The sequence below is a fragment of the Streptomyces sp. NPDC015345 genome, assembly GCF_043078805.1.
Classification (GTDB): Bacteria; Actinomycetota; Actinomycetes; order Streptomycetales; family Streptomycetaceae; genus Streptomyces.
This window is the reverse complement of record NZ_JBIBTX010000010.1, coordinates 115,344-321,476: the sequence shown is the minus strand read 5'-3', so window position 1 is coordinate 321,476 and position 206,133 is coordinate 115,344. Positions and strand designations below refer to the sequence as shown.

The window sequence follows — 206,133 nt, the reverse complement described above, 5'->3', positions numbered from 1 at the left end:
CCCCGGCGCCCCCGGGGGGGCGGCGCGGGGGGGGGGGGGGGGGGGGGGGGGGGGGGGCGGGGCGGGGGGGGGGGGGGGGGGGGGGCGCCCCCGCGGGGCCCCCCCCCCCCCACGCCGGTGGGGCCATTCGGAGGTAGCGCCCGCGACGTGCGACGATGTGCGGCATGCCGCAGCAGCCCCCCGTTCGGAGCACCCCTTCCCGGCCCAGACGTCCGGACGCGTCCATGTCGCTGCTCACCACGGTCATGGACCACAGCCTGGACGAGGGATACGCGGAGGCGGCCGCCAGAAGGAAGGCCGAAGGGGTCAGTGGTCTCCCTCGGCCGCTGCGGGCCAAACTCGGTCTCGCCGCGGGTCTCGTACTTGCCGCCCTGGTCGTCACCGTTGGGGCCGCGCAGGCCCGGGTGGCGGCGCCGGTGCTCGCCAAGGAGCGCGAGGAGCTGATCGACCGCGTCGAGGCCGCCACGGCCGGGGCCGACGAGCTCGAGGACGATGTGGACGAGCTCCGCGACGACGTGGGCGAGCGGCAGCGGGCCGCACTGAAGAAGCACGGCGGCAGCCAGGGCGAGTTGCTCGGTCTGCTCTCCGGCGCGACGAAGGTCCGCGGGCCCGGAGTGAAGCTCGTGGTGGACGACAAGAAGCAGGCCGACCAGGGCGGCGGTGGGCCACGCGAGAGCGCCGGGTTCTCCGACACCGGGCGGGTGCGCGACCGGGACATGCAGCGCGTCGTCAACGGCCTGTGGCAGTCCGGCGCCGAGGCGATCTCCATCAACGACCAGCGGCTCACCGCGCTGTCGGCGATCAGGGCCGCGGGTGAGGCGATACTGGTGGACAACAGGCCGCTGGTGCCGCCGTATACGGTGCTCGCGGTGGGGGCGGGGAAACGCCTGAGCACACGGTTCCAGAACAGCCCCGACGGTCAGTACCTGCATGCTCTGCAGGAGAACTTCGGCATCCGGACCAGCATTTCCGTGTCGGACGAGCTCCGGCTGCCCGCAGCGCCGAGTGTGACCGTACGTACAGCAGAGCCGAAAGCAGGAAAGGGCACATCGTGATCGCCGTACTGGGCCTCGTCGTGGGAGTCGTGGCCGGATTGTTGGTTCGGCCCGAGGTTCCGGCGGTGGTCGAGCCGTACCTTCCCATCGCCGTGGTCGCGGCTCTCGACGCCGTGTTCGGCGGCTTGCGCGCGATGCTCGACGGCATCTTCGACGACAAGGTCTTCGTGGTGTCGTTCCTGTCGAACGTGGTGGTGGCCGCGCTGATCGTGTTCCTCGGCGACAAGTTGGGCGTCGGTGCGCAGCTGTCCACCGGCGTCGTCGTGGTCCTCGGCATCCGGATCTTCTCCAACGCCGCCGCCATCCGCCGGCACGTCTTCAGGGCGTGACGCCGATGAGCGCCGAGGAGAAGCCCGAGCACCGTCATCGCAAGGAACTCCCCGCGGAGGTCCCGAGCGAGCCCAAGGCGTCCGAGACGCCTGAGACGCCCGCACCGCCCGTGTCCGGGGCGCAGGGGCTCACCGGCCGTCAGCGGCTGGCGAAGGGCCTGTGGCCGCCGCGAGTGACCCGGCCTCAACTGATCGTCGCCCTGCTGCTGTTCGTGCTGGGCCTCGGTCTGGCCATCCAGGTGCGGTCCAACAACGACAGCAGCGCGCTGCGTGGCGCGCGACAAGAAGATCTTGTACGCATCCTCGATGAACTGGATGACCGTACTCAGCGTCTGGAAGAGGAGAAGCGGAGTCTCGAGGAGCAGCGGACCGGGCTGGAGAACAGTTCGGACCAAGCCGAAGAGGCCCGCAAGCAGACGGTCGAGCGGGAGGAGCAACTCGGCATCCTGGCAGGCACGGTGGCGGCCCAGGGGCCGGGCATCACGCTCGCCATCGAGGACAAGAAGGGGGCGATCGAGGCGGACATGCTGCTCGACGCCATTCAGGAACTGCGCGCCGCCGGCGCCGAGGCGATTCAGATCAACGACGTACGCGTGGTGGCCAGCACCCACCTGTCGGATGCCGACGGCGGTGGTGTCCGGGTGGACGGCCGCAAGGTCGACGAACCGTACCTCTTCAAGGTGATCGGCAAGCCGCAGGATCTGGAACCTGCGCTGAACATCCCGGGAGGCGTGGTGCAGACTCTGGAGAAGGAGCAGGCCACGGTGACCGTGACACGCTCGGAGAAGATCGTCGTGAGCGCCTTGCGACCTGCGAAGCGGCCTGACTACGCTCGGTCGTCCTCGCAGTGAGGGGCGGGCGCATGAGGGCTGTGAGGCGAGGGCATGAGGTTGCGGGGGGTCGGCGCACCGGAAGCGTGGTGCGTGGTGGAAACTGTTTGGTGGATACGGACGTTGTGATGATGTCTGGTTCACCGATGAATGCCGGTGAGAGCAATCAGGGTTCGTCCTGCCCCACGGGCGGGTCTGTTTCGGTCAAGGGGAATCGCCCGTGAAGTTGTTTGCGAAGTTGTTCGGCAAGAGCGCACGTGAGGACAGCGGCAATCCCGCCACTGCCCGGCACCGTGCCCCGCGCCATGGAGACGGTGAGGGACAGGGCGGCGAGCGCCCCATGTTCCGGGACCAGGTGGCTGGTCCAGGTGGTGACAATTCGGGCGGACAGGGCGCGTCATCTGTTGACCCTGCCGGTCCCGGCCGCATAGGTTTCGGAGAACCGTCAACCTCAGGCGCGGGTGGAGGGTTTACCCCCGACCCGTATGCATCCCATGCCCCCGCGGGGCAGCCGCGGCAGGAGGACCCGTCCATGGCCCTGGTGTGTACGAGGTGCGGGAACCGAAACGCCGAGGCGAGCCGGTTCTGCTCCAACTGCGGTGCGCCGCTGCGCGCAGGCGCGGCACCGGAGCGCGCGTCCGAGACGACCTCGACGATCTCCATCTCGGGCCTTGAGGCCTACGACGCGGAGGCGACGGGGCAGACCCTGTCTCCCGCGCTCTCCCCGGAGGCGCAGGCCGCCGTCGACGCGCTGCCGCTGGGCTCGGCGCTGCTCGTGGTGCGCCGCGGGCCGAACTCGGGCAGTCGTTTCCTGCTCGACGGGGAGCTGACCACGGCGGGGCGTCACCCGCAGAGCGACATCTTCCTCGACGACGTGACGGTGTCGCGTCGCCACGTGGAGTTCCGTCGCGTCCAGGACGGTTCCTTCACCGTCGCCGACGTGGGCAGCCTCAACGGCACGTACGTCAACCGGGAGCGCATCGACTCCGTCGCGCTGTCGAACGGCGACGAGGTGCAGATCGGTAAGTACCGGCTGGTCTTCTACGCGAGCCAGCGGAGCGTCGGCATCTGACCCACCACCCCCGGACCCGTCCGGGGGGCACCCCCCTCAGGAAGGTCCATGCTTCAAACACCGAGCGGCGGTGCCGTCACCGGCACCGCCGCCGCGGACCGTCGGCTGATGAGCATCGGCACCGTGCTGAACACGCTGCGTGACGAGTTTCCCGAGGTCACGATCTCCAAGATCCGTTTCCTGGAGTCCGAGGGGCTCATCGAGCCGCAGCGCACGCCGTCGGGCTACCGGAAGTTCAGTCCGGAGGATGTCGAGCGGCTCGGCCATGTCCTGAGGATGCAGCGGGACCACTATCTGCCGCTCAAGGTCATCCGTGAGCACCTCGAAGCGCTGGAGCGGGGCGAGCGGGCCCCGCTGCCCTCTCTGGGGCGCCAGCGCGACCCCGGCGGTACCGAGGGCCACGACGAGGCCGAGCGGCCGACTGCGGCCCGTGTGGGCCGTGACGAGCTGCTGGCGGTCGCGGAGATCGAGGAGCGGCAGCTCGACGAGTGGGAGACGTACGGGCTCGTGGTGCGACTGCCGGACGGGGGGTACGACGCGGAGGCCATCACGATCGCCTCGCTCGTCGTCGAACTCGGCCGGTTCGGTATCGAGCCACGCCATCTGCGGGCCATGAAGTCCGCCGCCGACCGGGAGGCCGGTCTCGTCGACCAGGTCGTCGCGCCGCTGCGGCGGCACCGCAATCCGCAGACCAGGGCCCACGCCGAGGCCCGTACCAAGGAGCTCGCGGGGCTCACGGGGAAGCTGCATTCGGCCCTCGTGCAGACCGCGCTCGGGGTCAGACTGCCCTGATCCGGCAGGCACCCGGGCCGAGGCCCGGCTGGTACTCGGCGGGTGCCCGACTACCCAAACCTGCCAGCCACGTCCTAGGGTTGCTGTGTGAACGAGCTCGACGTCGTAGGTGTCCGGGTCGAAATGCCCTCCAACCAGCCGATCGTGCTCCTGCGTGAAGTGGGAGGCGACCGGTACCTCCCCATCTGGATCGGACCAGGTGAGGCGACTGCCATCGCCTTCGCGCAGCAGGGCATGGCACCCGCACGGCCGCTGACCCATGACCTGTTCAAGGACGTGTTGGACGCGGTGGGCCAGGAGCTCTCCGAAGTGCGCATCACCGACCTGCGGGAAGGGGTCTTCTACGCCGAGCTGGTCTTCGCCAGCGGGGTGGAGGTGAGCGCGCGGCCTTCCGACGCCATAGCGCTGGCACTGCGCACCGGGACGCCGATCTACGGGAGCGACGGCGTCCTGGACGACGCGGGGATCGCGATCCCGGACGAGCAGGAGGACGAGGTGGAGAAGTTCCGCGAGTTCCTCGACCAGATCTCGCCCGAGGACTTCGGCACCAACAGCCAGTGAGCCGCCGCTCCCCGGGGTCCGTTTCGGGCCATTCGGCTAGCCTTTCCCCGCGGCGGGGCACGGGAAACCACTCTCAGGGTGATTATCACTCGGCGTGGCGAGTGTGGCGATCGTTGACGAGCCCCTGGTGACTGCCTACCGTCGAGAAGGCAGGTCAAGGACGGAGGTCGGCGTGAGAAGCAGCGGCGACGGTACGGCGGTGGGCGGTCCGTACCCGTTTCACAGCGCGGCCGATCACTCTCCGAAGCCGATGGTGGTCCAGGGGAGCGGGGACGCGACGTTCGAGAATTCCGAGCGGATCGGGTATCGCGGTCCGACCGCGTGCGCGGCCGCGGGCATCACATACCGCCAGCTCGACTACTGGGCCCGCACGGGCCTGGTCGAGCCCAGCGTGCGTGCCGCCGGCGGTTCCGGTACCCAGCGGCTCTACAGCTTCCGGGACGTCGTCGTCCTGAAGGTCGTCAAGCGGTTCCTCGACACCGGGGTATCGCTGCAGAACATCCGTACGACGGTCCAGCATCTGCGGGAGCGCGGGTTCCGTGACCTTGAGCGGATGACGCTGATGAGCGACGGCGCGACGGTCTACGAGTGCACGTCCCCCAGCGAGGTCCACGACCTGCTCCAGGGCGGGCAGGGGGTGTTCGGGATCGCCGTTGGTGTGGTGTGGCGTGACGTCGAGGCCGCGCTCTCCCAGCTGCACGGGGAGCGGATCGACACCGGGGAGACGCTCGTCGGTCACAACCCCGCCGATGAGCTCGCCAGACGGCGCAACAAGGCGGTCTGAGCCGCCGACGGGCACTGTCGATGGGGCATTGTCAGTGGCGTAAGGCAGCATCAGAGATGTGAGAAGCGCGCCGACGATCCTGCATCTGGACATGGATGCCTTCTACGCGTCCGCCGAGCAGGCCGCGAAGCCGAGTCTGCGCGGAAAGGCCGTGGTGGTGGGCGGTCTCGGGCCGCGGGGTGTCGTGGCCACGGCCTCTTATGAGGCGCGGCGGTTCGGTGTGCACTCGGCGATGCCGATGGGGCAGGCGCGGCGGCTGGCTCCGAACGCCGCCTATCTCGTGCCGCGCTTCGGGTTGTACCGCGAGATCAGTGAGCAGGTCATGGGGCTGCTGCGCGAGCTGTCACCGCTGGTGGAGCCGCTCAGCCTGGACGAGGCCTTCGTCGACCTGGAGGCCGGCGGGGTCGCCGATGACGAGGCGTCGGCCAGGGCCGTGGGGGAGCGGCTGCGGGCGGACATCAAGGCGGTGACCGGGCTGACCGGGTCCGTGGGGCTCGCCGCCTCCAAGATGCTGGCGAAGATCGCCTCCGAGGAGGCCAAGCCGGATGGGCTCAGGCTGATAGCACCGGGGACGGAGCGGGCGCTGCTGGGACCGATGTCGGTGCGGACGCTGCCGGGGGTCGGTCCCGCCACCGGGGACCATTTGCGGCGGGCCGGGATCACCACGGTCGAGGAGATCGCCGAGGCCGGGGAGGACGAGCTCGTACGGCTGCTCGGGAAGGCGCACGGCGGATCGCTGTACGCGATGGCGCTGGCGCACGACGAGCGGCCCGTGGTGGCCGAGCGGGACACCAAGTCGGTCAGTGTCGAGGACACCTATGACGTGGACATCCACGACCGGGTACGGGTCAGGGGAGAGGTCGCCCGGCTCGCCGACCGGTGCGTGCAGCGGCTGCGTGCGGCGGGGCACTCGGGGCGGACCATCGTGCTGAAGGTGCGGCGGTTCGACTTCTCCACGCTGACGCGGTCCGAGACGCTGCGGGGGCCCACCGACGACCCCGGAGTGGTCCGGGAGGCCGCGGCGCGGCTGCTGGAGTCCGTGGACACCACGGGTGGGGTGCGGCTGCTGGGGGTGGGGGTCACGGGGCTCGCCGACTACACGCAGGAGGACCTCTTCGCGCAGGCCCAGGCGCAGGCTGCCGCTGAGGCCGGGGTTTCCGATGAGGGTGCGGAGCCGGAGTCCGGCGGCGAGGTGGACGGGGCGGGCGGGGCGGGTGGGGCGTCGCCCGGGGAGCCGCAGGACGTGGGTGCCGAGGAGTCCGCGGCCCCTGCGGAGCGGCGCTGGGCAGCTGGGCACGATGTGCGGCATGCCGAGTACGGGCACGGGTGGGTGCAGGGGAGCGGGCTGGGGCGGGTGACGGTGCGCTTCGAGACGCCGGGGTCCGAGCCGGGGCGGGTGCGGACGTTCCGCACGGATGATCCGCTGCTGGTGCCGGCGGAGCCGTTGCCGTTGGTGGAGCCGTCCTGTGCGGTGGAGTCGTCGGTCGTGGGGGAGGCCTTGCCTGCGGGGGCTGGGGAGGTGACGGGGCTGGGGGAGCGGGGTTGAGGCTGCGGTCGGGGGGCTCGGCAGAGGGGAGAGGGAGGTCCGCGGCGAGGGAGACGTACGGGGGCGGTGGTGATGTGGCCGGTGTCGTGGTCTCGGGCCGGCCGGTCGGCCTCGCTGGGAGCTTGTTGGCTGTGTGACCGGGATTGCGGGTCCGCGTGGCCGATGGTGCAGGGGGAACCGAGGGAAGGGGAACGGCCGCGTGGTCAGGGAGGGTCGCCTGCGATGTGGCCGAAGTCGCGGTCCTGGGGTGGGGGCTCTGGGGGTGTGGTGTCCAGGCCGTAGTGGTGGTAGAGCTGGAGTTCCTGGGCGGGAGAGAGGTGGCGGCCGACGCCGAAGTCGGGGGCGTCCTTGATCAGGTCGCGGTCGAAGGGGATGCGGAGGGTGCCGTCGCCGGTGAGTTCGCTCGGCTCCAGGGGGACGAAGGCGTCGCGGCTGAACAGGCCGGTGCGTATGGCCGCCCACTCCGGTGCGCCGGTGGCGTCGTCGAGATAGATCTCGTCGATCGTGCCGATCTTCGCCCCGTTCCGGTCGAACGCCTTGCGGCCGATCAGGTTGCGCGGATCGATGTCGGTCTGCACGGGCCCTCCAGCTGATCGCGGGGTCGGATGTGGGCATAACTCATCTTTGTCCGCTCGTACTCACTACGTAAGAGCACTTCGGGGCAGGCGGCCACTCGAGGGAATGGCCGGGGGACGCGCTGGTAGGCTGGCGCTGGCTGCTGATCCCGTGCGGGAGAGCTCTCCGGGTCACGATTCCGGAGGCGCCGAAGGAGCAAATCCTCCCCGGAATCTCTCAGGCACACGTACCGCACGGACGAGGTCACTCTGGAAAGCAGGGCGGGCGTACGGGCGGGCACGTTCGAACCCCTTCCTCACCGACGGTGAAAGCCGGGCCGGCGCCTTCGCGGTGTCCCCCGGTGAAGCTCTCAGGTTGAGATGACAGAGGGGGAGGCCGTCCGGGTACCCGCGCCGTGGTACCCCTCGTAGGTCGCGCAGACCAGGAGGCCTCCGCAATGACTGCCACCAATCGCATCCCGCTCTCCGAGCTCGAACAGGGCATCCCCTTCGAGCAGCGGCACATCGGGCCCGATGCGGAAGCGCGGGCCAAGATGCTCGCCCAGGTCGGGTACGGCTCGCTCGACGAGCTCACGGCCGCCGCGGTGCCGGATGTGATCAAGAACGCCGAGGCGCTGAAGCTGCCCGGCGCGCGCTCCGAGGCCGAGGTGCTGGCCGAACTGCGCTCGCTCGCCGACCGGAACCAGGTCCTCGATTCCATGATCGGTCTCGGGTACTACGGCACCTTCACACCGCCCGTGATCTTGCGGAACGTCATGGAGAACCCCGCCTGGTACACCGCCTACACGCCGTACCAGCCCGAGATCTCCCAGGGGCGCCTCGAAGCGCTGCTCAACTTCCAGACCATGGTCGCCGAGCTGACCGGCCTGCCCACCTCCGGAGCCTCGCTGCTCGACGAGGGCACGGCCGCTGCCGAGGCCATGGCCCTGTCGCGGCGCATGGGCAAGGTCAAGGACGGGGTCTTCCTCGTCGACGCGGACGCCCTGCCGCAGACCATCGCCGTCATCCGGACCCGTGCCGAGCCGACGGGTGTCGAGGTCGTTGTCACGGACTTGAGCACCGGAATTCCCGCCGAGGTCGCCGAGCGCGGTGTCGTGGGCGTGCTGGTGCAGTACCCCGGCGCCTCCGGTGCCGTACGCGACATCAAGCCGCTCATCGACCAGGCGCACGAGCTCGGTGCGGTCGTCACGGTCGCCGCCGACCTGCTCGCCCTGACGCTGCTCACCTCGCCGGGCGAGCTCGGCGCGGACATCGCCGTCGGCACGACGCAGCGCTTCGGTGTGCCGATGGGCTTCGGCGGCCCGCACGCCGGTTACATGGCGGTGCGCGAGAAGTTCGCGCGCAGCCTGCCCGGGCGGCTCGTCGGCGTCTCCGTCGACGCCGACGGCAACAAGGCGTACCGGCTCGCGTTGCAGACCCGTGAGCAGCACATCCGCCGTGAGAAGGCCACCAGCAACATCTGTACCGCGCAGGTGCTGCTCGCCGTCATGGCCGGGATGTACGCCGTCTACCACGGCCCCGACGGGCTGAAGTCCATCGCGCGGCGCACCCACCGGTACGCGACGCTCCTCGCCGAGGGCCTGAAGGCGGGCGGTGTCGAGGTCGTGCACGGCGCGTACTTCGACACGCTGACCGTGCGCGTGCCCGGCAAGGCGGAGGGGATCGTTTCTGCAGCCCGCGAGAACGGCGTCAACATCCGCCGGGTCGACGCCGACCACGTCTCGCTCGCCTGCGACGAGACCACCACGCGCCGGCAGCTCGCCGCCGTGTGGGGGGCCTTCGGGGTCGAGGCCGATGTCGACGCGCTCGACGCCGAGGTCAGGGACACGCTGCCCGCGGGCCTGCTGCGTACGGATCAGTACCTCACGCACCCCGTCTTCCACCAGTACCGCTCCGAGACCTCGATGCTGCGCTACCTGCGCAGGCTGGCCGACCGCGACTACGCGCTCGACCGCGGCATGATCCCGCTGGGCTCCTGCACGATGAAGCTCAACGCGACCACCGAGATGGAGCCGGTCACCTGGCCCGAGTTCGGGCAGCTGCACCCCTTCGCGCCCGCCCAGCAGGCGCAGGGCTACCTCACGCTCATCCGTGAGCTGGAGGAGCGGCTCGCCGAGGTCACCGGGTACGACAAGGTCTCCCTCCAGCCGAACGCCGGGTCGCAGGGTGAGCTGGCCGGGCTGCTGGCCGTGCGCGGGTACCACCGCGCCAACGGTGACGACCAGCGCACCGTCTGCCTCATCCCGTCCTCCGCGCACGGGACGAACGCGGCGAGCGCCGTCATGGCCGGCATGAAGGTCGTCGTCGTGAAGACCGCCGACGACGGCGAGATCGACGCCGAGGACCTGCGCGCCAAGATCGAGAAGCACCGCGACGAGCTGGCGGTGCTCATGATCACGTACCCCTCGACGCACGGCGTGTTCGAGGAGCATGTCGCCGACATCTGCGCGGAGGTGCACGAGGCCGGCGGCCAGGTCTATGTGGACGGCGCCAACCTCAACGCGCTGGTGGGGCTCGCCAAGCCCGGGCACTTCGGCGGCGACGTCTCGCACCTGAACCTGCACAAGACCTTCTGCATCCCGCACGGCGGCGGCGGTCCCGGTGTCGGCCCGGTCGGTGTGCGCGAGCACCTCGCGCCGTACCTGCCCAACCACCCGTTGCAGCCCGCCGCGGGCCCGAAGACCGGTGTCGGCCCGATCTCCGCGGCGCCGTGGGGTTCCGCCGGGATCCTGCCGATCTCCTGGTCGTACGTACGCCTCATGGGCGGCGAGGGGCTCAAGCGCGCCACCCAGGTCGCGGTGCTGTCCGCCAACTACATCGCCAAGCGCCTTGAGCCGCACTACCCGGTGCTCTACACCGGTCCCGGCGGGCTCGTCGCGCACGAGGCCATCATCGACCTGCGGCCGCTCAGCAAGGCGACCGGCGTCAGCGTCGACGACATCGCCAAGCGGCTCATCGACTACGGCTTCCACGCGCCGACCATGTCGTTCCCGGTCGCGGGCACGCTGATGATCGAGCCGACCGAGAGCGAGGACCTCGCCGAGATCGACCGGTTCTGCGACGCGATGATCGCCATCCGCCGGGAGATCGAGAAGGTCGGCTCCGGTGAGTGGGCGGCCGACGACAACCCGCTGCGGAACGCGCCGCACACCGCGGCCGCGCTCGGCGGGGAGTGGGAGCACGGCTACAGCCGCGAGGAGGCCGTCTTCCCGGCCGGCGTCGTCGCGTCGGACAAGTACTGGCCGCCGGTGCGCCGCATCGACCAGGCGTACGGCGACCGGAACCTCGTCTGCTCGTGCCCGCCGCTGGACGCGTACGAGGACTGATGACGGGGCCCGTGCGGCACGGGCATGCGTCGGGGCCGGTTCGGAGAGTTCTCTCCGGGCCGGCCCCTCGTGTGTTCCGTGTTCTGTTCCGTGCTGCGGGGTTACGTCCGTGCGGCTGTGCCGGTGGTGATCAGGCGGCCGTCATGATCTGGTCGGTGCCCAGCGGTCGGTGCGGGGCGATGATCTGGCCGTCCGGCAGCAGCTCACCGGTGTCCTCGAAGAGGAGGACGCCGTTGCACAGCAGGCTCCAGCCCTGCTCCGGGTGGCTCGCCATGAGGAGCGCGGCCTCCCGGTCGGCGGAGTCGGCTGTCGGGCACGGTGGTTGGTGCTGGCACATGGAAGGGTTCTTTCGCTGCGGTGAGATGGTGGTGACGTCTGTGCTGCGGTTCGCTGCGGTACTCATAACCGCCCCCCGTTGTAGTCGGTCCGATCCCAGTGTTGCCCCACGGGCGTCAATCCGCAGGGATTTTGCAGCAGCGGTTCTTACTGCTTAATGACGTATCACCCGCCCGGGCGGTTCAGCCCAACTCCACTGTCCCTTCGGGTGGTTCGGGGTGGCCTGACCGGACTAGTCCACCTGGGTGGGAGCGCAGCGCCGTGCCCCGCGGCCAAGGGCGGCGGGGCACGTGTGACAGCAGGGTTGTCGCGGGGTCAGGCGGGCGAGCCGAGCAGGGGCGCGGGCGCGGCCGGTGTCAGGCGGTGGGCGAGGACCGGGAGCAACTCGGCGACGCGGTGCGGCCGGTGGGCCGCGATGCCGGGCGGCGCCGGAGCCAGGGGGACCAGCAGATCGGTGGCCGCGAGCGGGGCATCGGTGCCGTCGTCGGTGCAGTCGCCGTGCAGCCAGAGCGTCAGCATGTAGAGCTCCGGTACGGAGAGCAGCCGGGGCTGGCAGGGCATCGGCATGGCCTCGGCGTGCCGCAGGGCCCGCTCGGTGGAGGCGATGTAGGGGCCCTCGAAGAAGTGGGAGAAGGCCCAGCCGTCCGGTGTGAGCATCGTGTCGGCCGCGGCGAGGGTGCGCTCACCGCTGCGGATCATGAAGCGCCAGCCGGCGAGGCGGGTGGGCGAGGTGCCGTCGGGCGCGGTGCGGCCCAGCACATGGACGGGCAGCGGGAGTTCGGGGCTCACGGCACCCTGGGCGGCACGGAGGGCCGGGGTCCGGGCCTCGCGTACGGCTGTGGGGGAACCGAGTGCCGCGAGGACGCTGCGCAGGGCGGGCGCGGGGGCCGGGAGGACATGCAGCGGCATGGTGGGTCGCCTCTCTCATTCGACAGGCACAGTGGAGCGGGGGCAGGTGCGTGACGTCGCTGTCAGCTCTGGGTCAGAGGGGCGGGGGCCGGGGGACCGCGAGCGCCAACTCTCTGCCTAGATTGCGAAGTTTATATGAGACATGTTCGAGCGGTGTTTCGGCTAGACGTGCTCGATATTGCGGGCAAGGCGTTATCGGGTCATACTTCTGAGAGCTTTAACCCGATTTCGGATGGGCTTCGCTTCCGTGACCTCGTATTCAGCGAGGTGAGCGGTCGGCCGATTCCCGTCGGTTCTTTTGACCAGGTTCTCCGGAACGGAATCCTCGCCGTGCCGCATGCCCGGTGAATGTGCCGCGCGCCGGCTGCCACGAGCCTACTGCCCGGCGCGTCGCCGTGGGGCGTTATCGATCACATTGACGGGGCATCATCCCCCGTACACAGTGGCCGGACCCTTGGCCGCCTGTCCGAGGAGGGACGCTTCGATGGGTGAGAAGGTCGTGGCGGGCGCGTTCGACCTGTCCGATCGACACCAGTACCGAAGGAAGCTCCGCGCGTGCCTGACGGGGCTGGAGCGGCTGTTGGAGGAGGAGCGGTTCGATCGGCCCAGGAATCTGATGGGCATGGAGATCGAGCTGAATCTCGCAGGGCCCGACGGACTGCCGAGAATGTTGAATGCGCAGGTTCTCGAGCGCATCGCGAGCCGGGATTTCCAGACGGAACTCGGAATGTTCAACCTGGAAGTGAACATTGCCCCGCACCGGCTCGGCGGACGCGTTCTCGACCGGCTCGCCGAAGAAGTGCGCACCGGTCTCAACTACGCGCACAGAAAAGCCAACGAGGTGGACGCGGGGATCGTCATGATCGGCATTCTGCCGACCCTGAACAGGGAGGACATGGTCTCCGCCAACCTCTCCGACGTCGACCGCTACGCCCTCCTCAACGAGCAGATCGTGGCGGCGCGCGGCGAGCGCTTCGCCCTCGACATCGAGGGCGTGGAGCGGCTGACCTGCACGTCTGCCTCGATCGTGCCCGAAGCGGCGTGCACCTCCGTGCAGTTGCACCTCCAGGTCACCCCGGGCCGGTTCGCCGATGTGTGGAACGCGGCGCAGGCCGTCGCCGCGGCGCAGGTCGCCGTGGGGGCCAACGCGCCGTTCCTCTTCGGGCGCGAGCTGTGGCGCGAGTCGCGGCCCCCGCTCTTCCTCCAGTCCACCGACACGCGACCGCCCGAGCTCCAGGCCCAGGGGGTGCGGCCGCGGACCTGGTTCGGGGAGCGGTGGATCACGGGGCCGCTGGAGCTCTTCGAGGAGAACCTGCGCTACTTTCCGGCGCTGCTGCCCCTCATGGAGGCCGAGGACCCGCTGGGCGTCATCGACGCGGGCGGTGTGCCGCAGCTCGGCGAACTCGTCCTGCACAACGGCACCGTCTACCGCTGGAACCGCCCGGTGTACGGCATCGCCGACGGCGTCCCGCATCTGCGGGTCGAGAACCGCGTGCTGCCCGCGGGCCCCACCGTGACCGACGTCATCGCCAATGTCGCCTTCTACTACGGGCTCGTGCGAGCCCTCGCGGAGGAGGCGAGGCCCGTATGGACCCGGCTGCCCTTCGAGGCCGCCGCCGACAACTTCGAGGCCGCGTGCCGGCACGGCATCGACGCCCGGCTGCGGTGGCCGCGGCGCGGCAGGCTCGGTGGCAGGGGCGGTGCCGGCGGCACGGTCGAGGTGGCGGCCGTCGATCTCGTACGCGATGAACTGCTGCCGCTCGCGGCCGCCGGGCTCGACGCGTGGGGCGTGGAGCCCGCGGACCGGGACTTCTACCTCGGGGTGATCGAGGAGCGGTGCAGTCGGCGGGTCAACGGCGCGTCGTGGCAGGTGGCGACGTACCACCGCGCCCTGGAGAGCGGTCTGTCCCGGGAGGCGGCGCTGGCCGCGACCACCAAGCGGTACTGCCGGCTGATGCACGAGGGCGAGCCGGTGCATACCTGGCCGGTGGGGCATCTGGAACCGGCGGTGCCGACCCGCTGAGGGCCGGGCGGGCCGCGGCCCTGGCTGCTCGCGGTCGCCGAGCCGTGCGGTCGGTGCAGGTCGCGGTACTCGCGGGTGCCGTTGAGCCGGGTGGTACGCATGTCGCCGCGGGCCGCCACCGCCGCGCTGCGAGGACGAGGGCCGGGCGTGCTGGGTCCGTGCTCATCGGGCAAGCTGTGACGTCTCAAGGGTCCCCTCGGCCTGTCGCGCACGGTCTTCGCAACTTCTTTCGAGACCCTGGCGGGGCGAGGGTGGGGATGAGGCGGGATCACTCAAGTGGAGGCGTCAGTGCAAGCGGAGCCGGGGCCGATGGCCGGTTCTTTTCCGACGGGCGGGCCATCGCGGCGGATTCTGCGGGACGAGACGTTGCTCGTCCTCGCCCTCTCGCTCGGGGCGAGCGGGGTGTCCGCGCTGATCAGCTTCGTCGGATCGGTCACGAGGCCGGGCGGCCTCAAGGACCAGGCGGCGACGTTGAACGCGTCTCAGGCGCCGGGGCGGCCATGGCTTGATCTGGCATGGCAACTGTTCGGCATCGCGAGCGCGTTGGTGCCGGTCGCGCTCGTCGCGCATCTGCTGCTGAGGGAGGGGGCGGGTCTGCGGACGCTCGGCTTCGACCGGACGCGGCCGTGGCCCGACCTGGGCCGGGGCACGGCGATCGCCGCGGTGATCGGCAGCCTCGGCATCGCCTTCTACCTCGCGGCCCGCGGGTTCGGCTTCAACCTCACGGTGGTGCCGGAGGCGCTGCCCGACGTGTGGTGGAAGTATCCGGTCCTCGTGCTGTCCGCCGTACAGAACGCGGTCCTGGAGGAAGTGATCGTGGTCGGCTATCTGCTGCGCAGATGCGGGCAGTTGGGCTGGACGCCGATGGCCGCGCTGGTCGGCAGTTCTGTGCTGCGCGGCTCCTACCACCTGTATCAGGGCATCGGCGGGTTCCTCGGCAACGTGGCGATGGGAGTGGTGTTCGTCCTGCTCTACCGCAGGTGGGGACGGGTGGGGCCGCTGGTCGTGGCCCACTCCCTGCTGGATGTTGGGGCGTTCGTGGGGTACGCGCTGCTCGCGGGGAAGGTGGGGTGGCTGCCCACGCCGTCTTGAGGCGGGGTGGTTCCGGGGCGGCTGTGTGGGGACGTACGCGGGCGATTTCTCGTACGTCCCCATCGTGCTGTACGAGGGTGGGGGCGCCGTCAGGCCAGGAGCTCGCCCTCGATGACCGTGACCGCGCGGCCCGTCAGGAGGGTGCGGTCGCCGCGCAGTTCCGTGCGGACCAGGCCGGTGCGGGCGGAGGCCTGGAGGCCGGTCAGTTCCATGCGGCCCAGGCGCTCGGACCAGAAGGGGGCGAGGGCCGTGTGCGCGCTGCCTGTCACGGGGTCCTCGTCGATGCCGACGCGGGGGAAGAAGCAGCGGGAGACGAAGTCGTAGCCGCGTGCGGGGTCTTCCGCCCCGGCCGTGGCGATGATGCCGCGCTCGGAGTGGCGGACGAGGGCCTTGTGGTCCGGGGTGAGTGCCCGCACCGTCTTCTCGTCGGCGAGCTCGATCAGCAGGTCGCCGATGTGGCGGCCCGTGTCGTACGCGGCGACCGGCTCGGCGCCCAGGGCTTCGGCGATGCCCGGGGGGACCTCGGTGGCGGTGAGCGGGGCGGTCGGGAAGTCGAGGGTGAGGGTGCCGTCCTCGTGCGCGGTCGCGGTGAGGACGCCGCCGCGCGTGGCGAAGCGGACGGGGCCGGTGGCGGCGCCGGTGGTGTGCAGGACGTGGGCGGTGGCCAAAGTGGCGTGGCCGCACAGATCGACCTCGGTGGCCGGCGTGAACCAGCGCAGCGCCCAGTCCGCTTCGCCGCCCTCGGGGAGGCGGTGGGCGAACGCGGTCTCGGCGTGGTTGACCTCCCTGGCCACGTGCTGGAGCCAGGTGTCGTCGGGGAAGGCGTCGAGGAGCAGGACGCCCGCCGGGTTGCCGGCGAAGGGGCGGTCGGTGAAGGCGTCGACGATGCGGATGCGGTGTGAAGTCGGCATGACGCTGACGGTAGCGGGGCATTGGGCCGGATCGGTAAGGCCAATTGGGGGTGAGTGGACTGATGTGGTGGCCTTGGGTGTGCCCCGCGCTCACGCGCCCGTCGGCCATGCCCCTGGCTGCCCTCGCCGAGGCCGGCCGCAGACGCGGGCGTGGGCCGAACCGCGGAACGGCAAGCGTCCGGAACGCACCTTCTGGTGACGCCCCTGGCGGCCTTCGGCCTGGACCGGTTGCTGCATGGGCGGCGTCCTGGGCGCCCGGCGTGGGCGGCCAGGACGGTGGAGGGGGTTGTCAGTCGGTCGCTTCCGATATATCGTCGAAGCATCGCGATCGATACGTGATTGATCGCCGATCTGACACGAGGAGTGATCTGTATGCGTTCCCACGGTTTTGGCCCGGGTTTCGGGCATGGGCACGAGCAAGGGCGGCGCGGGGCGTTCGGGCCGTTCGGTCCCGGCTTCGGGGGGCCCGGCGGGCCCGGCGGCCCCTGGGGTGGTCGCGGCGGGCGAGGCGGCCCGCGGGGCCGGGCGCGCCGCGGTGACGTGCGCGCCTCGATCCTGGCGCTGCTGAAGGACCGCCCCATGCATGGCTACGAGATGATCCAGGAGATCGCCGGGCGTAGCGGCGGGGCGTGGAAGCCCAGCCCCGGTTCGGTCTACCCGACCCTCCAGCTCCTGGAGGACGAGGGGCTGATCAGCAGTGCGAGCGAGGGCGGCAAGAAGCTCTTCTCGCTCACCGACGCCGGTCGCGAGGCCGCCGAGGAGGGGCCCGAGGCTCCCTGGGAAGAGGCCGGGCGCGGGGTCGACTGGGACACGCTGAACGAGATCCGGCAGGCCGGCTTCGGTCTGATGGAGGCGTTCGGCCAGGTCTGGAAGACCGGCAGCAAGGAGCAGCGCGAGAAGGCGGTCTCCGTCATCAACGACGCCCGCAAGAAGCTGTACCTGATCCTCGCCGATGAGGACTGAGGTGACAGGGGCCGCCGGCCCCTCTCACGGATGAGGCGCTCCGCACCGTGTGTGTGGGGCGCCTCATCCGTGTGTGCGGGGGCTTCAGGACACCAGGGCGGCCAGTTTCCGCAGCGACTCGTTCAGCGCCGCCGTCGCCGAGTCCTTCAGCTTGCCCGCCATCAGGGAGACGGCGGCGCCGGTGAACTCCCCGTCGATGCGGGCCAGCGTTCCGCTGCCGTCCGAGGTGAGCGTGTAGCGGGTGCTGACGTTGACGCCCATCGGGCCCTTCCCGGCGATGGCCAGGGTGCGGGCGGGCGTCAGTTCCGTGACGATCCAGGTGACTTCGGCGGGGAAGCCCATCAGTTTCATGTTCTCCGCGAAGGTGCCGCCCACCTCCAGCGCGGTGGGCGGGCCCTGGGGAAAGCTGGTGTGGGTGGCGTTCCACTCACCGTAGGAGGAGAAGTCGGTGAGCCGCGCCCAGACCTTCTCGGCGGGCGCCTCCATCCGTGCCTCCGCGCTGACTTCGGCCATGCGGCCACCCCTTCTCGTCGGGCTCGTCGGGCTCGTCGGGTGCGCTGCGACAGCCGCAGCCACGGTGTCGCGGAACGTAGCCGCAGGGTCCGGAACATTCAATACTGACGAACCGTCAGCTCTCCGGGCGTCGTGGTGTGAGGTACTGTTCCCCTGTCCTGCGACGGCCGCAGGCGGCGCGCTTTGGAGGTGAGACCCATTACCGCAGTAGCAGGTCGGGTGCTTCCTCCTCGCGACCACGCGGTTCACCCGGCATAGGTGACCCGAGGGAGCCCCCATCGGGATCCCGGAAGGTTTTCTTCGCATGTCGGTGTCGTCTTTCCCCGCTTCTCAGCCGTCCCTCTCGCAGTCACCCTCGCTCGCGCTGTCACCCTCGTCCCCCGCGTCCTCGCCCTCGCACGCGCTCTCTTCCGCGCGACGCGCCGCCGTCGTCACGGCGCTGCGCACCGCCGGGTGCGTCTTCGCCGAGGACGAGGCGGAGCTGATCCTCTCCACCGCCCGTACGCCCGCTGAGGTCTCCGCCATGGTGGAGCGCCGCGCGGGCGGGCTGCCGCTCGAACACGTCGTCGGCTGGGCCGAGTTCCGCGGTCTGCGGATCGCCGTCGACCCGGGGGTCTTCGTGCCGCGCCGCCGCACCGAGTTCCTCGTCGCCCGGGCCGCCGCGCTCGCCGGGCGCGAAGCCGTCGTCGTCGACCTGTGCTGCGGATCGGGCGCCCTCGGGGCCGCGCTCGCCGCCGGCCTCGACCGGGTCGAGCTGCACGCCGCCGACATCGACCCGGCGGCGGTCCGCTGCGCCCGGCGCAACGTCCGGGCCGCCGGGGGAGAGGTGTACGAGGGCGACCTCTACGACCCGCTGCCCGGCGCCCTCCGCGGGCGGGTCGACGTCCTGCTCGCCAACGTCCCCTACGTACCCACCCGCGAAGTCGGCCTGCTGCCCGCCGAGGCCCGCGTCCACGAGGCGCGGGTGGCCCTCGACGGCGGCAGCGACGGGCTCGACGTGCTGCGCCGGGTGACCGCGGGGGCGCCGCGCTGGCTGGCGCCCGGCGGCCATCTGCTGTTCGAGACGAGTGAGGGGCAGGTGCCCGCCGCCGTCGAGGCCGTCGAACAGGCGGGCCTGACGGCACGGGTGGTCGAGGACGAGGAGCTGTACGCCACAGTAGTCATCGGCACGCGGTCCGCGAGGGCGCCGGGTGATACGCCGGACTAGCCGACCCGGCGGATCATCGCCGCGTCGAAGAGGTCCGACGCCCTCGGGAACGGACTCTCGTCGTGGCAGTGCCAGGCTTCCCAGAACAGGTCGGCGGGCAGCGCGTCGTCAGGTGCGTACACCCGGTACACGTACTGCCTGCCGTCGACCGCCGGCAGGGCGACCATCCAGCACCTGCTGTCCATGCTTATGAGACGTGTGACACCGCGCCGGGGTTGCCCTGCGGATGCCGGGCGGGCGGCGCGCGCCCCTCGGGGGCGGGATGGTCGGATCTCATCCGTAAGGAGGACAACCAGAGCCCGGGTGCCCAACTTCCGTCGGACGCGAAGATGCTCCCCACCGCCGATGCATATGCCAGCGGTGGTTGATGTGGTGGGAGATGTGCAAAGCCGTACCCCGCCGGGAGCCGACCCCGGCCCGACCCGAGCAGAACTCGACTCGCGACTCAGCGCCGAGCTGGCCTCGGTGGTGGCCGGCGCGCGCCGCCGCGCCGTGCGTGACGGGGACCGGCAGATAGACACCGCGCACCTGCTGCACTCCCTGCTGGAGACCGACCCCGAAGTGCGCGCCGTCTTCGAGAACGGCGCGCAGGTCGTGCGCCTCCTCGGCTATCTCGTGCAGCGCAGCATCGGGTACGGCCTTCAGTGGCAGGGCACCGTCGAGGACTCGGGCGCCGTGCCCGTGGTGGGGTCCGTGCAGGAGGCGGGCTGGTCGCCCGCCGCGCTCTCCGCGATGGACGTGGCGCTGGAGCGCGCCGAGTCGCGCGAGGATCCGCGCGCCCTCGGCATGGACCTGCTCGCCGGGCTCACCGCCGACCCGGAGTGCCGGGCGGTCGAGGTCCTGGGGCGCGCCGGAGTCGACGTCGAGATGCTGCTTCAGCGCGTCGAGGCCGGATGCCGTCAGTACGCCTCAGGGGGTCACGGGTTCGCGGGCGGTCACAGCTCAGGGCGCTGATCCGCACCCGCCGGACCTACGACGCGTCCCTCTCGGTGGGCCCCGGCGTCCGCTGAGTGAGACAGGGGTCAGGCGGGATGACGCTCATGACACCTCCTGCCATGATGTGCCGGTGCAAGCGTCCCAGGGGAGTCAGACGAGTCAGGTGAGTCACGGCAGTCGGGCGAGCCGAGGGGTTCAGGAGAGTCACGGAGGCCGGAGCGACCCGGGCCACGGCCACGGCCGTGGCCTGGGGCTCGGGCTCGCCCTCGTGTCGGCGGTCGCCTTCGGCGGCTCAGGTGTCGCGGCGAAACCGCTGATCGAAGCCGGCCTGGACCCCCTGCACGTGGTGTGGCTGAGGGTGGCGGGCGCCGCCTTGGTGATGCTGCCCGTGGCCTGGCGCCACCGTGACCTGCCGCGGCGCAGGCCCGCGCTGCTCGCCGGATTCGGTCTGCTCGCCGTGGCGGGCGTCCAGGCCTGCTACTTCGCCGCGCTCTCCCGGATCCCCGTCGGAGTCGCGCTTCTGATCGAATACCTCGCTCCCGCGCTGGTCCTCGGCTGGGTCCGCTTCGTGCAGCGGCGGCCGGTGACGCGCGCGGCCGCCCTCGGCGTGGTGCTCGCCGTCAGCGGCCTCGCGTGCGTGGTCGAGGTGTGGTCGGGGCTGAGCTTCGACGCCGTCGGGCTCCTGCTCGCCCTCGGCGCCGCCTGCTGCCAGGTCGGCTACTTCGTCCTGTCCGACCAGGGCAGCGACGCCGGCGCCGACGCCCCCGACCCCCTCGGCGTCATCGCGTACGGCCTGCTCGTCGGGACCGCCGTGCTGACCGTCGTCGCCCGCCCGTGGGGCATGGACTGGTCGGTGCTCGCGGGCGGCGCGGACCTGGACGGCTCGACCGTGCCGGCCTGGGCCCTGCTCGCCTGGATCGTGCTCGTGGCGACCGTCGTCGCCTACGTCACCGGGGTGCTGTCCGTACGCAGGCTCTCGCCGCAGGTCGCCGGCGTCGTGGCCTGCCTGGAGGCCGTCATCGCGACCGCGCTGGCCTGGGTGATCCTGGGCGAGCACCTCTCGGCGCCGCAGATCGTCGGCGGCGCGGTCGTCCTCGCGGGCGCGTTCATCGCCCAGTCCTCGGCGCCCGTCGAGCCCTCCGTGAAGGGCGGCGTCCCGGATGCCGAAACGCAGTTGTCGCGCAGCGGCAGCGCGACCTAGTGTGCTGATCATGTACGCACGAGCACTCGTTCTTCCGCCCCCCGCCGCCTAGCGCGGGGCATTCACGGATCACGCCCGGGCCAGTGGCCGGGCGGAACGGTGCTGCCCGCAGACGGAGCCAGACATTCCTTCTCTGCTGCGGAGAACTCACGTGTCCAACACGTCCAACATCTTTCACACGTCCACCGTGTCGAACGCCGTCCTCGGCCTGTCCGTCGGGCGGGGCCTCTTCTATCTGATCGTCGCCGGAACCGCCTGGGGGACCGCCGGTGCGGCCGCCGCGCTCGTCTTCCAGGACAGCGACATGGGGCCGGTCAGCCTCTCCTTCTGGCGGTGCGCGGGCGGCTTCGTGCTGCTGCTCGCCGCGCGCCTGGTGCGGCCGCGCCGCGCGAACACGTACGACCCGGCCACCGAGCCGCTGAGCCGCAGGATCCGCCGGATCGTCGTGACCGGCGTCGCCCTCACGGTCTTCCAGACGGCCTACTTCGCGGCCGTCCAGACCACCGGCCTGGCCGTGGGCACGGTCGTCACCATGGGGTCGGGGCCCGTCCTCATCGCCCTCGGCGCACGGCTCGCCCTCGGGGAGCGGCTCGGGCGCGGCGGGGCCGTCGCCGTCGTGGGCGCCCTGGCCGGGCTCGTGGTGCTCGTCCTCGGCGGCGGGGGCGCGACCGTCCGGCCGGTGGGCGTGGCCTGGGGGCTCCTCTCCGCTGCCGCGTACGCGGCGATGACGCTGGTCACGCGGCGGTGGGGCCGGGACGGCGGCGCCGACTCGTCCGACACCACGGTCTGGTCGTTCGCCGTCGTCGCGCTCTGCCTGCTGCCGCTCGCCGGGGCCGAGGGACTGGTGCCGCACACCGCCGAACCCGCGCGCGTGGGCGTCTATCTGCTCTACATCGCGGCTGTGCCGACAGCGGTGGCGTACACGCTGTACTTCGCCGGGGCGGCCGTCGTGCGGTCCGCGACCGTCTCCGTGATCACGCTCCTGGAGCCGGTCAGCGCCGCCGTCATCGCGGTCGCCCTGCTCGGCGAGGCGCTGACGGTGGCGACGGTCGCGGGCACGGTGCTGATGCTGGCCGCGGTGACGGGGCTCGCGGTCGCCGAGACGCGGAGCGTGGTGGCGGCGCGCAGGGAAGCGGCGCCGGTGTAGCCGTCGCGGGTCCGCCTGCCGCTCACGGGGGTTCGGGGCGGCAGGCGGACCCGCCCAGGCCCTAGGCCTCGCGGCGGCGCAGGTGGTGCGCCAGGGCGGCCGCGTCGCCGGGCCCGCCCCGCTCGGCGAGCCCCGCGGCGATGCGCTCCCGCACCTCCACCGGCTTGTGGGTCGCGTACTTGAACTTCGCCCGTACGTCGGTCACTTCGAGGCACAGCGCGCGGATGCCCGAGAGCATGCGGCCGTACGGCGCCTCCCCGGCCGCCGCCCGCGCGGAGCCGCCCTCCGGCTGGAAGTGCCCGACCTGGCGGTTCAGGATGTCGGCCTTCTCCGCCGGATCGTCGACCACGCGTGCGGTGCAACGCAGCTGGACGGCGGCGTAGAAGCTGGTGGGCACGCCGTGCTCTGCGGGGTCCTGCGGGGCGGCCTGCCAGGGGCCGGGCACGAACACATAGTCGTCGACCACGCTCAGGAGCACTTCGGGGTCGCTCTCCACGGCCTGCCACAGCGGATTGGGGCGGGCCAGATGGGTCAGCACCCTGCCGTGCTCGCCGTGGTCGGCCTCGTACGCGAAGTGCATCGGCTGGACGTGCGGCGGTTCACCCGGCAGGCCGTTCACGGCGAGCTGGCCGAAGTCGTGGGCGGCGAGCCACTGTTGCCACTCGGCGTCGGTGCGGGGGGCGTCCCAGGGGTGGATCAGCACTACAGCTCCACCAGGTAGTCGGGGACTTCGATGCCGGGCGCGAGGTCGGCGGAGGGGATCAGGGTGTCGTGGCCCTTGCGCAGGGGGACGACGCCCGACCAGTAGGGGAGGTCCATGTCCTCGGGCTCGTCGTTCGGGCCGCCGGTGCGGGCCTTCGCGGACACCTCGTTCAGATCGAGGCGGAGCACGGCGGTCGCCGCGAGCTCCTTGGCGTTGGCGGGGCGCGAATCGGAGGAGCGGCCCGGCACGACGTGGTCGACGAGCGCGTCCAGGGCGGCCCGCTTCTCCTCCGGGTCCGTGACCTGGTGGGCGATGCCGTGGACCACCACGGAGCGGTAGTTGATCGAGTGGTGGAAGGCGGAGCGGGCCAGGACGAGGCCGTCGACGTGGGTGACGGTCAGGCAGACCTCGAGGCCCGGGTCCTCCTGCCCCTCCGCGGAAGCGCCGGCCATGCGCAGGGGGCGGGACCCCGTCGAGCCGTGCACGTACAGGCGTTCGCCCACGCGGCCGTAGAGGGTCGGCAGCACGACGGGGGAGCCGTCGCGTACGAAACCGAGATGGCAGACGTAGGCCTCGTCGAGTATCGCGTGCACCGTCTCGCGGTCGTACGAAGCCCGCTCCCGGGAGCGGGTGGGGACGGTGCGGTCGGTGGGTGCGTAGGCGGCGCCCCCCGGCGAAGCGGTGTCCGTGGTGGTCGGCGTCGTCTGCATGGCCTCTCCCTGCTGGTCCGTGTGGCGCGCCCCCGCCCGCGCAGGTCGGCGGTGTGGCGTTGCCGTTTCTTTTGTACTAGTGCATACTGCGTTTTGTGCTAGGAGAGTATCGGATCACAGGCCGGCGTGCAGCTGATATCGCTGCCAGCGTGGAGCGTGCTGTCGGTGACGGCGGTCTGGAGCCGGGGCAACTGCTGCCGCCGATGCGGGAGTTGGCGGCGCGGCTCGGGGTGAATCCCAATACCGTGGCAGCCGCCTATCGCACGCTGCGCGAGCGCGGGGTCATCGAGACGGCCGGGCGGCGCGGCAGCCGCGTCCGGCCGAAGCCCGCCACGACCGCCCGCGAATTGATCCGGGTGGACGCGCCCCCGGGCGTGCGGAACGTCTCCAAGGGCAACCCCGATACGCAGCTGCTGCCCCCGCTCGCCGAGGCGTTCGCGGCGGCCGCGGCAGAGGGCGACGCGAAACCGGTCCTCTACGGAGAAGGCGCCGTCGACCCCGGACTCGAACGGTACGTGCGCCTGGTCTTCGAGGCCGAGGGCGTCCCGGCCGGGCCCGTCGCCGTCACCTCCGGAGCGCTCGACGCCATCGAGCGGGTGCTCGCCGCCCATCTCAAGCCCGGCGACGCGGTGGCTGTCGAGGACCCGGGGTGGGGCAGCCTGTTCGACCTCGTGTCGGCCGGCGGGCTGCGGGCGGTGCCGGTTCCGGTGGACGACGAGGGGCCGCTGCCCGCCGCCGTGGAGCGGGCCCTCGCCGAAGGCGCCCGCGCGGTCGTCGTGACCGACCGTGCGCAGAATCCCACCGGCGCCGCCGTCAGCGCTCCACGCGCGCGTGCCCTGCGGAAGGTGCTCGCCGCGCACAAGGAGACGCTGCTCATCGAGGACGACCACGGCCACGGCATCGTCGATCTGCCGCTGCACCCGCTCGCCGGGGCGACGCACAGATGGGCCCTGGTGCGCTCGACCGCCAAGGCGTACGGTCCCGACCTGCGGCTCGCCGTGCTGACCGGGGATCCCGTCACCGTTGACCGGGTGCAGGGGCGGCAGCGGCTCGGCCCCGGCTGGGTGAGCCTGCTGCTCCAGCGTGCCGTGGTGCGGCTCTGGGAGGGCGGCGCGGTCGACCCCGCGGTGGTGGCGGCGTCGTACGCGCGCCGGCGGGACGCGTTGATCGCGGCGCTCGCCGAGCGGGGTGTACCGGCGCGGGGGCGTAGTGGCATGAACGTATGGGTGCCGGTGCCGGACGAGACCGGGGCGGTGGCCCGGCTGTTGCACGCCGGGTGGGCCGTCGCTCCGGGAGCGCGGTTCCGGCTGAGCGCGCCGCCTGGGGTCCGCGTCACCGTTGCGGCGCTTACCGGGGAGGACATCGTGCCGCTGGCGGATGCGGTGGCCTCGGCGGTTGGGTCCGTGCCGGCGCGGCGTTATGGGTGACGGGGGTCGGGGGTCGGGGGTGACGGGGGTGACGGGGTGTCGTAGGGCGTTGGGGCGCGGTTGTGTCTGCCGGGGTTTGTGCTTTGGCGAGTGCGGGTTGTGTGTGGTTGCTCGCGCAGTTCCCCGCGCCCCTGGTGGGGCGCGGGTCTCGGTGGTGTTCAGTACCGGGACCTGAGCCTCTGGTGGGGCGCGGGGCTCGGCGGCGTTCAGTGGTGGGACCTGAGCCTCTGGTGGGGTGCGGGGCTCGGTGGTGTTCAGTGCCGGGACCTGAGCCTCTGGTGGGGTGCGGGGCTCGGTGGTCGTTCAGTGGTGGGATGCGTGTCCGGCTGGGGTGGCGTCGCGATGCGTGGTCGGGACTGGGTGAGTGCCGCGCCTGCCAGGACGATCACCGCGCCGACCGGCGTCGACCAGCTCAGGGACTCGCCGAGCACGGCCACGCCCGCGGCGGTCGCGATGACCGGGACGAAGTACGTGACCATCTGGGCGGTGGTCGGACCGACCTCGGAGACCAGGGCGTACTGCAACAGGAAGGCGAGCCCCGTGCCGAGGGCGCCCAGCGCCACGATCGCCAGCAGCGGCATGACCGGGAAGCTCGTCGGCATCGAGGTGAACAACGGCGTGACCACGGCCAGTTCGACCGTCGCCAGCAACAACTGCGCGCCCGTCAGGGAGAGGTTCGAGTGGCCCGCGCCGGCCAGGGTGCGGCGGACGTAGATCCAGCCGATCGGGTAGCTGAGCGAGGCGAGCAGCGCCAGTACCGTGCCGGTGACGTCGAGACCGCTGAAGCCCTGCCAGGCGCCCAGCACCGTGAGCACCCCGAAGAAGCCGATGCCCAGGCCCGCGACGCGGCGCCGGGTCGGGCGGTCCTCGGAGAGCGCGACGAGCGACAGGGCCATGCCCCACAGCGGCGACGTCGCGTTGCAGATCCCGGCGAGCGTCGAGGGGATCGTCAGCTCCGCGTATGCGAAGAGGGAGAACGGCAGGGCGTTGAGGAACAGCGCCGCCACCGCCAGGTGCAGCCAGGTCCGCGCCCCGCGCGGCAGCCGCTCCCGCTTCACGGCGAGTACGGCCGCGACCACGGCCGTGCCGAACACCAGCCGCCCCAGAGTCACTTGGAAGGGTGCGTACGCCTCCGTGCCCACCTTGATCAGCAGGAAGCTGAAACCCCAGATCAGCGAGAGGATGCCGAAGCGAATGCGCCAGTCGAGGGCGGGGCGGCCGGGCGGTCGCGCCGAGGGTGCGGCGGTGGCGGCGGCCGTGCGGGAGTGTGGGGGCGGGGTACTCATGGCTTCCACGATGGGCCCCGATGATCTCGTAGCACAAGCGATATTTTTTGCGCGGTATCGCGTAGCATCGCTTATATGTCGAGGGTGGGCTTCCCTTCCGTCCTGCCCCGACCCCAGCCCTCATCCCCGGAGTCCTGCCCATGCTGAACCTGGAGCGCCTGCGCACGCTCGACGCCCTCGCCCGGCACGGCTCGGTCAGCGGAGCCGCCGCGGGCCTGCACGTCACGACCTCCGCCGTGTCGCAGCAGATGACGAAGCTGGAGCGGGAGGTCGGCCAGCAGCTCCTGGCCAAGAACGGCCGGGGCGTACGCCTGACCGACGCGGGGCGGCTGCTCGCCGAGCACGCCGCGCGGATCCTGTCGCAGGTGGCGCTCGCCCAGGCCGACCTGGAGGAGCAGCGCGGCAAGGCGGTCGGCGAGCTGCGGATCTCGGCGTTCCCCACGGCCATGCGCGGCCTGCTGCCCGCCACACTCGCCGCACTCCGCGCCGAGCATCCGGGGCTGCGGGTCGGCTGTCACGAGTTGGAGCCGTCGCCCGGGGTGTCGGCCGTGGTGCGCGGCGACATCGACATGGCGGTCGTTCTCGACTGGTACAACAAACCGCTGCCGATCCCGGACGGCCTGATCAAGGCGCCGCTCCTGGACGACCCCGCCGACATCGCGATGCCCGCCGCGCATCCCCTCGCGGACCGCTCCGAAGTGGATCTGGAGGAGTTCGCGGACGACGAGTGGATCACCTGGGCGGAGGGCGAGTTCTGCCATGAGTGGCTGATGTTCACGCTGCGCGGCAAGGGCATCGAACCGCGCATCGCGCACCGCGCCGAGGAGCACCACACCCAGCTCGCCCTGGTCGCGGCCAGCCTCGGCGTCTGCGTGGCCCCGCAGTTGGGGCGCGACCCGATGCCGACCGGGGTGCGCACGGTCCCGGTGCGGCACCGGGTGCGGCGCCATGTGTACGTGGTGTGGCGGGCGGACGCGGACCGCCGCCCGTCGGTCAGGGCCGCGGCGGAGGCGCTGCGGGCGGCCGGAGCGGGCCTCCGCTAGGCCTCCCGGCGCGAGCACCCGCCTGAAGCAAGCCCCGCCTGAAGCAGCCGGCCTGAAGCAAGCCTCACCTGAAGCAGCCCGCCTGAAGCAAGCCCCGCCTGAAGCAGCCCGCCTGAAGCAAGCCCCACCTAAAGCCCCGCCAGCTTGCGGAAGTCCCAGGAGGCGATCGCGTCCGGCGTGAGCCGGATCCACGCGTGGCGGCCGTCGTGCGGCATCTCGTCCAGGCCGAACAGCTTGCGGGCGAACAGCCGCTCCGGGACGTCGAGTTCGGGGCACGGCTCACCCGTGCGCGGGGACTCCCCGACGAATTCCGCGGTGCCGGACAGCTCGACGCCGCGCAGCTCGCCGTACTCCTCGCCCGTGTCGATCACCACGGCGATCCGCTGATCCCGGCGCAGATCGGCCCAGCGCTTGCTGCGGGTGATCGAATACAGCCACAGCGACCTGCCGTCCCAGGCGAACCAGAGCGTGCTGGCGTGCGGGGCGCCGTCGGCGGAGACCGTCGCCACCCGGCAGGTGCGCTCCGTGGAGAGGAATGCGTCGAGTTCGTCCGGCGTCATCATGATCCTGCGGCCCCGGCGCTGCGTGACGGCCATGTGTCCTCCCGAGTGACGTGGCATGACGCGTACCCATGATCCGTACCTGACTGTGCGTCAGGAGAGCATGCGGGCTCTTCCTTCGTGACGCAATGGCCGTTACCCTCGCGCGGATTCCGGGCACCGGCCGCCGCCGGGGGCCGACCGCTCCGGACGTCCGCGACAGGGGGAGCCATGCCGTCGTACGAACAGCTCAGGGAGGTCCTCGACCCGGCGACCACCGTCCTGCTGACCGTCGAGTGCCAGCAGGGTGTCGTGGGCACCGAGAGCGCGCTGCCCGAACTCGCCGAGGAGGCACGGTCGTCCGGCGCCCTCGCCAATGTGGCGCGGCTGGTGATCGCGGCCCACCACAGCGGCGTCCAGGTCGTGCACGCGGTCGCCGAGCGGCGTCCCGACGGGCGCGGGGCCAACCACAACGCACGGCTCTTCCGCGCCGCCGAGCGGCTGCCCGTGCAGCAGCTCTCCGGGACGAGGGCCGTGCGGATCGCGCCGCCCATCGAGGTGGCCGACGAGGACCTCGTCGTACGCCGCCTGCACGGCCTCTCGCCGCTCGCGGGAACCGGCGTCGACCCGCTGCTGCGCAACCTCGGCTGCCGCACCCTCCTGGTCACCGGCGTCTCCGCCAACGTCGCGATCCCCAACGCCGTGTTCGACGCGGTGAACCTCGGCTACACCGCCGTCGTGCCCGCCGACGCCATCGCGGGGGTCCCCGCCGACTACACGCCCGCGATGGTCCGCAACACCCTCGCGCTGGTCGCCACCGTCGCGAGCACGCAGGACGTACTGGGCGTGTGGAAGCGGCCGCGCGGGGCGTAGGCGCCGGTCGGCCGCCCCACGGCCTTCCCGCTACCGCGGGCGTTCGGCCGTCACCAGCCAGGCGGTGCTCCGCAGCCGCAGCGCGCCGTCACGCTCGTACGGGCGCAGCAGGTCCGTGAGGGTGCGGCGGGCGCGCTCCTGGTCCGCTGGACCGACCTGGGCGAGCAGGTGGTGGCCGGGGCCGGAGCCCAGCAGGAAGGCGGCCGCCTCGTCGGCGTCCCGGCCCCAGACGCCGTACGCCTCGACGTGCCTGACGCCGAGCCGGACGAACCCCGCGGCGGCCAGGATGCCGCGCGTGCGCTCCGGGTCGGCCAGCGAGAACATGCCGGGGCCGCCCGGTTCGCCGAAGCCACCGATCGGCAGGATGTCGCGCAGGCCCGCCACGGCCTGGAGCCACTCGCTGCCCTCGGCCTCGGCGGCGCAGACGAAGGCGGCGCGGCCGCCGGGGCGCAGGGCTCCCGCGATGTTGGTGAACGCGGCGACCGGGTCGCCGAAGAACATCACGCCGAAACGGCTGATCGCGACGTCGTACGTGCCAGGCTCGAAGCGGTGGACTTGGGCGTCGCCCTGCGCGAACGCCACATTGCCGAGCCCTTCTCGACGGGCGAGGGCCCGGGCGCGCTCCAGCATCGGCTCCGACAGGTCGAGCCCCAGGGCGTGGCCTTCGCCCACCCGCCGCGCGGCCTGCCGGGTCGTGGCCCCGGCGCCGCAGCCCACGTCCAGGACGCGGTCGCCGCCGACCAGTGCCGCGGCCGCCAGGAGGGGCTCCGTGAAGCCCGCGTTCACGGCGTCCCAGCGGTCTTGGTTACGGGCCCAATGGTGGCCTTCGTAGCCGTTCCACGCCTGCGCCTGCTCGGGGTTGGCGGTCTGCTCCATCTGCTCCATGGACTGCCTCCTGGGAGACGTGGCCTTGGCCACGGTGTGGCGCCGGGCTAGTATGGGCGCTCGCCCAAACAGTATGGGCGAGCGCCCATACTGGCAATCCCCTACGCAGGAGAAGTGCATGTCACCGCGCGGAGTCGCGATCCCCGGCCTGCGCGAGCGGCTGTTCGACGCCGCCGAGCGCGTACTGGCCCGCGAGGGCCCGGCGGCCCTGACGAGCAGGGCCGTCACGGGTGAGGCGGGGTGCGCCAAGGGGGTGCTGCACACGCATTTCGAGGGCCTTGACGCGTTCGTCGCGGAGCTGGTCCTCGACCGCTTCGCCCGCACCGCGCGCCGGGCCGCCGAACTGCCGGCCCTGGCGGGCCGGTCGACCGTGCCGGAGAACCTCACCACGGTCGCGCTGGCCCTGCTGGGCTCCTTGGACCCCACCGTCGTGGGCCTGGCCATGACGCGCGCGGACGCGGCCCTGCGGATCCGCACGGCGCTGGCCGAGGGCGCGCCCGGCTTCGCGGCCATCGAGGAGTCGGTCACCGCCTACCTGGACGCCGAGGTGCGGCGCGGACGGCTCGCGGCGGCCACGGACACCGCGGCCGCCGCGCTCGCGCTCGTCGGCACCGTCCACCATCTCCTCATGACCGGCCCGGGTGGGGACTTCGGTCCCCGGGAGCGGGTGGAGCGCCTGGTGGCGCTGCTCGTCGGGCCCGCCCCGGCAGGGGAGTGCGGCGCGGGCCCGACGGTCTAGGCGAGCCGGATCGAGTCACCGTCCACGGAGATCTCGGCCGCCGGCAGCGGACGCGTCGCCGGCTTCTGCTCGACGCCGCCGTCGGTGATGGAGAACTTGCTGCCGTGACAAGGGCAGTTGATGGTGCCCCCTTCGACGCTCGTCACCGGGCACCGCTTGTGGGTGCAGAGGTTCGAGAAGGCCTTGAACTCGCCCTTGGTGGGCTGGGTGACCACCACTCCTTCCTCCTTGAAGATCTTGCCGCCGCCCACGGGGATGTCCGCCGTCCTGGCGAGCACGGTCCCGGTGACCCCGTCGCCGCCACCGGAGGACTCCGCGCCCGCCGGTGCGGTGGAGCCGTCGCCGCTGTCACTGTCGCCGCCGCACGCGGTCAGGGCGGCGGCGAGCCCCGCGCCGCCGATCGTGGCCACGACGGTGCGGCGGCGGGGCCGGGAGAAGGGTTCGTCGGAAGTCGTCATGCCCGGTGGTACGGCCCCGCGCGCCGCCGCGTTCAAACGCCCGGGGACTTCCTCGCAAGCCCGGTCCGAGAGCGCACCCGGGGAAGGTGATCGAACAGCTCCGCCCCGCAAGTAACCTGGGGCGATGCTCACCGAAGTCACCGCGGTCCGCTACGTCACGCCCCTGCGGGAGGGCGGATCGCTGCCCGGCGTCGTAGAGGCCGCCGACGCCCACGGCGCGTACGCGACGTACGTCATGAAGTTCACCGGGGCGGGCCAGGGCCGCAAGACGCTCGTCGCCGAGGTGATCTGCGGGGAGCTGGCGCGCCGCCTGGGGCTGCGCGTGCCGCGGCTCGTCCAGATCATGCTCGACCCCGTCATCGGCCTCGGCGAACCCGACCAGGAGGTGCAGGAACTCCTGAAGTCGAGCGGCGGTGCCAACCTCGGCATGGACTTCCTCTCGGGCGCGCTCGGCTTCGACCCCCTCGCCCACGACGTGGACCCGGCCGAGGCGGGCCGCGTCGTCTGGTTCGACGCCCTGATCAACAACGTGGACCGCTCCTGGCGCAATCCCAACCTGCTCCTGTGGCACGGCGACCTGTGGCTGATCGACCACGGCGCCAGCATGATCTGGCACCACAACTGGCGCACCGCCCAGACCGCGGCCACCAAGCCGTACGACGCCTCCGACCACGTCCTCGCCCCCTACGGACCCGACATCGCGTCGGCCGCCGCCGAACTCGCCCCGCTCGTCACCGAGGACCTGCTCACCGAGGTCACCGCCGAGGTGCCCGACGCGTGGCTGCTCGACGAGCCGGGCTTCGAGAACCCGGACGACGTACGCCGTGCCTACGTGTCGGCGCTGCTGCCGCGCGCCGGGACCATCCACGAACGGATCGCCCTCGGCGAGCCGCGGCCGAAGAAGGGTGCCACCAAGTGACGCAGCGGGACGTCTTCGAGTACGCGCTGGTGCGCGTGGTGCCGCGCGTGGAGCGCGGCGAGCAGTTCAACGCGGGCGTGGTGGTCTACTGCCGCGCCAAGGCGTACGTGGCCGCCCGCACCCATCTCGACGAGGGCAAGCTGCGGGCGCTCGACCCCGCCGCCGATGTCGAGGGTGTCCGGGCCGCGCTCCGCGCCGTCGAACGGATCTGTGAGGGCGGCGAGGCCGCGGGCCAGGCGGAGCGCGACGACGCGGGGCGCCGCTTCCGCTGGCTCATCGCGCCGCGCTCCACGGTGGTGCAGCCGGGCCCCGTGCACACCGGTCTGACGGCGGATCCCGTGGCCGAGGTGGACCGCCTGCTCGGCCTGTTGGTCAGGTAACGCTTGGTGAGGTATCGCGTCACAGCTCGCCTGTCTGCCGTTGACACCCGGTGCCAGGGCTTCTAGCGTCTCGTCCAGCTGAAGGTACTAAGCGGTCGCTCACCGTGGGGGCGTACCGTGGAGCAGCATCAGAGCCGCATTCCGTAGAGCCGCATCCCAAGGGCGAGGAGAACCAGCATGTCCACCACTGAGCAGCGTGTCGCGGTCGTGACCGGAGGAGCGCGAGGCATCGGTGCGGCCACCGCCGTACGGCTTGCCGCCGAGGGCCGCGCCGTGGCCGTCATCGACCTCGACGAGGCCGCCTGCAAGGACACCGTCGAGCGGATCACCGCGGCCGGCGGCAAGGCGCTCGCGGTCGGCTGCGACGTCTCCGACGAGGCCCAGGTCGAGGCCGCGGTCGCCCGTATCGCCCAGGAGCTCGGCGCGCCGACGATCCTCGTCAACAACGCCGGTGTGCTGCGCGACAACCTCCTCTTCAAGATGAGCGCGAGCGACTGGGACACGGTCATGAACGTGCACCTGCGCGGCGCCTTCCTGATGTCGAAGGCCTGCCAGAAGCACATGGTGGACGCGAATTTCGGCCGGATCGTGAACCTCTCCTCGTCCTCCGCGCTCGGCAACCGCGGCCAGGTCAACTACGCCGCCGCCAAGGCCGGACTCCAGGGCTTCACCAAGACCCTGGCCAAGGAGCTCGGCAAGTTCGGCGTCACCGCCAACTCCGTCGCCCCCGGCTTCATCGTCACCGAGATGACCAAGGCCACGGCGGACCGCGTCGGCATGGACTTCGAGGAGTTCCAGGCCGCCGCCGCCACGCAGATCCCGGTGCAGCGCGTCGGCCGCCCCGAGGACATCGCCAACGCCATCGCCTTCTTCACGGGCGACGACGCGGGCTTCGTCTCCGGGCAGGTCATGTACGTCGCCGGCGGCCCGCTCAACTGATCCGGAAGGCGGAGATCATGGCAGCACAGAACAGCGCGGCACGGGACGGCGCGGTACGGGACAGCGGGAAGGCCGCGCTCGTCACCGGCGCGAGCCGCGGCATCGGCTACGGCATCGCCGAGGCACTGGTCGCCCGCGGCGACCGCGTCTGCATCACCGGACGCAACGAGGACGCCCTCAAGGAAGCCGTCGAGAAGCTCGGCTCCGACCGGGTCATCGGCGTCGCGGGCAAGGCCCACGACGAGGCGCACCAGGCCGTCGCCGTCGAGCGCATGATGGAGGCGTTCGGCCGGGTCGACTTCCTGATCAACAACGCCGGTACGAACCCGGTGTTCGGCCCGATCGCCGAACTCGACCTCAGCGTGGCGCGCAAGGTGTACGAGACCAACGTCATCTCGGCGCTCGGCTTCGCGCAGCAGACCTGGAAGGCGTGGCAGAGCGAGAACGGCGGCGCGATCGTGAACATCGCCTCCGTCGCCGGCGTCTCCGCCTCGCCCTTCATCGGGGCGTACGGAATGAGCAAGGCCGCCATGGTCAACCTCAGCCTCCAGCTGGCGCACGAGTTCGCGCCGAAGGTGCGCGTGAACTCCATCGCCCCCGCGGTCGTCAAGACCAAGTTCGCCCAGGCGCTCTACGAGGGCCGTGAGGCGGAGGCCGCCGCCTCCTACCCGCTCGGCAGGCTCGGCGTTCCCGAGGACATCGGCGGTGCGGCCGCCTTCCTCACCTCCGCCCAGTCCGACTGGATCACCGGCCAGACACTCGTGGTCGATGGCGGCATCTTCCTCAATGCGGGCGTCGGCTGACGAAGCCCGCACAACCACCGGGTACGCCGCCAAAAGCGACGTACACGCGCATCAAGTGCCCTGTCGGCGCCATGGGTTGGCCCGGCGGGGCACTGCGATATTGTCTCCCGACCCCATGGCATGGCCGATCGAGGAGCGTGCGCGTGTTCAGTGAAGTTCCCCTTGCGAAGCGTATGAGGGGTCTGCGTCCGGTGTCGGCGTTCGCGTCCATGTCCCTGCTGGTCGGCTGCGGGATGCTGCCCTCCGACGGGCCGGACGAGGAAGAGCTGATCACCGTCGGCACGATGAGCGCGCCCAGCACCCTGGATCCGGCCAAGGCCTGGGACAGCTCGTGGGAGCTCTACCGGAACGTCTTCCAGACCCTGCTCAGCTTCCCTTCGGGGGCCACCGAGCCGGAGCCGGACGCCGCCGAGTCGTGTGAGTTCTCGGACGCCTCGAACAAGGTGTTCACCTGTGAGCTGCGTGAAGGGCTGACGTTCTCCGACGGCGACACACTGGACGCGGCGGCCGTCAAGTACTCCTTCGACCGGATGCGGACCCTTGAGGCCAAGGGTGTGGTGAAGGGCGGCCCCATGGGGCTGCTCGGCTCGCTCGACACGGTCACCACCAAGGGGGACCGGACCGTCGTCTTCCGCCTCAAGAAGGCGGACGCGACGTTCCCGTTCGTGCTGTCGGCGCCCGCCATGTCGATCGTCGACCCCGGGGACTACCCGGCCGACAAGCTCCGCACGGGCGATCGGATCACCGGCTCGGGGCCGTACACCCTGGAGGCGTACACCCCCAACGAGAAGGCCGAGCTGGTCAAGAACAGCAACTACAAGGGTGCGGCCGACGTCAAGAACGACGCCGTCACCATCCGCTACTTCAAGAAGTCGTCGGCGATGGTCGACGCCCTCAAGAAGAAGCAGATCGACGTCACCTTCCGCGGCCTGGCCGCCGAGGACATCGTCGCCATGCAGAACAGGGGCCGGCGCGAGCAGGACATCGAACTCGTCGAGGGCGCGGGCACCGAGATCCGCTACCTGGTGTTCAACACCAAGGACCCCTGGGCGCGCAAGCTCCCGGTCCGGCGGGCCTTCGCGCAACTCGTCGACCGGGCCGCCATCGCCCACAAGATCTACAAGGACACCGTCGAGCCGCTCTACTCGATGGTGCCCAGGGGCCTCACGGGCCACGCCACCGGGTTCTTCGACGACTACGGGAACCCCAGCACGGCCAAGGCCAGGAAGATCCTCACCGACGCCGGCATCACCGCGCCCGTCCCGCTCACGCTCTGGTACACCAGCGACCGCTACGGATCGGCCACCGCGCCGGAGTTCGCCGAGATCAAACGGCAGCTCGAGGCCTCCGGGCTCTTCCGGATCACGCTCAAGAGCCGCCCGTGGACCGAGTTCCAGGACGGCTACAGCAAGGGCGGGTACCCGGTCTTCGGACGCGGATGGTTCCCGGACTTCCCCGACGCGGACAACTACATCGCGCCGTTCGTCGGCCCGAAGAACGTGCACAACACGCCGTACGTGTCCAAGGAGATCACCGACGAGGTGCTGCCGCGCGAGCGCAGGGAGACCGACCGGGGCGCGGTGATCGACGACTTCGAGCGGGCCCAGGAGATCCTCGTCGAGGACGTCAGGCTGCTCCCGCTCTGGCAGGGCAAGCAGTACATCATGTCCAGCGAGGAGATAGCGGGCGGCGAGCGAGCCCTCGACCCCTCGGCGATCATGATGATGTGGGAACTCCAGCGCAAGACGAGCTGGTAGCAGGGCCGGCCGGTCGGGAAGAGGCGGCCGGGCCAGGGGAAACAGGGCGCCGGTCCGATTGTCAGTGGGCGCCGGTAGGTTCTTCCGTGAGAAGTGACCGCACACCGGAGGTTGTTGACGTGACCGACATCGCCATGCTGCCCGCGTCCTGGCGCGGAGTCCTCGGCGAGGAGCTCCAGAAGTCCTACTTCAAGGAGCTCACCGAGTTCGTCGAGCGGGAGCGGGCGGCAGGCCCCGTCTACCCTCCGCGCGAGGAGGTCTTCGCCGCCCTCGACGCGACGCCCTACGAGCGCGTGAAGGTCCTGGTCCTCGGCCAGGACCCCTACCACGGCGCGGGCCAGGGCCACGGCCTGTGCTTCTCCGTGCGCCCCGGCGTGAAGACCCCGCCCTCCCTGAGGAACATCTACAAGGAGATGCAGGCGGAGCTCGGCCACCCCGTGCCGGACAACGGCTACTTGATGCCGTGGGCCGAGCAGGGCGTCCTGCTCCTGAACGCGGTCCTCACGGTCCGCGCCGGTGAGGCCAATTCCCACAAGGGCAAGGGCTGGGAGAAGTTCACCGACGCGGTGATCCGCGCGGTGGCCGAGCGCCCCGACCCCGCCGTCTTCGTCCTGTGGGGGAACTACGCCCAGAAGAAGCTCCCGCTCATCGACGAGGAGCGCCACGCCGTCGTGAAGGGCGCGCACCCCTCGCCGCTGTCCGCGAAGAAGTTCTTCGGTTCGCGCCCCTTCACGCAGATCAACGAAGCGGTGGCCGCGCAGGGGCACGACCCGATCGACTGGCGGATCCCCGACCTCGGCTGACCTAGGGCCTGTCTGACAATTCCCGCCTGCCTCGCGACGCCATGCACGCACTCTCGCCGCACCGGGCGCAGAGCCAAGTACATCCAGTACGAGGCCCTACGCCCGGCACGCCGAGAGCACGCACCTGACGCCGCGAGGCCGCCCTCCGGGCGACGACGGGAATTGTCAGACAGGCCCTAGCCCGCGCCGACCGTGTAGTCGAACGCGTACGGGGTGGACTTCTCCCCGTACCGCGCGGTGAACGTGCCGGTCCCGGTGAGTCCGGCCAGTTCACCGGTGGCGGAGCCGGGCAGCACGGTGAAGGCGCACTCGATGGCGTCGTCCAGGAACGAACCGCGCTGCTCGATGATGAACGAGCCCTTGCGCCCGTCGAGCATGCCGTCGATGAACTCATAGCCGACGTACGCGCCCGTCGTCTCGCTCGTGTACGCGATGGTGTACTGGCAGGAGGTGCCCGCCGCCTCGATGGCCCCGGAGTAGTCGTTGACGACGGCGGCGTGGGTGATGCGGACGCCGCCCTCCGCGCCGGCGACCGGCCGCTCGTCCCAGTCGGCGAAGGTGAAGGTGCCGACGGTGCTCCCGGTGCCGACGGTGTCGATGGTGCTGCCGGTGCTGCCGGTGTTCGCGGTCATGTGGATCCTCCTGGAAACGATCAGTTGTGTCGCCGTGAGGAGGACTCTGCCGTGCGTACCTGACACCTTCTGTCAGGTATCGGGGCAGACTGGGGGCCATGCGCGCCGACCGCCTTCTCGCCCTCCTCCTGCTGCTCCAGAACCGCGGGCGCATGACCGCGCCCGAACTCGCCGAGGAGCTTGAGGTCTCGGTCAGGACCGTCTACCGGGACGCCGAGGCGCTCACCGCCTCGGGGGTGCCGGTCTACGCCGAGCGGGGCCCGGCGGGCGGCTTCCGGCTGCTCGACGGTTACCGCACCCGGCTGACGGGCCTCACCGACGACGAGGCCGACTCCCTCGCCCTCGCCGGCATGCCGGGGGCCGCGGCCGACCTCGGCCTCGGCGCGGAACTGGCCACCGCGCAGCTGAAGTTGGCCGCCGCGCTGCCCACGGGCCTCGGGGAGCGGTCGCGGCGCATCAAGGAGCGATTCCATCTCGACGCGGCGGCGTGGTTCCGCACGGCCGAGCCGGCGCCGCGGCTCGCCGTGATCGCCGAAGCCGTGTGGCGCGAGCGAGTGTTGACGGCGCGCTACCGGCGCTGGGGCGGCGAGGTCGACCGGGAACTGCACCCCTTGGGGCTGGTGCTCAAGGCGGGCAACTGGTACCTCGTGGCGTCCGCCGACGACAACGTACGTACGTATCGGGTCTCGCGGTTCCTGACGGTGACGGTGGCGGAGGAGCCCTGCGTGCGCCCCGCCGGGTTCGACCTGGCGGCGTACTGGGAGGAGGCCTCGCGTGGCCTGGAGGCGCGGGTGCTACGGAGTACCGCGCGGCTGAGGGTCTCCCGATCCGGGCTGAGGCTGCTGCCCGCGATGTTCGGCGCGGCGGGGGCGCGGGCCGTGGAGGGCGCGGGTGAGGCCGACGCGGAGGGCTGGGCGGAGGTCGACCTCGAAGTGGAGGAGCTGCCGGTGGCCGTGAGCGACATCCTCCGGCTCGGCCTGGAGGCGGAGGTGCTCGGGCCGCCCGCGCTCCGCGCCGCAGTGGCCAAAAGCGTCACCGGGCTGGCCCAGCGGTACGCGTGAGCGCCGCCTTCGCCGAACGTGCCTGACCGCGATTGTCAGTGGTGGCCGCTAGCGTCGTGAGGGATGGGGGCGATGGCCGCACGACCACGGAGGACCCGGTGACGGAGCAGCAGGAGCAGACGGCGGAAGACGCGATGATGACGCGGATCGGGCAGGCGGTCATGTTGCATCACGGCGGCGACCGCGAGGAGGCGCAGGGCCGCTTCCTCGGTCTGTGGGGGGAGATCGGCGAGGACGGCGACCCGCTGCACCGGTGCACCCTCGCGCACTACATGGCGGACACGCAGGAGGACCCCTCGGCGGAACTGGCCTGGGACCTGCGGGCGTTGTCGGCGGCGGACGAGCTCACGGACGCCCGCGTGGCCGAACACCACCAGTCGCTCGCGGTGCGCGGCTTCTACCCTTCCCTGCACCTCAACCTCGCGGCGGACTACTTGAAGCTCGGCCGCCCCGAAGCCGCCCGCAGTCACCTGCGCCGGGCCCGCGGCGCGGTCGGCGCGCTGGAGGACGACGGATACGGAAACGGCATCAAGGCGGCCATCGCGAGGCTGGAGCGGGAGGTGGGGGAGGGCAGCGAGGAGGAGTGACGGGGGTCGGGCCGGGGGGGGTGGGGGACGGCTTCGGGGGTTCACGGGATCGCGGGCGCGCAGCGGCGGACACGGGGGTGTCGCCGCCGCGTGTCCGGCCCGGGACTCCCGGAGCCGCCGCGCAGAGGCCGGGAGCTTTGGCCCGACCTCGACGCCCGTCCACGTCAACGCCCGTACGCAGCAACGCTCGTACGCGTCAACGCCCGTACACATCCCGGCAGATGTCCGACTCGGGGCTGCCCGGCCGCCAGCCTCCGTAGGCCTCGCCGAGCGCGCAGATGTCCGTGGCGGGCGGCGGCAGGGACGGGGCGGGTCGGGTGGCGCCCGCGTCGGGCCGGGCGGCGGGGGGCCTGCGCACCGGCGGCGGCTGTGGTTGCGGCTGCTCGGGGCGGGGTGCCGGTGCGGAGGTGCGGGCGACGGCGGCGGGGCTCCGGGAAGCGGGGCGGCGGGGCGGGCCCGCGCTCACCAGCGCCTCGCGGGCGGGAGCCTGCTCGATCTGCGGCCTGCTTCTCCCGTCCGTGCGGGGCGCGGCGGGCGCCGCGGTGGTCGCGGCGGGGGCGGACCGGGGCGGCCGCTCGACGCTCACGCAGCCGGAGGCGGTGGCCGAGACGGCCACGGAGACGAGAAGCGCGGCGGCGGTGGTGGTCGTCGATCTGTGCATCCGCACAACTCTCCGTGCCCGGGCGCCCCTTGGGGTCGAAACGCGGAAGAGGATGCCCCGCACGGGTGACGGGGCGTGCCGTGCGGACGCGTGGGTCTGGCCCCAGCCCGAGGCCGCGTGCCGCACCACTAGGCGCCCGGCGGGCGACTTCGCGGCGGGCCTCGCCGCTGACAGCGTGGTGATGTTCCCCCCTGGGCCAGGGGCGTCGTGGGGCGGGTCGCGTGTCTCCCGGCCGGCCTGCCCCCTCATGAGCCCTACGGCGCCCGGTGGCGGCCTCGCGGTGAGCCTCGCCGCTTACAGTGCGGCGAGGTTCCCCTCGCGCCACGGGCGTCGTGGGGTGAGTCGTGCGCTTCCCGGCTGACCCGCCTCCCTCACGAGCCCTGCCCATCGCCGTACGCGACGCCCTCATCTCCACGGCCGCCCGCAGCTCGGCCCGGACCTCATGCTGCGCGGCTTCGCCGCCATCGCCGGTCGGTGACCGCCGCAGGCCCCGTATGCTGCGGGAACGACCACAGGGGCCTTCGCGCGGACGGCACGGGGCACGGGGCGCGAGCTCGGCACGGCGGCAGGCCGACGGCAGACCCGCGGCAGGCCGGCGGCAAAGGTGAGGGAGACGTGAGGGAGACCATGGTGAAGATCGGCTGCATCGGATTGGGTGACATCGCGCAGAAGGCGTATCTGCCCGTCCTCACCGCCCAGCCCGGGGTCGAGCTGCACCTCCAGACCCGCACGCCCGCGACGCTCGCCCGCGTCGCCGGCGTCCACCACGTCCCGGACGCCCACTGCCACACCGACCTGGACGCGCTGCTCGCCCAGGGTCTCGACGCCGCCTTCGTGCACGCGCCGACCGCAGTGCACCCCGAGATCGTCACGCGGCTCATCGAGGCGGGCGTACCGACGTACGTCGACAAGCCCCTCGCCTACGAACTCGCCGACTCCGAGCGCCTCGTCCGCCTCGCCGAGGACCGTGGCGTCAGCCTCGCCGTCGGCTTCAACCGCCGCTACGCGCCCGGTTACGCCCAGTGCGCCGACCACCCGCGCGACCTGATCCTGATGCAGAAGAACCGCGTCGGGCTGCCCGAGGACCCGCGCACGCTCGTGCTCGACGACTTCATCCATGTCGTGGACACGCTGCGCTTCCTGGTGCCCGGGCCGGTCGACGACGTGGGCGTGCGCGCCCGGGTCGTCGACGGGCTCATTGAGCACGTCGTGCTGCAACTGGCGGGTGACGGCTTCACGGCGATCGGTGTGATGAACCGGCTCAGCGGCTCGACGGAGGAGATCCTCGAGGTCTCCGGGCAGGACAGCAAGCGGCAGGTGGTCAACCTCGCCGACGTCATCGACCACAAGGGGCAGCCCACCGTGCGGCGGCGCGGCGACTGGGTGCCGGTGGCCAGGCAGCGCGGCATCGAGCAGGTCGTCCTCGCCTTCCTCGACGCCGTGCGCGCGGAGAAGGTCCTCAGCGCCCGGGATGCGCTGGCGACCCATGAACTGTGCGAGCGCGTGGTCCTCGCCGCTCAGGGACAGGGCGCCTGAGGGCGCGCGCGCCCTCGGCCGCGCAGAGCGCCGCGAGCACCAGGAGCGCGCCGTGCACCGGCCAGTCGCCCCACCGGACGTACGCGGTGACGCCCTCGGCCAGCGGTATGTCGTAGACCGCGGCGGCGCTCGCGGAGGTGCCGAGCGGTTCCCCGACGCGTGAACCGTCCGCGGCGTGCACCGCGGAGACGCCGGTGAGGGTGGCGTGCACCATCGGGCGGCCCGTCTCGGCGGCGCGCACCGCCGCGAGCGAGGCGTGCTGCTCGGGCGCCCAGCTGGCCTGGAACGACGACGTGGCGGACTGGGCGATCAGCAGTCGGGCCCCGTCTCGGGTGAGCTGCCTGCTCATGTCGGGGAACGCCGACTCGAAGCAGACCAGCGGCCCCACCCGCAGGCCGTGGCCCGCGTCCATCACCACTTGGCGGCCGCCGCGCCTGCGGTCCTCGCCCGCGGCCTTGCCGACGGAGGTCGCCCAGCCGAGGAGGGAGCGCGCCGGTATGTACTCCCCGAAGGGCACGAGCCGCATCTTGTCGTAGCGGTCGCCGGTCGGCCCGTCCGGGCCGACGAGCACGGAGCTCTTGAAGATGCCGGGCCGGTCGGAGCGGCGCGCGTCGACGTTCACCAGGATGTCGGCGCCGACGTCGCGGGAGAGCGCGGCGATGCGGCGGGCCACGTCGGGCCGGTCCGCCAGGTCGAAGCCGACGCTGCTCTCGCCCCAGACGACCAGGTCCAGGTCCCGCCCGGCGAGGGAGCGGGTCAGCTCCTCCTCGCGGGCGAACCGCTTCTCGGGGCCCGCGATGCCGTTGATGACCCCGGGCTGCACGACGGCGACCCGGATCTGCCCCGCCGCATCCGGCCGTGGGGCCCAGGCCGAGACCGCGGCGGTCACGACGGCGATGGTGGCGAGCCCGGCGAGGGCGGGCGTGACGAGCCCGGCGGGGGTGGGGGCCGCGGGGGAGGCGGGTTTCGCGGACACCGGGCGGGAGGCCGGCTTCGGGATCGTCGCCGGGGAGGCGGGCTTCGGGTCCCCCGCCAGTCCCCTGCCCCGGGCCCAGGCGACGATCAGCAGCGCGAACCCCACGTTGACGGCCACCACCAGCGCGCTGACCAGCCAGACGCCGCCCACGGAGGCGAGCCGCAGAGCCGGGGTCAGCTGCCACTGGCTGGAGCCGAGCAGACCCCAGGGGCCGCCCAACCCCTGCCACGACCTGACCAGTTCGACCATCAGCCAGCCCGAGGGGAGGGCCACCAGCGCGACCGCCGCGTGGCCCGGCGTCGGTATGCCGCCGAGGAGCCGCCGCACCAGCCAGCCCCAGGGCGCCCACAACAGGCCGAGCAGCGCGGCTATGACGATCGTGAACACATGCAGGCTCGGCAGCAGCCAGTGGTGTACGGCGACCATGAAGCCGAGGCCGCCGAGCCAGCCGTCGACCATGGCCCGCCGCCCGGTCGGGGCCGTGCGGGCCAGGAGCATCCAGGGGACCAGCGCCACGTACGCGAACCACCACAGCGACGGCGCGGGGAACGCGAGGGCGGGCAGCGCCCCGGCCAGGACGGCGATGCCGCCCCGCCGGCGCCGTGACGCGAGCAGCCGCTCGGCGCGGGCCCGAAGCCGCCACCGCCGGTCGTCGCCGAACTGATCCATGCAGCGCCTCCCTAGATCCCCGACGCCCGGACGTGTACCCAGTGTGCGCGCCGCCGACGATCTAGAACAGTGGGCATTTGTTCGGATGGCGCGAGCAGAGACCGGGGTGGCCGGAGGGCGTGCAGAGGGGCGCTCGGCGTCAGTCCTTGGCGGGCGTCGCGCGCGGTCGGTCGCCGACGCGGCGCCACTTCTCCCGCACCGCCACCTCGCGAAGCCGCCAGCCGCCGTGCGTACGCAGCAGCGCGAAGGCGTACCGCCCGCCGCAGACGAAGTCGGGCGCGGAGGAAGGCTTGGTGCCTCCCGGAGGGGCCGCGAACCGCATGGGGTTCACATAGTCGGCCCGTACGCGCGCGGAGTCACCGATGTCCTGGTCCAGCGTGCCGAACTCCAGTCGGCGGTTGACGATCAGGTGCTGGCGCATCGGGAACATCCGCATCGTCTCGGTCAGCCAGGCGGCCACCTCGGCGGCGTCTCCCTCGATGCCGCCGGCGGAGCGGTAGTCGGCGCGCCCTCCAGGGGCGAACAACTGCTGGTAGGCGTCCCAGTCACCGTCGTCGACGGTCACCGCGTACTCGGTGATGAGGGCATCGATGGCCAACCGGTCGATCACGGCGGCGAGTTCCACGCGCTGCGTCATCGGCTCAGTGTTGGGCACGGGAGGTGCCGCGCCAAGGGGTGTGCAGGGAGGAAGAGGCGGCGGGGCGGCGGGGCAACGGAAACGTGGTCGTGGCAGAACTGTCCCTTCGACAATGTCCGTACGGCGCTTCAGCGGGTACACGGAGGGTGCACGGACCGCTCGCTACTCGCGTCATAGGAGAACGACATGCCAGGACTGATGACGAAGATCAAGCAGTTCGTCCAGAGCCCTCAGGGCCGACGCACCGTCGCACAGGTGCGTCGCGCCTCCGCCGATCCGCGGCGACGGGCCCAGGCCCAGCGGTTCCTGGGCGGCCTGCGCCGGCGGTGACGCCGGTCGGCCGGTCCGCTCCCACCGCCGGGAGCGGACCGTGGCCCGGCAGGCGTGACTCTTGCGTTCCCCCGGCTGGTCGGCCGGCAGCGCCGCGCGTCAGGCGGCCTTCACCATCTCGGCACGGACCGCCGCCGCCCACTCCGTCACGAGCTGTTCGTACTCCCTGCGCTGTTCGGACGTGAGGCGGCCGCCCGCGCGCAGCCACAGGCCGCGTATGCGCTCGTTCAGTTCCACGGAAGAGCGCACGGAACCATGGGTCGGTGGGGTTAAGGGCATGACGCCAAGCCTAGGGGATGGGTACGACAATCGGAACTGTCAGCTACCGCACACCTCCGCCAGGTGATCGGCCCCGGCCTCCGCTCCCGGGTCGCCGCCTCCATATCCGTATGGAACGGTGGAAAGCGACTCAGCGGTCCCCGCCGTAGCGGTGGTTCCGACCCGAACCACCGCTCTCTGGCGGAACCCGTGGTTCCTATCCGGAAGAGGTGGCTCCATGTCCTCGAAGCGACGCCGCAAGAAGAAGTCCCGCCGTAAGCACGCGGCCAACCACGGCCGCCGCCCGCAGTCCTGAGACCAGGGCACCCACGACCCCGAGCGCGTCCCCGACGCGGCGGGGTCTCGCCGTTCCTGCCCTCGTCGACACTCTCCGACGCTACGATCCGGATCTTCGCGCGCGCCTGCCGAGGCGCGCCGCAGCCGGAACGGAGGAGAGGCAGATGTGGTCCACCCTGATCGCGGTGCTCGGCACACTGGGCGGCGCCGCCCTGGCCGGCCTCACCGCACACTGGACGGACCGCCGCGCCCGCGCCCTCGAGCACCGCCAGCGGGTCCTCGATGCCACCGCACAGCTGCTCGCCGCCGCCCTGGCGTTCCGCGAGCAGTACTGGCTCCAGGTCGCCGATCTACGCGACGGCATGCCCCTGGGCAGGGAGGCCCGGGCCGACCTGTACCGAGCCCGCTCGGCCGTCACCGCGGCCTTCGACCGCCTGGCGCTGACCGTGACCGACCCGGAGCTGACCGCCATCGCGGTCGAGGCCGCGTGGTCGGCCATCGACCTGGGTGACATCACCCTGGGAGACGTACGGGACGGCCGGTTCACCGACGACGTCGAAGCCGCTCTCGACGCAGGACGGGAGCGGAGCCGGGACGCGCACACGGCGCTGCGCAGCGCCGCCCAAGCCTGGTAGCGGCAGCGATACAGTTTTCGACTGCGACTATGAGTCCTTGCGGGGGCTAACACACGCCTGGCTGGAAGCAGTGCTTCGAAGGCACCGTGCGCTACCAGCAGGGCACGGCCGGAAACCTGCACGTACAGAGCCCGGTCACCCCGCCGATTCCCCCGCATGCGGGCTCAGCACACCCATGCTGACCAGCACCACCAGGACGATGCCGAGCAGGATCCGGTAGTAGACGAACGGCATGAAACTCTTGGTCGTGATGAACTTCATGAACCACGCGATGACCGCGTAGCCGACCACGAACGCGATGATCGTGGCGAAGATCGTCGGGCCCCAGGAGACATGGCCCTCGCCCGCGTCCTTCAGCTCGAAGACGCCGGAGGCGAGGACGGCGGGGATCGCCAGGAGGAACGAGTAGCGCGCCGCCGCCTCGCGGGTGTACCCCATGAGGAGGCCGCCGCTGATCGTGGCGCCGGAGCGGGAGACGCCCGGGATCAGGGCCATCGCCTGGCAGATGCCGAAGATCAGGCCGTCCCTGACGCCCAGCTCCTTGAGGCCCTTGCGGTGGCGTACGGCGCGGTGCCTGCCGCCGGTCTCGTCGCGGGCCGCCAGGCGGTCGGCGATGCCGAGGACCACGCCCATCACGATCAGCGTGGTGGCGATCAGCCGCAGGTCGCGGAAGGGGCCCTCGATCTGGTCCTTGAACGTCACGCCGAGGACGCCGATCGGGATCGAGCCGACGATGACCAGCCAGCCCATCTGTGCGTCGTGGTCCGAGCGCGGCACCCTCCCGAGGAGTGAGCCGAACCACGCGGACACGATCCGCGCGATGTCCTTGCGGAAGTAGATCAGCACGGCCGTCTCGGTGCCGATCTGCGTGATCGCCGTGAACGCCGCGCCCGGGTCGTGCCAGCCGGCGAACGCCGCCGTCAGCCGCAGGTGCGCGCTGGAGGAGATCGGGAGGAACTCGGTCAGTCCCTGGACGAGCCCGAGGATGAAGGATTCAAACCAAGACATGAGAACTGCGCCGTCCAAGTACTGATCATCGGACCACTGAAGCGGTCGTAGCGGTCGTAGCGGTCATAGAGGGGCGTGCTGGGGTGTGCGGGAAGCGTGCGGGAGGCGTGGGCGAGGCGGGCTCCGGAGAGGCGGAACGCCGGGAACGCGAGAGGGGCCACCGAGATCACCCCCCTCGTCGTGGGGCAGCGTAGCGGCCCTGGGTTACGGGGATGGGGGGAGGGCCGTCTTCGGCCGCCGGGCGGCTCGCGGGCCCCGGCGCCGCCCTACGCCGCCGAGGGGCCCGTCGTCGTCCACCCCGGGGTCTGGGGATGCGCGGTGAGGTCCTCGTGGTGGACCGCGTCGCCGCAGGCCGAGCACGTGACCACCGGGACCAGCTCGTGGCCGCAGGTGTGCTCCAGGACCATCGGCCGGTCCCCGTCACCGCGTAGATGGCGGTCGCCCCACGCCATGAGCGTCATCAGGACCGGCTCCAGTTCGAGGCCGGCCGGCGTGGGCCGGTACCGGAAGCGCTGCGGGCGCTCGCTGTAGGCGACCTTCTCCAGGATCCCCGCCTCCACCAGCCGGCGAAGGCGCGTCGCGAGGATGTCGCGGGGCGCGCCGATGTTGCGTACGAGCTGGTCGAAGCGTTCGTTGCCGAGGCACACCTCGCGCAGCACGAGCAGCGAGTACTTCTCGCCGACGAGGGCGAGGGCGTCGGCGATGGAGCAGGGGCGCGGATCCTTCATGCGGGCAGTCTAGGGGGCGGGAAGGAGAGGGTTTGATTTTCCAACTCATAGGGCTATGGTGAGTCCAGATTTCCTACTCACTGGTAGCCCCGGGCCGGGAGCCCGGCGGTCCAGCAGCTCCGGTAGCCGAAAGAGGCCCGCATCATGCGTGACGCCGTCATCGTCGAAGCCGTACGCACCCCCGTCGGCAAGGGCAAGCCCAATGGCGCCCTCGCCGGCGTCCACCCCGTGGAACTCCTCGCCCACACCCTGCGCACCCTCGTCGAACGCAGCGGTATCGACCCCGCCCTGGTCGACGACGTGATCGGCGGCACCGTCGACCAGGTCGCCGAGCAGGCCATGAACACCACGCGCTACGCCGTCCTCTCGGCCGGCTTCCCCGAGTCCGTGCCCGCGACCACCGTCGACCGGCAGTGCGGCTCCTCCCAGCAGGCCGTGCACTTCGCGGCGCAGGGCGTCATGTCGGGGGCGTACGACATGGTCGTGGCCTGCGGTGTGGAGTCGATGAGCCGCGTGCCGATGTGGTCGAACGTGCCCGCCGGGGCCGATCCGTTCGGGCCCGGCATCGCCGAACGCTATCCGGAGGGCCTGGTCCCGCAGGGCATCAGCGCCGAGCTGATCGCCGCCAAGTGGTCCCTCGGGCGCGAGCGCATGGACGCCTTCGCCACCACCTCGCACCAGCGGGCCGCGCGCGCCTGGGACGCGGGCCTCTTCGACGCCGAGACCGCGCCGATCGCGGGCCTGACCCGCGACGAGTCGGTACGCCCCGCCACCACGCCCGAGGTCCTCGCCGGCCTCAAGCCCGCCTACTACGACCCGGGCTTCGGCGAGCGCTTCCCGCAGATCGACTGGTCGGTCACGGCGGGCAACTCCAGCCCCGTCAACGACGGCGCCTCCGCCGTCCTCATCACCACCAGCGAGCACGCGGCAAGGCTCGGCCTGCGCCCGCTCGCCCGCCTGCACAGCTTCGCCGTCACCGGCTCCGACCCGCTCCTCATGCTCACCGGCATCCTGCCCGCCACCGAGAAGGTGCTGCGCAAGGCGTCACTCACCCTCGACGACATCGATCTCTTCGAGGTCAACGAGGCCTTCGCGAGCGTCGTCCTGGCCTGGTTGCAGGAGACCGGCGCCGACCCCGAGAAGGTCAACGTGCACGGCGGCGCCATCGCGCTCGGCCACCCGCTGGGCGCCAGCGGGACCCGCCTGATGACCACGCTCGTCCACGCGATGCGCGCCCGCGGCGCCCGGTACGCGTTGCAGACCATGTGCGAGGCGGGCGGACTCGCCAACGCCACGGTCCTCGAAGCGCTCTGACGGCCTGGCCGGCCCCCGCGAAGCCGAAGCCGGCCTCAGCGGGGGCCGCGGAAGTGGTGGCGCTTGAACCACGCGACCGTCGCCCCGCCAAGGCCCGTCACCGCGATGAACCCCATCGCGATCAGGAAGGCGGGCGACGTCGGCGTCGAGGCCCGGGCGCCCGCGATGACGTACGCCGCCGTGTTCGGGATCGACCCGAGGCCCGTGGCGAGAAGGAACGGCAGCCAGCCCATGCGGGAGACCGCCGCGCAGTAGTTGGCGGCGGCGAACGGCACCCCCGGGAAGAGCCGCACGGCCAGCATCGACCGGAAGCCGTGCCGGCTGAACTGGCCGTCCGCCGCCTTCAGCCAGCGCCCCCGCAGCAGCGGCCGCAGCGCGTCCTGGCCCAGCATCCTGCCGAGCCCGAAGGCGATCCCGGCACCGAACACCGTGCCGGCGATCGCCGCGACGAGACCCGCCTGCGAACCGAAGAGCGCGCCCGCCGCCAGATTGAGCAGCGGCCGTGGCACGAACGCGGCGGTGCACACCCCGTACGCCACCGCGAACAGGGCCACCGCCGTCGCGCCGCCCAACTGCGCGGGCCAGCCGTCGGACAGGAGCCGCTGCGGCTCGAACAGCAGCACGCACGTGCCCGCCGCCGCGAGGAGCACCACGAGCAGCGACAGCCGCGACCACGGCGAGAGCAGCGCCCTGGCGCAGCGCACGGCGAGGCCCTGTGGCCGGGCGGTTGCGGTCTCGAACATCCGGGAAGACTAACCGGCCAATGTGTCTGATCGCCGTATGGTGCGTCTCATGAGCGTCACAGTCCCGAGAAGTGACCTGGCCGACGCGGTGCTCGACCGGCTTGTCGTGACGTACGCCTCGGCGGCCGACCCCCGGCAGGCGGCGCGTATGCGTACGTACATGAAGGACGTCGCCCCCTTCCTCGGCCTCGCCTCGCCCGCGCGCCGCGAGCTGTCCCGCGCCGTCCTCGCCGGCATGCCCCGCCCCGACGAGGCGGACTGCGCGGCCATCGCGCTGCGCTGCTGGGAGCTGCCCGAGCGGGAGTACGCCTACTTCGCGGTGGACTATCTGCGCCGCCACGTGAAGCGGTGCTCATCCGGTTCTCTGCCCGTCGTACGCCACCTCGTGACCACGCGCCCCTGGTGGGACACCGTCGACCTGCTCGCCGCGCACGTCGTCGGAGGGCTCGTCGCCGCCGACCCGCGCCTGCGCGCCGACATGGACGAGTGGATCGAGGACGAGGACATGTGGGTGGCCCGCACGGCGCTCCTGCACCAGCTGCGCCACAAGGAGGCGACGGACGCCGAGCGTCTCTTCGCCTACTGCCTGCGCCGGTCGGGGCACCCCGACTTCTTCGTCCGCAAGGCGATCGGCTGGTGTCTGCGCGAGTACGCCAAGACCGATCCGAACGCGGTACGCGCCTTCGTCGAGCGCGAGCGGGACCGGCTCGCGCCGCTGTCGGTGCGGGAGGCGCTGAAGAACCTCTGAACCGGCCGGGAGGGGGAGGGGGGAGGCGCGGCGGCAACCGGGCGCTCACCTCGTCCCGTTCGGCGAAATTCATTCGACGTGCGTGACTCGTGTCGGCCAGGATCAGAGCCATGTTCCGGTACGCCTTCCTCGCAGCCACGCCCGCAGTCGCGGGCGCTGCGAAGGCTGCCGTCGACGCTCCCGACGCCTTCGGCGGCGCCCGAAGCTGACCCTCCCCGGACACTCCGGCGGACCCCGCAGGGGGAGGGTCGGTACGGCCCCCGGGGTCCCCGTCCCGACCAGGCGCACACCGCCGGTCCGGGGCAGCAGCTTCGAGTTCCGAGAAGGAACCACCATGCCCAAGACGGCTTACGTCCGCACGAAACCGCACCTCAACATCGGCACCATGGGGCACGTCGACCACGGCAAGACGACGTTGACCGCCGCCATCACCAAGGTCCTCAGCGAGCGCGGCACCGGCACGTTCGTCCCCTTCGACCGCATCGACCGCGCGCCGGAGGAGGCGCAGCGCGGCATCACCATCAACATCGCGCACGTCGAGTACGAGACGGACACCCGGCACTACGCGCACGTGGACATGCCCGGCCACGCCGACTACGTGAAGAACATGGTCACCGGCGCCGCCCAGCTCGACGGGGCCATCCTCGTCGTCTCGGCGCTCGACGGCATCATGCCGCAGACCGCCGAGCACGTGCTCCTCGCCCGGCAGGTCGGCGTCGACCACATCGTCGTCGCCCTCAACAAGGCCGACGCCGGGGATGAGGAGCTGACCGACCTCGTGGAACTGGAGGTCCGTGACCTGCTCTCCCGGCACGGGTACGGGGGCGACTCCGTCCCGGTCGTACGGGTCTCCGGGCTCAAGGCGCTGGAGGGCGCCCCCCGGTGGACGGGTGCGATCGAGGCACTGCTGGACGCGGTGGACACGTACGTACCGATGCCCGAGCGCTATCTCGACGCGCCGTTCCTGCTGCCCGTCGAGAACGTGCTCACCATCACCGGGCGCGGCACCGTCGTCACCGGCGCCGTCGAGCGCGGCACCGTCCGCCTCGGCGACCGCGTGGAGGTGCTCGGCGCGGACACCGAGACGGTGGTCACCGGCCTGGAGACCTTCGGCAAGCCCATGGAGGAGGCGCAGGCCGGGGACAACGTGGCGCTGCTGCTGCGCGGTCTGCCACGTGACGCCGTCCGCCGGGGCCATGTGGTCGCGGCGCCCGGCAGCGTGAGCCCACGGCGGCGCTTCACCGCGCAGGTGTACGTCCTGTCGACCCGCGAGGGCGGCCGTACGACACCGATCGCCACGGGGTACCGGCCGCAGTTCTACATCCGCACCGCGGACGTGGTCGGTGACGTGGACCTCGGCGAGGCGGCCGTGGCCCGCCCCGGCGAGACGGTCACCATGACGGTCGAGCTGGGCCGTGACGTGCCGCTGGAGACCGGCCTCGGCTTCGCCATCCGCGAGGGCGGCCGCACCGTCGGCGCGGGCACCGTCACGGAGGTCGCCTGACGGGCCATGCCCCGCACCGCCCGCTCCGGGGGGATCGAACCCCCCGGGGCGGGCGGCACAATGGAGCCCGTGGACGAGCACGAGTTCGAGACCGGCGCGGGGTACGAGCCCCCGGGCGAGGCGATTCCGGTGACCCGCGAGGTGGATCACGGCACCGCCAAGCTGATGCCCGACGTCGACCGGGCGCGGGCCTGGCTGCTCACCGTCGACGGGGCGCCCCAGTCGTACGTGGACCTGGACGCGCCGACCCACCTGGAGTTCGAGTACGCGCGCCGGCTCGCCCACGTCCTGGACACCGCGGCCGCGCCGGGCCGCCCGCTCGACGTCATCCACCTCGGCGGCGGCGCCCTCACCCTGCCACGCTATGCCGCCGCCACGCGCCCCGGCTCCCGGCAGGACGTCGTCGAGGCCGACCGGGGGCTGCTGCGACTGGTCGCCGAACAGCTGCCGTGGGAGCGGGACGCGGGGATCACCGTGCACGGGGCGGACGCCAGGCAGTGGCTCGACGCGGCGCCCGCCGACAGCGCCGATGTCCTCGTCGCCGATGTCTTCGGCGGCTCACGGGTGCCCGCGCACCTCACCACGGTCTCCTACGCCAAGGCCGCCGACCGCGTGCTGCGCCCGGGCGGTCACTACACGGCGAACCTCGCCGACGGCGCGCCCTTCGCCTTCCTCCGCTCCCAACTGGCCACCTTCGCCGAGGCCTTCGAGGAACTCGCGCTGATCGCCGAGCCGTCGGTGCTGCGCGGCCGCCGCTTCGGGAACGCGGTACTCATCGCCTCGCACGCACCTCTCGACATCGCGGCCCTGGCCCGGCGCGCGGCGTCCGACGCCTTCCCCGCCCGCGTCGAACACGGCGAGGCACTGCGGCGCCTCATCGGGGACGCGAAGGCGGTACGTGACGAGGACGCCGTCCCTTCACCGGAGCCGCCTGGCGGGGCGTTCAGTGTTGGGTGAGCCGATCCTTCACCCGAGCCGCCCGACAGGGCCCTCCGCATCGGCTGAAGTCGAGGCGACCGCGTCCGCGGAGACGCCGGCGCGAGGCGTCGGCACCGCCACCTCCTTCGTGCGTCGCGTCAAGTTGCGTACGTCAGGGACGAACAGGACGGCCGCCGTCACGAGGACCACCAGCACCGCGCAGCCCCACAGCGACGCGCCGCGGCCGAACGCGGACTCCGCGGGGCCGGCGAGGGCCGTGGCGAGAGGCACCATCGCGATCGAGCCGAACCAGTCGTAGGCGGCGACCCGCGACAGCTTCTCCTCCGGGATCTCCTGATGCATCGCGGTCATCCAGGAGACACCGAACACCTCGATCGCCACGCCGCTGACGAACATCACCGCGGCGAGCCCGGCCACCGGCAGCGGCACGGCCAGCGCCGCCGAGGGCGCGGCCAGCGGAAAGACGCAGAGGGTGCCCGCGAGCAGCAGCCGCCGCGGCTTCCACCGCATCATCAGGACCGCGCCGCCGACCGTGCCCGCGCCGAACGCGGCGAGCGCGAGGCCCCACGGCCCCGCGCCGCCCAGCTCGTCGCGGGCCACCAGGGGCCCGAACACCGACTCGGCGGCCCCGACCACGGCCACCACGACCGAGAACTGTGCCACGATCGACCAGAGCCAGGTGCGGCCGGTGAACTCCCGCCAGCCGTCCCGCAGATCGGAGAACAGCCCGCCGCCGGGCGCGCGCTCCGGTATGTGGCTGACGTCCAGGAAGGAACGCAGCGCTCCCGCGGCCGCGAACGCCGCCGCGTCCACCGCGAGCACCCAGCCCGGGCCGATCGCCGCCACCATCAGACCGCCGAGCGCGGCGCCGCCGAGGCCCGCCCCCTGCATCGCCATCCGGTACAGCGCGAACGCCCGGCTGACCTGCTCGCCGCTGACCGAGGACATCAGCATCCCCTCGGCCGCGGGCCCGAAGAAGGCCTGCCCGACGCCGCCGAGGCCGGTGAGCAGCATCATCTGCCACAGCTGCGGCTCGCCCGCGATGACGAGCACGGCGAACGCCGCCTGCGACACGCAGTTGAGGGCGTTGGCGGCGACCATCACATGGTGGCGCGGCAGCCGGTCGGCGACGGCCCCGCCGATGAGCAGGAACAGCACGAGGGGCAGTGTCCGCGCGGCCGCGACGAGCCCGACGTCCCCGCCGTCACCCCCGGCGTCCAGCACGGCGAACGCCGCCGCGATCAACGCCCCGTGGCTTCCGAGGTTCGTCACGATCGCGGCGGCGGTCAGCAGCGTGTAGTTGCGACCCGCCCAACTGGGGCGGCGGCGCGGCACGGAGGCAGGATTCGTCACTCCGGGACTATCCCCGGGGCAGTACGCACTTGCCAAACCGTTTGTTCTCGTGGCTCAGAACGCGCCGCGCGGCTCAGGACTCCTCGGCCGCGGCCTCGCTCCACCGCACGGTGTCCAGAATCTTCCTCACCAGGGCGTCGGAGACCTCTTCCTTGACGCCCTTGGCGCCGTAGAGGGTCCAGGCCACGTACTCACCGGCCTCGTTCTTGAAGGCGAACGTGGTGGCCTTGCCCTCCGAGTCGCACTTGGCGGACGTGGCCGCGCCGGACGTCGTCGACGTCGCCACGCTGCCCTTGACGCCGGACTTGGTGGTGTACTCCTCCACCTTGCCGATCTTGATCTTCTTCTTGTCGGCCTTGGTCTGCTCGGTGTAACCGCCGAAGACCCACCAGGCGGAGTCGTTGCGCGCGACGTCCTTGGTGTTCTTCGCGCCGTTCTGGCCCTTGGTGCCGACGACGGCGAGCGAGGTGTCCTCGGACTCGCCGTTCTTGTCCTCGTCCGAGGTGCACCACTTCTCTTTGTAGACCGCGGGCGCGGACATGCCGATGATCGCCTTCGCGCCCTTGTCCTTGCGGTCGTCGAAGCCGGTGAAGGTGTCCGGCGTCTCGACCTTCCAGTCGGCCGGAACGTCGAAGGCGGTGCCCCACTTGGGGTTCACCACGACCTGCCAGCCGGGAACCGTCGGCTTGTCCTCGCCGCCCTCACCGCGTTCGTTCCCACCGCCGGTGGGCGTCGGGTCCGGCTTCTTCGTCGCGGACTTCGAGGGCTTCGCCGGCCCCGCCTTGTCGTCCTTGCCCTCTTCGTCACCGCCGAGGACCAGGAAGCCGGTGACGCCGGCCGCCACCACCACGGCCAGCGAGGCGACGATGGCGGTGATCTTCGTCTTGTTGCCGCCCCCGCCCTGGCCGCCACCGCTCTGCTGCGGCAGCCCGGGCGGTGGCGTCGGAGCGGACCAGTGCGGCTGCGGCTGCTCGGGCTGCGAGAACCCGCCCGAGTGCGGCTGCTGGTAGCCACCGGCGGGCGGCTGCTGCGGGTAGCCGCCCGCGGGCTGCTGCTGATACCCCGGCTGCTGATAGGGGTTGGGCGCCTGGTACCCCGGCTGCTGGTACGGGTTGTGATTCTGGTCCTGCGGGTTCTGCTCGCCCCCGGGCGGCTGCTGTTCTGGCCACATGGCCAGTAACCATAGAGGTGCCGGGGGCCGGGTGCCACGGGCAGCCCCGCCGGGGTCGCCACGGGGCCGCCGCCGACGGGAAGAACGTACGGAGAAAGCGGCGGAAAGCGTCAGGATTCCGTCGGCTCGCCGTGGGTGCGCACCGTGCTGAGGATCTTCATGACCGTCTCCTCGGGTATCTCGTCCTTGACCCCGCGCGCTCCGTAGAGGCTCCACGCGACGTAGTCGCCCGCGGAGTTCTTGAAGCCGAAGGTGATCGCCTTGCCGTCGGAGGCGCACTTGCCCGTCTGGGGCGTGTTCGTGGACTCGGCGCGGGCGATGCTGCCCTTGATGCCGGCCTTGGTGGTGTACGGCTGCGCCTTCTCGTCGGAGCTGAAGCTCTTCTTGTCCGGCTGGGTGTAGCCGGCGTAGACCCACCAGGCGACCTGGTTGACCGCGACCTGCTCGGTGTTCTTCGCGCCCTTGGCGCCCTTGGTGCCGACGGCGGCGAGTTCGTGGTCCTCGCTCCTGCCGTCCTTGTCGTCGTCGGTGACGCACCACTCGGGCTTGAGGTACGCGGGCGCCGACATCGTCATGAGCGGCTTGCCGGTCTTGACGTCCTCGAAGGCGATCGCCGAACCGGGGTTCTGCACCTCCCACTCGGGCGGCACGTCGAAGGCCGTGCCCCACCTGGGGTTCACCACGACGTGCCAGCCCTTGATGGTCGGCTTCAGGCCGTCGTCCGTCCCGCGCTCGCTGTCGTCGCCGTCGTCCGGAGCGGCGCCCGGGCTCTCGGGGGCGGCCTTCGAGGGGGAGCCGGAGCCGGCCCGGTCGTCCTTCCCGGCCTTCCCGTCCTTGTCGTCGCCGAGGAGCAGGAATCCCGTCACGCCCGCGGCGACGACCACGGCGGCGGCCGTCACGAGAGAGATGACCTTGACCTTGCCGCTGCCCCTGCCCCCGCCGTCCGGAGCCTGCGGGGCCCCGGACGGGACGGTCGGCGCGCTCCACTGCCCCTGGGGATGGGGATGGGGATGGGGTGCGGCCGGCTGCTGATAGGGGTTCGGTGCCTGATAGCCCGGCTGCTGATAGGGGTTGGGCTGCTGGTACCCCGGCTGCTGGTACGGGTTCCGGCTCTGGTCCTGCGGGTTCTGCTCGCCCCCGGGCGGCTGCTGTCCTGGCCACATGGCCGCACACGATACGGGGGCCGCCCGCTGAAGATCACATCGCCCCGGGAGGCCGGGGACGGCGGCCCCGGGAGCGGCTCAGTCCTCGGCCATCTCGTACTCGCGCACGGTCGAGAGGATCTTCCGCACGGTCGCGTCCGGGAGTTCCTCCCGCACGCCCTTCGCGCCGTGGAAGGACCAGGACGCGAACTTGCCCGCCGAGTCCTTGAAGGCGAAGACCGTGGCCTTGCCGTCGGAGTCGCACTTGCCCTGCTTGTCGACACCCGCCGAAGTGGCGCTCGCCAGGCTGCCCTTGAGACCCGACTTCGTGGTGTACGACTCCACGGGGCCGGTGGTGACCTTCTTCCTGTCGGGCTGCGTGTAGGCGCCGTAGACCCACATGGTCGCGTCGTGCCGTGCGATCTGCTCGGTGCTCTTGGCGTCCTTGTTGCCGCGGGTACCCGCCGCGGCCAGCGGTACGTGGTCCTTGACCCCGTCCTTGTCGTCGTCGCTCGCGCACCACTTCTCCTTGAAGTAGGCGGGGGCGGCGTAGGCGGCGAGGAACGGTGCCGATTCGTCGTCGGCGTCCTTCTCTTCCACGTATCCGCCGGCCCAGTCCCTCGATTCCAGGGACCACTCGGGAGGTACGTCGAAGGCGATGCCTCGCTTCGGGTTCACCACGACCTTCCAGCCGGGCACGGTCGGGCCGGGGTCGGCGCCCGCGCGGGGGTTGTCGGCGGAGCCTGACGCGGAAGGCTTCGCCGGGCCGGGCTCGGCGGAGGCGCTCGTCTCGTCCTTCGCGCTCCGCTCGTCTTTGTCGCCGCCGAGGAGCAGGACCCCGGTGACGCCCGCGGCGACCACGACGGCAGCCGCCGCGGCGAGGGCGATCACCTTGGTCCGTCTGCCGTTGCCGCGCGGGGGCTCGGGGGCCCCGCCCCGCGACTCCCCGGGCATGGTGGGCGCGTTCCAAGGGGCCTGCTGCTGATAGGGGTTGGGCTGCTGGTACCCCGGCTGCTGGTACGGGTTCCGGCTCTGGTCCTGCGGGTTCTGCTCGCCCCCGGGCGGCTGCTGTCCATGCCACATGGGCGTCCACGATAGGGGACGGTGATCTCCACGGCGGAGGGCCCTGGTCATTCAACTCTACTCATGGGTAACATCGCCGCCATGAGCGCAGACCAGATGTCGATCGGCGAGATGCTCGCCGCCACGGTGCCGATGGCCAGGACCCTGAACCTCGAGTTCCGTGAGACCGCGCCGGACAAGGCCGTGGTGGCCCTGCCCGACCAGAGCGAGTACCACAACCACGTCGGCGGCCCGCACGCCGGCGCCATGTTCACGCTGGGCGAGTCCGCGAGCGGGGCCATCGTCCTCGCCGCGTTCGGCGCGCAGCTCTCCCGCGCCGTGCCGCTCGCCGTCAGCGCCGAGATCGCGTACAAGAAGCTCGCCATGGGTGCCGTGACGGCCACGGCGACGCTCGGCCGCCCGGCGGCGGACGTGATCGCCGAACTCGACGCCGGCCAGCGCCCCGAGTTCCCGGTCGCCGTCGAGATCCGGCGGGCGGACGGCGCGGTCACCGGCGAGATGACCGTCCTGTGGACCCTCAGGCCCAACGACCCCAGCTGACGGAAGCCGGGCGTGAGCGGCGTCGTTCCATTCGCGTGGGGCTTGACCGGTAGGCTGCGCGGGCGTGCGTCGCTCAGGGGCGCGTATGCCGGGGGCAAGCACTGGGACTATGGGAGGAACCGGCGTTGCACGTCCAGGAGTGGCTGGAGCAGGTACCGGCCGTCAGTATCTACGCGCTGGTGGGAATCGTCATCGGGCTGGAGAGCCTGGGCATCCCGCTGCCCGGCGAGATCGTCCTGGTCTCCGCGGCGCTCCTGTCCTCCCAGCACGGTGAAGTCAACCCGGTGATCCTGGGCGTCTGCGCCACCGCGGGCGCCATCATCGGCGACTCCATCGGGTACGCCATCGGCCGCAAGGGCGGCCGGCCGCTGCTGGCCTGGCTGGAGCGGAAGTTCCCCAGGCACTTCAGCGCGGCCAACGTCGCGACCTGCGAGCGGTCCTTCCAGAAGTGGGGCATGTGGGCGGTCTTCTTCGGCCGCTTCGTCGCCCTGCTCCGCATCTTCGCCGGTCCGCTCGCGGGCGTCCTGCGCATGCCGTACTGGAAGTTCCTGATCGCCAACGTCCTCGGCGGCATCGTCTGGGCCGGCGGCACCACCGCCGTCATCTACTACATCGGCGTCGTCGCCGAGGACTGGCTGAAGCGGTTCTCCTACCTCGGGCTCGCCATCGCCGTGCTGATCGGCGTCGGCTCCATGCTGTTCATCAAGCGGCGGGCGAAGAAGGCGGCCGCCGAGGCGGAGGCCGCGGCCGCCGGGCCCGTGGCGGCCGAACCGCAGCCCGTCGGCGTCGGCGACTGAGTCACTCCGCGGCGTGCGCGTCGCGGTGGGCCCTGGCCAGTTCGACGTACAGCGTGCCGTTGAGCGTGATGCCCTCGCGCTCCTCGTCCGTGAGCTGCCTGCGCACCTTGGCGGGCACGCCCGCGACGAGCGAGCCCGGGGGCACGCGCATGCCCTGCGGTACCAACGCCTGCGCCGCGACCAGGGAACCGGCCCCGATCACCGCGCCGTTGAGTACGGTCGCGCCCATCCCGATCAGGCTGTCGTCCTCGACGGTGCACCCGTGCAGGACGGCGTTGTGCCCGACCGAGACGCGCTCGCCGATGCTGATGGGGAAGCCCGGGTCGACGTGCAGGCTGCAATTGTCCTGGATGTTGCTGTCCGCGCCCACGACGATGGGCCCGCAGTCCGCGCGCAGCACCGCGCCGTACCAGGCGCTGGCCCCGGCGTGCAGCGTCACCTCGCCGAGCACGACCGAGGTCGGCGCGGTGAACGCCTCCTGGTCGATCTTCGGATCCTTGCCGCCGATGCCGGTGATGAGTGCCTCGTGGCCCATCGACTCGCTCCCCGCTTCCATGACGTCAGTCTTCCGTGGTGTCCGTGGTCCCGCGCCTGACGGCACCGTACGGGACGAGGTGGCGCACACGGCCGGGTGGGGTGAAGATCACAGGTCATGGACCTGCGGGGGCCGGTGGCACTGAGTAACGTGAGCGCGTGCCGAAGAACAGGAACACGTTCTCATCCCTGACCGCCGTGCCGCGCCGCCTCGCGCAGCGCGCGGTCCACTCGGGCTGGGCGTGGGCGCAGCGCACGGGCGCGGTGACCGCCGCGCACCCGGGCCGGCTGCGGTTCGGCGCGATCGGCGAGGGCACGAAGCTCGCCTTCCCGCAGGGCACGGTCTTCGGCGAGCCGTGGATCCGGCTCGGCGACCACTGCATCGTCGGCGAGCACGTCACGCTCACCGCGGGGATGATGCCGGACCTCGACCTCGGCCCCGACCCGATCCTGCGCATCGGCAACGGCGTCGTGCTCGGCCGCGGCAGTCACGTCATCGCCGATACGACGGTGACGATAGGCGATGACTGTTACTTCGGGCCCTATGTGTACGTGACGTCCACCAACCACTCCTACGACGACCCGCACACGCCCATCGGCAAGCAGTGGCCGCGGATGGACCCGGTGGAGATCGGGTCCGGGTGCTGGGTGGGTACGGGTGCGGTGATCCTGCCGGGGGCGCGGATCGGGCGCAATGTCGTCGTCGCCGCGGGGGCGGTCGTGCGGGGTGAGGTTCCCGACCACGCGGTGGTGGCGGGGGCGCCGGCGCGGGTCGTGCGGACGTGGGACGCGGAGATGGGGTGGCAGCCGCCGTTGCGGACGCCCGCGCCGGTTCCCATCCCTGAGGGGGTTACGCCGGAGCAGTTGATCGCGCTGGGGGAGATGCGGGAGATGGGACAGGGGTAGGCCGGTGGGTTTTCGGCCGCGGGTTGTGTGGGGCTGGTCGCGCGGTTCCCCGCGCCCCTGGCGGGGCCGTGTCAGCTGGCCAGCAGTACCGTTCCCACCAGTGCCAGTCCCGCTCCCGCCGCCTGGATTCCCCGCAGCCGTTCCTTCAGCACTGCCCGGGCCGCCAGCGCCGTGACCACCGGGTAGACGGAGGAGAGCACGGCGGCGACGGTGACCGGGCCGTTCTGGGCCGCCATCGAATACGTGCCGTTGGCCGCGACGTCCGCGAGGCCGACGAAGGCGAGGGCGGGCAGCATCGCCCACAGCACGCCCATCCCGGAACCCGCCGGGAGCGCGGCGCCGCCCCGCTTCACGGAGACGTAAAGGGCCGCGCCGCCCGCCGCCACGTTCGTCACGCGCTGCACGAAGAGCGCGAGGAACAGACCGGTGAGACTGCTCGACGCTTCGGCGATCAGCGCCATGACGCCACCGAAGCCGAACGCGGCGAGCAGGGTGAGCAGGACGGCCTGACGCTGGACGGGCGCGCCGCGCAGCTCGGGGCCGCCCGCGAGGAGGATGCCCGCCACGGCCACGGCGATGCCCGCGAACTGCGCGAGCCCGGGCCGCTCGCCGAGGAGCAGCCCGACGCCGACCGGCACGGCGACGCCGAGCGAGCCGAGCGGCGAGACGACACCCATGGGACCGAGGGCGAGCGCCTTGTAGAAGGCGAGCATGGCGACGGGGCCGACCAGGCCCGCGCCGACCGCGAACCACAGCTGCGGCCCCCACTCGGTCCACCCGCCGGTCGCGAGCACGACGGCGCCGAGCACGACCACGGCGATCGTCTGCGAGGCGACGACGACCGTGAGGGCCGGCACGCGCCGGGTCAGCAGTCCGCCGCCGAAGTCGGCGAGCCCCCACAGCAGACTCGTGGCCAGGGCGAACAGTGCGGTCATGGAGAAGCCTCGCAGTACAGTGTGGTGAACCATCGGGAACCATCAGGTGCACCACACGGTAGTTCAGTATCGTGAACTGTGTCATTCAAAATATTGGACGGAATGTGTCGGACCTCGACCAGCTGACCCAGTCGCTCGCGCGCAACCTCAAGCGGTGGCGCAACGAGAGAGGCTTCACCCTTGACGCCCTCGCGGCCCGCGCCGGGGTGAGCCGCGGCATGATCATCCAGATCGAGCAGGCCAGGACCAACCCCAGCGTGGGCATCACGGTGAAGCTCGCGGACGCGCTGGGCATCAGCATCACCACGCTCCTGGACTACGAACAGGGCCCGCACGTCCGCCTCGTACCGCCGGAGCAGGCCGTACGCATGTGGTCCACGGAAGCCGGCAGCAGTACCACGCTCCTGGTCGGGGCCGAGGCGCGCGGCCCCTTCGAGCTGTGGTCCTGGCACCTCGTGCCCGGCGAGGGCAGCGACTCCGACGCGCATCCGCCGGGCACCGTCGAGCTGTTGCACGTCTCGCGGGGCGAGCTGACGCTCGTCGTGGACGGCGCCGAGCACGTCGTCGCGGCTGGGGCGGCCGCCACCTTCGAGGCCAACGTGCCGCACGGTTACCACAACAGGGGCGCCGAGCCGGTCGAGCTGACGATGTCGGTCTCGGTGCCGCCCGCCCACGCGTCCTCATACTGACGGCTGTTACCGTGCCGCCAATGCGAGCTCCTCTCGGTGATTTCGACGTCGTCCACCCCGCTTCCGAGGTCCTCGACCTGCTGGCCGCACCCGTCGCGCGAGCCGTACGCGGCTGGAGCGGACCCGTCCCGGCCGACGAGCTGATCCACGTCGACACGGACCCGGCGTGGGCCGACACCGCCACGTTCCTTGAGCACTACGGCCCCGAACTGCTCGACCGGTCGGCGAACTGCGTGGTGGTGGCGGGCAAGCGGGGCGGTGGGACCACGCTCGCCGCGTGCGTCGTGCCGTCCGGCGCGCGGGTGGACGTCAACGGCGTCGTACGCCGCCAACTCGGCGCCCGCAAGGCGTCGTTCGCGCCGATGGACACGGCCACGGGCGAGACCGGCATGGAGTACGGCGGCATCACGCCCATCGGGCTGCCCGCCACGTGGCCGCTGCTGGTCGACGCCGTCGTCGCCGATCTGCCGCACGTCCTCGTCGGCAGCGGCCGCCGCCGCGGCAAGCTGATCGTGCCGGGCAAGGCCTTCGCCTCACTGCCGAACGCGGTGGTCATCGAAGGGCTCGGCACCGTCGCCTGAGCGGTTCAGGTGTCCAGGCCGCCGCGTTTGACGAGTTGACGAGCGATCACATTGCGCTGGATCTCGTTGGTCCCCTCGCCGACGATCATCAGCGGGGCGTCGCGGAAGTAGCGTTCGACGTCGAACTCGGTCGAGTAGCCGTTGCCGCCGTGGATGCGGACCGCGTCCAGCGCGATCCGCATGGCCGTCTCCGACGCGAACAGCTTGGCCATGCCTGCCTCCATGTCGACGCGCCGTCCCGCGTCGGCCTCCCGGGCAGCGTGCAGGGTGAGCTGGCGGGCGGCGGAGAGTGAAGTCGCCATGTCGGCGAGGTAGTTGCCGATGGACTGGTGCCGCCAGATCGGCACGCCGAACGACTCGCGCTCCTGGGCGTAGCGCAGCGCGTCCTCGAACGCGGCCCGCCCCACGCCGAGCGCGCGGGCGGCGACCTGTAACCGCCCGGTCTCCAGGCCCTTCATCATGTGCCCGAAGCCCTTGCCCTCGACGCCACCGAGCAGCGCGTCGGCCGGTGCGCGGTAGTCGAAGAAGGCCAGTTCGCAGCTCTCCACGCCCTTGTAGCCGAGCTTCGGCAGGTCGCGGGAGACGGTCAGGCCGGGGCCATGCTCGACGAGCAGGACGGAGATGCCGCGATGGCGGGGCCGCGCGTCCGGGTCCGTCTTGCAGAGCAGCGCGATCAGCTGGGAGCGGCGGGAGTTGGTGATCCAGGTCTTCGCGCCGTCGATCACGTACCCGCCGCCGTCCTCGTCGCGGCGCGCGACCGTGCGCAGCGCCTGGAGGTCGGAGCCGCCGCCCGGCTCGGTCAGCGCCGCCGTCGCGCGCACCGCGCCCGTGGCCATGCGGGGCAGCCAGCGCCGCTTCTGCGCGTCGGTGCCGAAGTGCGAGAGCAGCTTCGCGACGACCGTATGGCCGCCCATCGCGCCCGCCAGGCTCATCCAGCCGCGCGCCAGCTCCTCGGTGACCAGGACGTAGCAGGAGGTGGAGACGGGGGTGCCGCCGTACTCCTCGGGGACGGCGAGCCCGAAGAGGCCGAGCTCCTTCATCTTCTCGATGAGCGCCTCAGGGTAGGTGTCGGAGTGCTCCAGTTTCCGTACGACCGGCCTGACATGGCGGTCGACGAAGTCCCGCACGGTCGTGACGGCCAGCTGCTCGTCGGGCGGGAGGGTGTCCAGGGCGCTCACCGGCAGACCCCCTCGGCGAGCAGCCGGGCGATCTCGTCCGGGCCGCGCCCCAGCTCGGCGAGGATCGCCTCGGTGTGCTCGCCCGCCGCCGGCACCGGGTCCATCCGCGGGGCCACGCCGGAGAGGTCCGCGGGCGGCAGCAGCGCCTGGACGGGCGACGGCGCCCCCGGCACCCGTACGTCCCGCCAGCGTCCGCGCTCGGTCAGCACGGGGTGGTCGAGGAACTCATGGACCGAGTTGACGCCCGCGTTGGCGATGCCCGCCCGGTCGAGCAGCTTCATCGCCTCGTCGCCGCCGAGTTCGCCGAAGCGTACGGCGATGATGGCGTCCAGGGCCTCCCGGTGCGCCACGCGGTCGGAGCCGGTGGCGAACCGCGGGTCGTCGGCCAGCGCGGGACGGCCGAGGAACTCCCCGCAGAACGCGGCCCACTCGCGTTCGTTCTGCACGGACAGCAGGACGTCCTTGCCGTCGGACGCGGTGAACGGGCCGTACGGCGCGACCGTCGCGTGCCGGGCGCCGACGCGGGGCGGCTGGGTGCCGCCGTACCGCGTGTAGTAGGCGGGCTGGCTCATCCACTCGGCGAGCGCGTCGAAGAGCGAGACCTCCACGGCCGGCGCGCGCCCGGTCGTCGCCCGCGTGAACAGGGCCGACAGGATGCCGCTGTACGCGTACATCCCGCCCGCGATGTCGGCCACGGAGATGCCCACGCGCACCGCCTCGTCCGGGGTGCCGGTGAGCTGGAGCAGCCCCGTCTGGCACTGCACGAGCAGGTCGTACGCCTTGCGGTCCGCCCAGGGGCCGTCCGTGCCGTACCCGCTGACGGTGCAGGGGATGAGGGAGGGGTGGCGCGCCTGGAGCTCCTCGGCGCCGAGACCCATGCGGGCGGCGGCCCCCGGGGCGAGGTTCTGCACGAACACGTCCGCCCTCGCGAGCAGCTCCTCCAGGAGCTGCCTGCCGCACTCCGACTTGAGGTCGAGGGTGAGGGACTCCTTGGAGCGGTTGAGCCAGACGAAGTAGCTGGCCTGGCCGTGCACCGTGGTGTCGTACCGCCGCGCGAAGTCACCGCCGCCGGGCCGCTCGACCTTGATGACGCGCGCGCCCAGGTCGGCGAGCTGCCGGGTGGCGAAGGGCGCGGCGACGGCCTGCTCAAGGCTGACGACGGTGATACCGGCGAGGGGGAGGGGAGGTGGCATGCGGCGTTTGTACGGCCTGACCTGGGGGCGGGTCAATGGGGGCCGCCCGGGGTGGGCGCCGCGGCGGCCGGAAGAGGCCGTATGGCGGGGACGGTCGGCGGTCGGCGGGGGTGTCGGTGGCCGGGGGTGAGGCCCCCTGCCCGTTCTGGACGCGCGCCGGACGTACGACCGACGCGCGCCTGAAGCGCGAAGTTCAGCCGGTGCCGTCACCGTGCTGAACGTGCCGCGGCGAACGGTCCGCCACGCAGCGTCCCCCCGTCCCCCGTCGTCCCCCCCTCTCCCGTCTGTGCTCACCCCACGAACCGAGAACGGAAGTGTCATGCCCTCGACATCCCTCGTTTCGACGGTCACCAGCTCATACGTCACCTCCCTCGCGGACACCACCGAACAGATCAGGGCCGCCCAGCGCCTGCGCCACCGCGTCTTCGGCGAGGAGCTGGGCGCGGCGCTCGACACGCCGCTGCCCGGCCACGACGTCGACGCCTACGACGATCTCGCCGACCACCTCATCGTCACCGACACCTCGACCGGCGAGATCGTCGGCACCTACCGGCTGCTTCCCCCCGGGCGTACCGAACACTCCTACTCCGACGGCGAGTTCGACCTGCGCGCCCTCGACCGCCTGCGGTCCTCGACCGTCGAGGCGGGCCGCTCCTGCGTCCACCCCGACCACCGCTCCGGGGCCGTCATCAACCTCATGTGGTCCGCGCTGGCCCGCTACGTCCTGCTCTCCGGCCACCGTCACCTGGCGGGCTGCGCCTCCGTGCCGCTGGCCGACGGCGGGCGGGCCGCGTCCAGCGCCTGGCTGCTCGGCACCGCCAAGCACGCCGCGCCCCCCGAGCTGCGCGTGCACCCCCGGCGCCCCTGGACCCCCACGGGCCCCGCCCCGGAACGCCCCGCCTACGCCGACCTGCCGCCCCTGCTGCGCGGCTACCTCCGCCTCGGCGCGTGGATGTGCGGAGCCCCCGCCCACGATCCGCAGTTCGACGTCGCGGACTTCTTCGTACTCCTCGACACCGAGCGGCTCAGCGCACGGCACCGCCGCTACTTCCTTGGGGAGGGCGCGTGACGAGCCCCTGGGCGCTCGACCGCGGCTGCCCGGCGAGCTGTGCCGCCGCCCCGGACGCGCGCGTGCCGGTGACCGAACTGGCGCGGCGGTACGCGGCGTTGACGTACGTCCTGACGCGCGCCGCCGCGCGGGGCGACCGGCTCGCGGAGCCTCGCGTGCTGCGCGGGGAGGCGTGTGCGGTGCTCTCCGCGCTCGGGGTGCGGGTGGCGGTGGGGGGCAGCGAGCGGCTCGGTGCGGGGCTCGCGGGGCGGCTGAGTGTGCCGGACGGTTCCGGCGTGGGCACCCTGGTCGTGGCCAACCACGTCTCCTGGCTGGACGTCGTCGCCCTGCTCGCGGTCGAGCCCGTGCGCGTCCTCGCCAAACGGGAGGTGAGCCGCTGGCCGCTCATCGGCACGCTGGCCCGGCGCGCCGGCACGCTGTTCATCGACCGGGACGGAAGCCCTCGTCAACTCCCCCGTGACGTGCGGGCGTTGTCCGCGTGTCTGCGCGGCGGCACCTCCGTCCTGGTCTTTCCACAGGCGACGACCTGGTGCTCCGCGGCGGGCGGGCGCTTCCGGCGGGCCGCCTTCCAGGCCGCGGCCGACGCGGGCGCCCCCGTGCGCCCGGTGACGGTCACCTACCGGGAGGGCGGCTCCCCCAGCACCACGGCCGCCTTCCTCGGCGACGAGGACTTCACCGCCTCGCTGCGCCGCGTGACCGCCGCCCGGCGCCTGAGCGCGCGGATCACGGCGCACGCCCCGCTGCGGGGCACCGACCGGCGGGAGCTGGCCGCCGCCGCGCAACTGGCCGTCAGCGGCGGAGCCGTGCCCTCACCAGCCCCTGAGCGGCGGATGGTTGACCAGTAGGGCGAGCCCGGCCCGGGCCGCGAGCCAGTACCGTGCGCCCCGGCCGGGAAGCAGCGCCGCGGCGGGCAGGAGCAGTGTGGCGAGCGGCAGCCGGAGCCCCGCTACTGGGTGTGGGCCAATGGTGGCCGGGCTCATCCTCGGCGACCGACCCCGGTGGGCGCTCACGTCACCGGTCCGTAAGAACCGCGGGCGCCGCCGGAGCCGCGATCCGCTTGAAGTTGTCGCCGAACGTCCACCCCTTCGAGCCGTCCCAGTTGATGGACCACGTCATCAGGCCCTTGAGGGCGCCGTTGTACGTGTTCCACGCCTGGGCCACGAGGCTCGGGGACATGTGGCCGCCGCCCGCGCCCGGTTGGGCGGGGAGGCCCGGGACCTGTTTGTCGTAGGGGACCTTGATGGTCGTGCCCTGGATGACCAGGCCCTTGTTGAGGCAGTCGGTCTGCGCGGTGAAGCCCTGGACGGTGCCGGCGGAGTAGGAGTCGCCGGAGCAGCCGTACATGCTGCCGTTGTAGTACTGCATGTTGAGCCACCACAGGCGGCCGTTGTCCGCGTACTTCTTGATGATGGGCAGATACGCGCCCCAGATCGAGCCGTAGACGACGCTGCCGCCCGTCACGTACGCCGTCTCGGGGGCCATGGTCAGGCCGAAGTTCGCGGGCATCCGGGCGAGGACGCCGTCGATGATGCGGACGAGGTTGGCCTGGGAGGGGGAGAGCTGGTTGATGTTGCCGCTGCCCACGAGGCCGGTCTCGATGTCGATGTCGATGCCGTCGAAGTTGTACTTCTTCAGGATCGGCACGATCGTCTCGACGAAACGGTCGGCGACCCTGCTGGAGCTCAGGTCGATCCCGGCCGTCGCGCCGCCGATGGACATCAGGATCGTCGCGCCGGCCGCCTTGGCCCGGCACATCTCGGCGGGCGTCGCGACCTTGACCGTCGCGTCCATGCCGTCCTCCCACAGGACGGTGCCGTCGGAACGGATCACGGGGAAGGCCGCGTTGATCACGTTGTAGCCGTGTTCGCGGATGCGGGAGTCGGTGATCGGGGTCCAGCCGAAGGGCGGGTGCACGCCGTTGGCCGCGCCGTCCCAGTTCTCCCAGTAGCCCTGGAGCACCTTCCCCGCGGGCTTCGACTTGACCTCGCAGGTGTCGGCCAGGGGCGTGGAGGGGGCCGCCGCGGCGGCCGGCAGTTGTGCGGCACAGGCCAGGGCCAAGGCGGCCCCCAGCAGGCGTAACGTCCGACCGATCACGCTGTGCTCCTTGGGGAGAGGGAGGACTGGGGGCGAGGAGGCGTGCGTGTGCGAAGCGTCACAGTAGGAAAGTCCAGACCTGTCGTCAATAGTCTGTACCAAGGGGGAGTTGGGGAGCGGGTGCGCTCCTTGGTCAGCCGTCCACCGGCAGGCCCTCTGGTTCCTTGATCCGCTTCATGATGATCTGCGAATTGACCTCCGTGACCCCCGCCAGCGCCGTGAGCCGCTCGATCCACAGGCGCTCGTACGCGGCGAGGTCCTCCACGGCGATGCGCAGCAGGCAGCCGGGGCTCCCGAACAGGCGGTACGCCTCGATGACGTCCGGGATCTCCTGGAGCGCCGCCTCGAACGCCTCGACCGTCTCGCGGTCCCGCCGCACCTCGATGGAGACGAGCACCTCGAAGCCCCGGCCGACCGCCTCGGGGTCCACGACCGCGCGGTACCCCTGGATCACACCGTCCAGCTCCAGCTGACGCACCCGCCGCATGCACGGCGACGCGCTCAGGCCGACCCGCTGGGCCAGCTCCTGGTTGGTGAGCCGGCCGTCCCTCTGGAGCTCACGCAAGATATTGCGATCGATCTCGTCCATGGCGCAATTATCCACCCTGAAATGGCGCTGTGCCCGGGGAACAGGGCAAACACATTGCGCGGTGTTCGAACTATCGTTGCGTCGAGGATGCCCGCCGCTCGGAGGGCTTGATCGTCCTCGGGATCTCCGGGAGGTACGCAGACGTGGAAGCACAGGCGCGACGGATCGTCGTCATCAGCACCGGCGGGACGATCGCCAGCCGGTGGCAGGGCACCGGTTTCGCCGCCGACGCCCCCGGGCGCGAGGTGCTCGCCACGGCCGCGATACCCCACGACATCACCTCCGAGGTCATCGACCTGTTCAACGTGAACAGCCCGCGCCTGACCTCCGCCCAGCAGCTCACCCTGCTGCGCACCGTGCACGAGGTGCTCGCCGACCCCGGCGTCGACGGCATCGTCGTCACCCACGGCACGGACACCCTGGAGGAGACCGCCTTCCTGCTCGACCTCCACCACCACGACTCCCGCCCGGTGGTCCTCACCGGCGCCCAGAAGCCGCTCGGCGCCGAGGACGGCGACGGACCCGGCAATCTGTACGACGCGCTGCTCACCGCCGCGACCGTGCGCGACCTCGGGGTCCTGGTCGTCTTCGACGGCAAGGTGCACGCCGCGCGCGGCACCGTGAAGACGCAGACCCTCGCCGCCGACGCCTTCGCCGACCCCTCGGGGCCGCGCGTGGGCAAGGTCGGCTTCGGCAAGGTCTCGGTAGCGCACCGCCCGGAGCGGCCCGAGCCGCTGCCGCTGCCCCCGGCCGGCGTGGCCGTGCCGCGCGTCGACATGGTCATGCACCACGTCGACGCCGACCCGCTGCTCCTGGAGGCGGCGGTCGGGGCCGGTGCGCAGGGCATCGTGCTCGTCGCCACCGGGGCGGGCAACGCGACCCCCGAGTTCGTCACCGCCGTCGCCGGAGCCGTGGAGCGGGGCGTGCTCGTTGCCCTCACCACCCGGGTCCCCGCGGGCCCCGTCACCGAGATCTACACGCACGGCGGAGCCGTTGACCTCGCGGCCGCCGGGGCGGTCCTGACCGGTACGTTGCGTGCCGGGCAGGCGCGTACGGCGGTTCTCGCGGCGCTGCTCTCCGCCTCCGGGCGGGGGGAGCGGGTGGAGGTTCTGCGGAGGGTCGTCGGTGGGGCGGGGGCCGTGGCCGAGGTTGCGGCCGCGGCTGTCTGAGCGGATTTGCCTGCGGGCCGGTTTGTGGCTGGTCGCGCAGTTCCCCCGCGCCCCTTCGGGGGCGTTCACCTCCTCCGTACGACCGGAAAGAACAGCGCCATGACCGCCGCCTCCGTCCCCGCCCTCCGTCGCGAGCACGACCTCCTCGGTGATCGCGACGTCCCCGCCGATGCCTACTGGGGCATCCACTCCCTGCGCGCCACGGAGAACTTCCCCATCACGGGCATCCCCATCTCCGTCTACCCGCAGCTCATCGACGCCCTCGCCGCCGTGAAGGAAGCCGCCGCGCGCGCCAACGAGGAGCTGGGGCTGCTGGCCAAGACCAAGGCCGACGTCATCGCCGCCGCCTGCCGGGAGATCCGGGCGGGGCGCCTGCACGACCAGTTCGTCGTCGACGTCATCCAGGGCGGCGCGGGCACCTCCACCAACATGAACGCCAACGAGGTCGTCGCCAACCGCGCTCTCGAACTCCTCGGCCACCCCAAGGGCGCGTACGAGCACCTGCACCCCAACGAGGACGTCAACCTCAGCCAGTCCACCAACGACGTCTACCCGACCGCAGTGAAGGTCGCGACGATCAGCGCGGCGCACGGCCTGCTGCGTGCCATGGCGGTCGTACAGGACGCGTTCGCGGCGAAGGCGCTGGAGTTCCGCGACGTCCTGAAGATGGGGCGTACGCAGCTCCAGGACGCGGTGCCGATGACGCTCGGCCAGGAGTTCTCCGCGTACGCCGTGATGCTCGGCGAGGACCGCATGCGGCTCGCCGAGGCCGTCGAGCTGCTCCACGAGATCAACCTCGGCGCCACCGCCATCGGCACCGGCCTCAACGCCCCCGCCGGATACGCCGAGACGGCCCGCCGCCACCTCGCCGACATCACCGGCATGCCGCTCGTGACCGCCGCCAACCTCGTCGAGGCCACCCAGGACTGCGGCGCCTTCGTGCACCTGTCCGGCGTCCTGAAGCGGATCGCCGTCAAGCTCTCGAAGAGCTGCAACGACCTGCGGCTGCTCTCGTCGGGCCCGCGCGCCGGGCTCAACGAGATCAACCTGCCGCCCGTGCAGGCCGGTTCGAGCATCATGCCGGGCAAGGTCAACCCGGTCATCCCCGAGGTCGTCAACCAGGTCGCCTTCGAGGTCATCGGCAACGACGTCACCATCACCATGGCCGCCGAGGCGGGCCAGCTCCAGCTCAACGCCTTCGAGCCGGTCATCCTGCACTCGCTCGCCAAGAGCATCACGTCGCTGCGCGCGGCCTGCCTGACCCTCGCCGAGCGCTGCGTGGAGGGCATCACCGCCAACACCGAGGTGCTGCGCGCCTCGGTGGAGACGTCCATCGGCCTGGTGACCGCGCTCAATCCGCACATCGGCTACACCGCCGCGACCGAGATCGCGCGGGAGGCCTTGAGCACGGGGCGGGGCGTGGCCGAACTGGTCCTGGAGAAGGGGCTGTTGCCGCCGGAGCGGCTCACGGAGCTGCTGACCCCCGAGCGGATTGCCGGCGCTGCCTGAGAGGATGGCCGGACACCGAAGAGGGGGCAACGCCATGGCGGATCGCTGGGTCAAGCTGGAACTCGACGCGGCCGCCTTCGACGCGGCACGCTTCGAGCAGTACCTGGAGCGCTGCCGGAGCGGCGGTATCCGGTTCACCACGATGTCCGAGCTGGGCGACACCCCGCGCCACCGGTGGGCGCTCTACGAGCTGAACAAGGAGTGCTCCGCCGATATCCCGGACCGCGGCGAGTTCTACACGTTCGAGGAGTACGTCGAAGGGCGGCTCGCCGTGCCTTCCTACGACCCCCGCGGCGTCGTGGTCGCTCTCGACGGCGACGTGTGGTGCGGACTCGCCATGACGTCGGACCACCGGGCCTCCGGCTTCGTCTTCAACGAGATGACGGGGGTCAAGGCCGCCTACCGCGGCCGGGGCCTCTCCCTCGCGATGAAGACGGTCGGCATGGGCTTCGCCGGTCTCTGCGGCGTGGACAAGGTCCGGACCTTCCATCACCCGGCGAACACGGCCGCCATCCAGATGAACCGGAGGCTCGGCTACGTCGACATGCCGGGGACCGGCGGCTGAGCACCGACCGGCCGACGGCTCAACGGGACGGCATCAGCACGTCCAGCGCCGCCTGGGCCGTGAACTCGCTCTGACCGCCCCGGAACAGCAGCTCCGCGTCGGCGAACGCCGGGTCGTCGGCGTGGGCGGCGACATAGGGGACCGCGACGCACCGCATGCCCGCCGCCCGTGCCGCCGCCGCGCCCGGCGCCGCGTCCTCGAAGACCACGCACTCCGCGGGCTCCGCGCCCAGCAGCGCGGCCGCCGCGAGGAACACGTCCGGCGCCGGCTTGCCGCGCGGCACCTCCTCGGCGGAGACGAACGTGGTCAGCCAGGCGTCCAGGCCCGTGCCGACGAGGATCGCCTCGATGGCCGCCCGGGACGAACCGGACGCCACGGCCATCGGTATGCCCGCCCCGTGCAGCCGCTCGACGAGCTTGCGCATCTGTGGGTAGACGTGCGTCCCGGCGCGCGCCAGATCCAGATAGCGGCGGTCGAGGTCGGCGATCAGCTCGGCCACGGAGGCGCCGATGCCGTACTCCTGCCGCCACCGCGCGAGCGTCTCGTGGGAGCTGATGCCCACGTACTGCTCGTTGTCGGCCCAGGTGTACTCCCGGCCGGTGTACTCGGCGAGCAGGGCCCGGGACGCCTCGTAGTAGTTCGGCTCGCTGTCCACGAGGGTGCCGTCGAGATCGAAGATGACCGAGGTGTTCCCGAAGTCGCGCATGCCCTCCAGGATGCCAAACGCCCAGGTCGGCGCCGTGAGGCGGGGTTCACCTCCGCGCCGCGGCCGCCCGGCCCACCGACTCGACCAGCGGGAGCAGGCGGTGCGGCACCCGCTCCCGCAGCGCCATCTCCGTCCGCGTGCGGACCACGCCCGGCAGCTTGATCAACTGCTGGATGACGTCTTCCAGATGGCCGTTGTCCCGTGCCGCGACGCGGGTCAGCAGATCACCGCCGCCCGTGATCGAGTGCGCCTCGATGATCTCGGGCACCGCCGCGAGCGCGTCGCCCACCTCGTCCAGGTATCCCTGCGTGACCTCGATGTGGACGAAGGCGAGCACCGGGTGGCCGAGCGCCGCCGGGGAGAGGAACGGGCCCGTGCCCGTGATCACACCGTCCCGCTCCAGGCGGTCGAGCCTGGCCTGGAGGGTGCCGCGGGCGATGCCGAGGACGCGCGCGTACTCGCGCAGGCTGGTGCGGGGCTGTTCGAGGAGCAGCCGCAGGATACGGGTGTCGAGTTCGTCGACGGCCATGGTGCGAGGTTCTCCCAGGTGGGCGGGGCTGATCGCTGGTGACTGTAGCCGCTGGGCCCCGCCCGCGACGCCATGCCCGGCGCTACTTCGGGGTGACCCGGACCTGGCGCTTGTCCATGTTCGCCGTGTACAGCTGGATCTGCGTGCCGTTGGCGGCCTTGCCGCCCTTGACGTCGAGGCACTTGCCGCCGAGCCCGGTGAGCCTGCCCCGCGGGGGCGGCGCGGCGCCGCCGCCACGGGCCAGGTGACGCAGGCCCTGCACGTCGTACTGCTGCGCGTAGGTGCCGCCGACGAACGCCTACCAGGACAAGCGCGCGTGAAGTACGGGGCGATCGGTGTCAGTTGGCCTCCGGCGGAGACGCCACTCAGTGCGCGTCCTCCGTCGGGCGCAGGCCCTTCGGGATCTTCGCCCAGGTGAGCGCCGCGGCGGCCAGCGGCAGCGCCGCCGCCATCAGGAACGTCGGTGTCATCCCGGAGGTGAACGCGTCGGCGGCCCCCGTCAGCAGGGCGTCGCCCGCAGGCCCGGTCAGCCCGGACGCCACGCGCGCGGCCTCACCGATGGAGTCGCTCACGGCCGATGCGGTGTCGTCCGGGAGGCCGAGGTCGGGGAGGTTCACGCGGTACAGCGCCGTGGCGACACTGCCGAGGATGGCCACGCCCATGGCGGCGCCGAGTTCGTAGCAAGTCTCCTCGACGGCCGCGGCACCGCTGACGTCCTTCGCCGGGGTGGCGGCCATCAGCGTCACGGACGCGGCGGTCGTCGCGATGCCGACGCCGCAGCCGAGCACGGCCAGCGCCACGGCGATCCCGCCGTAGCCGAGCGGCCCCGAAAGCTGGAGCAGCCACGGCAGGGAGAGGCCCGCCGTCATCATCAGCAGACCGCCGCCCATGATGTGCCGGATGGGCAGCCGGTGCATCAGCATCGGGGTGAGCAGCGAGGTCAGGACCAGGCCCAGCGGCGCGGGCAGCAGGTGGATGCCCGCGGCCAGGGGCGTGTAGCCCTGCCCGTACTGGAACCACTGGGTGATGAGGAACAGGGCCGAGCCCAGCGCGATCATGCCGAGGAAGATCGAGGCCGCGGCGATGGCGAACGGCCGGGAGGCGAAGAGACGTACCTGGAGCAGCGGGTGCTCCAGACGCAGCTGGCGGCGGACGAAGACGGTGAGCGTCACCGCGGCCACGACGAGCAGTGTCCAGGCCACGGGGTCGGCCGGGCCGCCCTTTCCGAGCTGCTTGATGCCGCCGGCCAGGGCGAGCATGCCGAGGACGGACTGGCCCACACCCCACCAGTCCCAGCGGCCCTGCCGGGGCTGGTGCGACTCGGGCAGGATCCACAGGCCGAGCGCGATGATGACCAGCGCGACGGGGATGTTGATCAGGAACGCGGAGTGCCAGCCGTCGTGCTCCACGAGGAGCCCGCCGACGACGGGGCCGAGCGCCATGCCGCCACCGAAGACGGCGGACCACACCGCGTAGGCGAGGGCGCGCTCGCGGGCGTCGGTGAAGACGTGCCGCAGGATCGACAGGGTGGCGGGCATGATCGCGGCGCCACCGGCGCCGAGCAGTGCGCGGGCGGCGATGACCTGCCAGGCGGCGGTCGCGAAGACGGCGAGCAGCGAGGCGAAGGCGAACACGCCGAAGCCGATGAGCAGCAGTCGCTTGCGTCCCCACCGGTCGCCGAGAGCGCCCGCCGTGACCAGGAGTCCGGACAGCACGAGGGCGTAGATGTCGATGATCCACAGCTGCTGTACGGAGCTGGGCCGCAGATCGGCGACGAGGGACGGGAAGGCGACATTCAGGATCGTGGTGTCCATCGCGATCAGCAGCAGGCTGCCGGAGAGGATCGCGAGGACGGCCCAGCGTCGTGAGTCACGCTGCGGGGTCATGATGGAACACTCCAAGTTCGAATGAGACGTCAGTGTCTCATGCGGGACGTGAAGGTGTCCAATGAGGATGGGTGAGGAGACAGGTGGTGACGAGCGGTGGGGGTGGCGGCGCGGGGTGCGCGCGGGGCTGCCGGGACGTCTCCGTCTTCTGCCGTAGGGCCCGGTGGGCGGGCTGGTTGGCGATCAGTCCGAGGGGGCATCACCGTGGGGCAGGACCGGTCGCGCAAGACACGCCGCGGCCCCGGTGGCGACAGTGATCGCGGGTGTACCGGTTGTCCCAGGGAGGGGATGTGAGTGGCATGCGTGCGCAGCAGCGCGCCCATAGGCCCACCGCACGAGTCGAGTACGCATTGCCGCAGGAGGCCGCCTCGGCGGGCCGGGCACGGAGGCTGACCTGCGCGTTCCTGGTCAGGCCGCACCGTCGTAAGAACCAAGTGACCGCCGAGCGCGTGGACGACGCCGCGCTGGTCGTCTCCGAGCTGGTCTCCAACGCCGTCCAGCACGCGCGAGGCGGCTGCCGCCTGCGCGTGGAGGTCTCCGGTGACCGGGTGACCGTGGAGGTGTACGACACGAGCCCGGCCCGCCCGCGCCTGCGCAAGCCGAGCAGCGAACGGGAGAGCGGCCGGGGCCTGGCCCTGGTCCGCCAGCTCGCCCACCGCCTGGAGGTGGTGACCGCGCGGCAGGGCGGCAAGACGGTGCGGGCGGTACTGGCCTGAGGGGTCCGAGCGGGCCCGGCGGCTCCGCGCGCCCCGGCGCGGCGGAGGGCGGCTCGGCCGTTCATGGCGGTGGTCCGCGGAGCGCGTATGGAGTGGGCGCCGCGCGTCGCCGCGAGCGGTGTGACGCGGTGAGCGCGGCGGTCGTGAGGGGGAGGCGGCTGGGCGGCGCGGCGGCCAGGGCCGGCGGCGGGTGGCGCCGGCCTTCGCCGGGCGCGCGGCCGACGCGCCCCGCATCGGCGTACTCAAGGCCGCCGCGTCGAACCGCACCCGGGCCAGGGCGCCGAGGCGCCGACGAACGCCAAGAGGCGTCGCCGCGCGGCGCCCCCGGCCGTGGACGAACACGCGGAAGCGGCCCGGGTCGCTGCGGGAGGGGCCCCGCGCCCCAGGGGCGACCGCCACGACCCGCACCCCCGACAAGCCGCCGCCGCGAAAAGTCCGTTGCGGTCGAAGGGCGCCGCGTCGGACAGTGGGCCCATGACCACGTCTCTCACCCCGCCGCCCGGCCTGACCGTGCGGGCCGCGACGCTCGGTGACGCGGCGGCGGTGTGCGCGCTGCTCAATGAGGTCGATCTGCTGGAGATCGGCCGCGCGGACACAGAACTCACCGAAGTGCAGGCCGACTTGAAGCACCCCGAAGTGGACATGGAGCGGGACTCCTGGCTGCTGTTCGAGGGCGAGCGGCTCATCGGGTACGCCCTGCTGTGGGACGAGTCGGGCGGCGAGCGGATCGACGTCGACCACTACGTGCTGCCCGGCCGGCCCGAAGTGCCCTGCATCTCTTCGACTTGGTGGAGGACCGCGCCGCACAGCGCGCCGCGGCCAACGGAGCCACCCGCGCGGTGCTGCACCTGCACCTCAACATCACGCCCACCATGGACTTGCCGGCGCTGCGCGACAGGGGCTGGCGGCCCGTTCGCCGCTACAACGTGATGGCACGTCACCTGAACGTGGCAGCGGCCCAGTTGCCGAAGGCGCCGGACGGCGTGACGCTGCGGGACTGCTCGGAAGAAGAGGACCGGCGGCGCGCCCACCGGTTGCTCCAGGAGTGCTTCGCCGAGCACTTCGACTTCCAGCCGCGTACGTACACGCAGTGGCTCGACGACATCGACGCCGAGCGCGTCGACTGGTCCCTGATCTGGATCGCCCACGTCGACGGCATCGGCGACGCGGCCGTGCTGCGCACCCACAACGACCGCGCGTCGATGGCCTGGATCGGCAACATAGGCGTCCTGACCGAGGCCCGCGGCCGTGGCATCGGCAGCCACCTCCTGCGCCACGCCTTCGGGCACTACGCGGCGTTGGGCCGCGACCGGATCGGCCTCGGCGTCGACGCGGACAACAGCAGCGGCGCCCTCGCACTGTACGAGCGGCACGGCATGGCCCTCGACTTCGCCGTCGACACGTGGGAGCTGACCCGCCCGGTCTGACGGTCAAGGAGCCGACCACGGCGCAGGAGTCGACCGCCGCCAAGAAGCCGACCGCCCACAAGAACCGCGGCCCGGTCCGAGACCCACAGGGGAGGTCTCGGGCCGGGCCGTGCCGACCGCCGCGCGGGGATCAGCGCAGCACGCTGCCGAAGAGCGCCGCGGTGTTGGGCGCTTCGACGTCCTTGGGCCCGAAGGCGACGGAGTCCGTGGCGGTCAGGCCGGTGGACGTGCCGCGCAGCGACCACACCGCGCCGGCCTTGGCGTTCTCCTGGACGGAGGACGCGGTCAGGTCGGCGTGGCCGTCGCCGGTGACGTCGAGCAGCGCGGTCTTCGCCCCGAACCCGTCGCCCTTCTCGGCGACGCCGGGCACGGCCGCCGTGTTCTGGTGGAAGGCCTGGGCTCCGGAGCCGGTCACGCCACCGGCGCTGCCGCGCACCAGCACGACCGAGCCCGCGTCGGCGACGGTGCCGACGTCCTCGCCGGGGACACCGACCGCGATGTCGGCGTATCCGTCACCCGTCACATCGCCGACGGCGATCGCGTGGCCGAAGGCGTCCCCGTCCTCCTCGGCGCCGGGCACGCCCGGCAGGTCCTGGTCGAACTTCTGCGTCTCCGCCTTGAGACCGGCGGCCGAGCCGAAGGCGACCTTGACCCGCGGCTCGGAGTCGTCGTCGCCGATCACCAGGTCGTCGTAGTGGTCGCCGTTGATGTCACCGATGCCCAGTTCGCCGGCCGAGCCCGGCGCCCAGGCGCGCTTGAAGCCGGTCGGGGTGCCGTACAGGACGCTGTTGCCCCACTCGCCGTCCCCGCTGTAGTCGTTCATGGCGATGTCGGCGCGGCCGTCGCCGTTGATGTCACCGACGGCCTTGGGGACGACCGGGCCCTGCACGGAGCCGGGTCCGTCGACGCAGTCCCGGTCGGCGCAGGTCGGGTCGGGGCGCTGCTCGCTGTCGTAGTCCCACCACTGCGACTTGTCCATGAAGTCCAGGGTCTCGGCGGGCGTGCCGGTCCGCGCGATGGGGCCCTTCCAGAGGCGGGCCTGCTGGCCGACCGGGTCGTCTCCGTAGGAGCCCGCCCCGGAGAACAGGGCGAGGTCGGTGGTGCCGTCGCCGTCGAAGTCCCCGGCCTGCGGGGCGAACCCGTGGGCGGCGATCTTCGTGCCGCCGGTGAGACCGGACGCGGAGCCCCACAGGACCACCGCGCCCGCGGCGGAACTCCTGCTGTCGACGCCGATGACCAGGTCGGCGTACCCGTCGCGGTCCAGGTCGCCCTTGGTGAACGACCTGCCGAACTCCTGCTTGGCGGTGGCCGCGCCGGGCACCCCGGCCGTGGAGCGGCTGATGACCTTCTTGCGGGCCGGGTCGAGGCCGCCCTTCGACCCGTACGTCACCACCACGTACCCGGCCTTGGCCTGGCCGGAGACCGTGCTGTCCGGGGCGCCGACGACCAGGTCGCCGTACCCGTCGCCGTTGAAGTCGTCCGTCGCCTTCGCCGCGGCCCCCGCGCGCCCGGCATCGGCGGCGGGAGCGGCGGCACGGGCGGTGCCCTGCCCGAGGGTGAGGGCGGTAAGGCCGCCGCTCACCAGCAAGGAGGCGGCGATCACGGGCATGGTGAGACGAGCGGTGCGACGGACGCGCGACATACGACTTCCCTTGGTCAAGGTTCAGTTGAGCGGCTCGGGAGGTGAGACCACGTGTGGTTCCCCGCTGTTCACTGCGAGTCATCCGCTGGTTCACACCCGGCCGGTCATGTGACCTTCGACCGTGCGGGAAGGTTGTACGGGGGCAGCCCCGCGGGTTACTGGGGCACGTTCAGGACGAAGTCGAAGTCGGCCTCCTTCGCGTTCCCGACAGTACGTACGTTCATGAGCAGCCGGGCGTCGAAGATCGGGTCCGTGTTGTTGCGCGGCTCGCCGGGGAAGTACAGCTGCGTGGTGAGCACCGGCCGCCCCGGGGCCTGCACCTTGACGTGCAGATGGCGGGTGCGCCCGGGGTAGAGGCCCGGCACGACCGTGGTGAGCCGGAAGGCGCCGGACGCGTCCGTGAACTGGTGCCCTCGGAAACGGAACCCCACGTTGTCATAGGTCCCGTAGGCGTCGGCCTGCCAGAAGTCCAGCAGGACCTGCGGGATCGGGCGGCAGGCGCGCCCGAAGACGTACCCGGTGACGGTGAGCCGCGTCCCCGGCGTGCCCGCCTGGATCAGCGAGGTGCGGCGCGGGGAGTTCGGCTTGAAGTACGGCCCTTCCATCTGCGGCGGCGTCGGGTCGTCGCCGTCGTCGCATGACGGGGTCACCGCGGGCGCCTCGCCCCGCTCACCGGCGGTACGGGCCAGTGCTGGAACGCCCATGAGGCTCACCGGGACGGCCATCCCGACCGCGGCGGCGGCCCTCAGGACGGTCTTGCGGCTGGGCCCCTTTCCGCGCGGCCGCGCGGGACCGCCGTCGCTGTCGCCGCGGCCGCCACTGTCGCCGGTGCCGATCTCGTCGTCCATCGCTCCTCCTGAAGGGTGGGGTGGGTTCCGGATCGGCTATGAAGCTATGCGGGGGAGCGGTGCCGGGCGATGGACGGGAGCCGGTGGTCGTGGTGAATATCGCCACTGCCACGGCGGAAGTCCCCGGGGCTCGCCCCGGTCTCCCGGCGGAAGAAGCGGCAGAAGTACGCCGGATCCCCGAACCCGACCCGCCCCGCTATCTGACGCACCGACAACTCCGTGCGCAGCAAGAGCCGTTTGGCCTCGTGCACCCGGGCCTGCCGGATCAGCTCGCCGGGTGTGCGGCCGGTGGACGCCTTCACCGCCTCGCTGAGGTAGCTGACCGAGACGCCCAGGTGCTCCGCGCAGGTCCGCACCGACGGCGGGGCGCCTTCCGGGGTGGCGAGCAGCGTCACGAACTCCGCCGCCACCGAGCCGGGCCGTGACCGCGGCGGTGCGGCCGCCGGCCGGCGCCCGGGCAGCCGCGCCGCCCGCACCACCAGGACGTGCAGCAGGGCCCGCAGCACGCTCTGGAAACCCTCCGCCCCCGTGCGGTACTCGCCGTCCAGCTCGGCGACGAGACGCGCGGTCCACTCCGCGGCCTCGCCGGACAGGTCGAGCCACGAGCGCCGCGTCAGCGCCCGCAGGACCTCCCGGTCGGCGGGATGGTCCAGGAGGAAATCGTCGGTGAAGAGGATGACGTGGCCTTCCAGGCCGGTGACGTCCTGCCATTGGTGGACCTGGCCGGGAGCGATGAAGCCCAGGTTGGGCGGCCGCAGCGCGAAGCCCGTCAGGTCGACGACGTGTCTGCCGGTGCCGCCGGTGACGTGGACGATCTCGTGGAAGGTGTGCCGGTGCGGGAAGGGCGCGCGGGACATCGGCCCGATGGTGTCGAACGTGCCGATGGCGAAGGGCAGCGCGTTGGGCATCGGCACCTCCAGGCGGTGCATGGGCATGCCCTCCCCGGCGGGCTCCCCGTTGTTCCCCTTGCCGGGCAAGACCGTTGTGCCGCGCATGCGTTACGCTCCTCATCCCGACGCGCCGTCCGCCACGGCCGCCGTCGTCACGACCGGGAGGCTGGTCCGGACCAGCCGCTCTCCCACGATGGCACGGGCGGCCGGACGACGTCAGAGTCATGTCAGCGCCGCTCGGCACGATCGGAGCCACAGGGAGCCGATCGAGCCACCCGGAGCCGGGTGAACGGCCCGGAGCCGCGCGACCTGACAGCCGGAAGCAAGCGAACGACACGGATCCAAGCCGCTGGGGGACAGCAGAAATGGCCGTCAGAAAACTCGCACGCGATCGGAACGGCAACGGCAGCGGGGACACGCCCGAGAGCAGGCACAGGAGCGGGCACAGGAGCGGGCACAGGCAAGGGAAGCGGGCGGCCTTCGCCGGCGCCCTCGTCTGCGCCGCCGCCATGACCGTCTCCCCGGCCTCGCAGGCCACCGCGTCCGCGCAGGCCACCGCGGCGGCCTGCCAGACGCGGGCCGACGCCCGGCACACCGACTGGACCGGCATGCACTTCCTCGGGGACGTGGTCTGCTCGCACAACACCGGCTCGATCCGGGTGCAGTCCACCACCGACAGCATGGTGAACGGCCAGATCGACTTCTCGCCCAGCTGGTTCGTCTGCTGGAAGCGCGGCAGCCCGTACCAGGGCGGGGACATCTGGTACTACACGCAGGGCGACACGGTCTCCGGCAGCAGGACGGCCAAGGGCTGGGGCTATCTCCCGGCCGCCGAACTCTCCTCCGCCACACACCCGGTACCGGGCCTCAAGCAGTGCACCTGGTCATGAGCGACTGACACCGCCGACCCTCCGGACCCCTGGAGTACGAGCATGCGCCCCACCACGCCCCACGGAAAGCGACGCGCGGCCCTCGCGGGCGCCGCGCTCAGCCTGGCCCTGACCGCGGCGCTCGCCCCGGCCGCCGCCCAGGCGAACCCCTCCGCGCCCCGCTCCGGTTCGGCCGACGCGACGGCCACCTGCTCGCTGCGGCAGAACCAGCCGCACAAGGACACGCTGGGGAACTACTTCAGCCTGGACCTGTACTGCGACAACCTCGCCTCCGACGCCTTCGGCCGCCCCGCGTTCAACGCACCGGTCACCGGCCGTCTCAAGTTCTCGCCGAGCTGGTTCGTGTGCTGGACCGAGGGCGACGCCGCGCCCGACGGGAACAAGATCTGGTACTACACGCAGAGCGACGAAGTCGTGAGCCTGCCCGGCATCAAGGGCTGGGGCATGGTGCCGGCCAAGGTCGTGCAGACCCAGAAGCACCCCTACCCCGGGCTGCCCCGCTGCCCCTGGTTCTGATCAGCCCGCTCCTTTCCACGTACGCACATTCACGTACGCCCCACCACCGCTCGGGAGAAGGTTCACCGTGACTTCACGATCCAGCCGACGTATCCGTGTCCGTACGCTCGCCGCCACACTGCTCGGCTGTGCGCTGCTGACCGGGCCCGCCGTGGCACTCACCGGGGCCGGCCCGTCCGCGAAGGACGGCGGCACGGCCGCCGCCCGCGACATAGGGACCAAGCAGGCCACCAATGGCGAGTGGCGCCACTGCCCGTACACCGGCACCCACCCCGAACTCGGCAAGGGCCACGCGAACGACGCCGTCGGGCACCTCCAGTGCGTCCTGAACAAGGTGTACGGCTACAAGAACGTCGCCATGGACAAGATCTTCGGCGACGCCACCCTGGCCGCGGTCAAGAACTTCCAGCAGAGCGTCGGCCTGACCGCCGACGGCTTCGTCGGCCCCAACACGTGGGCGGCGCTGCACCCGTAGCGAGGTGCGCATGGAACGCACGTCGGAGCCCGCGTCGGTCCCGGTGAGGGAGAAGCAGCAGGCCCGCTCGCCGCGGATCAGCGGCATCAGATACGTGTGCTCCTCGGACAGATGGATTCCGTGGAAGCCGAGTTCGCGGCTGCGCCGCCAGACCGATCCGAGGTCGGCGCGCAGCCGGTCCACGACGAGCGCGGCAAGGCGCGGGTCGTCATAGGTGGGACGAGAACCCGCATGCGGGTCAACGGTGATCGCGCGAGTGAGTTCGGCGCTGCGGGCGCCCCCTCCGCGAGCGGGTGATCAAGTTTGACTAATCGGCTTCACGGCGTTACCGTCACCCCTCTAGTCAAGCTTGACTAGAGAGTGCGCACCGGATGTGGGTGTGTGTGGAGGGGAGACGGATGGAGAACGCGATCGTCCTCGCGGGCGTGCGGAAGCGGTACGGAGACAGAGCGGCCCTCGACGGGCTCGATCTGGTGGCCGCGCGCGGGACGGTGCACGGCGTGCTCGGGCCGAACGGCGCGGGCAAGACGACCGCGGTACGCATCATGGCGACGCTGCTCCGGGCGGACGAGGGCCACGTGGAGATCGCCGGATGCGACGCGCGGCGCCACGCCGACGAAGTGCGCCGCAGGATCGGCCTGCTCGGCCAGCACGCGGCGGTCGACGAGGAGCTCGGCGGCCGGCAGAACCTGGAGATGTTCGGCCGCCTGCACCACCTCGGCGCCCGGCGGGCACGGGAGCGGGCCGATGAACTCCTGGCCCGCTTCGGCCTCGCCGGCACGGGCCGCAAGGCCGTCAAGCGGTACAGCGGCGGCATGCGGCGCCGCCTCGACCTCGCGGCGTCGCTCATCACGGAACCGGAGGTGCTCTTCCTGGACGAGCCGACGACAGGCCTGGATCCGCGCGGCCGCGCCGAGGTGTGGGAAGCGGTGCGCTCCCTCGTCGGCGGCGGTACGACGGTGCTCCTGACCACGCAGTATCTCGAAGAGGCCGATCAACTGGCCGACCAGATCTCCCTGGTGGACCACGGCCAGGTCATCGCGGACGGCACGGCGGACGACCTCAAGGCGCGGATCGGCGGCGACCGCATCGACGTCGTGGTGCGCGACGGCGCCCAACTGGTACGCGCGGCACGGCTGTTGCCGGGTGACACGGGCGACGTGACCATCGACGCCGACCGCCGACTGGCCAGTGCCCCCGTCACCGACCGCGTGGACGCCCTCACCCGTGTCGTACGGGCGCTGGGCGAGGAGGGCATCGAGGCGGAGGACATCGCTCTGCGCAGGCCGACGCTCGACGAGGTGTTCCTGCGCCTGACAGGACGTTCGGAGGGCAGTGGGCCGGGAGCGGCGGGAGCGGCGGCATGGGTGAAGGAGACCGCATGAGGACGACGGTGACACAGGAGGGCGCAGGGAGCACAGGGAGCGCGGGCGCGTCCGGGAGCGCGGCCGTGCCTGTGACGGCTGGTTCGCGGGTCGGCTGGGCGCTGGTCGACTGCTGGACCATGACCCGCCGAGAACTGGCCCACTGGGCCCGGCAACCCGTGCAGGTCCTCGTCGGGCTCGTCTTCCCCGTGATGCTGCTGCTGATGTTCAACTACCTGATCGGCGGCGGCAAGGGCATCGCGGGTGACTACGCCGAGTTCCTGGTGCCCGGCATGTTCGCGCTGACCATGGCGTTCGGCCTCGACGCCACGATGGTCGCGGTCACCGCCGACCTCAACAAGGGCGTCGTGGACCGCTTCCGGTCCATGCCGATGGCCAACGGCGCGGTCCTGGTGGGCCGTTCGGCGGCCGACATGCTCCAGTCCTTCGCCTCGCTGATCGTGATGATGGGGGTAGGGCTCGCCATCGGCTGGCGCTGGCACGGCTCGCTCGGCGCGGTACTCGGCGCGATCGGCCTGCTGATGCTGCTGCGCTTCGCGATGCTCTGGCTCGGCATCCACCTCGCCATGGTCGCGGGCAGGCCGGAGCTGGTGTCGGCCGTGCAGATCCTCGTCTGGCCGGTCGGCTTCCTCTCCAACGCCTTCACGGTGCCGGAGACCATGCCGGGCTGGCTCGGTGCCGCGGTCGAATGGAACCCGATGTCGGCGACCGCGACGGCGGTGCGCGACCTGTTCGGCAACGACCCGGGGGCCACGGGCACTTCGTGGGCGGCGGAGCACGCCGGGCCGCTCGCGGTGGTGTGGCCGCTGCTGCTCGTCGGCGTCTTCCTGCCGTTGGCCGTACGAAGGTTCGCAGGCCTCAGCAAGTAGCGCCGCCGGCAACGGGTCAGCGGCCGGGCGGGTCCAAGGGGCGGGCTTCGGCGACCAGGAGGGCGACGTCGTCGTGGTCGTCGGAGTGTCTCAGGGACGACAGCAGCCATTCACAGGTCTCGCCGAGCGGCCGGCGCGGCTCGTCGAGCAGGAGCAGCAGGGCCTCCAGGCGCTCGTCGATGGGATGGTGGCGGGTCTCGACGAGGCCGTCGGTGTAGAGGAGGAGCCGGTCGCCCGGGTCCAGTGGGAAGGTCATCGTGCTGAACGGGATGCCGCCGACGCCGAGCGGCGCCCCCGTGGGCAGGTCCAGCAGTTCGGCGCGCCGGCCGCTGCGGGCGAGGACGGGCGGCAGGTGCCCGGCGTTGGAGATGCAGCAGGTCCGCTCGTGCGGGGCGTAGATGGCGTAGGCGCAGGTGGCGATGTAGTGCTCCAGGCTGCGGGCGATCTTGTCGAGGTGCCGCAGGACTTCGTCGGGCTCCAGATCGAGATCGGCGAAGGCGCTGGTCGCCGCGCGCAGGCGCCCCATGGCGGCGGCCGCGTCGATTCCGTTGCCCATGACGTCGCCGATGACCAGCGCCGTCCTGTCGCCGTCCAGCGGGATGATGTCGTACCAGTCGCCGCCGACCTCGCTGGACGCCTCGGCGGGTTGGTAGTGCGAGGCGACGTCCAGGCCCGCGAGACGCGGGGGCACCTTGGGCAGGAGGCTGCGCTGGAGGGTGACGGCGGAGTTGCGGATGCTCTCGTGCCGGCGCGCGTTGTCGATGGCCACGGCGGCCCGGGCGGCCAGTTCCTTGGCGAGGAGTACGTCGTCCTCGTCGAAGGGGCGCTGATTGCGCGCGCGCAGCAGGTCGAAGGCGCCGAGGATCTCGTTGTGCGCGATCAGTGGGACGGCGACGTAGGAGTGCACACCGGCGCGGGCGAGGGTCCGCGCCGCCTCCGGGTCGCGGGCGATCCGCTGGAGATCCTCGGGCCCGGCCCGGGTCACGAGCACCGGCCGCCCGGTGCGGACGCACTGCGTGACCAGCCGCTCGGCCCCGTACTCGGCGACGTCACCGACCTGGTCCATGGCCACGGTCGCCTCGGACGGGTAGGCGGAGGCCACGGCGAGCGCGCGGAACACCTTCGCGCCCTCCTCGGTCTCCGTGGGCCGGCGGAAGGCCAGCACCGAGTCGAGCACGTCCACCGCGGCCATGTCCGCCAGCTCGGGGACGGCGACCTCCGCCAGCTCGTTGGCGGTCTGCACCACGTCCAGGCTGGTGCCGATGCGGCCGGACGCCGTGGCGATCAGCGTCAGGTGGCGGCGGGCCCGGTCCGCCCGGGTCGCGGACTGGTGGCGTTCCGTGACGTCGATGACGGAGTTGGCGACGCCCATCACCCGCCCCGTCGGCCCTTCCAGCCGGTAGTACGACACCGACCAGGCGTGATCGGTGCCCGGCGAGGCCGGGGTGCGGCCCACGACGTAGTCGTCGGTGATGGGCGTACCGGTCGTCAGCACCTGTCGCAGCGCCGACTCGATGCGGTCGACGTCGAGGAACGGCAGGATGTCCCGCGGCCGGCGGCCGATGTGGTCGGTGGCCGGAACGCCGTTGATCCGCTCCAGGGCGGGGTTGACCAGCAGATAGCGCAGGTCGGTGTCGAGGAGCGCGAGACCGATGGGGGACTGGTGCACGAGCCGCTCGGACAGCGCGAGGCCCGTCTCGACCTGCTGCAACGTGGACTGCTCGGCGGCGATCCCCAGGGCGTAGACGTCGCCGAGGTCGTCGAGCAGCCGCATGTTGCGGAACTCCACCACCCGGGTGCTGCCGTCCTTGTGCCGCACGGGAAACGCCCCGGCCCAGCTCGCCCCGGTGCCCATCACCTCGGTGAACAGCTTGGAGACCAGACCGCGGTGCTCGTCGTGGACCAGCAGCCTGGCCGCGTACTGGCCGAGCGCCTCCTCGGCGGTGTACCCGAAGACGTCGTCCGCCTGCGGGCTCCAGAAGACGATCCGCCCGCCGCTGTCCAGCACCACGGCCGACACACTGAGCAGATCGAGCAGGCCGCCCGGAGGCAGGGGTGCCGAAGGGGCCGTCGCCCCGTCGTCCCGCAACGGTTCACCTGTACCCATCGCGCCCACTCCCTCCTGGCCGGCGCCCGGGGGCCGCACGGCCGGCGGCGTGTATCCCTCCATCCTGCGCGAGGAACCGGTCAGCGCACGACCGGAGGGTGGCGCCGGGGTGTGTCCCGGCCGCGGAGCGAGGAACATCGGTCATCGAGAGAGACATGGCCACATGAATGGCATCACAAGATTTGGACAATGTTTGGCGCCGCGATCTGCGGAATTGCGGATAATGGTCTGGATCTTGGTTGACACCTGAGGCGGTCGCCCGTTTAACTGAGTGGCGCCGGAAGTTGATCCCATTGATTCGGCGGGAGAAGTATTCCGATATGGATTCTCGGCTCGGCTATCACTTATGGAGCGTTCGGGCCACCGACGGCCCGCCTCCCCTGGTATCGGCCCTCCTCTCCTGGTCCGGCTCCGGTTAATGCAACCGCCAATACTCGCCATTTCCTCCAGGCGCGATTCGGCTCCTGCCATTATTCGGTGTCGATTCGGTGGTCCGCCATTCGCGCCGCTGCCACGCCAAAACAAGGGGCGACTCCATGACCCATACATATGAGCCGAATCTTCTGGACCCCGCGATCATGGCCGATCTTCGAGGGGAGTTCGGACGGCTGCGGGACCAGTCGTCGCTCTGGCGCGGGTGGGCCATGGACGGCACCCCCGCCTGGTACGTGACGGGGGCGGCGGAGGTCCGTACGGTCCTGAGCGACCCGCGGTTCGCCACCCGCAGGACGCCCGCACCGGGCGAAGAGGATCCGCTGATCAAGAACCTGGCCGCCCTGGGCATACCCGAGGATCTGACCGTCCACGTCACCGGGATGCTGATCAACTTCTCCGGGGCCGAACACTCGCGACTGCGCAAGCTCGTCTCCTCCGCGTTCACCGCGCGCCGGGTCACCGACCTCCGCCCGCGCATCGAGGAGATCACCGGGAAGCTGCTCGACGGCATCGAGGCCGCTGCGGCGGGCCCCGACCCGGTCGACCTGATCGAATCGTTCGCCTACCCGGTGCCGATCGCCGTCATCTGTGAACTCGTCGGCGTCCCCGAGAGCGACCGCCCGGCCTGGCGCGAATGGGGCGACGGACTGGTGTCGATGACGCCCGACCGCACACCCGACGCCCTGCGCTCGATGGTCGAGCAGGTCAAGGCCCTGGTGGACCGGCGGCGCGCCGAACCCGCCGACGACCTGATCACGGCGCTGCTGCGGGCCCAGGCCGAGGACGGGGACCGGCTCTCCGACGACGAACTCGTCACGCTCGTCATCAACATCGTGTTCGCCGGCCACGAGACCACGGCCCACCAGATCGGCAACTCGATCGCGGCGCTGCTCACCCACCCCGACCAGCTCGACCTCCTGCGCCGCGAACCGGACCGCTGGCCCGCCGCCGTGCACGAGCTGGTCCGCCTCTGGACGCCGTTCCCCATCAGTCCGCTGCGCTACGCCCTGGAGGACGTGGAACTGGGCGGCTTCACCATCGCCGCGGGCGAGGCGGTGCAACCGGTGCTCATCTCCGCGAACACCGACCCGGCCTGCCACAGCGACCCCGACCGCTTCGACGTCGGCCGCCGCGACGGCGAACGCGGCGGCGGGAACCTCGGCTTCGGGCACGGCATCCACTACTGCCTGGGCGCCCCGCTGGCCCGGATGGAGACGGAGATCGCCCTGTCGGCGCTGTTCCGCCGCTTCCCCGAGCTCACCCTGGCCACCGAACCCCACTGGGCGCCGCACCCGCTGATGGTCCGACTGGGCCAACTGCTCGTCCACCCCCACCCCCACCCGTAGCGCGCAGTTCGCCGGTCGGCCGCCACTCAGGTCCCCCCACCTCGACCTGCACCATCACTTCCAGAGGAGGGTTCTTCATGCCTGACGACGCACCGCCTGAGACCGCACCGCACGAGACCGCACCGCACGACAACGACGGCACCCCGGTGCTGCACGACCGGGCCGCGATCGTCGAGACCTGCACCCGGTCGGCCTGGAGCACCGACCGCCGGGACTGGTCCGCCTTCCGGGAGGTCTTCGCCGACGAGGTCGACCTCGACTACACCTCCCTCAACGGCGGCGAGCCGCTTCACCTGCCCCGTCAGAGCATCGTCGACGGCTGGAGAACGGTCCTCAGCGGTCTGGACGCCACGCAGCACCTGGTCGGCAACCACCTGGTCACCGTGGACGGCGACACCGCCGAGTGCACGGCGTCCGTCCTCGCCACCCACATCCTCGCCAACGACGGGGGCGAACCCATCTGGACGGTCGGCGGGCACTACCGCTACCGCCTGGCCCGCACCCACGAGGGATGGCGCATCAGCGGCCTGCGGCTGACCGTCGACTGGACCAGCGGCAATCGCGACATCATGCTTCTCGCCGTCCAGAACCAGCCCGAGCACGTCAGGGAGTGGAAGCACGAGAACGGCCGGGCGTAGCAAGGCCAAGGGCCGGGCCCGGCCCCGGTCGCGGAACCGTTCATGGGGTTACCGCTTCGCCCGGCGGCGCCACGGACCATACTGGTCGGGCCCTGACCCCCCACAGAACGATTCCATGGCCAAGAACAGCACCTCCTCGACCACCGTCCCCGACACCGCGTGGCTGGGGCGCGGGCGCCACCTCGGGCCCGAGCCCGAGCAGGACGTCCGGCGCAACCTGATCGCCCTCAAGGCGGCCGGGGTGCTCGACGACTACCTGGACCTCGACCCCGCCGAGGCGGCCCGCTCCACCGTCCTCCACCCGCGGGACGAGTCCGCCGACCCAGGCCCCTCGGCCCGCCGCCTCTTCGAGGCCCGCTGGCACGTGGCCGACGACGTCACGGTGCGCGCACAGCTCACCACGTACGACCCCGAGACGCGCCGCAAGGACGGCGAAGGCGTCGTCTGGGTCCTCGCCGCCGAGGCGGAGCGGGCCTGGGACCCGCACTGGCCCTCGCCCGCCACCATGTTCTGGCCCGACAGCGACCGGGTCGCCTGGGACCACGACACGGTGCCGGACCTGCGCCTGCGGACCACGAACCACCTGCCGAAGGACGACGACGAGCTGCGCCACCTGCTGCGGGAGTGCACCCGGCAGAGCTGGTTCGTCCACGTCGTCGTGCACGAGGCGATGACGCCGGACGCGCGGGGACAGCAGCCGGTCTCGGTGTTCCTGCCGCCGAGCCTGCGGCACCGGGTGGTCGAACACCGGGGCACGCCCGAGCAGGCGCAGATCGCCGACTTCGCGATGAAGCGGGAGCTGGGCGTGCGCATGCCACGCGGCGGCGCCGTCGTCCTGCCCACGGCGCCGCAGGGTGCCGACTACGACGCGGAGCGCTTCACGGTGCGCAGCGTCTTCCTGGACGGCTCGGAACCGACCGAACTCCTCGACAGGATCAAGGAGTACGCCGCCCTGCCCCGGCCCCTGCCCGCCGACGCCGAGCGGGCCCTGACGCGGCTGCGCCACGGCTGGCATCTGCTCACCCCGGACGAGGAGCTGGCCCACGCCCGGTCCATGGTCACCAGGTACGCCGAGGCGCTCGACGCCATGACGAAATCCCGTGACCTGTACCGGGAAGCGGCCGAGGCGGCGCAGGCCGTGCTCGCGGAGACGACCGGCGGCGACGGCGTGCTCCGGCCGCCCGCGCCGGGCCCGGGCAAGGCGGAAGGGTCACCGCTGAGCGCCATCACGAAGGCGTTCGGCCGCTTCCGGGACTCCAACAAGTAGGGCGCACGGCGGCGAACCGGACTGTGGGGGCGCCGGTCAGGCGCCGATCAGTGGCGCGCGCCTCGTGCCCTGAAGGGGCGCGGCGAGCGCGGCCAGCGTCCTCTCCAGGCTGTGCAGGTGCGCGAGGGCGGGTTCCGCGACGGCGGCCTGCGGCAGGTCGCCGTGGGCCCCCGCCACCCCGGCCGCGGCACCCGGCGCGGTCAGGGCCTCGACGGCCGCTTCGACGCGCCAGCACGCGGCGGCCAGGCGGGCGTCGTGGGAGGCCTCCGGGTCACCGGCGACGGAGGCCAGCCCACGCACCTCGTGCGCACAGGCGTCGAGCAGGGCGAGGACCTCAAGGGCGCGCTGCTTGCGGGCACGCAGCGGGCAGAGCGGATGCACGAGCGGCGCCACGGACAGACGTACCCGCCCCAGCAGCGCCTCGAGCTCGGTGACCCGGTGGGCGGGATCGGCGTCCGCCGACCCGGCCAGTCGCGCCGCGGCCTCCGCGGTGCAGGCGTGCACGCAGCGCAGCGCGCGCTCGATCCAGCCGTGGGTCGTGGCGTGGGTCGTGATCGGGAGCACGAGGAGCACCGCGAGGACCGCGCCCAGAGCGCCGACCCCGGTCTCCGCCAGCCGCAGCACGAGCAGATCCCCGGTCAGCACCCCGATGAGGCCGTAAAGGGAGCTGGCGAGCACCGTCACCGAGAGCATCATCCACGTGTACGACACCGCGGCCGTGAAGAAGATCCCGAAGACGCTGATCGCGACGAGCACGGCGCTGGGCACGGCCGCGCCGTTCAGCGGTACGACGAGCACGAACCCGGCGGCGATCCCGAGCAGCGTGCCGAGCAGGCGCCGGAAGCCCCGTACGAGCGTCTCGCCGCGCGAGGTGGTGTTCACGAACACCCACCAGGTGGCGCCCACGGCCCAGTACCACCGCTCACCGGAGACCATCTGCCCGAGCAGGAGCGCGAACGCGCCGCCGAGCGTGGCCTGTACCGCCTGCCGGGTGGTCGCCCGTGCCAGGCCCTTGCCGGCCGGGGGAACCGGCGGGGCCGCGGTCGGCAGCCGCCGCTCGTAGCACCACAGCCCGAACCGGACGGTCGAGGACGCGAGGAGGGAGAGCAGGACGGCGGCGTAGAGCTCGGGCAGCTGCTGCCACTCGGCGTGCAGAAACTGCGTGATGAAGAAGGTCATGAACGCGAAGACGCCGAGGGAGTGCCCGCGCGGCCCCCACCGCCGCGCGTAGACGCCGATGCCCATCACGGCGAGGAACGCGATGTCCCGCGCCACGGGGACGTCGTGCAGAACGGCGGCCAGCGCGAGTACGGGGAAGCCGACGACGGGCAGCAGCGCGGTGGTGACCGCCTGCCCCCGCACCGTCGCGTCGGTCACGGTGAAGAGAGCGAGGAGGGCGGCGAGGCCGCTGATGATCGCCGCCATGAGCGAATGCCCGGCCAGACCGCACACCGCCACCGCGAGACCGATGCCGAGGACGGCCCGCGAGGCGAAGCGCAACCGCACCCGCCCCGGATCCGGAGCCACGAACATCCTCTTCAGCACTGCTTCCCCGCCCTTCCGTGACGCGCCCGACATGCCCACATGAAAAAGGCGCCACGGGGATCCGCAGCGCCATCGACAGCGCCATCACACCATCTACTCGCCCCTTGGCTCAACTGACACCCGGCAGGGTGGGCCATTGGTACAGCAATGGCCGCTCGCGCCGGATCGGTGGCAGGCCAACGGACCAGGTACCGCGGGGCGGGCCGGGTCGGCGGGCGGACATGAGAAGACCCCGGCTGGACGGGGGAGACCAGCCGGGGTCGTCGCGGGTGGCTCGCGGAGGGCGGTCGCCTCTCGGCGAAAGGCTCCATGGGGCTTCAGCCGAACGATCGTCCCCATGGGCTATAGGTGAGGCCCGGGGACACTGTCCCCTCCGCAGCCACACAGGAAAGAACGGCCGACCACATCCGGTTGTTCCGGGCCTTCGCGCCTTATCGGCGTGAGCTGGGACACAGGTGACGGTGGAGGGTCAGGGCGTCTGCCGGGCGCCGTCTGGTCCAGACCGGCTGCTAGCGTCGGCCGCACGAGCGGCGCCACGGACGCGGCGCCCCGGCCGAGAGGGGACAGCAGTGGACGACGGCAACCGTGCCGGACGGGCGTACATCGGATCCTTCACCGCGGCCGGAGGACTCGGCATCCTCACGGCGGCCGTCGACGAGGACACCGGCGCGCTGACCGTCCTCGGCACCACGGACACGGTCGCCGATCCCTCCTACCTCGCGCTCTCACCCACCGGCGACACCCTCTACGCGGTCAGCGAGACATCGGACGGCGCCCTCGCCGCCTACCGGCTCGAAGGTGACAAACCGGAACTCATCGGCCGTCCCGTGCCGGTCGGCTCGGCCCCCACCCACCTCGCCCTGTACGCCGGCCACGTGCTCACCGCCAACTACCGCTCCGGCAGCGTCACCGCCGTGTCGCTGCGCCCCGACGGCGGCCTCGCGGCACCGGCGGCCGAACTGCGCCACACGGGATCGGGGCCCCACCCGCAGCGCCAGCAGGGCCCGCACGCCCACCAGGTCCTCGCGGACCCGAGCGGCCGCTGGGCCGTCAGCGTCGACCTCGGCACGGACTCCGTCCGCGTCTGCGCCCTCGACGGCGACGGGCTCGCGCTCCACCGAGAAGTGGCGCTGCGCCCGGGCTCGGGGCCACGGCACCTCGTCTTCCACCCGCGCGGCGACCGCGCGTACGTCCTCAACGAACTGACCCCCACGCTCACCGTCTGCGCCTGGGACGCCGACGACGGCACGCTCAAGCCGCTCGGCGAGGTCTCCGTTCTCACCGACGTCCCGGACGGCGACGTCTACCCCTCCGAGGTCGTCGTCGCGCCCGACGGACGGTTCCTGTGGACCGCGACGCGCGGCGCGGACGTCATCTCGGTCCTCGCGCTCGACGAGGCAGGCGAGGCGCCCCGGCTCGCGGCGACGGTGCCCTGCGGCGGGCACTGGCCCCGCGACCTGGCCATCGATCCCTCGGGGCGGCATCTGTACGCCGCCAATGAACGCTCCGGTGACGTCACCTGGTTCACGGTCGACCACGACACCGGGCTCCCTCGGAAGTCCGGCTCCATCCAGGCGCCCGCCGCCTCCTGCGTGATCTTCGGCTGAGCGACCGCTCGGCCACTGTCGTGCGTATCGGATGGGTCCGCCGTACGCGAATGGGTCCGCCCCACATCGGGGCGGACCCATTCGGCGTATGTACGCGGGGGCTCAGTGCACCGGCGCGCCCGAAGGCTGCTGCGGGGCGATGCCGAGCGCGGTCGTGTACTTCGAGAGCGCCAGCTTGCCGATCGCCGGGTACGGGCCGAGCGGCTCGGCGACCGAGCAGCCGGCGTCCTTCGCCGCCGCGTCGAGCAGACCCGCGTCGAGCTCGGGGCCGATCAGGTAAGGCGCCAGCGCCAGCTGGGCCGAGCCCGAGCCGCGCAGCTGCTCGGCGGTCGCCGCGATGGCGCCCTCCTGGTCGAGCGCGGCGGCCATCACCGGCACCGCGAGGCGCGCGGCGAGCAGCATGCCGGTGATCCCGGCGGCCTGCACGGCCTCCTCGCCGCCGACCGTGGCGAGGACGATGCCGTCCGCCGCGGTCGCGACGGTGAACAGGCGCGCGCGGTCGGCGCGGGCGAGCCCGGCCTCCGACAGGCGCACGTGCAGCGCCTCGGCGAGCAGCGGGTGCGGGCCGAGCACATCGGTCAGCTCGGCGGCGACACCGCTGTCCGCGACGGTCTGCCGTATGCGGTCCATCAGCGTGCTGTCGGGGCCCGCGAGCAGCGGTACGACGACCGCCACGGGGCCCTCCGGCGGCGCGGCCGGCGCGCTCTCGCCGGCCTCGGCAGCGGCGGCGCGCGCCCGCTCGGCGCGGGCGGCGCGCTGTGCGGCCGCGTGCACGAGCACGGACCGCAGCGACGGGAACTCGGGGAAGGACGTGACGGTGGCGTCCTCCTCGCCGTCGACGTAACCGATGCGGGCGTCGAGCCCGGGCAGCTCGGAGCGGGCGATGCTCACGACTTCCTCGGCGAGGCCGCGCGTGGTGGTGCTGGGGGCGCCCGGCACGGCGAGGACGAGTGCGGGCGCGCCCTCAGGAGCCGCGACGGGCTCCGGACGGCGGTGCCGGCCCGGCTGACGGGGGCGCGGCATTCGTACGGGCAGGCCGGATGCGGGCCCAGTGGGGGAGCTCATGCGCCCGCATGCTACTGGCTTGCGCAGCCACTCTGTTCGGGGAGGGTGCAGGTGAGCGGTATAAGTCCGTTTTTGTCTGATGAATTACGTAGAGGTCAACTGTCACTTTCCTCTGTATGGATCATATGCACGGAGAGCATGCGCGCGTCCTGCGGCAGCCGCAGCCGGCCCAGGGCGATATCAGCCGCTATGCGCAGCGCGCCGTCCAGCGGGTCGCCGGCCGCCGGGACCTGTCGCGCCCGCGGCAGTTGGGCCGCGAGTTCCTCGCGCAGCGGGGCGAGCAGCGGCTCCCCCAGCTTGAACAGACCGCCGGTGAGGGCCACTTCGCACGCCCCGCTCCCGGGGCGGACGGCCGCCGCGGCTTCCGCGATGTGCCGCGCCGCGTCCCGCAGGATGCCGGCCGCCACCGCGTCGTCCGCCGCGCGGCCCGCCACCTCGGGTGCGAACGAGGCGAGGACGGCCGGCCGGTCGGCGCGGGGGTAGAGCCGACCCGGCAGCCCCGCCACCGGACCGAACAATTCCTCCGCGCGCGCGAGGAGCGGCCGCGAACCGCCCCGCCTGCCGTCGTGCGCCCGCATCGCCGCCTCGAGCCCCGCACGGCCGATCCAGGCGCCGCCGCCGCAGTCCCCGAGCAGATGGCCCCAGCCGTCGGCACGCCGCCAGGCCGTGAGGTCCGTACCGATCGCGATCAGGCCGGTGCCCGCGGCGACGACCGCGCCGGGACGCTCCCCGAGCGCGCCCGCGTAAGCCGTCACGGCATCCGCGGCGAGCGCCACGCGCCGTACGCCGAGGGCCTTGTCGAGCGCGGACGGCAACGCGGCCCGCAGATCGTCCCCCAGCGTCGCCATCCCCGCGGCGCCGACGGCGACGGCCGTGATCCGCCCGCCGCCCGCCCGGTCCAGCAACGCCCGTGCCATGGGCAGCAGTTGCGTCATGAAGTGCGAGGCGTCGATGCCGCGCGGTCCCGTGCGCACCGGTTCCGGGGACCGAATCGGCTCCCCGGCCGGGACCGGGCACGGCGCGCCGCCGTCCGGCACGGCTAGAGCCACCCGCAGCCCGGAGCCTCCCGAGTCGACGCCGAGGACGTACGCCGGCTCCGGCTCGGTCACGGAAGCCGCCAGTCCACCGGCTGCGCCCCCTGCTGGACCAGCAGGTCGTTGGCCCGGCTGAAGGGGCGCGAGCCGAAGAAGCCCCGGTCGGCCGACATGGGGGAGGGGTGCGAGGACTCCACCGACGGCAACTGCCCGAGCAGCGGCCGCAGATTGCGCGCGTCACGCCCCCACAGAATCGACACCAGCGGCTTCCCGCGCGCCGCGAGCGCCCGTATGGCCTGCTCGGTGACCTCCTCCCAGCCCTTGCCGCGGTGCGCGGCGGGCTTGCGCGGAGCCGTGGTGAGCGCCCTGTTCAGGAGCAGGACGCCCTGCTGGGTCCACGGCGTCAGGTCGCCGTTCGACGGCGGGGGCAGCCCCAGGTCGTGGGTCATCTCGCGGTAGATGTTGATGAGGCTGCCGGGCAGCGGCCGCACGTCGGGCGCGACCGAGAACGACAGACCCACCGCGTGACCGGGCGTGGGGTAGGGGTCCTGGCCGACGATCAGGACGCGGACGTCGTCGAAGGGCTGCTGGAACGCGCGCAGCACGTTCGGCCCCGCCGGGAGGTAGGTACGGCCCGCGGCGATCTCCGCGCGCAGGAAGTCCCCCATCCCGGCGATCCGTTCGGCCACCGGTTCCAGGGCCTTGGCCCAGCCGGGTTCGACGATCTCATGCAAGGGTCGTGGTGCCACGGCGTCACCCTACTGCCGTAACGGCGGTGTCGATCAACCGATGGCCGCGGCCCGCACGCACAGCACGTCCGGCAGGTGCGAGGCGAGCAGCCGCCAGCTGTCGCCGTCGTCCGCCGAGGCGTACACCTCGCCGTTGCGATTGCCGAAGTAGAGGCCCGCCGGGTCGTTGTCATCACTGCACATGCCGTCCCGCAGCACCGTGCCGTAGTGATCGCCCTGCGGCAGGCCCGCGCTCAACGGCTCCCAGCTCGCGCCCGCGTCGGCCGTGCGGTACACGCGGCAGCGGCGGGCGGCGGGGACCCGGTCGCTGTCCGCCTCGATCGGGAAGACGTACGCCGTGCCGCCCCGGTGCGGGTGGGCGACCACGGCGAAACCGAAGTCGGAGGGCAGGCCGCCGCCGATGTCCGTCCAGTGCGCCCCCGCGTCGTCGCTGCGGTACACGCCCCAGTGGTTCTGGAGATACAGCCGGTCCGGGTCGGCCGCGTCCCGCGCGACCTTGTGCACGCACTGCCCGAACTCGGGGTCCGGCTCCGGCAGGAACACCGCCGAGACCCCCCTGTTCGAAGGGGCCCAGCTCGCGCCGCCGTCCAGGGTGCGGAACACGCCCGCGGTGGACACGGCGACGGTCACCGCCCGGGCGTCGCGGGCATCCGTCAGGATGGTGTGCAGGCCCTCACCGCCACCGCCCGGCACCCACTTGGAACGTGTGGGGTGCTCCCAGAGGGGACGGACGAGCGCGAAGCTCTCGCCGCGGTCCTCCGAGCGGTACAGCGCGGCGGGCTCCGTGCCCGCGTACACGACGTCCGGCTCCGCGGCCGACGGGTGCAGCTGCCACACCCTCTCCAGCGACGCCCCGGTGTCCTTGGGGAACTTCACGGCGGGCTTCGCAGGCTCCGTCCACGACTGGCCCAGGTCGTCGGAGTGGAAGACGGACGGGCCCCAGTGCGCGCTGTCGCCGCCGACGAGCAGGCGGGGCGTCCGGCCGCGCGTGTCGATCGCGACGGAGTACACCGCTTGGGCGTTGAAGTACGGGCTGTCGTCGAACTCCCAGGCACCCTCGCGCCTGCGGCCGATGAACAGGCCTTTGCGGGTGCCTACGGTCAGAAGTACATCGGCCATCGCGGCCACCTCCGGACGTCGTTGTCTCAGGTATCCGTCAGTCTGCACCCCGGCACTGACAGTCACCCTCCGGCACGGTGTTTCCGCAGGTGAACGCCGTGTCCCAGCCTGAACGCCGGGTCTCAGCCCAAAGGCCGGGTCTCAGGCCGAAGAGCGGTCCGGCGGCGACGACAGCTCCGACGCGACCCGCGCGATCGCCCCCGGACCCACCCGGCAGCACCCGCCGATCAGCCGCGCCCCCGCCGCCCGCCAGCCGGCCACCTGACCGGCCGCGAACCGCGCGGGACCACGCCACGACCGCGCCTCGGCGTCCCACCTCTCGCCGCTGTTCGGATAGACGACCACCGGCTTGCCGGTGACCCGCGCGGCGAGCTCCACCGCCGACCGCGCCTCGCGCGGATCGCAGCAGTTCACGCCGACCGCGATCACCTCGTCCACGTCGGCGGCGAGAGCGAACGCCTCGTCGAGAGGCCGGCCCGCGCGCGTGCGGCCCCCCGCGACGCTGTACGACAGCCAGGCGGGCACCCCGAGACCGCGCACCGCACGCAGCAACGCCCGCGCCTCGTCGGTGTCGGGGACCGTTTCCAGGGCGAGGACGTCCGGGGCCGCCGCGGCGAGGGTCTCCAGGCGGGGCCGGTGGAAGCGCTCAAGATCGGCCACGCTCAGGCCGTACCGGCCCCGGTACTCGGAGCCGTCGGCGAGCATCGCGCCGTAGGGCCCCACCGACGCCGCCACCCACACCTCGCGGCCAAGCCCGTCGCCGGCCCGCCGCGCCAACTCCACGCTCAGGCGCAGCAGGTCGGCCGTGCGGGGCGCGTCGACACCGTGCCGCGCGAACCCCTCGTACGTCGCCTGGTAGCTGGCGGTGATGGCGACCTCGGCGCCCGCCTCGTAGTACGCGCGATGGGCGGCCTCGATCGCGTCCGGCCGGTCGGCGAGCAGGCGCGCCGACCAGAGGGCGTCGCTCAGGTCGTGCCCGGCGGCCTCCAGCTGGTTGGAGAGGCCGCCGTCCAGCACGAGCGGGCGGTGGGAAAGAGCGTCGGCGAGTCTCACATGGCTGACGCTAGCCGAGGCGTGGTCAGCGGGAAGTGGCAGGCCACCTGGTGTCCGGCGCCGCTCGGAGTGCTCACCGGCGGCTCCGTCGTGGCGCAGACGTCCTCGGCGAGGGGGCACCGGGTCCGGAAGCGGCAGCCGGACGGGGGGTTCGCGGCGGAGGGGGTTTCACCCTTGAGCGGCGCGCGTCCAGTGGCGGGGGCGGCTTTGCGGGCGGCTGCGGGGTCGGCCAGGTTCACCGTCTCCAGCAGCCCCCGTGTGTAAGGGTGCAGCGGCTGCCCGTACACCTTCTCCACCGGCCCGGCCTCCACCAGCTTGCCGAGGTACATCACGCCCACCGTGTCCGCCAGGTGCCGCACCACGGCCAGGTCGTGCGAGATGAACAGGTAGGTCAGGCCCCGCTCGCGCTGGAGCTCCCGCATCAGGTTCAGGATCTGCGCCTGCACCGACACGTCCAGCGCGGACACCGGCTCGTCGGCGACCACCAGATCGGGTGAGAGCGTCAACGCCCTTGCCAGGCCGATGCGTTGCCGCTGCCCTCCGGAGAACTCATGCGGGTAGCGGTGGACCGCGCCGCGCGGCAGGCCGACGGCGTCGAGGAGTGCGGCGATGCGCTCCTCCTGCTCGGCGCGGCTGCCGACACCCTGGATGACCAGGGGCTCCCGCAGGATCTCGCCCACCCGCATGCGCGGATCCATCGCGGCGGTGGAGTCCTGGAACATCAGCTGGACGCGACGCCGGTGCGCCCGCCGCTCGGCCCGGGTCATCCGGGACGGGTCGACGCCCTCGAAGCGCAGCGCCCCGGCGGTCGGCTCCTCAAGCCCGGCGACGATCCGCCCGAGCGTGGTCTTGCCGCAGCCGGACTCGCCGACCATGCCGAACGTCTCGCCCTCGCGGATCGTGAGGGACACCCCGCCGACCGCGCTGACCGTGCCACGACCGCGCGCGAACGGACCGCTCTTGAGCGGGAACTCCTTGACGAGGACGTCGAGTTCGAGAAGTACGTCCCCGGGGGCGGCGGCCGGGGCCACGGGCGCGGGGATCACCGCCTCGTCCTCGGACGTGGCCTCGTCCGGCACCGGGTGGAAGCACGCGAACCGGTGCTCCGCGCCCCGCACATCGTCGTCGGCGAGCGGCGGCTCCTCGCCGCGGCACTCGTCCGTGGCGAAGGCGCAGCGCGGCGCGAAACGGCAGCCCGCGGGGCGCGTCGCGAGGCTCGGCGGCAGACCGGGGATGGTGTGCAGTTCCGTGCCGGTCGCGGCCGCGCGTTCGGGCAGCGCGGCGAACAGTGCCTCGGTGTAGCGGTGGCGCGGGCGGGTGAAGAGGTCCCGTACGCCGGATTCTTCGACGACCTTTCCCGCGTACATGACGGCGACCCGGTCGACGCGGTGCGCGATGACGCCCAGGTCATGGGTGACCAAGATCATCGCCATGCCGAGGCGGGCGCGCAGGTCGTCGACGAGTTCGAGGATCTGGTGCTGCGTCGTGACGTCCAAGGCGGTGGTCGGCTCGTCGGCGATGAGCAGCTTCGGCTCGCAGACCAGGGCCATGGCGATCGCCACGCGCTGGCGCATGCCGCCCGAGAGCTGGTGCGGGTAGGCCTTCATGCGTTCGGCGGGCCGCGGCATACCGACGAGGCGGAGCATCTCCTCGGCGCGGGTCATGGCCTCCGCGCGGCCGATGCCGGGGCGGTGCAGGAGCAGCGGCTCGGCGACCTGGGCGCCGATGGTCATCGTCGGGTTGAGGGAGGTCAGCGGGGACTGGAAGACCATGCCGATGCTGTTCCCCCGTACGTCCTCCAGGACGGGCGCGGCGGCGGTGGCGAGGTCGTGGCCGTCGAACAGGACGCGCCCGCCGGTGATCTCGCCGCCCGGCGGCAGCAGGCCCAGCACGCTGAGTGCGGTCATGGTCTTGCCGCAGCCGGACTCGCCGACAATGCCCAGGGCCTCGCCGGGGGCGAGGGTGAGGCCGACGCCGTCGAGGGCGTGGACGGTGCGGTCGCGCGAGGCGATGTCGACGCGCAGGTCGTCGATGGTGAGCAGTGGCTCGGGCGTGGTCATCTCTCTGGTCTTCCTCTCAGCTTCGCAGCCGGACTTCGAACGCGTCCCGCAGCCCGTCGCCGATGAAGTTGAACGCGGCGACGACCAGCACGATCGCGATGCCCGGCGGGAAGATCAGCCACCAGTAGCCGTTCTGGGTGTAGGTGATGCCGGCGGACAGCATGGAGCCCCAGTCGGCCGAGGGCGGCGGGATGCTCAGGCCGAGGAACGCGAGGTAGCTGACGTAGAGGATGGCGTCGGCGATCTGGAAGGTGCAGTTGACGATGACGGTGCCGATGGCGTTGGGCACGATGTGCTTGAAGACGGCGCGGGTGCCGCCGCCGCCCATCATCCGCATGGCCTGGACGTACTCGCGGTCGCGCAGCGCCAGGGCCTCGCCGCGCACCAGGCGGGCGGGGGAGAGCCAGGCGACCGCCGCGATGATCACGACCAGGACGCCCTTGTCGGGCGTGATGATCGCGGCGACCACGACGAGCAGGAACATCGCGGGGATGGCGAGCGCCGCGTCCGTGACGCGCATCATCGCGGCGTCGACCCAGCCGCCGAAGTATCCGGAGACCGCGCCGTAGACGGTGCCGAAGAGGGTGGCCAGCAATCCCGCCGCCAGGCCTATCTCCAGCGAGGTCCGGCCGGCGACCATCAGACGGCCGACCATGTCGTAGCCGAGGTCGGTGGTGCCGAGGAGGTGGCCGGGGCTCCCGGGCGGGAGGTTCGCCTGCGACAGGTCGGTGTGCACCTGCTCGGTGGGGTGCAGGAGCGGCCCGAGGTAGCTGAAGGCGAGCAGCAGGGCGAGGACGGCCACGCCCGTCAGGGCGAGCTTGTTACCGGTGAAGACCCGCAGGGTGCGGTGGGCGAGGGAGGGGGTGGCCCGCGCCGTCTCCTCCTGGCCGGCGGCGGTGACAGGGGCGGCGGTGGTACTCATGCCACGCTCCGTATCCGGGGGTCGAGGGCGGCGTACAGGATGTCGGTGAGCAGGGAGCCGACGACGGTGGCGACGCCGACGACGAGGGTCACGCCGAGGAGTACGGGGAAGTCGGAGCCCTGTGCCGCGTTCCAGAACAGCAGCCCCATGCCCGGGTAGTTGAACATCGACTCGACGACGAGGGCGCCGCTGAACAGCGTCGGCAGGTAGAGGCCGAGGAGGGTCGCGAGCGGGATGAGCGCGTTGCGCAGGACGTGCCGGACCATGACGCGGCGGCTCGACTGGCCCTTGGCCATCGCGGTGCGGACGTATTCCTCGGTGAGGTTGTCGAGGACCGCCGAGCGCATGTAGCGGCTGAACATCGCGATGATGCCGAAGGCCATGGTGACCACCGGCAGGATCAACCCGGTGAAGTCGCCGAGGAGTTCACCGATCGTCTCGCCCTGGGGCGCCTCCGCCGGGAAGATGGGCATGACCTGCGCGAACAGGATGATCATGATGAGGCCGAGGAAGAACACCGGCGTCGCGTACATCAGGAAGGCGAGACCCGTCAGCGCGTAGTCGACGGGCTTGCCGCGCCGCACGGCCTGGAGCAGGCCGAGCGGGACGGCGATGACGACGGCGAGCACGGTGGACAGGACGGTCAGGAGCAGCGTCTTCGGCAGACGTTGCTTCAGCAGGTCCAGGACGGGCGAGTTGAGCTTGAAGGACTCGCCGAGGTCGCCGGTGAGCAGCCGCTTCAGGTACATCGCGTACTGCGTCGGCAGTGAACGGTCGTACCCCTGCTGGTGGTTGAAGTGCTCGATCTGCTGCGGCGTGCCCTTGGGGCCGAGGATGGCGCGGGCCGGGCCGCCCGGCAGGAGGTGCAGGAGCACGAAGACGATGACCGACACCAGGAAGAGGACGACGATCGCCTGGAGGAAACGCTTGACCAGAAAGCCGGTGAAGCCGGTCACTTCACGGCTCCCTTCAGCGTGCCGCTCTCCACGCCCTTCTCCGTGCCGCTCTTCTTGGCGTTCTTGACGTAGTACCAGTGCTGGGGCGCGAAGGTGACGGTCGGGTTCTGTTCGATGCCGCGCAGGTCGTTGCGGATGACCGAGACCTGGTACGCCGGATTGGGCATCCACATCACCGGAAGCTGCTCGGCGAGGTACTCGCCGTACTCGTGGACTGCCTTCATGTCGGGGGAGTACTGCACGGCCCGGATGACGCGGTCGGCCTTCTCGTCGCTGTAGTTGCCGAAGTTGGCGGAGGCCCCGGTGGAGAAGAGCTGCTCGCCGCTCGGGTTGAGCGGGTAGTACCAGCTGCCGGCGGTCCCGAAGAAGGACATGTCCCATGCGCAGCCAGGGTCCTTCGCCGTGCAGGGCACGGAGTTGCCGAGGACCGAGTTCAGCGGCTGCTGGCGCACCGACAGTTCGATGCCGGCCTTGGACAGGGACGACTTGAGCTCCTGCATCATGTTCGTCGTCTCGGTGGAACCGGACTGGGACAGGAGGGTCAGTTCGAGCGGGGTGTCCTTCGCGATGCCCTTGCCGCACTGGTTCTCGCCGGTTCCGGGGCGTACGCAGCGGGCGGTGCCGTCCTCGACGCGCCAGCCGTGCGCGGTGAGGAGACGCCGGGCCTTGTCGACGTCATACGGGTAGCGGTTCTTTCCCATGGCCTCGGAGAGGTACTGGCTCTTCGGCGTGGCCGGCACCGGGCCCAGCGTCGGTGTCGCGCTGCCCTGCCAGATGACGTCGCTCATCGCCTTCTGGTCGACGAGGTGCTGCATGGCCCGGCGGATGTAGAGCTGTCCCATCAGCGGGCCGCCGCGCGTGGAGTTGAAGTTGTAGACGATGTACGTCGCCGCCCAGCCCTCCCATGGGTCGACGCGGTAGCCCTTGCTCTCGAACTTCTCCCTCTGCGCCATCACCGACGGCGGGATGTAGCCGTAGTCGACGCCGCCGGAACGCAGCACGTTGTACTCGGAGTCGGCCGTGGTGAAGGGCTTGAAGACCACCTTGTCCAGGTGCGGGCGTTCGGACTCCGGGCCGGTGAACTTCTCGTTCGGCACGATCGTCACCTGGCCGCTGTCACGCCATTCGGCCAGCTTCCAGGGGCCGTTGACCGTCTTCCAGAGCGGGTCGGAGCCATACGAGCCAAGGCTCTTCGCGTGCTTCGTGAGGCGCGCGAAGACCGCCTTGGAGCCCTTCGGCGTGCGGTCCCAGTCACCGATCCTGCCGCCGTCGGTCTTCGCGTCCCAGGCGTGCTGCGGGAGGGCCCGCATGAGCGTGAGCTGGTTGGCGGTGAACCAGTCCGGGTTGTAGGCACGGGTCAGGCGCAGCCGCACGGTGTGGTCGTCGAGGGTCTCGAACCGCTTGACGTTGTCCGGCATGGTGCCGACCGAATAGCTGCCCCACTCCGCCTTGTTGGCCTTGACGAGGCGGAACCAGAACTCCAGGTCGCGGGCGGTGACCGGCTTGCCGTCGGACCATGTCACGCCCTCGCGCAGCGGCACCGTCACGGTCTTGTTGCCGTCGCTGTACCTCGGCTCCAGGCCCAGCGTGCCGGGCCCGTGCGTCGTCAGCTCGTCCTTCTCCTTGTCCTGCACGGCGTCGTAGACCGGCGTGAACAGCAGGGACTGGATGCCGTAGTTGTACGAGGCGCCGTAGCCGGGCGCGCCGATCGGGAAGATCCAGTTGGGGGTGGCGGCCGGCGGCAGGGCCATGGTCGCCGTACCGCCTTCGACCGGAGTGCCGCCGGTGGGGCCCATGTCGATGCGGCCGCCCTCGCGGGTGCAGCCGGTGAGGGCCGCCGCGAGGAGGAGCAGGGCTGCCGCCGCGGACCTGAGTGAGCGCATGGCGATGGGCCTCCAAGGGGGACGGGGCCGGCCTCCGTGCCGGAGAACGACGGAGCGGCGCCCGAACGCTAGGCCGTGCCGGAAAAACAAGTCAATACTTCATTCGGCGGGAACTCGAAAACCCGGTGGGGGTGGCGTACTTGATTCGGTGAGCCCTAGTGTTCGGCCGAACGACGAAGGAACATCGCGAAGAAGAAGCGCTACGGAACGGCGCGAAAGAACAGTGCGGGGCGCCTCGCACGACAGGTGAGCAACTGGGGGCGGCATGGCCGGAACACCACTCGGCGAACCAGGATCGGCACAGCACATCGTCCACCTGGTCTCCACGGGTACGGCCTCGTCACGGGCCGACCTCGTACGCGAACTCGGCCTCGCCGCCTCGACGGTCTCCCTGCGGGTGCAGGAACTGGTCGACGCCGGGCTCCTCACCGAGTCCGGCGAGGGCGCCTCCCGCGGCGGCCGCAGGCCCAGGCTGCTGCGGGTCGCCCCACACGGAGGCGTGGCGGTCGCCGCCGACCTCGGCAGCCACCACGCGCGGCTCGGCGTGGTCGACCTCGGCGGCACCGTCAGCGACGCCGTCGACCTGCCGCACGACATCACCGCGGGCCCCGAGTCCGCCGTCGACTGGCTCTGCGGGCAGGTCGACGGGCTCGTCGCACGCCAGCGCGAGGAGGGCCGTACCGTACGGGCGCTCGGCGTCGCCTTCCCCGGGCCCGTGCAGCCGGGGACGGGCCGTGTCCTGAGCCCCTCCCGCATGCCGGGCTGGCACCGCTACGCGCTGCGTGACGTGCTCGCCGAACGCCTCGGCTTTCCCGTCACCGTCGACAACGACGCCACGATGATGGCCGTCGGCGAACACCGCGTCGCCCGCCCCGGACTCGACCACCTCGTCGTCGTCAAGGCCGGGCGCGGCATCGGCAGCGGCGTCATCTCCGCCGGACGCCCGCACGACGGCGCCAACGGCAGCGCCGGCGACATCAGCCACGTCCGCGTGGACGCCGCGGGCGACCGGCCGTGCAGCTGCGGCAACATCGGCTGCCTGGAGACCGTGGCCAGCGGCGCCGCCCTCATCCGCGAACTCGCCCTCCACGGCGTCGAGGTGAGCGACACGAGCGACCTGCTGCGCCTCGTCGCCGACGGGGACCCGCGGGCCACCACCCTCGTCCGCACCGCGGGACGGCACATCGGCACCGTCCTGTCCGTCGTCGTCAACTTCTTCAACCCGCAGGCCGTGGCGCTCGGCGGCGTACTCGCGACCGCCGAGCCCCTGGTCGCCGCCGTGCGCGGCGTGCTCTACGAGCGGTGTCTGCCCCTCGCCACGGCCGACCTGGAGATCACCACCACCGTCACGGGGGTCGACGCGGGCCTTCTCGGCGCGGGCCTCACCGCGCTGCGCAGGCACCTGCCGACCACCCCGGCGGCCCTCCCGGGACCCGGCCCCGACCCTGCCCGTGCCCCCCAGGAAGAGAGCGCACCCGCATGACCCCCACCACCGCCAACCGCCGCCTGCGCATCGGCATCGGCGGCATCGGCATCGAGTCCTCCACGTTCTGCCCGCACCGCTCCACCACGGAGGACTTCCGCCGCACCCGCGGCCAGGACCTCCTCGACCGCTACACCTGGACGCAGCCGGGCTCCGACCTCGCCGCCACCGTCGAATGGGTGCCGCTGCTCCACGCGACCTCGCTGCCCGGCGGCCCGGTGGAGGCGCAGTCGTACCTGACCCTCAAGGACGAACTCGTCACGCGCATACGGAGCGCGGGCCCCCTCGACGGCCTCGTCTACGACATCCACGGCGCGATGAGCGTCGTCGGCCTCACCGACGCCGAGGCCGACCTCACCGAGGCGGTCCGCGCGGCCCTCGACTCCGTGGGCACCCCGGACGGCACAGGGCGCCCCGTGCTCTCCGCCGCCATGGACCTGCACGGCAATGTCTCGCGCCGCTTCGCCGAGCCCGTCGACCTGCTCACCGCCCACCGCCTCGCCCCGCACGAGGACGCCTGGGAGACCCGCGAGCGCGCCGCCCGCAACCTCGTGCGCTGCCTCCTCGACGGCACGCGCCCGCACCGCGCCTGGGTGCAGATCCCCGTCCTCCTCCCCGGCGAGAAGACCAGCACCCGCCTGGAACCCGCCAAGTCCCTCTACGCCTCGCTCGCCGACATCGAGCGGCTGCCCGGCATCCTCGACGCCGCGCTCTGGGTCGGCTACGCCTGGGCCGACGAACCCCGCTGCCAGGCCGCCGTCGTCGTCACGGGTGACGATGCCGGACGCGCCGCCACCGAGGCCGGGAAGCTCGCCCGCCGCTACTGGGACGCGCGCCGCGACTTCGTCTTCGTCGGCCCCACGGGCACCGCCGAGGAGTGCGTGGAGCGGGCCGTGACCTCCACGAAGCGGCCCTTCCTGATCAGCGACTCGGGCGACAACCCGACGGCGGGCGGCGCGGGCGACCTCGCGTACATGCTGCGCAAGCTCCTCGAACACGACGCGATCCGCACCGGAAAGGTCACCGCCGTCCACCCCGGCATCACCGACCCGGCCGCCGTGGCCCAATGCTTCGCGGCGGGCGTGGGCGCGCAGGTGACGCTGAGCGTCGGCGGCAAGGTCGACACGCATCACGGCGGGCCGTACGAACTCACCGGCACCGTCGTCGCGTTGCAGCGCGCCACCGACCACAAGGACCGCGCCGAGGGCGGCGCGTACGACCGCGGGGTCGACATGGCGGCCGTACGCACCGGCGGCCTCACCGTGATCCTCGTCGAACGCCGCAAGCCGTTCCACACCCTGGCCGACTTCATGGGCCCCGAGGACGGCGGCCTCGGCATCGATCCGCGTACGTACGACATCGTGGCCGTGAAGATCGGCTATCTGGAGCCGGAGCTGTACGACATGGCGGCCGACTGGCTGCTCGCCCTGACCCCCGGCGGAGTCGACCAGGACCTGCCGCGCCTCGGGCACCACCGGGTGGTACGGCCGCTCTACCCGTTCGACGAGGACGCGTACGACGCGGGTGAGGGTCCGGACCTGACACCGGTCGTCCTGGCGCCGCTCGCAGGGTGAGAAGGGGGTGCAGGCGGCGGAACGTGTCTGCGAGGGTGATCCCTTCGAGCCCGCCCGCAGCGCAAAGGAGCCCCCGTGAAGCGTGCCGCCACTCTGTCCGCCCTCGCCTGCCTGCTGGCCGTCACCGCCGCCGCGCCCGCGTCGCCGGGCGCGGCCAAGCAACCGGAACGCCCCTACCGGGGGAGCCTCTTGGACGCGGTGCCGAGAAAAGGTGTCCTGAAGGTCTGCACGACCGGTGACTACGCGCCCTTCACGAAGCTGGACCCCGCCGGCAGGACGTACAGCGGCGTGGACATCGAGATGGCGCGCGACCTCGCGAAGAGCCTCGACGCCGAGCCGAGGTTCACCGCGACGACGTGGGCGGACCTCACCGGGGACGTCGCCGCGCGCCGCTGCGACATCGGTGTCGGCGGCGTCTCGATCACACTGGCGCGCGCCCGCCAGGTCTACTTCAGCGAACCGACGCGCGAGGACGGCAAGACGCCGATCGTGCGCTGCGCGGACAAGGACCGGTTCGGCGCGGGCACGCTGAAGGACATCGACAAGAAGGGCGTGCGGGTCGTCGTCAACCCCGGTGGTACGAACGAGGAGTTCACCAGGGCGAACATCAAGCGGGCGACGATCAAGCCGCACCCCGAGAACACCACGATCTTCCAGGAGATCATCGACGGGCGCGCGGACGTCATGATGACGGACGCGAGCGAGACGCTCTACGAGTCGAGGATCCACCCCGAACTCTGCGCCCTCCACCCCGACAAGCCCTTCACCTTCTCGGAGAAGGCGTACGCGATGCCACGCGGGGACGAGGAGTTCAAGGAATACGTCGACCAGTTCGTGCACCTCGCGAAGCATGACGGGACGTACGCGAAGTACGAGGACGAGTGGACCGTCAGGCGGTGAGGTCAGCGCGGCGCAGGGCCGCCCGTTCCTCCTCGCAGGTGCCGCCCCACACGCCGGCCGTCTGACCGGTCCTGAGCGCCCACGCCAGACACTCGCCGCTCACCGGGCAGCGGGCGCAGACACGTTTGGCGGCGGCGAGATCCCTTATCGCGGGGCCTGTCGTACCGACGGGAAAGAAGAGGTCCGGATCCTCGTCGACGCAGGCAGCCCTCTGCAACCACTCCATGGGCGCCCGAGTGCCCATGGCGGCGGAACGAAAACCTCCGGGTAGCCCGCCCTGCGCGCCCCCGGCCCGCCAAGTGGCCCCGCGTGCGCCCCGTTTGGCGGGGCGGGCAGGGGGGACCCGCACACCATGACCGTCCACAAGAACGCCGTGCTCGTACTGGACTGCTCCGAGCCCGAGGCCCTGGCCGAGTTCTACGCGGGACTCCTCGGCGCGGAGGTCCGGTTGAGCAAGGACCCCGACTACGTGGAGATCACGAACGAGTCGGGGGTCTGCCTCGCCGTGCACAGGGAGCGCGACTACATCCCGCCGAGCTGGCCCCGCCCCGAGGACTCGCAGCAGGCGCACGTGCGGATCATGGTCGCCCGGCACGACATGGACGAGGCGGAGCGTGAGGCGGTCGGCCTCGGGGCGCGCCCGGTGGACACCAAGAACAACAACGGGCCGCGGGACACGCGTACGTACTCCGACCCGGCGGGCCACTCCTTCACGCTGGCGGCCATTCCCGAGTGACCCATGAGATCCACGTGATCCGAGTGGACGGTCACCAGCGGGGAGTTTCCCTAACTCGCCGCACTCCTACGTAAGGTGATGCCTTCGCGTCACTCTCTGTGGCATCCTTGCCCTCCACACGCACCACTCGCGCGGGGGAGGGCGCCACTTGGCCGCGGAGTCGAAACCCGTCCGCCCGGACGCCGAGCCGGCCCGACCTGAGGCCGGCGCCGACACTGGCACCGACACCGGCGCCGAGACCGGAGCGGGCGCCGGAGCAAGCATCGGAGCGCCGGACCCCGAGGGCAGGCGTTACTTCTCGGTGCTCTTCGTCGTGCACCTGGTGCTGATGCTGACCCTCGTCGGTGTCGCGATCGCGATCGTGAGCATCGGCGACTCGGCGACCGCTCTCACGTTCGCGGGCGGCGGTTTCATCGCGTACGTATCCGCGATGACGCTCTACGCGCGTCGGGACGAGCGGCAGGAGGTCACGCAGCACCTGCTGGCGTTCCTCGCCGCGTTCCTCGTCGTCGCGCTCGTCGGGGGCGCCTCGTGGTGGTTCCTCGCGGCCCGGCCCGAGAACGTGTCGGGCGACGCGCGTCTGAACGGGGACACGATCGCCGCCGACGCCACGGTGGGGCTCGTCGTGGACGCCGATCCGGGGGACAAGAACCGGCTGCGGCTGACGTTCACGGCGGGGGACAGCGTGGCCGGCGCGTCGCCCTGCCTGCGCATGGGCAAGCTGGGGTTCCTGGGCGGCGACATCGAGGCCAAGGCGCCCGTCGCCCTGGAGGAGACGTTCACCACCACCCTCGCGCTCGCCGATCCCGGACCCGAGGTCGCGGTCGACCTCCAACTCGTCGGCAGCGCGGACTGCCGGGTCGAGCTCACGCTGGAGAAGGCGGAGTACCGCCGGTAAGCCCAAGGAGAGTGTCATGCCCCGCCAAGCGCCAAGCCGTCGCCTCGTCACCGCCGCGTGCGTCCTCGCCCTCTCCCTTGCCGCCGCGTGCGGCGGCGGATCCGACGGCGGGGGCGGCACGGGCACCGCGTCGCCGACCCGCTCCGCGGGCCCGGACGGGGGCGGGCGCCCCTCGCTGTTCGACAAGGAGACGCTGAACATCGCGGTGAAGAAGGGGCAGCCCGGCTTCAGCACGCTCAGGGAGGAGGACGACGACTTCGCGGGATTCGAGGCGCAGTTGGTGCAGTTCCTCGGCACCGACCTCGGCTTCAGGGCGGCCGACTGGGACGTGCAGTCGCGCAACCGCGAGAAGGTCCTGCGCGAACGCAGCATGGACCTGGTGGTCGCCACGTACTCCATCACCGCGCCGCGCGACAAGGAGATCGACTTCACCGCCCCCTACTTGAAGACCTATCAGGGCGTGCTCGTGCGTGAGGACGAGAGAGGGATCAACCGACTGGCGGACGTCGACGGGAAGCGAGTGTGCAGTGTGCACGGCTCCACCGGCGACCCCAAGAGCGAGACGGACAAGAAGGCGAAGAAGGCGGTCCGTGACGCGCTGGGGCCCCATGTGGACGTCGAACGCCGCAACAGCTACAAGACCTGCGTCAGAGAGCTGATCAGGGGGAACTTCGAGGCCGTCTGGACGGACAAGATCATCCTGGAAGGCTTCGCGCAGGACCCGCGGTACGCCGACGACGTCAAGGTCGTACGGAACATCACGGTGAAGAAGCAGCAGTTCTACGGCATCGGCCTGCGCGAGGGCCACAAGGAGGACTGCCGCAAGCTGAACGACGCCCTGAAGCGCTTCCTCGACACCCGGTGGACGCTGACCTTCCAGATGTACTTCCGCAGCATCACCGAACGCGTCGCCGGCTACGAGCAGCAGTACAAGCCCACCGACGACGAGTTCGAGGCCCTCGCCGAGACGTCGTGCGGGGGCCGGTAGGCGCGCGGAGTACGCGGCCTGCCCACCGGCCCCGGCGGCGAGGGCGGTTCAGACGGACCGGTGGTACTGCTCCGGCACATGCACCTCGCCGCCAAGATCGCGTGCCGCGCGCCGCGCCCACGAGGGGTCCCGCAGCAGCTCCCGTCCCAACAGGACCGCGTCCGCCTCGCCGTTGGCGACGATCTTCTCGGCCTGCTCCACCTCGGTGATCAGGCCGACGGCCGCGACCGGCAGCTCCGTCTCGGCCTTCACCCGCGCGGCGAACGGCACCTGGTAGCCGGGGCCGACGGGAATGCGGACGCCTGCCGCGTTGCCGCCCGTGGACACGTCGAGCAGGTCGATGCCGTGCTCCTTGAGCTCGGCGGCGAAGCGGACGGTGTCGTCGGCCGTCCAGCCCGCCTCCTCCAGCCAGTCGGTGGCCGATATGCGGAAGAACAGCGGCTTGTCCTCGGGCCAGACGGCACGCATGGCGTCGACCACTTCGAGGGCGAAGCGCGTGCGGTTCTCATGCGAACCGCCGTACGCGTCGGTGCGCTTGTTGCTGTGCGGGGAGAGGAACTCGCCGATCAGGTAGCCGTGCGCGCCGTGGATCTCGGCGACCTCGAACCCGGCGTCCAGCGCGCGTCGCGCGGCGTCGGCGAACTGGCCCACGATCTCGCGGATCCCCTCGACGGACAGCTCGGCCGGCACGGGGTGGCGCTCGTCGAAGGCGACGGGGCTGGGCGCGACGCTCTGCCAGCCGTGCTCCTCCGGGCCGAGCGGGGCGCCGCCCTTCCAGGGGCGGTCGGTCGACGCCTTGCGCCCGGCGTGCCCGATCTGGATGCCGGGGACGGTGCCCTGGCTCTTGAGGAACGCCGTCGTCTGGCGGAACGCCTCGACCTGGGTGTCGTTCCAGATGCCCAGGTCATAGGGGCTGATGCGGCCTTCGGGGCTGACGGCGGTGGCCTCGACGATGATCAGGCCCGTGCCGCCGGCGGCGCGCGCGGCGTAGTGCGCGAAGTGCCAGTCCTGCGGGACGCCCGCCTGGGGGCCCTCCGGCGGCGCCGAGTACTGGCACATCGGGGGCATCCAGACCCGGTTCGGGATCGTCAGCGATCGCAGGGTGTACGGCTCGAACAGCGCGCTCACGGCGGACTCCATTCCTCGCGGCTGGTATCTCCTCGTACGGTAGCCCTCGTAGTACGTTGAATGTCAAACTACGGTGGTTCTCGTACAATGGCGGAGAGCGCGCGCGGGAGAGCACTGGGCAGGGGCACGCGCAGGAACACCGGACGAGGGGAGCCGTCATGACGACCGCCACCGCGAGCGGCAGGACGCTCGCCCACCCCGAGCCGGCGGACATCCGGCTGGAGGCGGTGCTGCACGCCCTCGCCGACCCCATGCGGATGCGGGTGGTCCGGGACCTCGCCCGGGAGGAAGGCGCCGAGTTCTCCTGTTCGCACTTCGGACTGCCCGTCACCAAGTCGACGAGCACGCACCACTTCCGGGTGCTGCGCGAGAGCGGGGTGATCCGGCAGATCTACCGCGGCACGGCCAAGCTGAGCGCACTGCGCCGCGACGACCTCGACGCGCTCTTCCCCGGCCTCCTCGACAGCGTCCTCGCCGCCGCCACCCACCAGGCGGAACGGCTCGGCACCGACGCCTGACGGGGGGCGGCCCCGCGACGTGGTCTGTTGGGCGGTCCGGTGGCCCCGCGCCGTGCGGCTTGCCGCTGTGGTTCGTCTGCCGGGACGGTTCGGCGACTGTGCCTGTGCCTGTGCCTGTGCCTGGCGTGGTGGGCGCCTGCTGCTGGTCACCGGGCGGGACGCCTCGCGGGGCCTATGACCGGCGCGCGGTCCGCTCTGCGGCTTCGCCCGGCGAGGCGCCGCCCCGCGCTAGCGCTCCGCGCCCCGCGCCGCCCGCCGCAGCCCCGCCCAGTCGGGGATCTTCACCACGCCCCGCCCGAGCGAACGCCCGAGCTCCGCCTCCGCCCGCTCGATCGCCAGCCAGCCCGGCCACTCCACCGGCCGCAGCCCCGCCGCGCGCAGCCCGGCCAGAGGATCTTCCGCGAGGTCCTTCCGTACGAGCTCGGGGGCGTCGTCGAGCAGTGACTGCACCGTCTCCTTGGCGCACGGGCGGTTGGTGCCGATGACACCGGTCGGGCCGCGCTTGATCCACCCGGCCACGTACTCACCCGGGGACGGCGCCCCGTCGCGCAGCACCCGCCCCACCGCGTGCGGCACCGTGCCGCGGTCGGGGTCGAACGGCAGCCCTTCGAGCGGCACCCCGCGGTAGCCGACCGAGCGCAGGACCAGCTGCGCCGGGATGTCCTCGTACCGCCCCGAACCCGTCACCCCGCCCCGGCCGTCCGGCAGCGTGCGCTCGAACCGCGTCCCGGCGACACGGCCCGTGGCGCCCGCCGTCAGGGCGACAGGACGCAGGAAGAACCGCAGGTGGATCCGCCGGGGCAGACCGCGCGCGGGACGCTCGGCCCAGCCGCGCAGCACCTCGACGTTGCGGCGGTTCGCGGCGGGCAGCCCCGACGGGTCGGCGTACGCCGGGTCCAGTGCCAGCTCCGCCGGATCCACGAGGACTTCGGTGTCCGGGAGCGAGCCGAGCTCGCGCAGCTCCTTGGTGGTGAACCGCGCCTGCGAGGGCCCGCGCCGCCCCACCATGTGCACCTCGCGGACCCGGCTCCCCGCGAGGACGCCGAGCGCCGCGTCCGGCATGTCGGTGGGCAGCAGTTCGGTGACGCCGCGCGCCAGGATGCGGGCGACGTCCACCGCGACGTTGCCCACGCCGATGACGACGGCCGACTCCACGCCCCGTACGAAACCGTCCTGTTCGAAACCGTCCGTCAGCACATCAGGATGCGCGCTGTACCAGGAGACGAACTCGGTCGCCGAGTGGCTGCCCGGCAGATCCTCGCCCGGCACCCCGAGCCGGCGGTCCGCCGCCGCGCCGACGCAGTAGACCACCGCGTGGTACAGACCGAGGAGCCGGCCGGGAGGCAGCCCGCCGGGGCCGATCTCGACGCCGCCGAGGAAGCGCACGCGGTCGTGTTCCAGGACGGTGCGGAGGCTGCCCTGCAAGGACTTGATCTTCTCGTGGTCCGGCGCGACGCCGTACCGCACGAGGCCGTACGGGCACGGGAGCCGGTCGAGCACGTCGACCCGCACTCCCGGCACCCGGTCCTGCTGGACGAGGGACTGCGCGGCGTACACCCCACTGGGACCCGAACCGACGACGGCGACGTGCAGCACCATGGTGCTCCCTCCGCGAGGCGACCTCGGGACGGTTTCAGGATCGCACTCGGGGTGCCCGCTGTCAGGAGCGTGGGAGCACGGTCAGCGCGCACGGATGCGAGACGACTCCCGTGCCGGTCCTTCGGCCCTCGGACTCACCGTCGCTTTCCGGCCATGCCTGCGGCGCACCGCCCCGCCTCCCGCGCCCGCCCCGCTACTCCGGTCCGGGAGGCCGCGCCGGCAGGCAGCCGGACATCCTCTCGGGCGGTGCGCCGCAGGGCGGGACGCCCAGCTTCCAGTCCAGTTCGTACCGCTGGAAGAGCTCGGCCCGCAGGGTCGCCTGCGGCATCGGCGCACCCGGGATGAGCAGGGCGAAGACCGCGCCCATCAGCAGCGCGCGCAGCAGCGGATAGTCGGTGTCGACGTCGCCCGATCCGTACCGCGCCACGGTGTCCCGCAGCAGTTCGGCGAGGCGCTGCTGCTCCGGGCACTGCACGAAGCCCTCCGCCTGGAGGATGCCCGCCATGTGCGTGCGCATGAGCAGCGGCTCGTCGCGGGCGAGGCCCAGGATCGCGTCGATGGCCCGCGCCAGGCGCTCCGCACCGTCCACACCGCCGGCGGGGCTCGGCTCCCGCTCCAGGGCGGCCGCCAGGGTGCGGTGCATCAGCCGGTGCACGGCCGACTGGAGCAGCTGGCGCTTGCCGGGGAAGTAGTACGAGACCAGGCCGCGGGCCGCGCCCGCCCGGTCGGCGATGTCGCCGAGGGTCGTGGCCTCGTAGCCGCGCTCGGCCACCAGTTCCACCGTGGCTTGCAGCAGCCGCTCGCGGGAACGCCTGCGCAGCTCTTCATTGACCGATGGGCTACGCGGGGACATTCTGTAACTCCTGCGTTGACTGGCTCTGAGCCAATATACTCAGCTGGTCGCGTGAGAGGGCCTTCATGGGTCCCGCACGGGCCGGGCCGGCCTGGGGCAGGCAACACCGCGGGGGAGTGTTGCCTGCTCACAGGTGGTTCGGGCGCCCCACGGCTCAACCGACGAGGCCGAGCACCGGCCGCAGCGCGTCCGGGCGCCGGTCGGCCGGCAGATGGTCGACGAAGTGCACCGCGCAGCCCAGGCCGGCCGCGCCGCCGTCGGCCCGCCGGTCGTCGCCGACCATCAGGGCGTCGCGGGGATCGGTCCCGAGCGCCTCAAGGGCCAGCGCGAACAGGCGCGGGTCGGGCTTCTGGATGCCGTGTTCGTAGGACAGGGCGTACGTGTCGACGTACGGGTCGAGGCCATGGGAACGGAAGACGGGCCGCAGGTCCCACCCGATGTTGCTGACCACGCCGACCTTGACGCCCCGCTCGCGCAGCCCCGCGAGGACGTCCGCCGCGTCGTCGTAGGGGCGCCACGCCTGCGGGGCCATGTGCCGCGAGTACAGCGCGTCGTACAGCCGTGGGTCGGGCAGGGGCACCTCGCGGGCAAGGCCCGTGAACGCGGCGCGGTGCAGCTCGGCGGACTGGTCGCGGACCGCCCACAGCTCGGCGAGGTGCGCGGGCACCGCCACCGGCGCGGCCCCGCCGGGCAGCGCTCCCGCCCGCTCCAGGGCGGCGGCGGTCCGCGCCGACTCCCCCTCGCCGAGCGGGACTTCGAGGTCGTCGAGCACGGCGCGCAGCCAGGCCTCGGTGGGTTCGACGCGGAACAGCGTCCCGGAGAAATCGAAGAGCACGCCCTTGATCGTCATGGGCAGGATCCTCCGGGAGCGGCCGACGGGCGGTCAAGTGGGGTTCGGGGCGGGAGCGCGGCGGTGGCCTGATGGGGACGGCCTCCCCGCCGGGCGGCATTCCCGAGGGGCCCGGCGCTCTGCATGGCTGCCGGGTCCGTGCGTGTGTGTCGTGACGGCCGGCGCCACTGTCGGCGTGTCGTGCAGGCGGCTGCCGGGGATGCCTGTGGGCCAGTGGGCGCCGCGCGGGTCGGCCGACTTCTGCGCGGTCGCCCCGCCACGGCGCCGGGCCCGTGCTGAGTCCGAAGGCGTATGTCGCGACGGCCGGCGCTACTGTCAGCGCGCCGAGCAGTCAGCCATCGAGGATGTCCGTGGGCCAGTGCATGCCGGGCCGGACGTGGGTGGGGCCGAGGCCTGCCACGGCCCCACCGCGGCGTCGGGGCCGCGCCGCGTTCGTCAGTGTCACGTGATCCGTGGATCCGTACGGCTTCCGGGGCCGCGGGTGTACGTCACGACGGCCAGGGCCACCGTCAGCGCGCCGAGCAGCCAGCCGCCGAGGACGTCCGTGGGCCAGTGGACGCCGAGCCAGACGCGGGTCAGGCCCACGCCTGCCACGGACAGCACCGCGAGGGCCACGGCCGCCCGCCACGGTGCCCGGCCCGCGCCGTGCAGCCGCATCAGCCACAGGAGCAGGCCGCAGACGACCGCCGCCGTCATCGCGTGGCCCGAGGGGAACGCCGCGTAGTGCGCGGAGTCCACCGGGTCCGGCCACACCGGGCGGGGACGGTCCACCGCGGCCTTCAGCGACTGCTGCACCGCGGATGCCACCAGGCAGGTCCCCGCGAGCCACAGCGCGAGCCACCGGGCGCCGCGCACGGCGAGCCAGATCACCACCACCGCGCACAGCGCGCGCATCGTCCACGGGTCCCACACCCAGTCGGTGAGGATGCGGCTCGCCCGGGTGACGCCCGGGTCGGCCACCGCCCAGCGGTGCGTGGTCCGCGAGATGTCCTCGTCCAGCGAGATCAGCGGGCCCCACTCGAACTCCACCAGGAGGAGCAGCAGCACGGAGGGGACGCCGAACAGCACGGCGGCGAGCGCCGCCCGGTGGGCGGCCGGTCGGGTCGGGGAGTCCAGTGGTGCGGGGTACATGCAGCGATCCTCGCCGACGGAGTGGGCGGAAGGCCATCCCGGGGCACGCGGCGCGGCGCCTCGCCGTCGCCGCGGAACAGCGCCGCCACGCAGGAAACGGACCTAGGGCCTGTCTGACAGTTCCCGTCGTCGCCCGGAGGGCGGCCTCGCGGCGTCAGGTGCGTGCTCTCGGCGTGCCGGGCGTAGGGCCTCGTACTGGATGTACTTGGCTCTGCGCCCGGTGCGGCGAGAGTGCGTGCATGGCGTCGCGAGACAGGCGGGAATTGTCAGACAGGCCCTAGCCCAGGGCGCGCAGGCCCGGTACGAACGTGACCAGAACGGGGATCACCGGCACCAGCGCCGCGGTCGCCGTCAGGCGGAGTCTGCGGCCCGCGGTGAGGCGCGGGCGGGCGGAGAGCAGCCGCTTGACGCGCTGCGGGACGTGCGCCTGCGGCGTCGGGCAGGGGCCGAAGACGCCGCGGTCCTCGTTCAGTTCGACCAGGGCGAGCGCGATGGTCAGCCGGCCGAAGCGGCGCGAGGCCACGTCGTCGGCGGCCAGCTCCACCAGGCGGTGCATCTCGTCGCGGAACGCCGCGAAGACCCGGACCTGCGGAAACCCTGCGGCCAGCGCGCCCGAGCAGTGCAGCAGCCAGTCGTGCCGCGCCTGCGCGTGCCCCTGCTCGTGGGCGAGCACGGCGTCGAGCTGGCGTCCCTTGAGGCGACGCAACGCGGCCGTGGTGATGACCAGTTGGGGCGCCTGGCCCGGCAGCCACCAGGCATCCGGGCGCTCGCCCTCCAGGACGACGAGGCGGTCGGCGCCCGGCTCCTCGCCGGGCAACAGGGGGGCGCGCACGAGGAGTTCGGCCCGGCGGCCGGACCTGCGGATCCGGGCCAGCGCGATCTCCCGCGTCAGCATCGCCGCGGTCCACACGCCGCCGCAGGCCAGCGTCACGGCCGTGGCCGCGGCCCAGGGCCCCGGTGCCTGGAGGGCGTACGCCTCGACCACGGCGTGCGGGGCCGGCGCGAAGAGGTGGCCCCGCACGGCCTGCCACGCGGCGGCCGCGCTCAGCGTCATCGAGAGCGCGCAGCAGAGCAGGACACCCGCCACCACGCACTGCCAGGCCCATAGCGCGACCACGGGTTCGCGCTCCGGCCAGTCGGCCCGCGCGAGCATCCGCGGGGCGAGGACTGCGGTCAGGGCGCCCAGCAGCAACAGCGCGACGGGGACCATCATGCCGCCCAGCCTATGAGGGCCCGGCTGCCAAGGGTATGGGCTGCCTCCTCAAGTGACGGACGCCACGGCGGGCGCGGGACGTCGGGTGCGAAAGGCGCGCACGAAAGGCGCGCACGAAAGGCGCGTACGAAAGGCGCGTACGAAAGAGGGCTTGATCGGTTCGCTCCGCGCCGCCCGCCGAGTGGCGCCCGCGTGCGGAAGGCGGGACGCCGTAGTGTCGGACGATGATCGAGACCATCGTGTTCGACGTGGGGGAGACCCTCACCAAAGACGACCGTTACTGGGCCTCTTGGGCGGACTGGCTGCAGGTGCCGCGGCACACCGTCTCCGCGCTCGTCGGCGCCGTCGTGGCGCAGGGCGGGGACGGCCTCGACGCTCTGCGCCTGATCAGCCCGGACATGGACATCGCCTCGGCCCATCACGCGCGCGAGGCGGCGGGACGGGGCGAGCACCTCGGCGAGGCCGATCTCTATCCCGACGTACGGCCCGCCCTCGGCGGCCTCCACAAGCTCGGGGTCCGCGTCATCATCGCCGGCAACGAGTCCTCGCGCGCCGCCGAACTCCTGCGCGACCTCGACCTGCCCGCCGACCTGGTGGTCACCGCGGGTGACTGGGGCGTGGCGAAGCCGGACCCCGCCTTCTTCGCGCGCGTGCTCGAAGTAGCCCAGGCCGGGCCCCGCGAGACGCTCTACGTCGGCGACCATCCCGCGCACGATGTCTTCCCCGCGAAGCAGGCCGGGCTGCGGACCGCGCACATCCGCCGCGGCCCGTGGGGACACCTGTGGGCGGACGACCCGGCCGTGGCCGAGGCGGCGGACTGGCAGATCGACAACCTCACCGTACTGGCCGCGCTGATCGCCCACTGAGGCCGTGCCGGGCAGGTGATGTCCTGGGCGGCGAGCAATTCCGTACACAGCGGCCCCGACGAGACTCCCGTCGGGGCTGACGCACGTCCGCGCCGCTCGACGGCATCGGCTAGTCGACGGGCCACACCCCTGCCTTGTACTTCGGGTTCGGGGACTGATCCGGGTGCAGGCACTTCCAGGTGTCAGGGCCCACGATCCCGTCCACCGTGATCCCGCACGCACTCTGGATACGACGCATGGCTGAATAGGTGTCCGAACCGAAGTACCCGTCCTGGTTGATCAGCTTCCGGCCGCCGTGCAGGTCGTTCTGCGTGTTCCACAGGCACTGGGCGTGCTTGACGGCGGACGAGTAGCTGTCACTGCGGGTCAGTTCCGGGTGGCTCCCGCTGTACGGGCATGTCCCCGCCACCGGCTGCACCCGGTCCAGTTCCACCTCGGCCGCCGGGACGCTGTTCGACGAGCTTACGAGCGCCACGACGGCGCCCACGGCCACCGCGGCACTGCCGATCTTCAACCGAATGCGCATGACGTCGGTTCCCCCTGAGATGTCGACTACAGACGTGTGACTACAGACGTGTGACTACAGATGTGTGACTACAGACGTGCGCCAATAGACGGGCGGGTCAGATTCGCTCCGTCAGGTCCGGCGGTCCGGCCAGACTGTCCGACGCCGACGTCCGGGGCCATCCTTTTCGGGCATGCCCTAAAAGCCCAGGCAGGGCAACTGCGGGCACGCTCCGGGCGGCGCCGCGGCTAGGGCCTGTCTGACAATTCGCGTCGTCGCCCGGAGGGCGGCCTCGCGGCGTCAGGTGCGTGCTCTCGGCGTGCCGGGCGTAGGGCCTCGTACTGGATGTACTTGGCTCTGCGCCCGGTGCGGCGAGAGTGCGTGCATGGCGTCGCGAGGCAGGCGGGAATTGTCAGACAGGCCCTAGAGCGTCAGCAGCATGGCCAGCATGCCGATGCCCATCGACAGCCTGCACGCCAGCGCCAGCTCGGGCCGGTCCCCCCAGCCGAGGACCGCCGAGCCGCCGCCCCGGCCCGCCGCGAGCGGCCCCGAGGGAGCGAGCCGGGCGCCGGACCACAGGACGTATCCGGCGAAGTAGAGCAGGAGGGCGCCGGTCAGCGGGGGCAGGCCCGCGCCCCCGTGACCCGCGTGCGCGCCCGGCGTCGTGATCATCGCCGCCGACATGTAGACCATCGCGAACGCGCCGACGAGGTGGTGGAGATGGTGGCGGCTCGCGCGCGCCGCCCACAGCGCGTGCAGCGTCGCCGTCCCGAACACCGCGGCGTAGCCCAGCCAGGCCCAGCGCGGCAGGGCGACGGTGGCCGCGGGCACGGCCATCACCGCCATCCCGAAGCCCATGAGCGCCTCGCCTCCCGCGGTGCGGCGCTGCTCCTCGATCCGGCTGCGCATCCGCAGCAGACAGTACGAACCGCTCACCGCGCACAGTGCGACGAGCAGCCAGGCGGCTTGCGCCGGTCCGTGCACCGCGTACCTCCCCCTGCCGAGATGTTGTCGGGCTCCTTGTCGCGTCGTCGTCGGGTCGATGCCCGGGGCCGCGCGGCCGTACGCGAGCGCACGGGGGTGCACGGGGAGCACAGGGGGGCTCGGCGGCCCCAAGGTGGATCGTTTCCAGGTAAAACACTTGCTAATGTTTTAGGTATGAGCAGTACTCCGCCATCCCCGCACCCCGCTTCCGGTCCCACCCCGCGCCCCGCCCGCGTCCGCAGGCTTCCGCTTGCCGGCGTGCTGCGCCCGGGCAAGCCGTCCGACATCTGGTTCAAGCCCGCGTGCAGCGTGGTCGTCGCCAACGCGCTGCCGAACCTGATCCTGCTCGCCCTCGGACGGCTCGACCTCGTGATGTACACGATGGCCGGTTCGTTCTGCGCCCTGTACGCCCACCACCTTCCGTACGCCGCCAGGGCGCGCGCCCTGGCCTGGGTCGTCGCCGGGATGTCCGCCGGGGTGGCCGTCGCCCTCGTCACGGCCTCGCTGACCGGCTCCGCCGCGGTCCTCGTCGCCGTCGGCGCGGTCCTCGCCGCCGCGCAGAAGACGCTGTGCGACGCGACCCGCATCGGGCCGCCCGGACACCTGATCTTCACCTTCATCAGCTCGGCCACGCTCTTCGCCCCGCAGAGCCTCGGGCAGGTGCCGGGCCACCTCGCGCTCACGCTCGCCGGGGGAGCCGTGGCCTGGCTGGTCGGCATGGCGCCCGCCCTGGTGCGCCCGCACGGCCCCGAGCGCCGGGCCACCGCCCGCGCCCTGCGCGCCGCCGCCGCGTACGCCGAGGTCGCCGAGGGCGCGGACTCCGGGCCCGCCGTCGAGCGGGTCCGCGCCGCCGCGGCCGGTGCCGTGCACGCCGCCTGGCAGTCGCTGCTCGCCACCGGGGCCCGGCGCGCCGAGGCCCGGCGCGCCCTGGCCCGCCTCGTCGTCCGCGCCGAAGAGGCCCTCGCCCACCCCGCCACCGCCGACCCCGCCGCCCTGCGCTCCTGGGCGGCCGGGTTGCGCGGCACGGGCGCCGTCCCGCGCCCCAGCGACGTACGCCCCGGCGAGCGCGACGAACTCATCGGCGTCGCCGCCGAGCTCGCCGGGGCGGACGTCAAGGGGGCGCTGTGGCGCCGACTCACGCCCGGCTCCCCGCTGCTGCCCATCGCGCTGCGCACCGCGCTCGGCTGCGCGCTCGCCGGATACGGATCGCTCGCGCTCGGCATCGGCCGCCCCTACTGGGCCCTGGTCACCGCCGCCTCCCTCTACCAGGCCAACGTCACGCTCACCTGGAACCGGGGCGTGCAGCGCGTGGTCGGCAACCTCGTCGGGGTGCTCGCCTTCGCCGCCATCGCGCCGTTCGCCCACCTCGGCCACGCGGAACTCATCGTCAGCTGCCTCGCCCTCGCCTTCGGCGCCGAGGCCCTGATCAGCCGGAACTACTGGCTGGGCAGCGTGTGCGTGACCCCGATGGCGCTGCTCGTGACGGAGTTCGCGCGATTCCAGCAGCCCGGTGAGCTGATCCTCGACCGTGTCGTGGACACCCTCGTCGGCGCCGTGCTCGGCGTCGCGGCCGCCGTCCTCGTCACCAACCGGCGCGCCGCCGACCGGATCGAGGAGGCCGTGGCGGCCGTGGAGCAGGCGCGGGAGCGGGCCGAGGCCGGCCTCGCGGGAACGGGCGGCGCGGTCGAACCCGCCCGGCGCCGGCTCACCGCGGCCCTCGTCGACCTGCGCGCCGCAGCCGACGCGGCCGCCGGGGAATGGTGGCAGCGCGCCCTGCCCGAACAGCGGGTGATCGCGGCCGAGCGCGCCGGACACCGTACGCTCGCGGCGACAGTCCGTCGTCAGAGCGGTCGGAGCGGTCAGGGGACGCGGCCCGGCGAAAGGGCCGCCGACGCCTGGGAGGGCGCACGAGCATGAGAGCAGAGAACGGTCCGGTGACGGGTCCCGGCGGGGACACCGTGGCCGCGGTGGTACGGCAGTGGCAGGCCGTGCGCCCCGACATCGACACCGGGCCGATGGAGGTGATCGGCCGCATCAACCGCTGCGCGGCCCTCCTCCAGCAGGCCGAGGACGCGCCGCTGCGCAGGGCCGGTCTGACCCGCGCCGAGTTCGACCTGCTGGGCGCGCTGCGCCGCACAGGACATGAGCTGACGCCCGGTGAGCTGGCCCGCGAGACGTTCTCCTCGGGAGCGGCGGTCACCAAGCGGCTCAAGCAGCTCCAGGAACGGCAGCTGGTCGACCGCCGGGCCGACGCCCGCGACCGCCGGGTCGCCCACGTCCGCCTCACCGACGCCGGGCGTGAGCTGGTCGACGCGATCCTGCCGGAACAGCTCGCCTACGAGACGGTGGTGCTCTCCGTGCTCGACACGGATGTGCAGGGCCAACTCAGCGGCTTGCTCGGTGAGTTGCTGGCCCAGCTTGAGGGGCGGCTCGGGGTGCGGCGGGGCTGAGGCGAGGCCGGGACGTGCCGGGCGGTTCAGGCGTTCGGGTGGTTCGGGCGTTGGGGTGGCTCGGGCGTTCGGGTCATTCGGGCGTTCGGGTGGTTCCGGTGGTTCGGCTGAGCCATGATGTGGGCATCGGGTCGCGCCGCTTGGCGCCGCGCGCGCGGGACCGCGGACCTCAGTCGTCCGCCACCGCCACCGCGGCCGCCAGCAGTTCCCTCGTCTCCGGCTCCACCTGGTCCGCGTAGTACTCGTGCAGCGCCGTGCGGCCCAGCCTGGCCGCGCGTGCGCTGTCGCCCGCCTCGATCGCGGCGAGGACGTCGCGGTGGTGGGCGATCGAACGGCTCGTCCAGGCCGCCGGGTCCGCCACCGCCGCGATCTTCTTCTCGATGACCTCGACGACCGCCTCGTGCACGGCGCGGGCACAGAGGCCGAGCAGGGCGTTGCGGCTCGCCTCCGCTATCGCCCGGTGGAAGAGCGCGTCGGCCTCGCTGAACGCGCGCAGCCCCGAGGGTGCCGCGCCGAGCGCCTCCATGCGGGCGATCTGCTCCCGCATCCGTACGAGGTCCTCATCGGTGTGCAGGCGCGCGGCGAGGCGATTGCTCTCGGCGTCCAACACCATGCGGAACTGCACCAGTTCGCCGAGCGAGGCGACGCCGGAGCGGGTGAGGCGGCCGAGCGCCTGGCTGAGGTTGTCGGGCGAGACGCCGAGCACCTCGGCGCCCAGCGGATCACCGGGGCGGGAGCGGATCAGCCCCGTCGACTGGAGCACGCGCAGTGCCTCGCGGACCGTGGAGCGGCCGACGCCGAACCGCTGGACGAGCTCACGCTCCCCGGGAAGCCGCGCGCCCGGCGGGAGTTCACCGCTGAGGATGCGCTCCTCGATCTGCTCCGCCACGCGCTGGTAGGCGCGCACGGGCGGTACGGGCCGGAAGAGATCCTCGTCGGCGGCCATGGCCCCTCCACGGTGGCTGGTCGGTGCGAGCCGACCAAGATCTGATGGTTGACCCCGGGCTGAACGTGGGGGCAGAGTACGGGAATTCAACTGGTCTGACCAGCTGACCGCTCGACGTGTGCCTTCCCCTCCCGGGCGCCGACGGTCGACCACGCGGTCCGCGGTCAGCCGGACGACTTGGAGGTTCTCCATGGCCACCGCACCCCCGACCGTCCCCGCCGTCGACACCGACGCGGCCGTCGCCCTCACCCAGGACCTGGTGCGGCTGCGCACCGTCAACGCCGCCGGAGCCGCCGAGGTCGAGCGGCCCGCCGCGCTCCTCGTGCAACGCCTCTTCGCCGCGTTCGGATGGACGTACGACGTCGTGGAGGTCGCCCCGGGGCGGCCCAACACCGTGGCCGTCGTCGAGGGCGGGGGCGGCGACGGGCCGACCCTGATGTTCGAGGGGCACATCGATGTGGTCACCGAGGGTGATCCGGCCGACTGGAGCGTGGATCCGTACGGGGCGGTGATCCGCGACGGCAGGCTCTGGGGGCGCGGCGCCGCCGACATGAAGTCCGGCGTCGCCGCGATGATCTACGCCGTACGCGCCCTCCAGCTCGCCGGGCCCTTCCCCGGCCGGATCGTCGTGGGCGTGCTGTGCGACGAGGAAGGGCTGATGCTCGGCGCCAAGGCGTTCGCCGCCTCCGCGCTCGCCCGGAGCGTCGACGCCGTCATCGTGTGCGAACCCGAGGGGTACGAGGTGTGCACCTCCGCCCGCGGCGGCATCCGGCTACGGCTCGATCTGCACGGCGTGATGGCGCACGGCGCGATGCCCCAGGAGGCCAGGAGCCCGATCGTGGCGGGAGCCCGCGTCGTGCAGGCGCTCTCCGACGTCCAGACCTGGGCCGAGGAGCGCTACGGCACACACCCGCACGCGGGCCGTGTGACCGTCACCCCGACCGTGCTGCTCGGCGGCGATCCCGACCAGCTCAACGTCATCCCCGCGCACGGCGTCGTCGGCGTCGACGTGCGCACCGTCCCCGGCACGGACCACGCCGAACTCATCGCCCGCGTAGGGGAGTCGGCGCGCGCGGCGGCCGCCGAGGCCGGCGTCGACGTCGCGCTGACCGTGGTCGACGACCGGCCGGCCGTCGAGATCCCCGAGGACCACCCGGTGGTGAGCGCCCTGGTGGAAGGGCACCGGCTCGTCCACGGCGAGGCGCCGCCCTTCGGAGCCGTCCCCGGCACCACGGACGGCACGATCCTCACCCGTGACGCGGGCCTGCCCACGGTCGTCTACGGCCCCGGCGGCAAATGGATCGCGCACCAGAAGGACGAGTACGTCGAGGTGCGCGAGATCGGCGAGTACGCACACGTGTACGCGGCGGCGGCACGCGCCTTCCTGACCGGGGGCGCCCGGTGACGACGTACCCGCCCCCTGCGTACGCCCCCCGCCCCCCTGACGGGCTGCCGGTCGGCGACATGTGGGTCCCGGCGCCCGGCCACCGTGCCGTCGTCTTCCCGTACGACGGCAGCGAGATCGCCCGGGCGCCCGTCGGCGACGAGACGCTCGCCCGGCAGGCCGTCGAGCACGCGGCCGGTCTGCGCAAGCCGGTCGGCGCCCTGCCCGCCCACACGCGGCGCCAGGTGCTCGGCGATGTGGCGGCGGCACTCACGGACGCGCTGCCCGAACTCGTGGATCTGCTGGTCCTGGAGACCGGCAAGCCGCGCGTGGACTGCGACATCGAGATGCTGCGGACCGTCGCCACCTGGCAGGCCGCCGCCGATGAGGTGGCCCATCTGCACGGCGAGACCGTGCCGCTGGACATCCAGCCGTCCGGCGAGGGGCTCTTCGGGTTCTGGACCCGGCGGCCCGTCGGCGTCGTCGTCGGCATCGCGGGCTTCAACTACCCCGTACTGCTGGCCTCCCACAAGATCGCGCCGGCGCTCGCCGCGGCCTGCCCGGTGATCATCAAGCCCGCGCCGGCGACGCCGCTGGCCACCCTGCGCCTCGTCCACCTCGTCCGGGAGCGTCTCGCCGCGGCGGGCGCGCCGGTCGGGGCGGTCCAACTGGTCACCGGGGACGCGGAGGTGGGCCGCGCCCTCACCACGCACCCCGAGGTCGCCGCGGTCTCCTTCACCGGTTCGGCGGCCGTCGGCCACCGCATCGCGCGCGACGCCGCGCCCCGCAAGGTCGTCCTGGAGCTGGGCTCCAACGCCGCGCTCGTCGTGGCCGCCGACGCCGATCTCGACGCCGCAGCGGACGCGGTGGTGCGCGGCGGGTACTACGCGTCCGGGCAGGCCTGCATCTCCGTCCAGCGAGTCGTCGCCGTCGCGGCGGTCGCCGACGCCCTGGAGGAGAAGATCAAGGAACGGCTGCGGACGGTGGTCGTCGGCGATCCCCGCGATCCGGCGACGCGGGTCTCCGCGCTCATCGACGAGGCGGCCACCGAGCGGGTCGCCGCCTGGCTCGGCCGGGCGCGTGACGCGGGCGCCCGGGTGGTCGCCGGGGGCGTCCGCGAGGGCCGCGTCCTGACCCCGACGCTGCTCGCGGACGTGCCGGACGGTCAGCCCGCGTGGGAGGAGGAGATCTTCGGCCCGGTGGTCTGCCTGCGCTCGGTGCCGGACCTGGACACGGCGTACGACGTCGTCAACGCCGGCCGCTATGGACTGCACGCGGCGGTCTTCACCCGTGACCTGGGCGCCGCCTTCCGCGCGGTGGAGGAACTGGAGGCGGGCGGCGTCGTGATCAACGAGGTCCCGGGCTACCGCAGCGACATCGCCCCCTACGGCGGCGTCAAGAACTCGGGCATCGGCCGCGAGGGCCCACGCTTCGCGATCGAGGAACTGACGGTGACGCGGATGGCGGTCGTCCGCCCTTGAGCAAGGTGGCTCGTCTTGGCGGGGGTCCGCGTTCCTGGGTGGTGCGTGCTGCCGGGTGGCTGGTGTTCCCGGGTGGCCGACGTTCCCTGGTGGCCCGTGCTGCCGGGTGGCCCGCCTTCCCCGGTGGTCTGCCTTCCCGGTGGCGCCTACCTGGAGGGACGGCACGCTCGGCTGACGGCACCCTCTGGAGGGGCAGCACCCCAGGGAGAGGCGGCACCCCACGGAGGGCCGGCGCCCGAATGACGACAGCCCGCGAGGGAGAGAGGCAGAGAGATGACGAGGGCTATGGAGTACGCGAATCTGTTCCGGCTGGACGGGCGCCGCATCGCGGTCGTCGGTGGCGCGGGCGGCATCGGCCGCGAGGTGGTGCGCGCCCTGACCGCCCAGGGCGCGGACGTCATCGTGGCGGACCGCGACGAGGCGGGCGCCACCGAGACGGCCCGGCTGGCCACGGCAGGGCCCGAGCCCCAGACCCGGTGTGCCGGCCCCGCAGCCGCCCCGGGCAACACCACTCCCGAAGCCACCCCCGACACCACCGCCCCCGGCACCGCCACCCCCGCGACCACCCCCGGCACCGCCACCCCCCACCCTCTCGACGTGCTGGACCCCGAAGCCGTGTGGGACGCCGTCGCCGCGTGGGGGGCACTGGACGGGCTGGTCGTCACCGTGGGGGTCAACGTCCGCAAGCGCATCGCCGATTACAGCCTCCAGGAGTTCGACCGGGTCATCGGGCTCAATCTGCGGGCCTACCTCACGCTCATCCAGGCCGTCGCCCCCGGCATGGCCGAGCGCGGGCGCGGCAGTGTCGTCGGGTTCGCCTCCATGCGGGCCTTCCAGGTCGAGCCGGGGCAGGGCGCCTACGCCGCCTCGAAGGCCGGGCTCATCCAGCTCCTGCGCACCGCCGCCGCCGAGTGGGGCCCACGGGGGGTGCGCTTCAACGCCATCGCGCCCGGCGTCGTCCGTACGCCGCTGACCGATCAGATCGCCGCCGACCCGGAGTGGTTCCAGGCGTACGCCGAGGCTTCCGCGCTCAAGCGCTGGGCGCGACCCGAGGAGATCGCCGGGGCCGTCGTCTACCTCCTGTCGGACGCGGCCACCTACGTCACCGGCAGCGTCCTGACCGTCGACGGCGGCTGGACCGCGGTCGACGGGAGGTACGACCCCACGGTCTGACACACCCCCCTCCACGACCGTGTGACCACTTCCGCACGCCCCCGCACCAGCCCAGTCCCTCCCCGCACGACCGCCAAGGAGCACCATGCCGTCCCGCCCGGAGCCCCCCGAAGCGCCCCCACCGGTCCCACAGGACCCAGTAAACGCACCGGACCCGCTGGACGGCCTGCCGACCCTGCGAGGCGTCGCCCGGCCCTCCCTGTGGCTGCTGCTCGTGCCCGTCGTGCTCTACGGCGTCGCGCCGCTCGTCGCCAACCGCATCGAGCCACGCGTCCTCGGCGTCCCCTTCCTCCTCGCCTGGGTCATCGCCGCGACGATCGTCAGCCCTCTCGTCATCTGGCTCGTGGCCCGCCTGGACCCGGCGTACCGGCTGAACGCCGTCGAGCCGATCCCCGCGGACGACGATGACCCCGACCGGCCCACGGGAGGCGGCCGATGAACGGATCCGCAGCGATCGCGACCACCGTCTTCGCACTCGCCATGGTCGCCACCATCGCCATCGGTGTGCTCAGCGCGCGCGGCCGGTCCAAGGGGCTCGCCGAGTGGTCCGTGTCCAGCCGCGGCCTCGGCGTGCTGTTCATCTGGCTGCTGATGGCGGGCGAGACGTACACCAGCTTCTCGTTCCTCGGCACGGCCGGCTGGTCGTACTCCTTCGGCGCGCCGATCCTCTACCTCGTCGCGTATCTGACCGTCGGCTTCGCCGTCGCCTACGTCGTGGGCCCCGCCCTGTGGACGTACGCCTCCCGGCACGGCCTCATCTCGATCGCCGACATCGCGGAATTCCGCTTCAGGTCACGGCCGGTGGGAATCCTCGTGGCGGTCGTCGCGACCGTCTTCATCGTTCCTTACATCCAGGTGCAGATCCAGGGCATGGGCGTCGTCGTGAACGCCATGACGTACGGCGGCGTCGACCTGAAGGTGGCCGCCGTCATCTCCTTCGTCGTCGCGGAGGTGTTCATCCTCGTGTCCGGGCTGCGGGGTTCGGCCTGGGTGAGTGCCTTCAAGGATGTCCTGGTGATCCTCGCCGTCGTCTTCCTCGCCGTGTACATCCCCATGCACTACCTCGGCGGCCTCGGCGACTTCATGCAGCGCATGGTGACCGAGAAACCCGAGTGGCTGACCTTCCCCGGGCACGCGTCCGGCGGGCGCGACTCGGTGTGGTTCCTCAGCACGGTCGTCCTCAACGCCGTAACCATCACCATCTTCCCCACGACCGTCGCCGGCTACCTCAGCGCCAAGAACCCCAACGCCCTGCGCCGCAACGCCCTGCTGCTGCCCTGGTATCAGCTGCTGCTGTTCGTACCGATGGTCGTCGGCGCCACCGCGCTCTTCGTGATGCCGCCCCTCGGCAACCCGGACCTGGCGCTGTTCAGCCTCGTCACGGACTCGCTGCCCGCACCCGTCGTCGCCGTCATCGGCGTCGCGGGCGCCCTGTCGGCCATCGTGCCGATGAGCGTCTTCATGCTGTCCATCGGCACGCTCTGGGGACGCACGATCCTCGGCGGCGGGAACGGCGCCGACCCACGCGGCGCTCGCCGTGCCTCCGGCGCCCCCGCCGAGGCGCGCGACATCCGGACCAAACGGCTCTCCCAGGCGGTGTGCGTCCTCGCCGGGCTCGTGGCGCTCGCGGGCAGCCTCTTCCACCCCAACACCCTGGTGGAGCTGTCCGTCCTGTCGTACGAAGGGCTGGCGCAACTGGTGCCCGTCGTGCTCCTCGCCCTGTTCTGGCGCCGGTTGACGGCACGCGCCGCCGTCACGGGGATGCTCGTCGGCCTCGCGGTGGTGCTCGGGCTGTGGAGCACGGACAACGACCCGTACCACGGGATCAACGGCGGCATCATCGCACTCACCGCCAATCTCGCAGTGACGACGGCGGTCACCTGGCTCGCCCCCGGCCCGGCCCCCGCGCGCACCGAAAGCGTGACCACCGCGAGCGACATGTAGGGCGCCGACCCGAACCTTCGGGAAGATCACGGCACAGGCTGGTCCCCCCTGAGGTGGGCGACCGACTTCTCCCATCCCGAGACGGCCGATGTCCTCATCGCCGCGGGGGCGACCCGGTCCAGCGGCCCGCAGCAGGGCTGAGAGAGCGGACTTGGCGGGCGGTCAGAGCCCCGCTGACGCGACCCGCTTGCCGATTTCCTCTCGGGACAGGTACGCGTCCGTCATCTCGAAGTCCTTGAGGGTGGCGGGACGCTGGGCCTGGAAGCCGGTGCGGACGTAGTCGTTGCCCGCGACGGCGTTCAGGCCCCAGTTGGCGGCCGTGCGGAAGCGGGCGGTCAGGGTGCGCAGTGCGCCAAGGTGGTAGCCGCGCGCCACCGTCTGTGCGGGCAGGCCCGTCAGCTGCACGCCCAGCGGCTTCGACACGGCCTGGATGCCGCCGAGGTCCACGACCAGGCCCATGTCCTTGTGCCGGTAGTCGGAGAGCGGCAGGCCGCGCAGGGCCGAGAGGACGTTCTTCGCCGCCGCCCAGCCCTGGCGCATGGCGTGCTGCGCGGTCGGCGGGCAGATGGCGTCGCCGCCCTTGACGACGTCCGGCACGGCCGCCGCATCGCCGAGCGCGAAGACACCGTCCAGACCCGGCACCGTCAGGTCCGGCCTGACCACCAGGCGGCCCTTGTTGGTCTCGGCGCCGAGCGTCGCGATGAGCGGGCTGGGGGCGACCCCCGCGGTCCAGATCAGCGTCCGGCAGGGCAGGACCCGGTCGTCGGTGAGCGTGACGGTGTCCTCGGTGGCCTTGGCCACGGACACCCCGAGGGAGACGTTCACACCCCGGCGCTGCATGATCGCCATCGCCTTCTCGCCGAGCCGTTCACCCAGCTCCGGCATCAGCTTCGGCGCGATGTCCACGAGGTGCCACTTGATCTGCGACACGTCCAGGCCCGGGTAGCGCTTGACGGCGGCGCACGTCAGGCGTTGCAGATAGGCGGCCGTCTCCACACCCGCGTACCCGCCGCCGACCACGACGAACTGGAGGCGCTGCTCGCGCTCCTCGCGGTGCGAGCTGGCCGCGGCCAGGTCCAGCTGGGAGATCACGTGGTCGCGGATCCAGGCGGCCTCGGCGAGCGTCTTGACGCCCACCGCGTACTTGTCGACGCCGGGGATGTCGAACTGCCGGGTGACACTGCCGGGCGTCAGGACGAGGTAGTCGTAGCGCTCCACGACCTCCTCGCCGTTGATCTTCCGCACGATCACGGCCTTCGCCTCCGGGTCGATCCCGATGGCGCCGCCCGGCACGATCGCCGTGCGGCGCAGCATCCGGCGCAGGGGCACCGCGACCGCCTGCGGGGTGAGCACGCCGGCGGCGACGTGCGGCAGGAGCGGCAGGTAGAGCTGGTGGTCCGTCGGACTGATCAGCCGCAGCTCCGCCTCGTGGGGCGCGAGTTTCTTCTCCAGCTTGTGAGCGCACTCCATGCCGGCGAAACCGCCGCCGACGATGAGGATCCGGGGAGCTGCCATGTGATGTCACTCCAAGACTCTGGGAGATCGTCTTCAGTGCTGTGTCACGGTCACCGTTATGGACTGCCGGGGCCGCCGCCGGGGCCGACAGGGGATCCTTCTGGATCTTCTGCGGACCGTACCCGTGGCCTTGTACCCCTGCATCCCGAATGGATTTATCGTGTGACGTGCTTCACATGCGCTTGGGTGGCTCCGAGCCCGGGGTCAGATCCCCGGCCGGTAGCGGATGGGGTGGTCCTCCGGGACCTCCACGAGGACGATCCGCAGGCCGTCCGGGTCCGCGATCCACATCTCGATCAGACCCCACGGCTCCTTGACCGGTGGCCGGACCACCTCGACGCCGCGCTCGGTGAGCTCGTCGCACGCCGCGTGGACGTCCGGCACCTGGAGCCACAGATGGAGCTCGGGCGAGGGCGGGGTGTCGGAGCGGCCGGAGAGTTCGAGGAAGCCGCCGCCGAGGAAGTAGACGGTGCCGCGCTCGGGGCCGGTGCCGAACTCGCGGTAGACGGCGAGGCCCAGCGCCTCGCCGTAGAACGCGCGGGAACGCTCCGGATCGGTGGGGTGGAGGAGGGTCCTGCTGCTCAGTACATGAACCATGCGGCCGCACCCTAGCGTCACCCGCGCCATGCGGCCGACCCGTGGCGCCGCGTTAGGCTCGGCGGAGCCGCAAGCCGCGCCCAGATCCGCCCCAGATCGGAGAAACCTCTCGATGGACACCGCCCCGCGCCCCCTCACCGGTGACGTCACCTTCCGCGACGCGGGCCCCGCCGACGTCGACGCGCTCGTCGCGCTCATCGAGTCGGCCTACCGCGGGGACGCGAGCCGCGCCGGATGGACCACCGAGGCCGACATCCTGGAAGGGCGGCGCACCGACCCGCGGGGGGTCGTCGAGGTCATCGAGTCACCGGCGAGCCGGCTGCTGGCCGTGGAGCGGGACGGCGCGCTCGTCGCCTGCTGCCAGCTCGAACACCGCGGGGAGCACGCCTACTTCGGGATGTTCGCGGTGAGCCCCGCCGAGCAGGGAGCAGGCCTCGGCAAGGTGATCATCGCCGAGGCGGAGCGCGTCGCCCGTGAGGAGTGGGGCGCCCGCGAGATGCACATGACCGTGATCTCCGTACGCGAGGACCTCATCGCCTGGTACGAGCGGCGCGGCTACCGCCGTACGGGAAAGATGACGCCCTTCCCGTACGGCGACGAGCGCTTCGGCATCCCGCAGCGCGCGGACCTGGAGTTCGAACTCCTCGTCAAGGAGCTGCGGCCGTGAACGTCACGGCGGCCGGCCGTCAGGCCGTGAAGCGGCCCGTCCGCTTGATCTCCGGGTAGTCCGTCGTCGCCCCGTCCAGCTGGAGCGCGCGCACCAGCCGCAGATCGTCCTGTGTGTTCACGACCCAGCCGATGATCCGCAGGCCGGCCTTCCTGGCGTGCTCGACGATCTCCAGCGTGAGGCGCCGGATGTTGAGGACGAGCGTGGTGGCGCCGACCGCCGTCGCGCGCTCCACGACGTCGGTGCCGTAGCGGCTGGCGACGAGCGCGGTGCGCACGCCCGGCACCAGGCGGGCGATCTCCGCGACCGCCTCGTCGTGGAAGGAGATCACCTCCACCCGCGAGACCAGATCCCGGCGGTGCATCACCTCGGCGAGGGCGCGCGCGGCCGCCACGTCCTTGATCTCGGCCTGGAGCGGTGCGCGCACGGCGTCCAGGACCTCTTCGAAGACGGGGACGCGCTCGCCGCGGCCCGCGTCCAGCTCCCGTAGCTCGGCGAGGGTCTTCTCGGCGATGGGCCCCTTGCCGTCGGTCGTACGGGCCACGTCGGCGTCGTGCATGACGACGAGGGCGCCGTCCTTGCTCAGATGCAGATCTAGCTCGATGAGATCGAGGCCGGCGGCTTGCGCGGCGATGAAGGAACGGAGGGTGTTCTCGGGCTCGACGCCCATGACCCCGCGATGACCGATGGTGAGGAAGTTCAAGGCCTACTCGCTTCCGTCGACGGCGGCTCGGCGGCCGCGCGGCGAGGACGGAGAACCACGCGGCAATGTCGCAGCCTAACGGCCCGCCTCGACGGAGGAACCGGCCGGACGGGGGTGAACGGAACCTTCCGCTCTGGTTCCCACGATGCCGAGGACGAGCCCGGTGACGAGGGCGGCGACAAGGACGGCACGGGTACTCATGGGCGCGCTGCTCCCTGCGGAGGGGACGGCTGACCCCGCCCGTCCTACCGGCGAAGGGGCCGCCGCCGCGAGCCGCGTCACCCTCAGGTGGGCGAGTCCGCCAAGGGTTGACCGGGCGGACTTGAGGTGGGTGAGTCCGCCACGCGTTGACCTGGCGGCTGCGGCCCCGTCCGCCCCAGCCGCTCCAGGTCGTCGAGCATCGCCTCGGCCAGCTCCACCTCCGACTCCAGGCGCCGCTCGCTCCAGCGCAGCGCGACCTCTGGATGCGACCAGGCCTCACGCGCCTCGCCCGCCCGCGCGAGCGCGTCCCGGACCTCCTTCAGCTCGCCCCGTGTGCGCGCGATGTGCTCAGCCACCAACTCGCGCAGATGTCCGGGCGCCGTCAGGTGGCCGAGCCAGACCCGCAGCAGCAGGGGATGCTTCAGGACGGGCGGGCCGGCGTCCTGCCCGCTCCCCGCCCAGGACGCCAGCGCGGCGCGGCCCTCCTCGGTGATCGCGTACGACCGCTTCGCGCGCGGCTCCTCGGGCCCCGAGCGCCGCGACGTGGCGTAACCGAGCGCTTCGAGGCGGCGCAGCTCGGCGTAGATCTGGCTGATGGCGGGCGACCAGTAGAAGAAGCGCAGGGAGGCGTCGGCCCACTTCTTCAGTTCGTAGCCGGTGCGCTCCCCGGGGAAGGAGAGCAGGCCGAGCACGGCCCACGCGGTCGGCGGCAGCCCGCCGCCGGAGGGTTCTTCGTCCCGCTGCTGGGTCGTTCCGCGGCCTGCCATAGGCCGCATTGAAGTGAACGGCGCGCTACGGACGCAAGGGGTGTGCGCGGGCGCACCGTCACGCGGGGCGGCGCCTCGCCGCCGCCAGTGACGCCGTCCGGGCGAGCTGGGTGATCTCGTCCTCGGGCGCGGCCGGGCTGTAGACCGTCAGCGCGCCCTGGAGCTTGTCGAGGAGCAGGGTGTCCGGCGCGGACGCGTGTTCGCCGTCGTACGCCAGGCCGGCCGCGTCGTCCAGCCCGCCGACCCGCAGCCGCTCCACACGCTCGGCCCGGTACACCCGCGAGCGCCGCAGCGCGCCGGCCAGCGCCGAGACGGCGAGCCGGGTACGGGCCAGCGGCGCCTCCGCGTCGACCGTACGGACGTCGAGCAGCCCCTCGTCCAGCAGGGGCCGGTGTGTGGGAGCGAGGCCGTCCGGCAGGTAGCGGCCGTTGCCCGCGAAGAGCAGCCACAGGACGCGGTCGTGGCCGTCGAGGCGGACCCGCAGCGGGGTCGCTTCCCGCAGGACGGCCACCAACGACACCGCGGCGGCCGGCCACTTGCCGATCCGGCCCTCCAACTTCTCGCGCCTGCGCACCAGTTCCGGATAGAGCCCGATGCTGAAGGTGTTCACGAAGCCCGTGACGTCCGCGCCCTCGCCGTCGCGGACCCGCGCCAGGTCCACGCGCACGGCCTCGCCGCGCCGCACGGCGTGCGCGGTGTCCTCGAAGGTGGCCGTGCCCGCGTCCAGCGCGAAGTGGTTGAGTGTCCCGCCGGGGAACACCGCCAGCGGGAGCCCGGCCGCCACGGCCCTGCGGGCGGCGGCGTTGACCGTGCCGTCGCCGCCGCAGACCCCGAGCGCCCCGCCCGACTCCGCGGCCCGCGCGACCGCCTTGTCCAGCAGCTTGCCGAGATCCTCGCCCGGCCCGCCGTCCAGGATCTCGGCCTTCGGCAGCAGCAGCTCCACGTACTGCCGGGCGGGCGGCCGGCCCGGAACACCCTTGCCGGAACCGGAGTTGACCACCACGACCAGCCCCTCGCCGTCCGGCAGCGCCGGCGCCGCCACCCGGGTCCGCCCGAATCGCGCGGGCGCCGGACGCGGCGGCCACCAGTAGCAGGTGACCGCGGCGGCGGCCGCGCCGAGCGCGATGCCCGCGAGCACGTCACCGGGGTAGTGCACGCCCACGTACACCCGGGAGAAGGCCACGGCCGCGGCGACGGGCGCCACGACGGCGCCGTAGCCGGGCGCCTCCAGGGCCACCCCCGTGGCGAACGCCGCCGCCGACGCCGAGTGCCCGGACGGGAACGACGACGTCCACGGCGCCTTCGCCAGGCGCCGCACCAGCGGCACCGCGTCGTGCACGGGGCGGCCGCGCCGCACGGCGTACTTCGCGACCGCGTTGGTGGCCAGCGACGCCAGCGCCAGGGCGCCCACGCCGCGGTACGCCGCACGCCGGGCCGCGGGGCCGCCGACGGCCGCGAGCAGCCCCGCCGCGCCGAACCACAGCCGCCCGTGGTTCGCGGCCAGGCTCAGCGGCGGCAGCACCTGTTCCGCGCCGGGCAGCCGCGCCGCCGCCACCCGTGCGAACAGCCGCCGGTCGATCCCGCCGATGCGTCCCGTCATGGCCTCACTGCACCAGCACGCGGTGGCCGCGGCCCGTGCTGCTCGCCCGAACGGGTCACGCGCGCGGGCCCGGGCCGCCCGGCGGACAATGCCGGCATGACGACGAACCGCCGTGCCCTCGACGTACAGCTCAAGCGCGTGTACGACGACGCGGAGCCGGACGACGGCGCCCGCGTCCTCGTCGACCGGCTCTGGCCCAGGGGCCTGGCCAAGGACCGTGCCGAGCTCGACGCGTGGGACAAGGAAGTGGCGCCATCGGACGAACTGCGCCGCTGGTACGGCCACGACCCCGCGCGCTTCGAGGAGTTCGCCGAGCGCTACCGGCAGGAGCTCGCGGCCGCCGACAGCCGGGCGGCACTCGACCGGCTGCGCGACCACGCCCGCGCCGGCCGCCTGACCCTGCTCACGGCGGCCAAGGACCTGTTGCACAGCCATGTGACGGTCCTGGCCGAGATCCTGACGTCACGGACGGGGTAGCCCGCGCCGTGCCCCCCCCACGTCCCCACGTGCCGCAGCCCCGCCGGTTTGCCGGAGCGGCAACAAAGATCGCGTACGTCTCCGGGGGCGTCGCATGCTCGTGACCGAAGCCACGCGGCAGCAGACGCCCCAGGAGGACCCGTGTCCCTGTCCCAGCCCTCGTCATCCGCCATGGACCGCACGCACCGACTTGTCCCCGCACCCGCCGGCCGGATCCACCTGGTGGAGCAGGGCTCGGGGCCGCTCGTCCTGCTGGTGCACGGCTTCCCCGAGTCCTGGTACTCCTGGCGCCACCAGCTGCCGGCCTTGGCCGCCGCCGGGTACCGGGCGGTCGCCGTCGATGTGCGCGGATACGGTCGCTCCAGCAGGCCGGACGACGTGGCCGCGTACCGCATGCTCGAACTCGTCGAGGACAACGTGGCCGTGGTGCGGGCCCTCGGCGAGGAGACCGCGGTGATCGTCGGCCACGACTGGGGCGCGACCATCGCCGCGCACTCGGCCCTCATGCGGCCCGACGTCTTCACGGCGGCCGGCCTGCTCGCCGTCCCCTACACGCCGCCGGGCGGCCCGCGTCCCAGCGAGGTCTTCGCGGCGCTGGGCGGCGAGGACGGGGAAGAGGGCGGCGAGGAGTTCTACGTCTCCTACTTCCAACGGCCCGGTCGCGCCGAGGCCGAGATCGAGCCCGACGTCCGCGGCTGGCTCGCGGGCTTCTACGCCGCCCTCTCCGCGGACACCATGCCGGGGCCGGGCGCGCCCGACCCGCACTTCGTCAGCGGCGGTGGCACGCTGCGCGACCGCTTCCCCGTCGGCCGCCTGCCCGGCTGGCTGGACGAGGCGGCTCTCGACGTCTACGCGGGGGAGTTCGAAAGGACCGGGCTGACCGGCGCCCTCAACCGCTACCGCAACATGGACCGGGACTGGGCGGACCTCGCCCGCTTCAACGGCGCGCCCCTGACCGGGCCCACGCTGTTCATCGGCGGCGCCCTGGACGCCTCCACCACCTGGCTCGCCGACGCGATCGCGGCCTTCCCCGAGACCCTGCCCGGCCTGAACGCCTCCCACCTCCTCGACGGCTGCGGCCACTGGGTCCAGCAGGAACGCCCCGCCGAGGTCAACGACCTCCTCACCACCTGGCTCGCCGTTGTGGCCTCGCCGGCGGCAACCGGGGTATACGGGAGGGCATGAAGGATCTTTTGAGGCACGGAGCCCGGCGGCTGCGCGGCGCCGACCACCGACTGCTGTTCTGCGGGATCGCCGCCGGGATGTGGGGGTTCGGCGGGGCGCGGGGACGGCGCGCGGCGGTGCGCGGTGTCACCTCCCTGGCGCTGGCCTCAGCCACCGTCAACGCCCTCGGCCGGCACGCCGTGGGCCAGTCACGCCCGGCCCAGGAGGCGGCGCCGTTGCTCCGCCGCCTGCCCCGCAAGCCCCTCACCGGCCCCTACCCGTCCGCGCACGCCGCCTCCGCCGCCGCCTTCGCGACGGGCGCCGCGCTGGAGTCGGCGGGCTGGGGCACGGCGCTCGCCCCTGTCGCGGCCTCGCTGGCGTACTCCCGCGTCCGCGGCGGCGGGCGCGCCCCGAGGGATGTCCTGGTCGGCGCGGCCCTCGGCGTGGGCGCCGCCTACGCGGTGCGCGGGATGGTGCCCACACGTGCCCAACTGCCGCCGCCCGCACGCCCGCGCGTCGACGCGCCCGCCCTGCCGGAGGGCGAGGGCCTGGTCGTGGTGGTCAACCCCTCCTCCGGCGCGCAGCCCCAGCTCGCGGACCCCGTACGGCAGCTCAAGGCCGCCCTGCCGCGCGCCGAGGTGGTGCTGTACGAGGAGGAGGCGGGCGCCCTGCCCAAGGTCCTTGAGGAAGCGGCGCGGGACGCCGCCCGGCGCGGTGGTGTCCTCGGGGTGTGCGGGGGCGACGGCACGGTCAACGCCGCCGTGGCGCCTGCCCTGCGGTTCAAGGTGCCGCTGATGGTGCTGCCCGGCGGTACGTTCAACCACTTCGCCGCCGACCTCGGCGTCGACACGGTCGCGGACGCCTGCGCCGCCGTGGCCGAGGGCAGCGCGGTGCGCGCCGACGTCGGCCGCATCAAGCCGCTGGCCGGGATCGGCCCGGCGGGCAGGACCCACACCGAACCGTCCTACTTCCTCAACACCTTCAGCCTCGGCAGCTACCCCGACCTCGTCCGCAGCAGGGAGCACTGGTCCCCGAAGATCGGCGGTCCGCCCGCCACCCTGCTCGGCGTCCTCCAGATCCTGCGCACGGGCCGCCCGCTGCGGGCGGTGGTCAACGGCCGCCTCCGCTCCATATGGCTGCTCTTCGCGGGCAACGGCGCCTATCGCAGCGTCGGCATCGCCCCGGTGCGCCGGCACGACCTGGCCGACGGGCTGCTTGACGTCCGCATCGCCCACGGCGGGTACTTCGCGCGCAGCAGGCTGCTCGCCGCGGCGCTTGCGGGCCAGCTGACCAGGACCCGTGTCTACGCCGCGGCCCGCCCCCAGCGGCTGGTCATCTCCGCCCTGCCCGAGGGGACGCAGATGGCGTACGACGGTGAGGTGGCGGACGCCCCGGCCGCACTGCTGATCGACAAGCTCCCCGAGGCGCTCACGGTGTACCGCCCGACCGGCGGCTGACCCCGGCGCCCCTCAAGCCGGAGTCCGTCAAGGAAAGGTGACGTCCGGGTCCACGGGCGTGAGGACGTACCAGCGCAGCGCGGTGTCGTCGTAACGGCCATAGGTCCTCACCCGCACGTCGACGGGGTCGGGCGCGACCAGCGGGAAGTACATCGGGCGGGCCCGCGCGTCGCCGGGTTCCGGGACGTCGGCGGTGGCGTCCCACAGCGCGGCGATGCCCGGCTCGCGCCGGACGGCGCGCACCACCTCGTCCAGGCGGTCGTCGTCCGGCCGGCGCTGCCAGGCCAGCCGCAGCCGGGCGAGCAGCGGTCCCGCCCACCGGGTGTCCCACTCGCGCAGCTGATAGCGGGCCTCGGGCGAGAACGCCCAGGTCATGACGTTCGCACCCGGGTGGGCCAGCCAGGGGCAGTGGCGCGCGGCCACGGCGTTGACCGCGAGCACGTCCCAGGCCTGGTCGCAGATCCAGCTCACCCGGCGCTGGTGGTGCAGCAGATCGAGCATCGCCTCGTCGGGCCGCACGTCGTGCGTGGCAGCGGGAGGCCGGCGGTGGCCGGTACCCCGGTACAGGGCGTCCGTCTGCGCGGGGGACAGGCCGAGGATCCGGGCCACCCCGGCGATCATCTCCGGCGCGTACCCGCGGTCCTCACCCCTCTCCAGCGCCCGGTACCAGCGCTCGGAGACGCCGAGCAGCAGGGCCATGTCGAGCTGCGTGAGGTAGCTGCGGTGGCCGCGGAACGGGACGGGACCCGGCAGCAGGCGCGGATCGCGCGCCATCCGCCAGGCGCGCAGCATCCGGCCGAGGTCTTCGCGTCGTGCGTCCGGCAAGGGTAAAGACCTCGCAAAGATGGGTCCGACGGGTGGGCGGCACCGCGTGGCCCGCGCTCGCGCCCGCCCCGGCCGGTGACAGGTTGACAGCGTCGCATGGGATCCCGTGAACCGGAACCGTGGAGTACCGGTACGCCTGCGTGCCGTTCTTCGGACGGGACAGAGGTCCATGGTGAGCGCCGCGACCACGGGCCGCACCCCTGCGACACCGCACACCCGCCGCAGGCCCCGCACACGTACGGAGAAACTCACCGATGAGCTACTTCCTGCCGGAGTCCCACCCCGTGCTGACCGCCGCCCGCGGTCTGGCCCTCGCCCACTCGGGGATGATCGAGGTGAACAGCGCCCCCCTCTACCTGCGGGCGCGCGACCCGCACCCGGACCGCACGGTCGCGCTGGTCTCGGGCGGCGGCTCCGGGCACGAGCCGCTGCACACCGGGCTCCTGGGGCGCGGGGGGCTGGACGCCGTCTGCCCGGGCGAGATCTTCGCCTCCCCGCACAACCGGCAGATCTACGAGGCGAGCGCGGCCGCCGCGAAGAGCGGCGGTGTCCTGCTCATCATCAAGAACTACACCGGCGACGTGATCAACTTCCAGATCGCGGCGGAACGGCTGCGGCACGACGGCATCCCGGTCGCCACGGTCCTGGTCGACGACGACCTGGCCACCGACAGTGCGGACAGCGCCACCGGCCGCCGGGGCACGGCCGCCACCGTGGTCGTCGAGAAGCTGCTGGGCGCCGCCGCCGACCGGGGAGCCACGCTGGAGGAACTCGCCGAGCTGGGGCGGCGGGTCGTCGCCGCGTCCCGCAGCATCGCGGTCGCCGCCCGCGCCCAGACCTCACCCACCACCGTCGGCCCGGCCTTCACCCTGGAGGCGGGGACCCTGGACTACGGCGTCGGCATCCACGGCGAGCGCGGCACCCGCACCATCGCCCGCCCCGCCGTCGGCGACCTCGTCCGGCGGATGACCGACGACCTGCTCGACGCCCTGCCCGAGGGGCCCGGCGACGTGCTCGCCCTCGTCAACGGCCTCGGCGCCACCACGGAGCTGGAGCTGCACGCCATCGGCGTCCTGCTCAGGGATGAGCTCACCGCGCGCGGTCTGCGGCCGGTGTTCACCGTCCCCGGCACCTTCACCGCGGCCCTCGACATGGCCGGGTTCTCCCTCACCGTGACCCGGCTCGAAGAAGGGTGGGCCGAGCTGTGGACCGCCCCGACCCGGACCCCGCTCGTCCTGCCGCGCCCCACGCTCACGCCGGAGCGGTCGGCCGAGCCGGAGGCGGCCGTCTCCCCGGCGGACACCGCACCCGCGGCCACCCCGCACGCGAACGGCGACCGCGCCCTCCTCGACCGCTACGCGCTGACGGTCTCCCAGGTGCGCGACAACCTGACCAAGCTGGACCAGCTCGTCGGCGACGGCGACTTCGGCGACAACCTCGCGGGCGGTGTGCGGCGCGCGGTGAAGCTGGCCGACGAGCGAGGCGTGGACGGCACGACGGCCCTCGCCCACGCCTTCCTCGACGACGTCGGCGGCACCAGCGGCCCGCTGTTCGGCCTCCTCTTCCAGCACCTGGCGTCCGCGGCACCGAAGGGCGGCGGGGCGCCGACGGCCGCCGCCCTGGCCGAGGCCGCCGAGGCGGGCTTCGCCGCCATCCACCGCGTGGGCGGCGCGAACCCCGGGGACTGCACGCTGGTCGACGCCCTCGCGCCCGCCGCCCGGTCGCTCGCCGACTCCGCCCGCGAGGATGCCCCCGAGGCGCCCCTGACCGAAGCGGCCCAGGCGGCCATCCGCGGGGCCCTGGCGACCGCGGAGCTGCGGCCCCGGCGCGGCCGCGCCAGCTACGTGGGCGACCACGCCCTCGGCGTCCCGGACCCCGGCGCCCTCGCGGTGGCTCTCCTCTTCATGGCCCTGGCGGACGTCCACGAGCCCGCCACGGCGCCGCGGCTGCCCGCTCCCGGCTACATCACCGTGCCCTGAACCGTGCCCTGACGAGAACCACGTTTCAGCTGAGAACACGTGCGCCCGGGTCCATCATCTGACTAAGGTCAGAGAATGGACCAGGCGCAGATCACCCAAGTGCGGCGCTTCAACCGCACCGTCACCGAACGCGTGGGCGTGCTCCACGACCGCTACCTGGGCGGTGAGCGGCCCATCGGCGAGGCCCGGCTGCTGTGGGAGATCGGAGAGCGGGAGCAGGACGTGCGCGGGCTGCGCGAGCGTCTCGGTCTCGACTCCGGCTACCTCAGCCGCCTGCTGCGCTCCCTGGAGGCCGACGGCCTGGTCACCGTGGCGCCGCTCTCCGCGGACCGCCGGGTGCGCACCGTCCGGCTCACCGCGGCGGGCCGCGCCGAGCGCGCCCTGCTCGACGCCCGCAGCGACGAACTCGCCGGCTCCCTGCTGCGGCCGCTCAACGCCGCCCAGCGGGAGCGGCTGGTCACCGCCATGGCCGAGGTCGACCGGCTGCTGACCGCCTCGACCGTCACACTGGACGCCGTCGACCCCGGCCACCCCGACGCCCGGCACTGCCTGCACTCCTACTTCACCGAACTCCAGCAGCTCTTCGACACCGGCTTCGACCCCGCCCGCAGCCTGCTGCCCGACGCGGGTGAACTGCGGCCTCCGCACGGCCTGTTCCTCGTCGCACGCACGCAGGGCGAGCCCGTCGGCTGCGCCGGGCTGAAGCTGCCGCCCGGCGCGCCCGCCGAGATCAAACGCATGTGGGTGGCGCCGCACGCCCGTGGCCTCGGCCTCGCCCGCCGCTTCCTGACCGAGCTGGAGGAGCGGGCGGCCCGGCACGGCCGCGACACGCTGCGCCTGGACACCAACAAGGTGCTCGCCCCGGCGCTCGGCCTGTACCGCTCGCACGGCTTCCGCGAGGTCCCCGCGTTCAACGACGAGCCGTACGCCCACCACTGGTTCGAGAAGCGGATCGACGCCCGCCCCTCACCGTGAGGAACGCGCGAGGCGGAACCCCACGTCGTCCACGCGGTAGCTCGGGTGGCTGCGGCGCCGCGCCGAGGCCCGGCAGCTCCAGTGCTCGTCGAACCAGCCGCCGCCGCGCAGCACGCGGTAGCCGCCGTAGACCTCGGCGTCGTACACGTCCCAGCACCAGTCCCAGACGTTGCCGAGCATGTCGTACAGGCCCCAGGGGTTGGCCTGTCTGCCGCCCACGTCGTGGACGCGCTCCCCGGAATTCGCGCGGTACCAGGCGATGTCGTCGAGCGGGCCGTAGTGCGGCCCGCTCGTGCCCGCGCGGCAGGCGTGCTCCCACTCCGCCTCCGTCGGCAGCCGGTAGCCGTCGGCCGAGGCGTCCCACGCCACGCTCTCGCCGTCGGCGCCGACGCGGTAGGCGGGCGTGAGACCCGCGCGCTCGGACAGGGCGTTGCAGAACCGGACCGCGTCCCACCAGGAGACGCCCTCGACGGGCAGCCGGTCCCCGCGCGCGGTGCTCGGCCGCAGACCGGTGATGCGCTCGTACAGCTCCTGGGTGACCGGATGCGCCGCGAGCCGGTATGGCGCGAGGCCGACCGTCCACGTGCGCCGCGTGCGACGGTCCGAGAGCGTCACCTCGCCCGGCGGGACGGCGATCATCTCGTGCTCTTCGTGCGCGTTCACGGGGCGGGCCTCTGCGGTGTCGTACGGGGTGGTCAGTCGGGGCAGGTGTTGTCGTCCCCGCCCCTGAACGTCCGGTAGAGCGGCAGAGGTTCCCGTGCCGGCCGACCGCTTCCCGTGGCCGGGTACTCGACGACCGGTACCGGCTTGCAGACCGCCCACTGATCGTTCGCCCCCGGACCCTCGAACCCGTACGAACCTCCGGCGCCGCGCAGGCAGTTGCTGCATCCGTTCGCGGAGATGCTCGGCATGATGAGGGTGTTGTAGACGTCGTTCTTCGACGGGATCAGGGGGCCGTCCTTCCCCTGAGGCTTGTCCCCGCCTTCGTTGACCTCGCTGTACGTGCGGTCGACGGCGTCGGCGAGCAGCGTGAACGCGTCGTGGTACATCACCGCGTACCCGTCGTTCAACGGCTTGTTCCCCAACTCGTGCCGGGCCTTGAGCTTGTTGAAGCGGTCGAGGAAGCGGCCGAGCGCGCGGGGCGGATCGTTCCTCCCCTCCCACCAGGCCGGGTCGACGGACGACGCGTCGATGATCGTGGCCCGCGCCTCCTTCAGCCAGCGGGTGGTCTCGGGTGTGGTGAGGGTCGGTTCGAGCCCGATGCCCACCTTGAGCAGGCGCAGCCGCGAGCCGCGTCCGCAGTCGCCCTCCTGCGCGAGGCGTTTGACGAAGGCCGGCAGGTCCTGGTCGCGCCCGGCGAAGAAGACGGTGTCGGACCGGGCGGTGCAGATCTTCTGCACGGCGTCGGTGAACCGCCGGGGGATGCCCTTGTCCCGGCCCGAGGAGCCGGTGAAGTTGGAGTTGTGCCCCTTGAAGTCGTACGTCTTGTCGAAGTGCTTCTCGAAGACCCGGCGCAGGTTGCGCGAGTACACGTCCTCGCTGCGGTTGTCCCAGACCAGGAACCCCCTGCCCCGCTCCGGCCGTTCGTCGAGGTACTGCTTCAGGGCGCGCGCGAACTGGTCGTTGTTGGGTGACGTCTTGAAGAAGTGGGCGGCGTTCATGTCGGCCGCGGTGATGACGGGCCCGACGGTGGGGATGCCGTGCTCGCTCAGCGCGGTGATCGCCCGCCGCGTGTCGGGGGTGCTGCTGGGGATCCCGGTCACGCCGACCAGGGGAGTGCGCTCGTCCTCGGCCAGCTCCGCGAGCCGGGTGACGACGGGACGCCAATGGTCGAGATTGCGGCCGTCCGGGGCAAGGAGCAGCTGGTAGTGGGGGCCGCTGCCGCTGTTGGCCTCCTGCTGCGCGCTCAGCGCGCCGGCCAGGCCGCGGCGGATCATGTCGATGGTCATGGCGCTGGACTCGTCCGAGGTGTACGGCATCATCAGCGCGATCCGCACATAGGGAATCCTGGCGCTGTTCTCGGCCGGGGACTCGGCGTCCCGCCGCACCTTCGCGTTCTCCTCCGCCACCGCCTCGATGAGGCCCGCCAGGCGCGGATCGGCGTCGAAGGCGTGCTCGGTCACCCCGACGCAGTCCCCGCCGATCTCCCGCAGATCGTCACCGCACCTGCCGGGCCCCCGGGCGCCGAGGGTGAGAAGCGCGGCGACCACCGCGGCCACCAGCGCCACGGTCGAGGCCGCGGCCCACTCGATCGGTCCCCACTCGCGGGGGTGGCGACGGAACATGCTTCCTCACTGTCCTGGTACGGGGAGGGGGCGCTTGTCCCGGGCCGCGGCGGGCCATCTGCGGGCCGCCTGGCCGAGCGCGACGCGCCAGGAAGGATGACGCAGGGAGAGATAGGCGAGCTCCTGCTCGATGGCCGTGCACGTGTCGGGGTCCGGCTCCGTGTGCGGCTCGGAGAGGTACCACAGGGCGTGCAGCAGCCGGTTGACGCACCGCTCGGTGTCGTCGAGATGGATGTAGCGGCCGTCGTGCGCCCCGAGCGCGATCCGCAGCCGGTCGTCCTGCCAGTCGCGCTCGGGCGGCGTGGGAGCGGTGGCCGCGTACCGCAGGCACCGCAGCCAGTGCCCCGCGCCCCGCTCGTCCTGTTCGGACTGGAACTCCTCGGCCAGCGACGCCACCACCGTCTCGACGCCCCCGGCGGCGAGCATGTGCCGCAGGGCGTCCGCCTCGCCCTCGTCACCGCGCTGGGCGTGGTGGTTCTGCAGGAAGCGGTGGATCTCCTGCCAGCCCCGGCTGTCGTCGGGCCCCGGGGACAGCCGGCGGGCTTCGTGCACCAGGAGCCTCTGGAGCAGCGGATCGGTCACCAGCGGACTCTCGGGCGGCGTGAGGTGCTGCCAGTGCTGCTGTTCGAGGTAGTCGGTGACCGCGTTCGCGGGCAGCTGCTCGGGTCCCTCAAGACGCAGCCGGCTCGCCAGCGCCTCGGCCGCCGCGCTGTCCCTGGCCAGGGAGAGCAGGGTCAGCCGGTCACGCTGGCGGCGGTCCGGGAGCAACCGCGCCAGCAGCGCCTCGGCGACGGGACGGCCGTCCGGCGCGGGCAGTTCGAGGAGGTCCCGCGGCGCCACGGCAAGCCCCGCCCGGGTCGCGGCGCGCACCGCGGAGCAGAGCATGGCCGTGGCCGCGGGATGGCCACCGGTCAGCGAGTGCAGGGCGGAGGCGAGGTAGGGGTGGAGGGGGGCGCCGGCCGAACCGGCTTCCAGGAGCGGCAGGACGTCGTCGCGGCTCAGCGGTGTGAGGGGCACGGTGAGCAGACCCGCCGATGGGGCGGTGCCGCGGCGCTCCCAGCCGCAGGGCCGCACCAGGTCGGGCAGTTCGCGCCGGACGGGGCTTGGGTCGTTGCCGGGCGGTTCGCCGAGCCGGGTGGCGACGACGACGAGTTCCTCGCGCTCGGGGGACTCCGGCGTCGCCCGGTGCTCGAGGAGCAGGTCGAGGAAGCGCCGCCCGGCGGGCAGGTGTACGTCGTCCAGCAGCACCAGCGGCCATGGTTCGCGGTTCCAGCGCTGGAGCCGGCCGTACGCCCCGGCCACGTCGTGGCGCAGCGCCGCCACAAGGGTCCGCTCGACCGCGCGCCGGTAGTCCCCGCCCTGGTGGTACCAGTCGCCGAGCAGCGCCAAGGGGTCGGTGCCCGGGGGGAGTTGGGGGAAGCGCGCGCGGTACCAGTCCCTCTCCGCCCCCGCGCGGTGCCGGTGCGCGTACTCGCCGTGGAGGGCGCGGGAGACGCTCGCGGCTCCGCCGCCGGGGGCATCGGGCGCACGTGGGCCCACCGGCCCCAGGCGCGCCTCGACCGCGGCGGCCCACGCCCGGCGTACGTCCTGCTCGGGCGCGTCGGCCATGCGGCAGGCGATCAGCAGCCGGGCGAGGCGCAGGCAGACCGCGTCCCGCTCGGCGCCGTCGCCCGGGTCCCAGCTGGAGACGGCGAACAGGCCGGGCAGCAGGACGGGGAAGGGGCGCCGGTAAGAAGGCGCCAGCTGACGGGCCAACTCGGTGAGGAGGCCGGTCAGATCAGTGGTGACGTGGCCGTCGGCGTCGGTGCCGCCCGGCTGCGACGCCGGGGCGCCGGCCGATGAGAAGGCCGCGGCACCCGCGGGCGCGATCCGGATGTGGGCGAGGGGCAGCCGCCCCCGATAGTGGGCCGCCAACTCCCGCAGCACGGCGCTGCGCCCCATGCCGTGACGCCCCGTCAGCAGCACCACCGGCAGATCGTGCTGGAACTCCCGCGCCGTCCGCGAGCGCTCGTCGTACTTCAGGCCGGTCAGCCGCGGGACGAGCGCGCGCAGGAGCGGGTCCCTGCCGTACAGCGGCACGTCTTCCGCTCTCTCCATCCGACTGGGCCCCGCCTCCGTAGTACCGCTCCTTCTCAACCGTGCCTGGGGGGACAGAACTTACCCGTAGCACATGCCCGGTGCCAGTCCGTTGATCAGGGCTGTGGGTAGACGGAGAGCTCGACGTCGGCCGAGAGCGCCTCCGCTCCGCTCACCTCACCCGGATGGTCAAGCCTGATTCTGCGCAGCCGGTGCAGCGGGGCGAGCGAGCCGAGGTCGACCTCGGCCGCCTCCGTGAGGTGGATCTCCTCAAGTCCCGGCAGCCGAAGGGAGATCCGGCGCAGCGGCACCGAGGCACCCGCCCCGGCGCGCACGTTCAGCCGGGTGACCTGCGGCAGTCGCGTACGCGGCGCGAACAGCAGCAGGCTCAGCTGGGCCGAGGTCAGCGTGAGCGTGCGCAGTTCGGGGAGATCACCGAGGAGCGAACCCCAGGAGTCGGGCGTCAGCCGCTCGCTCGCCTCCTGAAGCCGCAGCTCCGTGAGGCCCGCGCAGGCCACGATGTCCGTGAGGCGGGTGGCGGTCGGCGGCAGCGAAAGGACCCGGAGCCGCTCGGGGCACGGCAGGTCGGCGAGCCCGCGCCAGGGCACGTCGGCGCCGATCAGGAGCGTGTCGAGCCGCGGGCAGCCGGCGAGTTCCCGCAGCGGCTCGAAGCGGGGCAGGTCCCGCAGCTCCAGCCGCCGCAGGGCGGGGAGCCGGGTCAGCGGCCCCGGGTCCTGGACGTTGCGGCAGCCGCGCAGCCCGAGCGACTCCAGGGCGGTGAAGTCGCGGAGCACGTCGAGCGAGTCGAGGGAGAGGATGTCGCGCAGCTGGAGCTCCCGCAGCCGGCCGGCGTCCAGCGCGGAACGGATGTCGTCCGGTGTGAAGTCGCCCCGCAGACTGACGCGCCGGTAGCCGGACATGGTGCGCAGCACGTCCAGCTCCGCGCGCGAGCGGACGGTGACGGTCTCGTCCGGCGCGAGCTCCAGCAGCGGCCGGACGATCTCCTCGGCGTACACCTCCGGGTCGAACCGGTCCCAGTGGTGCAGGAGTTGGGCGCGTACGGCGGACTGGTCCGTGTGCAGGAACTCCCTGAGGCGGGGGATGGCGGCGTCCCCGCCGATCTGACAGATCGCGTGGACGGTGGCCAGCTCCTCGTCACCCGTCAGCTCCGCGGCGCCCGGCAGCAGGCCGAGAAGCAGCGGTCCGGTCTGCGCCAGGGCCCTGGCCTCGCGCAGACTGCGCGGCGGCACCATGCGCGCCGCCTGGCCCTCGATCGCCTCGCGCACCGCGGGCGCGACACTGGTGGCCTGCTCCAGGGACGCGAGCGCGAGCAGCCGCAGCCGCGCCTGGACGGCCGGGTCCCGCTCCCGCTCGCCCCTCTCGCGCAGCCGGGTGAGCAGCTCGCCGCGCTCGTGATGACGGGCCTGGGCGACGACCATCTGCACCACGTCCTCCCACTGCTCCAGGTGGGCGTTGTTCACCAGCATGCCCATGTCCCGCTCCTCCAGCACCGCCTGGGCGCCCAGGAAGTCCTGGAACGTGCGGTGGATGAAGTCGACGGCGCCGTGGGCGGGTTCGCGCAGCAGCCCGGACCGCTCGAGGAGCAGCTGAAGGACGTCCTCCGCCTCGCCGATCTCCGCGAGCCGCTCCACCGAGGGCATCAGCCGGCGTACGACGTCGACGGCGTCCGCCCTGTCCAGCTGCGTGCGTTCGTTGCGGATCAGCCAGTACGCGAGACGCCGCAGCGGCTCGGTGGCCGACTTCTGGTCCAGCTGCGGTGTGCCGCCGGCGCCGCCGTAGACCTCACGCTCCACGTCGCGCCGCTCCAGGAGCATGGCGAGCGCGGCTTCGTAGAGGGAGGCGCGGCCGCGGGGCAGGAAGCCGCGGCGCTCCCGGTGCAGGGCGCAGATGAGCCCGCACATCAGCGGGTTGGTCGCGAGGCGGCTCAGCTCGGGCCTGCTGCGCAGAGCGAGCGTCAGGGACTCGCCGAGGCGCGCGGGCGCCCCCGCCGCCGAATGCCAGCGTTCGATGAACCGCCGCATGTCGGAGGGGCGCATCGCGCTGAGCGTGAACTCGTGGAAGCCCTCGTGCCGCAGCCAGCCCGGTTCGAGGGCGGAGGGGCGCGAGGTGAGCAGCCACAGGTTGCCGGGGAAGACCGCGAGGAGCTTCTTGAGCCACGCCTTGACCCGGCCGCGCTCGCCCCTCGGGATCTCGTCCGCCCCGTCGATCAGCATCACCGCGCGGCCGTTCTGAAGCACGCGCGTGGCCCAGCCCTCCGGCTCGGTGCCGAGCAGGGGGCAGTCGATCCAGCGCAGGAAGTCCTGGGGCATCGGCAGTTCGGCGCCCTTGCGGGCCAGCGCGCGCAGCGGCAGCACGAACGGGACGCGCCCCACCAACTGCGACAGGGCGCCCGGCACCCGCTCCTGGCGCGCCGTGGTGAGGGCGAGCCACTGGACGAGCGTCGTCTTGCCGGTCCCGGCGACGCCGCGCAGCAGGACCCGGTCATGGGTGGCGAGGGTGGTCTCCACCGGCGCCGCCGCACGCTCGGCCGGCTCGCCGTCCGCCAGCGGCACCGCGTCCGCCGGTCCGCGCTGCGCGGTGGCCTCCAGGCTCAAGTACGCCGCTTCCAGGGGCCATTCCTGGTCGGCGGGCTCGCGCAGGTCGACGCCGTGGATGGTGAGCCTGCCGTGGGACTGGACGACGTACCGGGCGTACTCCTCCTCGAACCGGGCGTCCCGCGCGCAGACGTCGGGAAGGCGCTCCAGGATCCGTTCGAGCCGCTCGGTCTGCTCGCGGATCTCGCGGCTCTGCTCGACCTGCGTACGCGCCGCGAAGCCCGGCTGCTCGCTGAAGAAGCGCACCACATGTACGCAGGCCGTCTCCAGGAGCCGGTCGTGGAAGCGCGCGGCGTCGTCGCTGAGCAGCCTGCGGGTCTCGGGCCCCGCCCGCCGCGACAGTTCGGCGGCCAGCTCCTCGGGCCCGAGCGCGAAGGCCTGGACGTCGTCCATGTCGAGGTCGCCGAGCGCGTGCAGGGTGCGGGTCAGCGCCAGCCCCACGGCGTCCTTCTCGTCGGCGCCGACCGGCGGGTCGTACGGACCGGCGGCCCGCACCGCCCGGCGCACCAGCTCGCGGGCGATTCTGTGCAGATCGTCCTCGCTGAGGGCGCGGTGCTCGCGGGAGAAGGCCATGAGGCGCCTGACCGGGATCGGCCGCTCCTGGAACGACGCTCCCGGCGCTTTCGCGGGGGGCAGCAGCAACCGCTTGAGCAGCGGCGCGATCACCGCCGACGCGATCCGCAGTCCTACCGTGCCCCCGTCCACGCACCCTCCCGCTGCCGCTCCGCCCCCGCGGTCCGAACCCGATGCACGCCATCCCCCCGCCCTGCGTGGGGTGGTGACCCGACCAGCCTAGCCGTGGGCCGGGCCCGGCCCACGGAAAGTCGGCAAGCCCGCTCGCGTTAGAAGGGCCGCACCTCGTGGGACCCGCCGATCGACCATCGAGCGCCCGCCGAGCGGACCATGGACCGGCCCGCCGAGAAAACACGTACCGCTCCGCTGCCCCGCGAGACGCGGGGCACACTCCTCCATAAGAGTGCCGATCACCGGGCGTCGCAGGCGTAAGGTGGCGCCGCTCAGAGACGGAGGCGCCGATGTCCACGCAGATCCATCGTCTGACCATCACGGAGCTGGCGAGCTGTGACGACTGCGTGGTGCTGCGTGTCACCGGCGAACTCGACCAGAGCGGCGAGGCGCTCTTCCTGGGCACGCTCGGCGCCTGCGTGGACGCGGGACACCGGCACCTGGTCCTGGACACCACCGCCCTGTCGTTCTGCGACTCGCGGGGACTCAACTGCCTCCTGGCCATGCGGTGGCTGCTGGACCGCCGCGACGGCAAGCTCCTCCTGGCCGGGGCGGGCCGCCGGCTGACGGAGCTGCTCGCGCAGACCGGCAGCTCCGAACTGCTCCCGAGCCATCGCACGGTCGGCCACGCCCTGGCCGTGCTGCCGCAGGCGCAGCGCCCGGTCTGGCCGCCGGTCCAGGCCTGAACCGGCCGGGGCGGGCCTTTCCGGGCGCCGCGCGGGGGACGCCCGCGGCTTCCTGCTCAGGACCTCACGACTTCAGGACCTCACGACTTCGGGACTTCACGACTTCAGGACCTCACGACTTCAGGACTCAGGACTTCACGACGCGACGGACGTTGTCGACATTTCCGCAGTCCGCCTCCAACTGCTTCGCGCGCTCCCTGGTGAAGGCCTCGCCCAGCTCCTCGCGGCGCTCCATCGCGACGTTCTCCCGTGCGCCGTTGAGGATCGTCCGCTCCTCCTCGTCGGCGTGGTGGGTGACCGCCTCGACGAGCTCCTCCAGCTTTTCGTCCCAGTCGTCGGAGCCGACCTCGTCGACCTCCAGCAGCGCCAGGAGCGCCTTGTTGCCCTCCTCGTGCTCCTCGACACCGTGTTCCACCTCGTCGTTCTCGATGTCCCGGTAGCGCTTGAGCGCGGGGTAGACCTCGGCCTCCTCGGCGAGCGCGTGCGCGATGAGCAGGCCGGAGAACTCCCGCAGGGCCGCCGCCCGGTCGCCCTCCACGCTGCGCATCTCGCGGAACAGGTCCTCCATCCGCCGATGGTCGTCGAGGATCAGCTCCACGACGTCCCTCGACTTCGCCTCGTTCGTCTTGGCCGCCATGACAGTGCTCCTTCTCGGCTGGACAGTGGGGTTCGCTGCGTCGTGTACCCCGTACCGATAGGTAGCGCGCTCCCTCCGCCGGCAGGAGTTCCGGCGCCCCGGCCGTCGCGTGTGTCACTCCCGCGGCCCACCGCCGGGGACCGGTCAGGGCTTGCGGGCGAGACCGCCGTGCTCGCCGATCGGCTCCGGGGCGGGGGAGCCCGCCTCCGGCCGCCATAGCGTGACCGGTACGACTCCGGGGTCCAGGAGTTCGAGACCGTCGAAGAACGCCGTGATCTCGTCGACGGGGCGCAGGTAGTAGGGGACGGCGCCGGACGCGTTGTAGGCGTCCTGGGCGACTTCGTACGCCGCGTCGACGCCCCGCGAACCGTCGTTGAGGCAGAGGTAGCTCCCGGCGGGCAGCGCTCCCATCAGGTGGGTGACGACGGAGCGCGCCCGGGCGTGGTCGGCGACGTGGCCCAGGATGTTGCTGAGGATCAGGGCGGTGGGCCGGGTGAGGTCCAGCGTCGCGGCGGCCGAGGCCAGGATGCGGTCGGGGTCGGCCAGATCGGCGTCGACGTAGGCGGTCGCGCCCTCCGGGGTGGAGGTGAGCAGGGCGCGGGCGTGCGCGAGGACCATCGGGTCGTGGTCGACGTAGACGATCCTGCTCTCGGGGGCGAGCCGCTGGGCCACCTCGTGGGTGTTGTCCACGGTCGGCAGGCCCGTCCCGACGTCCAGGAACTGCCGGATGCCCGCCTCGGTCACCAGATGGGTCAGGGCCCGGCGCAGGAAGGCGCGGCTGCCGCGGGCCACGGCGACGATGCCGGGGAAGACGGCGCTGTACGCGTCGCCGGCCGCTTCGTCGACGGGGTAGTTGTCCTTCCCGCCCAGCCAGTAGTTCCAGATCCGGGCCGAGTGCGGCACCGATGTGTCGATCTTCTGGTGCGCCGCCGGTCCAGGCGCCGCCGCTTGGTCGGTCATGGGTACGTCCGCCGTCTCAGCCGAAGTGTGAACCGTTCGCCGCACAACCTACGGCCCAACGGCACCCTGGTGTACGGCGGTTCGGCTTCCCCGGCAGGAGTGCGGGCGACCCGCGTCTAGGCTGCACCCCGGCAGCCGACCCGAGCTCAGGAGCACGCACCGTGTCAGACCGCGCACCGCAGCACCCCTACCCCGACGCCCACCGCCCGGACGAGGCGCCCGCCCCGCACGCCCTGCTCACGCCCGTGCTCGGCCTCCTCGGCGCCTGGCACGGCCGGGGCCGAGGCGAATATCCGACGCTCGACGCGGACTTCGCGTACGCGCAGGAGGTCACCTTCAGCCACGACGGCCGCCCCTTCCTCCACTACGAGGCCCGGGCCTGGCTGGTCGACGCCGACGGCCGGCCGCTGCGGCCCTCGGCCCGCGAGAGCGGCTGGTGGCGGCTCCAGGCCGACGGCCGGGTGGAGGCACTGATCACCCAGCCCACCGGTATCGCGGAGATCGCGGTCGGCCACGCGGACGGCGACACGGTGGACCTCGCCACCCACGAGGTGGCCCTCGCGCCCACCGCGAAGAAGGTCGACGCCACCCGCCGCCGCTACACCCTCACCGACCCCGGCACCCTCACCTTCGTCCACGACCTCGCGGCCGTGGGCCAGCCACTGCGGCACCACCTCTCGGCGCTCTTGCACCGCGAAGGGTGACGGCTCCGCCGCGTCCAGCAGGGCGGGGGTGGCGTCAGGCCGCGCCGCCGGGTCGATGCCTGCGGCGGTCAGTCGGCTCTCGTACGTGACGGGACGGCGCCGTCTGCTGAGCGCGCGGCGAGCGCAAGGGCCCGCGCACGGCCGAGATCGCCGCGTCCGGCGGGGTACGCGGCGATCTCGGGGTCCGTGCCGGCATCAGGCGTTCGATCGGTCGGGCGGCAGGGCCGGGCCGACGGCGAGCCCGCTCAGCACGTTGTTCGGCGGGGCATCCCGCCCAGGACGGTGGCAAGAGCCCGTGGGCTCGGCCGTCGCGGGGGGCGCCAGGCAGGGGACGACCTGTGGCGCGCGGGATGCCGGCCGACGTACGCGTGCCGCTGACGCGCGGCTGGTCAGGCGTCGGCGGGGACCATCCCCTTGCGCAGGGTCGCCAGGGTGCGGGAGAGCAGGCGGGAGATCTGCATCTGGGACACGCCGAGACGCTCGCCGATCTGCGACTGGGTCAGCTCCTCCACGAAACGCAGATGCAGGATCTCCCGGTCACGCTCGGGCAGCTCGGCGATCAGGGGAGCGAGCGAATGGAAGTCCTCGACGAGTTCCAGGGAGGGGTCCTCCTCGCCGATGAAGTCGGCCAGGGGCGTCTCATCGGTGGGGTCGCCGTGCAGGACGGCGTCGAGGGAGGAGGAGTTGTAGCCGTTGGAGGCCAGCCGAGCCTCGATGACTTCCTCGGGAGTCAGATTCATCAGCGCGGCCAGCTCGTCCACCGTGGGGGAGCGGCCGAGCCGGCTGCTGAGTTCCTCGGTGGCCTTGGCGAGCTCGACCCGGGCCTCCTGGAGGCGGCGCGGCACATGGACCGCCCAGGACGTGTCACGGAAGAAACGCTTGATCTCACCGACGATATAGGGCACCGCGAACGTCGCGAATTGCACCTCGCGGGAGAGCTCGAACCGGTCGATGGCCTTGATCAGGCCGATCATTCCGACCTGGACGATGTCCTCCATGTCGTCGCCGCGGTTGCGGAAACGGCCTGCCGCGTAACGCACGAGCGACATGTTCAATTCGATCAGGGTGTTGCGCACGTACTGGTATTGGGCCGTGCCCTCCTCCAATACCGCGAGCTGATCGAAGAACAACTGGGACAAGGCACGGGAGTCCTTGGGCGTCACCGCCTGCGGATCCACCACCTCCGGCAGTTCCTTGATGCCGGTGTCCGTCTGGGTTCCAGTGGCCATCGTCATGTCTACCTCCCTGTCCACCGGCCCCCTCGTCCCCTGTGGGCCGGTGAGCCAGCGACTACCCCTCCTCAAATACTTCATGTCCGTCCCGACATAAGGATGTTCCGTGACGCTGACCACACGGCTCGGCGGGAGGACGTTAAGACGTCGGGTTCGGGGGCAAGAGACCCTTTCGTACAGACCACCCCTGATCCGTACAGTCCACCCCTGATCAAGGAGGGGCGTATGAGGACGCATCATTCGCGGCACAGTGTCAAACCCTTGGACCGAACAGTCTTCGACAAAAGGCCGGAAGTCGTCCCACAGGCCCGGGAATTCGCTCGTGCCTTCCTGAACGGACTCAGTCCCGCCCTGGATGAACAGGCCGCCGCCAGCGTCGAACTCACCGTGTCCGAACTCGTCACCAATTCCGTACGCCACGCACGCGGCGACTCCTGCTCGCTGCGTCTGGTGGCGCGTCGGGACGCCATCACGGTCGCCGTCACCGACGCCGACCCCCGGCCGCCGCGCGAGCGGACGCCCGATCTGGCGGGAGGCACCGGCGGCTTCGGCTGGCCGATGGTACGCAGCCTCGCCCTCGCGGTCCACGTGAGCACGGGCCCTCAGGGCAAGACCGTCCGGGCGGACCTGCCCCGCGGCTGATCCGGGGCCGACCGGAGCGCGACGCGAGCCCCAGCCGGCCCGCCCGCCCTCACAGGGAAAAGCCTGCGCGAAGCCTTGCCACTTCCGCATCTGACGGTTAGTCATATGGCTGTTAGAAGTGATGGGTGTTCGCAGTGCGGGCCCGAGACGCGGGCCATGCCGCAGCGGCACGACTCCCTGGAGGGCACGTGAAGTTCTCCGTCATCTTCGAGGCGCAACTCGCCGACCCGACCGTCGAGCGTGAGCACCAGGTCATCCACGACAGCGTCGAGCAGGCCGTGCTCGCCGAGGAGATGGGGTTCGACCGCGTCTGGGCGGTCGAGCACCACTCCCTCAAGTGGTACGCGCACATGAGCGCCCCGGAGATCTTCCTGGCCTGGGTCGCCGCGCGCACCAGCACGATCAGGATCGGGCACGGCGTGGTCTGCATGCCGTTCAACTTCAACCATCCGGCACGGGTCGCCGAGCGCGCCGCGATGCTGGACCTGCTCTCCGGCGGCCGGCTCGACCTGGGGGCCGGGCGGGGCGGCACCGAGCAGGAGACCTCGCTGTGCGGCGTCGACAAGGAACGCACGGCCCAGGAGGTCGAGGAGGCCCTGCGCATCATCGGCAAGGCCTGGGAGAAGGACGAGCTGGAGCACCACGGGGAGCTTCTCGACATCGGCCCGCATCCGATCCTGCCGCGCCCGAAGCAGACCCCGCATCCGCCGCTCTTCCTCGCGTGCAGCAGGACCGAGACGCTGACCCAGGCCGCCGAACTCGGCATCGGGGCGTTGGTGATGGGCTTCGCGGGGCCCGGGGCGATCGCCGGGATGCGTCAGGCGTACGACGCCGCGATCGAGGCCCGCACCGGCGCGCGCCTGGTGTCGAGCGTCGTCAACGACCACTTCTCCGTGCTCTGCCCGACGATCGTGCTCGACGACCGGGGGACGGCGCGCCGCGTCGGCATCCGGGGTCAGCGGTTCTTCGCCCAGTCCATCGGGCACTGGTACGGCGGCGCGGGCGTCCCCGACGAGGCGGTCGTCGAGGGCGTCGACGAGGCGGCCCGGATGCGCGAGGCCGCCGAGCAGGTCGTCGCCCGCCTCCACGAACACAACATTCCGGTACGTCCGAGCTCGACCGCCACGTTCAACGCCGACCACGCGTACGGCACCGCGGACGACGCCATCGCCTACGTCGAGCGGCTGCGCGACGCCGGGGCCGACGAGATCATGTGCCTCATCCAGATGGGCACGGTCCCGCAGGAGGCGTGCCTGGAGACGTTGCGGCAGTGGGGCGAGAGGGTCATCCCGCATTTCCGTGCCCAGGAAGCGGCAGCGCCGTGACGCCGGTAGTCCCACCGGCGCCCTGCGCCGCGGCCACGGGCGCGGGTTTCGCCGCGCCCGTTGGTGGCTGTCCTCATCCGGGCGGGCACGGTGCCACAGCGGTGTGCCTGGAGACGCTGCGGCAGTGGGGCGAGAGGGTCATCCCGCATTTCCGTGCCCGGGGCGGGGCGACCCCGTGACGCCGGTCGACCCGGCCTGCGGTGCCGCCTCCCGCCTGGGCTCCGCCGCGCGCCCCTTGGTGGCCGCCCTCAGTGCCGCCTTCCCCGACCTCGGCGGTGCCGTCACGGACGCCGCCGAGGCCCGCCGCGTCCTCGCGACCGCCGCACCCGGCTCCCGGAAGCCGCTCCCCGTCGTCGGGGCCGTGGTGGACCGCACGATCCCGGGGCCACCGGCGGCTTCCGGCGCGTCGGAGATTCCCGTACGTGTGTATGACCCGGTGCACCGGGAGACGGCCCACGCCAGGAGTGAGGATGAGGGGCAGAGCCGGCACCCTCACCCTCACCTCCGCCCCACCGTCCTCTTCTTCCACGGCGGGGGCTACACCCTCTGCGGTCTCGACAGCCACGACGCCACCGCCCGCGGGCTGGCCGCGAGAGCCGGCGCCGTGGTCGTCTCCGTCGGATACCGCCTCGCACCCGAGCACCGCTTCCCCGCGGCCGTCGACGACGCCTACGCGGCGCTGCGCTGGGCCGCCGCCGAGATCCACGCGCTCGGCGGAGATCCAGGCGCGCTGGTCACCGCGGGGGACAGCAGCGGCGGAGGGCTCGCCACGGCCGTGGCGCTCAAGGCCCGCGAGGCGGGCGGCCCGGACATCGCGCTGCAAGTGCTCCTCTACCCCGTGCTCGACGCCGCCCAGAACACCGCGTCCTACCGCGAGAACGCCACCGGCTGCTTCCTGACCGCCGCGCACATGCGCTGGTTCTGGCAGCAGTACCTGGGCCCGGACGGCGACGGCAGCCACCCCCTCGCCTCACCGCTGCGAGCGGCCGACCTCACCGGGCTGCCGCCCGCGTACCTCGTCACCGCGGGCTGCGACCCCCTCCGTGACGAGGGTCTCGCCTACGCGCGGCGGCTGCGCGCGGCAGGCGTACCCGTGACGGGCCGTCACTGGCCGGGGATGTTCCACGGCTTCCTCGGCTTCCCCGCCCAGCTCGCCGACGCGGACGAAGCGCTGACCGGCGTGGCAGAAGCGATCGCCGCAACCGTGAAGGGCAGGAAAAACAGCGGTGAAGGAGGGGGTGCCGCAGGATAGTTTCCGGAGGCTCCCCTTGTCGCGGAGAACCTTGCACGCATACGGTGTCCATACGCGAGGTTCTCCCGTGGAAGGTGGGACATGACGGAAATTCTTGTGCAGGCGGGTACGGAGGGTACGGTTCCGTCCGTTGCAGAGCGGGTGGTGGACCACCCGGCGTGGCCGGTGCTCAAGGAGGCCGTGGAGGAGATCAGGCCCTGGCAGTCGAAGGACGGTTCCATCGACTTCGCGGCGGAGGGCGCCCCGGCGAAGGCCGTGGCCGAACTCGCCGTGAACCGTGTGATCTCGGCGGTCGAGGAGCTCGCCCCGCTGCTGCCGCACGACGCCGCGTACCACCGCGCCCTCGTCGCGGACCTGCGCCGCTGGGCGGACGACGGCTTCCAGGTGCCCGACTTCCTGGACTCGCTGCTCGCCTTCCAGCCCGCGGCGGACCGCCGGGACGGCCTCCAGCACCTGGTCGTCTTCCCGATGTACACGCAGAACGGCAACCCCGACCGCAACCTCGAAGCGGTCGTACTGCGCATGGTCTGGCCCGGGTGGCTGGCCGAGCTGGAGCGCACGCGCTACGACAACCCGCTGTTCTGCGGCATCACCTTCGAGGACTTCACCGCCGGGTACGACACCAACTCGGCCGTGCTCTTCCCCGAGACGATCGCCGTGCGCGAGGCTCCCGAGCGCTTCTCCTGGGGCGGCATCTTCTGCGACCGCGAGGCGGCCCGCTTCCGGCGTGTCACCGAGGCCGCCGTGGACATCCTCGGGCTCGAACTGCCCGACGACATCCGCGAGATGGTCGGCGACCAGGACCGCTGCCAGCAGGCGTTCGTCCTGTGGGACATGGTCCACGACCGCACCCACAGCCACGGTGACCTGCCGTTCGACCCCTTCATGATCAAGCAGCGCCAGCCGTTCTGGATGTACGGCCTCGAAGAGCTGCGCTGTGACCTCACCGCCTTCAAGGAGGCCGTGAAGCTGGAGGCCGAGGGCAACCGGCACGGCCGCGACGTCCAGTACGCCGTCCTCTTCGACCGCATGTTCCGCTTCCCCGTCACGGGGGACCGCACGCGCAACTACGACGGGCTCGGCGGCCAGCTCCTCTTCGCCTACCTCCACAAGCACGACGTGGTCCGCTGGACCGACAACAAGCTCACGATCGACTGGGAGCGCGCGCCGAAGGTCACCAACCAGCTGTGCGGCGAGATCGAGGAGCTCTACCGGGCCGGCATCGACCGCCCGAAGCTCGTCCACTGGTTCGCCGCCTACGACCTGGTGTCCACCTACCTCGCCCCGCACCCCGGATCGCGCTGGGCCAAGGGCCCGGACGCCCTGGACACCTCGCTGCCGCCGCGCAAGCTCGTCGACGAGGTGCTTCCGGACGAGTTTCCGCTCAGCATGTTCTATGAGGCGCTCTCCAAGAAGCTGAAGAACGTGATCGCCTCCACCAAGGGGATCACCGCTTCCGCGGACGCCGAGAAGGTCGCCGCGTGAGCGGCCGCCAGGAGGAGGCGAGGACCATGTCCGCACTCGATGGAGCCGTCGTCGCGGTGGCCGGAGCCGGCGGGCCCGCCGGACGGGCCACGCTGCTGAGGCTGGCCGAGGCGGGCGCCACGGTCGTGGCGTCGGACGCCGACCCGCTGCGCCTGCACGAGGCCGTGGACGCCGCCCGGTACGCCCACGGCGGCGCCACCGTCGTCGGTGACACCGTCGACCTCCTCGACCTGGACGCCACCCGGGACTGGGCGACGCGCACGGAGAAGGAGTTCGGGCGGATCGACGGCCTGGTCCACCTCGTCGGCGGCTGGCGCGGCAGCAAGAGCTTCGCCGAGACCGACCTCGCCGACTGGGACTTCCTGGAGAAGCTCCTGATCCGCACCGTGCAGCACACCTCCCTCGCCTTCGAGGACGGTCTGCGCCGCAGCGACCGGGGCCGCTATCTCCTGATCAGCGCGGTGGGCGCGGCCAAGCCCACCGCGGGCAACGCGGCGTACGGAGCCGCCAAGGCGGCCGCCGAGGCCTGGACGCTCGCCCTCGCCGACGCCTTCCGCAAGGCGGGGGGCGAGGCGGGGCCGCGCGCGGCGGCTGCCATCCTGGTGGTCAAGGCGCTGGTCCACGACGCGATGCGCGCGGAGCGGCCCACCGCGAAGTTCGCGGGCTTCACGGACGTCAAGGAGCTGGCCGAGGCCATCGCCGACGTCTGGGAGAGGCCCGCCGGGGAAGTGAACGGAAACCGCCTGTGGCTGACCGAGAAGCCGTGACCGCTGCCGCCAAAGACGCCGTGAACCCGCCGAAGACCGACGCCCGGCGCCGTCACGACCCGGACGTGCGCGGTTTCGCCAGCGACAACTACGCGGGCGCGCACCCCGAGGTCATGGCCGCCCTGGCGCTCGCCAACGGCGGCCACCAGATCGCGTACGGCGAGGACGACTACACCGCCAACCTCCAGCAGGTGATCCGCGGCCACTTCGGCCCGACCGCCGAGGCCTTCCCGGTGTTCAACGGCACGGGGGCCAACGTCGTCGCGCTCCAGGCGGTCGCCGACCGCTGGGGCGCGGTGATCTGCGCCGAGTCCGCGCACATCAACGTGGACGAGGGCGGCGCGCCCGAGCGCATGGCCGGCCTCAAGCTGCTCACGGTGCCCACGCCCGACGGCAAGCTCACGCCCGAGCTGATCGACAAGCAGGCGTTCGGCTGGGACGACGAGCACCGTGCGATGCCGCAGGTCGTCTCGATCGCGCAGAACACCGAGCTGGGCACGCTGTACACACCGGACGAGATCCGCGCGATCTGCGACCACGCGCACCAGCTCGGCATGAAGGTGCACCTCGACGGCTCGCGGATAGCCAACGCGGCGGCCGCGCTCGACGTGCCCATGCGGACGTTCACGAACGCGGTCGGCGTCGACATCCTGTCGCTCGGCGGCACCAAGAACGGCGCGCTGTTCGGCGAGGCCGTCGTCGTCATCAACCAGGACGCCGTGCGCCACATGAAGCACCTGCGCAAGATGTCCATGCAGCTCGCGTCGAAGATGCGCTTCGTCTCCGTACAGCTGGAGGCGCTGCTCGCCAAGGACCTGTGGCTGCGCAACGCCCGGCACGCCAACGAGATGGCGCAGCGCCTGGCCGAGGGCGTCCGCTCCGTGCACGGCGTGGAGATCCTCTACCCGGTGCAGGCCAACGCCGTCTTCGCGCGCCTGCCGCACGACGTGAGCGAGCGCCTCCAGAAGCGGTACCGCTTCTACTTCTGGGACGAGGCGGCGGGCGTCGTGCGCTGGATGTGCGCGTTCGACACCCGCGAGGAGGACGTCGACGGGTTCCTGGCGGCGCTGAAGGAAGAGATGGCGCGCTGACGAGGGCCGCATAATTTCCTGAGGAAGCGTGCATAGATATGCGATCGGTCGTAAAGTCATTGACGTGCGGCTGGTCGCATTTCTATGCTCCCTGCCATGCAGCTGATCCAGGAAAACCCTGACCTGTCCGCGTACTTGGCGGCCGACGAAGCCATCGACCATCAGCATCCGCTCGTACGCGAGACCGCGGCACGCCTCGCCGAGAAGGCCGCCGATTCATACGTATACGCCCAGGCGGCCTACGAATACGTGCGCGACGCCATTGCGCACTCCGCCGACAGCGGCGACCTGCGCGTCACCTGGCGCGCCTCGGACGTCCTGGCGCAGGGCACCGGCATCTGCCACGCGAAGGCCCACGCGCTGGCCGCGCTGCTGCGAGCCGAGGACATCCCCACCGCGCTCTGCTACCAGCGGCTGACCCATGACGCCGGGAGCGGCCACTGCGTCCACGGCCTGGTCGCCGTCCGCTTCCGCGGCGGCTGGCACCGCCAGGACTGCCGGGGCAACAAACCGGGCGTCGATGCGCGGTTCTCCCTGGACGGGGAGCGGCTGGCCTACCTGCCCGACGCCAAGTCCAATGAGATGGACTATCCGGTACTCTATGCTGCACCGCACCCGGCGGTTCTGAGCGCCCTGAAGAACGCCCCGGACCGACCGCACCTGTGGGAGAACCTTCCCGACGCGCTCTGACGAGCCCCGACGCAGCAAGGCAGCCCATGACCCACGCGCCCCTGACCCTCACCGTCTCCGACGAGGTGCGCACCCTCGCGCCCGGCTTCACCCATGTCGCCATCGAGGCGCACGGCCTCGTCAACGGGCCCAGCACCGACGACAGCTCGGCCCTCCTCGACGAGGCGGCGCGACGCCTGGCCGGACGTCTCGACGGCCGGGCCCCGCACGAGGACCCGCACATGGCCGCCTGGCGCGCCGCCTACACGGCCTTCGGCGCGAAGCCCTCACGTACCCGCAACTCGGCCGAGGCCCTCGCCAGGCGGGCGCTCGCGGACGGCGGACTGCCCCGGATCAATGTCCTCGTCGACGTCTACAACGCGATCAGCGTGGCCCATCTGATCCCGGTCGGCGGCGAGGACCTGGACCTGATCAAGGGCGGTATGCGCCTGGTGCGGGCCACCGGCACCGAGGAGTTCGTGACCGCATCGGCGGGGGAGCGGATCGTCGAGCACCCGGACGCGGGCGAGGTCGTGTGGTGCGACGACGAGGGCGTCACCTGCCGCCGCTGGAACTGGCGCCAGGGGCCGCGCACCCGCCTCACCGAGGAGTCGGTGAACGCGATCTTCCTGCTGGAGGGCATGGGCCCGGACGCCGGGCTCGAAGCCGCGGGCGCCGAGCTGGCCGAGCTCCTGGAGAAGTCCAGCCCCGGCGCGCGGATCACCGTCCACCCGCCGCGCTAGGCGGGGCGGGCGGTCAGCCGGCCTCGGCGGCCTTCACCTCGGCGGGGGTCGGCGCCGTCCCGCCGAGGTGCGCCGGCATCCACCAGGTGTCGTCCGGGCCCTTGGGGCGCACCGGGTAGGCACGCTGCGCGGCCTCGAGGAGTTCCTGGCAGCGCTCGCGCAGCCGCCGGGTGATCGCGCCCGCGTACTGGTCCTTGGGCGCCTCGACCGGCTCGCCGACCCGGATCGTGATCGGCAGGTGGCTGCGCTTGAAGTTGCGCGGGTGACCCTTGGTCCACAGCCGCTGCGTGCCCCACAGCGCCATCGGGATGAGCGGCACGCCGGCCTCCTGGGCCAGGCGCGCGGCGCCCGACTTGAAGGTCTTGAGCGTGAAGGACTGCGAGATCGTCGCCTCCGGGAACACGCCGATGATCTCCCCGGAGCGCAGCGAGTCCAGCGCGTGCGCGTAAGCCGCCTCGCCCTGCGTGCGGTCCACGGGGATGTGCTTCATCCCGCGCATCAGCGGCCCGGAGATCTTGTGCCGGAAGACCGATTCCTTGGCCATGAACCGCACCAGCCGCTTCTGCGGCAGGGCGGCGAGGCCGTCGAAGATGAAGTCCAGGTAGCTGATGTGGTTGCTGACGAGGACCGCGCCGCCGGAGCGTGGGATGTTCTCCGACCCCTTGCAGTCGATCTTCAGGTCCCATGCCTTGAACAGGGTTTTCGCGGCACCGATGACCGGACGGTAGACAAGCTCTGCCATAGGTGGCTAGGGCCCTTCATTTTCTGCCTGGAGAGAAGGCTCCCGGCGGGAGGTTACGCAGCCGTAGGTTTTTCGGCGTTGCGCAGATCGTGCCCCAAGAACGGACGAGTGACCAGCCTTGGTGCCGTCAATCCGGGAGATTCTCGTCACGTCGGAATCTTTTACGGGTACCCCGGTGCTGAACCGGGGAGTGACCGGATCAGGACCGAAGGGCGGGAGGCGTACGTGCCAGGACGCGACACCGGACGGCGGCTCGGCGCGGCGGACATCGGCGAGGCGCTGGGGGTGCGGGCGACGCTCGTGCAGTTCTCCAGCGCCTTCTGCCAGCCATGCCGCGCGACCCGCAGGGTCCTCGCGGAGGTGGCCGCGATGGTCCCTGGCGTGGCCCACGTGGAGATCGACGCCGAGGACCACCTCGATCTCGTACGGGAGCTGCGCGTCCTCAAGACGCCGACCGTCCTCGTCCTGGACGCGGCGGGCCGCGTGGTGCGCCGCGCCGCCGGACAGCCCCGCAAGGCCGATGTGATCGCCGCGCTGGGCGAGGCCGTATGACGGACTTGACGGCACACGGCATCTGTCGGGAGCCTTCTCCCATGCCCCGGGACCTCCTTCTGTACGAGCGCGTCCACGTGGACCTCGCCCGCCACGCCAGTGCGCGCTGTCCGCACTGCTGAGCACCGACGTCTTGGCTCGTAACCCCGGAATCCGGCAGAAGGACCTTTCCATGACGGCCTCGCCCGCCCTCGGCACCCACCCGCCCGCCACCTCCGACTTGCTGCGCTCGGTCTTCCGACGGCACGCCGCGGGGGTCGCCGTGATCACCGCGGCCCACGGCTCCCGCCCCGTCGGCTTCACCGCCACCTCGCTCACCTCCGTCTCCGCCGCCCCGCCGATGATCTCGTTCGGCATCGGCACCGGCGCCTCCAGCTGGCCCGCGGTCTCCGAGGCCGCGCACGTCGGCGTCCACATACTCGGCGAGCACCAGCAGGAACTGGCCGCCACCTTCGCGCGCAGCGGCGCCGACCGCTTCGGTGCGCCCACCAGCTGGCGCGAGGGTCCCGAGGGAGTGCCCGTGCTCGACGGCGCGCTCGCCTGGCTGGTCTGCCGCGTCGTGGCGCGGGTGCCCGCGGGCGACCACCGCCTGGTGCTCGCCGAGGTGGTCACCGGCGACGGAGGGGGCGAGGGCCGCCCGCTCCTCTACCACCAGGGACGCTTCAACGCCCTGCGCGACTGAGAGTTCCCGGAAGCGGGCACTTCGCGCGGTTACGGAGCGTTGGGAAGGTCACAGTTCAAAGCGCTTGCTCAGCGGGAATGAACTGGGTGTACTCATGAGTAATATTTCGTTCGGAGCGCGGCCCGCCCCGACCGTGATCCGCCGCTTCAGGCGCCTATGCTGCCTGCAAGAAGGCAGTAGCCAAGCCGAGGCAGCAGCCCAGTAAAGACGATGCAGTAGGAGAGCCGGCGTGAGCTTGAGGATCGTTGTCTGTGTGAAGTACGTGCCCGACGCCACCGGCGACCGGCACTTCGCCGATGACCTGACCGTCGACCGCGACGACGTCGACGGCCTGCTGTCGGAGCTGGACGAGTACGCGGTCGAGCAGGCGCTCCAGATCGCCGACGAAGCGGACGACGCGGAGATCACCGTGCTGACCGTCGGCCCCGAGGACGCCAAGGACGCGCTGCGCAAGGCGCTCTCCATGGGCGCCGACAAGGCCGTCCACGTCGAGGACGACGACCTGCACGGCTCCGACGTCATGGGCACCTCGCTGGTGCTCGCCAAGGCCATCGAGAAGACCGGCTACGACCTGGTCATCTGCGGCATGGCGTCGACGGACGGCGTCATGGGCGTGCTGCCGGCGATCCTCGCCGAGCGCCTGGGCGTCCCGCAGGTCACGCTGCTCTCCGAGGTCTCCGTCGAGGACGGCACCGTGAAGGGCCGCCGGGACGGCGACGCCGCCTCGGAGCAGCTGGAGGCCTCCCTGCCGGCCGTCGTGTCCGTGACGGACCAGTCGGGCGAGGCTCGCTACCCGTCCTTCAAGGGCATCATGGCCGCCAAGAAGAAGCCGGTGGAGGCCCTGGAGCTGGACGACCTGGACATCGACGCCGACGAGGTCGGCCTCGCGGGCGCCTGGACCAAGGTCGACTCCGCCACCGAGCGTCCGGCGCGCACCGCCGGCACGATCGTCAAGGACGAGGGCGAGGGCGGCAAGCAGCTCGCGGAGTTCCTCGCGGGCCAGAAGTTCATCTGAGCTTCGGTCACCTTTCCCACCGCCCCCAGATTCTTCGCACTCGCAGGAGATTGAAGTCCCATGGCTGAAGTTCTCGTCTACGTCGACCACGTGGACGGTGCCGTCCGCAAGCCCACCCTTGAGCTGCTGACCCTGGCCCGCCGCGTCGGCGAGCCCGTCGCCGTCGCGCTGGGCAACGGCGCCGCCGACACCGCCGCCACGCTCGCCGAGCACGGCGCGGTGAAGGTGCTCACCGCCGACGCCCCCGAGTTCGCCGACTACCTCGTCGTACCGAAGGTGGACGCGCTCCAGGCCGCGTACGACGCCGTCTCCCCGGCGGCCGTGCTGCTGCCCTCCTCCGCCGAGGCCAAGGAGATCGCGGCCCGTCTCGCGGTCCGCATCAAGTCCGGCATCATCACCGACGCCGTCGACCTGGAGGCCGGCGACGAGGGCCCGGTGGCCACGCAGTCCGCGTTCGCGGCGTCGTACACCACCAAGTCCCGCATCACGCAGGGCACCCCGGTCATCACGGTCAAGCCGAACTCGGCCGCCGTGGAGGCCGCCCCGGCCGCGGGCACCGTCGAGGCCCTCTCGGTCTCCTTCTCCGAGCAGGCCACCGGCACCAAGGTCGTCTCGCGCACCCCGCGTGAGTCGACGGGCCGCCCCGAGCTGACCGAGGCCGCGATCGTGGTCTCCGGCGGCCGCGGCGTCAACGGCGCCGAGAACTTCGCGATCATCGAGGCCCTCGCCGACTCGCTCGGTGCCGCCGTCGGCGCCTCGCGCGCCGCGGTCGACGCCGGCTGGTACCCGCACTCCAACCAGGTGGGCCAGACCGGTAAGTCGGTCTCCCCGCAGCTGTACATCGCCTCGGGCATCTCCGGCGCGATCCAGCACCGCGCGGGCATGCAGACCTCGAAGACCATCGTCGCCATCAACAAGGACGCCGAGGCCCCGATCTTCGACCTGGTCGACTACGGCGTGGTCGGCGACCTCTTCGAGGTCGTCCCGGCCCTCACCGAAGAGGTCAAGTCCCGCAAGGGCTGAGCCTGTAGCGCCCGTACGAGGCCCTCGCCCCGCGCCCGCGGAGCGGGGGCCTCGCCGCGTCACAGCGTCAACGTCGCCTGCACGGCCCAGTGGTCGCTCGGGTACTGCCCGCCGAGCGAGAACGTGTTCATCGACGCCCTATGGACCGTCGCCGACGGCCTCGTCAGGACCCAGTCGATGCGGCCGCCGCCCACGACGGGCGGCTTGTAACCGCCGAACGTGCCGTACGCCGGGCCGCGTTCCTGGGCGACGTCCCAGGTGTCGACGAGACCGGCGCCCAGCATCGTGGTGTAGACGGTGCTGTCGTGCGCCGTGGCGTTGAAGTCGCCCGTCACGATGAGCGGGGTGGTCGTCTTCATCAGGGCGATGCGCTCGACCATGAGGGCCGCCGAACGCTCGCGCGCGTTCTGGCTGACGTGGTCGAAGTGCGTGTTGAGGACGTACAGCTGGGTGTTCGTGATCAGGTCGAGGAAGCGCACCCAGGACGCCATGCGGGGCGAGTTGGCGCCCCAGGTGTTCGAAGCGATGGTGTATGGGGTGTCCGAGAGCCAGAAGTGTTCGTATTCGAGCGGGAACAGTCGGCGGTTGTCGTAAAAGATGGCCATGAATTCGTCTCGGCTGCCGCCGCCGACCCCCGTGCCGACCCAGTCGTAGTTCGCGCCGAGGTCGCTCTCGATGTCCTGCAACTGGTAGTAGAGGCCCTCTTGGGTGCCGATGATGTGCGGCTGTGCGCGCAGGAGCATCTCCTTCATGGCCGGGCGGCGTTCGGGCCAGGTGTGCGGTGGCCTGTTGCTCGCGTAGCGGACGTTGTACGACATGACCTCCAGGCGCGCTTCCGGCGCCCCGGCGGCCTGTGCCGGGCCGCCGGACAGCGCAGTGCCGGACAGGGGGAGCGCCACGGCGGCGGCGAGCGCGGTCCGCAGGACGGAACGGCGCGTGAAGGGGGAGTCGATCGGCACACAAGCTCCTTGAGTTCAGCCCGCGCGGCCGGCGCCGGGGGCGCGGGGAGTATGTGGGCCACAGACTGTCCGCACCGGCCGCCGAGCGGGCCCGGGACACGCGTGATCCCGCGCGGTCGGCTACGGATGCAGGACACGGGAAAGTGTTGACCGGGAAGAAGGTCGCAGATAACTTCGCTATACGGATTCTTGATTCCGTGAAGCGGAAACTGCCGGGCGCGGCACCGACTGTGTGGAGGATGCGGGAATGGGTCAGCAAGAGAAGGTGGCGACGAGCCTCGCCGGCGCGGTCAGCGAGGGCATCAGCGCTTCCCTCGCCCCCGTGGACGCGGAGCTGGAGCGCCGCTACCCCGGAGACCCCGGCACCCGCCAGCCCGTCCACACCGTCTACGTCCCCGGCGAGCAGTTCGCCGCCGACACCATCCGCACCTGGGGCGACAAGGCCCTGGCGATGCTCGACGAACACGCCCCGGACGCCGCCTCCTTCGCCGCCGTCCTCGGCCTCACGGACGACCTCGCCGAAGCCGTCTACACGCGCGTACGCACCAAGCTGGAGCGCGAGCCCGTCGAAGACCTCCGCGTCGACTTCGAGGACGGCTACAAGGGCGCCGACGAGGACCAGGACGCCGCCCGCGCGGCACGCCTGATCGCCGAGGCGTACAAGAACGGCACCGCCGCCCCGTACATGGGCATCCGCATGAAGTGCATGGAGCAAGCCGTACGCGACCGGGGCATCCGCACCCTCGACATCTTCCTGTCCGGCCTCATGGAGGCGGGCGGCCTGCCCGACGGGCTCGTCCTGACACTGCCCAAGGTGACCTACCCCGAGCAGGTCACCGCGATGGTGCGCCTCCTGGAGGAGTTCGAGAAGGCGCGCGGCCTGGAGCCGGGCCGGATCGGCTTCGAGATCCAGATCGAGACCAGCCAGTCCATCCTCGCCACCGACGGCACCGCCGCCGTCGCCCGCATGATCCAGGCCGCCGAGGGCCGCGCCACCGGCCTGCACTACGGCACCTTCGACTACAGCGCCTGTCTGCACGTGAGCGCCGCCTACCAGGCGAGCGACCACCCGGCCGCCGACCACGCCAAGGCCGTCATGCAGGTCGCCGCCGCCGGCACCGGCGTCCGCGTCTCCGACGGCTCCACCAACGTCCTGCCCGTCGGCACCGCCGAGCAGGTTCACGACGCCTGGCGGCTGCACTACGGCCTCACCCGGCGCGCCCTGGCCCGCGCCTACTACCAGGGCTGGGACATGCACCCCGGCCACATCCCGACCCGCTACGCCGCCGTCTTCGCGTTCTACCGCGAGGGCTTCGAGGCCGCCGCCAAGCGCCTGGCCGCTTACGCCGGTCACCACGAGGGCGGCGGCGTGGCCGACGAGCCCGCCACCGCCAAGGCCCTCGCCGGCTACCTGCTGCGCGGCTTGGACTGCGGCGCCCTCGACGCGGGCGAGGTCACCCGGCTCACCGGCCTGACCCTGGCCCGCCTCCAGGGCTTCGCGGGCCCGCGCCGGGGCGACCTCACGGGATCGGGCAAGTAACACCCGGCGCGTACTGTCATCGCTGCCCCGTAGTCTGTACGCCACGGAAAGTGGTGTCGCAGGGACGGGGCAGCGGTGTCTTCGGGGGATCAGGAACAGACGGGCGAGGCGGGCAGGCTCCTCGCCGGGCGCTATCGCGTGCTGGCACAGCTCGGCCGCGGCGGCATGGGCGTCGTATGGCGCGCGGTCGACGAGGTGCTGCACCGCGAGGTCGCGGTGAAGGAACTGCGCACGTACACGGACGCGGCCGGGCCGGAACTGGCCGACCTGCGGCTGCGGATGCAGCGCGAGGCCCGCGCCGCCGCGCGCGTGCGGCATCCGGGAGTCGTCGCCGTGCACGACGTGGCGGAGGTCGACGGGCGGCCGCTCATCGTCATGGAGCTCGTCGACGGCCCGTCCCTCGACGACGTGCTGCGCGAGCGCGGCGCCCTCGGCCCCGGCGAGGCGGCGGCCATCGGCGCCAAGGTCATGGAGGCCCTCGCCGCGGCGCACCGCGTGGGTGTTCTGCACCGCGACGTGAAGCCAGGCAACATCCTGCTGGAGACCGGCGGCCGCGTCGTCCTGACCGACTTCGGCATCGCCACGATGGAGGACCCCGGCGACGGCTCGGCCACCCACCTCACGCGCAGCGGCGAACTGGTCGGCTCCCTGGACTACTTGGCGCCCGAGCGCGCCCAGGGCCACGACCCCGGCCCCGCCTCGGACGTCTGGGCGCTCGGCGCGACGCTGTACGCCGCCGTCGAAGGCTCCTCGCCCTTCCGCCGTACGTCGACGTGGTCCACGCTCACCGCCATCGTCGCCGACCCGCTGCCCGAGCCGCGGCGCTCCGGGGCGCTGGCCCCCGTACTGCGCCGGCTCATGGACAAGGACCCCGAGGCGCGTCCCGACGCGGAAGAGGCGCGGCGGCTGCTCGCCGGTGTGGCGGCCCTCGGGCCCGGCGGCGCGCAGGCGTTCGGGGCCGCACCCGGGCCGCACCCGGGCACCGAGCGCAGCATCCCGAGCACCCCGCCGCCGGGCTTCGGGCCGCCGCCTTCAACCGCGCACCCTTCGGCCGCGCATCCTTCGCCCGCGCACCCTTCGCCCACGCCGCCTTTCGGGGCGCCGCAGGGACCGCCGCCCGTCCGCCTCGGGGAGACGCGCTCCACGCAACGCCCGCGTCGCGGCGGGGTGTTGCTCGCCGCGGCCGCCGTGGCCGTGGTCCTCGCGGTGACCGGCGCGGCCGTCGCCCACTTCGGCGGCAAGGACGACGGCGGTGGCCGGACGCGCGAGGACGCGGCGCCCGGAGGCCCCGGATCGACCGAGGACGACGGCAGCCGCGGCCCCCTCGGAGACGGGTCGAAGCGCCCCGAGCCGTCGGAGCGCGACGACAAGAAGTCCCGAGAGCCGGACGCGCAGCGCTCCAAGGACGCGGGCAAGGACGGCACCGACGCCTCGGACCGGGACAAGGGCGGTGCGGACAAGGGCGGGAGCGCCGAGGACGGCAAGGACCGGGACGAGCCCGCGTCGCGCCCCGACCCCACCTCCAAGCCGACCGGCGGAAGCAAGCCGGGCGGCGGGGGCGGCTCCGCCGAGGACCCGGTGTGCCACCCCATCGGCGGCGGCAAGTACAACTGCTCGGTGTGGCGCACCGCGAAGTCGTACACCGCGTCCGGCGCCGAGGCGGGCACCCTGAACGCGGGCACGAACTACTTCTACTGCCAACAGAACCTCGGCCGCCGCGAGACGCACGGCGAGTGGACGAACGTCTGGTGGGCGAAGACGGACGACGACAGCGGCAACACGAACGTCTTCGTCAGCGACGTCTACATCAAGGGCGGCGACAACGACAAGCCGGTCCCCGGCCTGCCCACCTGCTGAAGCCATGAACGAACCCTCCGGCGCGCACGCCGCCGACGAGCTGCGCGCCCGTGCCGAGGCCGCGACCACCGGCACGCCCTACCGCTTCCGGCGGACGGAGCCGGGGTTCGACCTGACCGTGGATGTCCCGCGGGCGGGCGGGCGACGCGTCACCCAGGTGCACACCCACCGGGTCGCCCTGCGTCCCGCCGCAGGCACCTTCACCCTCACGGACGTGGTCCGCACCAAGCGGCAAGGACCGTTCGGAACGACGCGGACGAGCGTCGAGAGCGGCCGGGTACGGTACCGCACGTGGAGCCGCTCCCTGGACGGCTCCGAGCGGCATGCCTTCTCCTCCGCCGACGGCCGCCGCTTGATCCGGGGCGTCGCCGAGGAGCTGGGGTGGCGGGAACTGAAGCCCGCCACCGAGAAGATCGCGCTGGTCGCCGACGCCCTCGGCGGACTCGTGGCCCTGACCACGCTGCTCGGGCTCGCGATCGCGTTCTGGCCCTGAGTGGCGGGGCAGGGTCCCGGGGGCATGCGCTCAGCCGGCGGGCGGCAGCTTCGGGGCTCTGGATTCGGTGGGTTGGGCCGGCGGTCGTCTTCTGTTGTTCGAGTGGCGGGGCAGGGTCCCGGGGCAGGCGCTCAGCCGGCGGGCGGCAGCTCTCCCGACCCGCGTGTGATGAGCCGCGTCGGCAGCTCGACCCGCTCCGGAGGCCCGGACGCGCCGTCGAGTTGCCGGAACAGCCGCTCGGCGGCCGTCCTGCCCAGCTGCGCCGCGTCCTGCGCGACGACGGTCACGCCGGGCTCCAGCAGATCCGCCAGCTCGATGTCGTCGAAGCCCACCAGGGCCACAGGCCGGTCGAGGGCGGCCAGCACCCGGACGACCGTGACGGTCACGCGGTTGTTGCCCGCGAAGACCGCCGTGACCGGCTCGGGACCGGAGAGCATCGCCTCGGCCGCCGCGCGGACCCGCCGCGGATCGGTGACCCCCAGCGACATCCACGCCTCGTCGACCGGGATGCCGGCGTCCTCCATCGCGGCGCGGTAGCCGCGCAGCCGCTCTATGGCGGTGTGGATGCGCGGCTGGTCACCGATGAACCCGATCCGGCGGTGGCCGTGCGCGATGAGGTGGGCGACGCCGTCCCGCGCGCCGCCGAAGCTGTCGGAGAGCACCACGTCGGCGTCGATCTTCCCGGCCGGCCGGTCCACGAAGACGGTCGCGACCCCGGCGGCGATCTCGGGCTCCAGATAGCGGTGGTCGTCACCGGCCGGGATGATGACGAGCCCATCGACCCGGCGTGCGCACAGCGCGAGCACCAACTCCTGCTCGCGGTCCGGGTCCTCGGCGCTAGAGCCGTTGATGAGCAGCGCGCCGTGCGCCCGCGCGACCTCCTCGACGGCGCGGCTCAGCGGGCCGTAGAAGGGGTCCGCGAGATCCTCCAGGACCAGGCCGATGCTGGCGGTGCGGCCCTTGCGCAGGACGCGCGCGCTGTCGTTGCGGCGGAAGCCCAGGGCCTCGATGGCCTCCTGGACGCGGCGTTCGGTGTCGGGGGTGACGCCCGGCTCGCCGTTCACGACGCGCGAGACCGTCTTCAGGCCGACTCCCGCGCGGGCCGCGACATCCTTCATGGTCGGACGGTTGCCGTAGCGGTTGTCGGGTCGTCGGGCGGCGGTCTGGGCCACGGTGCGCTGTCCTGTCCTGTCGTCCACGGATTCTTGTGAGGTCTTATGCGGTTCCTATGAGGCGAGGCGGGCCTGGGGCCGCCCTTGAAGCCGTGGCGTCGAGCATAGGCCCTGGACAACGTTGTCAGATGCGGGGGAGACTGACCTTCGCACTCTCCGGCCTGCCCTTACACAGGAGACCCGACACAGATGCACATGGACCTCGTCGCCGCACTCGACATCGGCGGCACCAAGATCGCCGGCGCCCTGGTGGACGGGCGGGGGCGCATCCTGCTCCGTGCCCAGCGGCCCACGCCCGCGCGCGAGGACGGTGACACGGTGATGCGGGCGGTCGAGGAGGTCCTCGGCGAGCTGACCTCCGGTGAGCGGTGGGGCCGGGTCGCGGCCGTCGGCATCGGCAGTGCGGGCCCGGTGGACGCGTCGGCCGGCACGGTCAGCCCGGTCAACGTCCCCGGCTGGCGCGGCTATCCGCTGGTGGAGCGGGTCCGCGCGGTGACCGGCGGGCTCCCCGTCGAGCTGGTCGGCGACGGTGTGGCGATGACCGCGGCCGAGCACTGGCAGGGCGCGGCCCGCGGTCATGACAACGCGCTGTGCATGGTCGTCTCGACCGGCGTCGGCGGCGGCCTCGTCCTCGGCGGCAAGCTGCACCCGGGCCCCACGGGGAACGCGGGCCACATCGGTCACATCAGCGTGGACCTCGACGGCGATCTCTGCCCGTGCGGTGCGCGCGGCTGCGTCGAGCGCATGGCGAGCGGCCCGAACATCGCGCGCCGCGCCGTGGAGAACGGCTGGCGGCCGGGCCCCGACGGCGACACCTCGGCCGCGGCCGTGGCGAACGCCGCCCGCGCGGGTGACCCCGTGGCCCTCGCCTCCTTCGAACGGGCGGCCCAGGCACTGGCCGCCGGGATCGCCGCCACGGCCACGCTCGTCGAGATCGACATCGCGGTGATCGGCGGGGGAGTGGCGAAGGCGGGCGACATCCTCTTCACACCGCTGCGCCGGGCTCTGCGCGACTACGCCACGCTCTCCTTCGTACGCCGCCTGACGGTGACCCCCGCCTTGACGGGCACGGACGCGGGCCTGGTCGGCGCTGCGGCGGCGGCGCTCGGGGGTGCGTCGAGCGGGGCGGTGGGGGTGCGGTCGGGGGTGGGGGGCTGAAGGGGGCGGCTGCGGAGGGCGGAGAGGGAGGGCCGCCCGGCCTGGCCCGGCGCGGACGGGCGAGCGATGCCTCGCGTCTGCGTGAGGGGTCGCGCCGTGCAGGAGTGCGGCGGCCGAGCCCGCGTGGGCGGGACGCGGGCGCGAACCATGCCGATGAGACACGGGCCTGCCCCGCCGGCACCGTTGCCGATGCCCGCACGCGGCGCATTCGGCGAGGCCGCCAGGCAGGCGCCGATGCGCCGTGACGGCCAGACGTGGGGAACCGCGATGCCCGAAGGCGCGGCACTCGGCCCGGACGTCCGGGCGCCAGGTAGCCGTCGGGCGCGAGTGCCTGAGACCGGGGGCCCGCGCCCAAGCAGCCCTCGTCTGTGCGTGCCCTGAGGCCGGACGCCCGTGCCGCCCCAACCCCAACCCCTAACCCCGCCTCAGCAGCTCAGCGTCGCCTCCGCCCAGTCGCCATGGTCCGCGTAGATTCCGTCGCCGCCATCGGTGACGACCAGGCGGACGACCTGGGCGCCGCTCACGTCCGCGGAGATCGGCTGGGCGGGCATGGCGTTGGTGAGTACGCCGGTCGATGCCGCCTTTTCGCCGTCCGCCCAGATCTCGAAGGCGATCGTGCCGTCGGTGCGGGTCTCGTCGTCGACGCCGACGTCCGCCGTGACCTTCTCGCAGGCCCGGCCGGCGTAGAACGTGACCTCGCTCGCGGCGTGTACGCCGAGCCCCTTGGCGTACACCTTTCCGCCGATGGTGATCGGCTTGCCGTCACCGGCCGCGCCCTCGCCGTTGCTGGTGTTCCGCTCAGCGGGGCCCCAGCCGTTGTTCATCGAGAGCCACGGCAGCTCGCCGAGCGCCGAGGCGCCCGAGGGTGGTGCGACCACCACCCGCGAGGTGAGCGGCAGGACGTTGTCGGTGCGTGTGCCCGTGGGGGAGCGGTAGGCTGCCGCGATTTTCACGTCGTACGTCCCCGGGGTCGCGCCCGGCGGTGCGGTCACCTGCCACGAGGTGCGCAGGGTCTTGCCGGGCGACAGTGACCGCGCGGTGGTCGGCGAGGTCGCCTTCGTCCGCCAGTCGCCGGGTGCCTTGACCGAGGCCGTCACGTGGCGTGCCGGTACGCGGCCGAGGTTGGTGACCTCGGTGGTCAGCGGCGTGCCCTTGCCGGTCTCGAAGAAGTCGCCGCCGGTCAGGCCGAGTTCGACGGCGGGCGGGTGCTCGGACCACTTGCCGTCGGCCGACACCCGCAGCAGCACGGTGCCGTGCGCGGGGACGGTCGCCGCGATCCTGCCCGCCGTGTGGTGGCTCTTGTGCCGCCACAGGTCCCGCATCGTGTACGCGGTGGCGTCGGGCAGGCCGACCGCCTTCGCCGTCGTGGAGACGGTCTGCGCGCTCCCCGTTTCGTTGAAGAGGGCGACGGCCCGGCTGCCGTCCTTCATCTCCTTGGCGACGACCCAGCGGCCGTTCTCGGAGGAGAGGACCTTGCCCTGCTTGCCCAGCGGATCCTGGTCGACGGCGATGACTTCCCTGTTGCCGAGGATCTCGAAGGTCTCCGGGGAGGCCTTGCGCAGGTCGGACCCGATGAGCAGCGGCGCGGCCATGATCGACCACATCGAGAAGTGCGTGCGGTACTCGGTGTCGGTCATGCCGCCGTTGCCGACCTCCAGCATGTCCGGGTCGTTCCAGTGCCCCGGACCCGCGTACGCGTCGAGCGGCAGGTTCTGCTTCATGATCGACAGCATGGAGGACCAGCTGTCGCTGATGTCCCCGGTGGTGCGCCACAGGTGGCCGACGTCCGCGGCCCACTCCCACGGCTTGTTCTCGCCCCACTCGCAGATGCTGTAGACGATGGGCCTGCCGGTGGTCTCGGAGGCGGCCTTGAGCGCGTCACGCATCGCGGTGTACCGCTTCTTGGCGTCCACGCCCTGGTTGTTGCAGTTGTCGTACTTGAGGTAGTCGACACCCCAGTCCGCGAACTGCTGGGCGTCGCTGCGCTCATGACCGAGCGCGCCGGGGAAACCGGCGACGTTGCAGGTCTTCGTACCGGCGCTGGTGTAGATGCCGAACTTCAGCCCCTTGGAGTGGACGTAGTCCGCGACCGCCTTGATGCCGTCGGGGAAACGCTTGGGGTCGGGCACCAACTTGCCGTTGGCGTCACGCTCCGGCAGCGCCCAGCAGTCGTCCAGGTTGACGTACTGGTATCCGGCGTCCTTGAGGCCCTTTTCGACGAAGATGTCGGCGATCCCCTTGACCATCGCCTCGTCGAACTCGGCACGGCAGTGCGTGGAATTCCAGTTGTTGAACCCCATGGGCGGGGTGAGCGCCAACCCGTCCGGAAGCTTCACGGCGGGCTCGGCGGCGCGTTCGGCGGCGACGCGCTCGGCGGCGGGCCGCTCTCCGGTGTCACGTGCGGCGGCCGGAGCGGCGAGCCCTCCGGCGCACAGCACGACGGCGGCGAGTGATCCGAGCACTCTTCGGCGGATGGCGGGGGGTGGCATATGACGCATCGTTACGTTCCTCCGTACTCGCGGAAGATGAAGCCTTGCGTGTCTTGAGGCCTTGTGTGTCACGAAGCGCTGAGCGTCACGCGGACGTGCGCGTAGTGCAGGGGGGCGGTGCCCTCGCACGGACGTGCGTGTCCATGCCACATCTTGGCGTGTGCCGACATGACGTACTACCCCCTTGCCGGTCGCGGCGGGCAGCGCGATGCCCCCGCCTGCGTACAGAGCGGGGGCATCGCGGACAGGCCGGCTATTCAGGCAGGGCGTCTTTCAGTTCAGCTTCAGTTCAGCGGGGTTCTCACCATGCCGTGGAACTGGATCCGGGGCCAACCGCGCGCCTCGGCCATCTTGTTGATCGCGTCGGCGATGTCCAGCGGCGTGATGTTCTGGCCGGACGGCGCGTTCTCGATCTCCAGGCTGAACTTCACCCTCATCGAGGCGTCGGCGGCGCCGAGGCTGCTGCTTCCCGAGAACTCACCCCCGAACGGCCACTCGACCGCAGAAGCCTGTTCCGCGTCCGCCGTCCGGGCCGCGGCGGCCTGAGCGCCGGTGGCCTGGCTCTCGGCGGCCTGCGCCGAACCCGACGACGCGACGACGGCACCGGCCGCGGCCGAACCCGAGTAACCCAGCAGAGTACGTCTGGAAACTCCGGTCATGGTCCCCTCCTTCATGGCGATGGCCTCCCCCCTGGAGGCCGGAGGTGATCGTATGTGCGAAAGAGGCGCCGCGGGGTGGACTTACGGATACGCGGATCGAACGCATGTCCTGTACAACCCTGCACGGAGTTCACGTGTCCTTCACGTGAACTCATTCATCCCTGGGGGGAACATGCGCATCCGCGCCACAAGCATCGCCGCCACCGTCCTCGCGGTCGGCGCGCTCACCGTCACCACCGCCTGCGGCTCCACGGACAAGGACGTCAACACCAAGCCAAAGGCGGCCGCCTCTGCCGACGGGTCCAAGAGCGACGACACGTCCTCCGAGGGCAAGCCGGCCGCCAAGGCAAAGGCCAAGGCGGATCAGGACGCAGGGATCGGTGACACCGTCGCCGTGACCGGCCTGGAGGAGGGCAGCGGGCTCGACGTCACGCTGGTCAAGGTCGCCGACAACGCCAAGTCGGGCGACGAGTACAGCGTCCCGGAGAAGGGCAAGCGCTGGCTGGGGCTGCAGTTCCGGCTCGTCAACACCGGCACCAAAGCGTACGCCGACAGCCCGCAGAACGGCATCCAGGTCACCGACGCCGACGGCCAGCAGTTCCAGACGACGTTCGCCGACATCACCGCCGGTCCGTCCTTGTCCTCCGGCGTGCGCCTCAAGCCGGGCGCGAAGGCTCTCGGCTGGGTCGTCGTCGAGGTCCCGAAGGGAGTCACGGCCACGACGGCGCAGTTCACGATGGACTCCGGCATGGCCGATCAGTCAGGGGAGTGGAAGCTGAAGTAGTCCGGCGCGGGGGCACCGCCGGCCGCGGCCGCGCCCCCGCTCGGGGCGGGGGCGCGGCACGCCGCAAGGCCGAACCGAGGCCTTGGGAACCGTCAGGAATCGTCCCGCTTCAGCGAGTCCTTCATGCCGTGGGCCTTGTCGCGGGCGGACTCCATGGCGTCCTTGGCCTCGCCCTTGGTCCGGTCCGTCCTGCCCTCGGCCTCGCGGCGCTTGTCACCGGTGGCCTTGCCGGTCATCTGCTTGGCCTTGCCCTTCAGCTTGTCCATGCCGCCTTTGTCACCCATGGCTACTCCTGCGTCTGGTGGGGGGCTTACCCGGCCAACGTAAGTCGGGGAGGCATGGCACGCTCGCTCAAGCGTCGCGCAGCGTGACTACGACGTGAGCAGCGCCGCCCCCACGGTCGGCGCGGGGGACAGATGCGCGCTGAGGTGTGTCAGGCGCAGCATGCGCAGAGTCAGCGGCTCGGCGCAGACGACGCGCAGCAGGCCGTCTCTGTCGCTCACCTTGCGGTGGGCGCGCATCAGCAAGGAGATGCCGGAGCAGTCAAAGAACTCGACCTCGCTCAGATCGACGACCACGATCGGCTCCGGGCCCGCGGCCACGGCGTCGACCAGTGGGGCCAGCCGCTGACAGGCCACCAGGTCGATCTCGCCGCACAACTCGATCACGATGGCGCGTTCGAGCCCGTACACGCGCGGCGAATGGGCGAAGCCCTCGTGCGTGTTCTCGCTCAATTCGTTCTGCCGCATCAATCCCCTCCCCAGCGCCGGCGCCGACTCCCCCTGGGGGGGACGACGCACCGGGCATGCCAGTGCTCCCAGGGCGCCGAGGGCTGGGGCTCCTGGCGGGTCACGCTAGCCGGGGCGAGGCCGCTCCGGGGCGCGGGAACGATTCATGAAAACGCAGCGTCATGCAATCGGGTGAAAATAAAGCGGGCTGCTTGACAGGTGTATGTGGCGCAAACCGCTCATCCATCAGCGCCTGGTTTCCATGGCAGGGTGTTGCGGGCAAGCCACAGGGGGCCGACGGAAGAGGGGGAAACCGTGATCGTCTGGATCAACGGCGCGTTCGGTGCGGGCAAGACCAGCGCCGCACGGGAACTGATCGAGCTGATCCCGAACAGCACGTTCTTCGACCCCGAGGTCATCGGCGGCGCGCTGCCCCACCTGCTGCCGCCCAAGCGTCTCGCCGAGGTGAGCGACTACCAGGACCTGCCGATCTGGCGCCGCCTCGTCGTCGACACGGCGGCCGCGCTGCTCGCCGAGGTCGGCGGCGTCCTCGTGGTGCCGATGACACTGCTGCGTCAGGAGTACCGCGACGAGATCTTCGGCGGCCTCGCCGCGCGCAGGATCCCCGTGCGGCACATCGTGCTCACCCCCGACGAAACGATCCTGCGGGAGCGAATATCCGGCCGCGAGACGTCGCCGGACCTACCGGACGCCAACCTGCCGGACGCCGATCTGCCAGGCGGCGACCTGCCCGAGGGCGACCTGCGCGCCGGTGACCCGCGCGACGGTGACCGGCGCGTACGCCAGTGGTCGTTCGACCACATCGAGCCGTACCGCGCGGCCCTGGCCGGCTGGCTCGGCGCCGACGCCCACCGCGTCGACACCAGCGCCCTGAGCCCCCGCGAGACCGCCGTGCTCCTCGCCGACGCCGTGCGCACCGGATCCGCCCCGGCCTGCGACATCGTGCAGACACCGGAGCCCACCGCGGAGACCCTCGCCGCGGGGGTGCTGCTCTTCGACGAACAGGACCGGGTACTGCTCGTCGACCCCACCTACAAGGCCGGCTGGGAGTTCCCCGGCGGTGTCGTCGAACCCGGCGAGGCCCCCGCCCGCGCGGGCGTACGCGAGGTCGCCGAGGAGACCGGCATCCAGCTCTCCGACGAACTCCGCCTGCTGGTCGCCGACTGGGAGCCGCCGAAACCGCCCGGCTACGGAGGGATGCGGTTCCTCTTCGACGGCGGACGGCTCGACGGCGCCGAGGCCGAGCGCATGCTGCTGCCCGGCCCCGAACTGCGCGACTGGCGCTTCGTCACCGAACAGGAAGCCGCCGGCCTGCTGCCCTCGGTGCGCTACGAACGGCTCCGCTGGGCGCTGCGCGCACGCGAGCGCGGCGCGGCGCTCTACCTGGAGGCGGGCGTCCCCCTGGACGGCACTCCGTCCGGGGGGTAGCCGTCAGCGCGCGGCGTACTTCTGAAGGAACAGCGCCTCGGTGACCGAGAGGCGCTCCAGTTCCTCGGGCGACACGCTCTCGTTCACGGCATGGATCTGCGCCTCGGGCTCGCTCAGACCGATCAGCAGGATCTCCGCGCGCGGGTAGAGCGCCGCGAGGGTGTTGCAGAGCGGGATCGAGCCGCCCTGGCCCGCGTACTGCATCTCCTGGCCGGGATAGGCCTCGCCCATCGCCTCGGCCATCGCCGCGTACGCCGGGCTCGTGGTGTCCGCGCGGAACGGCTGGCCCTGGCCGATCTGCTCCGTGTGCACCCGCGCGCCCCACGGCGTGTGCGCCTCCAGGTGGGCCTGGAGCAGCTTCGTCGCCTCGGCGGCGTCCACGCCCGGCGGCACCCGCAGGCTGATCAGCGCCCGCGCGCTCGCCTGCACGGACGGCGTCGCGCCGACCACCGGCGGGCAGTCGATGCCGAGCACGGTGACGGCGGGGCGCGCCCAGATCCGGTCGGCGACCGTGCCCTCGCCGATCAGCCGCACACCGTCGAGCACCTTGGCGTCCTTGCGGAAGGCGTCCTCTTCGTACTGAAGCCCGTCCCACACGGCGTCGCCCGTGAGCCCGTCGACCTTCGTCGAGCCGTCCTCGGCGCGCAGCGAGTCGAGGACGCGCACCAGCGCCGCCAGCGCGTCCGGGGCGGCGCCGCCGAACTGCCCCGAGTGCAGGTTCCCCTCAAGAGTGTCGACACTGACGCGTACGAGGGTCATGCCGCGCAGCGTCGACGTGACCGTCGGCAGGCCGACCCGGAAGTTGCCCGCGTCACCGATGACGATCGTGTCGGCCGCGAGCAGCTCGGGGTGTGCCTCCGCGTACCGCTCGAGGCCGCCCGTGCCCTGCTCCTCCGAGCCCTCCGCGATCACCTTGACGCTCACCGGGACGCCGCCGTTCGCCTTCAGGGCGCGCAGCGCGAGCAGGTGCATGATGACGCCGCCCTTGCAGTCGGCGCTGCCCCGCCCGTACCAGCGGCCGTCGCGCTCGGTCAGCTCGAACGGCGGGGTCGCCCACGCGGCCTCGTCGAGCGGCGGCTGCACGTCGTAGTGCGCGTACAGCAGGACGGTCGGCGCGCCCTCGGGGCCCGGCAGGAAGCCGTACACGGACTGGGTGCCGTCCGGGGTGTCGAGCAGCGCGACGTCCTGGAAGCCCTCGGCGCGCAGCGCGTTCGCCACCCAGTTGGCGGCGGCCTCGCTCTCGCTCTTCGGGAACTGCGCGAAGTCCGCCACCGACTTGAAGGCCACCAGTTCGGTGAGCTCCGCCTTCGCCCTCGGCATGAGCGAGGCGACGGTCTCGGCGATCGGATGCGGCGACATGGGCACGCTCCTCGTGGATGCGACGTTATAGATGCGGGTGCATGTGATCCTCCCACAGGAGGGCCCCCGGGACCTCCGCCGTAGGATGCCTGGGGAAAGCGCGGCCAACAGCGGGATCAGGAGCGGTAGACCAACGTGAGCAGCGAGAACTCAGCGGACGACGCCGGTTACGTGTGGGACGTCGTCGTGGTCGGAGCCGGCCCCGCGGGGGCCTCGGCGGCCTATGCGGCAGCCGTCGCGGGACGCAGCGTGCTGCTCCTGGAGAAAGCCGAACTGCCGCGTTACAAGACGTGTGGCGGCGGCATCATCGGCCCCTCCCGTGATTCCCTGCCGCCCGGCTTCGAGCTGCCGTTGCGGGACCGGGTGCACGCGGTGACGTTCTCCCTGGACGGGAAGTTCACCCGCACCCGCCGCTCCCGGCAGATGCTCTTCGGGCTCATCAACCGCGCCGAGTTCGACCAGCAGCTCGTCGAGCACGCGCAGAAGGCGGGCGCCGAGCTGCGCACCGGCGTCACCGTCGCGCGCGTGGAGCAGCACGGCCCCGAGGTGCCCGACCGGCGGACCGTCGCCGTCGTGCTCCAGGGTGGCGAGACCGTCCTCACCCGCGCCGTGGTCGGTGCCGACGGCAGCGCGAGCCGGATAGGAGCACACGTCGGGGTCAAGCTCGACCAGGTCGACCTCGGCCTGGAGGCGGAGATCCCGGTGCCCGCGACCGTCGCGGAGGACTGGGCGGGGCGGGTCCTCATCGACTGGGGCCCGATGCCGGGCAGTTACGGCTGGGTCTTCCCCAAGGGCGACACCCTCACCGTCGGTGTGATCTCCGCGCGCGGCGAAGGCGCCGCCACCAAGCGGTACTTGGAGGACTTCATCGCCCGGCTCGGCCTCGCCGGCTTCGAGCCCAGCATCTCCTCCGGACACCTGACGCGCTGCCGCAGCGACGACTCACCGCTCTCGCGAGGCCGGGTCCTGGTCTGCGGTGACGCGGCGGGACTCCTGGAGCCGTGGACCCGCGAGGGCATCTCGTTCGCGCTGCGCTCCGGGCGGCTCGCGGGCGAGTGGGCGGTGCGGATCGCGGAGGCGCACGACGCGGTGGACGCCCGCCGCCAGGCACTGAACTACGCCTTCGCGATCAAGGCGGGCCTCGGTGTCGAGATGAGCGTGGGGCGCCGCATGCTCCAGGTCTTCGAGCGCCGTCCCGGCATGTTCCACGCGGCGATCACGGGCTTCCGCCCCGCGTGGAACGCCTTCGCGAAGATCACGCGCGGTTCGACGACGCTCGGCGAACTGGTGCGGACGCATCCGCTGGCGGGCCGCGCGCTCAGCGCGATAGACCGCTAGTCGCGTAGACACGTACACACGTACACACGTAGCCACGTACACACGTAGCCACGTGGTCACGCAGCCGCCGGTCGGCTCCGGACCGTCGCGCTCCGGTGTGCGAGAGGTGTGCGTCATGGGTCAGGAGCGGCCGGCGGGGCACCTGGAGTGAATGGGTGCTCTCCTCGCACTGACCTCCGCGGCCATCTACGGCATCGTCGACTTCGCCGGCGGGCTGCTCTCCCGCCGGATCCACTTCACCGTGGTCACCTTCCTCGGGCAGGCCGGTGGCCTGCTCCTCGCGCTGGCGGTCGCGCTGCTGATGCCCGCGGAGTCGGTCGGCTCCGCGGATGTGGCCTGGGGTGCGCTCTCCGGGGCCGGCAGCGCCGTCGCCATGCACTTCCTCAACCGTGGCCTCAGCCGTGGCGCCATGAGCGTCGTGATCCCGGTGAGCGCCGTGACCGGGGTGGCGCTGTCCGTGCTGTGCGGCGTGCTGTTCCTCGGCGACCGGCCGACCCCGCTGTCCTGGCTCGGCATCGGCGTCACCGTGCCCGCGCTCTGGCTCGTCTCCGCCGGCGGCGGCGCTCCCGGCGACGGCGGCAAGGCCCGGCGGCTGCCGGTGGACGGGCTGATCGCCAGCGCGGGAGTGGCGGTGCAGTACATCGGGCTCGCCCAGGCGGATCCGGCGAGCGGGGTGTGGCCCGTGGCCGCCGGGCGGCTGGCGGCGGTGCTCCTGCTGCTGCCGAGCGCCGTGCGAAGCGCCGCCGAGTTCCGGCAGCCCGCCCGGCTGTGGGGCGCGGCGGTGCTGATCGGCGGGGGAGCGGCCCTCGCCCTCATCCTCTACTTCTGGGCCACCCAGCAGCAGATGCTGGCCGTCGCCGTCGTCCTCGCCTCCCTCTACCCGGCGGTCCCGACAGTCCTCGGCCTCGCGGTCCTCGGCGAGAAGGTCACCCGGGCGCAGGCCACCGGCCTGGTGGGCGCGGCCGCGGCCGTCGTCCTGCTCAGCCTGGGTTGAGCGCCACCGTCAACCGCGCCGGCCGCGCGTGGCGATGATGGCCGCGTCGCACATCATGGCCACAGCGGCGATCACGGCGAGCGGCCAGGTGCCGGCCTGCGGGACGTACTCCCAGGTGATGCCTGCCGTCACGGCGCCGGCGAGAGCGAAACCGGTGCCGGGCAGGTAGCGCAGGCGGATGGTGGCCCCGCCGTCCTGGAATGACATCAGGTGGTCTCCTGTCGGGTGCTTCCCGTGGACACGAGGGACACGAGGGATACGGGGGATACAGGGGATACGGGGGCGGGACCGGAGCGGCTCACACCGGTCTCCGGCGGGCGGCGCGGCGGGCGCTCCAAGCGAGCCTGGGCGCGCCGTGGAGGAGGAGCCGGCACAGGTACGGCCACCGCGTGTGCGCCGGGCGTTCGGACAGGTCGGCCCACTCGGCGGTCCACTCCTCGGTCCACCGGCCACGCTGGGCCCCGGGCAACAGCGCGGCCGCCAACGAGATGAGCCGGGGGCTCGGCGAGGCGCTGTCCGGCGCGGGCGCCGCCGGGTGCCGCCCGACCGGACGGCTTCGGTCGCCCCGGCGGCGCTGTTCCCGGACGGAGCGCAGCATCCCGCGCAGTTCGTCGTCATCGAGCGTCAGTACGGAGCGACTGCGGCTCACGTACGTGGGTGCTCCGGTGAGCCCAGTGAGGGCTGTCCGCGCCCACTCCTCCATCGCCGGGGACGCGAGGAACCGATGTGCCGCGGCCAGTGCCGCGTTGTACGCCGCGAGGTCGTCGGCGCGTTCCCGTGTGAAGTGCGGCTTGTCGCGTACGGGTAAGGGGCCGGTCACGCCGTCTCCTTGGGGCGTCGGACGCGCAGGAGCCAGGCGAGCCGAGGCCCGCTGTGCAGGATGACGCGCGCCACGAACACGGCGCGAACGCGTGGGGAGCGGGAGGCGAGGTCGAACCACTCGGCCTGCCACTCCTCGACCCACCGTTCGCGGTCCCGGCCGGGCAGGAGCCGGGCGGCGAGGTTGACGCACTTGCTGGGCCTGGGGGGCCGGACCAGGGCCGACGGCAGGGCCGCCGCGGCCGCGATCGACAGGGCCGTGACAGCGCTGCCGGCACTCGGGTCGGCTTCGTCCTCGGCGACCCGGATGTCGTCCTCGGCCGCCTCCGTCCGCACCGGTTCGGGGAGCGGGGGGCCGGGCATCCGGTGCCCGCAGATCTCGCACCAGTCGTCCGCTGTCGTGGCGTGTCCATTGACGCAGGTCCGAATAACACCGGTAGGGGGCTCCAGGTCCACGCTCCCGAGGAAGCGGAGGTGCCGGACCGTGCTGTCGGCCTGGCCGTCCGCCGTCTCCCCGGCGGAGTCGATGCGCTCATGGCCTGGACCGGGCTCCACGAGGAAGCCACCCTCGAAGTCTCCTCCCATGCGGCTACACCCCTCCAGGACCGTCGGCGGCCGGACGCAGGCGGGCGGAGGTCGCCCCGCCGTTGTAGGCCTGGGCGAGGGCGAGGCGGGCGGATTCGGTGCCGCTCCGCGTGAAGCGGTAGTAGCGACGGCGCGGGCGCGGCGGGTCGGTCTTCTCGATCTCGCCGGTGTCCTCCCAGAACGACTCCAGCCAGCCCGCGTTCTCCAGCCGGGCGAGGATCGGGTGGATCGTTCCGGTCGGCAGGCCCGCCGCCTCGGAAAGTTCGAGGCCGTAGCGGGCCCGGGCCGGGGTCTCCAGCAAGGTCCGCAGCACCAGCTGGGTCTGGAGTGTCATGCGCGGCGTTTTAGCCATACCTAAACTCTAGTATGGGCGTCACCAGCGCGGCAAGGCTCCAGGAGACCCGAGAGCGGGAAGCGGAGGGGCAGCGGCGCGGGGCGGCGTACTCCCCCGGGAGTACGCCCGATCACCACGCCCGGCGGACGCCCGCCGCACCGCCCGCCGTCTAGCGTGACGCTCATGGACGAGCAGCGCGAACGCGGGCCGGGCGGGCCGCCCCCGGCGTGGGGCGGAGCGCCGATGTGGCGGTACGGCCCGCCCTGGTGGAGTTCCGGTACGGAGGACGGGGTGCGGCGGCTGCCCTGGCTGACGACGCTCGCGCTCACCGTGTTCGTGCAGATCGGCTCCGGCTTCGCCGGGGACGGCCAGCCCGGCCGCGAGAGCCTCACGCCCACCGCCCGGGTGCTGCTGTTCCTGGCCACGGCGGCGCTCCTGGCGCGCCACCGCCACCCCGTGCCGGTCGCGTACGCCACCGTCGGGCTCACGCTGGTCTACCTCGGTGCCGGATATCCGTACGGCCCGGTCCTGCTCACCGTCGCCGTGGCCTGCTTCGCCGCGGTCGTCGCGGGGCACCGGCGCGCGGCGTGGGGAGCCGTCGGCGTGCTCTGGGCCGGGCATCTGCTGCTCGCGCACTGGCTCTACCAGTGGCTGCCGCCGGGCGGCGACGGGGCCCGTGCCTGGAGCGAGGAGATCGTGGTCGCCGTCTGGGTCGTGGCGATCGTCGCCGTGTCCGAACTCGGCCGCGTACGCAGGGAGCAGTGGGTCAAGGAGCGTGCCGAGCGGGCGCAGGCGGCCCGGCGGCGCGCAGACAAGGAGCGGCTGCGGATGGCCCGCGAACTGCACGACGTCCTCGCGCACAGCATCTCCGTCATCAACGTCCAGGCCGGCATGGGCCTCGCCCTGCTCGACTCCGACCCGGAGCAGGCCCGCGCCGCCCTGACCACCATCAAGGCCGCCAGCAAGGAGGCGCTGGGGGAGGTGCGCCAGGTGCTCGACACGCTGCGCGCCCCCGGTGAGGCGCCCCGCGCCCCCGCGCCGGGTCTCGACCGGCTGCCGGAACTCGTCGAGCAGGCGAGGAGCGCGGGCCTGACCGTCGACGTCACCACCAAGGGCACCCAGGCGAAGCTGCCGCCGGGCGCGGACCTCGCCGCGTTCCGCATCGTCCAGGAGGCGCTGACGAACGTCGTACGCCACTCCGGTTCACGCCACGCACGCGTGCGGGTGAGCCACGAGAAGACGGCGCTCACCCTGCGCGTCGATGACGACGGGCCCGCCATCGGGGCCGACGCGGGCGGCAGCGGCAACGGCCTCGCCGGGATGCGGGAGCGCGCCGCGGCCCTTGGTGGCACGATCGAGGCGGGCCCGCGCCCGGACGGCGGCTTCCGGGTGAGCGCCGTACTGCCCCTGGCGGCGGACCGGGACCGCGAGGCCCGCACGGCACCCCGGGAGGACCAGTGATCCGCGTACTGCTCGCCGACGACCAGTCCTTGGTCAGGGCGGGCTTCAAGGCGCTCCTCGACGCCCAGCCGGACATCGGGGTCGTCGGGGAGGCCGCGGACGGTGAGCAAGCGGTGCGGGCGGTGCGTCGACTGCGCCCGGACGTCGTCCTGATGGACATCCGCATGCCGCTGCTCGACGGGCTCGCCGCGACGCGCCGGATCACCGGCGAGCCGGGCCTGGACGGCGTGAAGGTGGTGATGCTCACCACCTTCGAACTGGACGAGTACGTCTTCGAGGCGATCCGCTCCGGAGCCTCCGGTTTCCTCGTCAAGGACACCGAGCCGGACGAACTGCTGCGCGCGGTGCGGGCGGTGGTCGAGGGCGACGCGCTGCTCTCGCCCGGTGTGACCCGTCGGCTCATCGCCGAGTTCGCGGCCCGCTCGAAGGAGCCGGCCGCCGCCGACGCCCTGAGCGGCCTCACCGAGCGGGAGCGGGAGGTGATGGCGCTGGTCGGCATCGGCCTCTCGAACGAGGAGATCGCCCGCCGCCTGGTCGTCAGCCCGCTCACCGCCAAGACGCACGTGAGCCGGACGATGGTGAAACTGGGCGCCCGTGACCGCGCCCAACTGGTCGTTCTCGCCTACGAGTCGGGCCTGGTCCGCCCCGGCTGGCTGGGCTGAGCCGCCGCCCGCGCGCGGTCGTGGAACCGCCACAGCACGGTGGCCACCCGCACCACGAACACCACGACGGCGAGCACGGGCCCGGCCACGACGAGCGCGCTCGCGACGGCGCGCGGCGGGTCGAACGCCAGCAGGGGACCGATGGTCACCACGCAGAACAACGCGATGGCCACGACCGCCCCGCTGACGAGCGCGTAACCGATCTCGATCGTGATCGCGTCCCGCTCGGCGGCCGTCCGGCGCCCCGTATCCCCCGTATTCGTCATGCCCGGAAGTGTCACAGCCGGGGGCCCGGCGTGCAAGGGACCGCCGCCGGGCACCCGGCTCACGCCTCCACGGTCAGTCGTGGACGGCCACCCGCTCCCGGTCGGCGTCGGGAACCGGCACCGACTTCGCGACGACACGTCCCGCGACGCTCTCCTTCGTACGCCGTGTCCACAGCCCGGTGGCAGAGATGGCGAGCCCGGCGACGGCGATGACGGTCACCACGATCAGGCCCGGCCGGAAGCTGTCGAGGACGGCCTGCGGCGAGGAGTCCCCGGCGTGGGACGACGCGGTGACCACGGCCGTGACGACCGCGAGGAAGATCGCGCCGCCCACCTGGATCGAGGTGTTGAGCAGCCCGGAGACCATGCCCTGCTCGTCGTCGTCCACGCCGTTGGTGGCCTGGATGTTGAGCGAGGGGAAGACCAGGGCGCAGGCGAAGCCCAGAAGGATCATGGACGGCAGCACCACGGCGGCGTACGCGGGAGTGAGGCTGATCCGCAGGAACAGCACGTACGAGGCGACGAGCAGGACGAAGCCGGCCACGATCACGCGCGGCGTGCCGAACCGGTCGATCACCGAGCCGACCTTCGTCGAGGACAGGGCGACCAGGGCGCCCGCGGGCAGGAAGGCGAGCGCGGTCTCCAGCGCGGACCAGCCGAGCAGCGACTGGAAGTACTGCGTGGCGAGGAACTGGAAGGACACATAGCCGCCGAAGAACGTCATCGCGCCGAGCTGTGCCCGCAGCTGGGGTCCTGAGCGCAGGACGCCGAGCCGGACCAGCGGGCTCGCGGAGCGCAGTTCGATGCGGACGAAGACGGCGAGCAGGACGGCGGCGGCGAGGAAGGAGAGGAGCGTGCGGGCCGACGCCCAGCCGGCCTCGGGGGCCTCCACGACGGTGAAGACGAGCAGCAGCATGGCGGCCGTGCCGGTGACGGCGCCCGGCACGTCGTATCCGCCCTTGTTCTGCTCGCGGGCGCTGCGCGGGATCAGCTTGATGCCGGCGATCAGCGCGAGCAGCGCGATGGGCGCGGGCAGCAGCATGGTCAGGCGCCAGCTGGCCTCGGTGAGCAGACCTGACAGGACGAGGCCCATGGAGAAGCCGGTGGCGGCGCAGGTGGTGTAGATGGTGAGCGCGCGGTTGCGGACCGGGCCCTCGGCGAACGTGGTGGTGATGATGGACAGACCGGCGGGGGCGGTGAAGGCGGCGCTCAGCCCCTTGATGAACCGGCTGGCGATGAGCAGCGGCCCGGAGTCGACGAAGCCGCCGAGCAGCGAGGCGAGCGCGAAGACGGCGAGCGCGATGAGGAAGACGCGGCGGCGGCCGAGCAGGTCGGCGGCGCGGCCGCCGAGGAGCAGCAGCCCGCCGTAGCCGAGGATGTAGCCGCTGACGACCCACTGGAGGGTCGAGGTGGTGAGGTTCAGTTCGGAGCCGATGGAGGGCAGGGCGACGCCGACCATCGATACGTCGAGCGCGTCGAGGAACATTGCGGCGCAGAGCACCAGCAGGGTGCCCCACAGGCGGGGGGTCCAGCGCTCCGGGGACGCGGAGACTGCCGTGAGCGGAGAAGTCATGCGGACGAAGGTACATGCGTATGCATTGTGTGCAAGCGCATTTAATTCCGATGCAACAAACGGGGGCCTTTCTGCTACCGTCGCATGTCATGGCGGCGAAAACGGCCGAGCAGGGGCTCGTGGATCAATGGCGGGACATCCTCGCGGTGCATGCGCGCACACTGTGCGAACTCGACCGCGAGCTGCATCCGCACGGTCTGGGGGCGAGCGACTTCGAGGTCCTCGACGTCCTGGCCGAGGGGTCGTCGGACGACGGCGGCTGTACGTTCCGCGTCCAGGAGATCTCCTCCCAGGTTCACCTGAGCCAGAGCGCGCTCTCGCGTCTCATCGGGCGCCTGGAGAAGGACGGCCTCGTCGAGCGCGGCATGTGCAGTGAGGACCGGCGCGGCGTGCGCGTCTCCCTGACCGACAAGGGACGCGCACTGCACCGCGAGGTGCGGCCGTTGCAGCGGGCGGTGCTCAAACGGATGCTCGCCGGCTCCGACTGCGGAACCTCCGGCCCCTAGGGCCTGTCTGACAATTCCCGCCTGCCTCGCGACGCCATGCACGCACTCTCGCCGCACCGGGCGCAGAGCCAAGTACATCCAGTACGAGGCCCTACGCCCGGCACGCCGAGAGCACGCACCTGACGCCGCGAGGCCGCCCTCCGGGCGACGACGCGAATTGTCAGACAGGCCCTAGCCCGTTTCCGGGCCCGCCGCGCGACAGGTCAGCGCATGACGATGGCGGACTTCTCCCGCCACAGCGCCGCCAGTGAACGGTCGCCGGTCACCTCGGGGAACGGCAGCCGGTTCCACAACGAGAGATAGAGCTCCGCCGCGGGGCCGGATATCTCGCACTCGGCGGGAGCCGTGGCGCCGCGCTCCGTGACGGGCGGCCCCTCGGACAGCCGTATCGTCCAGACTTGGTCGTCGGCCGCGTCGGTGGCTCGGATCCGCAGCACCCGCGGAACGTCGCTGCGCACCTGGCTCTTCTCGCGCGCGTGGAGGCCGAGCAGCAACTCCTCCACCCCGTCCACGGCGAACTCGACGTCCACCGGCGAGGGCGCGCCCCCGCGCGCGGACTCGGCGTCGACCCGGTGGACGGTGGTCTCGTGCGCCTGCCGCCGGGCCCAGAAGGCCAGCGGTGACGGGGCCGGCAGAAAGCTCCAGCAATCGACGTCGGGCGGCGCGGTGGTGAGCGTGTCGACCAGCGCGGCATGGCCTTCGCGGAACCAGTCGAGGAGCGCCGCGCCGTCCAGTTCCGGCAGCTCTCCGCCGAGCCGGTACTCGGTGCGCCGCTCGGCGACGAATGCCGCCGCCCAGCGGTGCACCATCCCGGTGTGCCGCAGCAGGTCCCGCACCTCCCAGTCCGGGCAGGTGGGCACCTTGGCGTCGGGCCCCGCTCGTTCCGCGGCCCGGGTCAACAACTGGCCTTCCGCGCTGATCACTTGAATGTGCCGGGAAATGTCCATGCGGAGAGTGTGTCGCATGGAGCGTGGTCGAACCCAAGCCTCCGGAAGATGTCAGACCGTTTCCGTACGCCCCACGCCCTCCGTGTGTGCCGTACGGACCGAGGGCGCCGCGCGCTCCGTGCGCCGTGTCGCGAAGCCGATGCAGGCCGCGACCCCCGCCAGCACGGCCACGCTCGTCAGCGCCGTGGGCAGGGAGTACCAGTCCGCCATGAAGCCGATGAGCGGCGGCCCGACGAGCATGCCGCCGTAGCCGAGCGTCGACGCGGCGGCGACCCCGCCGGGGCCGGCCAGCGCTCCCGCGCGCTCGACCGCCACGGGGAAGATGTTGGCGAGCCCGAGGCCGGTGACGGCGAACCCCGCGAGGGCCAGGCCCGCCGAGGGCGCCAGGGCGCCCAGCAGCATCCCGGCGCAGGCCGTCGCGCCGCCGCCGACCACGGTGCGGGTGCGGCCGAGCCGTTCGAGGAGGGTGGTGCCCATGAGGCGGCCGACGGTCATGGCGAGGGCGAAGCACGAGTACGCCGCGGCGGCGACGCCCGGGTGCGCGTGCAGGTCCTGCTCCAGGTGCAGCGGGCCCCAGTCCGCGATGGCGCCCTCGCCGTACGCGGTGCACAGCGCGATGAGCCCGAACACGAGGACGAGGCCGCGGGTGCGGCGGTCCATGCGGGTGCGGTGCTTCTCGCGGGTGGGGTGGGTCGCCTCCCGCCGTGGTGGTGACGGTAGCCGTGGCTGCTCGGGGGAGCCTGCCCGGATACGGACCGCCGCCCCGTGCCGCAGCAGCGCGGGCGCCGTCGCCGCGGTGATCGCGAGGCCGACGACGGTGATGCCGAGCAGGTGCGGGGTGGGGGAGAGGTGCCCCGCGACCAGGCCGCCGAGCCCCGAGCCGAGCATGCCGCCCAGGCTGAACGCCGCGTGGAAGCTCGGCATCACGGGCCGCCGCAGGGCGCTCACCAGATCGACGGCGGCGCTGTTCATCGCCACGCTGATACCGCCGTACGCGGCCCCGAAGAACAGCAGGACGAACGCGAGCACGAGAACCGAGTCCGTCAGTGGCGGCAGCGCGACGCTCAGCGGGAGCAGCACACCGCAGGCCACGGTGACCGGGAGGCTGCCGTAGCGCTTGCAGAGCCGCCCGGTGAGCGTCATCGTCACCACCGCGCCGGCGGACACGGCGAGCAGCGCGAGCCCGAGCTGACTGGCCGAGGCGCCGGTCCGCTCCTTGATGGCGGGGATGCGGACCACCCAGCCGGCGAAGACGAAGCCGTCGAGGGCGAAGAAGACGGTGAGCGCCGCGCGCAGGCGGCGCAGATCCGGGGCGGTGGGCCGCGACGCTGCGGACCCTAGTTTGTTTAGTAGCGGCACAAAGTCAGGGTAGAGGTGCGCACCGGCGGCGTACAAGACGGTTGTGGTGAGGAAAGGGCGGATGACGTCCGAGCGGCGATGCCGTGTACGGATCATGGGAGACTCGCCCTCATGAACGGCAAGGCTGACCCCCGTGCCGAGGGGGAAGTGACCACGCGTACCCGCCTGGACCGAGGGCGCGGCGCGCTGGGCCCCGCGCTCGAACTGGTCCACACCGGGCGCGCCCCGACCCGTGCCGTGCTCACCGCCGAGCTGGGCGTCACACGTGCCACGGCGGGTGCCGTCGCCGCCGAGCTGGAGGCGCTCGGCCTGATCCGCATCGACGCGAAGCCGAGCGCGGCCGCGGGATCGCAGGGCAGGCCCTCGCACCGGCTCTCCGTCGCGGAGGACGGGCCCGTCGCACTGGCGGCGCAGGTGCACGCCGACGGGTTCCGGGCCGCGCTCGTCGGGCTCGGCGGGCGCACCGTCGCGACCGCGCCGGGCTGCGAGATCATCGACGCCGACCCCGCGCAGGTCATCGGTTCCGTGGTCGACGCGGGCGCGCGGCTGCTGCGGGAGACCGGCAGGCGCTGCGTGGGGGCGGGCCTCGCGGTGCCGTCCGCGGTGGCGGAGCCGGAGGGCACCGCCCTCAATCCGCTGCACCTGGCGTGGCCCGCGGGCGCGCAGGTCCGGGAGATCTTCACGGAGCGCGTGCGGGCCGCGGGCATCGGGGGGCCGGCCTTCGCGGGCAACGACGTGAACCTCGCCGCCCTCGCCGAGCACCGCCACGGCGCGGGCCGCGGCGCGCGGGACCTGCTGTGCGTGGCGACCGGCCACCGCGGCGTCGGCGGCGCCCTCGTCCTCGACGGCCGCCTGCACACCGGGAGTTCGGGCCTCGCCCTGGAGGTCGGTCACCTCACCGTCAACCCCGAGGGGCGCCCCTGTCACTGCGGCAGCCGCGGCTGCCTGGACGTCGAGACGGACCCCCTCGCCTTCCTGACGGAGGCCGGCCGCGAGCCCGGGCCCGAGGGGCTGCTCGTGCAGGCCCGCACCCTGCTCCGGGACGCGTACGCGGACCCGGCCGTGCGCTCCGCTGCCGAGGCGCTGATCGACCGGCTCGGTCTGGGCCTCGCGGGGCTGGTCAACATCCTCAATCCGGACCGGATCATCCTGGGCGGGCTGCACCGCGCCCTGCTGGAGGCGGACCCCGAACGGCTGCGTGCCGTCGTCGCCGACCGCAGCCTCTGGGGCCGCAGCGGCAGCGTGCCGATCCTCGCCTGCACGCTGGATCACAACAGCCTGGTGGGGGCCGCCGAGCTGGCCTGGCAACCGGTGCTCGACGACCCCCTCGGGGCGCTCGGCTAGACCGTCTCGGGCACGTCGCGCGCGACCTGTCGCTCGGCGTCGGTCGGCACCGGCGGGACGGCTCGGGACTCGGCCCGGCGGCGCAGCGCGTCCGGTATCAGCGTGACGAGGCCGAGCGCGGCGAGCCCCGCGCCGATCCACAGCGGTGCCCGCAGACCGAAGGCGTCGATGGCGGGGCCGCCCACGGATGTGGCGATGATGATGCCGAGGGTGATGAAGGACGAGTGGACGGTGTTCACCAGCGGCCGCGCGTTGCCGGTGCGCTGGACGCGGGTGACCAGGGCCGGGTTCATGGTGACGCCGACGAGACCGATGCCCATCAACAACGCCACGGCGGGCACGGTCAGTTGGGCGAGCAGCGCGAAACCGGCGAGGAAGGCCAGGTTCAGCGCGAGGCCGACGACGAGTACGGGCAGGGTGCGGCTGTCGGCGAGCCGCCCTACGACCGTGTTGCCGATGACGGTGGCGGCGCCGTACGCGATGAGCAGCAACGGAACGGTGCCGGTGGAGAAGCCCGTGATCTCGGTGAGGATCGGGTTGAGGTAGCTGAAGGCGGAGAAGGTGGCGCCGATCACGAAGGTGCTGGTGGTGAGGGTGAGCCACAGCCGGGGGTTGCGGAAGGCGCCCAGCTCCTGACGGAGCCCGCCGCTCGCCTCCGCCTCCCCGTCGGCGCTCGGCACCCCGGCGAGCGTGGCCAGGGCGGCGAGCACGGTCAGGACGGTGATGGCCCAGAACGCGGCGCGCCAGCCCAGGTGTTCACCGATGACGGTGGAGAGCGGCAGGCCGAGCAGGGTGCCCAGCATCAGCCCGTTGAGGGCCACGGCGACGGCGCGTCCGCGCACTTCGGGCCTGGTGAGCCGGGAGGCCAGGGAGATGGAGACGCCGAAGAAGGCCTGGGACGCGATGCCGGTGAGGACCCGGGCCACGAGCATCGTGCGGTAGTCGGGCGCGAGCGCGGCGAGGACGTTGCCGACGAGGAACAGACCGAACAGCAGGAGCAGCGCGTTCTTCTGGCGCACCTTCAGCAGAGCGATCGTCAGGAAAGGGCCGCCCAGGGCCATCGCGGCGGCGAAGGCGGTGATGAGATAGCCGATCTCGGGGATCGTGGCGTCCAGTCCCGCGGCCATCTGCGGCATCAGTCCTGCGACCACGAACTCGCTGGTCACCATGGCGAAGATGCCAAGGGCCAGTACGTATACGGCACGGGGCATGGGGGTGTGCTCCTGTCGGGGCATTGTTTTGGATGAGTCAGTACAAAATGATGGCGTGACGGCGCGTTGAAGCGCGTGAAGGGGCGTGAAGGCGTGTGCCGGCACGCCCGGGGCGCCGGGCGTGCCGAAGGGGTGTGATGCGGGGTGGTGCGGTTCGGTTCGGCGCGGTGGTGGGAGGGCCCGGGGCGGGTCGGCCGCTAGCGGGGGATCAGCGCGTCGAGCGCGGTCTCCGCGATGGCCTCCAGGGTGGCCCGGTCGGCGCCGCCCTGCGCGGCGACCCGCATGCCGCCGATGACGGCGTTGACGTAACGGGCCAGGGTGTCCGCGCCCCGTTCCGCCGTGATCTCGCCGTCGCGCTGGCCGGACCGGATCGCGGTGCGCAACATGGTGAGCCGCGCCGCGAGGTCCCGCTCCAGCATGGCGGACGCCTCGGGGTCGCGTGCGGCGAGTTCGACGGTCGTGTTGACGGTGAGGCAGCCGAGGCTGTGCCCGTCCCTGCGGTGCTCGAACTCACCCTCGATGACCCGGGCGAGCAGCGCGCGCACACGCTCCAGGCCCGGGCGCTCCACATCCTCCAGGATGTCGATCTGGGGGGCGTTCATGGTCTCCATGTAGCGGGCCAGGGCGCGCCGGAACAGATCGTGCTTGCTGCTGAACGTGTTGTAGATGCTGCTGCGGCCCAGGCCGGTGGCTTCGCACAGATCCTGGGTCGAGGTGGCCTCGTAGCCGTTCGCCCAGAAGGCGTGCATCGCCGCGTCCAGGGCCCGCTCCTCGTCGAAAGTCCTCGGTCGCGCCATGGGGCGACCGTACCGGTTTTGGAACGTGCAGTGCAATACGGGAGCCGCGTCCGCTCGGCCGACTTCTTGACGGTCAGCCATGACTGCTCGCCGACGGCCACTCCCTGCGGCAGGGACCGCGTCACGGCCTCGCCGCCCGCGGTGATCCGATCGGCGGTGCCCGCGTCGGTGAAGCGGTAGAGCACCTGGTGGCCGCCCTTGTCGGGCGCGGTGAGCGCCGGCATCTGGTGAATGTGACGGCGACGGCGCCGAACAGGATCGCCGCGCCCTTGGCCAGCGCGCGGGCCGACCGCGCGAAGGGCCGGGCGAGGCCCAGGGCGACCGGCTGCGGCAGCGGCAGCCGTCCGGCCAGGCGGGCCGCCCATCGACCGCGGCCCGCCGAGTCGGTACGGCCGATGGCGAGCGCGTCCACCGTACGCAGCCGGCCGGCCCGCCACGCGCTCCGGACTCGTCGCGGGCGCCCTGGGTGTGCCGCTCGGCGTGGCCCTGCACGGCTGGGTCCTGCCCGCGATGGGCGACAGCGTGGGGCTGCGCTTCCCAAATTCCGTCCTCGCCGTCTACCACGGGGCACAACTGCTGCCGCTCGCGTTCGGCGGCCTCGTCATCGCCACGTTGGGGGCGCTCCTGCCCGCCGGCTGGGCTGCCAGGGCCCGGACGACTACGGCCCTGCGCACCGAGTAGGAGGCAGGGGCCCTGCCTACCACTCCACCGCGAACGCCCGCCCCGCGTTGACCGTCAGCATCCGCTCCGTCAACTCCGCACCCACGCCCTCACCCAGGGCGAGTTCGAGTCGAGAACGCACCCCGCGCAGCAGGTGGGGCATGCCGGGACCGCCCCGCACCGAACGCGCGCCCGCCGTGGTGGTGTCGCCGCCGAGCAGCAGACGGTCGCCGAAGCCCGCGTCGGCCAGCGAGCGCACCGCGTCCGGCATGCGCCAGTCCGTGGCGTGATGGGCGCGGGATGGCCCGTCGAAGGCCAGGAAGGCCCCCGCCTCGGCGGCCTTGCGGTGGACGGCGAGGTCGGGGGAGCGGTTCAGGTGGCCGAGGATCACCCGGTGCGGAGGCACGTCCGACTCGCCGCAGAGCAGGTCGAGTACGTCCAGCGCCGCGGTGCCCAGTTCCAGGTGGACGGCGATCGGCGCGCCCGTCGCACGGTGGGCCTCGGCCGCGGCGGCCATCGTCCAGCGGGCGTGGGCGTCGAGGCCGTGGAAGCCGCCCGCGACCTTGATCAGCCCGGCCCGCACACCGGAGTGCCCGATGCCTTCGGTGAGTTCACGGACGAACACTCCGGCGAGGCCCTCCGCCCGGAGCCGCTCCAGCGACTCCGGGGCGTAATGCACGGCTTGGTGCAGCCCCGTCGCGGCGACGACGTGGACGCCCGCCGCCCCGGACAGCTCCGGCAGCCGCCCCGCCTGCCTGCCCATGCCGTGCGGCGTCCACTGCACGACGCTTCGCCCGCCTGCCGCGTGGAACGCCGCCAGCTCGTCCGCCGCGGCCTGTGCGGAGTCCAGCTCCTGGCCCGGCAGTTGAGGGCTGCGCAGGAAGAGGTGGTCGTGGGCGTCGCAGACCCCGAGCCGTTCCGGGGCGATGTCGCCGAGGACGGTGCGGACCCTGTGCGCTGCGGGGCCTGCGTGGTCCGCGGGGTCTGTGCCGCTCGCGGTGTCCGATGGGTGCCTCGCCGTCTTTGCTGGGTGTGCGGTCACCACTGCCGTCCGTTCCTCAGCTTCTCGCGCTCGGGTGTCGACAGGTGCAGCACCTGGAAGACCTCACCGAGACCCTCGGGTGCCTCGTGCTCCCAGAGCGAGAAGTGCACCGCTTCCCAGGTACGCGGGTCGACGGCGGTCAACGCGCTCACCGCACCCTCCACATCCGTCAACTTCCGTGCCGCGTCGGCGAGTTCGCCAGCCAGGTGCGGCAGGTCGGCCGCCTCGGGGATCCTCCGTCGGCGGCATACCGCAGCCCTCGCGGTACTCCCCGACGCGGCCTGATCCTCGTACGCGAGGACCGGCCAGTGCCGCACGGCAGGGCGGCCGAAATCCCGGGCGAGACCTTGGAACCCGGGGCCCCAGAGGAAGGAGTTCATACCCGCGGCGGTGTTCCAGAGATAGAAGGGCGCGTATTGGTTGACGGGCGAACCGCCCCTGCCGCGCTCGCGCATCAGGTAGGCCTTGAAGCCGAGACCGGCGTACGCGTCGAGGAGGTGGCCCTTCGACGCGACCCGGTCGCGGATGACGCCCATGTCGTAGTCGGCGGGCAGTGTGATCTCGTACTGCATGGCGTGCATCGCGTACTCCCGTGGTGGCAGGCTCAGTTGGCGGAGGCGGCGCGGGAGGGAGCGGCCGCGCAGGCGCCGAGGAGGGCGAGCAGGCCGCGCACCGCCGTGTCGAAGGCGGCCGGCGCGCCGGACGAGCGGGCCAGGACGTAACCCCCCTGCACCGTCGCGACGATCGCCGAGGCGACTTCCCGAGGTTCGAGCGATGCCGTGAACTCGCCCCGGGCGATGCCCTCTTCGAGGATCCCGGTGAGGCGGTCGCGCAGCCAGTCGAGGGTCTCGGTGACGGGCGCGCGCAGCTCGTGGCTGGCGATCACGTCCGGGTCCATCGTGAGCCGCCCGACCGGGCAGCCCTTCAACACGTCGCGTTCGCGCAGGAGATACGCCTCCACGCGTGCGTACGCCGATCCGGAGCCGCCGAGCACCGCCTCCGTCGTGGCCCGCATCTCCTCGGCCGTACGCCGGATCGCGGCGAGCGCGAGGTCGGGTTTGCCTGCGAAGTGGTGGTACATGCTGCCCTGTCCCGCGCCCGCGTGCTGCTGGATCGCCTTGGGACTCGTACCGACGTAGCCCCGCTCCCACAGCAGCTCGCGAGTGGACTCGATCAGACGCTCCGGAGTGCTCATGCGGATACTGTACATACTAGTAGGTACAGAAATCGACGGAGCGGCCCCTCTTCGCCAAGGCCAGGTGCTGGTCAAGCTGCCCGACGGTGCGTCAGGCGGTGCTCTCGTGTTCGCCGGCCGCCGACGCGGCGCGCGGCGGCCGCTCCGGTGGACTGGGCCGCGGGAGCCTCGGCGGGGTCGCGCCCCGCTCGGCGGGTGGCGCGCCTCGATGTGCCGTGGGCCGTCGCCGCCGGGTGGGGGCGCGGCGGACGGTCACCGCCCGGTCAGCCGGCAACGGCCGACCGGGCGGGAGTCTTCACGGCCGCGCCGTACACGGGGTACGACGGCACGGTCGCGGTGGGCGAGGGCGCGGGAAGTGTGAACCACACCGTCTTCCCGGCGTCGCCCTGCGGACGCACGCCCCAGCTCTCGCTCACCGCCGCGACCATCGCGAGGCCGCGGCCGCAGGTGGCGAAGACATCGGCGTCGTGGACCTCGGGAAGCCTCGGATCGTGGTCGTGGACGGAGACCGTGAGGCGGTCGAGCAGCAGCTCGATCTCCACGGTGCACTCCTTGTCCGGCTCGGCATGCCGATGGACGTTGCTGAGCAACTCCGTCACGCCGAGGGCGGCCTGGTCTATCAAGGGATCGAGATGCCAGTAGCGCAACTGCGCAGAGACGATTCTGCGGACCTGGCGGATCCGCGACGGCAGAGCCTGGAGCTCCACCGTGCAATGCCTGCTTTGTTGGCTGATCACGGCTGCGACTCCCCGAATTGAGGTCCGGAAGAAGACGACGTTCGGATCGAGCAGGGGGCCGCGTGGTCTGCCGCCTGCTGCGTGGCCGGCGGCGGGCTGGTTCTTCAGCGTCATCGCCGGTAAACCCAGAGTGATGTGAGACCAGAGTGACCCAGGGGGTGCGGGCGTGCAACTCGCGCGTCGTGCCGCGCCTCCCGCCGTTCAACCGCGCCGACGGCGTTCCGCGGCCCTGCCCACCGCCTCGATGAACCTGCGCACGGTCGGCGGTCCGCCCTGGCCGGGGCCCGGTTCACGCTCGCCGAGGGTGAGGCTGTACCGGCGGCCGTTCACCTCGGCCAGCGCCCGGTCCTCGGTGGCGAACCACGGCTTGCCCGTGCGCACCGCCTGCACCGGGGCGCTGTCGATCTCTCTGCCGTGACTGGTGAGCAACTCCAGCCTGCCGTCGGCGATTCGGACCTGCCCGGCCCGGGTGAGGGAGCGCAAGCGCCGCCCGATCCGCACGCCCGTGGCCGTGAACTCCGGCTCCGCCATGACGCTCCGCCCCCTTGTGCGCTTCGGTGATGTGTGATGTCGCTCCGTACGGGAGGAAGGTGCCCCGTGCGGTGCAGTCTGCACGCGCCGGGCGTGGAGCACCAGTGCGCATGGAGACGTCGGACCGGAGCGTCCACGCGCCCCCACATGCTGCGTCGCAGGGCTTGACCCGCTACTGCGCCAGCAGTGCCTTTGAGGTGCCCAAAGGTGTGTTTATGCAGGTGGGGAGCGTGCGGGGGGTGTTTAAGATCGAGGGGTACGGCCGCGTCGAATCGCGTCCGGCACGACGCGAAGGAGCCCCGCGGTGAGCACCACACAGCAGGATCGAGCCGACCAGCCGATGCCCACGCTCGACGTCGACCACAGTGATGACGAGTACCGCGCCTGGCTCAAAGAAGCCGTCCGCAAGGTCCAGGCCGACGCCAACCGCTCGGCCGACACCCACCTGCTGCGCTTCCCGCTCCCCGAACACTGGGGCATCGACCTGTACCTGAAGGACGAGTCGACACACCCGACCGGCAGCCTCAAGCACCGTCTCGCGCGCTCCCTCTTCCTCTACGGCCTGTGCAACGGCTGGATCAGGCCAGGACGCCCGGTCATCGAGGCCTCCAGCGGCTCCACGGCCGTCTCCGAGGCGTACTTCGCGAAACTGACCGGCGTGCCCTTCATCGCGGTGATGCCGCGCACGACGAGCGCCGAGAAGATCCGCCTGATCGAATTCCACGGCGGCCGATGCCATTTCGTGGACGACCCGCGCACCATGTACGCGGAGTCGGCCGCCCTCGCCGTCGAGACCGGCGGCCACTACATGGACCAGTTCACGTACGCGGAGCGGGCCACCGACTGGCGCGGCAACAACAACATCGCCGAATCGATCTACCAGCAGCTCAGGCTGGAGCGCTACCCCGAGCCCGCGTGGATCGTCGCGACCGCGGGCACCGGCGGCACCTCGGCGACCATCGCGCGCTACGTCCACTACATGCAGCACGACACCCGCATCTGCGTCGCCGACCCGGAGAACTCCTGCTTCTTCGACGGCTGGACGAAGAACGACCCGGACGCGACGAGCGACTGCGGCTCGCGCATCGAGGGCATCGGCCGCCCCCGCATGGAGCCGAGCTTCGTGCCCGGGGCGATCGACCGCATGATGAAGGTGCCGGACGCGGCGTCCGTGGCGGCCGTGCGGGCCCTGGAGCAGGCCATCGGCCGCAAGGCGGGCGGCTCCACGGGCACCGGCCTGTGGAGCGCCCTGAAGATCGTCGCCGAGATGGTGGCCGTGGGCCGCACGGGCAGCGTGGTCACGCTGATCTGCGACCCGGGTGACCGCTATCTGGACAAGTACTACTCCGACGCGTGGCTGGCCGAACAGGGCCTGGACGTCGCGCCCTACGCGGAGGCGATCAACACCCTGCTCGCCACGGGCGAATGGCCCCGGCGCTCGGCGTAACCCTCGGCGGCGGCCGCCTCGCGAGCCGTCACGCGCCCCCGCCCCCCGGCAGCCCGCTATCCCGTGGCCGCCATGAGCCGCCGGTCCAGTGCCGTGACCGCGTCGCGGAAGGCCCGGCCGAGGCCCGCGCGGCTCACCTTCAGCACGAGGCGGAAGGGCGGCGCGCCGTCCGCGGCGAGCGTCCACCGCACGCGGGTGCCGGTCCCGGCCGGGGTGAGCCGCCACTCCTCCACGAGGGCACGCGGCCCCGGCGCGTTCGTGACGTCGACACGGTAGGCGTACCGCTCCGGTTCATCGGCCGCGAGGATCGTCTCCCGAAAGCGCGTGCCGCCCTTGAGCCGGACATCGCGGCCCTTGCCCCCGTCGGTCGGGCGGCACCGCGTGACCGCGGCGAACCACGTGGGCCAGCCCGCCAAGTCGTCGGCGAGAGCGCGGTAGACCGCTTCGGGCGGGGCGCTCACCTCACGCGTGAAGACATGACGCAGCGCGGCGGACTCGATGAAGTCGAGCCCCACGGGGCTCAGTCGGCGTGCCATCGCACTCTGCCCCCCAGCGGAGTAAGGCGGTTGACCGGGCACCGACACCATAACTGGCGGGCCGTCAGATGTCTGCGGGGTCCTCGCGGTCGTCCGGCGAGCCGTCGTCGCCCTCCCGCTCGTCCTCACCCGCCACCACGAGCCGGTGCAGATGCTCGGAGATCTCCGCACGCGCCTGTGCGGGCAGCCCCGCGTCCGTCACCAGCGTGTCGACCTGCGAGAGCGTCGCGAACGAACTCAGCCCCACCGTGCCCCACTTGGTGTGGTCGGCGACGACGACCACACGGCGCGCCGACCGCACCAGGCGCCGGTTCGTCTCCGCCTCGGCCAGGTTCGGCGTCGACAGGCCGGCCTGCGGCGATATGCCGTGCACACCGAGGAAGAGCACGTCGAAGTGGAGCGAGGCGATCGCCTGGTCCGCCACCGGCCCCACCAGCGAGTCCGACGGCGTGCGCACCCCGCCGGTCAGCACGACCGTGGCCGCGCCCTGCCGCTGCCCGGAGGAGCGCTGCGCGGAGTGGAAGACGTCCGCGACCCGCACCGAGTTGGTCACCACCGTCAGATCCGGCACGTCCAGGAGATGGTGCGCCAGCGCGTACGTCGTCGTGCCGCCGGACAGCGCGATCGCCGACCCCGGCGTCACCAGGGACGCCGCGGTGCGCGCGATGTCCTCCTTGGCGGTCGGCTCCAGGCCCGACTTCGCCTCGAACCCGGGCTCGTGCGTGCTCGCCTCGACGACCGGCACCGCGCCGCCGTGGACCTTCTCCAGGACACCCTGGCGGGCCAGCGCGTCGAGGTCGCGGCGCACCGTCATGTCGGACACACCCAGCTTCCGGGTGAGTTCATTGACGCGGACCCCGCCCCGGCGGCGTACCTCGTCGAGAATCAGGGCACGGCGCTGCTCGGCGAGGAGGTTCTGATTCTCGCTCACGCCCGGCCCCGGCCTTTCTGCCTCGTCCTGCCTCGTCACACCCGCCGCGCCCGACCGGCGCACAGCCTCATCCTCGCACGCGCCACTGACAGCCGTGCGACCACCCGCGCGCGGGTACGCACGCCTCGGAAGGGGGAGATTACGTAACGAGGGGTGCGCGGCGAGCCGCGCCCCGAGATCCTTGTTTCCTCACCACGCAACGCGACATCTCGGGGGCAGCGAAAACAGTGGAGCGTGCGACGCAGGACGAGACCGCCCTGGAACTCCTGGTCCATGGAGTCGGGGGCACCACACCGGAACAGATGCTGGGCGATCCCCGGACCGTACGGATCTCCGGCGACGACACGGCGGCCGTCTTCCGCCGCACCGAGGACGCCGACGCCGAGCGGCGTCCCGACGACTACCGCGGCAAACCGGTCCCCGAGGCGTACGTCTGGTGCAACCTCACCTCCGGCAACGGCTCCCGCGCCCTGTGGCTCCTGCTGCTGCCCTTCATGGTCGTCAACCTCGCTCACTGGATGCGCCCCACCTCGCGCCACCGCAGGCGCCTCGTGCGCACCTACGGCCTCCTGGTGCGGCTGACCGGCCTCACCCTCACCGTGCTGCTCGTCGCCGCCGCCTGCGAGGTCGCCCTCGACCTCACGGCCTGGCAGTGCGCGGGCACCCCGGAGTGCGCGGCCGACCGCGCCTGGCTCGGCTTCCTCGCCACCGACGACGCGGGCCACGGCGGCTGGTGGTCGCAGCCCGGCCGCCGCCTCGCGCTCGCCGCCCTGCTGCCCAGCGCCCTCACCGGCCTCCTCTGGTACCTCTCCCACCGCACCTGGAGCGCGTACGAGTCCCAGCAGCCGCTGCCCCACCAGCCCGACCCCGAGGAGGAGACGAGCCGCACCGCGCTCGGCCGGCCCGGCTTCTGGTACGGCCGCCGCCTCGTCGCCCGGCTGCGCGCCGCCCACACCGCGGCGGGCCTGCTCACCGTCGCCGCGGCGGTCGGCGCCTCCGCCGCGCGCCACGACCGGCGTGCCGGGGGCCCGGCCCTCCTCGACGTCCTCGGCTGGAGCCTGCACGCCGCGCTCGTCGTGGGCGCGGCGGCCGTGGTGTGGGTGGTGTGCCGCAGGGGGCGCAGCGAGAACAGACTCGACCGGAAGCTGGACCGCGCCCTCGTACGCCGACTCCCGTTGGCCGCACTGGCCGTGCTCGTGCTGACCCTGCTGTACGCGGGGTGGACACGCCCCGGCTGGCGCTCCGAGGGCAGGCTGCCGGGTGACGCGACCTTCGGCGGCATCGCGCTCGTCCAGGGCCTGCTGATCATCGCCCTCGCGGTGGTCGCGCACTCCCTGTACCGCACCTCGCCCGACGCCCGCACCGTCATCCGCGGCCTCGGCGGCCCCGCCGTCGCCATGCTGTCCTGCGCCCTCGGCGGGGTGATGTCCGGCGGCGGCGCGCAGCGGGTCTCCGACTGGCTGGACGGCACCCACGGTTCCATCCCCGGACCGCCCGTCCTGCTCACCTGGCAGGCGTCCGTGATCCCGCCGCTCCTGGTCGTCGTCGCCGTGCTGTGCGCGTGGTTCGGCGTACGCACGCTCCAGCGCAAGCGCCGCGAGATGGTGAAGGTGGCGGCCGAGTACGCCGACGAACCCCAGGACACCACCCGCACCCGCCGCATCGCGGGGACACGCGCGCGTGCCGCGCTCACCGACCGGGCTCCCTTCCTCGTCGGCATCATCGCCGCCGTCACCCTGCTGCTCGGTGCGGGCGCCCTCATCGGCGCGTGGTGCACGGAGAAGGTCCCCGCCCAGGCCGCGCAAGGCATGCCCGACGTCGTGGAGGGCGCCGCCGAGACCTCGCAGGCGCTCGGCTCCTGGCTGATCGGCTTCGGCTTCATACTGTTCGTCACCTGGGGCCGCCGCGCCTACAAGGACGCCTCCGCCCGGCGCACCATCGGCATCCTCTGGGACGTCGGCACGTTCTGGCCGCGCGCCGCCCACCCCTTCGCCCCGCCCTGCTACGCCGAGCGTTCGGTCCCCGATCTGACCTGGCGCATGGCCGCCTGGACCCGCTCCACCAGCGCCACCGGCGGCCGCCTCGTCATCTCCGGGCACTCCCAGGGCAGCGTCCTCGCGGCGGCGGCCGCCTGGCAGCTGCGTCCCTCGGTCCGCAGGCGCGTCGCCCTGCTCACCTACGGCTCACCCCTGGAGCGCCTCTACGGCCGCTGGTTCCCCGCCCACTTCGGCCCGGCGGCGCTGACCTCCCTGCACCGCGAGGTCGACTGCTGGCGCAATCTGCACCGCCCCACCGATCCGATCGGCGGCCCCATCGGCCTGCGCGGCGACTGCGGCCCGCAGGTGGACCGCGCCGCCCTCAAGGACCCCCTCGCCTACGGCCGTACGGAGGACCATCCGCTCCCGGCACCGATCCTCGGACACAGCGACTACCAGTCCGACCCGGCCTTCGCCGAGGAACGCGCACGGCTCCTCGCACGCCTCAAGGCTGCCGTGCCGTCCCCGCGGCCCGCGGAGACGGAAGCGGTCACACCAGCTCCGGCAGATCCTCCGGATACAGCAGGGTGAGGTCGTCCGTGCTCGGCTCGGGGAGCTGGGCGACCCGGCCCGCGTGCCGCTCCACCATCGCCTCGAAGGTCTGCCGCGCGGTGCGGCCGTTGCCGAAGGCGGGCCCCTTCGGGAGCGCCGTGAAGTACTTCAGGAGCGCCTCACCGGCGCCCGTGCCCAGGCGGTACTCGTGCTCCTCGGCCTGCTGCTCCACGATCCGCAGCAACTCCTCGGGGGCGTAGTCGCTGAAGGTGATCGTCCGCGAGAAGCGGGACGCCACACCGGGGTTGACGGAGAGGAAGCGCTGCATCTCCGCCGTATAGCCCGCGACGATCACCACGACGGCCTCGCGGTGGTCCTCCATCAGCTTCACGAGCGTGTCGATGGCCTCCCTGCCGAAGTCGCGCCCGGAGTCCTCGGGGGAGAGGGCGTACGCCTCGTCGATGAACAGCACGCCGCCGCGCGCCCGGTCGAAGGCCTCCTGGGTGCGGATCGCCGTCGAGCCGATGTGCTCGCCGACCAGGTCGACGCGCGAGACCTCGACGAGGTGGCCGCTCTCCAGCACGCCGAGCGAGGCGAGGATCTCGCCGTAGAGCCGCGCGACGGTCGTCTTGCCCGTGCCCGGTGAGCCGGTGAAGACCAGGTGGCGGCGGGCGGACGCGGCCTTGAGCCCGGCGAGCTGCCTGCGGCGGCCCACCTCGATCATGTCGGTGAGGGCGCGCACCTCGCGCTTGACGCTCTCCAGGCCGACCAGGGTGTCCAGTTCGCCGAGGACCTCCTTGGCGGCGCGGGCCGAGGGCGGTGCGGGCACGGCGGCCGGCGCGGGCTGCTGCGCCGGTACGGAGCCGAGCAGTCCGGCGGTCTGCGTCGCCGTCTGCACGGCGGGCACCTCCTGCGGCGCCGCCGGGGTGCGCAGGCCACCGCTCTCGTCGCTCGCGCAGTCCTCGACGAGCGGGCCCTCCTCCGAGAACTCGAAGCCGCCGCGCGCGCACCGCTCCGTGCGGCACTTCTTCAGCGTCGTACGGCAGCCGTCGATGACGTGGAAGCCGTAGCCGCCACTGCCGCTGACCCGGCAGCCCTGGAAGCTGCCGCGGCCGCCCGCGGAGACGTAGAAGCCCGCCTCGGCGGGCGAGGTGACCGTGCAGCGCTCGATGGTGGGGTCCGCGCCCTTGGTGACGATCACGCCCGTCTGGACGGCGTCGATCGTGCAGTTGGCGAGGGTGCCGCCGCTGCCGTGGTCGCGGAACCACGCGCCGGTGGCGGCCTCGCGGACGCGGCAGTCGTCGAGCTGCGCGGTCGCGCCGTCGCTCACCGACACCGCCGTGTTGCGCACCTGGGAGAGGTCGCTGTCGACGACGTCGGCGCGCGAGCCGCGGTCCAGGACGAACAGCGCGTCCGGCACGTCGCGCACCCGGCACGACTCCAGGACGGCCGTCGCCCCGTCGCTGACCCAGACCGCCGGATAGTCGCCCGTACTGTCGTGGATCTCGCACTGGTTGGCGTCCACGCGCGTGCCGGGGTCCCACACCGACAGGCCGTTGCGTCCGAACCGGCAGACCGTGGAGCGGGTCAGCGTCAGCACAGAGCGCGAGCGCAGGTCGATCGCGTTCTCCGGGATGTCGTGGATGCGGCAGTCGGCCAGGGTCAGCACGGCGTCCGTGTCGAGCGTGATGCCGTCGGAGGTGGTGCGGTGCACGTCGCAGTCGGTCAGATGGGCCGAGGCCCGCCCGGTGACCTGGACGCCGGTGCCCTTGATCTCGTAGACCTCGCAGCCGATGGCCTCAAGGCCGGAGTGCTCGCCGGTCACCGCGAGACCGGCGCCCGAGGCGTGGTGCACCCGGCAGCGCTCCAGGCGGGGGTGCGCGCCGCCGCGCACCGCGACACCGGACTGGCCCGCCGCGACGATCTCG

The 206,133-nt window shown here is 72.3% G+C and carries 202 protein-coding genes, 3 pseudogenes and 1 riboswitch (1 of these 206 cut by a window edge); of the genes and pseudogenes, 107 read left to right on the top strand and 98 right to left on the bottom strand.

What is annotated here, in order from left to right:
* Window positions 1-155 precede the first annotated feature (155 nt).
* The 8 genes from ACF062_RS34455 to ACF062_RS34420 all read left to right on the top strand — a co-directional run bounded on the left by ACF062_RS34455 (window position 156) and on the right by ACF062_RS34420 (window position 6,969).
* Entirely contained in the window at window positions 156-1,055 is a 900-nt protein-coding gene (locus ACF062_RS34455; RefSeq protein ID WP_392143502.1) for a DUF881 domain-containing protein, read from the top strand.
* On the top strand, window positions 1,052-1,384 hold the full coding sequence (locus ACF062_RS34450; protein WP_003988855.1) for a small basic family protein: 333 nt from the start codon (window positions 1,052-1,054) through the stop codon (window positions 1,382-1,384). Before ACF062_RS34455 ends, ACF062_RS34450 begins: the two co-directional genes overlap by 4 nt.
* A gap of 5 nt (window positions 1,385-1,389) precedes the next feature.
* Window positions 1,390-2,235, top strand: coding sequence for a DUF881 domain-containing protein (locus tag ACF062_RS34445; protein WP_392143501.1), 846 nt, complete (start codon window positions 1,390-1,392; stop codon window positions 2,233-2,235).
* A 511-nt stretch (window positions 2,236-2,746) separates the two neighbouring features.
* Window positions 2,747-3,286 carry an FHA domain-containing protein gene (locus ACF062_RS34440; RefSeq protein WP_392143500.1) on the top strand — a complete coding sequence of 180 codons (540 nt, stop codon included), beginning with the start codon at window positions 2,747-2,749 and terminating at the stop codon, window positions 3,284-3,286.
* Between the two features lie 48 nt (window positions 3,287-3,334).
* Window positions 3,335-4,078, top strand: coding sequence for a MerR family transcriptional regulator (locus ACF062_RS34435; RefSeq protein WP_392143499.1), 744 nt, complete (start codon window positions 3,335-3,337; stop codon window positions 4,076-4,078).
* Between the two features lie 87 nt (window positions 4,079-4,165).
* Complete coding sequence (locus ACF062_RS34430; protein WP_067272821.1) at window positions 4,166-4,639, top strand: bifunctional nuclease family protein; 474 nt, start codon at window positions 4,166-4,168, stop codon at window positions 4,637-4,639.
* A gap of 172 nt (window positions 4,640-4,811) precedes the next feature.
* Complete coding sequence (locus tag ACF062_RS34425) at window positions 4,812-5,423, top strand: MerR family transcriptional regulator (protein WP_392143498.1); 612 nt, start codon at window positions 4,812-4,814, stop codon at window positions 5,421-5,423.
* 58 nt (window positions 5,424-5,481) lie between these two features.
* Window positions 5,482-6,969: a DNA polymerase IV gene (locus ACF062_RS34420; protein WP_392143497.1), complete on the top strand. Its 1,488-nt coding sequence runs from the start codon at window positions 5,482-5,484 to the stop codon at window positions 6,967-6,969.
* Between the two features lie 203 nt (window positions 6,970-7,172).
* On the opposite strand, the gene ACF062_RS34415 is transcribed toward ACF062_RS34420, so the two are convergent.
* Window positions 7,173-7,547: a PRC-barrel domain-containing protein gene (locus ACF062_RS34415; protein ID WP_392143496.1), complete on the bottom strand. Its 375-nt coding sequence runs from the start codon at window positions 7,545-7,547 to the stop codon at window positions 7,173-7,175.
* A 141-nt stretch (window positions 7,548-7,688) separates the two neighbouring features.
* Window positions 7,689-7,787, top strand: a riboswitch (glycine riboswitch).
* Window positions 7,788-7,981: 194 nt separating this feature from the next.
* On the opposite strand from ACF062_RS34415, the gene gcvP reads away from it, so the two are divergent.
* Window positions 7,982-10,870, top strand: a complete 2,889-nt coding sequence (gene gcvP / locus ACF062_RS34410) for an aminomethyl-transferring glycine dehydrogenase (protein ID WP_223773421.1) — start codon at window positions 7,982-7,984, stop codon at window positions 10,868-10,870.
* 130 nt (window positions 10,871-11,000) lie between these two features.
* On the opposite strand, the gene ACF062_RS34405 is transcribed toward gcvP, so the two are convergent.
* Window positions 11,001-11,207, bottom strand: a complete 207-nt coding sequence (locus ACF062_RS34405; protein WP_030794330.1) for a DUF5999 family protein — start codon at window positions 11,205-11,207, stop codon at window positions 11,001-11,003.
* A gap of 314 nt (window positions 11,208-11,521) precedes the next feature.
* Entirely contained in the window at window positions 11,522-12,115 is a 594-nt protein-coding gene (locus ACF062_RS34400; protein WP_392143495.1) for a hypothetical protein, read from the bottom strand.
* A gap of 484 nt (window positions 12,116-12,599) precedes the next feature.
* Here ACF062_RS34400 and ACF062_RS34395 point away from each other — a divergent pair, with 484 nt between their 5' ends.
* Window positions 12,600-14,138 carry a glutamate--cysteine ligase gene (locus tag ACF062_RS34395; RefSeq protein ID WP_392143494.1) on the top strand — a complete coding sequence of 513 codons (1,539 nt, stop codon included), beginning with the start codon at window positions 12,600-12,602 and terminating at the stop codon, window positions 14,136-14,138.
* Window positions 14,139-14,426: 288 nt separating this feature from the next.
* A complete protein-coding gene (locus tag ACF062_RS34390; protein WP_356576513.1) occupies window positions 14,427-15,230 on the top strand; it encodes a type II CAAX endopeptidase family protein in 804 nt (267 codons plus the stop codon).
* Between the two features lie 89 nt (window positions 15,231-15,319).
* Here the strand turns inward: ACF062_RS34390 and ACF062_RS34385 are convergent, their stop codons facing one another.
* The gene (locus tag ACF062_RS34385) at window positions 15,320-16,141 is read right to left on the bottom strand and encodes a PhzF family phenazine biosynthesis protein (protein ID WP_392143493.1); all 822 of its coding nucleotides are present in this window, start codon (window positions 16,139-16,141) and stop codon (window positions 15,320-15,322) included.
* A gap of 372 nt (window positions 16,142-16,513) precedes the next feature.
* Here ACF062_RS34385 and ACF062_RS34380 point away from each other — a divergent pair, with 372 nt between their 5' ends.
* Window positions 16,514-17,104 carry a PadR family transcriptional regulator gene (locus ACF062_RS34380; protein ID WP_392143492.1) on the top strand — a complete coding sequence of 197 codons (591 nt, stop codon included), beginning with the start codon at window positions 16,514-16,516 and terminating at the stop codon, window positions 17,102-17,104.
* Window positions 17,105-17,188: 84 nt separating this feature from the next.
* On the opposite strand, the gene ACF062_RS34375 is transcribed toward ACF062_RS34380, so the two are convergent.
* A complete protein-coding gene (locus ACF062_RS34375) occupies window positions 17,189-17,617 on the bottom strand; it encodes an SRPBCC family protein (protein ID WP_392143491.1) in 429 nt (142 codons plus the stop codon).
* 304 nt (window positions 17,618-17,921) lie between these two features.
* On the opposite strand from ACF062_RS34375, the gene ACF062_RS34370 reads away from it, so the two are divergent.
* Entirely contained in the window at window positions 17,922-18,824 is a 903-nt protein-coding gene (locus tag ACF062_RS34370) for a putative protein N(5)-glutamine methyltransferase (protein ID WP_392143490.1), read from the top strand.
* On the opposite strand, the gene ACF062_RS34365 is transcribed toward ACF062_RS34370, so the two are convergent.
* Window positions 18,821-19,009, bottom strand: coding sequence for a hypothetical protein (locus ACF062_RS34365; protein WP_392143489.1), 189 nt, complete (start codon window positions 19,007-19,009; stop codon window positions 18,821-18,823). The genes ACF062_RS34370 and ACF062_RS34365 overlap by 4 nt on opposite strands.
* A gap of 196 nt (window positions 19,010-19,205) precedes the next feature.
* On the opposite strand from ACF062_RS34365, the gene ACF062_RS34360 reads away from it, so the two are divergent.
* The 3 genes from ACF062_RS34360 (at window position 19,206) to ACF062_RS34350 (ending at window position 22,108) form a co-directional block, all read left to right on the top strand.
* On the top strand, window positions 19,206-19,778 hold the full coding sequence (locus ACF062_RS34360) for a Clp protease N-terminal domain-containing protein (RefSeq protein ID WP_392143488.1): 573 nt from the start codon (window positions 19,206-19,208) through the stop codon (window positions 19,776-19,778).
* Between the two features lie 229 nt (window positions 19,779-20,007).
* Window positions 20,008-20,961 (top strand): DMT family transporter, encoded by a 954-nt coding sequence (locus ACF062_RS34355; RefSeq protein ID WP_392143528.1) that lies wholly within the window; start codon window positions 20,008-20,010, stop codon window positions 20,959-20,961.
* Window positions 20,962-21,148: 187 nt separating this feature from the next.
* On the top strand, window positions 21,149-22,108 hold the full coding sequence (locus tag ACF062_RS34350; RefSeq protein ID WP_392143527.1) for a DMT family transporter: 960 nt from the start codon (window positions 21,149-21,151) through the stop codon (window positions 22,106-22,108).
* 61 nt (window positions 22,109-22,169) lie between these two features.
* Here ACF062_RS34350 and ACF062_RS34345 read toward each other — a convergent pair whose 3' ends face one another.
* Window positions 22,170-22,811, bottom strand: coding sequence for an FMN-binding negative transcriptional regulator (locus ACF062_RS34345; protein WP_392143487.1), 642 nt, complete (start codon window positions 22,809-22,811; stop codon window positions 22,170-22,172).
* Window positions 22,811-23,521 (bottom strand): pyridoxamine 5'-phosphate oxidase family protein, encoded by a 711-nt coding sequence (locus tag ACF062_RS34340; RefSeq protein WP_392143486.1) that lies wholly within the window; start codon window positions 23,519-23,521, stop codon window positions 22,811-22,813. Before ACF062_RS34340 ends, ACF062_RS34345 begins: the two co-directional genes overlap by 1 nt.
* Before the next feature lie 95 nt (window positions 23,522-23,616).
* Between ACF062_RS34340 and ACF062_RS34335 the strand changes: the two genes are divergently transcribed.
* The gene (locus ACF062_RS34335; RefSeq protein WP_392143485.1) at window positions 23,617-24,948 is read left to right on the top strand and encodes an aminotransferase class I/II-fold pyridoxal phosphate-dependent enzyme; all 1,332 of its coding nucleotides are present in this window, start codon (window positions 23,617-23,619) and stop codon (window positions 24,946-24,948) included.
* A 254-nt stretch (window positions 24,949-25,202) separates the two neighbouring features.
* Here ACF062_RS34335 and ACF062_RS34330 read toward each other — a convergent pair whose 3' ends face one another.
* Window positions 25,203-26,234 carry a DMT family transporter gene (locus ACF062_RS34330; protein WP_392143484.1) on the bottom strand — a complete coding sequence of 344 codons (1,032 nt, stop codon included), beginning with the start codon at window positions 26,232-26,234 and terminating at the stop codon, window positions 25,203-25,205.
* Between the two features lie 140 nt (window positions 26,235-26,374).
* Between ACF062_RS34330 and ACF062_RS34325 the strand changes: the two genes are divergently transcribed.
* Window positions 26,375-27,277, top strand: a complete 903-nt coding sequence (locus ACF062_RS34325) for a LysR family transcriptional regulator (protein WP_392143483.1) — start codon at window positions 26,375-26,377, stop codon at window positions 27,275-27,277.
* Window positions 27,278-27,405: 128 nt separating this feature from the next.
* Here ACF062_RS34325 and ACF062_RS34320 read toward each other — a convergent pair whose 3' ends face one another.
* The gene (locus ACF062_RS34320; RefSeq protein ID WP_392143482.1) at window positions 27,406-27,873 is read right to left on the bottom strand and encodes a pyridoxamine 5'-phosphate oxidase family protein; all 468 of its coding nucleotides are present in this window, start codon (window positions 27,871-27,873) and stop codon (window positions 27,406-27,408) included.
* A gap of 174 nt (window positions 27,874-28,047) precedes the next feature.
* On the opposite strand from ACF062_RS34320, the gene ACF062_RS34315 reads away from it, so the two are divergent.
* Window positions 28,048-28,689, top strand: coding sequence for an isochorismatase family protein (locus ACF062_RS34315; RefSeq protein ID WP_392143481.1), 642 nt, complete (start codon window positions 28,048-28,050; stop codon window positions 28,687-28,689).
* 30 nt (window positions 28,690-28,719) lie between these two features.
* Here ACF062_RS34315 and ACF062_RS34310 read toward each other — a convergent pair whose 3' ends face one another.
* On the bottom strand, window positions 28,720-29,565 hold the full coding sequence (locus tag ACF062_RS34310; protein ID WP_392143526.1) for a class I SAM-dependent methyltransferase: 846 nt from the start codon (window positions 29,563-29,565) through the stop codon (window positions 28,720-28,722).
* A 127-nt stretch (window positions 29,566-29,692) separates the two neighbouring features.
* Here ACF062_RS34310 and ACF062_RS34305 point away from each other — a divergent pair, with 127 nt between their 5' ends.
* Complete coding sequence (locus tag ACF062_RS34305) at window positions 29,693-30,313, top strand: TetR family transcriptional regulator (RefSeq protein ID WP_392143480.1); 621 nt, start codon at window positions 29,693-29,695, stop codon at window positions 30,311-30,313.
* Here ACF062_RS34305 and ACF062_RS34300 read toward each other — a convergent pair.
* Window positions 30,310-30,771, bottom strand: a complete 462-nt coding sequence (locus ACF062_RS34300; protein ID WP_392143479.1) for a Rieske (2Fe-2S) protein — start codon at window positions 30,769-30,771, stop codon at window positions 30,310-30,312. The genes ACF062_RS34305 and ACF062_RS34300 overlap by 4 nt on opposite strands.
* A 124-nt stretch (window positions 30,772-30,895) precedes the next feature.
* Between ACF062_RS34300 and ACF062_RS34295 the strand changes: the two genes are divergently transcribed.
* The 6 genes from ACF062_RS34295 to ung all read left to right on the top strand — a co-directional run bounded on the left by ACF062_RS34295 (window position 30,896) and on the right by ung (window position 36,372).
* Window positions 30,896-31,690 (top strand): HipA family kinase, encoded by a 795-nt coding sequence (locus ACF062_RS34295; protein ID WP_392143478.1) that lies wholly within the window; start codon window positions 30,896-30,898, stop codon window positions 31,688-31,690.
* Window positions 31,687-32,070 carry a DUF3037 domain-containing protein gene (locus ACF062_RS34290; protein WP_392143477.1) on the top strand — a complete coding sequence of 128 codons (384 nt, stop codon included), beginning with the start codon at window positions 31,687-31,689 and terminating at the stop codon, window positions 32,068-32,070. Before ACF062_RS34295 ends, ACF062_RS34290 begins: the two co-directional genes overlap by 4 nt.
* A gap of 177 nt (window positions 32,071-32,247) precedes the next feature.
* A complete protein-coding gene (gene fabG, locus ACF062_RS34285) occupies window positions 32,248-33,009 on the top strand; it encodes a 3-oxoacyl-ACP reductase FabG (protein ID WP_223773401.1) in 762 nt (253 codons plus the stop codon).
* A gap of 17 nt (window positions 33,010-33,026) precedes the next feature.
* Complete coding sequence (locus ACF062_RS34280; protein ID WP_392143476.1) at window positions 33,027-33,812, top strand: SDR family oxidoreductase; 786 nt, start codon at window positions 33,027-33,029, stop codon at window positions 33,810-33,812.
* Window positions 33,813-33,985: 173 nt separating this feature from the next.
* Entirely contained in the window at window positions 33,986-35,569 is a 1,584-nt protein-coding gene (locus tag ACF062_RS34275) for an ABC transporter substrate-binding protein (RefSeq protein WP_392143475.1), read from the top strand.
* Between the two features lie 119 nt (window positions 35,570-35,688).
* Entirely contained in the window at window positions 35,689-36,372 is a 684-nt protein-coding gene (gene ung, locus ACF062_RS34270) for a uracil-DNA glycosylase (protein ID WP_392143474.1), read from the top strand.
* A gap of 176 nt (window positions 36,373-36,548) precedes the next feature.
* Here the strand turns inward: ung and ACF062_RS34265 are convergent, their stop codons facing one another.
* Window positions 36,549-37,004, bottom strand: a complete 456-nt coding sequence (locus ACF062_RS34265) for a DUF3224 domain-containing protein (RefSeq protein WP_392143473.1) — start codon at window positions 37,002-37,004, stop codon at window positions 36,549-36,551.
* Between the two features lie 98 nt (window positions 37,005-37,102).
* Here ACF062_RS34265 and ACF062_RS34260 point away from each other — a divergent pair, with 98 nt between their 5' ends.
* Window positions 37,103-38,065: a helix-turn-helix transcriptional regulator gene (locus tag ACF062_RS34260; protein ID WP_392143472.1), complete on the top strand. Its 963-nt coding sequence runs from the start codon at window positions 37,103-37,105 to the stop codon at window positions 38,063-38,065.
* A gap of 98 nt (window positions 38,066-38,163) precedes the next feature.
* Window positions 38,164-38,652, top strand: a complete 489-nt coding sequence (locus ACF062_RS34255) for a hypothetical protein (protein WP_223773395.1) — start codon at window positions 38,164-38,166, stop codon at window positions 38,650-38,652.
* Window positions 38,653-38,848: 196 nt separating this feature from the next.
* On the opposite strand, the gene ACF062_RS34250 is transcribed toward ACF062_RS34255, so the two are convergent.
* Window positions 38,849-39,313, bottom strand: coding sequence for a hypothetical protein (locus tag ACF062_RS34250; RefSeq protein ID WP_392143471.1), 465 nt, complete (start codon window positions 39,311-39,313; stop codon window positions 38,849-38,851).
* A gap of 630 nt (window positions 39,314-39,943) precedes the next feature.
* Between ACF062_RS34250 and ACF062_RS34245 the strand changes: the two genes are divergently transcribed.
* The gene (locus ACF062_RS34245; protein ID WP_392143525.1) at window positions 39,944-40,849 is read left to right on the top strand and encodes a Gfo/Idh/MocA family protein; all 906 of its coding nucleotides are present in this window, start codon (window positions 39,944-39,946) and stop codon (window positions 40,847-40,849) included.
* Here the strand turns inward: ACF062_RS34245 and lnt are convergent.
* Both lnt and ACF062_RS34235 read right to left on the bottom strand, forming a co-directional pair.
* Window positions 40,773-42,494 (bottom strand): apolipoprotein N-acyltransferase, encoded by a 1,722-nt coding sequence (gene lnt / locus ACF062_RS34240; protein WP_392143470.1) that lies wholly within the window; start codon window positions 42,492-42,494, stop codon window positions 40,773-40,775. The genes ACF062_RS34245 and lnt overlap by 77 nt on opposite strands.
* 139 nt (window positions 42,495-42,633) lie before the next feature.
* A complete protein-coding gene (locus ACF062_RS34235; RefSeq protein ID WP_392143469.1) occupies window positions 42,634-43,131 on the bottom strand; it encodes a nuclear transport factor 2 family protein in 498 nt (165 codons plus the stop codon).
* 186 nt (window positions 43,132-43,317) lie between these two features.
* Here ACF062_RS34235 and ACF062_RS34230 point away from each other — a divergent pair, with 186 nt between their 5' ends.
* Window positions 43,318-43,461 (top strand): hypothetical protein, encoded by a 144-nt coding sequence (locus ACF062_RS34230; protein WP_167515894.1) that lies wholly within the window; start codon window positions 43,318-43,320, stop codon window positions 43,459-43,461.
* A gap of 99 nt (window positions 43,462-43,560) precedes the next feature.
* On the opposite strand, the gene ACF062_RS34225 is transcribed toward ACF062_RS34230, so the two are convergent.
* The gene (locus ACF062_RS34225) at window positions 43,561-43,740 is read right to left on the bottom strand and encodes a hypothetical protein (RefSeq protein ID WP_392143468.1); all 180 of its coding nucleotides are present in this window, start codon (window positions 43,738-43,740) and stop codon (window positions 43,561-43,563) included.
* A gap of 440 nt (window positions 43,741-44,180) precedes the next feature.
* On the opposite strand from ACF062_RS34225, the gene ACF062_RS34220 reads away from it, so the two are divergent.
* Window positions 44,181-44,651 carry a hypothetical protein gene (locus ACF062_RS34220; RefSeq protein ID WP_392143467.1) on the top strand — a complete coding sequence of 157 codons (471 nt, stop codon included), beginning with the start codon at window positions 44,181-44,183 and terminating at the stop codon, window positions 44,649-44,651.
* A gap of 135 nt (window positions 44,652-44,786) precedes the next feature.
* On the opposite strand, the gene ACF062_RS34215 is transcribed toward ACF062_RS34220, so the two are convergent.
* Both ACF062_RS34215 and ACF062_RS34210 read right to left on the bottom strand, forming a co-directional pair.
* On the bottom strand, window positions 44,787-45,659 hold the full coding sequence (locus ACF062_RS34215; protein WP_392143466.1) for an undecaprenyl-diphosphate phosphatase: 873 nt from the start codon (window positions 45,657-45,659) through the stop codon (window positions 44,787-44,789).
* A 266-nt stretch (window positions 45,660-45,925) separates the two neighbouring features.
* Complete coding sequence (locus tag ACF062_RS34210) at window positions 45,926-46,387, bottom strand: winged helix-turn-helix transcriptional regulator (protein ID WP_392143465.1); 462 nt, start codon at window positions 46,385-46,387, stop codon at window positions 45,926-45,928.
* A 144-nt stretch (window positions 46,388-46,531) separates the two neighbouring features.
* On the opposite strand from ACF062_RS34210, the gene ACF062_RS34205 reads away from it, so the two are divergent.
* Entirely contained in the window at window positions 46,532-47,701 is a 1,170-nt protein-coding gene (locus ACF062_RS34205; protein WP_392143464.1) for a thiolase family protein, read from the top strand.
* Between the two features lie 35 nt (window positions 47,702-47,736).
* On the opposite strand, the gene ACF062_RS34200 is transcribed toward ACF062_RS34205, so the two are convergent.
* Window positions 47,737-48,444 (bottom strand): TVP38/TMEM64 family protein, encoded by a 708-nt coding sequence (locus ACF062_RS34200; RefSeq protein ID WP_392143463.1) that lies wholly within the window; start codon window positions 48,442-48,444, stop codon window positions 47,737-47,739.
* A 49-nt stretch (window positions 48,445-48,493) separates the two neighbouring features.
* On the opposite strand from ACF062_RS34200, the gene ACF062_RS34195 reads away from it, so the two are divergent.
* From ACF062_RS34195 to ACF062_RS34185, 3 genes are all read left to right on the top strand, one after another.
* On the top strand, window positions 48,494-49,192 hold the full coding sequence (locus ACF062_RS34195) for a DNA alkylation repair protein (RefSeq protein ID WP_392143462.1): 699 nt from the start codon (window positions 48,494-48,496) through the stop codon (window positions 49,190-49,192).
* Between the two features lie 334 nt (window positions 49,193-49,526).
* Entirely contained in the window at window positions 49,527-50,696 is a 1,170-nt protein-coding gene (gene tuf / locus ACF062_RS34190; protein ID WP_392143461.1) for an elongation factor Tu, read from the top strand.
* 165 nt (window positions 50,697-50,861) lie between these two features.
* Complete coding sequence (locus tag ACF062_RS34185) at window positions 50,862-51,653, top strand: spermidine synthase (protein WP_392143524.1); 792 nt, start codon at window positions 50,862-50,864, stop codon at window positions 51,651-51,653.
* A gap of 9 nt (window positions 51,654-51,662) precedes the next feature.
* On the opposite strand, the gene ACF062_RS34180 is transcribed toward ACF062_RS34185, so the two are convergent.
* The 4 genes from ACF062_RS34180 to ACF062_RS34165 form a co-directional block, all read right to left on the bottom strand.
* Window positions 51,663-52,988, bottom strand: coding sequence for an MFS transporter (locus tag ACF062_RS34180; protein ID WP_392143460.1), 1,326 nt, complete (start codon window positions 52,986-52,988; stop codon window positions 51,663-51,665).
* 73 nt (window positions 52,989-53,061) lie between these two features.
* Entirely contained in the window at window positions 53,062-54,159 is a 1,098-nt protein-coding gene (locus ACF062_RS34175) for a hypothetical protein (protein WP_392143459.1), read from the bottom strand.
* Between the two features lie 110 nt (window positions 54,160-54,269).
* A complete protein-coding gene (locus ACF062_RS34170; RefSeq protein WP_392143458.1) occupies window positions 54,270-55,322 on the bottom strand; it encodes a hypothetical protein in 1,053 nt (350 codons plus the stop codon).
* Between the two features lie 78 nt (window positions 55,323-55,400).
* Window positions 55,401-56,384, bottom strand: a complete 984-nt coding sequence (locus ACF062_RS34165) for a hypothetical protein (protein WP_392143457.1) — start codon at window positions 56,382-56,384, stop codon at window positions 55,401-55,403.
* A gap of 81 nt (window positions 56,385-56,465) precedes the next feature.
* On the opposite strand from ACF062_RS34165, the gene ACF062_RS34160 reads away from it, so the two are divergent.
* Both ACF062_RS34160 and ACF062_RS34155 read left to right on the top strand, forming a co-directional pair.
* Complete coding sequence (locus ACF062_RS34160) at window positions 56,466-56,924, top strand: DUF4442 domain-containing protein (protein WP_223773374.1); 459 nt, start codon at window positions 56,466-56,468, stop codon at window positions 56,922-56,924.
* Between the two features lie 125 nt (window positions 56,925-57,049).
* Entirely contained in the window at window positions 57,050-57,721 is a 672-nt protein-coding gene (locus ACF062_RS34155) for a DedA family protein (protein WP_392143456.1), read from the top strand.
* Between the two features lies 1 nt (window position 57,722).
* On the opposite strand, the gene ACF062_RS34150 is transcribed toward ACF062_RS34155, so the two are convergent.
* The gene (locus ACF062_RS34150; RefSeq protein WP_223778919.1) at window positions 57,723-58,256 is read right to left on the bottom strand and encodes a gamma carbonic anhydrase family protein; all 534 of its coding nucleotides are present in this window, start codon (window positions 58,254-58,256) and stop codon (window positions 57,723-57,725) included.
* Between the two features lie 158 nt (window positions 58,257-58,414).
* Between ACF062_RS34150 and ACF062_RS34145 the strand changes: the two genes are divergently transcribed.
* Window positions 58,415-59,161, top strand: coding sequence for an acyltransferase (locus ACF062_RS34145; RefSeq protein ID WP_392143455.1), 747 nt, complete (start codon window positions 58,415-58,417; stop codon window positions 59,159-59,161).
* 71 nt (window positions 59,162-59,232) lie between these two features.
* Here the strand turns inward: ACF062_RS34145 and ACF062_RS34140 are convergent, their stop codons facing one another.
* Window positions 59,233-60,096 carry an EamA family transporter gene (locus ACF062_RS34140; RefSeq protein ID WP_392143454.1) on the bottom strand — a complete coding sequence of 288 codons (864 nt, stop codon included), beginning with the start codon at window positions 60,094-60,096 and terminating at the stop codon, window positions 59,233-59,235.
* A gap of 104 nt (window positions 60,097-60,200) precedes the next feature.
* Between ACF062_RS34140 and ACF062_RS34135 the strand changes: the two genes are divergently transcribed.
* Window positions 60,201-60,785, top strand: a complete 585-nt coding sequence (locus ACF062_RS34135; protein ID WP_392143453.1) for a helix-turn-helix domain-containing protein — start codon at window positions 60,201-60,203, stop codon at window positions 60,783-60,785.
* 20 nt (window positions 60,786-60,805) lie between these two features.
* Window positions 60,806-61,366 carry a YbaK/EbsC family protein gene (locus tag ACF062_RS34130; protein ID WP_392143452.1) on the top strand — a complete coding sequence of 187 codons (561 nt, stop codon included), beginning with the start codon at window positions 60,806-60,808 and terminating at the stop codon, window positions 61,364-61,366.
* A 5-nt stretch (window positions 61,367-61,371) separates the two neighbouring features.
* Here the strand turns inward: ACF062_RS34130 and ACF062_RS34125 are convergent, their stop codons facing one another.
* Both ACF062_RS34125 and ACF062_RS34120 read right to left on the bottom strand, forming a co-directional pair.
* On the bottom strand, window positions 61,372-62,544 hold the full coding sequence (locus ACF062_RS34125; protein WP_392143451.1) for an acyl-CoA dehydrogenase family protein: 1,173 nt from the start codon (window positions 62,542-62,544) through the stop codon (window positions 61,372-61,374).
* Entirely contained in the window at window positions 62,541-63,737 is a 1,197-nt protein-coding gene (locus tag ACF062_RS34120) for a CaiB/BaiF CoA transferase family protein (protein WP_392143450.1), read from the bottom strand. The genes ACF062_RS34125 and ACF062_RS34120 overlap by 4 nt, the downstream gene beginning before the upstream one ends.
* 319 nt (window positions 63,738-64,056) lie before the next feature.
* On the opposite strand from ACF062_RS34120, the gene ACF062_RS34115 reads away from it, so the two are divergent.
* Together ACF062_RS34115 and ACF062_RS34110 are read left to right on the top strand one after the other, a co-directional pair.
* Window positions 64,057-64,806 (top strand): GNAT family N-acetyltransferase, encoded by a 750-nt coding sequence (locus ACF062_RS34115; RefSeq protein ID WP_392143449.1) that lies wholly within the window; start codon window positions 64,057-64,059, stop codon window positions 64,804-64,806.
* Complete coding sequence (locus ACF062_RS34110) at window positions 64,803-65,651, top strand: lysophospholipid acyltransferase family protein (protein ID WP_392143448.1); 849 nt, start codon at window positions 64,803-64,805, stop codon at window positions 65,649-65,651. The genes ACF062_RS34115 and ACF062_RS34110 overlap by 4 nt, the downstream gene beginning before the upstream one ends.
* 166 nt (window positions 65,652-65,817) lie before the next feature.
* Here the strand turns inward: ACF062_RS34110 and ACF062_RS34105 are convergent, their stop codons facing one another.
* Together ACF062_RS34105 and ACF062_RS34100 are read right to left on the bottom strand one after the other, a co-directional pair.
* Window positions 65,818-66,858, bottom strand: coding sequence for a chitinase (locus ACF062_RS34105; RefSeq protein ID WP_392143523.1), 1,041 nt, complete (start codon window positions 66,856-66,858; stop codon window positions 65,818-65,820).
* A 175-nt stretch (window positions 66,859-67,033) separates the two neighbouring features.
* Entirely contained in the window at window positions 67,034-67,489 is a 456-nt protein-coding gene (locus tag ACF062_RS34100; RefSeq protein WP_392143447.1) for an Lrp/AsnC family transcriptional regulator, read from the bottom strand.
* 143 nt (window positions 67,490-67,632) lie between these two features.
* Between ACF062_RS34100 and ACF062_RS34095 the strand changes: the two genes are divergently transcribed.
* From ACF062_RS34095 to ACF062_RS34085, 3 genes are all read left to right on the top strand, one after another.
* Window positions 67,633-68,658: an asparaginase gene (locus tag ACF062_RS34095; protein ID WP_392143446.1), complete on the top strand. Its 1,026-nt coding sequence runs from the start codon at window positions 67,633-67,635 to the stop codon at window positions 68,656-68,658.
* A gap of 99 nt (window positions 68,659-68,757) precedes the next feature.
* Window positions 68,758-70,167: an aspartate ammonia-lyase gene (gene aspA, locus ACF062_RS34090; RefSeq protein WP_392143445.1), complete on the top strand. Its 1,410-nt coding sequence runs from the start codon at window positions 68,758-68,760 to the stop codon at window positions 70,165-70,167.
* 34 nt (window positions 70,168-70,201) lie between these two features.
* The gene (locus tag ACF062_RS34085; protein WP_392143444.1) at window positions 70,202-70,732 is read left to right on the top strand and encodes a GNAT family N-acetyltransferase; all 531 of its coding nucleotides are present in this window, start codon (window positions 70,202-70,204) and stop codon (window positions 70,730-70,732) included.
* Between the two features lie 19 nt (window positions 70,733-70,751).
* Here the strand turns inward: ACF062_RS34085 and ACF062_RS34080 are convergent, their stop codons facing one another.
* From ACF062_RS34080 to ACF062_RS34065, 4 genes are all read right to left on the bottom strand, one after another.
* Window positions 70,752-71,438, bottom strand: coding sequence for an HAD family hydrolase (locus ACF062_RS34080; protein ID WP_392143443.1), 687 nt, complete (start codon window positions 71,436-71,438; stop codon window positions 70,752-70,754).
* Window positions 71,439-71,484: 46 nt separating this feature from the next.
* Window positions 71,485-71,967 (bottom strand): Lrp/AsnC family transcriptional regulator, encoded by a 483-nt coding sequence (locus ACF062_RS34075; protein ID WP_392143442.1) that lies wholly within the window; start codon window positions 71,965-71,967, stop codon window positions 71,485-71,487.
* An 82-nt stretch (window positions 71,968-72,049) separates the two neighbouring features.
* Window positions 72,050-72,229 carry a hypothetical protein gene (locus tag ACF062_RS34070; RefSeq protein ID WP_392143441.1) on the bottom strand — a complete coding sequence of 60 codons (180 nt, stop codon included), beginning with the start codon at window positions 72,227-72,229 and terminating at the stop codon, window positions 72,050-72,052.
* A gap of 103 nt (window positions 72,230-72,332) precedes the next feature.
* Complete coding sequence (locus ACF062_RS34065) at window positions 72,333-73,853, bottom strand: MFS transporter (RefSeq protein WP_392143440.1); 1,521 nt, start codon at window positions 73,851-73,853, stop codon at window positions 72,333-72,335.
* 299 nt (window positions 73,854-74,152) lie between these two features.
* On the opposite strand from ACF062_RS34065, the gene ACF062_RS34060 reads away from it, so the two are divergent.
* On the top strand, window positions 74,153-74,569 hold the full coding sequence (locus ACF062_RS34060) for an ATP-binding protein (protein ID WP_392143522.1): 417 nt from the start codon (window positions 74,153-74,155) through the stop codon (window positions 74,567-74,569).
* Window positions 74,570-75,043: 474 nt separating this feature from the next.
* Window positions 75,044-75,996, top strand: a pseudogene (locus ACF062_RS34055) (GNAT family N-acetyltransferase).
* A 130-nt stretch (window positions 75,997-76,126) separates the two neighbouring features.
* Here the strand turns inward: ACF062_RS34055 and ACF062_RS34050 are convergent.
* The 3 genes and pseudogenes from ACF062_RS34050 to ACF062_RS34040 form a co-directional block, all read right to left on the bottom strand.
* The gene (locus ACF062_RS34050) at window positions 76,127-77,638 is read right to left on the bottom strand and encodes a hypothetical protein (RefSeq protein WP_392143439.1); all 1,512 of its coding nucleotides are present in this window, start codon (window positions 77,636-77,638) and stop codon (window positions 76,127-76,129) included.
* A 158-nt stretch (window positions 77,639-77,796) separates the two neighbouring features.
* Window positions 77,797-78,486, bottom strand: a pseudogene (locus ACF062_RS34045) (dioxygenase); the annotation flags it as partial.
* Between the two features lie 44 nt (window positions 78,487-78,530).
* The gene (locus ACF062_RS34040) at window positions 78,531-79,481 is read right to left on the bottom strand and encodes an AraC family transcriptional regulator (protein WP_392143438.1); all 951 of its coding nucleotides are present in this window, start codon (window positions 79,479-79,481) and stop codon (window positions 78,531-78,533) included.
* 404 nt (window positions 79,482-79,885) lie between these two features.
* Between ACF062_RS34040 and ACF062_RS34035 the strand changes: the two genes are divergently transcribed.
* From ACF062_RS34035 to ACF062_RS34015, 5 genes are all read left to right on the top strand, one after another.
* Window positions 79,886-80,266, top strand: a complete 381-nt coding sequence (locus tag ACF062_RS34035; protein ID WP_392143437.1) for a hypothetical protein — start codon at window positions 79,886-79,888, stop codon at window positions 80,264-80,266.
* 42 nt (window positions 80,267-80,308) lie between these two features.
* On the top strand, window positions 80,309-80,782 hold the full coding sequence (locus ACF062_RS34030; protein WP_392143436.1) for a hypothetical protein: 474 nt from the start codon (window positions 80,309-80,311) through the stop codon (window positions 80,780-80,782).
* Window positions 80,783-80,849: 67 nt separating this feature from the next.
* The gene (locus ACF062_RS34025; protein WP_392143435.1) at window positions 80,850-81,257 is read left to right on the top strand and encodes a peptidoglycan-binding protein; all 408 of its coding nucleotides are present in this window, start codon (window positions 80,850-80,852) and stop codon (window positions 81,255-81,257) included.
* Window positions 81,258-81,655: 398 nt separating this feature from the next.
* Window positions 81,656-82,642, top strand: coding sequence for an ATP-binding cassette domain-containing protein (locus tag ACF062_RS34020; protein WP_392143434.1), 987 nt, complete (start codon window positions 81,656-81,658; stop codon window positions 82,640-82,642).
* Window positions 82,643-82,761: 119 nt separating this feature from the next.
* Window positions 82,762-83,511, top strand: a complete 750-nt coding sequence (locus ACF062_RS34015) for an ABC transporter permease (protein WP_392143521.1) — start codon at window positions 82,762-82,764, stop codon at window positions 83,509-83,511.
* Between the two features lie 16 nt (window positions 83,512-83,527).
* Here ACF062_RS34015 and ACF062_RS34010 read toward each other — a convergent pair whose 3' ends face one another.
* On the bottom strand, window positions 83,528-85,618 hold the full coding sequence (locus ACF062_RS34010) for a SpoIIE family protein phosphatase (RefSeq protein ID WP_392143433.1): 2,091 nt from the start codon (window positions 85,616-85,618) through the stop codon (window positions 83,528-83,530).
* A 536-nt stretch (window positions 85,619-86,154) separates the two neighbouring features.
* Here ACF062_RS34010 and ACF062_RS34005 point away from each other — a divergent pair.
* The 3 genes from ACF062_RS34005 (at window position 86,155) to ACF062_RS33995 (ending at window position 89,304) form a co-directional block, all read left to right on the top strand.
* Complete coding sequence (locus ACF062_RS34005) at window positions 86,155-87,399, top strand: cytochrome P450 (RefSeq protein WP_392143432.1); 1,245 nt, start codon at window positions 86,155-86,157, stop codon at window positions 87,397-87,399.
* A gap of 77 nt (window positions 87,400-87,476) precedes the next feature.
* On the top strand, window positions 87,477-88,037 hold the full coding sequence (locus ACF062_RS34000) for a nuclear transport factor 2 family protein (RefSeq protein WP_392143431.1): 561 nt from the start codon (window positions 87,477-87,479) through the stop codon (window positions 88,035-88,037).
* A gap of 115 nt (window positions 88,038-88,152) precedes the next feature.
* On the top strand, window positions 88,153-89,304 hold the full coding sequence (locus tag ACF062_RS33995; protein ID WP_392143430.1) for a hypothetical protein: 1,152 nt from the start codon (window positions 88,153-88,155) through the stop codon (window positions 89,302-89,304).
* Between the two features lie 36 nt (window positions 89,305-89,340).
* Here ACF062_RS33995 and ACF062_RS33990 read toward each other — a convergent pair whose 3' ends face one another.
* Window positions 89,341-90,849, bottom strand: coding sequence for an FUSC family protein (locus ACF062_RS33990; protein ID WP_392143429.1), 1,509 nt, complete (start codon window positions 90,847-90,849; stop codon window positions 89,341-89,343).
* Window positions 90,850-91,418: 569 nt separating this feature from the next.
* Here ACF062_RS33990 and ACF062_RS33985 point away from each other — a divergent pair.
* Entirely contained in the window at window positions 91,419-92,456 is a 1,038-nt protein-coding gene (locus ACF062_RS33985) for a lactonase family protein (RefSeq protein ID WP_392143428.1), read from the top strand.
* Window positions 92,457-92,558: 102 nt separating this feature from the next.
* On the opposite strand, the gene ACF062_RS33980 is transcribed toward ACF062_RS33985, so the two are convergent.
* The 9 genes from ACF062_RS33980 to ACF062_RS33940 form a co-directional block, all read right to left on the bottom strand.
* Complete coding sequence (locus ACF062_RS33980) at window positions 92,559-93,521, bottom strand: hypothetical protein (RefSeq protein WP_320591566.1); 963 nt, start codon at window positions 93,519-93,521, stop codon at window positions 92,559-92,561.
* Between the two features lie 95 nt (window positions 93,522-93,616).
* Window positions 93,617-94,630, bottom strand: coding sequence for an N-acetylglucosamine kinase (locus tag ACF062_RS33975; protein ID WP_392143427.1), 1,014 nt, complete (start codon window positions 94,628-94,630; stop codon window positions 93,617-93,619).
* Complete coding sequence (locus ACF062_RS33970; protein WP_223773343.1) at window positions 94,627-95,304, bottom strand: uracil-DNA glycosylase; 678 nt, start codon at window positions 95,302-95,304, stop codon at window positions 94,627-94,629. Before ACF062_RS33970 ends, ACF062_RS33975 begins: the two co-directional genes overlap by 4 nt.
* Window positions 95,305-95,337: 33 nt before the next feature.
* Entirely contained in the window at window positions 95,338-96,423 is a 1,086-nt protein-coding gene (locus tag ACF062_RS33965; RefSeq protein ID WP_392143426.1) for a WD40/YVTN/BNR-like repeat-containing protein, read from the bottom strand.
* 141 nt (window positions 96,424-96,564) lie between these two features.
* Window positions 96,565-97,476 carry a homocysteine S-methyltransferase gene (mmuM, locus tag ACF062_RS33960; protein ID WP_392143425.1) on the bottom strand — a complete coding sequence of 304 codons (912 nt, stop codon included), beginning with the start codon at window positions 97,474-97,476 and terminating at the stop codon, window positions 96,565-96,567.
* On the bottom strand, window positions 97,473-99,536 hold the full coding sequence (locus ACF062_RS33955) for a dipeptide ABC transporter ATP-binding protein (protein WP_392143424.1): 2,064 nt from the start codon (window positions 99,534-99,536) through the stop codon (window positions 97,473-97,475). Before ACF062_RS33955 ends, mmuM begins: the two co-directional genes overlap by 4 nt.
* Before the next feature lie 16 nt (window positions 99,537-99,552).
* Window positions 99,553-100,458 (bottom strand): ABC transporter permease, encoded by a 906-nt coding sequence (locus tag ACF062_RS33950; RefSeq protein WP_392143423.1) that lies wholly within the window; start codon window positions 100,456-100,458, stop codon window positions 99,553-99,555.
* The gene (locus ACF062_RS33945; protein ID WP_392143422.1) at window positions 100,455-101,414 is read right to left on the bottom strand and encodes an ABC transporter permease; all 960 of its coding nucleotides are present in this window, start codon (window positions 101,412-101,414) and stop codon (window positions 100,455-100,457) included. Before ACF062_RS33945 ends, ACF062_RS33950 begins: the two co-directional genes overlap by 4 nt.
* Window positions 101,411-103,297, bottom strand: a complete 1,887-nt coding sequence (locus ACF062_RS33940; RefSeq protein ID WP_392143421.1) for a peptide ABC transporter substrate-binding protein — start codon at window positions 103,295-103,297, stop codon at window positions 101,411-101,413. Before ACF062_RS33940 ends, ACF062_RS33945 begins: the two co-directional genes overlap by 4 nt.
* Before the next feature lie 265 nt (window positions 103,298-103,562).
* On the opposite strand from ACF062_RS33940, the gene ACF062_RS33935 reads away from it, so the two are divergent.
* From ACF062_RS33935 to ACF062_RS33925, 3 genes are all read left to right on the top strand, one after another.
* Window positions 103,563-104,780: an ROK family protein gene (locus tag ACF062_RS33935; protein ID WP_392143420.1), complete on the top strand. Its 1,218-nt coding sequence runs from the start codon at window positions 103,563-103,565 to the stop codon at window positions 104,778-104,780.
* Window positions 104,777-106,354: a M81 family metallopeptidase gene (locus ACF062_RS33930; RefSeq protein ID WP_392143419.1), complete on the top strand. Its 1,578-nt coding sequence runs from the start codon at window positions 104,777-104,779 to the stop codon at window positions 106,352-106,354. Before ACF062_RS33935 ends, ACF062_RS33930 begins: the two co-directional genes overlap by 4 nt.
* A gap of 75 nt (window positions 106,355-106,429) precedes the next feature.
* A complete protein-coding gene (locus tag ACF062_RS33925; RefSeq protein ID WP_392143418.1) occupies window positions 106,430-107,254 on the top strand; it encodes a transporter substrate-binding domain-containing protein in 825 nt (274 codons plus the stop codon).
* Here the strand turns inward: ACF062_RS33925 and ACF062_RS33920 are convergent.
* On the bottom strand, window positions 107,244-107,480 hold the full coding sequence (locus tag ACF062_RS33920; protein ID WP_223773333.1) for a WhiB family transcriptional regulator: 237 nt from the start codon (window positions 107,478-107,480) through the stop codon (window positions 107,244-107,246). The two genes, ACF062_RS33925 and ACF062_RS33920, sit on opposite strands and share 11 nt — an antisense overlap.
* A 126-nt stretch (window positions 107,481-107,606) precedes the next feature.
* On the opposite strand from ACF062_RS33920, the gene ACF062_RS33915 reads away from it, so the two are divergent.
* From ACF062_RS33915 to ACF062_RS33905, 3 genes are all read left to right on the top strand, one after another.
* Window positions 107,607-107,990, top strand: coding sequence for a VOC family protein (locus tag ACF062_RS33915; protein ID WP_223773332.1), 384 nt, complete (start codon window positions 107,607-107,609; stop codon window positions 107,988-107,990).
* 148 nt (window positions 107,991-108,138) lie between these two features.
* Window positions 108,139-108,888 carry a hypothetical protein gene (locus ACF062_RS33910; RefSeq protein WP_392143417.1) on the top strand — a complete coding sequence of 250 codons (750 nt, stop codon included), beginning with the start codon at window positions 108,139-108,141 and terminating at the stop codon, window positions 108,886-108,888.
* 16 nt (window positions 108,889-108,904) lie between these two features.
* A complete protein-coding gene (locus ACF062_RS33905) occupies window positions 108,905-109,876 on the top strand; it encodes a transporter substrate-binding domain-containing protein (protein ID WP_392143416.1) in 972 nt (323 codons plus the stop codon).
* A gap of 48 nt (window positions 109,877-109,924) precedes the next feature.
* Here ACF062_RS33905 and ACF062_RS33900 read toward each other — a convergent pair whose 3' ends face one another.
* Window positions 109,925-111,004 (bottom strand): NADH:flavin oxidoreductase/NADH oxidase, encoded by a 1,080-nt coding sequence (locus ACF062_RS33900; RefSeq protein ID WP_392143415.1) that lies wholly within the window; start codon window positions 111,002-111,004, stop codon window positions 109,925-109,927.
* A 158-nt stretch (window positions 111,005-111,162) separates the two neighbouring features.
* Here ACF062_RS33900 and ACF062_RS33895 point away from each other — a divergent pair, with 158 nt between their 5' ends.
* Complete coding sequence (locus tag ACF062_RS33895) at window positions 111,163-111,522, top strand: ArsR/SmtB family transcription factor (protein WP_392143414.1); 360 nt, start codon at window positions 111,163-111,165, stop codon at window positions 111,520-111,522.
* Window positions 111,523-111,750: 228 nt separating this feature from the next.
* Here the strand turns inward: ACF062_RS33895 and ACF062_RS33890 are convergent, their stop codons facing one another.
* The 5 genes from ACF062_RS33890 to ACF062_RS33870 form a co-directional block, all read right to left on the bottom strand.
* Complete coding sequence (locus tag ACF062_RS33890; protein ID WP_392143520.1) at window positions 111,751-113,118, bottom strand: FAD-dependent oxidoreductase; 1,368 nt, start codon at window positions 113,116-113,118, stop codon at window positions 111,751-111,753.
* Window positions 113,119-113,314: 196 nt separating this feature from the next.
* A complete protein-coding gene (locus tag ACF062_RS33885) occupies window positions 113,315-113,974 on the bottom strand; it encodes a TetR/AcrR family transcriptional regulator (RefSeq protein ID WP_223773327.1) in 660 nt (219 codons plus the stop codon).
* Between the two features lie 154 nt (window positions 113,975-114,128).
* Complete coding sequence (locus tag ACF062_RS33880) at window positions 114,129-114,824, bottom strand: HAD family hydrolase (RefSeq protein ID WP_392143413.1); 696 nt, start codon at window positions 114,822-114,824, stop codon at window positions 114,129-114,131.
* Window positions 114,825-115,265: 441 nt separating this feature from the next.
* Window positions 115,266-115,955 (bottom strand): phosphatase PAP2 family protein, encoded by a 690-nt coding sequence (locus ACF062_RS33875; protein WP_392143412.1) that lies wholly within the window; start codon window positions 115,953-115,955, stop codon window positions 115,266-115,268.
* A gap of 277 nt (window positions 115,956-116,232) precedes the next feature.
* Entirely contained in the window at window positions 116,233-117,168 is a 936-nt protein-coding gene (locus ACF062_RS33870) for a M56 family metallopeptidase (protein ID WP_356576356.1), read from the bottom strand.
* 224 nt (window positions 117,169-117,392) lie between these two features.
* Between ACF062_RS33870 and ACF062_RS33865 the strand changes: the two genes are divergently transcribed.
* The gene (locus ACF062_RS33865) at window positions 117,393-118,034 is read left to right on the top strand and encodes an HAD family hydrolase (protein WP_356576354.1); all 642 of its coding nucleotides are present in this window, start codon (window positions 117,393-117,395) and stop codon (window positions 118,032-118,034) included.
* A gap of 109 nt (window positions 118,035-118,143) precedes the next feature.
* On the opposite strand, the gene ACF062_RS33860 is transcribed toward ACF062_RS33865, so the two are convergent.
* Together ACF062_RS33860 and ACF062_RS33855 are read right to left on the bottom strand one after the other, a co-directional pair.
* Entirely contained in the window at window positions 118,144-118,560 is a 417-nt protein-coding gene (locus tag ACF062_RS33860) for a peptidoglycan-binding protein (RefSeq protein ID WP_392143411.1), read from the bottom strand.
* 402 nt (window positions 118,561-118,962) lie between these two features.
* Complete coding sequence (locus tag ACF062_RS33855) at window positions 118,963-119,523, bottom strand: DUF5134 domain-containing protein (RefSeq protein ID WP_392143410.1); 561 nt, start codon at window positions 119,521-119,523, stop codon at window positions 118,963-118,965.
* 174 nt (window positions 119,524-119,697) lie between these two features.
* Between ACF062_RS33855 and ACF062_RS33850 the strand changes: the two genes are divergently transcribed.
* A complete protein-coding gene (locus tag ACF062_RS33850) occupies window positions 119,698-121,440 on the top strand; it encodes an FUSC family protein (protein WP_392143409.1) in 1,743 nt (580 codons plus the stop codon).
* A complete protein-coding gene (locus ACF062_RS33845; protein WP_392143408.1) occupies window positions 121,437-121,973 on the top strand; it encodes a MarR family winged helix-turn-helix transcriptional regulator in 537 nt (178 codons plus the stop codon). Before ACF062_RS33850 ends, ACF062_RS33845 begins: the two co-directional genes overlap by 4 nt.
* 169 nt (window positions 121,974-122,142) lie before the next feature.
* Here the strand turns inward: ACF062_RS33845 and ACF062_RS33840 are convergent, their stop codons facing one another.
* Window positions 122,143-122,919, bottom strand: a complete 777-nt coding sequence (locus ACF062_RS33840) for a FadR/GntR family transcriptional regulator (RefSeq protein ID WP_392143407.1) — start codon at window positions 122,917-122,919, stop codon at window positions 122,143-122,145.
* Between the two features lie 190 nt (window positions 122,920-123,109).
* On the opposite strand from ACF062_RS33840, the gene ACF062_RS33835 reads away from it, so the two are divergent.
* The 6 genes and pseudogenes from ACF062_RS33835 to ACF062_RS33810 all read left to right on the top strand — a co-directional run.
* Window positions 123,110-124,324, top strand: coding sequence for a M20 family metallopeptidase (locus ACF062_RS33835; RefSeq protein WP_392143406.1), 1,215 nt, complete (start codon window positions 123,110-123,112; stop codon window positions 124,322-124,324).
* The gene (locus ACF062_RS33830) at window positions 124,321-125,784 is read left to right on the top strand and encodes an aldehyde dehydrogenase family protein (protein ID WP_392143405.1); all 1,464 of its coding nucleotides are present in this window, start codon (window positions 124,321-124,323) and stop codon (window positions 125,782-125,784) included. The genes ACF062_RS33835 and ACF062_RS33830 overlap by 4 nt, the downstream gene beginning before the upstream one ends.
* A gap of 273 nt (window positions 125,785-126,057) precedes the next feature.
* Window positions 126,058-126,957 (top strand): SDR family NAD(P)-dependent oxidoreductase, encoded by a 900-nt coding sequence (locus ACF062_RS33825; RefSeq protein WP_392143404.1) that lies wholly within the window; start codon window positions 126,058-126,060, stop codon window positions 126,955-126,957.
* Window positions 126,958-127,042: 85 nt separating this feature from the next.
* Entirely contained in the window at window positions 127,043-127,396 is a 354-nt protein-coding gene (locus ACF062_RS33820; RefSeq protein ID WP_392143403.1) for a DUF3311 domain-containing protein, read from the top strand.
* A complete protein-coding gene (locus ACF062_RS33815; protein ID WP_392143402.1) occupies window positions 127,393-128,901 on the top strand; it encodes a sodium:solute symporter in 1,509 nt (502 codons plus the stop codon). Before ACF062_RS33820 ends, ACF062_RS33815 begins: the two co-directional genes overlap by 4 nt.
* Window positions 128,902-129,042, top strand: a pseudogene (locus ACF062_RS33810) (ankyrin repeat domain-containing protein); the annotation flags it as partial. It lies immediately after the preceding gene.
* Between the two features lie 21 nt (window positions 129,043-129,063).
* Here the strand turns inward: ACF062_RS33810 and ACF062_RS33805 are convergent.
* The gene (locus tag ACF062_RS33805; protein WP_392143401.1) at window positions 129,064-130,416 is read right to left on the bottom strand and encodes an NAD(P)/FAD-dependent oxidoreductase; all 1,353 of its coding nucleotides are present in this window, start codon (window positions 130,414-130,416) and stop codon (window positions 129,064-129,066) included.
* Window positions 130,417-130,620: 204 nt separating this feature from the next.
* The gene (locus ACF062_RS33800) at window positions 130,621-131,013 is read right to left on the bottom strand and encodes a VOC family protein (RefSeq protein WP_392143400.1); all 393 of its coding nucleotides are present in this window, start codon (window positions 131,011-131,013) and stop codon (window positions 130,621-130,623) included.
* A 112-nt stretch (window positions 131,014-131,125) separates the two neighbouring features.
* On the opposite strand from ACF062_RS33800, the gene ACF062_RS33795 reads away from it, so the two are divergent.
* Window positions 131,126-131,680 carry a GNAT family N-acetyltransferase gene (locus ACF062_RS33795; RefSeq protein WP_392143399.1) on the top strand — a complete coding sequence of 185 codons (555 nt, stop codon included), beginning with the start codon at window positions 131,126-131,128 and terminating at the stop codon, window positions 131,678-131,680.
* 19 nt (window positions 131,681-131,699) lie between these two features.
* On the opposite strand, the gene ACF062_RS33790 is transcribed toward ACF062_RS33795, so the two are convergent.
* The 4 genes from ACF062_RS33790 to ACF062_RS33775 form a co-directional block, all read right to left on the bottom strand.
* Window positions 131,700-132,383, bottom strand: coding sequence for a glycerophosphodiester phosphodiesterase (locus ACF062_RS33790; RefSeq protein WP_392143398.1), 684 nt, complete (start codon window positions 132,381-132,383; stop codon window positions 131,700-131,702).
* A 75-nt stretch (window positions 132,384-132,458) separates the two neighbouring features.
* Window positions 132,459-132,584: a hypothetical protein gene (locus tag ACF062_RS33785; protein WP_263303334.1), complete on the bottom strand. Its 126-nt coding sequence runs from the start codon at window positions 132,582-132,584 to the stop codon at window positions 132,459-132,461.
* An 83-nt stretch (window positions 132,585-132,667) separates the two neighbouring features.
* On the bottom strand, window positions 132,668-133,351 hold the full coding sequence (locus ACF062_RS33780) for a PadR family transcriptional regulator (RefSeq protein ID WP_392143397.1): 684 nt from the start codon (window positions 133,349-133,351) through the stop codon (window positions 132,668-132,670).
* A 58-nt stretch (window positions 133,352-133,409) separates the two neighbouring features.
* Complete coding sequence (locus ACF062_RS33775) at window positions 133,410-134,951, bottom strand: bifunctional phosphatase PAP2/diacylglycerol kinase family protein (protein WP_392143396.1); 1,542 nt, start codon at window positions 134,949-134,951, stop codon at window positions 133,410-133,412.
* 96 nt (window positions 134,952-135,047) lie between these two features.
* On the opposite strand from ACF062_RS33775, the gene ACF062_RS33770 reads away from it, so the two are divergent.
* The 3 genes from ACF062_RS33770 (at window position 135,048) to ACF062_RS33760 (ending at window position 138,049) form a co-directional block, all read left to right on the top strand.
* Window positions 135,048-135,428 carry a DUF488 domain-containing protein gene (locus ACF062_RS33770; protein WP_392143395.1) on the top strand — a complete coding sequence of 127 codons (381 nt, stop codon included), beginning with the start codon at window positions 135,048-135,050 and terminating at the stop codon, window positions 135,426-135,428.
* A gap of 171 nt (window positions 135,429-135,599) precedes the next feature.
* A complete protein-coding gene (locus ACF062_RS33765; protein WP_392143519.1) occupies window positions 135,600-136,613 on the top strand; it encodes an alpha/beta fold hydrolase in 1,014 nt (337 codons plus the stop codon).
* Window positions 136,610-138,049 (top strand): diacylglycerol/lipid kinase family protein, encoded by a 1,440-nt coding sequence (locus ACF062_RS33760; protein WP_392143394.1) that lies wholly within the window; start codon window positions 136,610-136,612, stop codon window positions 138,047-138,049. The genes ACF062_RS33765 and ACF062_RS33760 overlap by 4 nt, the downstream gene beginning before the upstream one ends.
* Window positions 138,050-138,076: 27 nt before the next feature.
* On the opposite strand, the gene ACF062_RS33755 is transcribed toward ACF062_RS33760, so the two are convergent.
* Window positions 138,077-138,874: a helix-turn-helix domain-containing protein gene (locus ACF062_RS33755; RefSeq protein ID WP_392143393.1), complete on the bottom strand. Its 798-nt coding sequence runs from the start codon at window positions 138,872-138,874 to the stop codon at window positions 138,077-138,079.
* Between the two features lie 254 nt (window positions 138,875-139,128).
* Here ACF062_RS33755 and ACF062_RS33750 point away from each other — a divergent pair, with 254 nt between their 5' ends.
* Window positions 139,129-140,853 (top strand): dihydroxyacetone kinase family protein, encoded by a 1,725-nt coding sequence (locus ACF062_RS33750; protein WP_392143392.1) that lies wholly within the window; start codon window positions 139,129-139,131, stop codon window positions 140,851-140,853.
* A 75-nt stretch (window positions 140,854-140,928) separates the two neighbouring features.
* Window positions 140,929-141,828: a GNAT family N-acetyltransferase gene (locus ACF062_RS33745; protein ID WP_392143391.1), complete on the top strand. Its 900-nt coding sequence runs from the start codon at window positions 140,929-140,931 to the stop codon at window positions 141,826-141,828.
* Here the strand turns inward: ACF062_RS33745 and ACF062_RS33740 are convergent.
* The 4 genes from ACF062_RS33740 to ACF062_RS33725 form a co-directional block, all read right to left on the bottom strand.
* On the bottom strand, window positions 141,820-142,467 hold the full coding sequence (locus tag ACF062_RS33740; RefSeq protein ID WP_392143518.1) for a formylglycine-generating enzyme family protein: 648 nt from the start codon (window positions 142,465-142,467) through the stop codon (window positions 141,820-141,822). The two genes, ACF062_RS33745 and ACF062_RS33740, sit on opposite strands and share 9 nt — an antisense overlap.
* Window positions 142,468-142,523: 56 nt before the next feature.
* On the bottom strand, window positions 142,524-144,113 hold the full coding sequence (locus ACF062_RS33735) for an ABC transporter substrate-binding protein (protein ID WP_392143390.1): 1,590 nt from the start codon (window positions 144,111-144,113) through the stop codon (window positions 142,524-142,526).
* A 6-nt stretch (window positions 144,114-144,119) separates the two neighbouring features.
* Complete coding sequence (locus ACF062_RS33730; protein WP_392143389.1) at window positions 144,120-146,210, bottom strand: ATP-binding protein; 2,091 nt, start codon at window positions 146,208-146,210, stop codon at window positions 144,120-144,122.
* A 95-nt stretch (window positions 146,211-146,305) separates the two neighbouring features.
* Window positions 146,306-149,509 carry an NACHT domain-containing protein gene (locus ACF062_RS33725; RefSeq protein ID WP_392143388.1) on the bottom strand — a complete coding sequence of 1,068 codons (3,204 nt, stop codon included), beginning with the start codon at window positions 149,507-149,509 and terminating at the stop codon, window positions 146,306-146,308.
* Between the two features lie 329 nt (window positions 149,510-149,838).
* On the opposite strand from ACF062_RS33725, the gene ACF062_RS33720 reads away from it, so the two are divergent.
* Complete coding sequence (locus ACF062_RS33720) at window positions 149,839-150,234, top strand: STAS domain-containing protein (RefSeq protein ID WP_223773302.1); 396 nt, start codon at window positions 149,839-149,841, stop codon at window positions 150,232-150,234.
* Window positions 150,235-150,361: 127 nt separating this feature from the next.
* Here ACF062_RS33720 and ACF062_RS33715 read toward each other — a convergent pair whose 3' ends face one another.
* Window positions 150,362-150,871 (bottom strand): hemerythrin domain-containing protein, encoded by a 510-nt coding sequence (locus ACF062_RS33715; protein ID WP_392143387.1) that lies wholly within the window; start codon window positions 150,869-150,871, stop codon window positions 150,362-150,364.
* A 144-nt stretch (window positions 150,872-151,015) separates the two neighbouring features.
* Window positions 151,016-151,831 carry an SAM-dependent methyltransferase gene (locus ACF062_RS33710; protein ID WP_392143386.1) on the bottom strand — a complete coding sequence of 272 codons (816 nt, stop codon included), beginning with the start codon at window positions 151,829-151,831 and terminating at the stop codon, window positions 151,016-151,018.
* 161 nt (window positions 151,832-151,992) lie between these two features.
* Here ACF062_RS33710 and ACF062_RS33705 point away from each other — a divergent pair, with 161 nt between their 5' ends.
* A complete protein-coding gene (locus tag ACF062_RS33705; RefSeq protein ID WP_392143385.1) occupies window positions 151,993-152,535 on the top strand; it encodes an FABP family protein in 543 nt (180 codons plus the stop codon).
* Between the two features lie 389 nt (window positions 152,536-152,924).
* On the opposite strand, the gene ACF062_RS33700 is transcribed toward ACF062_RS33705, so the two are convergent.
* Window positions 152,925-153,770, bottom strand: a complete 846-nt coding sequence (locus ACF062_RS33700) for an RNA polymerase sigma factor SigF (protein WP_392143384.1) — start codon at window positions 153,768-153,770, stop codon at window positions 152,925-152,927.
* A 258-nt stretch (window positions 153,771-154,028) separates the two neighbouring features.
* On the opposite strand from ACF062_RS33700, the gene ACF062_RS33695 reads away from it, so the two are divergent.
* The 8 genes from ACF062_RS33695 to ACF062_RS33660 all read left to right on the top strand — a co-directional run bounded on the left by ACF062_RS33695 (window position 154,029) and on the right by ACF062_RS33660 (window position 161,741).
* Complete coding sequence (locus tag ACF062_RS33695) at window positions 154,029-154,409, top strand: ATP-binding protein (RefSeq protein ID WP_392143383.1); 381 nt, start codon at window positions 154,029-154,031, stop codon at window positions 154,407-154,409.
* Window positions 154,410-154,597: 188 nt separating this feature from the next.
* Window positions 154,598-155,734 (top strand): LLM class flavin-dependent oxidoreductase, encoded by a 1,137-nt coding sequence (locus ACF062_RS33690; protein ID WP_392143382.1) that lies wholly within the window; start codon window positions 154,598-154,600, stop codon window positions 155,732-155,734.
* A gap of 175 nt (window positions 155,735-155,909) precedes the next feature.
* Window positions 155,910-156,986, top strand: a complete 1,077-nt coding sequence (locus ACF062_RS33685; protein ID WP_392143381.1) for an alpha/beta hydrolase — start codon at window positions 155,910-155,912, stop codon at window positions 156,984-156,986.
* Between the two features lie 81 nt (window positions 156,987-157,067).
* Window positions 157,068-158,471 (top strand): DUF6421 family protein, encoded by a 1,404-nt coding sequence (locus ACF062_RS33680; RefSeq protein ID WP_392143380.1) that lies wholly within the window; start codon window positions 157,068-157,070, stop codon window positions 158,469-158,471.
* A gap of 26 nt (window positions 158,472-158,497) precedes the next feature.
* Window positions 158,498-159,238 (top strand): SDR family NAD(P)-dependent oxidoreductase, encoded by a 741-nt coding sequence (locus tag ACF062_RS33675; RefSeq protein ID WP_392143379.1) that lies wholly within the window; start codon window positions 158,498-158,500, stop codon window positions 159,236-159,238.
* 20 nt (window positions 159,239-159,258) lie between these two features.
* Entirely contained in the window at window positions 159,259-160,329 is a 1,071-nt protein-coding gene (locus ACF062_RS33670) for a threonine aldolase family protein (RefSeq protein WP_392143517.1), read from the top strand.
* A gap of 96 nt (window positions 160,330-160,425) precedes the next feature.
* Window positions 160,426-161,019 carry a transglutaminase domain-containing protein gene (locus ACF062_RS33665; RefSeq protein WP_392143378.1) on the top strand — a complete coding sequence of 198 codons (594 nt, stop codon included), beginning with the start codon at window positions 160,426-160,428 and terminating at the stop codon, window positions 161,017-161,019.
* A gap of 26 nt (window positions 161,020-161,045) precedes the next feature.
* Window positions 161,046-161,741, top strand: coding sequence for a B3/4 domain-containing protein (locus ACF062_RS33660; protein WP_392143377.1), 696 nt, complete (start codon window positions 161,046-161,048; stop codon window positions 161,739-161,741).
* 13 nt (window positions 161,742-161,754) lie between these two features.
* On the opposite strand, the gene ACF062_RS33655 is transcribed toward ACF062_RS33660, so the two are convergent.
* Window positions 161,755-162,483, bottom strand: a complete 729-nt coding sequence (locus ACF062_RS33655; RefSeq protein ID WP_223773290.1) for a lysophospholipid acyltransferase family protein — start codon at window positions 162,481-162,483, stop codon at window positions 161,755-161,757.
* 198 nt (window positions 162,484-162,681) lie between these two features.
* On the opposite strand from ACF062_RS33655, the gene ACF062_RS33650 reads away from it, so the two are divergent.
* From ACF062_RS33650 to ACF062_RS33635, 4 genes are all read left to right on the top strand, one after another.
* Window positions 162,682-163,035: a thioredoxin family protein gene (locus ACF062_RS33650; RefSeq protein ID WP_392143516.1), complete on the top strand. Its 354-nt coding sequence runs from the start codon at window positions 162,682-162,684 to the stop codon at window positions 163,033-163,035.
* Between the two features lie 172 nt (window positions 163,036-163,207).
* On the top strand, window positions 163,208-163,717 hold the full coding sequence (locus ACF062_RS33645; protein ID WP_392143376.1) for a flavin reductase family protein: 510 nt from the start codon (window positions 163,208-163,210) through the stop codon (window positions 163,715-163,717).
* 229 nt (window positions 163,718-163,946) lie between these two features.
* On the top strand, window positions 163,947-164,732 hold the full coding sequence (locus tag ACF062_RS33640; RefSeq protein ID WP_356576285.1) for an electron transfer flavoprotein subunit beta/FixA family protein: 786 nt from the start codon (window positions 163,947-163,949) through the stop codon (window positions 164,730-164,732).
* Between the two features lie 60 nt (window positions 164,733-164,792).
* Entirely contained in the window at window positions 164,793-165,755 is a 963-nt protein-coding gene (locus ACF062_RS33635) for an electron transfer flavoprotein subunit alpha/FixB family protein (RefSeq protein ID WP_223773287.1), read from the top strand.
* A 59-nt stretch (window positions 165,756-165,814) separates the two neighbouring features.
* On the opposite strand, the gene ACF062_RS33630 is transcribed toward ACF062_RS33635, so the two are convergent.
* Window positions 165,815-166,714 carry an endonuclease/exonuclease/phosphatase family protein gene (locus ACF062_RS33630; protein ID WP_392143375.1) on the bottom strand — a complete coding sequence of 300 codons (900 nt, stop codon included), beginning with the start codon at window positions 166,712-166,714 and terminating at the stop codon, window positions 165,815-165,817.
* A gap of 247 nt (window positions 166,715-166,961) precedes the next feature.
* On the opposite strand from ACF062_RS33630, the gene ACF062_RS33625 reads away from it, so the two are divergent.
* From ACF062_RS33625 to ACF062_RS33615, 3 genes are all read left to right on the top strand, one after another.
* A complete protein-coding gene (locus ACF062_RS33625) occupies window positions 166,962-168,254 on the top strand; it encodes a DUF6986 family protein (protein WP_392143374.1) in 1,293 nt (430 codons plus the stop codon).
* A 75-nt stretch (window positions 168,255-168,329) separates the two neighbouring features.
* Window positions 168,330-170,111: a protein kinase gene (locus ACF062_RS33620; protein WP_392143373.1), complete on the top strand. Its 1,782-nt coding sequence runs from the start codon at window positions 168,330-168,332 to the stop codon at window positions 170,109-170,111.
* Between the two features lie 4 nt (window positions 170,112-170,115).
* Window positions 170,116-170,604, top strand: coding sequence for a hypothetical protein (locus ACF062_RS33615; RefSeq protein WP_392143372.1), 489 nt, complete (start codon window positions 170,116-170,118; stop codon window positions 170,602-170,604).
* A gap of 131 nt (window positions 170,605-170,735) precedes the next feature.
* On the opposite strand, the gene ACF062_RS33610 is transcribed toward ACF062_RS33615, so the two are convergent.
* Window positions 170,736-171,803: a LacI family DNA-binding transcriptional regulator gene (locus ACF062_RS33610; RefSeq protein ID WP_392143371.1), complete on the bottom strand. Its 1,068-nt coding sequence runs from the start codon at window positions 171,801-171,803 to the stop codon at window positions 170,736-170,738.
* A gap of 162 nt (window positions 171,804-171,965) precedes the next feature.
* On the opposite strand from ACF062_RS33610, the gene ACF062_RS33605 reads away from it, so the two are divergent.
* The gene (locus ACF062_RS33605; protein ID WP_392143370.1) at window positions 171,966-172,934 is read left to right on the top strand and encodes an ROK family protein; all 969 of its coding nucleotides are present in this window, start codon (window positions 171,966-171,968) and stop codon (window positions 172,932-172,934) included.
* 425 nt (window positions 172,935-173,359) lie between these two features.
* On the opposite strand, the gene ACF062_RS33600 is transcribed toward ACF062_RS33605, so the two are convergent.
* Window positions 173,360-175,432, bottom strand: coding sequence for an NPCBM/NEW2 domain-containing protein (locus tag ACF062_RS33600; RefSeq protein WP_392143369.1), 2,073 nt, complete (start codon window positions 175,430-175,432; stop codon window positions 173,360-173,362).
* Between the two features lie 275 nt (window positions 175,433-175,707).
* A complete protein-coding gene (locus ACF062_RS33595; RefSeq protein ID WP_392143368.1) occupies window positions 175,708-176,082 on the bottom strand; it encodes a hypothetical protein in 375 nt (124 codons plus the stop codon).
* Between the two features lie 172 nt (window positions 176,083-176,254).
* On the opposite strand from ACF062_RS33595, the gene ACF062_RS33590 reads away from it, so the two are divergent.
* On the top strand, window positions 176,255-176,866 hold the full coding sequence (locus ACF062_RS33590) for a DUF4352 domain-containing protein (RefSeq protein WP_392143367.1): 612 nt from the start codon (window positions 176,255-176,257) through the stop codon (window positions 176,864-176,866).
* Window positions 176,867-176,958: 92 nt separating this feature from the next.
* Here the strand turns inward: ACF062_RS33590 and ACF062_RS33585 are convergent, their stop codons facing one another.
* Window positions 176,959-177,150, bottom strand: a complete 192-nt coding sequence (locus tag ACF062_RS33585; RefSeq protein ID WP_392143366.1) for a CsbD family protein — start codon at window positions 177,148-177,150, stop codon at window positions 176,959-176,961.
* Between the two features lie 87 nt (window positions 177,151-177,237).
* Window positions 177,238-177,615, bottom strand: coding sequence for an STAS domain-containing protein (locus ACF062_RS33580; RefSeq protein ID WP_392143365.1), 378 nt, complete (start codon window positions 177,613-177,615; stop codon window positions 177,238-177,240).
* A gap of 294 nt (window positions 177,616-177,909) precedes the next feature.
* On the opposite strand from ACF062_RS33580, the gene ACF062_RS33575 reads away from it, so the two are divergent.
* The gene (locus tag ACF062_RS33575) at window positions 177,910-179,043 is read left to right on the top strand and encodes an NUDIX domain-containing protein (RefSeq protein WP_392143364.1); all 1,134 of its coding nucleotides are present in this window, start codon (window positions 177,910-177,912) and stop codon (window positions 179,041-179,043) included.
* Between the two features lie 3 nt (window positions 179,044-179,046).
* Here the strand turns inward: ACF062_RS33575 and ACF062_RS33570 are convergent, their stop codons facing one another.
* Complete coding sequence (locus ACF062_RS33570) at window positions 179,047-180,402, bottom strand: dipeptidase (RefSeq protein ID WP_392143363.1); 1,356 nt, start codon at window positions 180,400-180,402, stop codon at window positions 179,047-179,049.
* A 135-nt stretch (window positions 180,403-180,537) separates the two neighbouring features.
* Here ACF062_RS33570 and ACF062_RS33565 point away from each other — a divergent pair, with 135 nt between their 5' ends.
* Window positions 180,538-181,740 carry a geranylgeranyl reductase family protein gene (locus ACF062_RS33565; RefSeq protein ID WP_392143362.1) on the top strand — a complete coding sequence of 401 codons (1,203 nt, stop codon included), beginning with the start codon at window positions 180,538-180,540 and terminating at the stop codon, window positions 181,738-181,740.
* A gap of 151 nt (window positions 181,741-181,891) precedes the next feature.
* On the top strand, window positions 181,892-182,734 hold the full coding sequence (locus ACF062_RS33560) for an EamA family transporter (RefSeq protein WP_392143361.1): 843 nt from the start codon (window positions 181,892-181,894) through the stop codon (window positions 182,732-182,734).
* 9 nt (window positions 182,735-182,743) lie between these two features.
* Here ACF062_RS33560 and ACF062_RS33555 read toward each other — a convergent pair whose 3' ends face one another.
* The 4 genes from ACF062_RS33555 to ACF062_RS33540 form a co-directional block, all read right to left on the bottom strand.
* Window positions 182,744-182,941, bottom strand: coding sequence for a hypothetical protein (locus ACF062_RS33555; RefSeq protein ID WP_223773272.1), 198 nt, complete (start codon window positions 182,939-182,941; stop codon window positions 182,744-182,746).
* 91 nt (window positions 182,942-183,032) lie between these two features.
* The gene (locus ACF062_RS33550; RefSeq protein ID WP_392143360.1) at window positions 183,033-183,554 is read right to left on the bottom strand and encodes a hypothetical protein; all 522 of its coding nucleotides are present in this window, start codon (window positions 183,552-183,554) and stop codon (window positions 183,033-183,035) included.
* Complete coding sequence (locus ACF062_RS33545) at window positions 183,551-184,138, bottom strand: hypothetical protein (RefSeq protein ID WP_392143359.1); 588 nt, start codon at window positions 184,136-184,138, stop codon at window positions 183,551-183,553. Before ACF062_RS33545 ends, ACF062_RS33550 begins: the two co-directional genes overlap by 4 nt.
* 4 nt (window positions 184,139-184,142) lie before the next feature.
* On the bottom strand, window positions 184,143-184,472 hold the full coding sequence (locus ACF062_RS33540) for a helix-turn-helix transcriptional regulator (RefSeq protein WP_223773269.1): 330 nt from the start codon (window positions 184,470-184,472) through the stop codon (window positions 184,143-184,145).
* A gap of 183 nt (window positions 184,473-184,655) precedes the next feature.
* On the opposite strand from ACF062_RS33540, the gene ACF062_RS33535 reads away from it, so the two are divergent.
* Complete coding sequence (locus ACF062_RS33535; protein WP_392143358.1) at window positions 184,656-185,933, top strand: sensor histidine kinase; 1,278 nt, start codon at window positions 184,656-184,658, stop codon at window positions 185,931-185,933.
* Window positions 185,930-186,595: a response regulator gene (locus ACF062_RS33530; protein WP_392143357.1), complete on the top strand. Its 666-nt coding sequence runs from the start codon at window positions 185,930-185,932 to the stop codon at window positions 186,593-186,595. Before ACF062_RS33535 ends, ACF062_RS33530 begins: the two co-directional genes overlap by 4 nt.
* On the opposite strand, the gene ACF062_RS33525 is transcribed toward ACF062_RS33530, so the two are convergent.
* Window positions 186,556-186,861 (bottom strand): DUF6332 family protein, encoded by a 306-nt coding sequence (locus tag ACF062_RS33525; protein WP_392143356.1) that lies wholly within the window; start codon window positions 186,859-186,861, stop codon window positions 186,556-186,558. The genes ACF062_RS33530 and ACF062_RS33525 overlap by 40 nt on opposite strands.
* Before the next feature lie 73 nt (window positions 186,862-186,934).
* Window positions 186,935-188,434, bottom strand: coding sequence for an MFS transporter (locus tag ACF062_RS33520; protein WP_392143355.1), 1,500 nt, complete (start codon window positions 188,432-188,434; stop codon window positions 186,935-186,937).
* A gap of 89 nt (window positions 188,435-188,523) precedes the next feature.
* Between ACF062_RS33520 and ACF062_RS33515 the strand changes: the two genes are divergently transcribed.
* Window positions 188,524-188,940 (top strand): MarR family winged helix-turn-helix transcriptional regulator, encoded by a 417-nt coding sequence (locus ACF062_RS33515; RefSeq protein ID WP_223773264.1) that lies wholly within the window; start codon window positions 188,524-188,526, stop codon window positions 188,938-188,940.
* Window positions 188,941-189,143: 203 nt separating this feature from the next.
* Here ACF062_RS33515 and ACF062_RS33510 read toward each other — a convergent pair whose 3' ends face one another.
* Both ACF062_RS33510 and ACF062_RS33505 read right to left on the bottom strand, forming a co-directional pair.
* On the bottom strand, window positions 189,144-189,887 hold the full coding sequence (locus tag ACF062_RS33510; protein WP_392143354.1) for a maleylpyruvate isomerase family mycothiol-dependent enzyme: 744 nt from the start codon (window positions 189,885-189,887) through the stop codon (window positions 189,144-189,146).
* A gap of 51 nt (window positions 189,888-189,938) precedes the next feature.
* On the bottom strand, window positions 189,939-191,246 hold the full coding sequence (locus ACF062_RS33505; RefSeq protein ID WP_392143353.1) for an MFS transporter: 1,308 nt from the start codon (window positions 191,244-191,246) through the stop codon (window positions 189,939-189,941).
* Between the two features lie 111 nt (window positions 191,247-191,357).
* Here ACF062_RS33505 and ACF062_RS33500 point away from each other — a divergent pair, with 111 nt between their 5' ends.
* Window positions 191,358-192,590: an ROK family protein gene (locus tag ACF062_RS33500; protein WP_392143352.1), complete on the top strand. Its 1,233-nt coding sequence runs from the start codon at window positions 191,358-191,360 to the stop codon at window positions 192,588-192,590.
* Here ACF062_RS33500 and ACF062_RS33495 read toward each other — a convergent pair.
* Window positions 192,587-193,801, bottom strand: a complete 1,215-nt coding sequence (locus ACF062_RS33495) for an MFS transporter (protein ID WP_392143351.1) — start codon at window positions 193,799-193,801, stop codon at window positions 192,587-192,589. The two genes, ACF062_RS33500 and ACF062_RS33495, sit on opposite strands and share 4 nt — an antisense overlap.
* A gap of 197 nt (window positions 193,802-193,998) precedes the next feature.
* Window positions 193,999-194,598 (bottom strand): TetR/AcrR family transcriptional regulator, encoded by a 600-nt coding sequence (locus ACF062_RS33490; RefSeq protein ID WP_392143350.1) that lies wholly within the window; start codon window positions 194,596-194,598, stop codon window positions 193,999-194,001.
* Window positions 194,599-195,078: 480 nt separating this feature from the next.
* Here ACF062_RS33490 and ACF062_RS33485 point away from each other — a divergent pair, with 480 nt between their 5' ends.
* Window positions 195,079-195,279 (top strand): hypothetical protein, encoded by a 201-nt coding sequence (locus tag ACF062_RS33485; protein WP_392143349.1) that lies wholly within the window; start codon window positions 195,079-195,081, stop codon window positions 195,277-195,279.
* Between the two features lie 16 nt (window positions 195,280-195,295).
* Here ACF062_RS33485 and ACF062_RS33480 read toward each other — a convergent pair whose 3' ends face one another.
* The 5 genes from ACF062_RS33480 to ACF062_RS33460 all read right to left on the bottom strand — a co-directional run bounded on the left by ACF062_RS33480 (window position 195,296) and on the right by ACF062_RS33460 (window position 198,763).
* Window positions 195,296-196,186, bottom strand: a complete 891-nt coding sequence (locus ACF062_RS33480) for a phosphotriesterase (protein WP_392143515.1) — start codon at window positions 196,184-196,186, stop codon at window positions 195,296-195,298.
* A gap of 110 nt (window positions 196,187-196,296) precedes the next feature.
* Window positions 196,297-196,881 (bottom strand): DUF4865 family protein, encoded by a 585-nt coding sequence (locus ACF062_RS33475; protein WP_392143348.1) that lies wholly within the window; start codon window positions 196,879-196,881, stop codon window positions 196,297-196,299.
* 23 nt (window positions 196,882-196,904) lie between these two features.
* Complete coding sequence (locus tag ACF062_RS33470; RefSeq protein WP_392143347.1) at window positions 196,905-197,510, bottom strand: TetR/AcrR family transcriptional regulator; 606 nt, start codon at window positions 197,508-197,510, stop codon at window positions 196,905-196,907.
* 248 nt (window positions 197,511-197,758) lie between these two features.
* Entirely contained in the window at window positions 197,759-198,232 is a 474-nt protein-coding gene (locus ACF062_RS33465) for an ATP-binding protein (RefSeq protein WP_392143346.1), read from the bottom strand.
* A 201-nt stretch (window positions 198,233-198,433) separates the two neighbouring features.
* Window positions 198,434-198,763: a hypothetical protein gene (locus tag ACF062_RS33460; RefSeq protein ID WP_392143345.1), complete on the bottom strand. Its 330-nt coding sequence runs from the start codon at window positions 198,761-198,763 to the stop codon at window positions 198,434-198,436.
* Between the two features lie 340 nt (window positions 198,764-199,103).
* On the opposite strand from ACF062_RS33460, the gene ACF062_RS33455 reads away from it, so the two are divergent.
* Window positions 199,104-200,210 carry a PLP-dependent cysteine synthase family protein gene (locus ACF062_RS33455; RefSeq protein ID WP_392143514.1) on the top strand — a complete coding sequence of 369 codons (1,107 nt, stop codon included), beginning with the start codon at window positions 199,104-199,106 and terminating at the stop codon, window positions 200,208-200,210.
* A 56-nt stretch (window positions 200,211-200,266) separates the two neighbouring features.
* Here ACF062_RS33455 and ACF062_RS33450 read toward each other — a convergent pair whose 3' ends face one another.
* Together ACF062_RS33450 and ACF062_RS33445 are read right to left on the bottom strand one after the other, a co-directional pair.
* Window positions 200,267-200,746, bottom strand: a complete 480-nt coding sequence (locus ACF062_RS33450) for an SRPBCC family protein (RefSeq protein ID WP_392143344.1) — start codon at window positions 200,744-200,746, stop codon at window positions 200,267-200,269.
* Between the two features lie 64 nt (window positions 200,747-200,810).
* Window positions 200,811-201,677 (bottom strand): DeoR/GlpR family DNA-binding transcription regulator, encoded by an 867-nt coding sequence (locus ACF062_RS33445; protein WP_392143343.1) that lies wholly within the window; start codon window positions 201,675-201,677, stop codon window positions 200,811-200,813.
* Window positions 201,678-201,904: 227 nt separating this feature from the next.
* Here ACF062_RS33445 and ACF062_RS33440 point away from each other — a divergent pair, with 227 nt between their 5' ends.
* Window positions 201,905-204,244 carry a hypothetical protein gene (locus ACF062_RS33440; protein WP_392143342.1) on the top strand — a complete coding sequence of 780 codons (2,340 nt, stop codon included), beginning with the start codon at window positions 201,905-201,907 and terminating at the stop codon, window positions 204,242-204,244.
* On the opposite strand, the gene ACF062_RS33435 is transcribed toward ACF062_RS33440, so the two are convergent.
* Window positions 204,204-206,133: the 3' portion of a right-handed parallel beta-helix repeat-containing protein gene (locus ACF062_RS33435; protein WP_356576225.1), read on the bottom strand. 476 nt of this gene lie beyond the right edge of the window; the window shows 1,930 of its 2,406 coding nt (coding positions 477-2,406); the start codon falls outside the window, past its right edge; it ends in the stop codon at window positions 204,204-204,206. The genes ACF062_RS33440 and ACF062_RS33435 overlap by 41 nt on opposite strands.

What these genes read in the sequence shown, in the direction of transcription:
- ACF062_RS34455 (WP_392143502.1), top strand. Translation starts at nt 156, where the DNA reads ATGTGCGGCATGCCGCAGCAGCCCCCCGTTCGGAGCACCCCTTCCCGG.
- ACF062_RS34445 (WP_392143501.1), top strand. Translation starts at nt 1,390, where the DNA reads ATGAGCGCCGAGGAGAAGCCCGAGCACCGTCATCGCAAGGAACTCCCC.
- ACF062_RS34440 (WP_392143500.1), top strand. Translation starts at nt 2,747, where the DNA reads ATGGCCCTGGTGTGTACGAGGTGCGGGAACCGAAACGCCGAGGCGAGC.
- ACF062_RS34435 (WP_392143499.1), top strand. Translation starts at nt 3,335, where the DNA reads ATGCTTCAAACACCGAGCGGCGGTGCCGTCACCGGCACCGCCGCCGCG.
- gcvP (WP_223773421.1), top strand. Translation starts at nt 7,982, where the DNA reads ATGACTGCCACCAATCGCATCCCGCTCTCCGAGCTCGAACAGGGCATC.
- ACF062_RS34405 (WP_030794330.1), bottom strand. Translation starts at nt 11,207, where the DNA reads ATGTGCCAGCACCAACCACCGTGCCCGACAGCCGACTCCGCCGACCGG.
- ACF062_RS34400 (WP_392143495.1), bottom strand. Translation starts at nt 12,115, where the DNA reads ATGCCGCTGCATGTCCTCCCGGCCCCCGCGCCCGCCCTGCGCAGCGTC.
- ACF062_RS34395 (WP_392143494.1), top strand. Translation starts at nt 12,600, where the DNA reads ATGGGTGAGAAGGTCGTGGCGGGCGCGTTCGACCTGTCCGATCGACAC.
- ACF062_RS34385 (WP_392143493.1), bottom strand. Translation starts at nt 16,141, where the DNA reads ATGCCGACTTCACACCGCATCCGCATCGTCGACGCCTTCACCGACCGC.
- ACF062_RS34380 (WP_392143492.1), top strand. Translation starts at nt 16,514, where the DNA reads ATGCGTTCCCACGGTTTTGGCCCGGGTTTCGGGCATGGGCACGAGCAA.
- ACF062_RS34375 (WP_392143491.1), bottom strand. Translation starts at nt 17,617, where the DNA reads ATGGCCGAAGTCAGCGCGGAGGCACGGATGGAGGCGCCCGCCGAGAAG.
- ACF062_RS34370 (WP_392143490.1), top strand. Translation starts at nt 17,922, where the DNA reads ATGTCGGTGTCGTCTTTCCCCGCTTCTCAGCCGTCCCTCTCGCAGTCA.
- ACF062_RS34365 (WP_392143489.1), bottom strand. Translation starts at nt 19,009, where the DNA reads ATGGACAGCAGGTGCTGGATGGTCGCCCTGCCGGCGGTCGACGGCAGG.
- ACF062_RS34340 (WP_392143486.1), bottom strand. Translation starts at nt 23,521, where the DNA reads ATGCAGACGACGCCGACCACCACGGACACCGCTTCGCCGGGGGGCGCC.
- ACF062_RS34330 (WP_392143484.1), bottom strand. Translation starts at nt 26,234, where the DNA reads ATGAGTACCCCGCCCCCACACTCCCGCACGGCCGCCGCCACCGCCGCA.
- ACF062_RS34325 (WP_392143483.1), top strand. Translation starts at nt 26,375, where the DNA reads ATGCTGAACCTGGAGCGCCTGCGCACGCTCGACGCCCTCGCCCGGCAC.
- ACF062_RS34320 (WP_392143482.1), bottom strand. Translation starts at nt 27,873, where the DNA reads ATGGCCGTCACGCAGCGCCGGGGCCGCAGGATCATGATGACGCCGGAC.
- ACF062_RS34315 (WP_392143481.1), top strand. Translation starts at nt 28,048, where the DNA reads ATGCCGTCGTACGAACAGCTCAGGGAGGTCCTCGACCCGGCGACCACC.
- ACF062_RS34310 (WP_392143526.1), bottom strand. Translation starts at nt 29,565, where the DNA reads ATGGAGCAGACCGCCAACCCCGAGCAGGCGCAGGCGTGGAACGGCTAC.
- ACF062_RS34305 (WP_392143480.1), top strand. Translation starts at nt 29,693, where the DNA reads ATGTCACCGCGCGGAGTCGCGATCCCCGGCCTGCGCGAGCGGCTGTTC.
- ACF062_RS34300 (WP_392143479.1), bottom strand. Translation starts at nt 30,771, where the DNA reads ATGACGACTTCCGACGAACCCTTCTCCCGGCCCCGCCGCCGCACCGTC.
- ACF062_RS34295 (WP_392143478.1), top strand. Translation starts at nt 30,896, where the DNA reads ATGCTCACCGAAGTCACCGCGGTCCGCTACGTCACGCCCCTGCGGGAG.
- fabG (WP_223773401.1), top strand. Translation starts at nt 32,248, where the DNA reads ATGTCCACCACTGAGCAGCGTGTCGCGGTCGTGACCGGAGGAGCGCGA.
- ACF062_RS34280 (WP_392143476.1), top strand. Translation starts at nt 33,027, where the DNA reads ATGGCAGCACAGAACAGCGCGGCACGGGACGGCGCGGTACGGGACAGC.
- ACF062_RS34275 (WP_392143475.1), top strand. Translation starts at nt 33,986, where the DNA reads ATGAGGGGTCTGCGTCCGGTGTCGGCGTTCGCGTCCATGTCCCTGCTG.
- ACF062_RS34265 (WP_392143473.1), bottom strand. Translation starts at nt 37,004, where the DNA reads ATGACCGCGAACACCGGCAGCACCGGCAGCACCATCGACACCGTCGGC.
- ACF062_RS34260 (WP_392143472.1), top strand. Translation starts at nt 37,103, where the DNA reads ATGCGCGCCGACCGCCTTCTCGCCCTCCTCCTGCTGCTCCAGAACCGC.
- ACF062_RS34250 (WP_392143471.1), bottom strand. Translation starts at nt 39,313, where the DNA reads ATGCACAGATCGACGACCACCACCGCCGCCGCGCTTCTCGTCTCCGTG.
- lnt (WP_392143470.1), bottom strand. Translation starts at nt 42,494, where the DNA reads ATGGATCAGTTCGGCGACGACCGGCGGTGGCGGCTTCGGGCCCGCGCC.
- ACF062_RS34235 (WP_392143469.1), bottom strand. Translation starts at nt 43,131, where the DNA reads ATGACGCAGCGCGTGGAACTCGCCGCCGTGATCGACCGGTTGGCCATC.
- ACF062_RS34230 (WP_167515894.1), top strand. Translation starts at nt 43,318, where the DNA reads ATGCCAGGACTGATGACGAAGATCAAGCAGTTCGTCCAGAGCCCTCAG.
- ACF062_RS34225 (WP_392143468.1), bottom strand. Translation starts at nt 43,740, where the DNA reads ATGCCCTTAACCCCACCGACCCATGGTTCCGTGCGCTCTTCCGTGGAA.
- ACF062_RS34220 (WP_392143467.1), top strand. Translation starts at nt 44,181, where the DNA reads ATGTGGTCCACCCTGATCGCGGTGCTCGGCACACTGGGCGGCGCCGCC.
- ACF062_RS34215 (WP_392143466.1), bottom strand. Translation starts at nt 45,659, where the DNA reads ATGTCTTGGTTTGAATCCTTCATCCTCGGGCTCGTCCAGGGACTGACC.
- ACF062_RS34210 (WP_392143465.1), bottom strand. Translation starts at nt 46,387, where the DNA reads ATGAAGGATCCGCGCCCCTGCTCCATCGCCGACGCCCTCGCCCTCGTC.
- ACF062_RS34205 (WP_392143464.1), top strand. Translation starts at nt 46,532, where the DNA reads ATGCGTGACGCCGTCATCGTCGAAGCCGTACGCACCCCCGTCGGCAAG.
- ACF062_RS34200 (WP_392143463.1), bottom strand. Translation starts at nt 48,444, where the DNA reads ATGTTCGAGACCGCAACCGCCCGGCCACAGGGCCTCGCCGTGCGCTGC.
- ACF062_RS34195 (WP_392143462.1), top strand. Translation starts at nt 48,494, where the DNA reads ATGAGCGTCACAGTCCCGAGAAGTGACCTGGCCGACGCGGTGCTCGAC.
- tuf (WP_392143461.1), top strand. Translation starts at nt 49,527, where the DNA reads ATGCCCAAGACGGCTTACGTCCGCACGAAACCGCACCTCAACATCGGC.
- ACF062_RS34185 (WP_392143524.1), top strand. Translation starts at nt 50,862, where the DNA reads ATGCCCGACGTCGACCGGGCGCGGGCCTGGCTGCTCACCGTCGACGGG.
- ACF062_RS34175 (WP_392143459.1), bottom strand. Translation starts at nt 54,159, where the DNA reads ATGTGGCCAGAACAGCAGCCGCCCGGGGGCGAGCAGAACCCGCAGGAC.
- ACF062_RS34170 (WP_392143458.1), bottom strand. Translation starts at nt 55,322, where the DNA reads ATGTGGCCAGGACAGCAGCCGCCCGGGGGCGAGCAGAACCCGCAGGAC.
- ACF062_RS34165 (WP_392143457.1), bottom strand. Translation starts at nt 56,384, where the DNA reads ATGTGGCATGGACAGCAGCCGCCCGGGGGCGAGCAGAACCCGCAGGAC.
- ACF062_RS34160 (WP_223773374.1), top strand. Translation starts at nt 56,466, where the DNA reads ATGAGCGCAGACCAGATGTCGATCGGCGAGATGCTCGCCGCCACGGTG.
- ACF062_RS34150 (WP_223778919.1), bottom strand. Translation starts at nt 58,256, where the DNA reads ATGGGCCACGAGGCACTCATCACCGGCATCGGCGGCAAGGATCCGAAG.
- ACF062_RS34140 (WP_392143454.1), bottom strand. Translation starts at nt 60,096, where the DNA reads ATGACCGCACTGTTCGCCCTGGCCACGAGTCTGCTGTGGGGGCTCGCC.
- ACF062_RS34130 (WP_392143452.1), top strand. Translation starts at nt 60,806, where the DNA reads ATGCGAGCTCCTCTCGGTGATTTCGACGTCGTCCACCCCGCTTCCGAG.
- ACF062_RS34120 (WP_392143450.1), bottom strand. Translation starts at nt 63,737, where the DNA reads ATGCCACCTCCCCTCCCCCTCGCCGGTATCACCGTCGTCAGCCTTGAG.
- ACF062_RS34115 (WP_392143449.1), top strand. Translation starts at nt 64,057, where the DNA reads ATGCCCTCGACATCCCTCGTTTCGACGGTCACCAGCTCATACGTCACC.
- ACF062_RS34100 (WP_392143447.1), bottom strand. Translation starts at nt 67,489, where the DNA reads ATGGACGAGATCGATCGCAATATCTTGCGTGAGCTCCAGAGGGACGGC.
- aspA (WP_392143445.1), top strand. Translation starts at nt 68,758, where the DNA reads ATGACCGCCGCCTCCGTCCCCGCCCTCCGTCGCGAGCACGACCTCCTC.
- ACF062_RS34085 (WP_392143444.1), top strand. Translation starts at nt 70,202, where the DNA reads ATGGCGGATCGCTGGGTCAAGCTGGAACTCGACGCGGCCGCCTTCGAC.
- ACF062_RS34080 (WP_392143443.1), bottom strand. Translation starts at nt 71,438, where the DNA reads ATGCGCGACTTCGGGAACACCTCGGTCATCTTCGATCTCGACGGCACC.
- ACF062_RS34075 (WP_392143442.1), bottom strand. Translation starts at nt 71,967, where the DNA reads ATGGCCGTCGACGAACTCGACACCCGTATCCTGCGGCTGCTCCTCGAA.
- ACF062_RS34065 (WP_392143440.1), bottom strand. Translation starts at nt 73,853, where the DNA reads ATGACCCCGCAGCGTGACTCACGACGCTGGGCCGTCCTCGCGATCCTC.
- ACF062_RS34060 (WP_392143522.1), top strand. Translation starts at nt 74,153, where the DNA reads ATGCGTGCGCAGCAGCGCGCCCATAGGCCCACCGCACGAGTCGAGTAC.
- ACF062_RS34050 (WP_392143439.1), bottom strand. Translation starts at nt 77,638, where the DNA reads ATGTCGCGCGTCCGTCGCACCGCTCGTCTCACCATGCCCGTGATCGCC.
- ACF062_RS34040 (WP_392143438.1), bottom strand. Translation starts at nt 79,481, where the DNA reads ATGCGCGGCACAACGGTCTTGCCCGGCAAGGGGAACAACGGGGAGCCC.
- ACF062_RS34035 (WP_392143437.1), top strand. Translation starts at nt 79,886, where the DNA reads ATGACCGTCTCCCCGGCCTCGCAGGCCACCGCGTCCGCGCAGGCCACC.
- ACF062_RS34030 (WP_392143436.1), top strand. Translation starts at nt 80,309, where the DNA reads ATGCGCCCCACCACGCCCCACGGAAAGCGACGCGCGGCCCTCGCGGGC.
- ACF062_RS34020 (WP_392143434.1), top strand. Translation starts at nt 81,656, where the DNA reads ATGGAGAACGCGATCGTCCTCGCGGGCGTGCGGAAGCGGTACGGAGAC.
- ACF062_RS34015 (WP_392143521.1), top strand. Translation starts at nt 82,762, where the DNA reads ATGACCCGCCGAGAACTGGCCCACTGGGCCCGGCAACCCGTGCAGGTC.
- ACF062_RS34010 (WP_392143433.1), bottom strand. Translation starts at nt 85,618, where the DNA reads ATGGGTACAGGTGAACCGTTGCGGGACGACGGGGCGACGGCCCCTTCG.
- ACF062_RS34005 (WP_392143432.1), top strand. Translation starts at nt 86,155, where the DNA reads ATGACCCATACATATGAGCCGAATCTTCTGGACCCCGCGATCATGGCC.
- ACF062_RS34000 (WP_392143431.1), top strand. Translation starts at nt 87,477, where the DNA reads ATGCCTGACGACGCACCGCCTGAGACCGCACCGCACGAGACCGCACCG.
- ACF062_RS33995 (WP_392143430.1), top strand. Translation starts at nt 88,153, where the DNA reads ATGGCCAAGAACAGCACCTCCTCGACCACCGTCCCCGACACCGCGTGG.
- ACF062_RS33980 (WP_320591566.1), bottom strand. Translation starts at nt 93,521, where the DNA reads ATGAGCTCCCCCACTGGGCCCGCATCCGGCCTGCCCGTACGAATGCCG.
- ACF062_RS33965 (WP_392143426.1), bottom strand. Translation starts at nt 96,423, where the DNA reads ATGGCCGATGTACTTCTGACCGTAGGCACCCGCAAAGGCCTGTTCATC.
- ACF062_RS33955 (WP_392143424.1), bottom strand. Translation starts at nt 99,536, where the DNA reads ATGACCACGCCCGAGCCACTGCTCACCATCGACGACCTGCGCGTCGAC.
- ACF062_RS33950 (WP_392143423.1), bottom strand. Translation starts at nt 100,458, where the DNA reads ATGAGTACCACCGCCGCCCCTGTCACCGCCGCCGGCCAGGAGGAGACG.
- ACF062_RS33940 (WP_392143421.1), bottom strand. Translation starts at nt 103,297, where the DNA reads ATGCGCTCACTCAGGTCCGCGGCGGCAGCCCTGCTCCTCCTCGCGGCG.
- ACF062_RS33935 (WP_392143420.1), top strand. Translation starts at nt 103,563, where the DNA reads ATGGCCGGAACACCACTCGGCGAACCAGGATCGGCACAGCACATCGTC.
- ACF062_RS33930 (WP_392143419.1), top strand. Translation starts at nt 104,777, where the DNA reads ATGACCCCCACCACCGCCAACCGCCGCCTGCGCATCGGCATCGGCGGC.
- ACF062_RS33920 (WP_223773333.1), bottom strand. Translation starts at nt 107,480, where the DNA reads ATGGAGTGGTTGCAGAGGGCTGCCTGCGTCGACGAGGATCCGGACCTC.
- ACF062_RS33915 (WP_223773332.1), top strand. Translation starts at nt 107,607, where the DNA reads ATGACCGTCCACAAGAACGCCGTGCTCGTACTGGACTGCTCCGAGCCC.
- ACF062_RS33905 (WP_392143416.1), top strand. Translation starts at nt 108,905, where the DNA reads ATGCCCCGCCAAGCGCCAAGCCGTCGCCTCGTCACCGCCGCGTGCGTC.
- ACF062_RS33895 (WP_392143414.1), top strand. Translation starts at nt 111,163, where the DNA reads ATGACGACCGCCACCGCGAGCGGCAGGACGCTCGCCCACCCCGAGCCG.
- ACF062_RS33885 (WP_223773327.1), bottom strand. Translation starts at nt 113,974, where the DNA reads ATGTCCCCGCGTAGCCCATCGGTCAATGAAGAGCTGCGCAGGCGTTCC.
- ACF062_RS33880 (WP_392143413.1), bottom strand. Translation starts at nt 114,824, where the DNA reads ATGACGATCAAGGGCGTGCTCTTCGATTTCTCCGGGACGCTGTTCCGC.
- ACF062_RS33875 (WP_392143412.1), bottom strand. Translation starts at nt 115,955, where the DNA reads ATGTACCCCGCACCACTGGACTCCCCGACCCGACCGGCCGCCCACCGG.
- ACF062_RS33870 (WP_356576356.1), bottom strand. Translation starts at nt 117,168, where the DNA reads ATGATGGTCCCCGTCGCGCTGTTGCTGCTGGGCGCCCTGACCGCAGTC.
- ACF062_RS33865 (WP_356576354.1), top strand. Translation starts at nt 117,393, where the DNA reads ATGATCGAGACCATCGTGTTCGACGTGGGGGAGACCCTCACCAAAGAC.
- ACF062_RS33860 (WP_392143411.1), bottom strand. Translation starts at nt 118,560, where the DNA reads ATGCGCATTCGGTTGAAGATCGGCAGTGCCGCGGTGGCCGTGGGCGCC.
- ACF062_RS33850 (WP_392143409.1), top strand. Translation starts at nt 119,698, where the DNA reads ATGAGCAGTACTCCGCCATCCCCGCACCCCGCTTCCGGTCCCACCCCG.
- ACF062_RS33845 (WP_392143408.1), top strand. Translation starts at nt 121,437, where the DNA reads ATGAGAGCAGAGAACGGTCCGGTGACGGGTCCCGGCGGGGACACCGTG.
- ACF062_RS33840 (WP_392143407.1), bottom strand. Translation starts at nt 122,919, where the DNA reads ATGGCCGCCGACGAGGATCTCTTCCGGCCCGTACCGCCCGTGCGCGCC.
- ACF062_RS33835 (WP_392143406.1), top strand. Translation starts at nt 123,110, where the DNA reads ATGGCCACCGCACCCCCGACCGTCCCCGCCGTCGACACCGACGCGGCC.
- ACF062_RS33825 (WP_392143404.1), top strand. Translation starts at nt 126,058, where the DNA reads ATGACGAGGGCTATGGAGTACGCGAATCTGTTCCGGCTGGACGGGCGC.
- ACF062_RS33820 (WP_392143403.1), top strand. Translation starts at nt 127,043, where the DNA reads ATGCCGTCCCGCCCGGAGCCCCCCGAAGCGCCCCCACCGGTCCCACAG.
- ACF062_RS33815 (WP_392143402.1), top strand. Translation starts at nt 127,393, where the DNA reads ATGAACGGATCCGCAGCGATCGCGACCACCGTCTTCGCACTCGCCATG.
- ACF062_RS33805 (WP_392143401.1), bottom strand. Translation starts at nt 130,416, where the DNA reads ATGGCAGCTCCCCGGATCCTCATCGTCGGCGGCGGTTTCGCCGGCATG.
- ACF062_RS33800 (WP_392143400.1), bottom strand. Translation starts at nt 131,013, where the DNA reads ATGGTTCATGTACTGAGCAGCAGGACCCTCCTCCACCCCACCGATCCG.
- ACF062_RS33795 (WP_392143399.1), top strand. Translation starts at nt 131,126, where the DNA reads ATGGACACCGCCCCGCGCCCCCTCACCGGTGACGTCACCTTCCGCGAC.
- ACF062_RS33785 (WP_263303334.1), bottom strand. Translation starts at nt 132,584, where the DNA reads ATGAGTACCCGTGCCGTCCTTGTCGCCGCCCTCGTCACCGGGCTCGTC.
- ACF062_RS33780 (WP_392143397.1), bottom strand. Translation starts at nt 133,351, where the DNA reads ATGGCAGGCCGCGGAACGACCCAGCAGCGGGACGAAGAACCCTCCGGC.
- ACF062_RS33775 (WP_392143396.1), bottom strand. Translation starts at nt 134,951, where the DNA reads ATGACGGGACGCATCGGCGGGATCGACCGGCGGCTGTTCGCACGGGTG.
- ACF062_RS33770 (WP_392143395.1), top strand. Translation starts at nt 135,048, where the DNA reads ATGACGACGAACCGCCGTGCCCTCGACGTACAGCTCAAGCGCGTGTAC.
- ACF062_RS33765 (WP_392143519.1), top strand. Translation starts at nt 135,600, where the DNA reads ATGGACCGCACGCACCGACTTGTCCCCGCACCCGCCGGCCGGATCCAC.
- ACF062_RS33760 (WP_392143394.1), top strand. Translation starts at nt 136,610, where the DNA reads ATGAAGGATCTTTTGAGGCACGGAGCCCGGCGGCTGCGCGGCGCCGAC.
- ACF062_RS33750 (WP_392143392.1), top strand. Translation starts at nt 139,129, where the DNA reads ATGAGCTACTTCCTGCCGGAGTCCCACCCCGTGCTGACCGCCGCCCGC.
- ACF062_RS33745 (WP_392143391.1), top strand. Translation starts at nt 140,929, where the DNA reads ATGGACCAGGCGCAGATCACCCAAGTGCGGCGCTTCAACCGCACCGTC.
- ACF062_RS33740 (WP_392143518.1), bottom strand. Translation starts at nt 142,467, where the DNA reads ATGATCGCCGTCCCGCCGGGCGAGGTGACGCTCTCGGACCGTCGCACG.
- ACF062_RS33735 (WP_392143390.1), bottom strand. Translation starts at nt 144,113, where the DNA reads ATGTTCCGTCGCCACCCCCGCGAGTGGGGACCGATCGAGTGGGCCGCG.
- ACF062_RS33730 (WP_392143389.1), bottom strand. Translation starts at nt 146,210, where the DNA reads ATGGAGAGAGCGGAAGACGTGCCGCTGTACGGCAGGGACCCGCTCCTG.
- ACF062_RS33720 (WP_223773302.1), top strand. Translation starts at nt 149,839, where the DNA reads ATGTCCACGCAGATCCATCGTCTGACCATCACGGAGCTGGCGAGCTGT.
- ACF062_RS33715 (WP_392143387.1), bottom strand. Translation starts at nt 150,871, where the DNA reads ATGGCGGCCAAGACGAACGAGGCGAAGTCGAGGGACGTCGTGGAGCTG.
- ACF062_RS33710 (WP_392143386.1), bottom strand. Translation starts at nt 151,831, where the DNA reads ATGACCGACCAAGCGGCGGCGCCTGGACCGGCGGCGCACCAGAAGATC.
- ACF062_RS33700 (WP_392143384.1), bottom strand. Translation starts at nt 153,770, where the DNA reads ATGACGATGGCCACTGGAACCCAGACGGACACCGGCATCAAGGAACTG.
- ACF062_RS33680 (WP_392143380.1), top strand. Translation starts at nt 157,068, where the DNA reads ATGACGGAAATTCTTGTGCAGGCGGGTACGGAGGGTACGGTTCCGTCC.
- ACF062_RS33675 (WP_392143379.1), top strand. Translation starts at nt 158,498, where the DNA reads ATGTCCGCACTCGATGGAGCCGTCGTCGCGGTGGCCGGAGCCGGCGGG.
- ACF062_RS33665 (WP_392143378.1), top strand. Translation starts at nt 160,426, where the DNA reads ATGCAGCTGATCCAGGAAAACCCTGACCTGTCCGCGTACTTGGCGGCC.
- ACF062_RS33660 (WP_392143377.1), top strand. Translation starts at nt 161,046, where the DNA reads ATGACCCACGCGCCCCTGACCCTCACCGTCTCCGACGAGGTGCGCACC.
- ACF062_RS33655 (WP_223773290.1), bottom strand. Translation starts at nt 162,483, where the DNA reads ATGGCAGAGCTTGTCTACCGTCCGGTCATCGGTGCCGCGAAAACCCTG.
- ACF062_RS33645 (WP_392143376.1), top strand. Translation starts at nt 163,208, where the DNA reads ATGACGGCCTCGCCCGCCCTCGGCACCCACCCGCCCGCCACCTCCGAC.
- ACF062_RS33635 (WP_223773287.1), top strand. Translation starts at nt 164,793, where the DNA reads ATGGCTGAAGTTCTCGTCTACGTCGACCACGTGGACGGTGCCGTCCGC.
- ACF062_RS33625 (WP_392143374.1), top strand. Translation starts at nt 166,962, where the DNA reads ATGGGTCAGCAAGAGAAGGTGGCGACGAGCCTCGCCGGCGCGGTCAGC.
- ACF062_RS33615 (WP_392143372.1), top strand. Translation starts at nt 170,116, where the DNA reads ATGAACGAACCCTCCGGCGCGCACGCCGCCGACGAGCTGCGCGCCCGT.
- ACF062_RS33605 (WP_392143370.1), top strand. Translation starts at nt 171,966, where the DNA reads ATGCACATGGACCTCGTCGCCGCACTCGACATCGGCGGCACCAAGATC.
- ACF062_RS33600 (WP_392143369.1), bottom strand. Translation starts at nt 175,432, where the DNA reads ATGCGTCATATGCCACCCCCCGCCATCCGCCGAAGAGTGCTCGGATCA.
- ACF062_RS33595 (WP_392143368.1), bottom strand. Translation starts at nt 176,082, where the DNA reads ATGACCGGAGTTTCCAGACGTACTCTGCTGGGTTACTCGGGTTCGGCC.
- ACF062_RS33590 (WP_392143367.1), top strand. Translation starts at nt 176,255, where the DNA reads ATGCGCATCCGCGCCACAAGCATCGCCGCCACCGTCCTCGCGGTCGGC.
- ACF062_RS33585 (WP_392143366.1), bottom strand. Translation starts at nt 177,150, where the DNA reads ATGGGTGACAAAGGCGGCATGGACAAGCTGAAGGGCAAGGCCAAGCAG.
- ACF062_RS33580 (WP_392143365.1), bottom strand. Translation starts at nt 177,615, where the DNA reads ATGCGGCAGAACGAATTGAGCGAGAACACGCACGAGGGCTTCGCCCAT.
- ACF062_RS33570 (WP_392143363.1), bottom strand. Translation starts at nt 180,402, where the DNA reads ATGTCGCCGCATCCGATCGCCGAGACCGTCGCCTCGCTCATGCCGAGG.
- ACF062_RS33560 (WP_392143361.1), top strand. Translation starts at nt 181,892, where the DNA reads ATGGGTGCTCTCCTCGCACTGACCTCCGCGGCCATCTACGGCATCGTC.
- ACF062_RS33555 (WP_223773272.1), bottom strand. Translation starts at nt 182,941, where the DNA reads ATGTCATTCCAGGACGGCGGGGCCACCATCCGCCTGCGCTACCTGCCC.
- ACF062_RS33545 (WP_392143359.1), bottom strand. Translation starts at nt 184,138, where the DNA reads ATGGGAGGAGACTTCGAGGGTGGCTTCCTCGTGGAGCCCGGTCCAGGC.
- ACF062_RS33540 (WP_223773269.1), bottom strand. Translation starts at nt 184,472, where the DNA reads ATGACACTCCAGACCCAGCTGGTGCTGCGGACCTTGCTGGAGACCCCG.
- ACF062_RS33535 (WP_392143358.1), top strand. Translation starts at nt 184,656, where the DNA reads ATGGACGAGCAGCGCGAACGCGGGCCGGGCGGGCCGCCCCCGGCGTGG.
- ACF062_RS33525 (WP_392143356.1), bottom strand. Translation starts at nt 186,861, where the DNA reads ATGACGAATACGGGGGATACGGGGCGCCGGACGGCCGCCGAGCGGGAC.
- ACF062_RS33520 (WP_392143355.1), bottom strand. Translation starts at nt 188,434, where the DNA reads ATGACTTCTCCGCTCACGGCAGTCTCCGCGTCCCCGGAGCGCTGGACC.
- ACF062_RS33515 (WP_223773264.1), top strand. Translation starts at nt 188,524, where the DNA reads ATGGCGGCGAAAACGGCCGAGCAGGGGCTCGTGGATCAATGGCGGGAC.
- ACF062_RS33510 (WP_392143354.1), bottom strand. Translation starts at nt 189,887, where the DNA reads ATGGACATTTCCCGGCACATTCAAGTGATCAGCGCGGAAGGCCAGTTG.
- ACF062_RS33500 (WP_392143352.1), top strand. Translation starts at nt 191,358, where the DNA reads ATGAACGGCAAGGCTGACCCCCGTGCCGAGGGGGAAGTGACCACGCGT.
- ACF062_RS33495 (WP_392143351.1), bottom strand. Translation starts at nt 193,801, where the DNA reads ATGCCCCGTGCCGTATACGTACTGGCCCTTGGCATCTTCGCCATGGTG.
- ACF062_RS33490 (WP_392143350.1), bottom strand. Translation starts at nt 194,598, where the DNA reads ATGGCGCGACCGAGGACTTTCGACGAGGAGCGGGCCCTGGACGCGGCG.
- ACF062_RS33475 (WP_392143348.1), bottom strand. Translation starts at nt 196,881, where the DNA reads ATGCACGCCATGCAGTACGAGATCACACTGCCCGCCGACTACGACATG.
- ACF062_RS33470 (WP_392143347.1), bottom strand. Translation starts at nt 197,510, where the DNA reads ATGTACAGTATCCGCATGAGCACTCCGGAGCGTCTGATCGAGTCCACT.
- ACF062_RS33460 (WP_392143345.1), bottom strand. Translation starts at nt 198,763, where the DNA reads ATGGCGGAGCCGGAGTTCACGGCCACGGGCGTGCGGATCGGGCGGCGC.
- ACF062_RS33455 (WP_392143514.1), top strand. Translation starts at nt 199,104, where the DNA reads ATGCCCACGCTCGACGTCGACCACAGTGATGACGAGTACCGCGCCTGG.
- ACF062_RS33450 (WP_392143344.1), bottom strand. Translation starts at nt 200,746, where the DNA reads ATGGCACGCCGACTGAGCCCCGTGGGGCTCGACTTCATCGAGTCCGCC.